Source organism: Chitinophaga sp. 22308 (assembly GCF_052045305.1).
Classification (GTDB): Bacteria; Bacteroidota; Bacteroidia; order Chitinophagales; family Chitinophagaceae; genus Chitinophaga; species Chitinophaga varians_A.
In genome coordinates this window covers 651,747-882,432 of the sequence record NZ_JBQEOP010000001.1, presented here as the reverse complement: position 1 = coordinate 882,432, position 230,686 = coordinate 651,747, and the positions used below count along the sequence as shown (strand labels likewise).

The 230,686-nt window shown below is 48.4% G+C and carries 199 protein-coding genes and 3 tRNA genes (2 of these 202 only partly in view); 106 read left to right on the top strand and 96 right to left on the bottom strand.

All coding sequences use genetic code 11. From position 1 onward, the window contains the following. Nucleotides 1-373 carry the 5' portion of a phosphoribosyltransferase family protein gene (locus ACTJJS_RS03565; RefSeq protein ID WP_440662446.1) on the bottom strand. The gene continues 125 nt to the left of window position 1, outside the view, so the window shows 373 of its 498 coding nt (coding positions 1-373); the start codon lies at nucleotides 371-373; the stop codon falls past the left edge of the window. A 109-nt stretch (nucleotides 374-482) separates the two neighbouring features. Between ACTJJS_RS03565 and ACTJJS_RS03560 the strand changes: the two genes are divergently transcribed. The 10 genes from ACTJJS_RS03560 (at nucleotide 483) to ACTJJS_RS03515 (ending at nucleotide 10,574) form a co-directional block, all read left to right on the top strand. Beyond that, nucleotides 483-1,805: a 4Fe-4S dicluster domain-containing protein gene (locus tag ACTJJS_RS03560; protein ID WP_440662445.1), complete on the top strand. Its 1,323-nt coding sequence runs from the start codon at nucleotides 483-485 to the stop codon at nucleotides 1,803-1,805. Nucleotides 1,806-1,828: 23 nt separating this feature from the next. Beyond that, nucleotides 1,829-2,608 (top strand): (Fe-S)-binding protein, encoded by a 780-nt coding sequence (locus ACTJJS_RS03555; RefSeq protein ID WP_440662444.1) that lies wholly within the window; start codon nucleotides 1,829-1,831, stop codon nucleotides 2,606-2,608. 142 nt (nucleotides 2,609-2,750) lie between these two features. Beyond that, nucleotides 2,751-3,260: a hypothetical protein gene (locus tag ACTJJS_RS03550; protein ID WP_440662443.1), complete on the top strand. Its 510-nt coding sequence runs from the start codon at nucleotides 2,751-2,753 to the stop codon at nucleotides 3,258-3,260. Nucleotides 3,261-3,500: 240 nt separating this feature from the next. Next, a complete protein-coding gene (gene miaB / locus ACTJJS_RS03545) occupies nucleotides 3,501-4,913 on the top strand; it encodes a tRNA (N6-isopentenyl adenosine(37)-C2)-methylthiotransferase MiaB (RefSeq protein WP_440662442.1) in 1,413 nt (470 codons plus the stop codon). Between the two features lie 55 nt (nucleotides 4,914-4,968). Next, nucleotides 4,969-6,210, top strand: coding sequence for a sigma-54 interaction domain-containing protein (locus ACTJJS_RS03540; RefSeq protein WP_440662441.1), 1,242 nt, complete (start codon nucleotides 4,969-4,971; stop codon nucleotides 6,208-6,210). A gap of 17 nt (nucleotides 6,211-6,227) precedes the next feature. Next, nucleotides 6,228-6,749: an LPS assembly lipoprotein LptE gene (gene lptE / locus ACTJJS_RS03535; protein ID WP_168869232.1), complete on the top strand. Its 522-nt coding sequence runs from the start codon at nucleotides 6,228-6,230 to the stop codon at nucleotides 6,747-6,749. Between the two features lie 23 nt (nucleotides 6,750-6,772). Next, nucleotides 6,773-8,068 carry a hypothetical protein gene (locus ACTJJS_RS03530; RefSeq protein ID WP_440662440.1) on the top strand — a complete coding sequence of 432 codons (1,296 nt, stop codon included), beginning with the start codon at nucleotides 6,773-6,775 and terminating at the stop codon, nucleotides 8,066-8,068. Between the two features lie 5 nt (nucleotides 8,069-8,073). Beyond that, nucleotides 8,074-8,448: a preprotein translocase subunit SecG gene (gene secG / locus ACTJJS_RS03525; RefSeq protein ID WP_168869234.1), complete on the top strand. Its 375-nt coding sequence runs from the start codon at nucleotides 8,074-8,076 to the stop codon at nucleotides 8,446-8,448. A 72-nt stretch (nucleotides 8,449-8,520) separates the two neighbouring features. After that, nucleotides 8,521-9,564, top strand: a complete 1,044-nt coding sequence (gene mltG, locus ACTJJS_RS03520; RefSeq protein ID WP_440662439.1) for an endolytic transglycosylase MltG — start codon at nucleotides 8,521-8,523, stop codon at nucleotides 9,562-9,564. A gap of 29 nt (nucleotides 9,565-9,593) precedes the next feature. Next, nucleotides 9,594-10,574 carry a YihY/virulence factor BrkB family protein gene (locus ACTJJS_RS03515; protein WP_440662438.1) on the top strand — a complete coding sequence of 327 codons (981 nt, stop codon included), beginning with the start codon at nucleotides 9,594-9,596 and terminating at the stop codon, nucleotides 10,572-10,574. A gap of 29 nt (nucleotides 10,575-10,603) precedes the next feature. Here ACTJJS_RS03515 and ACTJJS_RS03510 read toward each other — a convergent pair whose 3' ends face one another. Next, nucleotides 10,604-11,515 carry a P63C domain-containing protein gene (locus ACTJJS_RS03510; protein ID WP_440662437.1) on the bottom strand — a complete coding sequence of 304 codons (912 nt, stop codon included), beginning with the start codon at nucleotides 11,513-11,515 and terminating at the stop codon, nucleotides 10,604-10,606. A 251-nt stretch (nucleotides 11,516-11,766) separates the two neighbouring features. Between ACTJJS_RS03510 and ACTJJS_RS03505 the strand changes: the two genes are divergently transcribed. After that, on the top strand, nucleotides 11,767-12,372 hold the full coding sequence (locus tag ACTJJS_RS03505; protein ID WP_440662436.1) for a redoxin family protein: 606 nt from the start codon (nucleotides 11,767-11,769) through the stop codon (nucleotides 12,370-12,372). On the opposite strand, the gene ACTJJS_RS03500 is transcribed toward ACTJJS_RS03505, so the two are convergent. Next, nucleotides 12,373-14,904, bottom strand: a complete 2,532-nt coding sequence (locus tag ACTJJS_RS03500; RefSeq protein WP_440662435.1) for a M14 family metallopeptidase — start codon at nucleotides 14,902-14,904, stop codon at nucleotides 12,373-12,375. 67 nt (nucleotides 14,905-14,971) lie between these two features. On the opposite strand from ACTJJS_RS03500, the gene ggt reads away from it, so the two are divergent. The 6 genes from ggt to ACTJJS_RS03470 all read left to right on the top strand — a co-directional run bounded on the left by ggt (nucleotide 14,972) and on the right by ACTJJS_RS03470 (nucleotide 24,547). Beyond that, nucleotides 14,972-16,678, top strand: a complete 1,707-nt coding sequence (gene ggt, locus ACTJJS_RS03495; RefSeq protein ID WP_440662434.1) for a gamma-glutamyltransferase — start codon at nucleotides 14,972-14,974, stop codon at nucleotides 16,676-16,678. Between the two features lie 28 nt (nucleotides 16,679-16,706). Beyond that, nucleotides 16,707-17,228 carry a DUF1572 family protein gene (locus ACTJJS_RS03490; protein WP_440662433.1) on the top strand — a complete coding sequence of 174 codons (522 nt, stop codon included), beginning with the start codon at nucleotides 16,707-16,709 and terminating at the stop codon, nucleotides 17,226-17,228. Continuing rightward, nucleotides 17,228-17,653, top strand: a complete 426-nt coding sequence (locus tag ACTJJS_RS03485; protein ID WP_440662432.1) for a hypothetical protein — start codon at nucleotides 17,228-17,230, stop codon at nucleotides 17,651-17,653. Before ACTJJS_RS03490 ends, ACTJJS_RS03485 begins: the two co-directional genes overlap by 1 nt. 6 nt (nucleotides 17,654-17,659) lie before the next feature. Further along, the gene (locus tag ACTJJS_RS03480) at nucleotides 17,660-18,715 is read left to right on the top strand and encodes an aminotransferase class I/II-fold pyridoxal phosphate-dependent enzyme (RefSeq protein WP_440662431.1); all 1,056 of its coding nucleotides are present in this window, start codon (nucleotides 17,660-17,662) and stop codon (nucleotides 18,713-18,715) included. A gap of 18 nt (nucleotides 18,716-18,733) precedes the next feature. Then, a complete protein-coding gene (locus tag ACTJJS_RS03475; RefSeq protein ID WP_440662430.1) occupies nucleotides 18,734-19,603 on the top strand; it encodes a TraB/GumN family protein in 870 nt (289 codons plus the stop codon). Nucleotides 19,604-19,786: 183 nt separating this feature from the next. Further along, nucleotides 19,787-24,547, top strand: coding sequence for a translocation/assembly module TamB domain-containing protein (locus tag ACTJJS_RS03470; RefSeq protein WP_440662429.1), 4,761 nt, complete (start codon nucleotides 19,787-19,789; stop codon nucleotides 24,545-24,547). A gap of 342 nt (nucleotides 24,548-24,889) precedes the next feature. On the opposite strand, the gene ACTJJS_RS03465 is transcribed toward ACTJJS_RS03470, so the two are convergent. Next, on the bottom strand, nucleotides 24,890-26,092 hold the full coding sequence (locus ACTJJS_RS03465) for a bifunctional 3,4-dihydroxy-2-butanone-4-phosphate synthase/GTP cyclohydrolase II (RefSeq protein WP_168869244.1): 1,203 nt from the start codon (nucleotides 26,090-26,092) through the stop codon (nucleotides 24,890-24,892). A 421-nt stretch (nucleotides 26,093-26,513) separates the two neighbouring features. Here ACTJJS_RS03465 and ACTJJS_RS03460 point away from each other — a divergent pair, with 421 nt between their 5' ends. After that, complete coding sequence (locus tag ACTJJS_RS03460; RefSeq protein ID WP_440662428.1) at nucleotides 26,514-29,750, top strand: TonB-dependent receptor; 3,237 nt, start codon at nucleotides 26,514-26,516, stop codon at nucleotides 29,748-29,750. A 57-nt stretch (nucleotides 29,751-29,807) separates the two neighbouring features. Here ACTJJS_RS03460 and ACTJJS_RS03455 read toward each other — a convergent pair whose 3' ends face one another. After that, nucleotides 29,808-30,551 (bottom strand): alpha/beta hydrolase, encoded by a 744-nt coding sequence (locus tag ACTJJS_RS03455; RefSeq protein WP_440662427.1) that lies wholly within the window; start codon nucleotides 30,549-30,551, stop codon nucleotides 29,808-29,810. A 57-nt stretch (nucleotides 30,552-30,608) separates the two neighbouring features. Between ACTJJS_RS03455 and ACTJJS_RS03450 the strand changes: the two genes are divergently transcribed. From ACTJJS_RS03450 to ACTJJS_RS03430, 5 genes are all read left to right on the top strand, one after another. Beyond that, nucleotides 30,609-31,316: an esterase family protein gene (locus ACTJJS_RS03450; protein WP_168869247.1), complete on the top strand. Its 708-nt coding sequence runs from the start codon at nucleotides 30,609-30,611 to the stop codon at nucleotides 31,314-31,316. A 4-nt stretch (nucleotides 31,317-31,320) separates the two neighbouring features. Next, nucleotides 31,321-32,385 carry a hypothetical protein gene (locus tag ACTJJS_RS03445; protein ID WP_440662426.1) on the top strand — a complete coding sequence of 355 codons (1,065 nt, stop codon included), beginning with the start codon at nucleotides 31,321-31,323 and terminating at the stop codon, nucleotides 32,383-32,385. A gap of 81 nt (nucleotides 32,386-32,466) precedes the next feature. Next, on the top strand, nucleotides 32,467-33,567 hold the full coding sequence (locus tag ACTJJS_RS03440; protein WP_440662425.1) for a carboxylate-amine ligase: 1,101 nt from the start codon (nucleotides 32,467-32,469) through the stop codon (nucleotides 33,565-33,567). A 44-nt stretch (nucleotides 33,568-33,611) separates the two neighbouring features. After that, nucleotides 33,612-34,508, top strand: a complete 897-nt coding sequence (locus ACTJJS_RS03435; protein ID WP_440662424.1) for a type 1 glutamine amidotransferase — start codon at nucleotides 33,612-33,614, stop codon at nucleotides 34,506-34,508. 18 nt (nucleotides 34,509-34,526) lie between these two features. Further along, on the top strand, nucleotides 34,527-35,726 hold the full coding sequence (locus ACTJJS_RS03430) for a hypothetical protein (RefSeq protein ID WP_440662423.1): 1,200 nt from the start codon (nucleotides 34,527-34,529) through the stop codon (nucleotides 35,724-35,726). 260 nt (nucleotides 35,727-35,986) lie between these two features. Here ACTJJS_RS03430 and ACTJJS_RS03425 read toward each other — a convergent pair whose 3' ends face one another. Continuing rightward, on the bottom strand, nucleotides 35,987-36,169 hold the full coding sequence (locus ACTJJS_RS03425; RefSeq protein ID WP_168869252.1) for a hypothetical protein: 183 nt from the start codon (nucleotides 36,167-36,169) through the stop codon (nucleotides 35,987-35,989). Nucleotides 36,170-36,217: 48 nt separating this feature from the next. After that, entirely contained in the window at nucleotides 36,218-37,378 is a 1,161-nt protein-coding gene (locus ACTJJS_RS03420) for a hypothetical protein (protein ID WP_440662422.1), read from the bottom strand. 216 nt (nucleotides 37,379-37,594) lie between these two features. Between ACTJJS_RS03420 and ACTJJS_RS03415 the strand changes: the two genes are divergently transcribed. After that, nucleotides 37,595-38,713 carry a hypothetical protein gene (locus tag ACTJJS_RS03415; RefSeq protein ID WP_440662421.1) on the top strand — a complete coding sequence of 373 codons (1,119 nt, stop codon included), beginning with the start codon at nucleotides 37,595-37,597 and terminating at the stop codon, nucleotides 38,711-38,713. A gap of 111 nt (nucleotides 38,714-38,824) precedes the next feature. Further along, entirely contained in the window at nucleotides 38,825-39,214 is a 390-nt protein-coding gene (locus tag ACTJJS_RS03410) for a RidA family protein (RefSeq protein ID WP_168869255.1), read from the top strand. Nucleotides 39,215-39,305: 91 nt separating this feature from the next. Here the strand turns inward: ACTJJS_RS03410 and ACTJJS_RS03405 are convergent, their stop codons facing one another. From ACTJJS_RS03405 to ACTJJS_RS03390, 4 genes are all read right to left on the bottom strand, one after another. Next, nucleotides 39,306-39,602 carry a rhodanese-like domain-containing protein gene (locus ACTJJS_RS03405; protein ID WP_168869256.1) on the bottom strand — a complete coding sequence of 99 codons (297 nt, stop codon included), beginning with the start codon at nucleotides 39,600-39,602 and terminating at the stop codon, nucleotides 39,306-39,308. Between the two features lie 46 nt (nucleotides 39,603-39,648). After that, nucleotides 39,649-40,455 (bottom strand): PASTA domain-containing protein, encoded by an 807-nt coding sequence (locus ACTJJS_RS03400; protein WP_440662420.1) that lies wholly within the window; start codon nucleotides 40,453-40,455, stop codon nucleotides 39,649-39,651. A 103-nt stretch (nucleotides 40,456-40,558) separates the two neighbouring features. Further along, on the bottom strand, nucleotides 40,559-41,548 hold the full coding sequence (locus ACTJJS_RS03395; RefSeq protein ID WP_440662419.1) for a D-alanine--D-alanine ligase: 990 nt from the start codon (nucleotides 41,546-41,548) through the stop codon (nucleotides 40,559-40,561). A gap of 171 nt (nucleotides 41,549-41,719) precedes the next feature. Further along, nucleotides 41,720-42,067, bottom strand: a complete 348-nt coding sequence (locus ACTJJS_RS03390) for a 4Fe-4S dicluster domain-containing protein (protein ID WP_440662418.1) — start codon at nucleotides 42,065-42,067, stop codon at nucleotides 41,720-41,722. Between the two features lie 90 nt (nucleotides 42,068-42,157). Here ACTJJS_RS03390 and ACTJJS_RS03385 point away from each other — a divergent pair, with 90 nt between their 5' ends. After that, on the top strand, nucleotides 42,158-43,156 hold the full coding sequence (locus ACTJJS_RS03385; protein ID WP_440662417.1) for an acyl-CoA reductase: 999 nt from the start codon (nucleotides 42,158-42,160) through the stop codon (nucleotides 43,154-43,156). A 345-nt stretch (nucleotides 43,157-43,501) separates the two neighbouring features. After that, nucleotides 43,502-45,079 (top strand): trypsin-like peptidase domain-containing protein, encoded by a 1,578-nt coding sequence (locus ACTJJS_RS03380; protein WP_440662416.1) that lies wholly within the window; start codon nucleotides 43,502-43,504, stop codon nucleotides 45,077-45,079. 253 nt (nucleotides 45,080-45,332) lie between these two features. Here ACTJJS_RS03380 and ACTJJS_RS03375 read toward each other — a convergent pair whose 3' ends face one another. From ACTJJS_RS03375 to proS, 3 genes are all read right to left on the bottom strand, one after another. Then, nucleotides 45,333-46,094, bottom strand: a complete 762-nt coding sequence (locus ACTJJS_RS03375; RefSeq protein ID WP_078672331.1) for a LytR/AlgR family response regulator transcription factor — start codon at nucleotides 46,092-46,094, stop codon at nucleotides 45,333-45,335. Then, entirely contained in the window at nucleotides 46,091-49,015 is a 2,925-nt protein-coding gene (locus tag ACTJJS_RS03370; RefSeq protein WP_440662415.1) for a two-component regulator propeller domain-containing protein, read from the bottom strand. The genes ACTJJS_RS03375 and ACTJJS_RS03370 overlap by 4 nt, the downstream gene beginning before the upstream one ends. Nucleotides 49,016-49,180: 165 nt before the next feature. Next, the gene (gene proS, locus ACTJJS_RS03365; protein WP_440662414.1) at nucleotides 49,181-50,656 is read right to left on the bottom strand and encodes a proline--tRNA ligase; all 1,476 of its coding nucleotides are present in this window, start codon (nucleotides 50,654-50,656) and stop codon (nucleotides 49,181-49,183) included. Nucleotides 50,657-50,939: 283 nt separating this feature from the next. Here proS and ACTJJS_RS03360 point away from each other — a divergent pair, with 283 nt between their 5' ends. Together ACTJJS_RS03360 and ACTJJS_RS03355 are read left to right on the top strand one after the other, a co-directional pair. Further along, nucleotides 50,940-51,977: a hypothetical protein gene (locus tag ACTJJS_RS03360; RefSeq protein WP_440662413.1), complete on the top strand. Its 1,038-nt coding sequence runs from the start codon at nucleotides 50,940-50,942 to the stop codon at nucleotides 51,975-51,977. A 207-nt stretch (nucleotides 51,978-52,184) separates the two neighbouring features. Further along, nucleotides 52,185-53,717 carry an OmpP1/FadL family transporter gene (locus ACTJJS_RS03355; protein WP_440662412.1) on the top strand — a complete coding sequence of 511 codons (1,533 nt, stop codon included), beginning with the start codon at nucleotides 52,185-52,187 and terminating at the stop codon, nucleotides 53,715-53,717. Nucleotides 53,718-53,850: 133 nt separating this feature from the next. Here the strand turns inward: ACTJJS_RS03355 and miaA are convergent, their stop codons facing one another. From miaA to ACTJJS_RS03330, 5 genes are all read right to left on the bottom strand, one after another. Then, complete coding sequence (gene miaA / locus ACTJJS_RS03350; RefSeq protein ID WP_247654818.1) at nucleotides 53,851-54,810, bottom strand: tRNA (adenosine(37)-N6)-dimethylallyltransferase MiaA; 960 nt, start codon at nucleotides 54,808-54,810, stop codon at nucleotides 53,851-53,853. Continuing rightward, the gene (locus tag ACTJJS_RS03345; RefSeq protein ID WP_168869266.1) at nucleotides 54,761-55,336 is read right to left on the bottom strand and encodes a plasmid pRiA4b ORF-3 family protein; all 576 of its coding nucleotides are present in this window, start codon (nucleotides 55,334-55,336) and stop codon (nucleotides 54,761-54,763) included. The genes miaA and ACTJJS_RS03345 overlap by 50 nt, the downstream gene beginning before the upstream one ends. Nucleotides 55,337-55,443: 107 nt before the next feature. After that, the gene (locus ACTJJS_RS03340) at nucleotides 55,444-56,880 is read right to left on the bottom strand and encodes a CCA tRNA nucleotidyltransferase (RefSeq protein ID WP_343744999.1); all 1,437 of its coding nucleotides are present in this window, start codon (nucleotides 56,878-56,880) and stop codon (nucleotides 55,444-55,446) included. 57 nt (nucleotides 56,881-56,937) lie between these two features. Further along, nucleotides 56,938-57,507: an L-threonylcarbamoyladenylate synthase gene (locus tag ACTJJS_RS03335; RefSeq protein WP_440662411.1), complete on the bottom strand. Its 570-nt coding sequence runs from the start codon at nucleotides 57,505-57,507 to the stop codon at nucleotides 56,938-56,940. Nucleotides 57,508-57,517: 10 nt separating this feature from the next. Beyond that, the gene (locus ACTJJS_RS03330; RefSeq protein ID WP_168869269.1) at nucleotides 57,518-58,645 is read right to left on the bottom strand and encodes a glycosyltransferase family 4 protein; all 1,128 of its coding nucleotides are present in this window, start codon (nucleotides 58,643-58,645) and stop codon (nucleotides 57,518-57,520) included. A gap of 86 nt (nucleotides 58,646-58,731) precedes the next feature. Here ACTJJS_RS03330 and ACTJJS_RS03325 point away from each other — a divergent pair, with 86 nt between their 5' ends. Both ACTJJS_RS03325 and ACTJJS_RS03320 read left to right on the top strand, forming a co-directional pair. Next, entirely contained in the window at nucleotides 58,732-59,544 is an 813-nt protein-coding gene (locus ACTJJS_RS03325) for a 2,3,4,5-tetrahydropyridine-2,6-dicarboxylate N-succinyltransferase (protein ID WP_168869270.1), read from the top strand. 120 nt (nucleotides 59,545-59,664) lie between these two features. Further along, nucleotides 59,665-59,748: transfer RNA gene (locus tag ACTJJS_RS03320), tRNA-Leu, on the top strand. A gap of 286 nt (nucleotides 59,749-60,034) precedes the next feature. Here the strand turns inward: ACTJJS_RS03320 and ACTJJS_RS03315 are convergent. Further along, entirely contained in the window at nucleotides 60,035-60,457 is a 423-nt protein-coding gene (locus ACTJJS_RS03315; protein WP_440662410.1) for a hypothetical protein, read from the bottom strand. 178 nt (nucleotides 60,458-60,635) lie between these two features. After that, nucleotides 60,636-60,773 carry a hypothetical protein gene (locus ACTJJS_RS03310; protein ID WP_440662409.1) on the bottom strand — a complete coding sequence of 46 codons (138 nt, stop codon included), beginning with the start codon at nucleotides 60,771-60,773 and terminating at the stop codon, nucleotides 60,636-60,638. Nucleotides 60,774-61,496: 723 nt separating this feature from the next. Here ACTJJS_RS03310 and ACTJJS_RS03305 point away from each other — a divergent pair. Both ACTJJS_RS03305 and ACTJJS_RS03300 read left to right on the top strand, forming a co-directional pair. After that, a complete protein-coding gene (locus ACTJJS_RS03305) occupies nucleotides 61,497-61,691 on the top strand; it encodes a class I lanthipeptide (protein WP_440662408.1) in 195 nt (64 codons plus the stop codon). Between the two features lie 92 nt (nucleotides 61,692-61,783). Continuing rightward, the gene (locus tag ACTJJS_RS03300) at nucleotides 61,784-61,975 is read left to right on the top strand and encodes a class I lanthipeptide (RefSeq protein WP_440662407.1); all 192 of its coding nucleotides are present in this window, start codon (nucleotides 61,784-61,786) and stop codon (nucleotides 61,973-61,975) included. Between the two features lie 101 nt (nucleotides 61,976-62,076). Here ACTJJS_RS03300 and ACTJJS_RS03295 read toward each other — a convergent pair whose 3' ends face one another. The 6 genes from ACTJJS_RS03295 to ACTJJS_RS03270 form a co-directional block, all read right to left on the bottom strand. Beyond that, a complete protein-coding gene (locus ACTJJS_RS03295; protein WP_440662406.1) occupies nucleotides 62,077-63,978 on the bottom strand; it encodes a RagB/SusD family nutrient uptake outer membrane protein in 1,902 nt (633 codons plus the stop codon). A gap of 21 nt (nucleotides 63,979-63,999) precedes the next feature. Next, nucleotides 64,000-67,173, bottom strand: a complete 3,174-nt coding sequence (locus ACTJJS_RS03290; protein WP_440662405.1) for a SusC/RagA family TonB-linked outer membrane protein — start codon at nucleotides 67,171-67,173, stop codon at nucleotides 64,000-64,002. Nucleotides 67,174-67,264: 91 nt separating this feature from the next. Further along, nucleotides 67,265-68,314, bottom strand: coding sequence for a FecR family protein (locus ACTJJS_RS03285; protein ID WP_440662404.1), 1,050 nt, complete (start codon nucleotides 68,312-68,314; stop codon nucleotides 67,265-67,267). An 81-nt stretch (nucleotides 68,315-68,395) separates the two neighbouring features. Beyond that, nucleotides 68,396-68,944 carry an RNA polymerase sigma-70 factor gene (locus tag ACTJJS_RS03280; protein WP_440662403.1) on the bottom strand — a complete coding sequence of 183 codons (549 nt, stop codon included), beginning with the start codon at nucleotides 68,942-68,944 and terminating at the stop codon, nucleotides 68,396-68,398. Between the two features lie 68 nt (nucleotides 68,945-69,012). Continuing rightward, nucleotides 69,013-70,791: a UvrD-helicase domain-containing protein gene (locus ACTJJS_RS03275; RefSeq protein ID WP_440662402.1), complete on the bottom strand. Its 1,779-nt coding sequence runs from the start codon at nucleotides 70,789-70,791 to the stop codon at nucleotides 69,013-69,015. Between the two features lie 112 nt (nucleotides 70,792-70,903). Then, on the bottom strand, nucleotides 70,904-71,824 hold the full coding sequence (locus ACTJJS_RS03270) for a M23 family metallopeptidase (protein ID WP_440662401.1): 921 nt from the start codon (nucleotides 71,822-71,824) through the stop codon (nucleotides 70,904-70,906). Nucleotides 71,825-72,136: 312 nt separating this feature from the next. On the opposite strand from ACTJJS_RS03270, the gene ACTJJS_RS03265 reads away from it, so the two are divergent. After that, on the top strand, nucleotides 72,137-73,012 hold the full coding sequence (locus ACTJJS_RS03265; protein ID WP_440662400.1) for an EamA family transporter: 876 nt from the start codon (nucleotides 72,137-72,139) through the stop codon (nucleotides 73,010-73,012). A gap of 3 nt (nucleotides 73,013-73,015) precedes the next feature. Then, complete coding sequence (locus tag ACTJJS_RS03260) at nucleotides 73,016-73,555, top strand: prolyl-tRNA synthetase associated domain-containing protein (RefSeq protein ID WP_440662399.1); 540 nt, start codon at nucleotides 73,016-73,018, stop codon at nucleotides 73,553-73,555. A 127-nt stretch (nucleotides 73,556-73,682) separates the two neighbouring features. On the opposite strand, the gene ACTJJS_RS03255 is transcribed toward ACTJJS_RS03260, so the two are convergent. The 3 genes from ACTJJS_RS03255 to ACTJJS_RS03245 all read right to left on the bottom strand — a co-directional run bounded on the left by ACTJJS_RS03255 (nucleotide 73,683) and on the right by ACTJJS_RS03245 (nucleotide 75,795). Then, entirely contained in the window at nucleotides 73,683-74,099 is a 417-nt protein-coding gene (locus ACTJJS_RS03255) for a hypothetical protein (protein ID WP_440662398.1), read from the bottom strand. A 50-nt stretch (nucleotides 74,100-74,149) separates the two neighbouring features. After that, the gene (locus ACTJJS_RS03250) at nucleotides 74,150-74,692 is read right to left on the bottom strand and encodes a hypothetical protein (RefSeq protein ID WP_440662397.1); all 543 of its coding nucleotides are present in this window, start codon (nucleotides 74,690-74,692) and stop codon (nucleotides 74,150-74,152) included. Nucleotides 74,693-74,757: 65 nt separating this feature from the next. Further along, on the bottom strand, nucleotides 74,758-75,795 hold the full coding sequence (locus ACTJJS_RS03245; RefSeq protein ID WP_440662396.1) for a methyltransferase: 1,038 nt from the start codon (nucleotides 75,793-75,795) through the stop codon (nucleotides 74,758-74,760). Between the two features lie 121 nt (nucleotides 75,796-75,916). Between ACTJJS_RS03245 and ACTJJS_RS03240 the strand changes: the two genes are divergently transcribed. The 4 genes from ACTJJS_RS03240 to ACTJJS_RS03225 all read left to right on the top strand — a co-directional run bounded on the left by ACTJJS_RS03240 (nucleotide 75,917) and on the right by ACTJJS_RS03225 (nucleotide 79,438). Then, on the top strand, nucleotides 75,917-77,320 hold the full coding sequence (locus ACTJJS_RS03240) for a tyrosine phenol-lyase (RefSeq protein ID WP_440662395.1): 1,404 nt from the start codon (nucleotides 75,917-75,919) through the stop codon (nucleotides 77,318-77,320). Nucleotides 77,321-77,480: 160 nt separating this feature from the next. After that, nucleotides 77,481-78,182 carry a hypothetical protein gene (locus tag ACTJJS_RS03235; RefSeq protein WP_440662394.1) on the top strand — a complete coding sequence of 234 codons (702 nt, stop codon included), beginning with the start codon at nucleotides 77,481-77,483 and terminating at the stop codon, nucleotides 78,180-78,182. 133 nt (nucleotides 78,183-78,315) lie between these two features. Beyond that, on the top strand, nucleotides 78,316-79,251 hold the full coding sequence (locus ACTJJS_RS03230; RefSeq protein WP_440662393.1) for a zeta toxin family protein: 936 nt from the start codon (nucleotides 78,316-78,318) through the stop codon (nucleotides 79,249-79,251). Between the two features lie 4 nt (nucleotides 79,252-79,255). After that, nucleotides 79,256-79,438, top strand: coding sequence for a hypothetical protein (locus ACTJJS_RS03225; RefSeq protein WP_440662392.1), 183 nt, complete (start codon nucleotides 79,256-79,258; stop codon nucleotides 79,436-79,438). Between the two features lie 48 nt (nucleotides 79,439-79,486). On the opposite strand, the gene ACTJJS_RS03220 is transcribed toward ACTJJS_RS03225, so the two are convergent. The 4 genes from ACTJJS_RS03220 to ACTJJS_RS03205 form a co-directional block, all read right to left on the bottom strand. Then, nucleotides 79,487-80,470 (bottom strand): SUMF1/EgtB/PvdO family nonheme iron enzyme, encoded by a 984-nt coding sequence (locus tag ACTJJS_RS03220; protein WP_440662391.1) that lies wholly within the window; start codon nucleotides 80,468-80,470, stop codon nucleotides 79,487-79,489. Between the two features lie 42 nt (nucleotides 80,471-80,512). Then, the gene (locus ACTJJS_RS03215) at nucleotides 80,513-81,928 is read right to left on the bottom strand and encodes a COG3014 family protein (protein ID WP_440662390.1); all 1,416 of its coding nucleotides are present in this window, start codon (nucleotides 81,926-81,928) and stop codon (nucleotides 80,513-80,515) included. Between the two features lie 82 nt (nucleotides 81,929-82,010). Beyond that, complete coding sequence (locus tag ACTJJS_RS03210; protein ID WP_247654821.1) at nucleotides 82,011-82,607, bottom strand: penicillin-binding protein activator LpoB; 597 nt, start codon at nucleotides 82,605-82,607, stop codon at nucleotides 82,011-82,013. Between the two features lie 30 nt (nucleotides 82,608-82,637). Further along, nucleotides 82,638-83,099 (bottom strand): hypothetical protein, encoded by a 462-nt coding sequence (locus tag ACTJJS_RS03205; RefSeq protein WP_440662389.1) that lies wholly within the window; start codon nucleotides 83,097-83,099, stop codon nucleotides 82,638-82,640. Between the two features lie 133 nt (nucleotides 83,100-83,232). Between ACTJJS_RS03205 and ACTJJS_RS03200 the strand changes: the two genes are divergently transcribed. From ACTJJS_RS03200 to ACTJJS_RS03185, 4 genes are all read left to right on the top strand, one after another. Then, nucleotides 83,233-84,777: an MFS transporter gene (locus ACTJJS_RS03200; RefSeq protein WP_440662388.1), complete on the top strand. Its 1,545-nt coding sequence runs from the start codon at nucleotides 83,233-83,235 to the stop codon at nucleotides 84,775-84,777. Between the two features lie 10 nt (nucleotides 84,778-84,787). After that, the gene (locus tag ACTJJS_RS03195; protein ID WP_440662387.1) at nucleotides 84,788-85,012 is read left to right on the top strand and encodes a hypothetical protein; all 225 of its coding nucleotides are present in this window, start codon (nucleotides 84,788-84,790) and stop codon (nucleotides 85,010-85,012) included. A gap of 11 nt (nucleotides 85,013-85,023) precedes the next feature. Then, nucleotides 85,024-86,613: a serine hydrolase domain-containing protein gene (locus ACTJJS_RS03190; RefSeq protein WP_440662386.1), complete on the top strand. Its 1,590-nt coding sequence runs from the start codon at nucleotides 85,024-85,026 to the stop codon at nucleotides 86,611-86,613. A 104-nt stretch (nucleotides 86,614-86,717) separates the two neighbouring features. Then, the gene (locus ACTJJS_RS03185; protein WP_440662385.1) at nucleotides 86,718-87,668 is read left to right on the top strand and encodes a bifunctional helix-turn-helix transcriptional regulator/GNAT family N-acetyltransferase; all 951 of its coding nucleotides are present in this window, start codon (nucleotides 86,718-86,720) and stop codon (nucleotides 87,666-87,668) included. On the opposite strand, the gene ACTJJS_RS03180 is transcribed toward ACTJJS_RS03185, so the two are convergent. Next, entirely contained in the window at nucleotides 87,663-88,373 is a 711-nt protein-coding gene (locus ACTJJS_RS03180) for a LytR/AlgR family response regulator transcription factor (RefSeq protein ID WP_440662384.1), read from the bottom strand. The genes ACTJJS_RS03185 and ACTJJS_RS03180 overlap by 6 nt on opposite strands. Beyond that, entirely contained in the window at nucleotides 88,370-89,392 is a 1,023-nt protein-coding gene (locus tag ACTJJS_RS03175; protein ID WP_440662383.1) for a sensor histidine kinase, read from the bottom strand. The genes ACTJJS_RS03180 and ACTJJS_RS03175 overlap by 4 nt, the downstream gene beginning before the upstream one ends. Before the next feature lie 238 nt (nucleotides 89,393-89,630). On the opposite strand from ACTJJS_RS03175, the gene ACTJJS_RS03170 reads away from it, so the two are divergent. From ACTJJS_RS03170 to ACTJJS_RS03160, 3 genes are all read left to right on the top strand, one after another. Further along, entirely contained in the window at nucleotides 89,631-90,452 is an 822-nt protein-coding gene (locus tag ACTJJS_RS03170) for a DUF3108 domain-containing protein (protein ID WP_440662382.1), read from the top strand. A 116-nt stretch (nucleotides 90,453-90,568) separates the two neighbouring features. Beyond that, the gene (locus tag ACTJJS_RS03165; protein WP_440662381.1) at nucleotides 90,569-91,015 is read left to right on the top strand and encodes an SgcJ/EcaC family oxidoreductase; all 447 of its coding nucleotides are present in this window, start codon (nucleotides 90,569-90,571) and stop codon (nucleotides 91,013-91,015) included. Between the two features lie 102 nt (nucleotides 91,016-91,117). Beyond that, a complete protein-coding gene (locus ACTJJS_RS03160) occupies nucleotides 91,118-91,738 on the top strand; it encodes a LysE family translocator (RefSeq protein ID WP_440662379.1) in 621 nt (206 codons plus the stop codon). A gap of 2 nt (nucleotides 91,739-91,740) precedes the next feature. Here the strand turns inward: ACTJJS_RS03160 and ACTJJS_RS03155 are convergent, their stop codons facing one another. The 3 genes from ACTJJS_RS03155 to ACTJJS_RS03145 form a co-directional block, all read right to left on the bottom strand. Continuing rightward, the gene (locus ACTJJS_RS03155) at nucleotides 91,741-93,354 is read right to left on the bottom strand and encodes a beta-N-acetylhexosaminidase (protein ID WP_440662378.1); all 1,614 of its coding nucleotides are present in this window, start codon (nucleotides 93,352-93,354) and stop codon (nucleotides 91,741-91,743) included. A 64-nt stretch (nucleotides 93,355-93,418) separates the two neighbouring features. Beyond that, nucleotides 93,419-94,660, bottom strand: a complete 1,242-nt coding sequence (fabF, locus tag ACTJJS_RS03150; protein ID WP_440662377.1) for a beta-ketoacyl-ACP synthase II — start codon at nucleotides 94,658-94,660, stop codon at nucleotides 93,419-93,421. Nucleotides 94,661-94,671: 11 nt separating this feature from the next. Next, entirely contained in the window at nucleotides 94,672-95,226 is a 555-nt protein-coding gene (locus tag ACTJJS_RS03145; protein ID WP_440662376.1) for a TetR/AcrR family transcriptional regulator, read from the bottom strand. Nucleotides 95,227-95,351: 125 nt separating this feature from the next. Here ACTJJS_RS03145 and ACTJJS_RS03140 point away from each other — a divergent pair. From ACTJJS_RS03140 to ACTJJS_RS03125, 4 genes are all read left to right on the top strand, one after another. Continuing rightward, a tRNA-Leu gene (locus ACTJJS_RS03140) sits at nucleotides 95,352-95,435 on the top strand. A gap of 858 nt (nucleotides 95,436-96,293) precedes the next feature. Beyond that, the gene (locus ACTJJS_RS03135; protein ID WP_440662375.1) at nucleotides 96,294-100,511 is read left to right on the top strand and encodes a DUF5977 domain-containing protein; all 4,218 of its coding nucleotides are present in this window, start codon (nucleotides 96,294-96,296) and stop codon (nucleotides 100,509-100,511) included. 30 nt (nucleotides 100,512-100,541) lie between these two features. Continuing rightward, nucleotides 100,542-106,127: an RHS repeat-associated core domain-containing protein gene (locus ACTJJS_RS03130; RefSeq protein ID WP_440662374.1), complete on the top strand. Its 5,586-nt coding sequence runs from the start codon at nucleotides 100,542-100,544 to the stop codon at nucleotides 106,125-106,127. Nucleotides 106,128-106,139: 12 nt separating this feature from the next. Next, nucleotides 106,140-106,448, top strand: coding sequence for a hypothetical protein (locus ACTJJS_RS03125; protein WP_440662373.1), 309 nt, complete (start codon nucleotides 106,140-106,142; stop codon nucleotides 106,446-106,448). A gap of 260 nt (nucleotides 106,449-106,708) precedes the next feature. Here ACTJJS_RS03125 and ACTJJS_RS03120 read toward each other — a convergent pair whose 3' ends face one another. After that, nucleotides 106,709-107,470, bottom strand: a complete 762-nt coding sequence (locus ACTJJS_RS03120) for an SDR family oxidoreductase (RefSeq protein ID WP_440662372.1) — start codon at nucleotides 107,468-107,470, stop codon at nucleotides 106,709-106,711. Between the two features lie 258 nt (nucleotides 107,471-107,728). Between ACTJJS_RS03120 and ACTJJS_RS03115 the strand changes: the two genes are divergently transcribed. After that, a complete protein-coding gene (locus ACTJJS_RS03115; protein WP_440662371.1) occupies nucleotides 107,729-108,598 on the top strand; it encodes an ATP cone domain-containing protein in 870 nt (289 codons plus the stop codon). Between the two features lie 7 nt (nucleotides 108,599-108,605). On the opposite strand, the gene ACTJJS_RS03110 is transcribed toward ACTJJS_RS03115, so the two are convergent. Then, the gene (locus ACTJJS_RS03110) at nucleotides 108,606-110,033 is read right to left on the bottom strand and encodes a L,D-transpeptidase family protein (RefSeq protein WP_440662370.1); all 1,428 of its coding nucleotides are present in this window, start codon (nucleotides 110,031-110,033) and stop codon (nucleotides 108,606-108,608) included. A 74-nt stretch (nucleotides 110,034-110,107) separates the two neighbouring features. Further along, nucleotides 110,108-110,512: a hypothetical protein gene (locus ACTJJS_RS03105; protein WP_168869320.1), complete on the bottom strand. Its 405-nt coding sequence runs from the start codon at nucleotides 110,510-110,512 to the stop codon at nucleotides 110,108-110,110. 136 nt (nucleotides 110,513-110,648) lie between these two features. Here ACTJJS_RS03105 and ACTJJS_RS03100 point away from each other — a divergent pair, with 136 nt between their 5' ends. Both ACTJJS_RS03100 and ACTJJS_RS03095 read left to right on the top strand, forming a co-directional pair. Next, nucleotides 110,649-111,413, top strand: a complete 765-nt coding sequence (locus tag ACTJJS_RS03100; protein WP_343745024.1) for a TIGR00730 family Rossman fold protein — start codon at nucleotides 110,649-110,651, stop codon at nucleotides 111,411-111,413. A 50-nt stretch (nucleotides 111,414-111,463) separates the two neighbouring features. Continuing rightward, the gene (locus ACTJJS_RS03095) at nucleotides 111,464-112,303 is read left to right on the top strand and encodes a universal stress protein (protein ID WP_440662368.1); all 840 of its coding nucleotides are present in this window, start codon (nucleotides 111,464-111,466) and stop codon (nucleotides 112,301-112,303) included. 11 nt (nucleotides 112,304-112,314) lie between these two features. Here ACTJJS_RS03095 and ACTJJS_RS03090 read toward each other — a convergent pair whose 3' ends face one another. Together ACTJJS_RS03090 and ACTJJS_RS03085 are read right to left on the bottom strand one after the other, a co-directional pair. Next, complete coding sequence (locus tag ACTJJS_RS03090; RefSeq protein WP_440662366.1) at nucleotides 112,315-113,715, bottom strand: hypothetical protein; 1,401 nt, start codon at nucleotides 113,713-113,715, stop codon at nucleotides 112,315-112,317. Between the two features lie 307 nt (nucleotides 113,716-114,022). Beyond that, complete coding sequence (locus ACTJJS_RS03085) at nucleotides 114,023-114,769, bottom strand: helix-turn-helix domain-containing protein (RefSeq protein ID WP_440662365.1); 747 nt, start codon at nucleotides 114,767-114,769, stop codon at nucleotides 114,023-114,025. A gap of 394 nt (nucleotides 114,770-115,163) precedes the next feature. On the opposite strand from ACTJJS_RS03085, the gene ACTJJS_RS03080 reads away from it, so the two are divergent. Then, nucleotides 115,164-116,279: a type I restriction endonuclease gene (locus tag ACTJJS_RS03080; protein ID WP_440662364.1), complete on the top strand. Its 1,116-nt coding sequence runs from the start codon at nucleotides 115,164-115,166 to the stop codon at nucleotides 116,277-116,279. Nucleotides 116,280-116,667: 388 nt separating this feature from the next. Here ACTJJS_RS03080 and ACTJJS_RS03075 read toward each other — a convergent pair whose 3' ends face one another. The 6 genes from ACTJJS_RS03075 to ACTJJS_RS03050 form a co-directional block, all read right to left on the bottom strand. Beyond that, entirely contained in the window at nucleotides 116,668-117,423 is a 756-nt protein-coding gene (locus ACTJJS_RS03075; protein ID WP_440662363.1) for a DUF4397 domain-containing protein, read from the bottom strand. A 190-nt stretch (nucleotides 117,424-117,613) separates the two neighbouring features. Further along, nucleotides 117,614-120,193, bottom strand: coding sequence for a TonB-dependent receptor (locus tag ACTJJS_RS03070; RefSeq protein ID WP_440662361.1), 2,580 nt, complete (start codon nucleotides 120,191-120,193; stop codon nucleotides 117,614-117,616). Between the two features lie 43 nt (nucleotides 120,194-120,236). Then, nucleotides 120,237-121,235: a FecR family protein gene (locus ACTJJS_RS03065; protein ID WP_440662360.1), complete on the bottom strand. Its 999-nt coding sequence runs from the start codon at nucleotides 121,233-121,235 to the stop codon at nucleotides 120,237-120,239. 55 nt (nucleotides 121,236-121,290) lie between these two features. After that, nucleotides 121,291-121,827: an RNA polymerase sigma-70 factor gene (locus ACTJJS_RS03060; RefSeq protein ID WP_168869334.1), complete on the bottom strand. Its 537-nt coding sequence runs from the start codon at nucleotides 121,825-121,827 to the stop codon at nucleotides 121,291-121,293. A gap of 259 nt (nucleotides 121,828-122,086) precedes the next feature. Then, nucleotides 122,087-122,296 carry a hypothetical protein gene (locus ACTJJS_RS03055; protein WP_440662359.1) on the bottom strand — a complete coding sequence of 70 codons (210 nt, stop codon included), beginning with the start codon at nucleotides 122,294-122,296 and terminating at the stop codon, nucleotides 122,087-122,089. 142 nt (nucleotides 122,297-122,438) lie between these two features. After that, a complete protein-coding gene (locus tag ACTJJS_RS03050; RefSeq protein WP_440662357.1) occupies nucleotides 122,439-122,852 on the bottom strand; it encodes a hypothetical protein in 414 nt (137 codons plus the stop codon). Between the two features lie 218 nt (nucleotides 122,853-123,070). On the opposite strand from ACTJJS_RS03050, the gene ACTJJS_RS03045 reads away from it, so the two are divergent. Next, nucleotides 123,071-123,532, top strand: a complete 462-nt coding sequence (locus tag ACTJJS_RS03045) for a putative quinol monooxygenase (protein WP_440662356.1) — start codon at nucleotides 123,071-123,073, stop codon at nucleotides 123,530-123,532. Here the strand turns inward: ACTJJS_RS03045 and ACTJJS_RS03040 are convergent. The 8 genes from ACTJJS_RS03040 to ACTJJS_RS03005 form a co-directional block, all read right to left on the bottom strand. Then, nucleotides 123,487-124,338 (bottom strand): helix-turn-helix domain-containing protein, encoded by an 852-nt coding sequence (locus tag ACTJJS_RS03040; protein WP_440662355.1) that lies wholly within the window; start codon nucleotides 124,336-124,338, stop codon nucleotides 123,487-123,489. The genes ACTJJS_RS03045 and ACTJJS_RS03040 overlap by 46 nt on opposite strands. 28 nt (nucleotides 124,339-124,366) lie before the next feature. Beyond that, nucleotides 124,367-126,058 carry a GMC oxidoreductase gene (locus ACTJJS_RS03035; RefSeq protein ID WP_440662354.1) on the bottom strand — a complete coding sequence of 564 codons (1,692 nt, stop codon included), beginning with the start codon at nucleotides 126,056-126,058 and terminating at the stop codon, nucleotides 124,367-124,369. A gap of 14 nt (nucleotides 126,059-126,072) precedes the next feature. Further along, a complete protein-coding gene (locus tag ACTJJS_RS03030; RefSeq protein ID WP_440662353.1) occupies nucleotides 126,073-126,933 on the bottom strand; it encodes an ROK family protein in 861 nt (286 codons plus the stop codon). Continuing rightward, the gene (locus tag ACTJJS_RS03025; RefSeq protein ID WP_440662352.1) at nucleotides 126,914-127,669 is read right to left on the bottom strand and encodes a 6-phosphogluconolactonase; all 756 of its coding nucleotides are present in this window, start codon (nucleotides 127,667-127,669) and stop codon (nucleotides 126,914-126,916) included. Before ACTJJS_RS03025 ends, ACTJJS_RS03030 begins: the two co-directional genes overlap by 20 nt. Nucleotides 127,670-127,680: 11 nt before the next feature. After that, nucleotides 127,681-128,775: a Gfo/Idh/MocA family protein gene (locus ACTJJS_RS03020; protein ID WP_168869341.1), complete on the bottom strand. Its 1,095-nt coding sequence runs from the start codon at nucleotides 128,773-128,775 to the stop codon at nucleotides 127,681-127,683. 112 nt (nucleotides 128,776-128,887) lie between these two features. Beyond that, on the bottom strand, nucleotides 128,888-129,706 hold the full coding sequence (locus ACTJJS_RS03015; RefSeq protein WP_168869342.1) for a glycoside hydrolase family 16 protein: 819 nt from the start codon (nucleotides 129,704-129,706) through the stop codon (nucleotides 128,888-128,890). A gap of 21 nt (nucleotides 129,707-129,727) precedes the next feature. Then, entirely contained in the window at nucleotides 129,728-131,263 is a 1,536-nt protein-coding gene (locus tag ACTJJS_RS03010; RefSeq protein ID WP_440662351.1) for a RagB/SusD family nutrient uptake outer membrane protein, read from the bottom strand. Nucleotides 131,264-131,325: 62 nt separating this feature from the next. Then, on the bottom strand, nucleotides 131,326-134,403 hold the full coding sequence (locus ACTJJS_RS03005; RefSeq protein ID WP_440662350.1) for a SusC/RagA family TonB-linked outer membrane protein: 3,078 nt from the start codon (nucleotides 134,401-134,403) through the stop codon (nucleotides 131,326-131,328). Between the two features lie 184 nt (nucleotides 134,404-134,587). Here ACTJJS_RS03005 and ACTJJS_RS03000 point away from each other — a divergent pair, with 184 nt between their 5' ends. Continuing rightward, entirely contained in the window at nucleotides 134,588-137,473 is a 2,886-nt protein-coding gene (locus ACTJJS_RS03000; protein ID WP_440662349.1) for a ligand-binding sensor domain-containing protein, read from the top strand. A gap of 63 nt (nucleotides 137,474-137,536) precedes the next feature. Here ACTJJS_RS03000 and ACTJJS_RS02995 read toward each other — a convergent pair whose 3' ends face one another. The 3 genes from ACTJJS_RS02995 to ACTJJS_RS02985 form a co-directional block, all read right to left on the bottom strand. After that, nucleotides 137,537-138,526 carry an alpha/beta hydrolase family protein gene (locus tag ACTJJS_RS02995; protein WP_440662348.1) on the bottom strand — a complete coding sequence of 330 codons (990 nt, stop codon included), beginning with the start codon at nucleotides 138,524-138,526 and terminating at the stop codon, nucleotides 137,537-137,539. Nucleotides 138,527-138,653: 127 nt separating this feature from the next. Continuing rightward, entirely contained in the window at nucleotides 138,654-140,030 is a 1,377-nt protein-coding gene (locus ACTJJS_RS02990) for a SpoIID/LytB domain-containing protein (protein ID WP_440662346.1), read from the bottom strand. A gap of 185 nt (nucleotides 140,031-140,215) precedes the next feature. Then, entirely contained in the window at nucleotides 140,216-141,445 is a 1,230-nt protein-coding gene (locus tag ACTJJS_RS02985) for a thioredoxin family protein (RefSeq protein ID WP_168869348.1), read from the bottom strand. A 277-nt stretch (nucleotides 141,446-141,722) separates the two neighbouring features. On the opposite strand from ACTJJS_RS02985, the gene ACTJJS_RS02980 reads away from it, so the two are divergent. Next, nucleotides 141,723-142,331, top strand: a complete 609-nt coding sequence (locus ACTJJS_RS02980) for a hypothetical protein (protein WP_440662345.1) — start codon at nucleotides 141,723-141,725, stop codon at nucleotides 142,329-142,331. Between the two features lie 12 nt (nucleotides 142,332-142,343). On the opposite strand, the gene ACTJJS_RS02975 is transcribed toward ACTJJS_RS02980, so the two are convergent. Then, complete coding sequence (locus tag ACTJJS_RS02975; RefSeq protein ID WP_440662344.1) at nucleotides 142,344-143,213, bottom strand: helix-turn-helix domain-containing protein; 870 nt, start codon at nucleotides 143,211-143,213, stop codon at nucleotides 142,344-142,346. Between the two features lie 97 nt (nucleotides 143,214-143,310). Here ACTJJS_RS02975 and ACTJJS_RS02970 point away from each other — a divergent pair, with 97 nt between their 5' ends. After that, the gene (locus ACTJJS_RS02970) at nucleotides 143,311-144,138 is read left to right on the top strand and encodes an alpha/beta fold hydrolase (RefSeq protein WP_440662343.1); all 828 of its coding nucleotides are present in this window, start codon (nucleotides 143,311-143,313) and stop codon (nucleotides 144,136-144,138) included. Nucleotides 144,139-144,168: 30 nt separating this feature from the next. Further along, nucleotides 144,169-144,663 carry a YdeI/OmpD-associated family protein gene (locus ACTJJS_RS02965; protein WP_440662342.1) on the top strand — a complete coding sequence of 165 codons (495 nt, stop codon included), beginning with the start codon at nucleotides 144,169-144,171 and terminating at the stop codon, nucleotides 144,661-144,663. 51 nt (nucleotides 144,664-144,714) lie between these two features. Here the strand turns inward: ACTJJS_RS02965 and ACTJJS_RS02960 are convergent, their stop codons facing one another. The 5 genes from ACTJJS_RS02960 to ACTJJS_RS02940 form a co-directional block, all read right to left on the bottom strand. Next, complete coding sequence (locus tag ACTJJS_RS02960; protein ID WP_440662341.1) at nucleotides 144,715-145,293, bottom strand: DUF4142 domain-containing protein; 579 nt, start codon at nucleotides 145,291-145,293, stop codon at nucleotides 144,715-144,717. A 66-nt stretch (nucleotides 145,294-145,359) separates the two neighbouring features. Next, nucleotides 145,360-146,070: a LytR/AlgR family response regulator transcription factor gene (locus tag ACTJJS_RS02955; RefSeq protein WP_168869354.1), complete on the bottom strand. Its 711-nt coding sequence runs from the start codon at nucleotides 146,068-146,070 to the stop codon at nucleotides 145,360-145,362. Continuing rightward, nucleotides 146,067-147,101 (bottom strand): sensor histidine kinase, encoded by a 1,035-nt coding sequence (locus ACTJJS_RS02950; protein ID WP_440662340.1) that lies wholly within the window; start codon nucleotides 147,099-147,101, stop codon nucleotides 146,067-146,069. The genes ACTJJS_RS02955 and ACTJJS_RS02950 overlap by 4 nt, the downstream gene beginning before the upstream one ends. A gap of 8 nt (nucleotides 147,102-147,109) precedes the next feature. Further along, nucleotides 147,110-148,312 (bottom strand): acyltransferase family protein, encoded by a 1,203-nt coding sequence (locus ACTJJS_RS02945; RefSeq protein ID WP_440662338.1) that lies wholly within the window; start codon nucleotides 148,310-148,312, stop codon nucleotides 147,110-147,112. 96 nt (nucleotides 148,313-148,408) lie between these two features. Next, the gene (locus tag ACTJJS_RS02940; RefSeq protein ID WP_440662337.1) at nucleotides 148,409-148,885 is read right to left on the bottom strand and encodes a hypothetical protein; all 477 of its coding nucleotides are present in this window, start codon (nucleotides 148,883-148,885) and stop codon (nucleotides 148,409-148,411) included. Nucleotides 148,886-148,994: 109 nt separating this feature from the next. Here ACTJJS_RS02940 and ACTJJS_RS02935 point away from each other — a divergent pair, with 109 nt between their 5' ends. From ACTJJS_RS02935 to ric, 6 genes are all read left to right on the top strand, one after another. After that, complete coding sequence (locus ACTJJS_RS02935) at nucleotides 148,995-149,627, top strand: DUF6000 family protein (RefSeq protein WP_440662336.1); 633 nt, start codon at nucleotides 148,995-148,997, stop codon at nucleotides 149,625-149,627. Between the two features lie 84 nt (nucleotides 149,628-149,711). Then, nucleotides 149,712-151,097: a glycoside hydrolase family 28 protein gene (locus tag ACTJJS_RS02930; protein ID WP_440662335.1), complete on the top strand. Its 1,386-nt coding sequence runs from the start codon at nucleotides 149,712-149,714 to the stop codon at nucleotides 151,095-151,097. 25 nt (nucleotides 151,098-151,122) lie between these two features. Continuing rightward, on the top strand, nucleotides 151,123-151,815 hold the full coding sequence (locus ACTJJS_RS02925; RefSeq protein ID WP_440662334.1) for a GDSL-type esterase/lipase family protein: 693 nt from the start codon (nucleotides 151,123-151,125) through the stop codon (nucleotides 151,813-151,815). Between the two features lie 153 nt (nucleotides 151,816-151,968). After that, entirely contained in the window at nucleotides 151,969-153,264 is a 1,296-nt protein-coding gene (locus ACTJJS_RS02920) for a hypothetical protein (protein WP_440662333.1), read from the top strand. A gap of 160 nt (nucleotides 153,265-153,424) precedes the next feature. Beyond that, nucleotides 153,425-153,814: a group III truncated hemoglobin gene (locus tag ACTJJS_RS02915; RefSeq protein ID WP_440662332.1), complete on the top strand. Its 390-nt coding sequence runs from the start codon at nucleotides 153,425-153,427 to the stop codon at nucleotides 153,812-153,814. Nucleotides 153,815-153,850: 36 nt separating this feature from the next. After that, nucleotides 153,851-154,591, top strand: coding sequence for an iron-sulfur cluster repair di-iron protein (gene ric, locus ACTJJS_RS02910; RefSeq protein ID WP_440662331.1), 741 nt, complete (start codon nucleotides 153,851-153,853; stop codon nucleotides 154,589-154,591). Between the two features lie 114 nt (nucleotides 154,592-154,705). Here the strand turns inward: ric and ACTJJS_RS02905 are convergent, their stop codons facing one another. Next, nucleotides 154,706-155,275, bottom strand: a complete 570-nt coding sequence (locus ACTJJS_RS02905) for a hypothetical protein (RefSeq protein ID WP_440662329.1) — start codon at nucleotides 155,273-155,275, stop codon at nucleotides 154,706-154,708. A 140-nt stretch (nucleotides 155,276-155,415) separates the two neighbouring features. Between ACTJJS_RS02905 and ACTJJS_RS02900 the strand changes: the two genes are divergently transcribed. Together ACTJJS_RS02900 and ACTJJS_RS02895 are read left to right on the top strand one after the other, a co-directional pair. Continuing rightward, nucleotides 155,416-156,279: a ThuA domain-containing protein gene (locus tag ACTJJS_RS02900; protein WP_440662328.1), complete on the top strand. Its 864-nt coding sequence runs from the start codon at nucleotides 155,416-155,418 to the stop codon at nucleotides 156,277-156,279. Nucleotides 156,280-156,407: 128 nt separating this feature from the next. Next, on the top strand, nucleotides 156,408-156,833 hold the full coding sequence (locus ACTJJS_RS02895) for a response regulator (protein WP_440662327.1): 426 nt from the start codon (nucleotides 156,408-156,410) through the stop codon (nucleotides 156,831-156,833). A gap of 10 nt (nucleotides 156,834-156,843) precedes the next feature. Here the strand turns inward: ACTJJS_RS02895 and ACTJJS_RS02890 are convergent, their stop codons facing one another. The 4 genes from ACTJJS_RS02890 to ACTJJS_RS02875 form a co-directional block, all read right to left on the bottom strand. After that, complete coding sequence (locus ACTJJS_RS02890) at nucleotides 156,844-157,272, bottom strand: HvfX family Cu-binding RiPP maturation protein (RefSeq protein ID WP_440662326.1); 429 nt, start codon at nucleotides 157,270-157,272, stop codon at nucleotides 156,844-156,846. Nucleotides 157,273-157,278: 6 nt separating this feature from the next. Then, nucleotides 157,279-158,028 carry an HvfC/BufC N-terminal domain-containing protein gene (locus ACTJJS_RS02885; RefSeq protein WP_440662325.1) on the bottom strand — a complete coding sequence of 250 codons (750 nt, stop codon included), beginning with the start codon at nucleotides 158,026-158,028 and terminating at the stop codon, nucleotides 157,279-157,281. Further along, on the bottom strand, nucleotides 158,012-158,836 hold the full coding sequence (locus tag ACTJJS_RS02880; protein ID WP_440662324.1) for an HvfB family MNIO-type RiPP peptide maturase: 825 nt from the start codon (nucleotides 158,834-158,836) through the stop codon (nucleotides 158,012-158,014). The genes ACTJJS_RS02885 and ACTJJS_RS02880 overlap by 17 nt, the downstream gene beginning before the upstream one ends. A 74-nt stretch (nucleotides 158,837-158,910) precedes the next feature. Beyond that, complete coding sequence (locus tag ACTJJS_RS02875) at nucleotides 158,911-159,243, bottom strand: hypothetical protein (RefSeq protein ID WP_440662323.1); 333 nt, start codon at nucleotides 159,241-159,243, stop codon at nucleotides 158,911-158,913. 342 nt (nucleotides 159,244-159,585) lie between these two features. Between ACTJJS_RS02875 and ACTJJS_RS02870 the strand changes: the two genes are divergently transcribed. Further along, a complete protein-coding gene (locus ACTJJS_RS02870) occupies nucleotides 159,586-160,311 on the top strand; it encodes a hypothetical protein (protein WP_440662322.1) in 726 nt (241 codons plus the stop codon). A gap of 1 nt (nucleotide 160,312) precedes the next feature. Here ACTJJS_RS02870 and ACTJJS_RS02865 read toward each other — a convergent pair whose 3' ends face one another. The 3 genes from ACTJJS_RS02865 to ACTJJS_RS02855 form a co-directional block, all read right to left on the bottom strand. Beyond that, nucleotides 160,313-160,888 (bottom strand): Crp/Fnr family transcriptional regulator, encoded by a 576-nt coding sequence (locus ACTJJS_RS02865; protein WP_440662321.1) that lies wholly within the window; start codon nucleotides 160,886-160,888, stop codon nucleotides 160,313-160,315. Nucleotides 160,889-160,939: 51 nt separating this feature from the next. Continuing rightward, nucleotides 160,940-161,440 (bottom strand): ester cyclase, encoded by a 501-nt coding sequence (locus ACTJJS_RS02860; RefSeq protein ID WP_440662320.1) that lies wholly within the window; start codon nucleotides 161,438-161,440, stop codon nucleotides 160,940-160,942. Between the two features lie 205 nt (nucleotides 161,441-161,645). Further along, the gene (locus ACTJJS_RS02855; RefSeq protein WP_440662319.1) at nucleotides 161,646-162,629 is read right to left on the bottom strand and encodes a LuxE/PaaK family acyltransferase; all 984 of its coding nucleotides are present in this window, start codon (nucleotides 162,627-162,629) and stop codon (nucleotides 161,646-161,648) included. Nucleotides 162,630-162,776: 147 nt separating this feature from the next. On the opposite strand from ACTJJS_RS02855, the gene ACTJJS_RS02850 reads away from it, so the two are divergent. The 4 genes from ACTJJS_RS02850 (at nucleotide 162,777) to ACTJJS_RS02835 (ending at nucleotide 166,957) form a co-directional block, all read left to right on the top strand. After that, complete coding sequence (locus ACTJJS_RS02850; protein ID WP_440662318.1) at nucleotides 162,777-163,226, top strand: hypothetical protein; 450 nt, start codon at nucleotides 162,777-162,779, stop codon at nucleotides 163,224-163,226. 90 nt (nucleotides 163,227-163,316) lie between these two features. After that, complete coding sequence (locus ACTJJS_RS02845) at nucleotides 163,317-164,855, top strand: acyl-CoA carboxylase subunit beta (RefSeq protein WP_168869378.1); 1,539 nt, start codon at nucleotides 163,317-163,319, stop codon at nucleotides 164,853-164,855. Nucleotides 164,856-164,945: 90 nt separating this feature from the next. Next, a complete protein-coding gene (locus tag ACTJJS_RS02840) occupies nucleotides 164,946-165,794 on the top strand; it encodes a UbiA family prenyltransferase (protein ID WP_440662316.1) in 849 nt (282 codons plus the stop codon). 62 nt (nucleotides 165,795-165,856) lie between these two features. Next, entirely contained in the window at nucleotides 165,857-166,957 is a 1,101-nt protein-coding gene (locus tag ACTJJS_RS02835) for a M42 family metallopeptidase (protein WP_168869380.1), read from the top strand. Nucleotides 166,958-167,086: 129 nt separating this feature from the next. Here the strand turns inward: ACTJJS_RS02835 and ACTJJS_RS02830 are convergent, their stop codons facing one another. Then, on the bottom strand, nucleotides 167,087-167,854 hold the full coding sequence (locus ACTJJS_RS02830) for a hypothetical protein (protein WP_440662315.1): 768 nt from the start codon (nucleotides 167,852-167,854) through the stop codon (nucleotides 167,087-167,089). Between the two features lie 184 nt (nucleotides 167,855-168,038). Between ACTJJS_RS02830 and ACTJJS_RS02825 the strand changes: the two genes are divergently transcribed. Then, nucleotides 168,039-168,965 carry a terpene synthase family protein gene (locus ACTJJS_RS02825; protein WP_440662314.1) on the top strand — a complete coding sequence of 309 codons (927 nt, stop codon included), beginning with the start codon at nucleotides 168,039-168,041 and terminating at the stop codon, nucleotides 168,963-168,965. A gap of 79 nt (nucleotides 168,966-169,044) precedes the next feature. Here the strand turns inward: ACTJJS_RS02825 and aroQ are convergent, their stop codons facing one another. The 3 genes from aroQ to ytxJ are packed head-to-tail and all read right to left on the bottom strand — an operon-like array spanning nucleotide 169,045 to nucleotide 170,456. After that, the gene (gene aroQ, locus ACTJJS_RS02820; protein ID WP_440662313.1) at nucleotides 169,045-169,467 is read right to left on the bottom strand and encodes a type II 3-dehydroquinate dehydratase; all 423 of its coding nucleotides are present in this window, start codon (nucleotides 169,465-169,467) and stop codon (nucleotides 169,045-169,047) included. A 51-nt stretch (nucleotides 169,468-169,518) separates the two neighbouring features. After that, nucleotides 169,519-170,088, bottom strand: a complete 570-nt coding sequence (locus ACTJJS_RS02815; protein ID WP_168869384.1) for a UbiX family flavin prenyltransferase — start codon at nucleotides 170,086-170,088, stop codon at nucleotides 169,519-169,521. 35 nt (nucleotides 170,089-170,123) lie between these two features. After that, nucleotides 170,124-170,456, bottom strand: a complete 333-nt coding sequence (gene ytxJ, locus ACTJJS_RS02810; protein WP_168869385.1) for a bacillithiol system redox-active protein YtxJ — start codon at nucleotides 170,454-170,456, stop codon at nucleotides 170,124-170,126. 385 nt (nucleotides 170,457-170,841) lie between these two features. On the opposite strand from ytxJ, the gene ACTJJS_RS02805 reads away from it, so the two are divergent. The 4 genes from ACTJJS_RS02805 to ACTJJS_RS02790 all read left to right on the top strand — a co-directional run bounded on the left by ACTJJS_RS02805 (nucleotide 170,842) and on the right by ACTJJS_RS02790 (nucleotide 174,846). Then, nucleotides 170,842-172,197, top strand: a complete 1,356-nt coding sequence (locus tag ACTJJS_RS02805; RefSeq protein ID WP_168869386.1) for a UDP-N-acetylmuramate--L-alanine ligase — start codon at nucleotides 170,842-170,844, stop codon at nucleotides 172,195-172,197. 55 nt (nucleotides 172,198-172,252) lie between these two features. Beyond that, nucleotides 172,253-173,026 carry a 3'-5' exonuclease gene (locus ACTJJS_RS02800; protein WP_078672215.1) on the top strand — a complete coding sequence of 258 codons (774 nt, stop codon included), beginning with the start codon at nucleotides 172,253-172,255 and terminating at the stop codon, nucleotides 173,024-173,026. 73 nt (nucleotides 173,027-173,099) lie between these two features. Beyond that, a complete protein-coding gene (locus tag ACTJJS_RS02795; protein ID WP_078672214.1) occupies nucleotides 173,100-173,840 on the top strand; it encodes a polyprenol monophosphomannose synthase in 741 nt (246 codons plus the stop codon). Nucleotides 173,841-173,955: 115 nt separating this feature from the next. After that, complete coding sequence (locus tag ACTJJS_RS02790; protein WP_440662312.1) at nucleotides 173,956-174,846, top strand: DMT family transporter; 891 nt, start codon at nucleotides 173,956-173,958, stop codon at nucleotides 174,844-174,846. Here ACTJJS_RS02790 and ACTJJS_RS02785 read toward each other — a convergent pair. Beyond that, nucleotides 174,843-175,592, bottom strand: a complete 750-nt coding sequence (locus ACTJJS_RS02785) for a DeoR/GlpR family DNA-binding transcription regulator (RefSeq protein ID WP_168869388.1) — start codon at nucleotides 175,590-175,592, stop codon at nucleotides 174,843-174,845. The two genes, ACTJJS_RS02790 and ACTJJS_RS02785, sit on opposite strands and share 4 nt — an antisense overlap. A gap of 304 nt (nucleotides 175,593-175,896) precedes the next feature. Here ACTJJS_RS02785 and ACTJJS_RS02780 point away from each other — a divergent pair, with 304 nt between their 5' ends. The 7 genes from ACTJJS_RS02780 to ACTJJS_RS02750 all read left to right on the top strand — a co-directional run bounded on the left by ACTJJS_RS02780 (nucleotide 175,897) and on the right by ACTJJS_RS02750 (nucleotide 186,586). Then, nucleotides 175,897-179,070, top strand: coding sequence for a SusC/RagA family TonB-linked outer membrane protein (locus tag ACTJJS_RS02780; RefSeq protein ID WP_440662311.1), 3,174 nt, complete (start codon nucleotides 175,897-175,899; stop codon nucleotides 179,068-179,070). Nucleotides 179,071-179,081: 11 nt separating this feature from the next. Next, nucleotides 179,082-180,752, top strand: coding sequence for a RagB/SusD family nutrient uptake outer membrane protein (locus ACTJJS_RS02775; protein ID WP_440662310.1), 1,671 nt, complete (start codon nucleotides 179,082-179,084; stop codon nucleotides 180,750-180,752). Nucleotides 180,753-180,915: 163 nt separating this feature from the next. Beyond that, nucleotides 180,916-183,750, top strand: a complete 2,835-nt coding sequence (locus ACTJJS_RS02770; protein ID WP_440662309.1) for a prolyl oligopeptidase family serine peptidase — start codon at nucleotides 180,916-180,918, stop codon at nucleotides 183,748-183,750. 247 nt (nucleotides 183,751-183,997) lie between these two features. Then, the gene (locus tag ACTJJS_RS02765; protein WP_440662308.1) at nucleotides 183,998-184,819 is read left to right on the top strand and encodes a helix-turn-helix domain-containing protein; all 822 of its coding nucleotides are present in this window, start codon (nucleotides 183,998-184,000) and stop codon (nucleotides 184,817-184,819) included. Between the two features lie 41 nt (nucleotides 184,820-184,860). Next, nucleotides 184,861-185,313: a GNAT family N-acetyltransferase gene (locus tag ACTJJS_RS02760; protein ID WP_440662307.1), complete on the top strand. Its 453-nt coding sequence runs from the start codon at nucleotides 184,861-184,863 to the stop codon at nucleotides 185,311-185,313. A gap of 51 nt (nucleotides 185,314-185,364) precedes the next feature. Beyond that, nucleotides 185,365-185,868 carry a cupin domain-containing protein gene (locus ACTJJS_RS02755; protein WP_440662306.1) on the top strand — a complete coding sequence of 168 codons (504 nt, stop codon included), beginning with the start codon at nucleotides 185,365-185,367 and terminating at the stop codon, nucleotides 185,866-185,868. 97 nt (nucleotides 185,869-185,965) lie between these two features. Next, complete coding sequence (locus ACTJJS_RS02750) at nucleotides 185,966-186,586, top strand: DUF4230 domain-containing protein (protein ID WP_168869395.1); 621 nt, start codon at nucleotides 185,966-185,968, stop codon at nucleotides 186,584-186,586. Between the two features lie 7 nt (nucleotides 186,587-186,593). Here the strand turns inward: ACTJJS_RS02750 and ACTJJS_RS02745 are convergent, their stop codons facing one another. Beyond that, nucleotides 186,594-187,313: a hypothetical protein gene (locus tag ACTJJS_RS02745; protein ID WP_168869396.1), complete on the bottom strand. Its 720-nt coding sequence runs from the start codon at nucleotides 187,311-187,313 to the stop codon at nucleotides 186,594-186,596. A 502-nt stretch (nucleotides 187,314-187,815) separates the two neighbouring features. Here ACTJJS_RS02745 and ACTJJS_RS02740 point away from each other — a divergent pair. Then, the gene (locus ACTJJS_RS02740) at nucleotides 187,816-188,133 is read left to right on the top strand and encodes an RNA recognition motif domain-containing protein (protein ID WP_078672202.1); all 318 of its coding nucleotides are present in this window, start codon (nucleotides 187,816-187,818) and stop codon (nucleotides 188,131-188,133) included. 221 nt (nucleotides 188,134-188,354) lie between these two features. Here ACTJJS_RS02740 and ACTJJS_RS02735 read toward each other — a convergent pair whose 3' ends face one another. The 4 genes from ACTJJS_RS02735 to ACTJJS_RS02720 all read right to left on the bottom strand — a co-directional run bounded on the left by ACTJJS_RS02735 (nucleotide 188,355) and on the right by ACTJJS_RS02720 (nucleotide 192,018). Next, on the bottom strand, nucleotides 188,355-189,695 hold the full coding sequence (locus ACTJJS_RS02735) for a dihydrolipoamide acetyltransferase family protein (RefSeq protein WP_440662305.1): 1,341 nt from the start codon (nucleotides 189,693-189,695) through the stop codon (nucleotides 188,355-188,357). Between the two features lie 71 nt (nucleotides 189,696-189,766). Continuing rightward, entirely contained in the window at nucleotides 189,767-191,014 is a 1,248-nt protein-coding gene (locus tag ACTJJS_RS02730; protein WP_440662304.1) for a CinA family nicotinamide mononucleotide deamidase-related protein, read from the bottom strand. A gap of 120 nt (nucleotides 191,015-191,134) precedes the next feature. Beyond that, nucleotides 191,135-191,545, bottom strand: a complete 411-nt coding sequence (locus tag ACTJJS_RS02725) for an acyl-CoA thioesterase (protein ID WP_078672199.1) — start codon at nucleotides 191,543-191,545, stop codon at nucleotides 191,135-191,137. Nucleotides 191,546-191,598: 53 nt separating this feature from the next. Beyond that, the gene (locus ACTJJS_RS02720; protein ID WP_440662303.1) at nucleotides 191,599-192,018 is read right to left on the bottom strand and encodes a DoxX family protein; all 420 of its coding nucleotides are present in this window, start codon (nucleotides 192,016-192,018) and stop codon (nucleotides 191,599-191,601) included. 232 nt (nucleotides 192,019-192,250) lie between these two features. Here ACTJJS_RS02720 and ACTJJS_RS02715 point away from each other — a divergent pair, with 232 nt between their 5' ends. From ACTJJS_RS02715 to ACTJJS_RS02705, 3 genes are all read left to right on the top strand, one after another. Further along, on the top strand, nucleotides 192,251-195,331 hold the full coding sequence (locus ACTJJS_RS02715) for a tetratricopeptide repeat protein (protein WP_440662302.1): 3,081 nt from the start codon (nucleotides 192,251-192,253) through the stop codon (nucleotides 195,329-195,331). A 53-nt stretch (nucleotides 195,332-195,384) separates the two neighbouring features. Further along, nucleotides 195,385-197,034, top strand: coding sequence for a hypothetical protein (locus ACTJJS_RS02710; protein WP_168869402.1), 1,650 nt, complete (start codon nucleotides 195,385-195,387; stop codon nucleotides 197,032-197,034). 114 nt (nucleotides 197,035-197,148) lie between these two features. Further along, nucleotides 197,149-198,105, top strand: a complete 957-nt coding sequence (locus ACTJJS_RS02705; RefSeq protein ID WP_440662301.1) for a hypothetical protein — start codon at nucleotides 197,149-197,151, stop codon at nucleotides 198,103-198,105. A 3-nt stretch (nucleotides 198,106-198,108) separates the two neighbouring features. On the opposite strand, the gene ACTJJS_RS02700 is transcribed toward ACTJJS_RS02705, so the two are convergent. Then, complete coding sequence (locus tag ACTJJS_RS02700; RefSeq protein WP_168869404.1) at nucleotides 198,109-199,005, bottom strand: SDR family oxidoreductase; 897 nt, start codon at nucleotides 199,003-199,005, stop codon at nucleotides 198,109-198,111. A 161-nt stretch (nucleotides 199,006-199,166) separates the two neighbouring features. Beyond that, nucleotides 199,167-201,227, bottom strand: a complete 2,061-nt coding sequence (locus tag ACTJJS_RS02695; RefSeq protein ID WP_440662300.1) for a prolyl oligopeptidase family serine peptidase — start codon at nucleotides 201,225-201,227, stop codon at nucleotides 199,167-199,169. A 200-nt stretch (nucleotides 201,228-201,427) separates the two neighbouring features. Here ACTJJS_RS02695 and pfkA point away from each other — a divergent pair, with 200 nt between their 5' ends. Continuing rightward, on the top strand, nucleotides 201,428-202,408 hold the full coding sequence (gene pfkA / locus ACTJJS_RS02690; RefSeq protein WP_168869406.1) for a 6-phosphofructokinase: 981 nt from the start codon (nucleotides 201,428-201,430) through the stop codon (nucleotides 202,406-202,408). A 12-nt stretch (nucleotides 202,409-202,420) separates the two neighbouring features. Continuing rightward, a complete protein-coding gene (gene pyk, locus ACTJJS_RS02685; RefSeq protein ID WP_168869407.1) occupies nucleotides 202,421-203,908 on the top strand; it encodes a pyruvate kinase in 1,488 nt (495 codons plus the stop codon). A 286-nt stretch (nucleotides 203,909-204,194) separates the two neighbouring features. On the opposite strand, the gene ACTJJS_RS02680 is transcribed toward pyk, so the two are convergent. Next, complete coding sequence (locus ACTJJS_RS02680; protein ID WP_168869408.1) at nucleotides 204,195-205,361, bottom strand: MFS transporter; 1,167 nt, start codon at nucleotides 205,359-205,361, stop codon at nucleotides 204,195-204,197. Between the two features lie 123 nt (nucleotides 205,362-205,484). Here ACTJJS_RS02680 and ACTJJS_RS02675 point away from each other — a divergent pair, with 123 nt between their 5' ends. The 4 genes from ACTJJS_RS02675 to ACTJJS_RS02660 all read left to right on the top strand — a co-directional run bounded on the left by ACTJJS_RS02675 (nucleotide 205,485) and on the right by ACTJJS_RS02660 (nucleotide 208,768). Further along, the gene (locus ACTJJS_RS02675; RefSeq protein ID WP_168869409.1) at nucleotides 205,485-206,840 is read left to right on the top strand and encodes an NAD-dependent succinate-semialdehyde dehydrogenase; all 1,356 of its coding nucleotides are present in this window, start codon (nucleotides 205,485-205,487) and stop codon (nucleotides 206,838-206,840) included. A gap of 7 nt (nucleotides 206,841-206,847) precedes the next feature. Next, the gene (gene coaA, locus ACTJJS_RS02670) at nucleotides 206,848-207,807 is read left to right on the top strand and encodes a type I pantothenate kinase (RefSeq protein ID WP_440662299.1); all 960 of its coding nucleotides are present in this window, start codon (nucleotides 206,848-206,850) and stop codon (nucleotides 207,805-207,807) included. Between the two features lie 92 nt (nucleotides 207,808-207,899). Further along, a complete protein-coding gene (locus ACTJJS_RS02665) occupies nucleotides 207,900-208,634 on the top strand; it encodes an MBL fold metallo-hydrolase (protein WP_440662298.1) in 735 nt (244 codons plus the stop codon). Nucleotides 208,635-208,695: 61 nt separating this feature from the next. After that, nucleotides 208,696-208,768 (top strand) — tRNA-Lys (locus tag ACTJJS_RS02660). Nucleotides 208,769-209,003: 235 nt separating this feature from the next. Here ACTJJS_RS02660 and ACTJJS_RS02655 read toward each other — a convergent pair. After that, nucleotides 209,004-211,382, bottom strand: a complete 2,379-nt coding sequence (locus tag ACTJJS_RS02655; RefSeq protein WP_440662297.1) for an N-6 DNA methylase — start codon at nucleotides 211,380-211,382, stop codon at nucleotides 209,004-209,006. A 436-nt stretch (nucleotides 211,383-211,818) separates the two neighbouring features. Further along, nucleotides 211,819-212,175, bottom strand: a complete 357-nt coding sequence (locus tag ACTJJS_RS02650; RefSeq protein WP_440662296.1) for a hypothetical protein — start codon at nucleotides 212,173-212,175, stop codon at nucleotides 211,819-211,821. Between the two features lie 1,452 nt (nucleotides 212,176-213,627). Here ACTJJS_RS02650 and ACTJJS_RS02645 point away from each other — a divergent pair. Beyond that, a complete protein-coding gene (locus tag ACTJJS_RS02645) occupies nucleotides 213,628-214,809 on the top strand; it encodes a hypothetical protein (protein ID WP_168869414.1) in 1,182 nt (393 codons plus the stop codon). 30 nt (nucleotides 214,810-214,839) lie between these two features. Beyond that, nucleotides 214,840-215,268 (top strand): hypothetical protein, encoded by a 429-nt coding sequence (locus ACTJJS_RS02640; protein WP_168869415.1) that lies wholly within the window; start codon nucleotides 214,840-214,842, stop codon nucleotides 215,266-215,268. A gap of 327 nt (nucleotides 215,269-215,595) precedes the next feature. On the opposite strand, the gene ACTJJS_RS02635 is transcribed toward ACTJJS_RS02640, so the two are convergent. Beyond that, nucleotides 215,596-216,600 carry a TolB family protein gene (locus ACTJJS_RS02635; protein WP_440662295.1) on the bottom strand — a complete coding sequence of 335 codons (1,005 nt, stop codon included), beginning with the start codon at nucleotides 216,598-216,600 and terminating at the stop codon, nucleotides 215,596-215,598. A gap of 187 nt (nucleotides 216,601-216,787) precedes the next feature. On the opposite strand from ACTJJS_RS02635, the gene ACTJJS_RS02630 reads away from it, so the two are divergent. The 6 genes from ACTJJS_RS02630 to ACTJJS_RS02605 all read left to right on the top strand — a co-directional run bounded on the left by ACTJJS_RS02630 (nucleotide 216,788) and on the right by ACTJJS_RS02605 (nucleotide 222,946). Beyond that, complete coding sequence (locus tag ACTJJS_RS02630) at nucleotides 216,788-218,677, top strand: tetratricopeptide repeat-containing sensor histidine kinase (protein ID WP_440662294.1); 1,890 nt, start codon at nucleotides 216,788-216,790, stop codon at nucleotides 218,675-218,677. Beyond that, nucleotides 218,664-219,296 (top strand): response regulator, encoded by a 633-nt coding sequence (locus ACTJJS_RS02625; protein ID WP_440662293.1) that lies wholly within the window; start codon nucleotides 218,664-218,666, stop codon nucleotides 219,294-219,296. Before ACTJJS_RS02630 ends, ACTJJS_RS02625 begins: the two co-directional genes overlap by 14 nt. 165 nt (nucleotides 219,297-219,461) lie before the next feature. Beyond that, nucleotides 219,462-220,286 carry a DUF6597 domain-containing transcriptional factor gene (locus tag ACTJJS_RS02620; protein ID WP_440662292.1) on the top strand — a complete coding sequence of 275 codons (825 nt, stop codon included), beginning with the start codon at nucleotides 219,462-219,464 and terminating at the stop codon, nucleotides 220,284-220,286. 60 nt (nucleotides 220,287-220,346) lie between these two features. Further along, complete coding sequence (locus ACTJJS_RS02615; RefSeq protein WP_440662291.1) at nucleotides 220,347-221,804, top strand: nitrilase-related carbon-nitrogen hydrolase; 1,458 nt, start codon at nucleotides 220,347-220,349, stop codon at nucleotides 221,802-221,804. A 176-nt stretch (nucleotides 221,805-221,980) separates the two neighbouring features. After that, entirely contained in the window at nucleotides 221,981-222,223 is a 243-nt protein-coding gene (locus tag ACTJJS_RS02610) for a hypothetical protein (protein ID WP_440662290.1), read from the top strand. 87 nt (nucleotides 222,224-222,310) lie between these two features. Beyond that, nucleotides 222,311-222,946 (top strand): DUF3667 domain-containing protein, encoded by a 636-nt coding sequence (locus tag ACTJJS_RS02605; RefSeq protein ID WP_440662970.1) that lies wholly within the window; start codon nucleotides 222,311-222,313, stop codon nucleotides 222,944-222,946. Nucleotides 222,947-223,037: 91 nt separating this feature from the next. Here ACTJJS_RS02605 and ACTJJS_RS02600 read toward each other — a convergent pair whose 3' ends face one another. Beyond that, complete coding sequence (locus ACTJJS_RS02600) at nucleotides 223,038-223,466, bottom strand: EthD family reductase (RefSeq protein WP_168869422.1); 429 nt, start codon at nucleotides 223,464-223,466, stop codon at nucleotides 223,038-223,040. Nucleotides 223,467-223,696: 230 nt separating this feature from the next. On the opposite strand from ACTJJS_RS02600, the gene ACTJJS_RS02595 reads away from it, so the two are divergent. Then, nucleotides 223,697-224,725 carry a sialidase family protein gene (locus tag ACTJJS_RS02595; RefSeq protein WP_440662289.1) on the top strand — a complete coding sequence of 343 codons (1,029 nt, stop codon included), beginning with the start codon at nucleotides 223,697-223,699 and terminating at the stop codon, nucleotides 224,723-224,725. 38 nt (nucleotides 224,726-224,763) lie between these two features. On the opposite strand, the gene ACTJJS_RS02590 is transcribed toward ACTJJS_RS02595, so the two are convergent. Both ACTJJS_RS02590 and ACTJJS_RS02585 read right to left on the bottom strand, forming a co-directional pair. Next, nucleotides 224,764-225,585 (bottom strand): DUF4249 domain-containing protein, encoded by an 822-nt coding sequence (locus ACTJJS_RS02590; RefSeq protein WP_440662288.1) that lies wholly within the window; start codon nucleotides 225,583-225,585, stop codon nucleotides 224,764-224,766. A 15-nt stretch (nucleotides 225,586-225,600) separates the two neighbouring features. Further along, nucleotides 225,601-227,973 carry a TonB-dependent receptor gene (locus ACTJJS_RS02585; RefSeq protein WP_440662287.1) on the bottom strand — a complete coding sequence of 791 codons (2,373 nt, stop codon included), beginning with the start codon at nucleotides 227,971-227,973 and terminating at the stop codon, nucleotides 225,601-225,603. A gap of 496 nt (nucleotides 227,974-228,469) precedes the next feature. Here ACTJJS_RS02585 and ACTJJS_RS02580 point away from each other — a divergent pair, with 496 nt between their 5' ends. Next, on the top strand, nucleotides 228,470-229,234 hold the full coding sequence (locus ACTJJS_RS02580; protein ID WP_440662286.1) for a sensor histidine kinase: 765 nt from the start codon (nucleotides 228,470-228,472) through the stop codon (nucleotides 229,232-229,234). 44 nt (nucleotides 229,235-229,278) lie between these two features. After that, on the top strand, nucleotides 229,279-230,001 hold the full coding sequence (locus tag ACTJJS_RS02575; RefSeq protein ID WP_440662285.1) for a LytR/AlgR family response regulator transcription factor: 723 nt from the start codon (nucleotides 229,279-229,281) through the stop codon (nucleotides 229,999-230,001). Between the two features lie 66 nt (nucleotides 230,002-230,067). Here the strand turns inward: ACTJJS_RS02575 and ACTJJS_RS02570 are convergent, their stop codons facing one another. Further along, nucleotides 230,068-230,259 (bottom strand): hypothetical protein, encoded by a 192-nt coding sequence (locus ACTJJS_RS02570; RefSeq protein ID WP_440662284.1) that lies wholly within the window; start codon nucleotides 230,257-230,259, stop codon nucleotides 230,068-230,070. Nucleotides 230,260-230,275: 16 nt separating this feature from the next. On the opposite strand from ACTJJS_RS02570, the gene ACTJJS_RS02565 reads away from it, so the two are divergent. Then, nucleotides 230,276-230,638 carry a nuclear transport factor 2 family protein gene (locus tag ACTJJS_RS02565; RefSeq protein ID WP_168869429.1) on the top strand — a complete coding sequence of 121 codons (363 nt, stop codon included), beginning with the start codon at nucleotides 230,276-230,278 and terminating at the stop codon, nucleotides 230,636-230,638. Here the strand turns inward: ACTJJS_RS02565 and ACTJJS_RS02560 are convergent. Next, nucleotides 230,624-230,686 carry the 3' portion of a redoxin domain-containing protein gene (locus ACTJJS_RS02560; RefSeq protein WP_440662283.1) on the bottom strand. It continues 1,071 nt past the right edge of the window, so 63 of the gene's 1,134 nt are visible here — the last part of the coding sequence; its start codon lies off the right edge, out of view; its stop codon occupies nucleotides 230,624-230,626. The two genes, ACTJJS_RS02565 and ACTJJS_RS02560, sit on opposite strands and share 15 nt — an antisense overlap.

Below are 230,686 nucleotides of genomic sequence, written 5' to 3'. Positions count from 1 at the left end.
CTACCAGCACGGCAGTTTGTATTTTCTTTGGAAGATAAGCCAACAGGGGCTTCAGAGCATATAGCATGGTACGGCCGGAGTTGGCCACATCGTCTACCACTACTACCACTTTATCATTAAAATCGATGTCTTCAGAAACTTTTACTTCGTCCGGATGTTGTTTGTCCAGGTGCAGGGAGATGATTTTTGTTTTCAACGGAGAGATCTGTTCCAGCACAGCCGCTATCTTACGGGCTACCACCATGCCTCTGTCCCAGATGCCGGCAAGGATGATTTCAGTGCCGTCACTGTTCAGTTCATAGATCTCATAAGCGATCCGTTCAATTTTCTTCTGGATGATATCCTGTGTAAGAATAATGTTCCTGCTTTCCATAGGCGCAAAAATAAGAAGTTCAGTTGTAGGAAGATGCTTTTAATAAAAATTTCCCCTTGAAAAGCCGGGAACCAAAAAAAACATAAATTCGGGAGTCAAATCTAAGATAATGCGAATTGTACAAGAGTTACTGTTTATTATTGCCTTCGGGATGGCAGTATACCTATTTTCCACGAAAGTGCGCCAGATAAGGCGGAATATCCTGCTGGGGCGCGACAAAGACCTCAATGACCACCCTGACCTGCGCTGGAAGAACGTACTGTTGCTGGCTTTCGGCCAGAAAAAAATGTTCCGTAACCCGTTGGTGGCTGTGCTGCACTTTTTCGTGTATGCGGGCTTTATCATTATTAATCTGGAGATCCTTGAGATTATCCTGGACGGCATACTGGGCACACATCGTTTATTCGTTCCCGTATTAGGCGGACTATATCCCGTGCTGATCAGTGCTTTTGAGGTGCTGGCCGTACTGGTAACGCTGGGTTGCGCCATTTTCCTGGTACGCAGGAACATCCTGAAGCTCCGGCGGTTTATGAGCAAAGACCTGAACGGATGGCCGCGTTCCGACGCCAATTACATCCTCCTCACAGAGATTGTGCTGATGCTGCTGTTCCTGACCATGAACACTGCCGATCAACAGATGCAGCTGCGCGGCAGTGAACACTATATCGCCACCGGCAACTTCCTGGTTTCCGGCAGCCTGGCATCGATATTCAACCACACGCCCGACGGCACCCTGATAGCGATAGAGCGCACCTGCTGGTGGCTGCACATACTGGGTATCCTGGCGTTCCTCAACTATCTGCCTTATTCCAAACATCTTCATATTATACTGGCTTTTCCCAATGCGTACTATGCCAGCCTGGAGCCGGCAGGCGAAATGGAAAACATGCCTGCCGTACAAAAAGAAGTACAGCTGATGCTGCAGCCTGAACTGGCCGCCAGCGAGCCGGCCCCTGAAGGAATGCCTAAATTCGGCGCCAAAGACGTGTTTGACCTCACCTGGAAAAACCTGCTGGACGCCTACAGTTGCACCGAATGCGGCCGCTGTAGCGCCGCCTGCCCGGCCAACCTCACCGGCAAAGCCCTTTCTCCCCGTAAAATTATGATGGATACCCGCGACCGCGCAGAAGAGATAGGCCGCAACATCAATAAAAACGGGGCTTTCACTGATGACGGCAAAACACTCCTGCGTGACTACATCTCAGAAGAAGAGCTACGCGCCTGCACCACCTGCAACGCCTGCGTTCAGGAGTGCCCGGTTAGCATCAGTCCACTCGATATCATCCTGCAACTGCGCCGCCACCTCGTCATGGAAGAGTCCAGCGCTCCCGCCGAATGGACCGGTATGTTCAGCAATATCGAAAATAACATGGCCCCCTGGAAGTTCAGCATGGACGACCGCGACAAATGGGCCACAGAAATGAATCAATAACGAAAAGCTAAAAGCGAAGAGCTATGCAGATAAAGACAATGGCCACATATGCCGCCAACGGGGAAACACCGGAAATACTGTTTTGGGTAGGTTGCGCCGGCAGCTTCGACCAGCGGGCACAAAAGATCACCAAGGCATTTGCCACCATCCTCGATAAAACAGGCGTTCAGTTTGCCATCCTGGGTAAAGAAGAAAGCTGTACCGGTGATCCGGCCAGAAGAGCGGGCAATGAGTTTATCTTCCAGATGATGGCACAAAACAACATACAGTTGCTCAACATGTATGGGGTAAAAAAAATCGTTACCGCCTGCCCCCACTGCTTTAATATCCTGAAAAATGAATATCCCGCCCTCGGCGGTAATTATGAAGTGATACATCATACCACCTTCCTCCAGTCACTGATCGATGAAGGAAAGATCAAAATGAAAGAAGGCGGTGTCTTCAAAGGCAAAAAAATCACTTATCATGATTCCTGTTACCTGGGCAGGGGCAACAATATTTATGAAGCGCCACGCAAAGTGCTGGAAACGCTGGATGCCGAGCTCGTGGAGATGAAACGCTGCCGCAGTAAAGGCCTTTGCTGCGGGGCCGGCGGCGCCCAGATGTTCAAGGAGGAAGAAAAAGGCACTACCCGCATCAACTTCGAAAGAGGCCATGAAGCGGTAAATACCGGCGCCTCTGTTATTGCCGCCAACTGTCCTTTCTGTATGACCATGCTGACAGACGGAGTGAAAGAGACCGGCAAGGAAGACGAAGTAAAAGTGCTGGATATTGCAGAGCTGATCGCGATGAATATGGAATAATCAATTACGAATTACGAATTAAGAATTACGAATTAAGAGTTCGTTATAAAGCCGAAGTTCAGAACTGATATTGTAGACAGGGTTCTCAATTCGTAATTCGTAATTCGTAATTCGTAATTCGTAATTATCTTAAATTTGCATCATGAACATACAAGACATCAATTTCCCTTCCGGGTTTTCTCCGGCTTCAAGGGTTTGGATATATCAGAGCAACAGACCATTCCATGAGCAGGAGATCAAAGAAATCGACGAACAGCTGTTACAATTCACCGAACAGTGGAACGCTCACGGCGCGCCTGTAAAAGGCTGGGGCCGCGTTGTACTGGGCCAGGTGGTGATACTGATAGCAGACGAAACAGAAACGACCGTAAGCGGTTGCAGCACAGATAGCTCGGTGCGGGTGATCAAAAGCATTGAAAAACAGTACAATGTAAATATGTTCGACCGCCTGCTGCTCGGTTTTATTGTGAAGGACAAGGTGCAGCTGCTGCCGATGGCCCAGCTGGGTTACGCCATGGAGCAAGGGTTTATCGATGAGAACACCCTTTATCTCAATAATACCGTACTGACCAAAGCCGATCTGGACACGAAGTGGCTGATACCACTGAAAGACAGCTGGCTGAGCGCAAAGATTACCCGCAAAGCGGTGTAGAGCTGCCGGGAAGACAACGAAAACATTATATAAGAGCGAAGACAATAGATTTATATAAACTATTGTTTTCGCTCTTATTACATATTATAAATTTAACAAAACAAGAAAGTATCAGTAAGTTGACGGGAGATATCTTTGACCAGACGTTTTGGGAAACCGGCATGCGCCTGTTGCGTGATGACATAATGTCATTTTTTCCGTTTTAATCCTTATTTTTGCTCTCCAAAATTTTTGTCAGGAATGCTGGACCAGGTTACCAAAGTGCATGATGAGAGCCGTCAGGGAGAAGCTTTTGCTCCTGTGGCGGCCGACGACCAAACATATAGGAAAAAATTTTATATAGAAAGCTATGGCTGCGCGATGAATTTCAACGACAGTGAAATCGTTGCGTCCATATTAAACCAGGAAGGATTTGGCGCCACCCGCAACGTGGAGGAAGCTAATCTGATCCTGCTCAATACCTGCTCTATCCGCGAAAAAGCGGAACAGACAGTGCGTAAGCGGTTGACAGAATTCCGGCGGATAAAAAAAGAGACGCCCGGCCTGCTCATCGGTGTGCTGGGTTGCATGGCAGAACGGTTGAAAACGAAGCTGCTGGAAGAAGAGAAGCTGGTAGACATGGTCGTAGGCCCGGATGCCTACCGCAGCCTTCCTTCCCTGATCGCAGAAGCGGAAACAGGCCAGAAGTCAGTGAACGTGTTGCTCAGCCGCGAAGAAACTTATGGAGACATCAGTCCGGTGAGACTGGACAACAACGGGGTTTCCTCTTTTGTGTCTATCATGCGGGGTTGCAATAACATGTGTACCTTCTGCGTGGTGCCTTTTACCCGTGGCCGTGAACGCAGCCGTGACGCGGTTTCTATCGTGAAAGAGGCGGCGGAGCTGTTTGAAAACGGCTACCGCGAAGTGACACTGTTGGGCCAGAACGTAGACTCCTACTACTGGACCAGCAATGACGGCAGCGAAACCGTGACTTTCGCCCAGCTGCTGGAGAAAGTGGCGCTGATCAATCCTTTGCTGCGCGTACGTTTCAGCACCTCCCATCCGAAAGACATCACCGACGAGGTGCTCTATACCATGGCCAAACACGAAAACATCTGCAACTATATCCACCTGCCGGTACAAAGCGGCAGCAACAGGATATTACAGCTGATGAACCGGACATATACCCGTGAATGGTACATGAAGAAAGTGGAGCGCATCCGCGAAATACTTCCCGGCTGCGGATTGTCAACCGATATTATCTGTGGCTTCTGCAGCGAAACAGAAGAGGAACATCAGGAAACCATGGACATCATGCGGTTTGCCGCTTACGATCTGGCCTATATGTACTTCTATTCCGAACGCCCCGGTACACTGGCACAGCGCCGTTACCAGGACGATATACCGGAAGACGTCAAAAAAAGAAGACTGGCCGAAGTGGTGGAACTGCACCGGCAACAATCAGAAAAAAGCATGAAAAACGATGTCGGCAAAACCTTCAAAGTGCTGGTAGAAGGCACTTCCAAACGTTCCGAAGAACACCTGTTCGGCCGCAATGACCAAAACAAGGTGATCGTTTTCCCCCGCGAAAACTTTAAAAAGGGCGAATACGTTATGGTAAAGGTGGAGAGCTGTACATCCGGTACACTTATAGGAAACGCAGTACAGTAGCCTGCCCGCTGCTGCCTGCTCATTTTTGGACCATTAAACAATCGGGTTACCACTTATGGACATACAGGCTATTAAAAACAGGTTTGGCATTATCGGAAACAGTCCCGCATTGAACTACGCCCTGCAGGTGGCCGCACAGGTGGCCAATACCGACCTCACCGTACTGATCAACGGGGAGAGCGGCGTAGGTAAAGAAGTATTTTCCCAGATCATCCACGCGCTCAGCGCCCGAAAACATAATCCTTTCATTGCCGTGAACTGCGGCGCCATCCCTGAAGGCACCATCGATTCCGAACTGTTCGGCCACGAGAAAGGTTCCTTCACCGGCGCAGTAGACAGCCGTAAAGGTTATTTTGAAACCGTCAACGGTGGCACCATCTTCCTTGATGAAATCGGAGAAATGCCGCTGGGCACACAAGCCCGCCTGCTCCGTGTACTGGAAACCGGCGAGTATATCCGCGTAGGCTCCTCCAAAGTGCAGAAAACAGATGTCCGCGTGATCGCCGCCACCAATCGCGATCTGCTGGAACGCACCCAACACGGCAAATTCCGGGAGGACCTCTACTACCGCCTCAACACCGTGCCTATCCGCGTACCGGCACTGCGCGACCGCAAAGAGGACATCCCCCTGCTGTTCCGCAAATTCTCCGTCGATTTCTCCGAGAAATATAAAACACCTTCCATCCAGCTGGATGAAGAAGCCCGTCAGATGCTGGTCAATTACCCCTGGCGCGGCAATGTGCGCGAATTGAAAAATATCGCAGAACAAATCTCCGTACTGTCGTCCGACAAGCTGGTCACCGCCAACGACCTGAAAAGGTTCCTTCCGGAAATACCGGAAGTCAACAGGCTTCCGATGCTGGCCGCTCCGCAGCAACAACCAGGTGGCGGCGATTTCGCCTCGGAAAGGGACATCCTCTACAAACTTTTCTTCGATATGAAAAAAGATGTGACAGAGGTCAAAAAAATGTTCTTCGACATCCTGCAGAACCCTAATGTAACACACTCCGCGGAATACCATCCGGAAAGCCATGTGCTACACAGCTACCCTGCCGCTACTGAAATGGCCGTCCCTTCTCCCGGTATCAACAATAACCAGCCGATCATCCTGGCCGATAATAAAATCGACCACCATGAAGAAGTGGAAGAAACCCTTTCCATTGCCGACAAAGAGAAAGAACTGATCGTGAAAGCGCTGAAGAAACACAAAGGCAAACGCAAGGATGCCGCCCTCGATCTGGGCATTTCCGAAAGAACGCTTTACCGTAAACTCAAAGAATATAACATCGCCGAATAAACGAATTTTTCAGGAACATGACCACTACCATCCGAACATTCATCGCCCTTGCCATGATAGCACTACTGGGCGGTTGCAGTGTACACTACTCCACCACTGGCGCCAGCATCGACAATGAAGCCAAGACGGTGAACGTACGTTTTATTGAGAACAGGGCACCTATCACCAACCCTACCCTCAGCCAGAAAATCACCCAGAAACTGCGTGATAAAGTCACTTCCCAAACCAGGCTGACACAGGTAGGCGATAATGAGCCCCGGGCCGATTATGAGTTCCGTGGCGCCATCACTGGCTATTCCTTCTCCAACGCCGCTGTCACCAACGTAGACCAGGCCGCCACTTCCCGTCTGAATGTGACCATCAACATCACTTTCATCAAACGGGTAGGCGATAAAAAAGGCTTTACCCAGTCATTTACCCGTTCTGCCGACTTCTCTGCCAACCAGCTTCCTTCCGTCGTGGAAAACGGACTGCTGGAGAATAATATCATCCCCGGCATAGTGGACGATATTTTCAACAGGGCTTTCGCTAACTGGTAATAAAATTTTACTACATTAGGACTATGATCGCAAACACAATCATCGCACACGTCTTTTTGCAGGCCAGCCTGCACCAGGTAGATGTGGCCGCCATGGACAAGCTGGTAGCGGAATATCCCTATTTTTCTGCTGCCCGGCTCCTGCTGGCCAGAAAGATATATCACCAGCATGGCGACCTTCATGATCCCGCCATCAAAAAGGCAATGTTGTATAGCGGTCAGCCTCACCATTTTTATCACATCGTGACCCATGAACCGGTACTGGAAACCGTGGAAGACCGTGTATCACCGGCTATCCCGGTAGATGCCCTCCCGGAAGAACTGCCTGTGGCACTGGGAACTGTCGAAGACCACGTATCACCAGCCATCCCGGTAGACGCTCTCCCGGAAGAACTGCCTGCAGCACTGGGAACTGTGGAAGACCACGTATTACCGGCCATCCCGGTAGACGCCCTTCCCGATGAACTGCCTGCCGTCATTTCAGAAAACGGTCAGGCAACCGCTGAAGCAGAGACGACAACGCCGGTCATCGCAGACACGAAAATCGAAGAAGAAAAAGAAGGAAAAGAAGAAGTGGAAGAAGAGCATATGATCGCAGCATCCGCTGCCATACCTGTAATGGAAGAAGAAACGCCCATCCCTGCTGCTGCGGAAGCTACCGTTGAAATGCCGCAGGCAATGGCTGTTAACGGCACAGAAGACTACGAAGCAACCATCCCGGAAGCAATATTATCTGAAATACCGCAACAGGCTGACATGGTGGCAGCGCCGGAAACAGACCATACCCCTCATCAGACGGCATCAACAGCCTCAGAGGATACCGACAACGCAGACGAGCTGCCAATTAAAATATTCCCGCTGGAGATGTCAGCAACAGAAGAAACCACGCTGACATTCCAGCCGCTGTATACCGATGACTACTTCGCCTATAAACGGCTGAAAGACCCGGAAAACGCAGACGAGCTCAGCGTTCAGGGAGAGGCAGAGATGAAAAGCTTTACTTCCTGGCTGCGGCAGATCAAGGACAACTTCTCCGGCAGGAGCAACAAAGACTGGTACCACCAGCAGCTACACCGCATTTACGAAGAAGACGAAGAACCGGAAGTATCAGAAACCGTCGAAAAAATGGCGATGGACTCCATTACTTTCAACAACGATATCGTATCTGAAACACTGGCAGAGATATGGGTACGTCAACGACAGTACCAACAAGCGATCAGGATATATCAAAAATTAAGTTTGCTTAATCCCGACAAAAACGCTTATTTTGCGCAGAAGATACAAGAACTAAAATCTTTAATAGATAAAAGCAAACATTAATATTTATGTTAATCATTTTTGGTATCCTGATCATATTAGCCTGTGTGTTGTTGGGCTTTTTCGTGCTGATCCAGAACCCTAAAGGAGGCGGCCTGTCCGGTTCTTTTGGTGGTATTGGCAATCAGGTGATCGGGGTGCGTCAGACAACTGACGTTTTGGAAAAAGGTACCTGGATACTGGCAACTATCATTGCTGTACTCTGCCTGACAGCTCCTTTCTTTATCGGTAAATCCAGCAAGGTATCCAATTCCGCACCTACTGCCATCGAAAGAGCTGGCGGTGGCGTACCTGCTCCGGCTCCTGCACCTGCGCAACTACCAGGTACCCAGCCACAACAACCGGCGCCGAACACTCCGGCTCCATCCACTCCGGGCAAATAATATCTTTCTGAATAATATTTTATAAAACCTCGCCGTGAAAAGCGAGGTTTTTTTAATCACTACCCGCTACGAATGGCTAAGAAACGAAAACCTACCAACGTATGGCTTAAACGCAGCCTCGTCATCGCCGGCTGCCTGGCCGCAGGTATCCTCGTATATTTCTCCTACCGGGTGTTTGGCCCCAATACAAAAGCGTTCGGCGATTCCAAATACTTCTATGTCCGCACCGGCAGCACCTATAATGACGTGCTCGACGGGCTGGAAGACCAGGGCATTATCCGCAACCGCAACAGCTTCAACTGGGTGGCCAAAGAACTGGGATACCCCTCCCGCGTGAAAGCCGGTCGCTACAAAATAGCCCATGGCATGAGCAACTTCGACATCGCGAAACTGCTCCGCTCCGGTAAACAATCCCCGGTAGTACTGGTAATCAATAAACTGCGTACCAAACAGGACCTGGTCCGCAAAATCAGCAACAACCTGGAAGCCGATTCCAACGCGCTCCGCGCCCTGCTGGCCGATCAGGTATATCTGCGCCAGTTCAGCCTCGACACCAATACCGTAATGTGCGCCGTAGTGCCCAATACGTATGAGTTCTACTGGAATACCAACGCGGAAACCGTCTTCAAAAAACTGGAAAAGGAAAGAGAGGAATTCTGGACCAGCGAACGCCGGGAGAAAGCCAAAGCATTGAACCTTACACCAGTTCAGGTCACCATTCTCGCCTCTATTGTGGAAGAAGAAAGTAACAAGCTGGATGAGAAACCGATCATTTCCAGCGTATACCTGAACCGCTTCCGCAAAGGCATGCGCCTGCAGGCCGATCCTACCGTTAAATTTGCGCTCCAGGACTTCGGCCTGAAGAGAATACGCGAAGTGCATACCCAGTTCGATTCTCCGTATAACACTTACCGTTATGAGGGTTTCCCGCCGGGCCCTATCTGCACGCCGTCCGAAAAAACAATAAACGCCGTGCTGAACACACCGGAAACAGATTATTTGTACTTTTGCGCGAGGTCTGACTTTTCAGGCTACCATGCTTTTGCAGCCACTTACGCGGAACATCTGATCAATGCCAGAAAATATCAGGCTGAACTGAACAAAAGAGGATATTGATTCCCAAATAACTAAATAACAACATCGCTTTGGTTTTTAAACCCGAAAACATCATCTTCCGTTCACGTCCTTACCGCTGGTTGGTTAACAGGAGTAAAACCCTTATCCTGCCTGGCTTTGAAGGACTGCCACTGTATGATGTGCTGAAATATTTCGGGCAGGAAACCAAAGCAAGAGGCCTGGGAGACAGGGCCAGGGCGATTTCTTTCAACTTCCTGCTGGCCATTCCGCCTTTCTTCATTTTCCTGTTTACGCTCGTTCCCTATGTACCGGTAAAAAACATAGAGCCTACGCTTTATGACCTGGCGCAGGACCTCACGCCCAACTACAACACCTATATGATCGTGCGGGAAATGATCCATGACTTCCTGTACACGCACCGCAACGGTCTGCTGTCGGTAGCTTTCCTGATGGGCTTTTTTTATTCTTCCAATGGCGTCATGGGCATCCTGCGCTCCTTCAGTAAAATAGAAGGCGCCGGTTTCCGCAGGCGTAAATGGTGGCAGAACCGCCTGATCGCCCTGGAACTGACGCTCATACTGGTCATCCTGCTACTGGTGACCGTGGCGCTGATCATCATCCAGGGCGCTACCCTCCGCTGGCTGTTCAACCTCACCGGCGTACAAAATGCACGGCTGCTCAGTCTTATCGATGTGGCCCGCTGGGTGTTCATCGTATTCCTGTTTTACTCCGTAAATTCAGTGCTGTACCGCATTGGCGCCGCCACTACCAAAAGGTGGAAGTTCATTACCGCCGGTGCTACCGTGAGCACCATTTTTATGATCGTGGTGACCATCGGCTTTTCCTATTTTGTGAACCACTTCGGTAACTATAACAAGATCTACGGCTCTATCGGTACTATCCTGATCCTGATGTTGTGGGTGTTCTTCAATTCATTTATCCTCCTGGTCGGCTTCGAGCTGAATGCCAGTATCCGCGCCCTGAGCGATGCCCGGCAGGAAAAAGAGCAGGAACAGGAAAAACCGGCCGCCAGCCCGTCGTTTCGATAGAGAGGCTCAGGGTTAACCTGGGCCTGGTTTTATTCACCAGGAAAATCGAGTAACATTGTAGAGCCGTATTTGGGATAGGCTTTTTGAACAAGTTTCAGAAATGACACCCAGTCATAACCACTGGCCCTTCCAAGTGCCATTAATCCTTCAAGATGCTCTTTCAATTTAGGGTTGCCATAGCTGGCACTCAAATATTGATGATGCTTAACCCTTCTGGTTCCATTTTCCGTGATCGGATTTTTACGTTGCAATTCAGTTAAAACCTCTGGCCCAAGCCTGGAATACACAAGGTCATTGATATACTTACCCACAACGCTTGGTTTCTTGACAGTTGCATAATGCCAACTCCAACCCTTCATTTTAAAAATCATTTCAAAAAACCTATCAGGAAATGTTTTAACCCATTTTGCATATCCATCACTTAAAAACTTATCAAGAAATGCCTGAAGCGCATCAATTCCTCTCGCTTTCTGATACCCTGTCGCTTCGTCCACCAGAGCAATGATACCAACCTTAGCAAAGGCGTCATCCATTATTTCCGCGCTAACACCAACCTCATTATATCTTTTATGCAGTATTCCTTTTAAATATGCTTTGGAAATAGCTCTTACAATATCCTGTAATACCGTTGCCTCGTAGCCAAAGTGATCTGTATTATTAACCTCAAACACCACAGGAGCCTTAAGCAAGGCCTTTATATCATTGGGAATGAGTTTAATAAGCCCATTTGTATCCATGAATTGTACTAATCTGGCAGCACCTCCAAACTCTTTGTATTTTTCACTGGTGCCTCCCTGTTTAACCCCTAAAGCTTTAAAAAGGCCTCTTTGAACAATCACCCTCTTGCCGTCTTCTAAAACGTAACATGGAATCTCAATATCTCCAATCTTTAATGGCCTATCCGCAGCGCCATACTTAGCCTTAAGCATCTTTTTGCCCATTGCAGTTTTTTTTAAAAAATGATAAATTGTTTATCATTTAAACGTAATAGGATATAAAAGGTACTAGCGCAAAATCCTTCAAGATGGGATTATTTTGTTGACAAAACATTTGTTATAGCACAACATTGTCATCTACCGAAAATTTTTATTTTAATTTTTTTTATTATATCTTTCTAAAGATATCCTGTCAACTGTCAGGAAAATTACTGTCGCATTGATTATATTTATACTGGACATGAAATCCTCATGATATGATGAAGTCCGCTCTCTACCTTGCCTGTGCCCTCGTTTTTACCGCAGCCGTACCGGCTGTCGAAAATCCGCTTGAACCTGGTGCCGCCCTTCCCAAACCTGATGTAAAATGGATGGATGTTTCGGGAAAAGAAATTTCCCTGAATAGTGCCAAAGGCACCAACGGCCTGTTGATCGTATTTGGCGGCAACCAGTGCCCCTATATGGCACGCAACCAGGAACGGCTGCACAATATCTGCGCGTTGGCGCGTAAGAGCGGTATTGGGGTGGTAATGGTAAATTCCAATGAAGCCAATCGTACTGATGGGGATTCGTTTTCAGCCATGAAGGCCTATGCCTCGCAACATGCGTTTCAATGCTACTATATCCTGGATAAGAATGCGGAACTGGCAGATGCTTTCGATGCCAACCATACACCGGAGTGCTACCTGTTTGACAAAAACAACCGCCTTGTGTACAAAGGTGCTATTGATGATAACCCAGGCAATGCAGATGCGGTAAAAACCCGTCACCTGCAAAATGCCATCACTGAGTTGCTGGCCGGCAAATCCATTACCACCAATACTTCCAGCACACTGGGCTGTAATATCAAAAGAAACCGCTGATTACTGTCCAACGAGGAATACCGCGTTACTGAACATCAGCTTACCATTTTCCCAGAAACTTCTGAACAGCGGGTTATCAGCCAGGATGACCACAGCGCCGTTGCCCATTTCCTTTACACCGAACAGCAGCCCGTCTTTTAACCGGTTACGGGTGTCTGCGCCCACGAAGCCACTGAGGTAATTGTCTTTCTTTAAAACGCCTACATTCCAGCCCCCGTTGTCGATGAATTCATACAACCGGCTATCCTGTTTAAGGGTGTAATAAGTCCCCGGATAACCGAAGGCCAGTGGATGTGTGGTGTCCATCTCCACTTTAAAGATAGCGCCCGGAATAAACTGCCGTACACTTTCCCGTTCACGGTTGCCGTACGGTTTCAGCGCATCATAGGAAGATTCATCCAGTTGTTTGTTCTTTTCCGGCGCCGGCCCTTCTTTTTCTTTTTTCTCCCTGATGCCCCATTCGGCCGCGGCCACCTGTGCTGCCGCACTTTCAATGGCAATCAGTTTACCGCCGTTACTGATCCAATCTTTCAAACGTTCGGTGGCGGCCTTGTCTGTAAATGTTTTATAGTCGCCGTCTGGCAGTATCAGCACATCTGTCTGGTCCCACTTCACCGCATTCAGATTTCGTTCATTCACGACCGTTACAGGATAGCCCAGTTGCTGTTCAAAGAAATGCCATATCTCTCCCACGCCCAGCGAAGAAACATTGTCACCAGTCACCAGTACTACTTTGGGAGCTTTGATATAACGAATTCTGTCCGAGCCGAAGTCCATCCCCTTCTCTACAAAACCAGTTGCCACGGCATCGAGCGTGATTTTGAACTTATCAGCCTGCGAAGTGATGAAGTTATCGAACGGTACGCCGTTGCTGTTGTTGCCGGTACGGGTGATCACGAGCGTGCCCGCAGGGAATGTTTTACCGCCTGAAGTAAAAGGCGCTTCCGTGAAACGCACTTTCATGCCGTATTTGAGCAATGCGGAAAGGAATTTCACGTCTCGCACACTGTTCCACTGGGCCAGGTAAGCGTATGGATGTTGCGCGGCCAGTGCTGTGTTAGCCGGTGCTGCCGGTGCGTCCGCAGCCGGTGTCAGCGGTTGTTTCAGCGCGTAAGATGTCAGCCCGTACACATAAGGCATGGCCCATGCGGTAATGTCATATGTCACAGAGTCCGTGAGGTGGGACGTAGGCTCAAACAGCACGCGCAGCATATTGGAGCGGGGCTGATAAGCGTTGATCACCAGGTCTTCCTTACTGATGGAGAAGGCCTCCGTTTTACCAGTGAAATAGTTAAACCCGCTGGCGCTGCCGATATTGGCGCCGTAACCGAAGGCTATATTGTTTTTACGCAGTAGTTCCGCCAGGCCGTTCAGTTTCTCGGAGTTTCCATTGGCTTTGATCACATAGGATTTATAACCTCCCTGCGGGTCTTTCTTAGCTGTTTCAAAGTACTGCACATATTCTTTGAGGATGCGGCCAGCCTGCTGGGAAGCCACTTCAATGGTAGACATGCCGGTAGTAAAGTGATGTGCGATACGGTCCGTCAGGGTAAGCGTATCACCGTCCCGTTTCAATACCGCCACGCCGGCGCGGCCACTGCCGCCCTGTTCGTAGGTCATGCCGATAGCGCCGTTATACATCGGATAGGTATCGCCATAGCTGGGGTAGAAAAGGTCAAAACGTTCTTTGGTAAAATAGAGCCATCCTTCCTGATCGAAATATTTCGCGTTGTTTTTGCCGATCATCACCTGGACTTCGCGCTGCCAGGGTGTGATAGCGTCATGGAAAGGCTCTGCTGCCGGCGCAAAATAGTAGGGTGCCTCGATTTCCTGTTCATGGAAATCCACATGCAGCTGTGGCATCCATTGGTTGTAGCGGCCCACCCGTTGCTGTGATTCACGCTGCGTTTGCCATGCCCAGTCACGGTTCAGGTCAAAGTAATAGTGGTTGGGCCTTCCACCGGGCCAGGGCTCATTATGTTCGCGGGAATAGCGGTTCACGTCCGGCTGCAGGCTGCGTACCGCATTATAGAAATTGACATAGCGCTCACGCCCGTCCGGGTTGAGGCAGGGATCTATGACCACTACGGTATTTTGCAGCCACTGCTGCGTTTGTACGTTACCGTTATTCACCAGTTCATACAGTGTTTTCATGGCTGCTTCGGTAGAAACGGCCTCGTTGCCATGTACATTGTAGCTAAGCCAAACAATCACGGGCTGGTCGGCTGACTGGCCGCCTTTGGCCATAGACATATCGAGGCTTCTCTGCCGGATCTCGTCCAGCCGGCTGAAATTGGCCGGGGAAGCGATGGTAGCGGTAATGAGCGGACGGCCTTCATAGGTGGTTCCATACTGTTCCACCTTCACATTTTTGGCCGTAGCCGCCACCTGCCTGAAGTAATCCAGTACACGGTAATGAGGGGTGAACTGGCTACCCAATGGGTAACCCAAAAACTGGTCAGGCGTAGGGATCTGGGCCATAGCGGAGGTAAAGCCAAGCAACAGCAGTGCCAGAAGAAGACGTTGGCGCATAGCAACAAATAGTTTGATACCGTAAGATAGGGATTGTTTTGTTAATTTACACGCAAACAGAAGTATCATGCGTTATCAGATCATGTTGGGACTGGTGGTAAGCTGTTTCTATACAGCCAGTGCCCAGTCCCCGATTCAACAGCTCCGGCCTTATGACTACCAGATTGAGAAAAACATCACCGTACCGCATGGGGCGGTAGTATCCGCCCATCCCCTGGCCAGCCGCGTAGGCGCCATGATCTTGCAGCAGGGCGGCAATGCTGTAGATGCGGCCATCGCTACCCAGCTGGCGCTGGCCGTAGTATATCCCGGCGCCGGTAACCTCGGCGGCGGTGGTTTTATGGTGGCCCGTCTCGCCAACGGCACGCAGGTAGCGCTGGACTACCGGGAGACAGCTCCGGCCAAAGCCAGCCGCGACATGTACCTCGACAGCGCCGGCAATCCCATTACTACACTGAGCCTCGACGGCCATCTCGCCGCCGGCATTCCCGGCACGGTGGCCGGCCTCTTCGCGTCCATGAAATATGCCAGGCTGCCTTTCGCCAAACTGATAGCCCCTGCTATCCTGCTGGCGGAAAAAGGTTTCGCCATCACCGCCTCGGAAGCGTCCAACCTCAATGCCTATAAAGCCGATTTCCAGCGTCTCAACACCCTACCCACCGCTTTCGTAAGAGAACAGCCCTGGAAAGAAGGTGATACACTTATACAGAAAGACCTCGCCCATACGCTGACGCTTATACGAAACAAGGGCGCCGCCGGCTTCTACGAAGGGGAAACGGCCGCCAATATTGTAGCCGAGATGCAGCGTGGCCACGGCATCATGACCCTTGCCGACCTGAAAAACTATAAAGCGCGCGAAAGGAAAGCCCTGTCTTTTAACTATAAAGGCTATACGATTGTGACCATGCCACTCCCTTCCAGCGGCGGTATCTGCCTGCAGCAAATGATGGGCATGATGGAAAATTACCCGGTGGCGCAATGGGGATTTCATTCTCCCCAAGCCGTGCAACTGATGATTGAAGTGGAAAGGAGAGCCTACGCCGACCGCGCCCGGTACCTCGGCGATCCTGATTTTGTAAAGGTCCCGGTGGCGCAGCTCACCAGTAAAAAATACCTTGCCGCCCGCATGACAGACTTTGTGCCCGGTAAAGCCGGCAGCAGCGAAACCACTAAGGCAGGCACTTTCCCGGAAAGTGAAGAAACCACCCATCTCAGCATTATTGACGACAAAGGCAACGCCGTAGCCGTTACCACCACGCTCAATGGCCACTACGGCAGCCGTACCGTGGCAGGTAAAGCCGGTTTCCTGCTCAACAACGAGATGGACGACTTCAGCGTAAAACCCGGCGTACCTAATATGTACGGCCTTGTAGGCACAGAAGCCAATGCCATCGCCCCCGGCAAACGCATGCTGAGCTCCATGACGCCTACAATCGTGTTACAGGGAAAACAACCGTTGTATTCCCTCGGTACGCCAGGCGGTTCCACCATTATCACCTCCGTTTTCCAGACATTGATGAACACACTTGAGTTCGGCCTTTCACCGGCAGATGCCATCAACAAACCCAAGTTCCACCATCAGTGGCTGCCCGATGAAATAGCTGTGGAAAGAGACTTCCCGGAAGAGGTGATCACCGCGCTGCAACAGATGGGCTATAAAGTCGTGAAACGCAATCCCATCGGCCGCTCCGAAATTATTAAACGGACACCCGTCACACGCATGCTCGACGCCGCAGGCGACAAACGGGGCGATGACAGCGCAGCAGGTTATTAAGATATTCGAAAATCAAAAAAATATTTATATGCAACTCTATCTCGACAGCGCTTTACAACGGTTCCGCTCCTATTACGATATGGGCACCAAAACCATTGAACGGCTGGATACGCCCCAGCTGCACTGGCAGCCACAGGGTGAGCCCAACAGCATCGCTATGATCGTAAAACACCTGCGCGGCAATATGTTGTCCCGCTGGACAGACTTCCTCACCAGCGATGGTGAGAAACGCGACCGTCACCGTGACGAAGAATTTGAAGAAGACCAGGCCAGCAAAGAAATTGTCCTGCAACGCTGGCACGAAGGCTGGGCATGCCTCCTGAAAGCTGTCGGCAGCCTCACGCCGGACGATCTCGAAAAAACCGTGTACATCCGTGCTGAAGCTCATTCCGTACTCGACGCCATCAACCGGCAAATGACCCATGTGCCCTATCACGTTGGACAGATGGTATATATCGGCAAAATGATACTGGGCGAAAACTGGCAAAGCTTTTCTATTCCCAAAGGCCAGTCAGAAGCTTTCAACCAGCAAAAATTCGGGAACAAATAATGATGAAACTACGTACTATCTTCACCGTTATCCTGCCCGCAGTCGTGTTGTTCGCCTGTAACACCGGCAGGACAGACGAATTGCTGAAGCATAAGAAATGGCGTGTATACGATGTAAAAGTGCCGCAGGGCGACCCGTACAATAACACCCAGCTCATTCAGGCCAAAGACCTGAAAGACGGTTATTACACCGACGTATACTACCAGTTCCTGGACAACAATGTATTTGTGGCCACCATCGCGGGCAAACCGGATTCGGGCAAATACTTTCTGCTCAGCAACGGCAAGGTGATCTCCGTCACCGCCTCCAACGGCTCCCGTACGGCGGAGAACCTGGTCACCGTGGAAAAGCTGGATGAATCCCACTTTGATATGAAAGTGAAATCCGGCGATTACCATTTTATTCTGCGTACCCGAAAAGAATAGCTACCTATGCTTCTACACACCGATATTACCCCGGGAAGGACCGTTACAGTTGACAATCGCAGCTGCCTGTTTTTCTCGGGCTTTTCCTATCTCGGTCTACATCAGCAACCCGCTTTTAAAAGCGCCTTCATGGAAGGCATCCACCGTTATGGAACGCTTTATCCCTCTTCCAGGGCGGGGAATGTGCGGTTGTCACTTTTTGAAGAGATGGAACATGCGCTCTGCACCCATCTGGAGCAGCAGGCCGCAGTAGTGCTTTCTTCCGGTTATATGGCCGCGCAGGCGGCCATCCACTATGCCGCCACCCGTGGCCGGCTCTGTTATGCGCCCGGTGCCCATCCGGCATTATGGCTTGGCACGCCGCAGCTGCCGGCCGTTAACAGAGCACAATGGGAGCAGGACACGATTGCGCGTGTGAACGGTGACGCAGATCATCATTACGTGATCGTCACCGATGCGCTGAACCCCATCACCGGGGAGGTATATGCTTTCGACTGGCTCCGCCTGTTGCAACGCAAAGTACTGGTACTGATAGACGATTCTCATGGCATTGGCATCCTTGGTCCCCGCGGCCAGGGAAGCATTCACCTGCTGCCCGGCACGGAACAGGTGCGTTATCTTATTACCGCTTCGCTGGCCAAGGCTTACAGCGTAGAAGGCGGTGTGGTGGCGGGCCATGCGGCCGATATCGCCGCACTGAAAAAGAACGGCTTCTTCACGGGCAGCACTCCAATGATGCCGGCCGGCGCGCATGCCTGGCTACAGTCAGCCGACCTCGTCCGGCAACAACGGATGCAGCTGCAACAGAACGTGGCCTACTTCCTGCACCTGGCGGCCAATTCAGCGATTCACAACCCGCATGGGCTACCGGTGTTCATCCTGCCACAACCGGCAGAAAAACCACCGCTATTAAACTATCTGGCTGAACGGGATGTTATCATTTCCAGTTTCCCTTACCCGTTTCCCCACAGCCAACCGGTAAACAGGGCCATTATATCTGCACTGCATACCCAGCAGGATATCCTGTCCCTTTACCAGTTCCTGAAAGAATATGGTTATTAACAATAAAAAATCTCGTCAATGTTACGCCCTCTGAAAACCCTCGTTCCCTTGCTCCTGGCGCTGCTGGTACAGCTCTCCGGCCATGCACAGGGTAAATCCCTGTTATGGAAAGTAACCGGTAAAGGCCTTAGCGCCCCCTCCTATCTCTTTGGCACCATGCACCTGGTCTGTAAAAATGACTTGTCTTTTGCCCCTGCCGTCACCAACGCCTTGCAGGGCGCCCAGACAATGTGTATGGAAATAGACCTGATGTCCAACAACAAGGACAAACTACAGTCACTGATATTCAACCAGGACGATGGCTATTCCCTGCGGAAATTATTCGAGCCTTCACAATACACCATGGTAGACCAGTTCTTCCAGGACTCCCTGCACTTCAGCCTTGCTCCGCTCGACAAAGCCAAACCTTTTATGCTGACCACCCTGCTGATGATGAAACAGGTACCCTGCCAGAACCAGGACATCGCTGCACCCGACAGGGAGCTGGCCACCCTGGCCACCACCAAAAACATACCCATCGCCACCCTTGAAACAGTGGAATCGCAGATGGCCCTCTTTGACAGTATCCCCGATAAAACAGAAGCAGAAATGATCGTGCGACTGGTACAGGATATCAAGAACAACGACAAGGAAGCCCGCGTGATGCTGGACACCTGGAAACAACAGGACCTTGATAAACTGTACAAATTAGTTATACAATCCCCTGATCTGAAAGATTATCAGGACCTGATGCTCTTTCGCCGTAATGCCGCATGGGTACCACAGCTCGAACAACTGATGTCCAAAGGGCCGGTGTTCGTTGCCGTAGGCGCCGCACACCTGGCGGGCGCCAAAGGGCTTATTGCTCTTTTAAGAAAAGAAGGATATAAAGTGGAAGCCGTCAACTGATTATTTCGCCATTCAGTTATTTTGTTATTTGAACATTTGTTGATTCCCGCAGGCTGTACGGGCCTAAAATTGATAAATGGTCAAATAACAAAATAACTAAATGGCCAATAACCCCTATTTTTGCCGGATAAACTTTGGTGCCTGAAAAAAGTTCGGAAAATATTAACTATCATTTTACTGTGTTTGTTAGGCCTGATCATTCTGGTGGGAGTATTAATCAATATACCCGCAGTCCAGAACCTGCTGGTGAGGGAGGTCACATCGCGTTTGTCCGATCAGCTCCACACACGCGTTGAAATAAACCGCGTCACGTTACGGCTGTTCAACAGTATGCAGCTGGAAGGAGCACTCATCGAAGATCAGCATAAAGACACCCTCCTGTACGCGGGCAAATTGCAGGTGCGCATCACTGACTGGTTCTTTTTTCAGGACAAACCCGTTATTAAGTTCGTCGGACTGGAAGATGCGCAGGTCAATCTGCTACGGCCCCGCAATGATTCTGTCTGGAATTACCATTTCCTGGAAGACGCTTTCTCCGGTCCTCCTTCCCCCAAATCCAAAACACCGTCCAAAGGCATCTCCCTTGACCTGAAAAAAATAGATCTCCGCAATATCCGCATCAATCAAATTGACGCCTGGGTGGGCGAAGACATGCGCGGCTACGCCAAACGCATTTTCCTCGACGCTAAAAACCTGGACCTGCAAAAACACAACATCGATATACAGGAACTGTTTCTCGATAACCCGTACTTTATTATCAGTAGCTATTCCGCTTCCCCGCTGCGGCATAAACGTCCGCACCTGACCGGCAACCCGGTGCCCGACAGCACCGCTCCCGGCGAGCTTCGCTGGAACTATGGCAACTGGAAACTGTTGCTGAAAGAACTACATATCCGAAATGGTATGCTGGGCGTGGATATGCCGGATGACACCACTAAAATAGAAGCAGGTTACTTCGCCCCCAATCATATCCGCTTCGGGGAAATCAACCTGTCCCTCACCAACACCAGCCTGGTGAAAGACAGTATCATCGGCGATCTTACTCTCAGTACCAAAGAACGGTCCGGCTTTGAAGTAAAAAAACTCACGAGCCGTTTTAAAATGTCCCCCGTGGAAATGGAGTTCTCCCGGCTGGACCTGCAAACGAACCGGAGCCATATCGGGGACTACTATACGATGCAGTACTCCGATATCAGTGACATGAACGACTATGTGAACAATGTGTTCATGCAGGCCCGCTTCAAAGACTGCCGGCTGTCGTCAGACGATATCGCATTTTTTGCGCCACCGCTCTCCACCTGGAAAAAAGAAATCACGCTGACAGGTAAAGCCCGCGGCCCGGTGAGCAACCTGAAAGCCTCAGAGATAGAACTGGAAGCCGGCACCACCACCCGTCTGAAAGGCAGCATCGAACTGCGTGGCCTGCCGGATATCTACGAAACATTCATCGACTTCCATACAGAAGAGCTGGTCACTACCGGCGCAGATGTTATGCAGATCATGCCGATTGTAAAAGAGGTGAATGCCATCCGCATGGACAAACTCACGTCCATCCGCTTCCAGGGAAGTTATACCGGCTTTATCAATGACTTTGTGGCTTATGGCCAGTTCCAGACCAATCTGGGCAAACTCAGCTCTGACCTTAACTTCAAGACCAGCCGCGATGTGCCTGTATACTCCGGAAGCCTCACCACCACCGGCTTTGACGTGGGCACCCTTTTCGATAACAACAACCTGTCCACCCTCACGCTCAATGCCAAAGTAGACGGGGCCGGCTTCAACTTTAAAACGCTCAAAGCCAGTGTAGATGCCGATGTACAGGAAATGAGCCTGTTCGGCTACACCTACCGCAATATCAAGACCAACGGAACCATGAGCCGCAAGTTCTTCAATGGCTCGCTGGCATCCAAAGATCCCAATCTGGACATGGACTTCACCGGGACCATCGATTTCAACGAGGCGCTGCCCATCTTTAATTTCCACTCCGACCTTCGCAAGGCAGACCTGAAAGCGCTGCACATCGTGGAGGATTCGGTCACCCTGCAAGCCACGCTGGACCTAAACTTTGCTGGTAATACCATCGACAACTTCGACGGTACCGCCCGTATGCACGAAGTGTCTTTGTATAAAGACGGTAAACGGCTGGAGTTTGACTCCCTCCGCGTTGCCACGCATATGCAGGACAACCAAAAAGTATTGAGCCTGAACGGTAGTGAGGTAAGCGGTTTCGTAAAAGGCTCCTACAAACTCATGGAGCTGCCGGACGCCTTCCAGCTGCTGTTATATAAATACTACCCCAGTTATTTCCTGGCGCCGCAGAAGGCGGACATCCAGGAGAATTTCACCTTCGCCTTCCAGTTCGGAGAAGTGGAGAAATTGCTGAAAGGCTTTACCAATAAATTTACCGGCTTCGACAACACATCTGTTCAGGGCGGCCTCAATACCATGAATGGCGGTAACCTGTCGCTCAACATCAATATCCCGGAAGCCGGGTATCTCGGATACCGGGCACAGGACCTGCAGGTAAAAGGAGACGGCACTTTCAGCAAAGTCAATATCAGCACCAGCATCGGCAAAGTATTGTCTGGCACCAACACCATCCTGCAAAACCCGCTGATACTGGCCAGTTCAGGTAACGACACTTCTTACCTGAAAGTAGATTTACAGGCACAGGACACCTCTTCCCTGGATGGTTTCTATGCACGTATCGTCACCGTCCGCCAGGGCATTAAGATCAATTTCCTGAACAGTGCCTTTACCGTCAACGAGCGGCAATGGAACGTAACGCCCGGCAATGAAATATACTGGAGCAAAGACTTTCTCACCGTACACAATCTGCGCGTAACCCGCAATGACCAGAGCATCACGGTAGAGACCAACGAATTCAATCCCGATGAATCCCGGTTCATCGTCACGCTCAAAAACCTGAACCTGCCTGACGTGATCCCTTCCCAGCTGATCACCACCCGCATTGAAGGCATTACCGACGGCACCATCCATATCACTGATCCCACCCAGGACCTTGATGTCACAGCAGCGCTGCGTACACGTGAGCTGCGTATAGACAATGATTCTATCGGCACACTTAATATAGATGGCAGTTACCTGCACCGTACCGGTACCGCTACCTTCCTCGTTAAATCCGACAACGAAGGCAAAAACTTCCTGGCACAGGGCAAAGTAGGCCTTTCCACCACCAATAAGGATATCGACGCCTCCGTAGATTTCAATGGCATGTCCATCAATCTGCTCAGCAAATACCTGACAGGCTATGTTTCCGATCTGACAGGCGCCGTTACCGGGAAAGTGAATATTTCCGGTACCACTGACCTGCCCTCTATGCGTGGCAGCCTTCAGTTGGACACCGTGGCCGTAACCGTCGACTACCTGGGCACCCGTTACAAGATCCCCCGGTTAAACGTTAACATCGATGACAACCTCATTGAATTCGGCAACTTTGCCGTTATTGACAAATACGGCAGCAAAGGCACTGCCAGCGGCTATATCAGTCATGACCACTTCAATAAACTGAACTTCGACTTTGACGTGACCGGCCGCAACTTCCTGTTTCTCAGCACCACTTCCGCCGACAACGACCTTTTTTACGGGGACGTGCTGGCAGACGGAAAAGTCTATTTCTCCGGTCCTATCAACGATATGCAGATGCATATCCTGGCGCGGCCACTGAAGGGCACTCACTTCTATCTCCCGATGTCTGACAGTAAAGACATCGGTAAATATGATTATATCATCTTCAAGACCTATGGGACAGAGGTTAAAGAGAATAAACGGAAGAAAGACAATACCAGGCTGACCGTAAAACTGGACATCGCCGCTAACCCGGATGCACAGATAGATGTGATCCTTGACGCCACCACCGGTGATATCATCTCCGCCAACGGTAGCGGGAACCTTCAGATCATTGCCAATACTGAAGGGGATTTCAGCATGTTCGGCAACTACGAGATCAACAACGGGTCTTACAATTTTACTTTCCAGCGCCTGACCAGCTGGAAGTTTGATATAGAAAAGAACAGTACCATCACCTGGAATGGCGACCCGCAGGAAGCCAAGGTGAACATCACCGCTAAATATTCACTTCCCAAAGTGAGTTTGTATAACCTGCTGGGACAGGCCGCCACCGTCAGCTCCAACGACAAGCTGGCCACCCGTACCGAACGGGTGGACGTGCTCATCAACCTGCGCGGCGCCCTGATGAAACCGGACATCTCCTATACCATCGAGCTGCCCGATGTAGGAAGCCTTTCCTATGAAAGTGGTGTGGCCGCCAAGCTGAAAGAAATCAACAACGACCAGAACAAAGCGTTACTGCAGATGTATGGCCTGTTGCTCTTCAACCAGTTCCTGCCCGATGACGCCACTACCAATGCAGCGGCCAACGTAGGCATTACCGGTAAAAACAGCGTAGGCCAGGCGTTGTCAGCCCAGGCGTCCGCTATTCTTAACAATATTACCGGCGCCCTGCTCAAAGGCAGTGGTATCGGTGTCAACGTCAACTACCGCGCGTACAATGTCGGCGGCCCTGGCGGTACTGCCGACAACAGTTCCGTAGACCGTAACCAGGTCAGCGCCGGTATCACCAGTACGCTGTTCAATAACCGTTTCCGGTTGTATGCCGGTGGCGATTACGACTGGGGCAAGTCCTCCACCTCCGCCAATGCCAACCGTTTCGCCGGTGACTTCCGCATCGAATATTTGTTGACACCCGATGGCCGTTTCCGCATCAACGCCTTCAGCAAATCGGATTACGACGTATATAACCTTAACAACCGTACGAAATCCGGCGTGGGCATATCTTACATCCGTGAGTTCAACCGTCTCGGAGAGCTGTTTCATAGCCAGCGCCGTGGCCGCACCCCGCTTATGGACTCCCTTCGCAAGGCGGCAGCCCTGAAACCTAAAGATTCCACTGAAATGAAATAATGCCTTACAATCCCAGGGCTGAAGCCCTGGGCTACATTGTGTTTTAGGTTCTTTTAGATGATAAGACTGTGATTAATGTAGTAGCTACCAATAAGCAAATATTCAAGAACATGTCCTTTGCCTTAGAAGCCAGGGCAGTCATTTAGACTGAGGTCATTATTCAGATGAAGGTCACGCTTTCCTGATTGAACATTAAAGGTATTAGCCCTATACGTTCAAACTCTATCATTTTGCGGACCTGAATCAGAACGTAGCCCAGGGGCTTCAGTCCTGGGACATAAAAAATCCCGGAGCAAATTGCTCCGGGATGAATGATATCTATATAATATTATATCAATTATATCAGCCTTTCAGGATTTCGTGGCCCAGTTTGTCCCTTTTTGTCCGCAGGTAATTTTCATTGTACGGGTTGGGATGAATTTCGATGGGCACGTTTTCTATTACTTCGAGGCCGTAGCCGCTGAGGCCGGCGCGTTTGCGCGGGTTGTTGGTGATGAGGCGCAGCTTGGTGATGTTGAGGTGTCGCAGGATCTGGGCACCTACGCCATAGTCGCGTTCATCCATTTTAAAGCCGAGTTCCAGGTTAGCTTCCACGGTGTCGAGGCCTTCTTCCTGGAGTTTATAGGCTTTGAGTTTGTTCATGAGACCGATCCCGCGGCCTTCCTGGTTCATATAGAGGATGAGGCCTTTTCCTTCTTTTTCCACCATCTGCATGGCAGCGTGCAGTTGTTCACCACAGTCGCAGCGCAGGGAGTGGAGGATATCGCCGGTCACGCAGGACGAGTGTACGCGTACCAGGACCGGTTCATCTTTTGTCCAGTCTCCTTTTTTCAGTGCCATATGGATTTCACCGGAATTCACCTGTTTGAAGGCGATGAGTTCGAAGTTGCCGTATTTAGTAGGCATTTGAACCCTCACTCCTTCTTCGATCAGGGTTTCGGTGCTGAGCATATAGGAAATGAGGTCCTGGATGGAGATCAGTTTGAGGTCGAATTTGTCGGCTATTTCCCGCAGTTGTGGCAGGCGGGCCATGGAGCCGTCTTCGTTCATGATTTCCACCAGTACGCCGGCGGGCTCAAAGCCGGCCAATCGTGCCAGGTCTATCGTTGCTTCCGTATGGCCGGCGCGGCGCAGGACGCCGCCGGTTTTGGCTTTCAGGGGGAAGATGTGCCCGGGCTTGCCGAGTTCTTCCGGTCTGATGTTTGGGTCGATCAGTGCTTGTACCGTTTTGGCTCTGTCGTGTGCGGAGATACCGGTAGTGCAGCCATGGCCGCGTAAGTCCACCGATACGGTAAAGGGAGTCTGATGCAGGGCGGTATTATCTCTCACCATCAGTTCCAGTCCGAGTTCTTCGCAGCGTTCTTCTGCCAGGGGAGCGCAGATCAGGCCACGGCCGTGTGTGCTCATAAAGTTGATGATCTCCGGCGTAACGTTACGCGCTGCGGTAATAAAGTCGCCCTCGTTTTCGCGGTCTTCATCATCTACTACGATTACCAGTTTGCCGTTCTTGATATCTTCTATTGCTGCTGCTATTGTATCTAACATATATTATCCCTCCGGGTCAATGTTGAATGACCGCAAAGTTACGACTTAAACACATGAAATGGTCAAGGAAACATTCAAAGCGGAAACCGGAAAATCTTTTGACAATTTGATAGTTACACAATTAAATTTTAACAAATAACAAATTAGATTAATAAATTTATCATGCAACAATCTGAAATACAATAAAGTTCGCGCCGGGCAACGCTTTTATGCATTAGCAAATAGCCCGATTTGAGGATTCATAATTTTTTTCGAAATTCCTGAACAAACATCCGGCAAATGTGGATTAACCTGTTAAGATATCAAAAAAATTTATCGAGGATTATGCGTTCTTTCACGACTTAACAATTTGTTAATTCGGCGTTAAAATTTTCCCAAAGTTTTTTGGCACCTTTGCGCCATGAAACAAACTTCTCTAATCATGGGATTTAGAAAATTACTCTTTACCTTATCCTTATTACTCACGACGATCTTAACCTATGCACAGGTAACCACCAGTAGCATGGTCGGTGTTGTAACGGATTCCAAAGGCGAAGGCCTGATCGGTGCCACCGTAAAGGCAGTTCACACGCCATCCGGTACTGTTTATGGAACCACTACCCGTAACGGCGGCGAATTCACCATTCCCAACATGCGTGTTGGTGGCCCGTACAAAGTGGAAGTATCTTTTATCAGCTACGGCACGGAAACCTTCAACAACATTTTCCTGCAGCTGGGTACTCCTCAGAAATTGAACGTAAAATTGACTGAAGGTTCTACCACCCTTCAGGAAATCAATATTACCGCTGCCAAAGCGGTAACACAGGGTAACGGCGGTACTGCACTGAACGTTAGCCGTACCCAGATTGACAATATTCCCACTGTAAACAGAAGCGTACAGGATTTCGTGAAACTGAGCCCTCAGGCTTCCGTTTCCACCAGAGGCAGCGATGGTGCACCTTTAGGTATCTCCTTCGGCGGCGCGAGCAACAAATACAACCAGTTTGCTGTGGATGGTGCTGTGACCAACGACGTGTTCGGTCTGTCTGCTTCCGGTACAAACGGTGGTCAGGCTGGTGCTAACCCGATCTCCATCGAAACGATCGATCAGCTGCAAATCGTTTTAAACCCTTACGATGTTAAGCAGAGCGGCTTTACAGGCGGTGGTATCAATGCCATCACCAAAAGCGGCACCAACGATTTCCACGGTTCTGCTTACCTGTACCTGCAGAACAAAAGCTTCGTAGGCAAATCTCCGGACTCCACCCACACTCCATATGGTGACTTCAACAGCAAAATCTATGGTGCAAGCCTTGGTGGCCCGATCATCAAAAACAAACTGTTCTTCTTCGCCAACGTTGAAAGAACTGAACGTAATAACCCGGTAGACTTCAACCCGGGCGCCGGCGCAAACAACGTTACTGTTGATGAATTGTCCCGTATCTACAATTTCGTAAAAGACAAATACAACGTAGATCTCGGCGGTTATACAGACCAGACCCGCAAGAAGACAGCAACTACTATCTTCGGCCGTGTAGACTGGAACATCAACAATGTTCACAAACTGACTATCCGTCACAACTACCTGGACGCCAGCGACATTAACACCAGCCGTGGCCCCAGCATTGCCGCTTTCTACAACAACTACTACTCTTTCCCTTCCAAAAGCAACTCCAGTGTAATTGAGCTGAACTCCAGCTTCTCTAACAAACTGAGTAACGAGCTGCGTATAGGCTATAACGTTGTAAAAGACAGAAGGTCTTACCTCGGTCAGCCTTTCCCGACCGTTGTCATCAACGACAATGGCAGGACCATCAACCTGGGTAGTGAATTCTCTTCCACTGCCAATGCACTGGACCAGAAAATCTGGACATTCACTGACAACCTGACTATGTACCACGGCAAACACACCATCACTGTTGGTGCTAACGCTGAACTGTACAACATCAAAAATACCTTCATTCAGGGCGCATTCGGTTCCTACTCCTATGACTCCATCAACGGATTCCTGCAGGGACTGAAACCCAGACAATATCAGATCAACTACACCACCGCTGACTCTACACTCCGTGAAGGTATCGGCTTTAAGGCTGCACAGATCGGTTTCTATGCTCAGGACGAATGGAACATCCGCAGAAACTTCACCCTGACTGCCGGTGTGAGAGTAGACGTTCCGTTCTTCCCCACCACACCTCCGGACAATGCACTCTTTAATAAAGACCCCAACTTCGAAGGATATTCTACTACTACCATTCCTAAATCAAGATTGCTGGTAGCACCAAGAGTAGGCTTCAACTGGGACCTGACCAATGACGGTCAAACTATCATCCGTGGTGGTGCAGGTATCTTTACTGGTCGTGTACCGTTTGTATGGATCTCCAACCAGTACAACACATCCGGTAACGTTTATACAAACATCAGCCTGTCCGGTAACGCACTGCCAGCCGGTGTTAGATTCCAATATGATCCTAACAGCCCCTTCTATGGTCAATACTCAGCTACCATGCTGGCGGCTATGGGTGGCAACGTAACACCGAGAGCAGCTAACATCAACCTGAGTGATAAAAACTTCAAATTCCCGCAGGTATTCAAAACCAACCTGGCAGTTGAAAGACAATTGCCCTGGGGCATGAAAGCCATTGTTGAAGGTAACTTCTCTAAAACCATCAACAACGCGGTATGGAACAACCTGAACATCATTCCTACCAACGACAGCACTGCACTGGGTGGTGGTCTTAAACGCCCTACTTTCAAAAAGAAAACTACCGGTTGGGGTGACCAGGTACTGCTGCTGCAGAACACCAGCGAAGGTTATACCTATAACATCTCCGGTGAGCTGACCAAAGTAACCAGCAACGGCCTGTTCGTTAAAATCGGTTACTCTTACGGCGACGCCTACTCCGTAAATGACGGTACTTCTTCTACAGCCGCTTCCAACTGGCGCTTTAGCCCGAACGTGAACGGCCTGAACAACCTGGACCTCGCTCGCGCAAACTACAGCATGGGCCACCGCGTAATGGGTGTAATTGCCAAAACATTTAAATATGGCAAACAGAAGAACTTTGCTACTACTGTCAGCCTGTTCTACAACGGTCAATCCGGTATTCCTTACAGCTGGGTATACTTCAACACAGTTGACCCGACTGGTGACGACCTGGCTACCAATGGTAACAACGACCTGATCTATATTCCTACTGCTTCTGAAGTAACCACAATGCGTTTTGACCTGATCCAGCAGAAAAACACTGCCGGCGCAGTTATCTACCAACGTACAGAAGCACAGCAACGTGAAGATCTGGAACGCCTGATCAGCAACGACAGCTACCTGAGCAAACACCGTGGTGAAAACGCAAAGAAAAATGCTTCCCGCACTCCGTTTGAGCATGTATTCGACTTTAAAGTGGCGCAAGTCCTGCCTATCTGGAAAAACCACAAAGTTGAACTTACTTTCGACATCCTGAACGTAGGTAACCTGTTGAACAAAGAATGGGGTCAGACGTACTTCATCACCAACCAGGCTTCCACTCCGCTCACTTTCAGGAAATTCGACAACGGCACTCCTGTATTCCAGTATGACTACAGAAGGGTTGTTAACGGATACGGTGAGGAAAAACCTTACTTCATCAACAACTTCACTTCTCGTTGGAGAGGTCAGATTGGTGTTCGTTACAGCTTCTAAGCTAATCACATCTTACAATAAAAGAGAAGGGCTGACCGTTTGGTCAGCCCTTCTCTTTTATATAAAAAACTCCAATCCCAAAAACACCGCCATCGCTCTCCCCCACGTCTCCTGATCATGCCGTCCACCAGCAATCTCCAGGTAGGTAATATCCTCCGGCTCACGATAACCTTTCCGCTTCAATTCCTTTATCAGGTCCAGCGTATCGTCAATACTGTCGATAACGCCGTTACCGTTACGATCTGCCGTTTCATCGTCAGTGCCGCATTCAAAAAAGAACTGCAGCCCCGGCCGCCAGGCACTGTCCCGGATACGCCGGTGCATGATACGGTCACGCTCTTCCCGGTAATGGGTATCCAGTGGCCGGCTGCGCCACCAGAGGGCCCCGGAGAACACCCCTGCCATACCGAAGTATTGCGGGTACTGCCATACGATGTCCAGTGCCGACAGCCCGCCCAGCGAGAATCCTGCGAAGGCCCGTTTCACACCGGTCAACAACGGATAGCGCTGTTCCAGAAAGGGTAATAGTTCTTTTATGATAAACTGGCTGTAAACCGCCGCCAGCGAGCCATTGCCCTGATAGTCAGCAATACCTGCCACGCCGTACTCCATACGCCGCCGCGGCCCCGCATGCACCGCCACTATCCATACTCCCGGCGGCACCACCGCCGGCAATGCAGGCAGGTCCTGCCCGTCATTCACCAACAATAAAACATGCGGCGTTCCTGCCTGTATATATACGTCCAGTGTGACTTCCCGATGCAGACTGGCAGCAGTGAGCACCATTCGATCCATTTGCATGTCAACAATTTACCGATAAACCAATAATCTTCTTTAAATTTAACTAAACACTTTCCCATGACTGAAAACTACTATAAATGGCACTCGCCCAACCTGGGAAAGGAATTTGAGATGCTGGTATTCGGTGACAGCGGATATCCGTTACTACTGTTCCCGACCTCCATGGGCCGCTACTATGAAAGCAAAGACCGTGGCCTGATAGACGCTATCCGCTGGTTTATTGATGAAGGACGCGTTAAAGTGTATTGCCCCGACAGTATCGATGCCGCCAGCTGGTACAACAAAAGCATCGATCCCCGGTACCGGGCGTATAATCATACCTGTTATGATAAAATGCTGCTGGAAGAAGTGCTGCCCCGCATAGAGGCTGAAACAGGCCGACAGCGGATAGTTGCCGCCGGATGTAGCTTTGGCGGTTATCATGCGGCCAATTTCGCCTTCCGCTATCCCGGCCGGGTGTCTTATCTCTTCAGCCTCAGCGGTATCTTCGATATCAAATCCAGGATGGACGGCTATTACGACGACCAGGTGTATTACCACAACCCGGCCGACTTCATGCCGGACAACCAGGACCCTGACCTGTGGCGCATGGGCATCGTGCTCGGCGCCGCCGAAACGGACGTCACCCGCCCGCAGAATGAACAATTCTCACAACTGCTGGCCGCAAAAAATATCACCCACTGGCTGGACATCAGGCCGCATGCCCGGCACGACTGGCCCGTATGGCGCGAAATGCTGCCACACTATCTGTCACTTATCAAGTAAACGTATGAAAAAGATCGGCATCTTATTCGGACAGGAAAACTCATTCCCACAAGCGTTCGTAGACCGCGTCAACCGTATCAATCCGCCCGGTATCTTCGCGGAATTTGTAACGATCGATAAAGTGCTGCAGGGCGCCGACAGCGGATATGCCGTCATCGTAGACCGTATATCGCAGGACGTGCCTTTCTACCGCGCTTTCCTGAAAAATGCCGCCACCGCCGGCTGCGCCGTCATCAACAACCCTTTCTGGTGGAGCGCCGATGATAAATTCTTTAACAATGCCCTGGCGCAAAAGATAGGCGTTACCGTGCCACGCACCGTATTGCTACCCTCCTATTCGCTGCCCGACAATACTACCGATAAATCATTCCGGAACCTGATCTACCCATTTGACTGGAACACGATCTTCGACTATATCGGATTCCCCGCATACATGAAACCTTTCGCCGGTGGCGGCTGGAAACATGTATATCACATCGAGGACAAAGATGATTTTTTCCGGCAGCACGGAGATACCGGTCAACTGGTGATGATGTTACAGGAAGAAATAGACTTTTCACAATACTACCGTTGTTTTTGCATCGGCGGCAATCAGGTGCGGATTATGGCCTACAATCCCAAAAACGCGCCCCATCAGCGCTACCAGTCCGATTTCAATGGCAGCGACGCGCTGATGCAGCAGATCACCGACCAGGTGGTCGCGCTCAATCAATACCTCGGCTACGACTTTAATACCGTGGAAATAGCCGTCAGAGGCGACGTGCCCTATGCGATCGACTTCTGCAATCCCGCACCCGATGCCGACATCAACGCCATTGGCGAGGAACATTTTGAATGGGTGGTGGAAACCAGCGCCCGTTACGCCATCGAGCGGGCCATGGCACAGAAACCAGGGAAAGACAATCTTACCTGGGGAAAGTTCATCCGCGGCAACGGTAAAAAAACAGCTGCGACAAAAAACGTCAAACCCGCGAAACCCGCGCCGGTAAAAGAGAAAGCTACCGCCGCCAAAAAAACGGACAAAAAGCCGGCATCTGCCCGAAAAACAAAATCGAAAGAAAAACAATAAACAACAGGCTATCATCTCCCTACCAATTATCCGAATACATTTCGTTGTGTGTAATTCGTAATTTCGGGAAAAATTTTAATCATGTTCAAAGCGTTTACGCTGGGTATAGAAGAAGAGTATATGGTGATGGACCCCACCACGCGGGAGCTCCGGTCCCATGAGCAAAAGATTGTGGAACAAGCCCACAAAGTGATCCGCGACCAGGTAAAAGCTGAATTTCATCAGGCGGTGGTGGAAGTGGGCACGCAGATATGCGCCAATATCCACGAAGCCCGCGAAGATGTGGCACTGCTGCGCCGCACCATCACCCAGATAGCCGGCGACCTCGGTTTCAGCATCGGCGCCTCCGGCACCCACCCTTTCAGCAAGTGGGAAAAACAAATGATCACCGACCATCCCCGCTATTTTGAGATCGTCAACGAAATGCAGGACGCCGCCAGGTCCAACCTGATCTTCGGCCTGCACGTGCACGTAGGCATGGAAAACCGGGAAATGGCCCTGCATATCGCTAATTCCGTCCGTTATTTCCTGCCACATATTTTTGCCCTCAGCACCAACTCGCCTTTCTGGGAAGGCCGTAACACCGGCTTCAAATCCTTTCGTACCAAGGTTTTCGATAAATTCCCCCGTACCGGCATTCCCGATTATTTTGCCAGTATTGAGGAATATGACAACTACATCAAACTGCTTGTCAAAACCAACTGTATCGACAACGCCAAAAAAGTATGGTGGGACCTCCGGGTACACCCATTCTTCAACACCGTGGAATTCCGCATCTGCGACGTGCCCCTGACCATAGACGACACCATTACGCTGGCAGCCCTGTTCCAGGCAGTATGCGCCAAAATATACAAACTGCGGATGCAGAACCTTAACTTCATTATCTACAACCGGGCGCTGGTCAATGAAAACAAATGGCGCGCTTCCCGCTATGGTATTGATGGTAACCTCATCGATTTTGGTAAGGAGATGGAAGTCAACACACGGTCACTCATATACGAACTGCTCGATTTTATTGATGACGTAGTGGACGATCTGGGCAGCCGCGATGTGATCCGTGCCACCGGCCATATCCTGGAAAACGGTACCGGCGCTGACAGGCAGCTGAAAGTTTATGAAGAAACCAAAGACCTCGTAGCAGTGACCGACTACATCCATCAACAATTTCTGCAGAACTGCTGAGCCGGGATGAAGGATTACCCGGCCGTAATTCGTAATTTTGCAGTATGCATCCAATCAAAAACAAGTGGAAAGTAGCGGTGCTGGATATGTATGAGGGCGTGGCCAATGAAGGTATGCGCTGTATCCGGGAAATACTGGTGCAATATGCAGCGATGCACGCACTGGACCTGCAATTCGATGAATTTGAAGTCAGACTGCAACAACAGGTGCCCGACACTTCCTATGATATTTATATCTCTACCGGCGGCCCCGGCAGCCCGGTAGACAGCGAAGGCAGCGCGTGGGAACAACAATATTTCGCGCTGATAGAAGACCTGCTCGCATGGAACCGCACACAGGAACAGAAAAAACCAGCCTTTTTTATCTGTCACTCCTACCAGATCATGTGCCGGTATTACCAGCTCGGTAACGTCTGCAAACGCAAATCACCGGCCTTCGGAGTCTTCCCGGTACATAAAACCGCCACCGGCCTTACAGAAAAAGTGTTTACCGCCCTGCCAGATCCGTTTTACATCGTTGACAGCCGCAACTGGCAGGTGATAGAACTGAACCACGAACGGCTTTACGCCATGGGAGGCCAGGTGCTGGCCCTCGAAAAAGAAAGGCCCCACGTACCGCTGGAACGCGCCACTATGGCCATCCGCTTCAACGACCACTTCATCGGTACCCAGTTCCACCCGGAAGCCGATGCCGACGGCATGCACATGTACCTCCGCCAGGAAGAAAAGAAAAAGCAAGTGGTAGATCATCACGGCATCGAAAAATATAACAGCATGCTGGAACAACTCACCGATCCGGATAAAATCATGCTGACGCACGACCGGCTGATCACCGCCTTCCTCGATTACGCCGTTTACGGGCAACTGACCGACAGACTGGCTGCCATCGAGCATCTGGATGGCGTTGTTTCCCACAACGATGATGAAAACACCTTTTTCTAATCCATTTATTCCAATATTATGATACCCGAAGTCAGAAAGGCATATAATGAACAGTTTACAAACGACCGTTACCAGGCATTCCTGGAAGGTATCGCCCAGGATGCCGGTATTGCACCTGCATTCCGTGTGGCCGAAACACCGGTGTTCGTACCTGCCGACCTGACCGGCAAATTGATACAGGCCTGTGAAGAGATCGTTAACGTGGTCCTGCGGCCCGACTTCAAAACCATTACACAGGACGCCATCCCGGCAGACCTGAAGGTGCCGCATGAAAATGAACACCCACATTTTATTGTCATTGATTTTGCCGTGTGCCGCGACGAGGCGGGCGCCTATACACCACAACTTATCGAGCTGCAAGGCTTTCCCACTATGTACGCCTTTCAGGATGTGATGGCCCGCCAGTTTAAAAACCACTTCAATATTCCTGAACAACTGAACAACTTTTTCAACGGCATCGATGAAAAAGCCTACTATCAGCTGCTCCGTGAAATGATCGTCGGCGACCTGCCTGCGGAAGAAGTAGTGCTGCTGGAAATTAAGCCGGAAGAACAAAAAACACGCATCGATTTTCACAGTACAGAGAAATATATCGGCATCCGCACGGTATGCCTTACGAAACTGATACAGGAAGGTAAAAAACTGTTCTACATGCGCGATGGCGTGAAAACGCCCATCCAGCGCATCTATAACCGCATCATTTTTGATGACCTGCAACAGCAGGCCGGCCACCTGGAACCGCATGTAAATCTGTTCCAGGACCTCGATGTGGAATGGATCACTCACCCCAACTGGTTTTACCGGATCAGCAAATACACCATGCCTTTTATACATAGTGAATTTGTGCCTAAAAGCTGGTTCCTGCATGAACTGCCGGTGTTACCCACCGACCTGGAAAATTATGTGTTGAAACCTCTGTTTTCCTTTGCCGGCAAAGGTGTGATGATAGATGTGACCCAGGAAGATATTGATAATATTAAAGATCCGGAGAACTGGATATTGCAACACAAAGTAAAATACGCGCCCGCCATACAAACGCCCACCGGTCCTGCTATCTGCGAAATCCGGATGATGTACATCTGGCCCGATAGTTCGCCACGGCCTATACTGGTGCACAATCTGTCCAGGATCAGTAAGGGCAAAATGATCGGCGTAGGCTTCAACAGTACCGATACCTGGGTAGGGGGCAGCTGTTGTTTTTTTGAGTTTGCCTCATGAGGAGATGCTTTTACTTACTCACTCTTCGTGGTTGTTTGGCGTGCCTGTAAGATTTCTGTGCATCCTGTTTTGACTGCTGCTTTTTATTGGCATTGTTCCTGCTTTTTTTCTTTCCAAACATCCATAAGAAAAGCAGGATTGTAATCAGCAATACCCAAAGAAACGGGTAAATGGATTTTCCACCCATGATTATCTGTAAGCTTATATACAACTGCCTGTTTTACACAGGCAGTTGTAAGTTCATTGAAAAATGGTTGGGCTTAGAAAAACTGTTTTCCAACAATAATGCCATACAGTGACAGCACAAAGAGAATCGCTACGGCCAACAGGTAAAAAGGCTTATACCTGAACGCGATGCCTTTTTTCTTTGCGTATTTGTAGTACAGAAAGGTGCCGCCCAGATACAGACTGGTAAATCCTAGTACGAGATAATTAACTCCCATGGTTTTTGTTTGATTTATGGTTTTTACTGGTTTTTGATAAGATGTTATTTAGTTAGACTGCTGTTCCAGCGTAGCAATTCTTTTTTGCAGGTCGATGATATACAGCGTGAGCTCTTCTACTTTCTGCAACAGCTTCCGGTTCATTTCACCCAGATCATGGCCGTCTTTGGCCACGTCCGCAGCTGCCGGCATATCAGGCAGGTGCTGGTGCTGACTGATATAGTTCTCCACTTCCTGTAAAGAGGGCAGCGTATAGGTTTTGCTGAAAACGAAGTCAGGCCATTCAGCGGCAGCAACGCTTACTTTTACTCTTTTAGCAAGGACAGTTCCGTTTACAGCCAGTTTTGCGGTGGGATTCATTGTTCCGATACCGATGTCTCCATTGACGCCCACATGAAAAAGATTAGACCAGTCTGCATGATAGCCTTTTTCCCAAATCTGCCAGGCTTTGCTCATTGGCCTAACTCCATATCCTAATATACCATTCTGTGTATCGGTTCCTCCCTTGTAATTGGAAAAAATGTCTGCCTGTGCAGAAATAGAATCCCTGGTGATATATATAAAGTCCCTGTTCGGCATATCCTTTCCATTGATGGAGAGTACACTTTGTTTTAACGGTTGACCAAGAGAAATACCTTCAGAATTATAGGTAAACCCGTTTATATCATTAAAGGGCAACCTAAAGAAACGATTGCCATCGAAATCGCATTTCAGGCCGTAGTCGCCCGTTTTTGCCAAAAAGCCGGTTGGTTCCGTGGTTGTTTGTCCATAGTTACCATCTGTTAAAGGACTATATACCAAATGGGCCGCCTTTACAAACACGCCACCCCATTTATAATTCGACCTCACCCACAAGGCATCGTTAAAGACATAAAATACGGCCGCAGCAGGATTACCGGAAGTACACCGGATTTCCATGCCGTCAAACCTATTGGGTGAATTATCCCATTTGTCAATACGGATCAGATATGTTCCCTGCATGTCAAAATAATTTGCATCTCCCTGAATAGAGAGCTCTATCAGGGAAGCATATCTGTGATTGGGCGCGTTTACCTGGGCAATTTTATAATAGTAAAGGTTATAAGCGCTGGACTCATCTTGTGTTGAGCCGATGAACTTCCAGGGAACCTCCGTTTGTGCCAATGATACTGCCGGGCAGATAAAACAACAGATAACAAGCCAGTAGCCTACCAATTTGAAATATTTCATAGATAAATGATTTGACAGAATATTGAGTATTTGGGTGGACAAGGTTAACATACATTCTTTGAACACCGCGAAGTAGCATAAAAAATCAAATTTTCACCATCACACAAACGTGTGATTTACAAAAAAAGCCAGCACACAAATACACTGCGTCGTCCCATGCTACCTTTAGTATAAATATTTAACTTTATATCAATATGTCAACTAATCAAGTATCCTATGTTTAGTAATCTTGCCATAGATGTGGCACTTGGGCTGATATTCATTTATTTGCTCTACAGTTTGTTAGCCTCCATTATACAGGAGATGGCCGCCCGGCTGTTCAACGCCCGGGCGCGGGTATTGACCAAAGCACTGCGTCGCTTGCTGGAGGATGATGACCGCAGCGGAGACCTGGGCGCTTTTGGCCGCTTCACTTTCTTCAACTGGTTTTACGAGCTGGGCTGGAGCGTGGTCTATTTTTTCGCGCCTTTTCAGCACAGTCCTTTTTTGAAGAAGTTCTACCAGTCGCCTTCAATCCGCTACCTGGGAGAAAACAGCGCCTCTGCCAGGCCTGCCTATATCAGCCCGCAGATATTTTCACAGACGATGGTCCACCTGCTGCGCGGAACACCGGAGGAAAACCAGTCAGAGACAGCTGCTATCCGCCACAGCCTGACTTATAATACGCTGCAGCTGGCGCCCGATACCATTGCCCATCTGCGGAATCTTTTTGAAGATGCCCATTACGATGTGGACCGGTTCCGGGCCAATATGGAGACCTGGTTCAATGAAACCATGACCCGCGCCAGTGGCTGGTACCGCCGCCAAACACAGGTGTGGCTGCTGATACTGGGACTGGGCATTGCTGCGGTGTTTAATGTTGATAGCATCGCTATCGCCCGTATTCTGATGAAAGATAAAAATGTGCGGGAGCAGATGGTACGCCTGGCGGCCAGTCGCGAGCCCTCCTATGCGGCAGTTACGGACACGCTTACACGAAAAAACATCTTCCATCGCGACAGCAGTTATTTCAGACAGGACACGTCTGTCAGCATCATGTTAAAAGATACCGCGCTTATTGGCGTTTACGCTATCCTTCGCCAGGACGCCGGCGACGCTAAAAATGTACTGGGCATCAGCCGTGATTGTGTGACCGACACCACCGGCGGCAAAAAGAAACTCCGCTGTGGCTTTACACATCCCTACCAGAAAAACGGCTGGATGGTGTTGGCAGGATGGTGCATTACCGCCCTGGCTATTTCACTGGGCGCACCTTTCTGGTTCGATCTGCTGGGCAGGGTGGTCAAGTTCCGAAACCTGCCGCCACAGCAATCAGCCGCCAATAACGGGGTGTAAGAAGGCAGCACAGCAGCCCAGGAGGAACAGCAGCATACAAAATACGTGCGCCAATGCCCTTTAAAACGTACTTTTGAACTGTCTTCTTACCCTTCTTCAAAATATAATTTTATGAAACGTACCCATTATTCCTCCGGCGCGCAATGGGAAAACAAAGTGGGATATTCCCGCGCGGTACGGATAGGCAATACCATCGAAGTGTCAGGAACAGTAGCGGTAGACAATGATAAAGTGGTAGCGGAAGGTGATGCCTATGAACAAACCCGTTTTGTACTGGCTAAAATAGAATCCGTCCTGGTGTCCGCAGGCGCCACGCTGCACGATGTGGTCAGAACGCGCATGTTTGTAACGGACATTTCCCGCTGGGAAGAGTATGGCCGGGCACATGGTGAATTTTTCAAAGCCATCAAACCCGCCACCACCATGGTGGAAGTAAGCAGGCTGATAGATCCCCGCTACCTGGTGGAGATAGAAGCCACGGCTATTGTAAGCGGAGAATAAAAAACGATATACCTATAAAGCGCGAAGCTTAGCAGGGACTGGTAAAATACATTACCCCTGCTAAGCTTCGCGCTTTGTATGATCTTTATTGTTACGCCTGCCAGTTAAGCATACCGCCGGTCAGGTTCTTCACATTGGTGAAGCCCATGGTTTCGAGCAGCATACATGCCTGGCCGCTACGGTTGCCGCTGCGGCAGTAAACAATCACTTCTTCGTCTTTCAGGTGCTCAATTTCATCCACCTGCATTGCCTGCACGAGGCCCAGCGGAATATGAAAGCCACCGATGTTAAATTCAGCGCGTTCGTGTGGTTCACGAACATCGAGGATGTTCAGTTGTTCACCGTTGTCCATGCGCTGTTTCAGTTCTTCTTTTGTGATATTCTGCATGATATTAAGTTTAAGTTCGGTTTAAAAATGGTGGTTTTGATGTTTGTTATTGTTGTACCGGAGCCTGTGTGGAGTCTTTCACCGGTTTGGTGGCAGACAGCCACAGGTCAATGCTTTCACCGGCCCTTACCATATTGAAGTCTCCGATTTCATTTCTGCGGGTAGGCACCTGCTTGATGATAAAGGCGTTGGCCGTATCCGTTACGCCCGGATCTATAATAATGGTGCCTGCGCTCAGATTGTTGGCGTTCAGCATTTCACGGGCTTCCGTAAAGGTGAGGCCTACAAAATCGGGCACCGGATTTTCGATGCTGCCGGTACCGCTGCTGATGATCAGCGTAATATTGCTGCCTTCAGCTACAGGGGTGCCGGGTTTAACCCGTTTACCATTGAGCAGCTGCTGCAGGATGGTATTAGTGGCGAAGTCCGGTTTATAGATGGTATCTCCCACATTGAGGCGCACGCTTTTCAGCACCATTTCAGCGCTGCGGAAGGTCAGTCCTTCCAGGTCAGGCATTTTCACCATGGGGGCCACAACTTTGTTGACTGTCAGGTAAATCGTTCTGCCGACTTTTACCCGCGCGCCTTTATCGGGAGTTTGTACCCATACAGACAAAGGAGGGATACTGTCTATGTAGATGGAGTCTCTTACATCGGCTTCAAATCCTGCCTTTTCCAGGAGGGCAATGGCTTCTTTCACACTTTTCCCCCGCACGTCCGGAACGGTCAGTTCTTCATTATGCCGGGTAATAACGCCCAACAGGGAGAAGAACAGCAGTGCCAGTCCAAAAAAGAACGCTATTACGATCACCAGGTTAATTCCGAAAGAGCGTTTGGTAATAAAGTCAAACATATTTTAAAATTACGAATTACGAATTACGAATTACGAGTTAGGAATTACGAATTACGAATTAAGCATCTGCTTTATTCATAATTCGTAATTCGTAATTCGTAATTTATTTCTTCATGCATTCTTCCAGCACTTCGCCATAAAACTCCTGCAGGGTTTTACCGGCGGCCCTTACCTGTTGCGGCACAAGGCTGTTTTCAGACTGGCCGGGCATGGTGTTGGCTTCCAGGAAGTACAGTTTACCGGTGGCTTCTTCATAGATAAAGTCAATCCGGGCGATCCCTTTACAATTCAGTTTGTTATACAGCGCAGATGCTGTTTTCTGTACCAGTGCCCTGATGTCGTCAGATACCGGCGCCGGCGTTATTTCGTTGGACACGCCTGGTGTATATTTCGCTTCGTAGTCGAAAAACTCCTTGCTGCTCACCACTTCCGTGATCGGTAGTACATTCAGGACACCATTGGCTTTATAAAGACCGATGGTCAGTTCCCGGCCTTTGATAAATTCTTCGATGAGCACCTGGTTGTCTTCCTTAAAGGCTTTTTCGATGGCAGCAGGCAATTCTTCCGCTGTTTTCACTTTAGACATGCCGATGCTGCTGCCGCCCTCCGCCGGTTTCACGAAAACGGGCAAACGCAGTTCCTGCAAAATTGCTGCCGGATCATGCGGCTGGTCACGGAAGATATGGGCGGATTTGGAGACGTTCACCACATTGAGGGCCGCCACCACTTTATTGCAATAGCTTTTATTGAAAGTCAGCGCCGAAGTCACCATGCCACAGCTGGTGTAGGGGATGTCCAGCATTTCAAAGTAGCCCTGCAGACGGCCGTCTTCACCCGGGGTACCGTGGATGCCGATAAACACGGCGTCAAATTTTATTTTGTTGCCGCCTATATTCAGGGAGAAATCGTTTTTATCGATTTCATAAACAGCGCCGTCAGTGGCCGTATGACGCCATCCCTCCCGGGTAACGATGATTTTGTATACAGCGTATTTGCTGCTGTCCAGGTTTTTTTCTATAGTTTCAGCGCTCTGCACGGATATTACATATTCTCCGGAATATCCACCAGCTACCAAGGCGATGTTCTTCTTCATAAGATAAATTACTATAAGCGGGTAAAGTTAAAGGTTATTTGTTAATTGTCAACAGCGGGTCAGCCGGCGTTTTCATTAATTTCCGGCCGTCAGCGGAACCCGGGCCGCCGCAGGTATAAAAAAGCCGTCCGGAACTTACCGGACGGCTTTTAATTAGGTGGCTTGCATATATTAGAGGTGCAGTCTGTCTTTCTTAGCCATCAGCTCATCTACTGTTTCCTGGTACATTTCGTCCGGAACGCAGCAGTCTACCGGGCAAACAGCGGCACATTGCGGTTCTTCGTGGAAACCCTGGCACTCTGTACACTTGTTAGGCACAATATAATAGGTATCTACACTGATCGGGGCATTACGCTGGTCTGCGTCCAACTGGCTGCCGTCCATCAGGGTATAACTGCCTTTTACGGTTGTACCATCGGCCAGTGCCCATTCTACACCGCCTTCATAGATGGCATTATTGGGGCATTCCGGTTCACAAGCGCCACAATTTATACATTCATCTGTTATCTTAATTGCCATAGAGTAAACTTTTTTAGTAGTAAGCCATTAATTTTGTGGACAAAAATAAAAATTCCCGGTTTAATTAAGTCAAATATTTATAACAGTTTCATGAACATAGCGGAAAAAGAAGCAGCATTGGTACGCCTGGGCCAGTATTTGGCCGGCAACAGTACGGAGTTGACAGCAGTAAAGGAACGTGCTTACTTGGCCAATGGCTGGTTCACCCCTGAATTTATTGATAAATCCATCGACAGCATCTGCCGGTACTACCTGGAACCGGCGGCCCTGCAAGCCTGGTTGCGGCAGTACCCTGCCACTACCGCGGATAGGGCACCTAAAAAAGTGGGCATCGTCGTGGCCGGTAATATCCCCCTCGTTGGGTTCCATGACTGGCTCTGCGGATTCATCAGCGGGCACCATATCAAAATGAAGCTCTCTTCCAAAGATGAAGTGCTGATGCGTCATATCCTTGACAAAATGACCGAATGGTACCCCGAACAGGCCGAACAGACCGAAGTACAGGAAATACTGAAAAACTGCGACGCCTATATTGCCACCGGCAGCAACAACTCCGCCCGGTATTTCAACTACTACTTTTCAAAATACCCGCATATTATCCGGCATAACCGCACCTCTGCCGCTATCCTGACCGGCCGGGAAACCTCCGCCGAACTGGAAGCGCTGGCAGACGACGTAATGCTCTATTTCGGCCTGGGATGCCGTAACGTGACCAAAGTAATGGTGCCGGAGGGGTATGACTTTGAGCCGCTGCTTAAAGCACTCGGCAAATACGACTACCTGGCCGACCATCACAAGTACAAAAACAACTACGATTACAACCTGGCCCTGTTCCTGCTCAATAGCAGCGCTTACCTGACCAATGGCAGCATCCTGCTTCATGAGGCGGCTTCCTTGTTTTCCCCTCTCAGCGTGCTGCATTATGGCTATTATAAAGATATACAGCAGCTCCGCGAAGACATGGCGGCCCAGGCGGACCTTCAGTGCCTGGTAGGCCAACAGTTTACGCCTTTCGGAAAAGCCCAGCAGCCTTCCCTGTCAGATTATGCCGACGGGGTGGACACCCTGGCGTTCCTGCTGGAACTGTGATCATAATAATATTTTGAAGATCAATTAAGACAAGGGGCGAAGATCAGATTTGATTTTCGCCCCCTTGTCTTAATGAATATTTTTTCCGCTCTCACTGCTCTGTGCCGTCGGTGGAGTAACATTTTGTCAACCTTTTTGTTATATTGTCATTGCCCTGTGTTATCCTGTCAGCCTGTTTTTTAGCAGTATTTAACGATTGATATAAAAATCTGTTAAAGTAATTACGCCACTGTATGTTTCATTCGCTACCGCTACTAAATTTGTATCAAGGGCATATAAATTGATCTTATCTACGTTATTAAAAATATACTTTATTTAGTATCACAACGCTAAACACACTATAATATGAAATTCAAGCAAATTGTTACGACAGTGTTGATCAGTGCTGTTACTGCCGTTGCTGCCATATTTGTGTATGGCAAATACTTCGAAGGCAGACGCCCCGGCATTTTTCAAAACGGTTCCAATGACATCCCCGTAAACTATGCAAGGTACACCATGCCTGGCACTGACAACAGAGCCAATGCCGTTCCCCCCTCCGATTTTGTGACTGCCGCCAAAACAGCCGTTCCCGGCGTAGTCCACATCAAAACAAAAATCAATCCCCGACAGGTAACCAACGGGCTTCAGAAAAGACGCAGCATCCTGCAAGACCTCTTTGGCGATGAGTTTTTTGGCGATGAATTCAACGGAGGCGGAGATGGCCGCCGCTATTACATCCCCGGCCAGATGGCCTCCGGTTCCGGCGTACTGATCTCCGATGACGGCTACATTGTGACCAACAACCACGTGATTGCCGACGCAGATGAGATCACCGTTTCCCTGGCCAATGAAAATAAAACCTTCAAGGCCAAACTGGTGGGCACCGACCCCAGCACCGACCTGGCTGTGATCAAGATACCCGCCAAGAACCTGCCTTACATGCTGTATGGCAACTCCGATAACGTGGACATCGGTCAATGGGTACTGGCAGTAGGCTACCCGCTTAACCTCGACGCAACCGTTACCGCAGGTATCGTCAGCGCCAAGTCCCGCTCTATCGGTATCAATAAAAGCGGTGGCAGAATCAACAACTCCATCGAATCCTTTATACAGACCGATGCTGCGGTGAACCAGGGTAACAGCGGCGGCGCACTGGTGAATACTGCCGGTGAACTGGTAGGCATCAACTCCGCCATTGCCTCCCCTACCGGCTCCTATGCAGGATATTCCTACGCGATCCCGGTAAACCTGGTGAGGAAAGTGGTGAATGATATCCTGAAATATGGAAGCGTACAGCGTGCCTACCTCGGTGTGAAATACGCCTCCCCCGCCGCCATCGCTGCTATGACCGATGACCAGCTGCGCGAAATCGGTGTAAAACGCGATGTGACCGGCGTGCAGATCACCGAAGTGATGGAAAACAGTTCCGCTGCGTCTGCGGGCCTGCGCCAGGGCGATATCATCACTAAAATCAATGGCGTGAGCATCGCAGGTTCCTCCCAGATGAGTGAGCAAGTGGCCCGTTACAAACCAGGCGACAAAATCAGCATTACCTATCTGCGCGGTGACAAGGAATACACCAGCAGCAATATCACTCTCCGCAATCTGCAGGGCAATACCGATGTGGTGCGGATCACCAGCCTCGACAGACTGGGCGCGGACCTTTCCGAGCTGACCAAAGAAGAGGCGACCAGCATTGGCGTAAAAGGTGGTGTCAGGGTAAATGATATCAGTACCGGCATCCTGAAGAAACAGACCAGCATGGTGCCCGGTTTCGTTATCCTGAAGGCTGGCAACACTGCAGTTACTTCTGTCAATACGCTCAGCACCATCCTTGACAAGGAAAAAAATATACAACTGGTAGGTTTCTATCCGCAGAGAGGTGGTAACATCTACTATTACAATATCAATACCGGTGGCGCAGGTGCGGAAAACCTGTAATGCCCGCTAACTACCTTTTTAAAAGAAAGCCCCGCTTCATACGAAACGGGGCTTTTCTTTTAAAAAAGTACAAGTAAAGTCTGGACAAACTAACAAGTAATAGCTAGATCTATGAAAACCCATAATGAAAATAAGATAAGTATATGAGGTTAGGTTACATGACCTCGTGAACAGCGTATTCCATACAGGGAACGCACAAAAAAGCCGGTTAAGCGCAAGGCCACCGGCTAAAAATCTTCAGTGTGAGACAGACTTACAGGTTGATCACTCCTTTCAGCTGGGTGAAAAACTCATCTTTTTTACGGGAGGAAATCGGAATATTTTTCTGGTCGCTCATCACCACCGCGGTACCCAATCCCTTGATAATCTTCACAATATGGTGAATATTGATCAGGAAGGATTTGTGTACCCTGTAAAAACCTTTGTCAGACAACATTTCCTCGTATTCTTTCAGGGACTTGGAGATCAGATGGGATACATTGTTGATCAGCTGTATTTTGGTATAGCTGTCGAAGGCTTCACAATAGATAATATCCTTGAGGTCAATGACATTATACCCGTCATTCACGGGGATGACTATCTTGGAGAAGGCGTTATCGTTGTTTTTAACGTAGTCTTTCAGAATAGAAGCCAGTTCGTTCAGTCTTCCTTTCTTGCTTTTCTTTACTTTTTCCAATGCATCTTCCACCTCGCTCACCTTAATTGGTTTTAGCAGGTAGTCCAATGCCGCAAATTTGATGGCTTGTAAAGCGTATTCCTGGAAGGCAGTGATAAAAATAACCTCAAAGTTCAGCACCGGGAACATTTCCAGCAGTTGGAAACCATTATGCGGAGGCATTTCAATGTCCAGGAACAGTACGTCAATGGGGTTGTTTTTAATCATTTCTGCCGCCTCATTGATATTCTGCGCTTCTCCGACTACTGTAACATCCTTACAATAGTTTTCCAGAATATTGCGCAAAATATGAATGTTGCGGACTTCATCGTCTACAATGGCAGCTTTTATATTACTCATAACATCTTAACAATGGGAATCAGAATTTCAACTAAGGTACCTTCCTTATTGCCGAAACCAGATTTAAATTTATCAATAATTTCTAACTTTCCAACACTTCCATTAAAAGATTTTATAATCTGCAACCTTTCCTTTATCACGCTGAGCGCGGTAGATTCATGTTTTATCAGCCGCGAGCTTTTGATACTATTGGACTTGTCCCATCCTATTCCGTCGTCGTCCACAGAGCAATAGAGCAGATCGTCCACCATTTCTATCCGGATTTCGAGGTAACCGGCGCTGTTCTTGGGCGCCAGGCCGTGTTTAATGGCATTTTCCACGATAGGCTGGATGATCATGGGTGGAATGTATATGGTGTACTCTTTTAGCGACTCTTCCATAATAAAATGGTAAGTAAAGGAGTGCGCAAACCGTATTTTCTCCAACTCCAGGTAACGGGTCAGGAAGGCGATCTCTTCTTCCAGCGAAATATACGATTTCCGGGAATTATTTAGCATCTGGCGCATCAGGGTGGCAAAGTCTGCCAGGAAATTGAGCGCCTGCTTCTCCTCTTTTTCCAGGATCAGGTGCTGCACCGAGTTCAGCGAATTAAAGATAAAATGCGGGTTCATCTGGTTAGTCAGTGCTTTGGCTTCCAGTTCCGCGATGCGGCGGTTGTATTCCGTCTTTCGTTTTTCCGCCTGTTTGATCCGCTTCACGATAAACCGCAGCACGACCAGGATCGCCAGCAAGCCCGCCAGGAGGAGAATACCCCGGGCCCACCATTGCTGGTACCATTGCGGCAGGATATTGACATTCAGGCTGAGCGGCTTGGACCAGTCGCTTTTGTATTTTCTGGCCCTGACCATCAGCTTGTAATTACCGGGCTGCAGGTCAGGGAAGGGGATAATATTGGACATGGTGGTGACCCATCCATTGGTGGTGTCCCCTGAAAAATTATATTGGTACTCCACCAGTTCCGGCAGGTCAAACACGATGGTGCCGAATTCGGCTTCGAAAGAAGCCTTCCGTTTATAGAGATGCACGAAGTTATCTCCCGGCAGATAGGTGCTGTCGCCGTACCGGATGTTGCTCAGGTAGATCACCGGCGGTACGGTGTCCACCGGCAGGTGGTCTCCCTTAAAATAACAGAGGCCGTTGGAGGTGGCGATGTACAGGATGCCATCGTCGTAATAAACGCCCCGGATATCATCAGACATGAGTCCGTCGTTGGAGGTGATGTTACGGACAATGTGCTGTTCTTTCACATTGATGACCGAAACACCTTTATTGGTGGCCACATACAGGTTTTGGTGGCCGTCGTAATAGAGTTGCTGGCAGATATCGCTGGCGAGGTTATTGGCGGATGACAGGTGCTTGATGACCGTATCGCCGTGCATCACGTAGATACCCTGGTCGCTGGTACCTATCCACAGGTAGCCGTCAACCCACTTCAGGTCTTTGATGCTGAGCTTGCGCAGAGAATCGTTGGTAGCGGGTTTCAGGGTACGGGTGCCGTCGGTGCAGGTAAACAGGCCGTTATTGGAGCCGACGAAATACATAGAGTCGTTGACGCTGGCGATAGAGGTAACGATCATGTCCAGGTCCCCGATCACATAGTCATCCAGGGCGATCACCTGATTTTTGGCGGCTATCCTGATTTTCCCTGCGGGGGAGATGTCCACGTCTTTCAGCATTTTCACCGCTTTCAGCTGTGATGCTTTCTGAGAGGCGGTATTAAACAGTACCAGTCCGTTGTCCGTTCCGATCAGGACTTCATTTTCCTTATAGGGCAGGATCGAAAGCAGGCTGTTGCGGCCGCCGGCAGTATCGAGCGTGAATTGCCGGGTAACGCCGGTACTGCTAATGGTATTGAGGATACCGGCATTTTGCCCGATCAGTAGCATATCTGTTTTTTTGTCTTTACAGATGCTGAAGATGGAGTGGGAATAGAGGCCGTTGGTATTGTCCAGATAGCTGAAATAGAAGTTTTTGTAGGGGATATTGTACACGCCGTCGCCGAAGGTGGTGATCCAGATATTACCATCGCGGTCTTTCAGCAGGGAGGTAATATTATGGTTATCGAGGAGTTTGGTGATTTTTTTATCTCCCTTAAAAAAACCTTTGATATAGTACAATGCGCGCTGGGTACCGATCCATAGGTTATCGTTATCGATGCACAGGTTGCTGATTTCGTCTTTAATGCCCCAGTCTGCACCATTGAAGAAGCAGCTGATTCTCTGGGGAGTATAGGTGTACAGGGAATTACGGACCATCAACATCGGCGCATTGCGTATGGTGTCCGCGTTTTCACGGTCAAACGGGTACGGGCATACGGAGTATATTTCCTGCGTGGGATTTGTCGGGTCGTGGAGGTTCTCTACATGAAAGGCTTTTTGCAGCGGGCGGTAGACCTTTCCGTTGCGGAGCAGGTAGAGGAAATTGGTTTCGATATCACGTTTATCGTATTCTGTGCTTTTACCGTTGTACGTTACAATGCGGTTATTGGAATTAAAGAAATACACAAAGCGGGCATCCCCTTCAAAAGCGTATTGCATGTAATGGCTTCGGCCATTGAATTTCAGGGAGGCGTCATTGTCTTCGTTGTGAATATAGGTATGATCGTAGAAAGAGAGTTTTCCGTTGAGGGTAAAAAACCATAGTTTTCCTTGTGAGTCAGCGGCGAGCTTGACCACATCATTATCGGGGAGGCCGTCCTTTTTGGCGTAGTTACGAAAACGTTTACCGTCGAACTTACTGACACCGGTGGGTGTAGCAAACCAGATGAATCCGTCTTTATCCTGTACGGCGGCATAAACAGTAGCGTTAGCCAACCCATCTTTTACATTGTAGTTGCGGATCATCAGGCCCTGGGCCTGTGCGTTGTAACCTGTGCAAAAGATGACCAGCCACCATAACAGTATGAAACGGGTAATGGACATCAATGATGAATTACGAATTACAAATTACGAATTACGAATGAGGGCTGCTAATGTCAGTGGGTCTGTTAACAGGTGGTCATTGCAATTTCATTAATTACAAATTACGAATTACAACTACAAATGGGTCCACATTCGTAATTCGTAATTCGTAATCTGTAATTGACTTTAGTACGCTCTGGCAAACAATACCCGTTCTTTGGACGGTTTACCTGAGAAAACGCAGATACCTGCTTCCTGAGGGTTGTCCAGTGGTATACAACGGATAGTTGCTTTTGTCAGTTCTTTGATTTTTTCTTCTGTTTCAGCGGTACCATCCCAGTGGGCGGACACGAAGCCTGCTTTTTCATCCAGTACTTTCTGGAATTCATCGAAGGTATCTACGCGGGTGATATGTTCGTCCCGGTAGGTTTGTGCTTTGGTGAAGAGTTGCTGTTGGATTTCCTCCAGCAGCTCGCTGATACGGCCGGCCAGTCCGTCGAGGGAAAGGCTCATTTTCTCTTTCGTATCGCGGCGGGCAACCTCAGCCACGTTGTTTTCGAGGTCTCTTGCGCCGATGGCTATACGAACAGGTACCCCTTTCATTTCGTATTCAGCGAATTTCCAGCCCGGGCGGTTATTATCGGAATCGTCGTATTTAACGCGGATACCGGCTTTTTTCAGTTCCGCCACAATTACACTGACTTTTTCATCAAGGGCTGTTTTCTGGTCAGCGCCTTTATAGATAGGTACGATCACCACCTGGAGGGGGGCAATGCGGGGAGGCAGTACGAGGCCCTGGTCATCGCTGTGTACCATGATGAGGCCTCCAATCAGGCGGGTGGATACGCCCCAGGAGGTGGCCCATACGTAGTCCAGTTTATTTTCCTTGTTGGAGAACTGTACATCGAAGGCTTTTGCGAAGTTCTGGCCGAGGAAGTGGGAGGTGCCTGCCTGGAGGGCTTTACCGTCCTGCATGAGGGCTTCCACGCAATAGGTGTTGACAGCGCCGGCAAATCTTTCGCTGGCGGTTTTTACACCGCGGATGACTGGTACGGCCATGTATTGTTCAGCGAAGTCAGCGTATATATGCAACATCTGTTCTGCTTCCGCGATGGCTTCTTCTGCTGTGGCATGGGCCGTGTGGCCTTCCTGCCAGAGGAATTCGGCCGTACGGAGAAAAAGGCGGGTGCGCATTTCCCAGCGTACCACATTGGCCCACTGATTGATCAGCAGGGGGAGGTCACGATAAGATTGAATCCAGTCTTTATATGTATTCCAGATGATGGTCTCAGAAGTGGGACGAACGATCAGTTCCTCTTCCAGTTTAGCTTCCGGGTCTACCACTACCCCACCGCCGTTGGGGTCGTTTTTCAGGCGGTAGTGGGTCACCACGGCACATTCCTTGGCGAAGCCTTCCACGTGGGCGGCTTCCTTGCTGAGGAAGCTTTTGGGGATAAACAGCGGGAAATAGGCGTTCTGATGACCTGTTTCCTTGAATTTACTGTCCAGGACGTCGCGCATTGCTTCCCAGATCGCGAAGCCATATGGTTTGATCACCATACAGCCTCTTACGGCAGAGTAGTCTGCCAGACCGCCTTTCACCACCAGGTCATTGTACCATTTCGAATAATCTTCCGAACGGGCTGTGATCTCTTTACTCATAAAAAATAATACTAATTTATATTCCTTTGTCTTTTAGTAAAAATTTATCAAATTTGTCTAGTCAAAATTATCCTTCGGGCGGACCGGAAAAAGGTGTCAAACTGGCTTAGTTTTTGCCTCAGATATTTAAAAAGAAAATGTTACAAACCTACATGAAAATCATAAAGGTGCAAATAGTCCGGCCAAAATAAAATAACCCGTTCGGTAATTGTAACTTTGTTCCCTGATATCCGTTATAAAATTGTAAATTTACTATATAAATCACGCTAAAAATATATTTCAAATGAAACCTATACTATACATTGCACTGGCTGGTTCGTTCGCTCTGGGCGCATGTTCCAGCACATACAAGACGGCCCAGACACCGGACGATGTATATTATTCACCTCGCCAGCAGCAGCGTACCTATGCTTCCAATAATGGTTCCAACGGTAATTCTGTACAGGATGAGAACGGCAGATATACAGATGCGCCTGATGATGGCGGCACTTATGTGACGTATGACGGCGATCAGGGTGATTATCAACGCCGGATCAACCGTTTTGGCAGCAATGCCAACACCTACAACGGTGGCTATTGGGACGGCTATAACGCGGCCAGCAACCTTTACATGGGCAGCGGCTTCGGTTATGGCTTTGGCCCGTACAGCAGCTTCGGTTACAGCAGCCTCTGGGGTCCTTCCATCAGCATGGGCTTCGGCTGGGGTTACGGTGGTTTCTACAGTCCATGGAGCATGGGCATGGGAATGGGTTGGGGCGGTTATCCCTACATTGGTTCCTACTGGCCTTACTATGGCGGTTACTACGGCCACTACTACCCCTATTATGCAGGTGGTTACTACGGCGGTGGTTATTATGGTGGCGGCCACTACGGCGGTGGTTACTATACCCGTCCTGCCAATTCCTACGGACCGGTGAGAAACAGCAACGAACGTATCTCCCGCACCAACTACACTGACAACAGCGGTGGCAATGCCGGCGGCGGTGGTTATTACCGTCCTTCCAGAGGCGCCACAGCACCAGTGAACGGCGGTGGCAACGGCAACTATGTGCCGTCCAACACAGACCGTCCACGTCGCATATTCCAGCAGTCCAGTTCAGAAAGACCAGTTATCTCCCGTCCTTCCTACGATAATGGCGGCGGGCGTATCAACAATAATAACGGTGGCAACTATTCCCGCCCATCCCGGGTGGAATACTCCCGTCCTTCCATGCCTTCTCCGTCACCCAGCTACTCAGCACCCAGTGGCGGCGGACGCAGCAACACCGGCGGCGGTGGTGGTGGCGGTGGCTACAGCCGTCCTTCCAGAGGCGGACGTTAATCCCTAACGAATTCAAGATAAGCGTAGCAAAAAAACTACGCTTATCTTTTTATAGGACATAAGTTTTGCCTATTTGTGAACGTTATAGCTGTCGCAGCACGTTATTCAGCAGACATACTGCCAATACATCTCAATTTTTAAGTTTATAGTATTATGATTAAAAGAATTTACCCTCTTTTAGGAGGACTCTTTTTATCCGTTACCGCAATGGCGCAGAGCTCGAATGACGCCCTGCTCTACTCTCCGAACCAACCCTTCGGAACAGCAAGAGCACAGTCACTGGGAGGCGCAGGCATAGGCCTGGGCGGCGACTATTCCTCAGCACACTCTAACCCGGCCGGTATCGGCATGTTCAAGACCGGTGAGTTCCTCATTTCTGCCGGCTTAGGTCTGACCAACAACTCTTCCAATTACCTCGGTAATAACCAGCTGGACAACAAAGGTAACAAGACCAACTTCCAAATGCCCAGCGTTGGCGTCATCTTCGCCACCAACAAAGGCACCGGCGAAAATGCCTGGAACAACGTCACCTTCTCCCTCGGTTATACCCGCATGGCCAACTATAACAATAAAGTAGCCGTAGCCGGTTATAATGACAAGTCTTCTTTCTCTGACAGCTGGGTGGACCAGATGTGGTACGAGAATAAAGACGGTCTCAATAACAATTACCCGCTGGGTGGCAGTATCGCCTACCGCGCCGGCCTGATAGACATGTTCAAACATCAGAACGGCACAGAAGAAGTAATGAGCAACGCTTCCCCGACACGGCCCACCAACAGTCCCACCGATTACCTCACCGCCGTTCAGCAACGGGGCACCCTGGAAACACGGGGAGGCCTGAACGAATTTGCGTTTGCAGTAGCCGGCAACTATGGTAACCGTTTATACATCGGCGGTAGTGTGAATGTTCCCAACGTTAACTACCGCGAGGACTTCACCGTCATGGAAGATGATGCCACCAACAACGGCGGCAACCGTCCCAATAACGATTTTGGCTACTATGACTACCGTCAGTACCTGAAAAGGACCGGTCTTGGTATCGGCGCTAAATTAGGCGTGCTCTATAAGGTCAGTCCCCGCTTCCGTCTGGGCGGCGCCTTCCACACACCGACCTACTACAGCCTGCATGACAGCTATACCGCCGACATCGAAGTAAATACAGAGAACTACATGGGCAAACAGTATGTTCACTCCAACGACGTGACCAACGGTTATCCTGTAGAATATGATTACAACTACGTAGCGCCCCTCCGCGCCATGGCAGGTGTTACCTACTTCTTCGGCGACATCACCCACGTAAGCAATACCCAGGGTTTCATCACCGCGGATTATGAATACGTGAACCAGTCATCCGGCAAATTCAAAATGAGCAACGCCCGTGATAACGAGAAATCCCTGAACGACAATATCAGCGCTATCTATAAAGCCGTATCCAACGTACGGGTAGGCGCTGAACTGAAATTTGCCACCCTCTACGCCGTAAGGGCCGGTTTTGCATGGTATGGCAACCCATACAGCAACGACGCTTACAACGCCAATACCGACGCCTCCCGGAAAGTGTACAGCGCAGGCTTCGGGTACCGTAACAAAGGCCTGTACATGGACCTGGCTTACAGCTACACACAGGGCAACGACCGCTACCGCCTGTATACCAGCACCGTTCCGGCACTCACACCTGCCGCCGCCACGCTGGATTACACCAGAAGCAACGTGGTACTGACCATGGGATTGAAGTTTTAATCAGGTAAAAGCCCTGATCTGCGATATAATAAAAAAGCTGGCTTTAGGGCCAGCTTTTTTTATGCGGATAATATGATTGGACTTTGATAGCTCACATTTGTTGGAGACCAGCAGAAAGTATTGCTGGCAGTGATCAGGATGGTTGCTGCAACTGCTGTTGCACCCAATTGACGATCACCTCCGGGTAGCGGGGATCGAACCAGTGGTATGCCGTGTCTTTGCGGAACCAGGTCAGCTGTCTTTTGGCGTATTGGCGGGTATGTGTTTTAATGTCTTCTACAGCCTTTTCGAGGGACAGTTTGCCATCGAAGTAGTCAAATATCTCCTGATAACCTACAGTACGCAAAGCATTGTGTTGCCGGTAGGGCACTACACTCTTCACTTCAGCGACCAGGCCGGCGTCCATCATGAGGTCTACCCGTTTGTGGATGTTTTCGTGTAATAGTTCCTTCGGCAGGTTGATACCAATTTTAATCACGCGGAAATCCCGCTGCGCTTTGGTGGCGGTACGGAAGGTGGTGATAGAATGACCGGTAGCCTCCAGGACTTCCAGCGCCCGGATAAGCCGTTGCGGGTTTTGTGTTTCCGCGGTAGCATAAAAAGCCGGGTCGCGCAGCTGCAGCTGTTCCTGCAACCAGGCGAGGCCATGTTCCTGGTATTGCGCGTTGAGCCGTTCGCGGACACCAGGCGGAATGGCTGGCATATCATCGATACCTTCACAGAAAGCACGGATATACAGGCCGGTACCGCCGCACATAATGGCCACATCGTTGTCCCGGAAGATGTCGCGGGCATACTGCAGGGCCAGTTGTTCGTAGACACCGGCATTAACTTCTTCCCGGATAGAATGGGAATCGATAAAGTAGTGCGGAACAGCCGCCAGTTCCTCCGGGGTAGGTTTAGCCGTACCGATGCTGATTTCCCGGTAACATTGCCTGGAATCGGCAGAGATCACCGAGGTGTGGTACAATTGCGCCAACCGTATAGCCAGCGCCGTTTTACCGGAGGCCGTGGGGCCTGCTATGATAATGACTGTTTTCAGATTAGAAATTATTTTCGTCCTCTGCGCCGCCACCAAATTCATCGGCGCCATCGTTGGTTTCCTCTTCGCCTTCTTCGCCGAAGCCGTCTTCGTCCATGCCTTCCTTGTTGAGGTCATATTTCTCCTCCATTTCCACGAGTTTATCGCCTACGAGGCCTTTGGTACCGTATTGGCTGGGGGCGAGGCCTTCCTTGCGTACGCATACCGGGTAGGTGAGTTTAGCGTTCTCATCTTTGGACACACCGATGAGTTCTACGAGGAAAGACCAGTTTTTGGCGAAGTCGTAGAGATAGATGAATTTTTGGTTGGGCGCTTTCACCGCAGCGGCGATAGTCGTTTCCGACATGAGCAACGGCTCCACTTTGCGGGGCTGTTTATCTTCCTGCAGGATGATTTCCCGGCCACGTTGCCAGTTATCGTTACTACGGAAGAAGGTAGCTGCATGTTTGGTATCAAATTCAAAAGCCTGCAAAATGGCCGTATGTAATGCTAAAAAAGTCTGATTCGGCTTAATGGAAATGTCTCTGTAAACACTTTCATCTTCTTCCCAGTATACTCTGAATTTCAAAACCGGCATGACAATTTGGTTATAAGTTAGATAAATATATTAATTCCCAACGCGTGGTTAACGGCGCTGATAACAATTAATCGTTTCTTAATTCTGGTTATGTAAAATTACCAATTTTATTTAACTGGGGTAAGGTCCAGGGCTTTTGCTTTTTCCAGCAAAAAAGCGTAGGCAGCTTCGTAGGTGTTAGGTATTTCACCGTCGAGGATAGCCTCCCTGATAGCGTTTTTGAGGTCGCCCACTACCCGGCCGGGTTTCAGATCGAACGTCTCCATGATCATTTCGCCGGTAACAGGTGGTTGCCAGTTGCGGATACGATCGCTTTCCTCCACTTCCTTCAGCCTTTTGCGCACCAGTTCAAAATTCTCCAGATAACGTTTCACCTTGGATTTGTTTTTGGAGGTGATATCGGCTTCGCACAGCATCATGAGTGATTCGATATCGTCGCCGGCATCGAACAGGAGCCTGCGGATAGCCGAGTCCGTTATATTTTCCTTGGTGAGGCTGATCGGGCGCAGGTGGAGTTCCACCAGCTTTTTGACCAGCTTCATTTTATCATGCAGGGGTAATTTGAATTTGGTAAAGATACGGGTCACCATCTTCCCTCCCACCGCATCGTGGCCGTGGAAAGTCCAGCCGTGGCCCGGCTCAAATTTTTTCGTGGCCGGTTTACCGATATCGTGCAGCAGTGCGGCCCATCGGAGCCAGAGGTCGCGGGTATGAACGGAAATATTGTCCACTACCTGCAGGGTATGATAGAAATTATCCTTGTGTCCTTTGCCTTCGTACATTTCCACCCCTACCATGTCTGTCATCTGGGGGAAGATGATTTTAAGCAGGCCTGCCTTATAGAGCAGGTCCAGACCCACAGAGGGTTTGGGGGAGAGCATAATTTTATTGAACTCGTCGGATATCCGTTCCTGTGTGATGATGCGGATACGTTCCGCGTTGTCCTGGATCGCTTTAAAGGCCTCATCACTGATGGTGAACTGCAGCTGGGACGCGAAGCGGATAGCGCGCATCATGCGCAGGGGGTCGTCACTGAACGTCTGTGCGGGTTCTAACGGCGTACGGATCAACTGTTTGTCCATATCGGCCATTCCGCCGAAGGGATCTATCAGGGAGCCGTAGTCTACGTCTCTGAGGCTGACAGCCAGCGCGTTGATCGTAAAATCGCGGCGGTTCTGGTCATCCTCGAGGGAGCCGGCCACCACGTCGGGGTTCCTGGATTCGCGGCGGTAGCTTTCTTTGCGGGCGCCCACGAATTCGATTTCGAATTCGTGCCATTTCACCTGTGCCGTGCCGTATGTTTTAAAGAAGCTGACGGGGATATTGTCGCCCAAGGCTTCGGCCACCTTGTGTGCCAGGGCGATGCCATCTCCCACGCACACGATATCCATGTCTTTTGTTCTTCTTCCCAGTATTTTATCGCGTACGAAGCCTCCGATCAGATAGGCCGGCGTGCCCAGTTCGTGGGCTGCCAGCGCAATCTTCTCCAACACTTTCCGTTCCTGCAGGGAGCAGGGAATGTCTAATGGCTTGCTGCTGATCATATTAAAATTTTGTTCCTTTCTCCGAAATCAGGGCGCAAATGTAATAAATAATGCCGTTTAATCCCGGATTATGGCTATTGAACCGTCTTTTCCGATCCTGATAATCCTGGAAGCCACGCCTGTGGCGGCTTCTTCCTGCCGGTATTTTACCACATAATCCACGCCGTTCACAATTGCCGGCGATATCTCCCGAAAACTGGCCGCGGACGGTTCACCGCTGATATTGGCAGATGTGGACACCAGCGGTTTACGGAACCGTTTCAGCAGGTGGCGGCAGAAAGTATCCTGTACGATCCGGATAGCCACCGTCTGGTCGTCACTGATAGCGTTGGCCGCGAGGCCGAGCGCGCCTTCATAGATAACAGTCGTAGGGCGGTTGAAGCCGGCAATCACCTCTGCCATGTCCGGCCGGGGATTGGACACATAGTGCAACAGGTCCCGTACGTCCGGCAGCAGTATCACGAGGCTTTTGCTTTCGCTGCGTTGTTTCAGTTCATATACTTTTCTGACTGCGGCTTCATTGGTAGCGTCGCAGCCGATGCCCCAGATGGTGTCTGTGGGGTATAAAATGAGGCCGCCATTGCGCAATACCGGCAATGCTGCGTTGATGTCCTGTTCAAAATCCATTAGCGTTCATTTATTTTTCCAGGTCCACATACACTTTCATCATGTCTGCCGCACATTGTTCCGGTGTGAACTTCCGGGCGTGCTTCCATCCCTTGTCGCGCATGTCCTGCACCAGCGAAGGCTCTGCCAGTACGCGGCGCATCGCGCCTGCAATGTCGGTCGCGCTCAGCGGATCCACATATAACGCAGCGTCCCCGCCTGTCTCCCCAAAACAGGAGCCATGAGAAGTAATCACAGGCGTACCACTCCACAACGCCTCCAGGATGGGGATGCCAAAGCCTTCAAAAACCGAAGGATATAACAATGCCACCGCACCCTGATAGAGCAGTGGCAGCGCGCTGTTGGGCAGCCGTTCCTGCTCATTGAGCCATATCACCTTTGGAGAGAGGCCGTTGGCCGCGAGATATTCCTTTACTTTCTTTTTATAACCGCTGCCATTGCCCAGTACCACCAGCGGAACATCCACCGTACCTTTCAGTGTATTCATGGCCGTTACAATGCCCAGCAGGTTTTTCCTTTCAATGACCGAGCCAACATATAAAAAGTACTGGTCGGGCAGCCGGTAACGGCTGCGGAAATCCTGTATGTCGGCAGCAGTATGCGGCACTGCAAACGCAGGATCACAGCTTTGGTATACGACCGCTATTTTATCCGGATCAGTATGGTAGAACGAGATGAGGTCCTGCCGGGTCTGTTCACTGATAGCCACTACCTTGTCGGCCTTTTCGCAGGCGTAGCGGGCTTTACGGCGGTATGTGACGACATCGATGGGGTTGTATTGTTTCGGATACCGTTCAAAGATGAGGTCGTGCATGGTCACGACCGATTTCACGCCGCTGCCGGGAATACCGAAAGGGATTTCATGGCTGAGGCCATGATACAGGTCAATACCGTACCGTTGCAGGTCTTTTACCACATAGCGGCTCCGCCAGGCCGATTTAAACCAGCGGTGCCAGGCTTTTTCAGGCAATATCACCGGGATGCCCGGTGCGTTGTACATATCCGTTTGTTTGGGAGCGAACAGAAAATACTGGTGCTCCGGGAAGCCTGCCGCCAGGGAAGAGATCAGGGTACGGCTGTAGTTACCGAGTCCTGTATCATTCTGGAAAGCACGCTTGGCATCAAAACCAATCTTCATATGTTGCGAAAATACGAAGTCCCACGAAAGAAATTCGTTATTCGTTATTTCATTTATTAGATATTACTTTTGCGAAAAAAGCACAAATGGATTTACAACAACAAATACAGGCTGTCTGGGCTGACAGGGGCCTGTTACAGGAAACGCAGTATAGCGATGCCGTAAAAGCAGTGATAGAAGCAGTAGACAAAGGTCATCTGAGAGTAGCGCAGCCTACAGAGAACGGCTGGGTGGTAAACGAATGGGTAAAGCAGGCAATCCTGATGTATTTCACCATTCAACCGATGGAAACCATGTCGCTTCCTCCTTTCGAGTTCTATGATAAGATGAAGCTGAAGACCAACTATAAAGACCTGGGTGTACGTGTAGTACCGCATGCTATTGCCCGTTATGGCGCCTATATCTCCAAAGGTTGTATCCTGATGCCATCATATGTGAACATCGGCGCCTATGTAGATGAAGGCACCATGGTAGACACCTGGGCCACTGTAGGCTCCTGCGCGCAGATCGGCAAACATGTGCACCTGAGCGGTGGCGTGGGTATCGGCGGCGTACTGGAACCGCTGCAGGCCAGCCCGGTGATCATTGAAGATGGCTGCTTCCTGGGTTCCCGTTGTATCGTGGTAGAAGGCGTACACGTAGAAAAAGAAGCCGTACTGGGCGCTAACGTGGTGTTGACACAGTCCACTAAAATCATTGACGTGAGCGGTGCTGAGCCTGTAGAATACAAAGGCCGTGTACCAGCGCGCAGCGTGGTTATACCGGGCACTTACCCTAAGAAGTTCCCTGCCGGTGAATACCAGGTTAACTGCGCCCTGATTATTGGTCAGCGTAAAGCTTCCACCGATCTGAAGACGAGCCTGAACGACACTCTGCGTGAGTTCAATGTGGCCGTCTAATATATTTAAGAGCAATAAGGCAGCGGGTTTCCACTGTTTTATTGCTTTTTTTTAAAATAAATTTGGTTGGTAATATAAAAACCCTACCTTTGCAATCCCTTTAACGAGGGACACAGCCCTGCCCAGATGGCGAAATTGGTAGACGCACTGTGTTCAGGTCGCAGCGCCCGCAAGGGTGTGCTGGTTCGAATCCAGTTCTGGGCACAAGAATCCTGCAAGTTTTACTTGCGGGATTTTTTGTTTTTAGGCATATACTATCTTCTAAGTCATCCCCTGCCTGCTGACCACAACTTATGATAGTCAGTGTGACACATACCAGATAAATCTTCCCGGGGTATAAGCGGGGAACTAACCGGGAACGCCATCATTAATACACACAGCAACATCGTAAAAACACTGTTTTCATAAAAGCGCATTTAATTGGGGGGATAGAAAGATAAGTACTGATTTTCTTTGAAACATTTAATCGCTCTTCAACCACGCCAATGTCTTAATGCGTCAAATGTAACTCTACACCTACAAACACAACAACGATAAACAGCGCAAGGCACAGCAGGGAACCACCAATAAGATATCCTACCACGCACCATCCTCCTTTTCTTCTTTCTGCCGGGCTTTCGTCCTTAAATTCTTCCATAATGCTGTTCCATGATTTTTTATCATAGAATAAAATGTAATGCACCCACAGATTAAAAATCACAAAAAATATCATCAAACCCATATGTTCCAGTAAAGGCAAGGGACCATGTATCACGAACATACAGAACACGTGGGCTACCACAAAGAACATTAACATATGTAATATTGCAAAGGGTGTAATTGTATCCATCACCGGGGTAAAAGACGGCTTCTTTAAAGCCTTGTCGTAAAGCCTGTAAATGATGTACCTGTAAAATCTCTTCATACTGTCCATTCTGTCGTGTAGTGTGTAAAGATAAAGCATCATACGTCTATCAGCATGATATTGAAATACCCGATAATCGCCTCCCAGTCAGTTTTAGCGGTATTCCATTTATAAGCGCCAAAAGGGTAAAACAATCTTCCCCATGTATTATTTTCGTTTCTGGCTTTTCCTCCCGCTCCCGCAATTTTCACGGTTCCTTACCGGATTCGTCATACGTGCACCATCCTCCGCTTCCATCGCCACTAGAAGTATAGTCTTTCAAGATAACGTCATTGGCATAAGAGAAGGTAGCGCTCACCGGTGCTTTGTTGACATTCGGATGCAAAATACTTTCAAATACCAACGCCCCGTTGTAATACCTTCTTACCTATAATTCGCCCACTTCCTCCAAAGGTATTATATACAACACGTGGCCTTCTTTATTGAAAAAAATTTTTCGTACAGCCTTTACCGTGATACCTACGATACGTGGTACTACAAACTACCGGCGGATTGCTATTTTTATGATAAAAACTTTGAGTGGAATTCCCGTTAGGCAGGAACTGCTTAGAAGATCAGCAGGTGTTATTTCTGTTATTTGAAGAGGCCCGGCTAACGCAGTACGCATGGACCGGGACCATTGCCGGACGGTCGGGTTCCAGGTGGCCGTGATGCTGACGGTCTGTTTTGCTTGTTAAAATAACGTTGCGCATGATAGACGCATTCCTTAATGTAGTCAAATTCTGCGATCCATACATCAGAATTTTCGGTGGCGTCGCCTATAGGAAAATGTTCACAGGTGGGGTGTAGACTCTTTATCCAGCGAAAAACACCTAACCACAGCTGCCCGCCGTACCAACTACCTTCCTGTGCCACTTACCATCTTTTCAGCACTCGAAAAGTATACGCAGCCAAATAAACATCTACCCGGCACTCCCCTGCAGCAGCGTTAAACAACAGCTTTTTTTTCTTACTTTTTTGGGTTATATTCAGGTACTCGCGATGACCAACAGCAATATGCCAAGTAACCAAGACAGATAAAATAGCGTTTTACCCTAAATCCCTCTTTATGAAAAAGAAAACAACAATCGGAAAAAAAATGTCTTTCAACAAGACAACCATTGCCCATCTGAATGTATTACAGCAAGCGCTGATTGCCGGCGGCATGCCGCCTGTTACCAAACAACTCACCTGTGATGGCCTCACAAGGCAAATCACCTGCGAGACCATTCCTGATACTCAGGATGCGTGTGTAATTTGTTAACATAAGAATCATTCTTTCACCCGGGATTTAACTGCGACAGCCAAAGCAACGCCAGGCCATCGGGAAGTTTAGTCCTATAAATCCACTAGTTTATGAAAAAGAAAAAAATGATCGCCGAAAAAAAACTAACTTTTGGCAAATCCGCGGTAGCAGTACTTTCAGAATCTCAAAAAGAAATGGTTGCCGGAGGTGTGCAGCCATGGACATTCGACTGGAGATGTGTTACTGTACAGAAAACATGTGAAACTATTCCTTATCAACAAAAGGAATGTATTTACTGCTAAAGTAACCGTTTAACCTGGTTCCGCCTCAGGGGCGGAACCAGGTACTTTTACATTAGAACGTTATAACAAGCCTGATATCACCAGGAAGCTCATTCCATCATTTACTGCTGCGCATCAATCGCCTCCTTCAAATTATCTATCGGCGGACGGTTCAATTCATACCCTGAATAACCGAAGTTTTGATTCAGCCGTCCTTCCCTGTTGGCATCTATATCTGACTGTGGCACCGGCCAAAGTATGTGATAGGGGCTCGCCGTGAACACGGCACCGTACGTGGTTTTCACGCCTTTGTTATAAAAGTTGTTATACCTGCTCACGCGCTCGTACCAATAGCTGCTACGGGAGAGATCTTCTACCGTGTATGTCTTGCCAAACTCATCGGCCTTATGGGTTGTTGCGAAGATATAGGATACGCGGCTAAGCTCCATATGCCGTAACTCTTCATAGAAAAGCTCTCTGGCTCTTTCGTCCATAATGGTTCCCATATGTATGTCAGCGGCGGTATACATCTTTGTGCAATGTGCGCGGCGGCGGATGGCATTCACATCTTCAGCTGCCAAGCCCAGCTCCCCTTTCCAGAAATAGGCTTCAGCACGAAGGAGGTACGTTTCCGCAAGGCGGTAGATGTACCAGTCACTGGCGCCGCCGTTATAGCTGTCCACCGTTTCATTCCTGGGTGATTCGATCCATATCTTGTAATGAGGCCATTCAAACCATGTTCTGATGGTATCTGCCACCAGCAGTTTGCCGGCGCTGTTGTACTTCTGTAGCGGCTTGCCGTAGTAAGGGTCTCTATCGGTGAGCAATGCGGGATTGTTATATACCATGTCTTCCATGCGCATCCAGTTGCCGGTACTGGTACTGTGACGAAGATCCTCCTGATCGTCCCAGATGGTATTGGTACTGTACCAGGTGGGCCTGGTGATGGCCACGCCCCTGCCATAGGTTTTGCGTAGGTCAATCTTATCACGCGTCAGTGCGTAGCTGGTGCTCATGCCTGGTTTGCCGGAAGGAGTGCTGATCAGCTGATTGCCGGACCCGGAAATAAAAGGAACGGCGTTCCTCATGCTGTAGATATCGATGCGGCTGTTGGTAAAGTCTTCCCGACTGATGACATTGTAGATCGTCTCCTTATTGGCAGCAATAGATTTATTGGGGCCACGGTGTAAGTCCCATATCACGTTCCTTGTGATGTTATGAACGGCAGGCATGGGGTTGACAAATGTGCCGAAAGGCGCTGTCATCAGGGAATAACCGGCACTGTTGATAAGTGTGTTGGCCACTGCGATGGCGTTATCAAACTGTCCGGCGGCCAGGTAACATTTGATCAGCAGCTGCTGACAGGCGCCTTTATTCACCATGCCGAAATCTGCGTTGGCCGGTACGTACTTCACGGCAAACTCCATGTCAGCGATGAGCTGCTGTAATATTACTTCCCGTTTGGTGGAACGGAAATTGAACTTGGGCGTAGTGATTTCTTTGGTCAGCAAGGGGATGTCTCCGAAATCAAATATCAGCCACAGGTAACGGAAAGACCGGTGGAAATAAGCCATTCCCATCATCTGGTTGCGTAGTGTGGAATCCAGTCCTGGTACCCTGTCCAGGTTAGACACGATCGTATTGGCGTATTTAATGCCTTTATATCCTTCAAACCAAAAAAAATTGATTTTATTGGTGTTCACATCATTGTTATTGGAAATGGGGGTGATCATTGCGTTCAGGTCCTGCGCCGGGCCTGACTTATCAGTGGTGCCATTTACCGCTACTTCCGAAAACAGCAGGTCTGTAAGTATGGGAGCTCCCTCTCCCGTCCATACATAGGTAAGATTTCTGTTACAGCTGCTGATAGCGGCCTGTAATCCTTCTTTGGAAGTAAATGTAATAGAGGGCTCATAAAAAGACAGCGGATCGGGCTTCAACCAGCCTTTTGAACAACTTAACGGTAATTGTAAAGCAGCTCCCAGCAAGAGGATGCTTACAGTTTTATGAATGGTGATCTTCATTGTAACACGTTTTAATCATTTTTAAAAAGTAGCGGTAAGGCCTACTGTATAATACCTTGGCATAAGGGAAGTTGTTTCAGGGTCCCAGTACTCCCATTCTTTTGCCCATACCGCCACATTGCGGATGCCTGCGTATATTTTGAACTGGCTCATGTCCAGCCTTTTTGCTACGCTGGCCGGCAGCGAGTAGGAAACAGAAACGTTGTCCAGTCGGATGTAGGTTTTATCGATGATACGCGGCGGTGTTATGTTCTGTACGTTCGTGGAATTCAGGCGGGCATAGGTATCGGACGGATTGTCCGGCGTCCAGTATTTTCTGACATAGGAATTAGTCCTGTCCGTACCGGCGCCGAAATTATTCAGATAGTCTGTAGATGCCTGCTTATGGCCCCAGTTCGAATATATATTGAAAGAGAAATCGAAGTTCCTGAACAACGTGAAATCGTTGCGCAGCGTCCAGCGGAAGCGTGGCGTGGTAGAGCCAAGAAACTGTTTATCTGCATTGGTATATTTCCCGTCATTGTTAACATCCTCAACTTTTACATCGCCGGGTATTTCACCATAGCGGGCAGCCTGGTCCCTTTCACTCTCCTGCCATATGCCCAATACGCGGTAGTTCCAGATAGCGCTGATATCCCGGCCAATGAACCATCCGTTTGAGATATCGCTGATTTCCCTGGAGCCGACTACTTTACCGTCTGCGTTCAATACGTCTTCATACGTGTAATAAAGGTGCCGCACCTCGTTTCTGTTAAAGAAGAAGCCTAATGTAGTAGACCATTCAAAGTTTTTCCGTTGCATATTCAGCGAGGTAAGGCCCAGCTCGAAGCCTCTGTTGACCACTTCTCCCAGATTGGTGGTCACATTGCTGAAACCGGTAAAGTCAGGGAGGGACTGGTTCATCAGCAGGTCTGTGGTAGGCATATAGTATACTTCCATGTTACCGGTGATGCGGTTGTTCAGGAAGCCGAAGTCCAGCCCGATGTTCCAGGAGGAGGTGGCTTCCCATTTCAGGTCGTAATTGGCCATCCGGTCTACGTATAGCTGTGACAGTTCGTATACCGTACCGTTCGTTTGTACGTATGCGTATCGGCCGGCGCCGGTAGTAAGATTGGAGAGCGCCTGGTATATGCCGATGGAGCGGTTGCCGTTCATGCCCCAGGACAGGCGCAGTTTACCGGTGCTCATAGGTTTCCAGTGAAAGAATTTTTCATCTGCGAAGTTCCAGGCAAATGCGAGGGATGGGAATGTGGCCCTTGGATTGGACACACCGAACGCGGAATATCCATCTCTACGGACAGAGGCTGTCAGCATATATTTGTTGTCGTAGGAATAAAATACGCGGGCCATTAATGCGTCCCCGGTGCTTCGCTGATCGCTGCTGCTGACGGTGGTCTTCAGCGGATTGGCAGCGCCGATGTTATGGAATCCCAAGGCATCCGTGGGAGAAAAGTCACGGGCTGTGACGCTTTCATTCCAGGACTGATGCTCTTCCGCATTCTGCAACAGCGTCACCTTTACGTGGTGTTTCTGTTCGAAGGTATAATCCCATGAAAGGATATTATCTATCTGCCAGTCAAAATTCTTCGTGTTCTCCCGGATTACTTTTCCGTTATCAGACCACAAAGGGTTCTGGGATGATTCATGATACCTGTTGTAGAACCACTGCATACGCGGGGAAAAATTCAGCTGGTAAGTGATTTTAAAAGGCAGTTTGATGGTTTGATAAAGCGTGGTGTTTAAAACGGTATACCCTTTTTGCAGTTCCTTGTACTGGTTGCTGAAAGCGGAGTTGGTACCCTGACTGACACTGGCTCCCATGGGGTAAGGGTCCAGCTTTCCGTTTTCATCATAGGGCAGCGCGAAAGGTGAGTTATTGATGATCTGTCCTCCCCAGTCCACCGCGAAGTTACCATCTGAGCGGTCCTGGAAATTGATGTTCACGCCGGTATGCATCCATTTGTTGATTTTCCCGTCCAGCTTGATATTGGCGCGATAGGCGCGGTATTTATCTCCCACCACAATACTTTCATTGTTCAGGTATCCCAGTGACATATAATAATTCAGCACGTCCCTGTTTCTTCCGGAGAAGCTCACGTTGTAGTCTTGTTGCAGTCCGCGCTGAAAGGAGCCGTCAAACCAGTCATAGGTTTTACCGTTGGCGTAGTTCTGCCGTTCTTTATCGAACAGGCCGATGCGCCGCAGCCATATATCGTCAGGGTCGCCGGTGAGTGCGTCATAGGCGCGCCAGTCGGCCATGGTGATGCCGTATTTTGCCAGGTTCGCTTCTGTAGGCCGTGCATATTTGGCGGGTGTGGCCCATCTTGTCGTGCTGTTGAACAGATCGGTGCGATAGTTCAGGTATCCCTGCGCATCGTACACCTCCCGTTTACGGCCCTGCGTAGCGATGCCTGTATTAGCGCTGAAGCGGATAGCGGGTTTGTCAGTGGTGCCTTTTTTTGTGGTGATGATCACTACGCCATTGGCTGATTTGGCCCCGTAGATGGCCGCTGCGGACGCATCTTTCAGCACATCAAAATGTTCTATGTCCTGTGGGTTTATTTCTGACAGTTCCCCGAAGAATATAACGCCGTCCAATACGATGAGCGGGTCGTTGCTGGCGTTTAAAGACCGCTGCCCCCTGATGAGCAGGTCACCTCCGCCTTTGGCTGATGTGTTTTGTCCTACGTACAACCCCGGAACACCGCTTCGCAGCAGGTCCTGCACAGAGCGGGGACTTTCCTTTTCCAGCCTGGCGGTTTTAAGTTGACTGATAGCGCCTGTCAGGTCTTTCTTCCGCATAGAGCCGTATCCGACGACGACGACTTCACTGATGCGCTGCTCGCGGCTTTTCAGTTCCACCAACAGTGAAAAATCCGCACCGGGTTTCAGGTTATATCCGCTCAGCGTTTGATTTTCAAATCCGATGTAGGAAAAGGAAAAAGAATACCCCGGGCCGGATGGCAATCGATTGAAATTAAAGACACCATTACTGTCTGTTTGTACAGAAGCAGAAAAGTTGTTGGTGGCATTTTTAACTGTAACGCTAACCCCCCAGAGGGCTTGTCCTGTTGCTTCATTTTTAACGATACCGGTAACGTCTGCACGTTTTTGCCGGGCATGAAGGAACAGAGGGGAAAGGCAAAGCAGTACCGCTATGCCCAGCAAGGCATACGTGGAATTCCATTTTTTCATTGTAGAACGCTGTCTTAATTAAGTTAGGCAATAAAACGCCCCTCGCTGCATGATGCAACGTTGCGGGATACTGATATCTGTATTATTTTGGTTAATGTTTCCTGCTGATGATATAGCTGCCTTCTTTTTTCTCTATGGTAAGATGGTTGAGCAATGCTATATCTTTTAATATCGTTTCCAGTGAATCTGTTTTATGTAATCTTCCTGAGAAGTATTTCTGTTGCAAGTCAGCAGGATAGTAATAAATATCTACCTGGTAATAACTGCTTAACTGGTCCAACACTTCGGAAAGCTGTGATGCGTCAAAAGTGTACCAGTCGGGCCGATGGACAGTATAGGCGTTCCTGTTGGCAGGACCTGCTTTCACCAGTTGCTGCGCAGGCATGCTGTGCCGGACGCTTGCCAGCATCGTGACCTTGTTATAAGTCAGCACATCACCGGGCACCAGTACCACCCTGCTTTTCCAATTGGTATGCAGGGAATCCGCTGCTGCCGCCTGCACCTTGCCTTCATGCAACTTTACCGTTATCACATCACTTTCAGCAAAGGCCTGTACGGTGAACGAAGTGCCCAGCACGGTAGCTGCCAGCTGGTCTGCATATACCACAAATGGCCTGCTCTTATCTCCGGCCACCTTAAACAACGCTTCGCCTGAGAGCTGCACTATCCGTTCCTTTTGCGAAAGAAAACGTTCATAAAACCGGATGCTGCTGTTGGGGGACAACAACACTTCAGAGTTGTCAGCCAGCAGGATGCTCATTGGTCTATCAGTGGTATTTTTCCTTTCCGTCATCCGTTCAGTGGCTGCAGCAGCCGTTTCGCGTGTAGCCTTCAGCGGTGTTGAAGCGGGCCGGAACAGCCACAGCAGTCCCACCGCCAGCCCGGCCAATGCCGCAGCAGCCAGCCAGATGACCGGTGTTTTCCGCTTTTCCCTGAAAGTGTTACTGCTGACCGCTTTGAACATCTTTTCAGAAAGTGCCGGATCTACCTCTCCATTTGCCATAAAGCCGTCCCAGTCTTCTTCGGTCATGTACTTGTTCCACTCTTCGGGACTATTACGAAAATATTCCAGCACCCGCCTCCGCTCATCGTCGCTGCATTCGTTCCTGAAATATCGGTCAATTAGTTCCCTTGGTATCATTTTCGGCTTGGATAATGAGGTGCCTTCATTCATATATCGTTTGAAAAAAGGGCATCCCCTAATGAGAAGATAAATTTTTTTTTAGCGCAGGAACAAGAGGACCAACAGCATCAGCGATTTTCTTAAATGCTTGATAGCAAGCGCCATATGATTTTCCACCGTTTTAACAGACAAGGACAGTAATGCTGCAATCTCTTTATAGGATTTAAATTCGTACCGGCTAAGCTCAAACACCCTTCTCCTGACAGGCGGCATGTTGCCTACAGCATGTTTTATGCGCTGCTGCAGCTCCTTCACTTCCATCGCATCAGCGCTATGACAGGCTTCGTTTTCCGCCGGTTTCTCCAGCTTCAGCACCCTTTCCCTGACAGCATCCTTCCTGAACAGGTCAATACAGGTAGCACGGGCAATGTGGAACAACAGCTTTCCCACCTGGTCCGATTCGTTTAGCTGTTCCCGGTAGTTCCATAATTTGATAAATGTGATCTGGGTGGTTTCCTCAGCGATATATTGGGAATTCGTTTTGGACAGGACATATAGATATACCTTCCGGTGATATTCATTGAACAGTTCTCTGAAAACGGAAGTATTTCCTTCTTTCAATGCTTTGATCGTATGAAACGTGGACATGATCTAAATATAGGAAATCACTATTTCCTATCTAAAATACAAAAAAGGGATGGGAAGAAAGAATATTTTTATTTTCTCTTTCCGTAGGTTTCCTCAAGTTCCAGTTTCTTTATTCTTGACCGAATGGCTCCATCAGTTCGCCCAAAGTATTTTGCCATCTCCTTTATTTTCACCCCCTTGCAGTAAAGTGCGGTCAATTCATTATCCAATGCTGCGGTCCAAGGCATGTAAGCGTCCTTATGATTTAATCTGACTTCCTCATAGGAATAAGCTTTTTCAATACTTTCTTTATGGCTTCCGACTGCAGCTTCCGTAGCCGAAAAGGATGTCCTGTTTATTGTTTCGTGTTTTTTCGTCTCAACAGTTATTTGCGAAGCGGGGAAAGTAGTGGGAATCATAGACTCCGGTATTTGAATAATGTTACGTGTCCGGGTAATAGCGACATAAAGCAAATTGATTTCCTCATTCAGTTTCGGGACGTTCATCTCTTCCTTTTTCATTTTCTTCAACTTCTCTTCCGTAATAAAGTCGTCAGCCAGTATGACCTGATCGTATTCCATTCCTTTACTTCGGTGAACCGTTGAAAAAATGACGGCAGCTTTTTCCTTTTCACCATCTGCCACATGCTTGCGCTTTAATTCCTTCATTATTGAATGGATGTCATCTCCATACTCTTTTGCAATTTCCAGCATAGTAGCCAGCTGAACATCTTCCGTATGTTCAATATATTCTTCCAGTTCTGCTATGTTTTTCATTTCCCGGATGAGGCTATCTTTAACAAGGTGGCGCTTACTATTGATAAAATTCAACACATCATATAGAGACGTTCCATCATCTGCATAAGCATAAGAATTAATATTCCCTTCAAAATATATATAGGTCACATTTTTATTCTTTTCAATGTAATCGATGGCGTTTAATAATAAACCCAGATTGGTTCTTGCGATGACAGCGATGCTATTCTCTTTGCCAGGCCCACCTTCTCCAGTAATAGTGAAAGGCTGATACAAATCGAGGTGCTCCTTCCATTTTAGAACTTCAGTAGCAAGATCAGCGATATCCTGACCAAAGCGGAAGCTGGTTGATAAGTGGAATGTTTTAAAATCCACCTTTTCCAGAGAATTAACCGCATATCGCCAACTATATATTTGCTGATGTGTATCTCCTACAATTACCTTAATCGCTTTTTGCCTGAGGAAGATATCCAACATAGCCGCGGAGGCATCCTGTCCTTCATCAAATAAAATATAATCATACCCCAGATCGGGCCTTTCCAATTGGAATTTTTTCAAATAAAAATCATGTGTTATCTCAATATCACCATCATCCATCCTTTGATATAACAACGAAGCCATTCTTTGGATATCCTGATAACATGTTTTAACAAAGGCCCGGACTTTTTTATCCGTGACAACCTCCAAATAGTCCAGTTCCTCCATGTGCGATTTATCGCTGTTACAGAAATAACTAAAAAATTTATTTATATGATTCGCCAGGATATACCTTCCATGTTTCTCTGTTCTACCGGTTATCTCCAGCAAGTCAGCGATTTCATTTGTGCGATATCCCTGATTACGAACGGTATAACCCTCCCGGAAAACAATTCTTTTGTAAGCCAGTGAATGCGCTGTTTCGACTTTAACATTGGTTAATCCGTAAGCAGCAAATTTTGCTATAGCATCATTCCTGACCGATTTATTAAACGCCAAATAGAGTATTTTACTGTTGTTAGGCCTAGATTTAGCGTATTCAATGATGGTGGTTGTCTTACCGGCACCAGCAACAGCATTTATTTTAATGTTACCTGTGGAATGAATAATGTCAAGTTGTTCCTGAGTTAACTTCATAGCTGGTTAATATTGAGGATGGACAAACTGCTAACAGTACAATGAGCTATAAGTTAAGCTTTTAAGTGTAATTAACCAAGTACCTTTTGTTCACCTCCCGGCCACCTCACTACTACTTCGCCTTTACCTCCTGGTCTGTATAGATGTATTCTCCCTGATCGTGGACATCGTTTCCGTTTACGGCAACGTTCTCAAAGCGGATGGGCAGCCCTAAAGCCGTCCAGAAATGTTTACTGTCCTGAAGGTGGTAATGGATATGCGGCATGGTGGAGTGACCGCTGTTACCACATGCCCCCAGAAGCTGGCCCTGTTTTACCTTGTCTCCTTTCTTCACGACAATACTTCCTTTCCTGAAATGCGCGATAAAGCTATATTCATTCTTTTGATGCTCGATCACCAGATAATTTCCTCTAAAATCCTTTGTCTTCCAATCCACAGAAAGGTCGCCAACATGGGTATAATCCCGGACATTATTTTTCATACTGACAATAGTTCCATCCGCCGGCGCAATTATCTCCTGATCAAAACAATAATAGTCCTCCAACCGGTTCCCTGTTCCGCTGTTAGGCCGATGATGATCATCTATCATAAAAAAGTCATAGGCATATCGCTGCGTGAACAGTCCCCAGGAGTGGGATGTTTCAGGTGTTACCCCGCCGCGACCAACTTTCCATGTACCTTTAAAAGGAAGTATGTAGTTGGTTTTACTATGGAAAGTTGCAGGAGATGGTAACCTGAAGGAATGGAAAACCAGTATGTATAACTGTCCCAACAATTGTTTTACCATCTGTGCCAGGGCATATGGATTTAAAAGGCTCAGATAGATGGTGACGTAATAACGGCTCATATCGATAGAGGCGTCCTGCCGGTCTGTTGTTTGCTCTGATTTTTTCTTCTTGTTGATGATTTTTTCAATCATCTCGAGTATAATGGCTACCAGATAGAACGGTGCAAAAAGGAGAAAACGCTTGTACCAAAAACCGATCACTCCCAGAGCACCGATAAACTTACATGCTACAATAATTTTTTTCATAGTAGGTTGGCAAATTCGAGGTTATGGCCTGAAGGTAAGTAACTAGACCGAATATATGACAACCGGTTAATTTTTATTATCTTTACCAGTATACCGTAATATACTATGCAACATCGTTTTTCTACCAGTACGCCTCCGCCGGTAGCCTGAGGGCTAAACAACCGGATTCTACACTACCTTCCTGTTTGCTACGGGAGAGGGTTTCATATGCTTTAATGTCAGTATTCAGGATTGTTTAGCCTCAACTTAGCTTGTGGTTATCATTTGTTTTATTCAGACAATCTTGAAATGAAAAATTTTAAATATTCGTTCATGGTCCTTTTAGGCGGGGTCATGTACGGAACGATGTCTTCGTTCGTAAAGCTGTCCTATGCGTCGGGCTATCATGCCGCGGAAATATCCTTCTCCCAGGCCTTCCTGTCGGCCATGCTGCTGGGCCTGACACTGTTATTGACCACTGGTAAAACCAGCCTCCAAAAGCTGTCCGCCAAAGAGCTGGTGACGCTGATGCTGGTTGGCGGCACCATTGGGCTCACAAATTTTCTGTATTACCAGTCCGTAAGCTATATTTCCGCTTCGCTGGCTATTGTGATACTGATGCAGTTCACCTGGTTCAGTTTATTGCTGGAATGGCTTATTTTCCGACAACGGCCGGGCCGACCGGAGCTGGTAACGGTCCTCTTTATCCTGGTGGGAACGGTCATGGCAGGGAATCTGCTGCAGACTGATATCTTGTACTTCTCTTGGCGGGGCATGGTATTGGCACTGGCATCATCTTTTACATATGCGGTGTATATTGTGGCCAACAGCCGGGTAGGCAAAGGTGTGAGGTGGCAATCGAAAAGCACGCTTATCATGGCAGGTTCTGCCCTGACTATTTTTATCATCAATGTGCAGCCCATCATATCCGACAATCATTTCGGATATACGTTTATGTTATGGGCCATATTTTTAGCCGTGGTAGGCACCACTATTCCGACGGCACTATTTGCCGCCGGCATCCCCAAAACAGGGGCGGGCACCAGCGCCATCCTGATGGCCGTAGAATTTCCGGTTGCCGTTTTATGTGCCTATCTTGTTCTGCATGAAGCTATCAGCCCAGTGCAGATAGCAGGTATCATCATCATGCTGGCCGCTATATCGGTCATGAATTACTATAAATCGTCAAAAACAAAAAAAGAAAACTGAACCATGTTTTATATCAGTGAAGTAAAGCATACGCCGCCTGTGTTATTTAAGACCCCCTTACAGGAGATGGTGTATACGCTGTTGCAGGAAAAGCAGGTGCCATTTGAACGGGTAGACAATGATGACGCCATTACCATGGAAGACTGTATCCTCATCGACCGCCAGCTGAATATGAAAACGGTAAAGACGCTGTTTCTGTGCAACCGGCAGCAGACAAATTTCTACCTGTTCGTCACCACGGCCGGCAAACCTTTTGTCACCAAAGACCTGAGCCGGGTACTGGACATATCCCGGGTGTCATTCGCCCCGGTGGAATTACTGGGCACCATGCTGGGCACCACCGTAGGGGCTACCACTATCTTCGGCTTGCTGCTGGACAAAGAACACGCCGTACAGGTAGTTATTGACAAAGACGTGCTGTTGGAAGAATGGTATGGCTGCAGCGATGGTACCACCACCAGCTACATGAAGATCAGCAGGGACTGGATCATGCATGATTTCCTGGCTTATACTGGGCATTCATTGAAAGTGATAGAGATATAAACAAATATGCAGAAGGTTGTAGGGTAACACTTACAACCTTTTGTTATTTATAAAATATGAACATGCTTTTTTAAGTGCATACTTTTCTGAGATCCGTTCTTGTGGCTTCCAGGTCAGTCCGGGCGTTTTACCGGAAATTCCGCAGTTCACCAAGTGCCCTTAATATCATTTCCGTCCACTCGCTATCCCGTTCAGCCACAATTATCGTATTAAAATGATGTCGTTCGCCTTCCATGGCCACACCGGGAGAATCATCGATATGTACGTCAATATTAAATGCCGGCGGGTATTTGGAGATACTGCCTGCTGTTTTGCCCAGGGTCTTATCATGAATACTTTTATTGATGATCTTATCGAGCCGGATACCATAACTCAGAAACAGCCTATTGATATATGCCGGCGATCTGTAAGAAGTAGTATACACGTACAGCCGGTGGTTGTCCTGCCGGAGCTGTTTCATCAGCCGGACAGTGCCTGCCCTGATGCATTCGCGGCTGATAAGCCGCTGCCATATTGATTTACGTTCTACCGGAAACTGTTTCATTCCGGGAATCAAAGTATCATCAAGGTCGAAGGAAATAATCACAGGCAGGCCTATTTTTTGGGATGCAATATAAAACGGGGATGTTCAAAAAATTCGAATCCCAGATATCCTTTTTTCACGTCCATCGCCACGCTGTCTATCAGACGCGCAGGCAACTCCTGGTCTACTATTATTCTTTTCCTGACATTGTGCTTTTCCACTTTTACCCAGTAGTAGGTGGTGTTCCTGCTATAACTTTCCCCTCGCTTTACCACTGGTAGCACCTCGTTTAAAACAGCCTTACCGGCCAGGAGATAATTAGTGCTCAGCAACAGCGCGGGAGGAATCCACGAAACCATAAAGAGCATAACTATCACATTTAGAGTATCCGATTCCTCTTCCAACGCACGGTTAAGCCAATTGCGGCATTTCCGTGCCAGCCACCATGCCAGTGGGATGCCGGCGACCAGATACAGCGACAAGGGTAAGATAAACGAGACGAAGGTAACCCCACAAAGTAACCACTGGGCAACATGCAACATCAAAAACAGAAATGACAGTATCAGGATCCACATCGCTTTCAGGAATTGTCTCAGCTTAATCTTTCGGAACATAGGCCGTTTATCACATTAGTTAGCGGGAAAATACACTTTTTTCCATAGCTATAATGCCTCCGGGCTTATACCTTCTCCCCTTCCACAATGCTCACTTCTGTGATATCGAGGTCAATGACACGTGTAAGCCGCAGCCCGGACCGGCGGAACAGTTCCTCAAATTCCGCCGCCGTTCTTTCTTTTCCGCCCGTTACCACCAGCATGTTCACATCCATGAACTTTGCTCCGTGATACGAGTTGCCTTCCGGAATAACACCGTCCACGATCAGGATTTTGCTTTCCGGTTTCATTGCTTTGCTGACAACGCTGAGGATGCGTACGGAGTCTTCGTCATCCCAGTCATGAATAATCATCTTTAAAAGGTAGGCATCCGCACCGGCGGGCACCTGTTCAAAGAAATTACCGCTGACAGCGGAGCTACGCTGACGGAGCTCCGGATCGGCAGCCAGCAATGCGGCTGTTTGCTCCACTACATAAGGCACGTCGAATACGATACCAGACGCTCCTGGTGCCTTTCTGAGAATGGCGGTCAACAGAGAACCGTTGCTGCCACCCACATCGATGATCGTTTTGAAAGAAGAAAAATCATATTTATCCAGGATGGCGGGACTCAGAAAGCTGGTCACGGCAGTCATAGCTTTCATGAAGTTTTGTCCCTCACCAGCATTTTTCTTATAAAATTCCCAGAGGTTTTCTCCGTAGTATTCATCAAACGCTGTTTTCCCGGACCTGACACTATCTATCAGATTGCCCCATGGGGTGTAAAACTCTCCCATTTCCGCCAGCAGGAATGCTTTCATACTGCCTTTAATATCACCGATCAACGGCAGGGAATCAGGGGTGTTCACAAATACGCCTGGTGACTGTTCTTCAAAGACCCCGTTGGCGGCCAGCAGTTTCAACATACGATGAAGCGAAGGCGCATGTGTGTTTGTTTCAGCCGCCAGCGCAGCGATGTCTAAAGGGCCGGCAGAAAGTATCTCCGCGATGTCCAGCCGGGCGGCCGTATATACACAACAGGAAACCCAGTGATTGGTGATGTGGCGGAGGATGTTGCCGGTATGTTCAGCAGAGGCTTGTAAGCCGGATAAGTTAACGCGCATAGGATAGATTTTTTTTTAAAATAACGTGTATCTAAATTTAATATGATTCCCTGTCGCTCTCGCCGCAGTAGCAGTCTTTATTTTGAGATGACATAGATCTATAACCCACACCAACAATCTTATGAAGAAATCCCACTGGGCAGAGCCCTACAAAATCAAAATGGTAGAGCCGCTTCGAAAAACCACTCGTGAAGAACGCAAAAAACTGATTGAAGAGGCCGGCTTTAACCCGTTCCAGTTAAAGTCAGAAGACGTATACATCGATCTGCTGACAGACAGCGGCACCAGCGCTATGAGCGACCGCCAATGGGCAGGCATGATGATGGGTGATGAAGCGTATTCCGGCAGCCGCAATTTCTATCACCTGGAAGCGGTGGTACAGGAATATTACGGATACAAGTATGTAGTGCCTACCCACCAGGGCAGAGGTGCAGAACACCTGATTTCCCGCCTGTTGATACGGCCAGGCATGTACGTTCCCGGCAATATGTACTTCACCACTACCCGGCTGCACCAGGAGCTGGCAGGCGGCAATTTCACGGATGTTATCACAGACGAAGCCCATGACCCCGATTCAGATTTTCCCTTCAAGGGAAATATAGACCTGCGGAAGCTGGAAGCGATCATCAACGAGGCAGGAGCGGCCAATATCGCCTATCTCAGTTTAGCCACTACCGTGAACATGGCCGGTGGACAACCGATATCGCTGGAAAATATGAAACAGGTACGGAAGCTCACCCAACAACATGGTATCCGCATCATCCACGATATGGCGCGCGTAGCGGAGAACGCCTTTATGATACAGCAACATGAGCCCGGCTACGCCGACAGGACAGTGGCCTCTATTGTGAAAGAAATCTGTTCCCTGACAGACGGCGCCGTGATGAGCGGGAAAAAAGACGCGCTGGTGAATATCGGCGGCTTCCTGGCATTGAATGACGAAGGCCTGTATGAGGAAGCCAAAAACCTGGTGATCGTATATGAAGGCATGCATACCTATGGCGGCCTCGCCGGCCGCGACATGGAAGCCATGGCCATCGGCATTACAGAATCGGTAGGCGAAGCCCATATTGCCGCCCGCGTGTACCAGGTACATTATCTGGGCAACCTGCTGAAAGAAGCTGCTATTCCTGTACTGAACCCTATCGGCACACACGGCGTATTTCTCAACGCACGCGCTTTTCTGCCACACCTGCCGCAAACCAGTTTCCCGGCGCAGGCATTGACAGTAGCACTGTACGAAGCCGGCGGGGTGCGCACCGTGGAAAGAGGCATCGTTTCCGCCGGCCGCGACAAAGAAACCGGCGACCACCACTACCCATCGCTGGAACTAGTGCGCCTGGCCATCCCCAGAAGAGTATACACTCTCTCCCATATGGACGTGGTAGCCGATGCGATCATAGAAGCCTATGAAAACAGGTACGACATACCAGGCCTCGAATTCACTATGGAGCCTAAATACCTTCGGTTTTTCCAGGCACGGTTCAGGCAACTGTCGCCGGAACCGGCCGGAACCGCACATTAATCAATATCCCATCATCTTTATACCTGGCAGCCCTTTCCCCGGAAAGGGCTTTTCCTTAAAAAAATGAACAAAAAGAAGACGCTGCTTTTCGACGCAATGAACTTCTTCACCTATAATGGCCTGATAGCGCATCCCATGTGATAAAATTGTAAGTTGCAGGGTGATGACCGATTTTTCTTCCTTACTACAGCTGGACCGGGAAGTGCTGACCACGCTGGTCAGTGCTTACAGCAGCTACGCCATCTACCTCGATGAAGGGCAGTCCGACGACTTCACAACCATCGCAGGCAGTTACATGAAAGCTGCCGGCTACGTCATGTTCTATGATCAGGCTACCGCCAGGGAATGGTTTTCCCGGGCCAGGGAGTATTTTACCCGCGCGGCAGATACCTACAGCATCATCGCCGCTATTTGTTGTTATCAGTCCCCCGATATGGAACCAGGTCCGGACCTTCCATTTTACCAGCTATTGTGCAGTTATTTTAAAGATGCGCCTGCCGATATCACCGCCTACCAGGAGCCGGTGGGACGATTACAGATTCCTATCCGTCTTTATATGGAAGCCTTTGAAGCCACCGAAGAAACTACCCAGGCAGCAGACCTGCCAGCCGCCTGGAAACCATTGCTCACGCGCATGCATACACGTCCGCGGTTGCTCAGTAAAGACACACGGCGCTGGCGCAGCCTCGAAGGCACTATCAACCCGATAGAACCGGAGACTATTGCCACTTGCGTCACGTTGCTGACAGTAGCGCAGCGGCAGGGTATTACGCGGGAAAGTATAGAGGAGATAATGACGCAGCAGAATGATACGGCGTTTATCGCGGTGAAGATAGCGTTGTTATTAAACGCCGGCACATGAGCCAATTGAATTCCTAATCGTTTTATATTAACGGATGCTTAACCCATGTAAAAACATCCAGGGTGCCAACCTAAGTAGTGCTCCCATTACTTTTGCAGCGCTTTCCAAAGTCACTGTTACAACCTAGTCTGACATGAGTAATAAATTTGCCCGCTTTTTGAACACCCAACAACAAATCGATGACTTTCTTACAGGACCCTTAGGTTTGGATACATCAATCTTACCCGACAATGTACCTGCAAGAATCAGTGTTTGTGAAAAGGGAGTATTAGACGGTCTGGAAAATCCCACTTCATTTTCCACTCACTACAGAGTTAAAAAATACACAGATCAGCAACAAAGGCTGGCGCTACGTAATCAAATCGTTCATGAGCTCTTTTCCAGGCAGCTTCTAAAAAACGATGATAAAGTCTGCTTGGGTAACGGTGGCGCAATGCCTAAAAAAACAATCAGAAAAAAACAGGCTTACCTGCTGATCGGCCTACCAGCATCTGGCAAGTCCTCCATAGCAGCTCAAATAGCCAAAGCCAAAGGGGCTATGGTCCTGGATTCGGATTTAGCGAAACGTAAACTACCTGAATACACACTATATCCATGGGGAGCTTCATTAGTGAACGCAGAGTCTTCCATTATTGTTTTTGGAGATAAAAGTGATCCCTCATTTACCTCTTTGTATGAATTAGCAGTACGAGAGAAATATAATATAGTGATTCCTAAAATTGGCGCAGAGCCACAAGATATCATTCCTTATTGTATAAATTTAAAGAAACTAAAATACAATGTGCATCTAACCCTTGTCTATCTTCCTAAAGAAAAATCTACTGTGAGGGCTTTAAACCGCTACCTTTCCTCCAATAGGTATGTCCCTCTAACACTTATATTCGATGTATTCAGTAACAATCCAGCATTGACCTATTTCAAGCTAAAAAACGCGAGGCAGGAATATATTGATACATTTGGTATCATTAACACAGATGTTCCTGTCAATAAACCCTTTTTACATACCGATCTTTCAGGGAACTCTAATCCCGCAAAAATGTTCAGAAGAGCTCAAAATGTCTTAATTTAGTACTATGACCACATTATCCAAAACCAAGCACACCAAATCGACCTCCGCTTCTAAGGCAAAAAAAGCCAGTTTCAGAAGCCGATATAACGCGGCAATGGTGATATTATCTGATATCACAAAATCCGAGATTGATGCGATGAGCGCGGCTACAGAGCGCGTATTGAAACAAAAAATGCAAAAAATCTGATGCCGGATATAACAATATCCTCTCAGCACAAACCTACAATCTCTTCAATTACAGTATCCTCTTTACCCTTCTCACAAAAGTATAATCACCGGTAATCTCTTCGGCATAATTCATATCATCATCAAAAATGCCCGGGTCGCGGAAATACGTGCCTACGCTGAGATATCCGAGGTCTAAGCCACCGCCGCCACAGAGGTTACAACCGCCGTCGCCGCCTTTGAGGAACCACTCGCTGTCCATCATCACTTCATAATGATAAGGGTTGTTGGCGATCACCAGTCCGAAATGATTAGGACTTCCCAGGTAATTTTCTTCGTCGTTGCCTTCACGTTTGAAATAGAGATAGTTTTTATCGTAATCCATGGAGTCGCCCCAGGGGTATATACTGCGGGAACCGCCTCCACAAAGGTATTCCCACTCGTCTTCGGTAGGAAGCCTGAAACCCGTGTCTTGTATTTCCTTTGTCAGTGCCTCCCTGGAAACACCCTCGTACAGCCATGCCTGGATATGATCACCGTCTTTTACCAGCCGGAAAGCATCATTCACGGTATAGCTCCAGTGCTCGCGGGAAGAGGCTTTTACTTCTGCAAAAGTTTTTTCAAAATATTCGTCGGAGGTGAGTCGTTCATCTGTTAAATCCACAGGGAAATATCCGGTGGCACGGTAGGCCCGCTCCACGATCATAGGACTGATGGTAACGGTGCGTACGGGCGACAGCCGCTCACGGATGTAGTTATCCATCTCCACGATATCATTATTAAACAGGGCGGCCATATGCTCCCGGTTTTCTGTGGCTATGTTCCAGGAATCGAGGCCCAATGTTACGGTATCACCGGGCACAAAAACAAATTCTGCTCCGTCATGGTCCAGCACAGCGGTAAAAGTACGCTGAGCGAATTTTTCAAATGTCTCAAAACGTTTGATGGTAAACTCCGGAAACCGGGTCTGTATCAACTGCTGTAAAATGGCTTCTGCTTCCGGGCGGGACAATGCATTCCACGCCTGACGGTCATATATGTGGGTTACGCTCATGAAATATCAGGATAATTTCCGGCGACTAATTTAACCAAACTTTCATGATTTCAGTAACGAGGCATAATGTAATGTCTGCAGACGGCCATTTCCCACGACATTGAATTCCACTTTCTGCTGCGTGTTATCTTTTCCTTTGAGTGTAAGGGTAATTTTGTTTTCTCCTTTTTTCAGCGGGATGCGCGAATAATAAATCGAATGTGGCAGGCTTTGCCAGTTTCGGGTGTCGGCCTTTTCGGCTAATGTGGAAAGGAGATTAAACAGTTCTCCGGCTACTTCGTCATTTTTCCGGATCTCATATTCTGCCAGCTTTTTGATGGCCAGCCGTGTGAGTGCCAATCCCATTTCCTTCAGGAACCGTTCCTGCAGGGTGCGAAAGGCCAGCTGGTTCACATCTTCCACTTTCTCCAACGTAGTGGAGAAGGTGCTGTCGCGCTGAATATCGGCGGTAGTGTAATACAATGGTTGTTCCACATAGCTGGGGAAGGCCACCCGGAAGGCTTCCAGGTGTCGCCGCAGGCGGTGGCAGGAGTCCCGTGGGAAAAGGTTGAAATCGAAAGGGATGAAAATCTGGGTGTTGGGATCGGTAAAAACAAAGTTGCCTGGTCCTCTTTCGGTGAGGGTAAAGAAAAAATTGCTTTCCGCTTTTACCGGCGCCAGTCCGTTTTCCCAGATCACCAGCACTGCGCCGCCATCGTTGTCGGCTGTACGCTGGTACACACGACCAAATTGTTGTTCATAATATTGAACTTCCTGCTGAAAGCCCAGCTGATCGGCAGTACGCAGCAGGTCTACCTGCAACTGTGCGGGCAGGTCCACGCCATAATAGCGGTGGTCAGGTGCTTTCAGGAAAATATCAGCTGCATTCCGATAGGAGATAAAAGCGTTGTTGACATCGCCGGCGCTTTCATATACGATGCCCTGTACAATCAGCGAAAAAGCGTCGTTACTGTATTTTTTATCGTTATTTTTTTTCCGGTCGTTGAGCGCATAGGTACCGAGTGATATCCGGCGGGCTTCTACCTCAGCGTCTTCCAGCTGGTGCAGCTTCAGGTAGTTAATGGATTTATAATAGTGTATCAGTAACCGTTCGAAGTCTTCTCCCTGGTAAATCTGCATGGCAGGATTGATCACCAGTCCCAGTGTCTGGTCCAGCACCCTGCTGCCGCGGTGGCCCGACAGGATGGAGTCTGCGGCGTTGAAATACAGGTTGCTTTCGTGGTAGCGTCCCTGTAAGAAAGCTGTTTTTCCTTTTTCCATGTTAAACAGCAGTTTGTTGCGGCCATACCGGAAAAAGCGCGCTTTGTCCAGCTCCGTGGAAGCTTCCCCGAAGCGGCCCTGCGACACCGCCTGGTAATAGGGCGCCACCGCGTGGTTATACGTGCGGCATGAAAAAAATAAGGGCACAGCCAATGCCAGCGGCAGCCACCGCTTCCATTGACGAACAGAGATACACATGATACGCTTTTGAGATAAAAATGTGCGCCGGCAACACAGACAACCGGCGCACGGTCACCACAGTGGTAACGAGTATGTAGGTTTAATTCTTCACATATTTGGCGATCTTCTTATTGCCAATCCATTTTACTTCGTTGCTTTGCAGGTCGGTCAGTTCCAGGTCTACCTGATAATACACTACCATTTGCCTTTTATGTGAGTCTACGATAGAATTGATACTACCCTGAAGTATATAGTCTGCTCCCACTTCCAGTCCCCATTTTTTCATGGTAGACACAGAAGCGTTTTTCTGCTGATCTGCCCTTTCACCGCGCAGTTCTTCTCTTTTGGCGCCGCCCTGTACCAGTCTTACTTTCTGGGTGGTGACAAAAGTGCGTTCCATGTCTTTGATGAACGTTTCCGCATCGATATGTTCATGGCTTTTATTAGTGACCATGCCAACGATTACCACCGGTTTTTTACCACCATTTTGTTGGGAGAATTCGGACAACCAGTTTTCGCCGAGGGCGCTGGCGATCATTTCTTCTGCCGTGAGGCGGGAGTCGGTATTATTCCAGCGGCCGCTGATATCGATCTGTTGTTTTTCGTCGACCCTGGTCACCTTACGGGGAGCGCATCCTTGTATTACAGCAGCGGACATAAGTATCCCGATCAATGCGGGAGCATTCATTTTAAACATCAGGTTGAAATTTTTTAAACGATGATTTTACTAGCGGAAGAGCCAATAAGCTCCCATGGCCAGTGTGGTAACGGCGGCCAGATCATGCCAATCGAAGGAGGAACGGCCGTAATGATGCCCGTAGTGGCCGAAGCCATAGGCAGGATAACCATATCCGAAGCTGTATCCCGGATAGCCGTACCCGTAGGAGTAGCCGGGGTACCCCCATGTGTCCCAGCCCCTTGCGCGGCGTTCAAGGCGGGCCTGACGCTTCTGTTCACGCCACTCCCTTTTGGCTTCCATGAACTGATATGCCTTATAGGTTTTCTGCACGGTTTCACCTTCACGGGCCGTCAATGAATCCTCGCTGATCAGGTACAGCGCCATGCTTTCCTGATAACGGGGGTTCTGGTCTGGCAACAGCTGCTGTTGCGCCTTTGCAGGCGAAGCCATGATAAGCAGGCAGGCCACAACACCTGCCGCGAATTGATGAAAGCGGATACAGTACCTCATAAAATTCGTTGTGTTCACTAAGGTGACGCGTCCCGAAGTCTTTTCCCCCTACCGTGCAGGTTGTTAAAAATCCGTTAAGGCGTTACGGAACATTTTACAGCACACGGACGTTATGCAAAACAAACGGGCTGTAATGATATCGACCGTATCTCTCCGCAGCGCTGCCGGCAGATGGGTGGTCACCTCCTCCATACTGGCTTCTGCCATGGCTTTTATCGATGGCACCGCACTGAATGTGGCACTGCCCTCCCTGCAGCGCAGCCTGCATGCGTCGGGCACTGACCTTTTCTGGGTATTGAACGCCTATATGCTGATGCTGGCGGCCCTGATCCTGCTGGGCGGCACGCTGGGCGACCGGCTGGGGCGGCGTCATATTTTCATGACCGGCATTTCCATTTTTATAGCCGGCTCGGCAGCCTGCGGGCTGTCGGCCACTGTCACCATGCTGATCATTTTCCGGATGGTGCAGGGCATCGGTGGGGCTTTGATGATCCCCGGCAGCCTGTCGCTTATTTCGTCCGCTATTGATGAAGCGGAAAGAGGCAAGGCCATCGGCACCTGGTCGTCTGTCACCACGCTGGTGACCATCGGCGGCCCTGTCCTCGGCGGCGCGCTCGCCGATGCCGGCCTGTGGCGCTATATCTTCTTTATTAATATACCCATTGGCGTTATAACGCTGTTATGCCTGTGGTGGAAAGTGGCCGAACAGGAAGTGCCGGAAGATGCGCCCGCACAGGACTATCCCGGCGCCGTGCTGATCGTATGCGGACTGGCACTGCTGACATTTGGCTTTCTACGGGTGCCGGTATCCGGTTTCAGCAGCCTGGCGGCCTATGGCAGCATCATTGTGGGCATAGCGCTGCTGGTGGCTTTCGTGGTCACTGAACAACGCAGCCGGCATCCGATGCTGCCGCTGCACCTTTTCAACAACCGCACTTTCACCGGCACCAATCTGCTCACCTTTTTCCTGTATGCAGGCCTTAGCGGCAGTATGGTGTTTCTTTCGCTGAACATGGTGCAGGTTCAGGGTTACAACCAGCTGGAATCAGGACTATCGTTTCTTCCTTTCACATTTCTGATGGTGTTTCTGGCGCGACTGGCAGGCACACTGGCCGACAAGTACGGCCCCCGCTGGTTTCTGGTCATTGGCCCTTTCCTGGCCGGCACAGGGATGATATTGCTGGCGCTGGTGCAACAAACGGACGGGCCTTCCGCCTACTGGACCACTTTCTTCCCTGGCATATTGGTGCTGGGGATGGGCATGACCCTCACCGTAGCACCCCTTACCGCCACTGTGATGGGCTGTGTAGGCAGTCAGCTTTCTGGCACCGCTTCCGGCGTCAACAATGCCATTACGAGGATCGCCGGTGTATTTGCCGTAGCTGTTTTCGGCGCGCTGGCGGTCATCTTTTTTGCAGGCTCCGTACAGTCATCATTGCAACACCTGCCGCTCACAACGGCACAGCAATCCGCCATCATGGCGCAGACGGTCAACCTGGGCAATGCAGCCGCTCCGGCAGGGCTGTCCCATGATCAGCAGGTCCAGGTCACGCATATTTATCATCAGCATTTTATTCAGGCGTATCGCAAAATAATGGCGATGTGTGGATTGTTAGGGTGGCTGGGAAGCCTGATGGCGTGGATATTTGTCAAACATAGCCCAAAATCCATATCATAATTGTATTTTCATGATACAATTGATTTTAATGACGCAATACAAGCTTTATAAGACCACACGCTGGACAATGAACGCCCAAGAGGCTGGTACAGCTAACAGGTTTGTTAAACGACTGCCTTATGCAGAACGCCTGCGTCAGGCGTATTTTCTTATCCTGAAAGCCTATGGATTTTCAATGGAGAATCACCCGAAATTAGATCTCCAACACTTTTCCTGTAGAAAAATGAATCCATAAAAATGGCTTCTATGCGGTACTTCCTTTTCACCCTTTCCCTGCTTACCTATCTCCCCGCCCTTTCCCAGACTCCCGGTAAGATCATCTTTACCAGCCAGCCTGCCCCGGATGCTGCCATCTCCGTTCCTTACACACTCACGCCCAAAAGCGACCTGTTTTTCACGGTACACCTGGACAGCCCGCTGGTACGGTACCTTCATGCACTGGAACCTGAGACAGGAGAAGAAACGTTGCTGCAACAGGGTAACTATCAGTTTAGCCTATACGTAGACAAGCGCCTGTATTACCAGAGCAACCTGCATCCCGGCGCACCATCTGCCCAATCGAAAATCAGGGACACCCTTCTCAGCAAACCGCTGATCAACTACAACACAAAAGATCCCATGTGGAGCGAATATTGCTGGATGCGGTTTATGAACAATGGTGGCGACAGTGCACTTACCGAAGGACCGCATCTGCTCAGCATGGAGATAAGGCCTTATGTCAACGATCCGGTGAAGGGAGTGAAAACCGGCGCCCTGATTGCCAGCGGGGAACTGCCGCTGCTTGTTAACAGGAAGCCTGTCATTGATACAGCTAAGGTGGCGTTAAACACGCCGGCGCCCTATAACGGCCTGCCTGTTTCCCATGGCGGCTTTGACCGTAATACCATCAAAATACTGAAAGGCAACATCGAAGCAGGCGTATTCCGGAAAATCACCAGCATCGCGGTCATCCGTAAGGGACAGCTGGTCATTGAAGAGTATTTCAACGGTTCCGGCCGGGATTCCATGCATGATGTACGTTCTGTCGGGAAGTCTTTTGCCAGCGCCGTCACCGGGATGGCCCTGCGTGACGGCTATCTGAAAAGTGTGGACCAGCCGTTGTCGGATTTCTATGACCTTCATCACTTCAGCCATTATTCGGCAGAGAAGGCACAGACAACGCTGAAAGCGCTGCTGACCATGAGCAGCGGCTTTGATGGCGATGACAACGACGAACAGTCCCCCGGTAATGAAGAAAACATGTACCCGACTGATAACTGGGTGAAGTTTGCGCTGGACCTGCCTTTCAATCATAACCGCCAGCCAGGCGGATGGCATTATTTCACCGCAGGCGTGGTGGTGCTGGGCGACGTGCTGCACCGGCGCGTGCCGGGCGGACTGGAACAATATGCCGATAAGCAGCTTTTCCGGCCCTTGGGCATCACGCATTACCAGTGGCAGTATACCCCGCAGGGCGTGGCCAATACCGCCGGTGGTATCCGTATGAACACGCCGGACTTTGCCAAATTCGGGCTGCTCTACCTGCAGCAGGGCCGCTGGCAGGGCAGGCAGTTGCTGCCCGCCGGCTGGGTGCAACAAACGTTTACCCGTCACCGTGTTATTCCCGGACGGCAACAGGAATATTACGGCTACCTGTTCTGGAATAAAACATTCCGCGTCCATGGCAAAGATTACGAGGCCTACTATTGCTCCGGCAATGGCGGCAATTATATCCTGGTGTTCCGGAACACGCCGCTGGTCATTGTGATCACTGCCGAGGCCTATAACCTTCCGTACGCCCATCCGCAGGTGAATACCATCCTGCAACAATATCTTTTGCCGGCACTACTCCCATAACCGTTCAACAATTTTTTGGTCATTTTAAAATTCAATTCTATATTTACGTAACCAGTTACGAAACTAAGAACTAAAATAAACAAACGATTCAACAGCCACCTTATATGAACTTCTTCGACACAGTCGGTAAAATGGCCATAGGCAGCAGGTTACGGCTGCTGACCGATAAAATAACGGAAGATGCGGCCCAGGTATACGGCATGTACGGCATCAGCATGCAGCCCAAATGGTTCCCTGTATTTTACGCATTGTCCCGTGGGGAAAACAAAACGATCACGGAGATAGCCCGGGAGATAGGGCATTCACATGTATCGGTGAGTAAAATCGTCCGGGAGATGGTGAAAAACGGATTCATCAAAGAAAAAAAGGACAAAACAGACGGGCGCAAAACGGTGGTATGCCTTTCTCCCAAAGGCCTGGAGGTCAACGAAAAAATTGCGGCGCAGTATATTGATGTGAACAACGCCATCGAGGAGTTGTCTGCCCAGACAAAACACGATCTCTGGAAAGCCATGCAGGAATGGGAATTTTTACTGGAACAGAAATCTTTGCTGCGCCGCGTGCAGGAGCAGCAGAAGTTACGCGAAAGCAGCCAGGTAAGGATAGTGCCTTATCACCCTCAATACCGGCAAGCATTTCATGACCTTAATGAAGAATGGATCTCCACGTATTTTAAAATGGAGGCTTCGGATTACAAAGCGCTTGATGACCCCGATGGGCATATACTCCGGAAGGGCGGCCATATTTTCGTGGCGCTTTACCATGATGAGCCTGTTGGCGTATGCGCGTTGATCCCCATGAAAGACCCGGACTATGATTTTGAGCTGGCCAAAATGGCGGTGTCTCCCCGTGCACAGGGCAAGAGCATAGGCTGGCTGCTGGGCAAAGCATGTATAGAAAAAGCGCGGGAACTGGGCGCTTCCAAAGTGTACCTCGAAAGCAATACTATACTGAAACCGGCCATCAGCCTGTATCACAAGCTGGGCTTTCAGAAGGTGGCCGCCAGGAAATCGCCGTACGAACGTGCCAATATCCAGATGGAACTGGCCTTATAGGAAACGTTGCTGTATCAGCGCCATAAACTCAGGGCGGAACTTTTCGCTGAGCGGAATACGTTTGTCTGCTATGTGTATATGGTTATCCAGTATGCGTTCTATCTGGCTGGTATTAACGATATAGGAGTTATGCACGCGGATAAAGGGTGGTCCGAGCTGCTCCGCGATCTCTTTCAGACGTTTGTACACCAGCACTTCTTCTTTGCTGGTGACCACCCGCACATACTCCTTTTCCCCTTCAAAGTACAGGAGGTCCTGCAGCCGGATACGCTGCAGTGTTTTACCCGACTTGACAAAGAAATAATCCTGTTGGTCCTGTTCTTCCGTTTTGTCGGCCGGCGCCGTCAGGCGGAAGACAGTTTCCACTTTCTGCCGGGATGCCAGGAAACGCGTCAGCGTAATAGGTTTCAGCAGATAGTCCAACGTTTGGAAATTATAACTCGCCGCAGCAAATTCAGAATAGGCAGTCGTGAATACTATTTTGACATGACTGGGCAACAAGCCGGCCAGCTCCATCCCATTGAGGCGCGGCATATTGATATCGAGGAACACTACATCTGCCTTGTGCTGCTTCAGGCACTCCAGTGCTTCCAGCGCATTATAGCATATGCCCACAATATGCCAGTTTGTTGTCTGCTGAATATGTAATTCCAGCAGTTTTACCGCATTGGGCTCATCATCCACGATCAGGCAATTTAAACTCATAAGGGAACGGTTAAAGAGGCATTAAAATGGTTATCTGATCTTTCAGTCTTTAGTTCAAAGTTATCTCCATACAATAACACCAGGCGTTTACGCAGGTTGTCTATCCCCGATCCGCGCTGGCCGGAGGCTACAGGGTGCCGGGGCAAGTCATTACGGGTATTGAAGACGAGGTGATTATTCCGGCATAATAAAGTGACAGTTATCTGGTTATGTGTACTTGTCTTGTCAATGCCATGCTTGAAAATATTTTCTACAAACGTCATCAGCAGCATGGGAGGTATACGATAATCTTCATCTGTTTCTTTGATAAATGTTAAGCCAATTTCATGCCGGACCCGTATTTTTTCCAGTGCTATATAGTTTTCCAGGAAATTTATTTCAGTAGATAAATTGACTTTGTCTTTCGGGCTTTCATCCACAAAGTAACGCATGATCTCTGACAGCCGCTCTATCAATAAGGCCGTGCGGGGCGCTTCCCGGAAGGCTTCGTAGTAAATGTTGTTCAGCGTATTAAACAGGAAATGTGGTTGCACCTGTGACTTCAGCAGCTCCAGCTCTGTTTGTGCATGTTGCTGCTGCATTTCTTCCGCCTTACGCTTCAACACAAAATAAGCAATAAAAATCCGCAGAATGAAACTCAGCAGGAAGATCGTCAGCAAACCGGATACATTACGTACAAAGATCATGGTAGTCACCTGCTCCGGATGTGGTTTCAGGTTAAAAAAAGTGTTATACACCCACATCATGCTGTAGGTACGGAGCAGGCTGACAGCCAGCAGGCCCAGCACCGCCGCGAAGATGTACAATACCTTCCTGTTTTTCAGAAAAAGGTGGGGATACAAAAAACTGATGTTGCCGTATACCACCAGCCCATAAAAACCCGTGTTCAGTATAGCATAGGCGCCTGACTGTACAAAACCGTCTTCCGGCAACAGCGTAAAAAACAACAGCAACAGGAGTAATGTCCATAACCCCCATTGCAGCCGTATCGTGGCCGGCATCGCTTTAAAAATTCCCATGGCTGAAAATACAAAGGTTTAGAAACTGTCTTCAAAGTTATCGGATCACGTTGGCTATTAGCCGTTTTTTTCAATGGTTGCCCTGTTTTGCTCAACCATCCCCCCTTCTTTTTTAATTCATCAGATCATACGGGAGATAAAGGCCAGTGGTTGAATTTATACCGGTGATGATTGAATTAAGTTGATCCGCTTACGCGGATGATCAACATTTGTTATATCAACTAAATGTAAAACTGTTATGACAATGTTCCACTCCCGTCGTTGTTTATGGGCCCTGCTCCTCCTATTGTTTGCCCTGCAACAGGCATCTGCGCAGGCAGACACGATCAGTCCCCGCCACCATGCCCTGAATACCCGCTGGCTACAGCCCGGACTGCGGCAATACCTGGTGTACTTTCAGTTTCCCGACAAACCTAAAATGCTCTCTTTCTCCCTGTGGATGCGTGAAGTCAGCAAAAGCCAACTCCGTCATCAACCTGTCATTGAAGTTAAACAAAGTTGGTACAACGCAGACAGCAACCATTACAGAAGCTTCTATTCCATCAATAGTGAAAAGGACTTCTCCCCGCTGTACCACGCAGAAAGCGCCGCCACCGGGCAAAAAGCCTATGACTGGTCGGCCACCGGCATCAGGGGCGCCGATTCTGTAGCTGGCAATAAAGCTGCCGGCTACACGCTTGACTTTAACAGTCCCAACTACAACTGGCACCTCGATATTGAAACGTTTGAAATGCTGCCGCTGGCCGCCGGCAAAATATTCTACATTCTGTTTTATGATGCGGGCCTCGATCCTCCGGCTTATGTGAAATATACCGTTACCGGCAGCGAAACGCTGGCCACGCTGGACAACAGGCAGGTGGACTGCTGGATACTGCATACCGGCGGCACCACACCGCAAGGCTGGCCTTATGAACAATCTTTCTGGATCAGCAAATCCGGTCATGAGCTGCTGAAAGAAGCCGACAGTTATAATGGCCTGTTCCGCTACAAGATAAAATTACCGGGCCTCACGCCCAATTTACCCGAGGTAGTGCGTCAGGTGGCAGCCAAAAAACAATAATTTTCCTTTCACCGATAAAAATCCCGTTTTCACCGAAGAGGTGATGCATTCAACTGAAAAAGCCTGTTCCGGCGCCACGGTGACACCTAGCTTTGTATCATCAAAAAACAGGTATTATGAACAAAGTAACTGAAATGAAAGCTATCCGGCAGGTCAACGAAGAAATTTACCGGTCGTTTGAAACGCTGGATTTCAAAGGCGCGGCCGTTCATCTTACGGAAGACTGCGACTACATTACTTTTAATGGCATGCACCTGAAAGGACGGGAAGAATACATTACTTCCCACGAGCAGCTGATGAACAATTTTATGTTCCGTGGCGCCAGACTGGAAGGCGAGATAGACCAGATGCGGTTTCTGAACGACCGCACCGCGGTAGTGATTGCCCGGGGCGCTATCCGCTTCCGTTGGCAGAAAAAAGCCCAGCAAAGCCGCCAGTCTATTAACACCACCCTGTGGATCAAAAACAATGAAGACCAATGGCAGATGGCCGCCTTTCATAACTGCCGGATCAAGAAGCCAGGCTGGCTGATGCAACGTCTGATGTCGATAAAAAAGAACTGAAGCTCCCGGTATGCGAAAAGGAAGTAAACGTAATTTTACGGGCAAAACATTATTTTTACAGGTCTTTTCGTATATCAGGAGAGTCAGTTAAACTTCTTCGCCATGCTGTTACTTTTTGCCTTCGCCGCGCTGGTTATGGTCCTCACGCCGGGTCCGAACATGATTTATCTTGTCACCCGTTCCGTGACACAGGGCAGGAAGGCCGCTATGATTTCTCTGTTGGGTGTCGCCGCCGGATTATTGTTCCATATCACCTTGGTTTCTTTTGGCCTTACCAGCATCCTGATGGCCATTCCTTATGCTTATACTACCCTGAAGACCATCGGTGTGATATATTTGCTGTATATGGCATGGCAAGCGGTGAAGCCCGGCGGGCGGGCGGTATTTGAGAGTGCCGGTCACCTGAAACACGATACGCCGCTTCGTTTGTTTAGCATGGGACTGTTTACCAGCGTTCTTAACCCCAAGGTAGCCGTGTTTTATCTTTCTCTTTTTCCCCAGTTCATTAAGCCGGAATACGGATCGGTATTGATACAGAGCCTCACGCTTGGGTTTATCCAGCTGACGATCAGTTTTATGGTCAACAGCCTGATCATCTTCTCCGCTGCGCGGGTAACGCGCTGGTTCAGCGCCAACCCCGGCTGGGTGCGCGCCCAGAAATGGGTGATGGGCAGCGTCTTTGCAGGACTGGCACTGAAGATGGCGCTTGATAAAAGCAAATAACCTTAATCGATAAAACTTTTCTGGTCAGTAGGTTTGCCTGTCTCCACATGGCGGGACGGTGCAAAGTAGTCGTAATAATAAAGACGGGCCTGTTCAAACAGTTCCATCTGTGGCTTCAGCCGTTCCACGTATTGATCAAAATTCCTGGAAGCCGGTTGTGTCCAGGCAGCTTCTGCGAATGCCGTGATGCGGGGGAATAGCAGGAAGTCCAGCCTTTTGGGGTTGGAGATGGTCTCTGACCACAGGCATGCCTGTACGCCCAGTACCTGCTTTTCGTGGCCGCTCACCGCGGGGATGCTGGCAACAGAAAAATTATATACTGACTTCAGGTCGTTATACTCTCCTATCTTCCATCTGCGGCCTATTTTATGGGTACTGTCCTGCACAAAGTCGAAATAAAAAGGCAGCCGCGGGCAGATCACTACGCTGTAGCCTTTGTCCAGGGCCATTTTCAGGTTCTCCGGTTTTTCCTGTCTCCACCAGCAAACAATGGTTTTATTGGCCGGCAGGCTGGCCGTGGCAATTTCGTCCCAGGCCATTACTTTGTTACGCAGGCTGAATACGGTATCGGCCATACGCTGGAAGAAGTAGTCCTCTACCTGTTTACGGTCCACGAAACCTTTGGCTTTCATCAGGCTGATCACCCCGGTATCCGAGTCCCAGGCCTTGTTGCCGAAAGACACCTCATCACCGCCGAGGTGGATCATGCCGGCGGGAAAGAGTGTTGATGTTTCCTTCAGGATGTCCGCCAGGTATTGGTAAGTACCTTCTTTACCAGGATTAAAAGTAAAAGAGGGATATCTCTCCGTCCCACCCCCATCGAAGGCAGGATAGGCCCTGTTGGCCGCGCTGGCGTGACCGGGCATGTCTATCTCGGGGACCACTTCAATGAAACGTTCCTTTGCATAGGCCACTATTTCGCGGATATCGTCCTGGGTATAGAAAGCTGCCGGCGCTTTAGGATCGGTATGGTTGCCGATGCCGCCGACCGTGGTGAGCAGCGGGTATTTTTTTATTTCCAGCCTCCAGCCGGGTGCATCGGTGAGGTGCCAGTGGAAGCGGTTCAGTTTATAGAAAGCCATCCAGTCGAGGATGGATTTTACTTTTTCTTTTCCAAAGAAAAAGCGGGATTCATCCAGCATAAAGCCACGCCATGCGTAGCGGGGCGCGTCCGTGATGTTCCAGCAGGCCACATGCCGCGAGGTGCCCGTGGGCACGGCGGTTTCCGCCAGTTGCAATAAGGTGCTGATACCGTTAAAAATACCTGCCGGGTGGGCCGCCGCGATCACTGCGCCGGCTTTGTTCATCCGGAGCGTGTAGGCGTCGGGGTTATTACCTGACTTATCGCGTTCCAGCGTGATCACGGTTGCCTTACCGGATGGTCTGGCCCTATCAGCATAGCTGATATTAAACCGGCGTTCCAGTTCTTTACTGAGATAGTCGGCCAGTGGGCGCAGGCTGTTGTCTTTTGCCGCGATCACCACTTCATCGTTGAGTATCATTTCGCCGTTGGCCCGGGAAGACTGGGCAGGCAGGGGAATGACTGGGCAGGCCTGTTGCGCATGTAATTGCTGGCAACAGACCCACAGGAGCATACTTAAAAAAACTGGCTTCATTGTTCGGTTGATAATTTCAGGTTGATAGATTCGGAAATGACCAACACACAAGATACAGTTTTGTCTATATTTTTCTGAATACTACGATACCATTGTGGCCGCCGAAGCCAAAAGTATTGCTGACAGCTACTTTCACCTCTTTCTCCACTGCTGTTTTCAGCACGATCTGTAATCCGGCGGGGATGGCCGGGTCCAGCGTGGTGGTATTGATGGTAGGCGGTATTACGCCGTCCGTGATGCTTTTGATGCAGGCGACAGCTTCAATAGCGCCTGCAGCGCCCAGCAGGTGCCCTGTCATGGACTTGGTAGCACTGATGTGCAGCTGGCCAGGCGTGGTGCCGAACAGCCGTGTAATAGCTGCTATTTCGCTGAGATCGCCTACCGGTGTGGACGTAGCATGCGCATTGAGATAGTCTACTTGTCCGGGATTCAGTTCCGCTTCCTCTAAAGCGCTTTTCATGGCCTGGAATGCGCCCAGGCCTTCCGGGTGCGTGGCGGTCATGTGATATGCGTCTGCCGTCATGGCTGCGCCGGCCACTTCAGCGTAGATATGGGCGCCACGGGCTTTGGCGTGTTCGTATTCTTCCAGTACCAGGGCGGCCGCGCCTTCGCCCATGACGAAGCCGTCGCGCTCCGTATCAAAAGGACGGGAAGCCGCCACGGGGTCGTCGTTCCTGACAGACATCGCTTTCATGGCACAGAAACCACCGACGGAAGCCGGGGTAACAGGCGCTTCAGAGCCGCCGGTGATCATCACTTTGGCCTTGCCCAGCCGGATATAGTTGAGCGCGTCCATAATGGCCGTATTAGAAGTGGCGCAGGCCGACACCGTGGTATAGTTGATGCCCATGAGGCCGTACTTGATGGAGATCATGCCCGAGGCCATATTGGTGATGAGCCGTGGCACAAAGTAGGGACTGAAGCGCGGGTTGTAATCGCCGGTCACATATTCCGTTACCTGTTCTTCGAACGTCTGCATGCCGCCCTGGCCGGAGCCCCAGATCACGCCGGTATCAAACGGGTCCATGGCGGAGAAGTTGAGCCCTGCGTCACTAATGGCTTCCGCTGCGGCGGAGAGGGCATATTGCGTGAAGGGGTCGGTCTTGCGAATTTCCGCTTTGTCGAGCGCCGTTGCGGGATCGTATCCTTTCAGCTCACAGGCGAATTTTGTCCGGAAGCGGGAGGCATCGAAGCGGGTGATGGTGGCAGCACCGCTGGTGCCGGCCACGAGGTTGTTCCAGAAAGTGGCCACGTTGTTTCCCAAAGGAGTGATCGCACCCATACCGGTAATAACAACTCTTTTCATAGTATGTGATTTTATGAACGTAAGTCTTCCAGCAGTTGCCGGCTGATCCTGTCGAACGTGTGAGCGCCCATGACCCTTGCCAGCAGCAGGGAAGATTGAAGATTGGAGATGACCAGCAGGGCCCTGTCGCCTGCTGCGCCTTTAAAGTGGAAGCGTTTATGTTTGCGTCCGTTTTCCAGCACGGCCGTTACCCATTCCACGATGGCTTCCGCCATTTCGTTTACTTTTTCCTGCATGGGAGGTGTCAGTGTTTCGTAGTCCGGTGCCAGCGATCCCATGAGACATACGTTGCCTGCATGACAATGCCTGCGGAACACATCGAACAGATGGGCGAGCTGTTCATCTTCTGGCAGGTGCTGCCACAATTGTGTGTTGTGCTGGAAACGTTGCATCTCTCCCGCCACCACGGCGATGCCCAGGTCGGCCTTTGACGGGAAGTGATAATGCACCGCCGCGTTTTTTACTGCTAGCGGGTCGGCAATATCTTTATAGCTAAAGGCATTGAAGCCTTTAACGCGGATCAGCTTATCCGCCAGCGACACTATTTTATCTTTCATGAGCGTCATATCAACCATGCATTAAAACGCCCGCAAAAATACTTACTTACTGGTAAGTAAGCAAATATTTTAAAAAAAATTTGGTGAATTAAAAACAATGCTTACTTTTGCAACCCCTGATCACAATATCAGTTGCCCAGATGGCGAAATTGGTAGACGCACTGTGTTCAGGTCGCAGCGCCTGCAAGGGTGTGCTGGTTCGAATCCAGTTCTGGGCACATAACAAAGAAGGTTGTAAATCGATGATTTACAACCTTCTTTGTTTTTAGTCATTTCCGTCTTCCCTGCACCAAAACAGCAATGTTCCGTACGGTCCTCCTGTTTATCCGCCGGTGTCTGCACCGCCTCTATATGCTAAGCAGTGGCATCTTTAACATCTATCAGCACCAGGCGGCCAATTCAAGGCCGGCCATGGCACGGCTGTCTTTACTGCTCCAAAACCGTCCCTTACCAAAAGTCTTTTTGCCTTTTTTAGGAATATAGCCCGGATCAAAAGCTGCTGTGCAGTCCTTTTGCTTCAGGCTACCCAACGCCCTATCAAACAATCCCGGGAAATTTATTTTCCAGCTAAACTGATGACGAATGCTTTCTCGCAATACGCTCCATCACTATAACAGAACAGGTTCAAAAAATTATGACGCACTGGAAATATCACCCATTTTTTCAACAAGCCAGGCGAGAAATTTCTTCTGTGGGTTAGTCATTCCAACTACTTGGTCCATACTTGTGTTGATAAAGCTTAGCGCTTTATTCAAGGCGGTTTGAGATTACTTCACACCAAATCATAGCCTTTTCACTCTTTTTCTTCTCCTCTGAATATCTTCTTATAATTTTCAGATTATCCATAGATTTTCGCACCTAAATTCCTGTTCTAAAAACTACCGAACTATTAAAATAAAATTCCTATTTTTAAGACTGAGTTGATTTGATTTATCCTGAAAGCGAAGTATACATTAACCTATAAAATATCCATTCTTCAGCCTATCCGCCCAAAGCCCCATTTAAATGACAGTGGGAGTAATTTAAATTTTTTAGAAAAGCTGTAGCTGAGGATACCTATGTAAATAATCATTGTTATGCGGTCTTATTTATTGTTACCGTGGTTAGTGTTGTTGACCTCCTATGCCCTTGGTCAATATACCCCCACTCAGTTGCCCAGGGTTGCCGGTACAGTGGCTCCTTCTGCAGATGTTTCTGCTATGGCCAGAATCAGCGAAGTGCCGGTTAACTTTTATACTGGAATACCACAAATTACTTATCCTGTATTCGATTTTAGTAGGGGCTCCCTTAACCTTTCCATTTCCCTTCATTATTTCGCAGGAGGCATTAAAGTAGAGGAAATGCCCACCAGTACAGGTCTTGGCTGGACATTAAACTCTGGCGGTATGATTGCGCGTACCGTTAATGGCATTCCGGACGATTATCCAGATAAGGGGTTTATGTATGCACCTGCACCTGCCACTTCTCCCGGCAATCTGCTGGATTCTTTTTATCATGATAAAATTGATGCACAGCTGGATGTTTTCCAGTATTCCTTTGATGGACATGTAGGAAAATTTTATCTTGGAAAGAATGGTAGCATATTACTGGCACCCGACTCGAAAATTAAGGTAAAGGTTAACAAGGCTGTGATGGCAGATGCGCCTGCCAGCACTATTTCGTCTTTTACGATCACCACGGAAGATGGAACCACGTATGTTTTTTCGGAAAGAGAACTCAGTCAGATTTCCGGTTATGGGGATACTGCACCTCATATCAACAAATATTACGTATCTGCATGGATGCTCTCCCGTGTTATCGCGCCGTTTAGAGCCGATTCCATTCAATTTACTTATGATTCGCAGATCAAATTCTATACTTCCAGGAATCCTGAAATCATCGTTACCGATCCATTGGCCAGCAATCGTATCTTACAGAACAGTACAAAATATACGGATATCCTGCTGCAATCAAAACGAATCTCCAGAATAGATCTCCCTAACAATAACTATGTGAAATTTATTTATGATACCAAAGGACGTTGTGATTTCGGCAGTGACCAAGCGCTCCGTTATGTTGAAGTCAGAGATACAGGATTAATCAGAGGGGTCCGCCTGGATTATCAGTATAGTACACCGGCAGGTTTTGTTTCTTATCGGCCGCCCTGTACCGGGAGTGAAAAGGAAAAACGACTTGTACTGAAACAAATCACGGAGTATACCCGTGGAGGAGAGAATCCACCCACGATATATGATTATGAAAAAGACATCCTGTTGCCACCGAGAGATTCCCGGTCAATTGACTTCTGGGGCTTTTACAACGGAAAGAGCAATACTACGTTGGTGCCTCCTTTCAGAGATATGACCGGTGCTGACAGAAATCCGGATTTCTATTTTATGAAAGCAGGAAGCCTTCGTAAAATCATTCATCCCAGCGGAGGATACACTTTCCTGGAATATGAGAACAATGATAATTTTACAATTGACAAAGATCAGCGTTCGATGCCCTATTATGGAGATAATGAGGTTTGGATCAACGTTTTTAAACTATTCTCCAACCAGGTTGGTATAACCTGGAAATTTGACAATGATGCCGACAGGGATTATTTCAGAAATTTGTCAAGAGGCGTTGTCAAAATAAAGATCACGACAGAAGACCGAACCAGAACATTGTTTGAACAAACAAACTTTGCACCGAATCTGGCCGCTGGTGACCGTTTCCTGTCATTGGACCTTCCTTATAACGGAAATTATATAATTCAGCTTTCCTACAGCGGTTTTGCGATGGAAGATATGGATAGACTGAATTTCCGTTTTAGCTGGACCAACGATGTTGTTAAAGATGACAAAAAGGCCACCGGAGGTTTACGTATAAAGAGACAAATCATCTATGACGGTATTTCGCACGCCAATGATGTCGTTACAGAATACCGTTATACCAATGAAGCGGGCAAAAGTTCCGGTTACAATATAGAAACTCCTGTTTATTATTATCGGACAGGTGTTACTGCCGATAAGTTCTATCCGGCGGATGTCCGTATGAGTGAACCTATTAACGGTCTAACCTATACGCAGGGGAGTCCTTCAGGATATGCCCGGGTGGAGGTAATTAACGGTACACCGGAACGAAACACTGGTCGCACCGTGTACGAGTTTAGTTCTTTTAAGGATTTAATGGACGGAGAAACAATACCCTGGTTTTATCAGAACTATACCGATGTTTCACAATTTCCCTATGTGCCAAAAGATAAAGCTGACTGGGCGCTGGGACTGCCTCAGGTAACCACTGCCTATGGACCTGATGGACGAATGATCAGTAAAACGGTGAATTACTATAGTGTTAGCAGAAGTAACTACACTGGTTCAGATTTCCGGTCAATAAAGGTGGGGGTAGACAGGGAGATTATTCAGAATAATGTCAGGTCAAATAACTATGTATATAAAGACTATTATCCCATGTGGGGTTTGACGCAGTTATCCTCTACTACCCAAACCTCCTATTACGAAAATGGCAGTTCCTACAGTGGTCAGACTATTTATGAATATGATAACAGTAATCTGACGCTGCGAAAAGTGTCGACTGACTATGACAGGTCTGCAGGGCTAAAAATGGTAAAGTCTTTATATTACCCTTACGACTATACGTTGGCAGGGGGGATAGAGGCGATGAAGACGGCTGGTATTAAAGTACCTATCGCTACAGAAGTATGGTTGGAGGGAAATGGCGGGAGGAAATTGTTTAGCTATGAGGCAACAGACTTCCAGGTTTTGGGAGGTAGTGTGATCAGACCTTTAAAATCCTACAGTCTCTATAGTACGAGGCCATTGGATTTTGCGGAAGTGCCTGCATTTAATCCTGCCAGCCTGGCAAGGATCCCGGCTATCAGGGAAACGAATGTTTATGAGGTATATGACAGCAAGTGGAACATTTCACAGTTGCGTAATCTGCAGAACGGTGCGGTATCATCCGTTATTTACGATGATATCACGCAGGCGGTATTAGCTAAAGTTACCAATGCAGCCATATCCGAGATTGCCTATACTAGCTTCGAATCATCTACCAAGGGTAACTGGGCTTATACCGGAACACCGGATGCAGGTGTACAGGCCGCAACCGGTAAAAACAGTTATCAGCTGAGTCGGGGAAATATTACCAGGACGGCATTACCGGCCGGAAAAAATTACACACTTTCCTTTTGGGCCCGGGATGGGGCTACGGCTGTGAGCGGAGGAACATTGAAGTGGTCGGAGCTGAATACTGCTACCGGCTGGACATTATACCGGTATCTGATAAGCGGTGGTGCCGCCATTACCATCAGCGGAACTGCCCGTATTGACGAACTACGTTTGCACCCTGACTATTCCACTATGCTAACAACTTGTTATGACCCAAATACGGGGCAAACGATTACAGGTTGTGATGCCAATAATAAGATCACCTGGAATGAGTATGATAAACTTTACAGAATAAAGGCAGTAAGGGACCAGGACCGGAATATCATCAAATGGAATGAATATACAGCTATACAACCACTGTTCAAAAATGCACCACTTACCAATACTTTTACCAGGAGTTGTTATCTGGGGGAAGGAACATCCGTCTCCTACAATATACCCGGCGGCAAATACACTTCCTATATATCCCTGGATGATGCAAATGACCAGGCTCAGGAAGATATGCGTCTGAACGGACAGCAATACGCAAATACCAATGGTATCTGCACCTGGTATAATGAAATACAATCCGGTACTTATGCCAAACAGTGTACAGGCGGAGGCATCGGTTCGAATGTTGTATATACGGTACCTGCAAAGAAATATTCTTCCAATATTTCCCTGGCAGATGCAAATGCGAAAGCCTTGAAGGAGATTGCTGACAATGGCCAAACCAAAGCCAATAATGAAGGGGCCTGTATGCCGGCAGTATTATATATCAAATTCACCTCCAGCAACCATACCAGCGCAAGTACTGTGGACAAATGGTCTCGTCTGACAACCAAAACCCAAAACCTCATTGTCAACTTTTACAGCGATGCAGCCTGTACTGTTCCTTACAGTGTGACAAACTACAATGTGGACATCAAGACACAGATAGACACACAGGAGTACATGGATGGTTCATACTACAACAATACCTCCAACAATACGCAAACCTATTCCTGTAATGGGGCATCCTTTGTTATCCCGGCAATGCTGGAAGAAGAATACCGGCAATACAGAAAGTACGAAGGGAATATGGAAGTGGTGAGTGATGACTATACTCGTACCGAATACTTTTATTCCATTGTGCCTAATGCCAGGTATATCATTAAATAACAATTCTACAGGTTGTTTAAAAACACTAATATGAACAGGAAATTATTTTTATTGATTTGTCTTCCTCTCCTGTTGTTAACAGGTGTAAGCCTGGGGCAGAATAATCTTGAGATATACGGCCCGACAACTGTGAAAGTTGGAGAAAAGGTGATGTATTCAGCTGTACTTCATGCATATGATCCCAATAATCCTAATCCGGATTATTGCTGGTCTGTAACAGGAGGCAATTACCAGATCGTCAATGATGGCTGCAGGCCTGTAGGGCAGCCGGCCAGAATTTGCGAAAAATGTACAAACATAGAAGTTACCTGGACCGGAAGTGGTACCGGGAATGTACAAGTGTCTACTGAAAATGGATATAGCGCTAATCTTAGCGTTACTATCGTTACTCCTATCATCTTACAGCAGATCACACCAGCTTTGCAGTATGTAAAGTACAACACAATACCGGCAACATTAACCCAGACAACACCCTCTGGTGGCAATGGTGTTTTCACCTATCAGTGGCAAAGGCTTAACAGTGAATTTGAATGGGAAAATATTAGCGGGGCCACCGCCATTTCCCATACACCTGCCGCGCTGACTAAAAATATGAAGTATCGTGTAATGGTCACTTCTTATGATGCCAGTGTATTTAGCCGGGAAGTAGAAGTGGTGGTACGGCGCCCTCTTCAACCAGGAGAAATTTATGGTTATCAGCTCATATCACCTAATACCCGTCCGCGCACTATTAAGGGAGAGCCGGCGAGTGGTGATGAAGGGCGGTTTGTATATCAATGGGAGGAATCTGCGGATAGAAATACATGGACCACTATTGCAGGAGCTACGCAGCTGCATTATTCCCCTCCGGTAATTACCGCAACCAGATATTATCGCAGAAAGGTAACCTCCACTTATGGATCTTCTACCACCAACGCGTATACGCAGGTAGCAACGGTGGCAGTGGGTGACGGACAGTCGGCCAACACACCCGCTTCAAATGCTGCCACCTATACGCAATCGGAAAGCCGTCTGAATGATCTTGGTCCCAACGCCATCACCTCTTACAACAGCAACATCATTACCGAGGTAAGCCTCTTAAAACCCGGTGTCAATACAGATGCTGATATTAGTGCGCTCGCTCCCAAAGACGCCGCCATTCAAAAAGTGTGGTATGATGGAATTGGAAGGCCATTGCAGCAGGTGTCCGTAAAAACGGATGCCCTCAAAAAAGATCTGGTATATCCCATCGCTTATGATGATCTTGGACGTAGCAGGGAAGTGTTTCTGCCTTATATAGACAGTACTTCCTCCGGGGCTTTAAAAACCAATGCCGGCACCGGCCAGTGGAATTTTTATAAAAAAATGTTCCCCACTGAGAACTTTTTTTATAACAAACGTGTCAACGATGCGCAGGGCAATAATCTGCAGGATGCCACAGCGGGCAATAGCTGGATGGGTTCCAATGCAGGAACTTCCGGTTATGTCAGGGCCATGTTGCCGGGAGAACAAGTATGGAGATGGGTGATGATAAATGACACCACCCCGGCACTGGCAGCAGGAGCACAACGACTGTATGATACAACGGAAATAACTGTCAATGAATCCCTGGACATCGACGGCAGATTATCCATGTCTTATCTCGATCGTCAGGGAAAGGTAATCATGAGCAAGGCGCAGTATGACGAAAATAGTCAGATATGGCTTTGCAGCTATAATGTTTACGATGATTTTGGTCAGACAAGATATACTATTCCTCCAAAAGCCGTAAGCTGGATACAAGCCAATTACAGTAGTATCCCCGCTGCTACTGCCTGGCCCCTTAATACAGATATCAAGCGTAACCTCTGTACGGCTTATCAGTTTGATGATAAGGGCAGGAACATCGTCAGGAAAGATGCAGGCATAGATGATATATGGATGGTTTATGACAAAAAGAACCGGCCGGTTTTAACGCAGACACCGGGCCAGCGGCTCACCGGGAAATGGAACTACCGTGTATATGACAAACGAGGCCGTGTAGTGGTATCCGGTTTGTATGCTTCTGCTGCAACCCGTCAGCAATTGCAGGATCAGATAGACCAGGCTGCCATTCGGAATGGTAGCACAATCACCATCAGTAAGCCAGCTCCGGTTGATCTGATAGTTAGCCGCTATGATGGAGCCTCCAGCTATATCGCTAAAAACTCAGTAGCACTGGAGGATGGATTCTCTACTCCGGATAATACTGAAATACTGATTCAGACTGATCCTGCATTACAGGACCAGCAGATCGTATCCCGGACTGAAGTGGATGAAGACTATCTGGGCTTGAGCAGCTGCTCATCCTGCACACCACTGAACATAAATTACTATGATAATTATGATTTCCCGGGTGCCAGCGAGAGGGCTTTTAATACAACCTATATTGATAAGGCAAACAGCGGATCAGGATTGCCCAAGCCGGTGAAATCACAGCGTACCGACGGACTGATAACAGGGTCCCGTATTAAGGTATTATATCCTTCCGGTGTTTCGGGGCCGGAATGGCTGACTTCAGTTACCTATTACGACGACAGAGGCAGGATTATTCAGGCACATGTTGATAATATTTTGGGAGGCACAGATGTTGAAAGTGTTCAGTTCGACTTCACCAGTCAGGTTATCAGTACACATAAGGTAAATAATAACCCCTGGGGAAAACCGCAAAAGACGCTGGAAACACGGTTGCGCAATGTATACTATGATGATGGTAAACTGAAAGAGAAATGGCTGGCAGTAAATAACCAACCCGAAAAAAGGCTGGAAGAATACTATTACAACGATCTTGGACAGATTACCCGGAAAGTACTGGGTAATGGTATTGAAACACTTAACTACACCTATAACATTAAAGGGTGGTTGACAGGGATCAATGCTGATTATGCTGATAATAAAACAGGCCCGCATTTTTTTGGTACCAGAATCGCGTTTAATGAAGGGTTCCGGCGTAGTCAGCTGGGTGGAAATGCGTCTGGTGTTATCTGGAGAAGGGCCGGTTCTCCGGATGAAGCCATGGGATATGGTTATGACTATGATATTGCCAACAGACTTAAAAAAGCCCATTTTATCAGAAATACAGGTGGTAGTAGCGGAGAATGGTCACAACAGGAGAAAAATTACACTGTGGATAATCTGAGATACGATGAAGGCGGTAACATCATGTCCATGCGTAGTTATGCTACCCTGCTGGGTAATACAAAAGCAGTAGATGACCTTACCTATACCTACCAGCCTGATTCCTATGTGTTATCGAAAGTGACGGATGCCGCCGGGGACAACAAACAGTCAGATTTCAAAAACGGCAATACCACTACGGACCAGTATAATTATAACAAAGACGGCAATCTCATCAGTGATGCCAATAAAGGTATAACAATGGCCTGGAATAATGTCATTGAAAAGCCGGATGTGCTTACGTTTGGGGGTGATGCCAATAAAACGATCAAATACGTATATGATGCCTCCGGCTACAGATGGCAAAAGATCGTGAAAGAAGGAAATGCACAGATAACCTATACCTATATCGGAAATATAGTGTATAAGAATGATAGTATCCTGCTGCATTTCGGCCATAGTGCGGGAAGAATTCGGATGGTTACATCGTCAACCACTAACCAGACCAATTTCTGCAATGACTATTTCCTGTCGGACCAGATTGGTAATATCCGCACGGTTATCACAGATCAGAAGGATACTGCTGTTTATAATGCGTCGATGGAACCAGCCCGCGATGCAGTGGAAAACGCTATTTTCAGCAACAGGGACGGAACGAAAGAAACAATACCTGTCACCTACCCGTTTTATAATGCCAATACCAACAGGTTCTGGAGCAAACTAAACGGAAGTGATGTCAATAAGCGTATCGGTCCTTCTCTGGTGTTAAAAGTGATGGCCGGTGATACAATTGATATTGGTACAAGAGCATTCTATAAAACCATGAGCCCATCTAATACAGGAACTCCTGTCAATGATATGGTCAGTGCCTTGCTCAATGCTATGCTGGGCAGCCAGGGCACAGCAGTGGATGGGGGCCATGGCAATCTTGTACAGGGCAACAATACCATAATCAATAAAACTGATTTTAGTACTTTTATTCAAACCACGCAGCAGCAGAATAATACACAGGGGACCGCTCCAAAGGCGTACCTCAATTATCTACTTTTTGATGAAGATTTTAAGATGGTCAGTGGACAGGTATTGCGTATAAATAAGGGCGCAGACGTGATGCAGGAATATGTTGGTCAGATCACCGCACCTAAAAACGGATTCCTCTATGTATATGCCAGCAATGAGAGTGTGACAGATGTATGGTTTGATGATCTTACAGTAGTACATAGGAGCGGACCATTGATCCAGGAGAATACCTTATACCCTTATGGATTGTCTATTGCTTCCCAAAGTAGCTCTGCCCCTATGCGTACAGCCAATAACAACCTTTATCAGGCTAAGGAACTGGATGCGGAAATGGGGCTTAATATGTACTATTTTGATTACAGATATTATGATCCGCAACTGGGGCGTTTTATCAGCATAGACCCGGGCCGTCAGTTTGCCAACGGTTATCAGGGCATGGGAAACAACCCGGCTATGTTTGTAGATCCTGATGGCCGTTTCGTTTGGTTTGTTGTTGCCATCGGTGCAGCTTTCGGTGCTTTTTCGGGATATAGTGTTGCAAAAGCAAAAGGAGCGAAGGGTTTCTGGGAGTGGTTTGGATACATCGGCGCAGGTGCTGTTATCGGAGGCGCCTCTGCCGGCGCAGGATCAGCCATAGGCTCGGCTGCGGGCGCCGTACTCACGAATGCCACAGGTACTATTGCCCATGCGGGCCTGTTTGCCTCTGCTATAGGTGGCGCAGTAGGCGGAGGCTTATCAGGATTGGGCTTCAGTGCCTTATCTGGTAGCGAGAATATATGGGGCGCAGTGGGTACGGGAATGCTCACTGGCGCGATAGGAGGCGCGGCAGGCTCTTATATTGGTGGTGGTGGCGGCGCGCTGGTCTCCGGTTTTGCCAGTGGTACCATCGGCAATGCCTTGGGTGGCGGTGATTTCGGAAGTATTTTAAAAGCAGGTCTGATAGGTGCTGCAACATCCTGGGGTGTATATCAACTGTCTACTTCTATCAATTATAAAGCTTATAGCAAACTAACTGATCCCGGTGCCAAACTAACCAGAAAACAGTTTGCTATTATCAGTAAATTAGTACAGCGGTCTTTTGCCAGAGGCAAGGAGTATGGAGGGTTTGTAAACGCCGACGGTACAGTAACCTGGTCCAAAGGAGGTAAGTCCACCATGACAGGTTATGAAGAAGCCAGACATGCCGATGCGAAGTTCTCTTTCCATACACATCCTAACAATGGCCATAGCTGGGTACATGAGCATAGTGGTACGCATCCGGTGACGAGCTATTCTATGGGTAAAACTTTATATCAGGGAGATATTCAGGTAGATAGGATGGATGGATTAAACTCGCTGGTCATTAGCCGGTCTAATGTTTTTTATCATGATCTGATGCCTGCAGACTTTAACCCGCTCAATGACCTTTCCAATGTATCACAGAATCTGATGCCGAATAGAGTATTTAACCCATATCCGTATAATACCTTCCCGGTTTATTAAAAAAACAACACCATGCAAAAAAACATTTGTATCCTGCTGATAGCTATGTTAACTGCCTGTGCTACCGCCCAGCAGGCAAAACATGCACGTAGATTTAACTATACCGCAAAAGGATGCCAGATGGACTCGCTCAAAAAACAGAGCATCGCTTTGTTTACGCGATACAACGAAAAAGGCAATCCCTTTATAGTAGATGTGACCGAAACAGATTCTTTTTTTATTATCCGGAAGTATCCTGCGAAACCTGCATACGGAGGGACTGTGGATGTCTGGATATCAAAAACAGAATGTAAGGTGGTGAAAGAGCGGTGGGGACAATAACTATTAATCTATCAATACAAACAGGCCGCTTCTGAAAAGACGGCCTGTTTGTATTGATAGATATATTCCTATGGTGGGCATCTCAAAACAACTCATCCAACAAAATATACTGCTCAATCCTCTCCTCAAGCCCTTTTTTATTTAGTCAGTAGGAAAAAAGTCTCCATTCGCTTTTTATACAAAGGTCTGGCTTACGCACAGGCAATGCTTACCAATACATGACAAACAGTTACCATTAGCCGCCATCAGACTGTCCATACTTATTGAGAGATCCATCCACCGTCAACCGGGAGGGCTGCACCAGTGACAAAAGAGGCTGCATCCGAACAAAGCCATATCACTGCTGCCGCCACTTCTGCCGGCTCTCCCATGCGCCCTACAGGTTCCATGTCCACAAATTGTTGTTCTGCCTGCTTATTATTCCCCGTAAAGCGGTCTATCATGGGTGTTTTTATAACACCCGGACAAACGGCATTTACCCGGATACCCCATTTGGCGTATTCCAGCGCGGCGGTTTTGGTAAGTCCTATCACACCATGCTTGCTGGCAACATATGCCGGGAGCGAAGGAAACCCAACCAAACCGGCCACAGATGCGCAATTGACAATAGCGCCACTACCCTGCTGCAACATATGGGAGAGCTCGTGTTTCATACACAGCCAGACACCGGTAAGATTTACAGCCAACGTTCTTTCCCAGTTCTCCTGAGTACACTGTTGCGTGGTAGCTGCCACACCTTCAATCCCTGCATTGTTGAAGGCAAAATCCAGCCGGCCGTACATACTGATGGTTTTATCAACCATCGCTTCAATGTCGGACGCTTTACTGACATCACATTTTATAAACGTTGCTTTACCTCCGTCAGCTTCTATTTGTTGCAATGTCTCCCGGTTAAGGTCTTCCACACAATCTGCGATCACTACCGACGCGCCCTGCCGCGCAAATGCAATTGCCGTGGCGCGGCCAATACCAAAGCTTCCACCCGTAACAATGGCTACTTTATTATTGAATATCGTATTCATATTTTTATTTTATTCCGGTGAAAAAATTCTATAGTATCATCAGGAAAATTTCCGGTCCGTTACCTGCTTCGTTATGTTTGTTAAAGTTAGACGAACCGTATGCAGCAGGAAATGATGATTGTCAATCGCCAGTCTGATTTATGTCGTGTTTTTGTTAACACATGAATGAATACATGACCACAATCAATAAAAATGATAATGAATATCACATAATGCCACGCTATACAGGCATAAATTAGCCGGAGAAAGACTTTTGATATGGCAACGAAACAACCATCTATACTGGTGACAAAATCCGATGGGACCATCGTCCCGTTCTCCGTTGAGAAGATAAGACAGTCCCTGAAGCGATCAGGGGCTTCAAATGAAACTATAGAGTATATAATCAACGAATTATACAAACGCCTGTACCCCAATATATCAACCCGTACGATATACAAGACCGCGTATGATATTTTAAAGAAGTCGTCCAGGCAGGTGGCCGGCCGTTACAGGCTTAAACGGGCCATCTTCGAATTAGGTCCCTCGGGATTTCCATTTGAACAATATATAGCTGAGCTGTTCAGACAAGCCGGATATTCCGCCATCACGAACCGGGTAATGACAGGCCATTGCGTTACACATGAAGTAGATATCTATGCCGTCAAGGATAAAAAATCCTATGTAATTGAATGCAAATACCATCAACTGCAGGGTACGCACTGCGATGTAAAAATCCCCTTATATATACAATCCCGCTTCAAAGATATTGAATGGTATATGAAAGAAACGAACGACAGCCAGCAACAGGAATATCAGGGATGGCTGATAACCAATACGAGGATAACGCCGGATGCAACCCAGTACGCAGCATGTATGGGCTTGAATATGTTATCATGGGACTACCCCGCCGACCGGGGGCTGAAAGACGTGGTCGACAAAACCGGGCTTTATCCTATTACTTGTCTTTCCACGTTAAGTCGTCATGAAAAATACATGCTGCTGGAAAAAGGAATTGTGCTGTGCCGTAGCCTGACAGAAAAGCCGGATTATCTGTCCGGCATTGGAATAACCGGCTCCAGGTATTTTACAGTACTGACGGAAGCTCAGCATTTATGTGAACACATAGTGAAAATGGAATGGGTGTGATTACCGATCAGTTATTTTCCCTGTAGACATCTTCATAAAATCTAACCTGGCCGGTAGCATCCGTCCAGGCTGTATTGTACAGTATAAGCACATAAGTTGTGACAGGAACCCTGAATATTACAGGTCTCTGGTCCGGTTGACTGCCTTTTGCCTCCAGGGCTATCATCGCAGCAGCTTCTCTATCCAATAGAAGGTGGGCCAGTTGCACAGCCTCTTCCACTCTCACGCACCCATGGCTGAAAAACCGCTGCTGCAGCATAAACAGCGCTTTACCCGGTGTATCATGAAGATACACACCGAAAGGACTATAGAAATTTAACTTCACAATACCCAGAGAATTGTCACAGCCAGTATTCTGCCGGATAACATACGGGAAATTGTTGCCGCCAAGACTGTTCCAGTCAATGGTGGAAGGGGGAACAATATGTCCTTTCTTATCTAATATTTCAAATTGGTTATCAACCAGGTATTGCCGGTCTTTTTTTATGTGGGGCAACAATTCCCGGACTGCGATCCTGTTGGGTACTGTCCAGTAAGGAAACAGCACCACTTCGGTAATGTTACTTCCAAGCGTGGGCGTCGGTGTGCTCTTTTTCCCTGTTATCACCCGGGAATACAATACCGGCTTTCCATCCTGGTAAAACACCAGACCCGTTGATGGAATATTCACTAATACCGCAGGAGCCTCTTTCTTGTACTGATGCAGCCAGCGGAGCTGGTTTAATGCGCTATTTAATTCGAGCAACCGGTATGTCAACGGAACGTTTAACGCCTTTAGGAATGGTTCCCTCAAAACACCATCGTCCAACATGTTATACAGGCGTTGGGCCTGCCTTATCCTCGCAGATAAGGATACCTTGCCGGCGCCGGGAAGCGTGTCACTTATTCCAATCTGCCTTAACCTCAATAATAACGGCGCATTGGAGCTATCCGCCTTTAGTGATGTAACCGGTACTTCTTTGAAAGCAGTATCCATAACAATGGGATACAAGACGGCTATACAGTTCTTCACCGCCATGTATGCTGTATCCGATGGCTCTACAGACGGCAGGAAATATGAAAACTGTCCGCTTAAAAGATTGTCAGCCAGTTTGGCGGCAATGTCTATTCCCGTGTTCTGTAAAGCGGGCAGCCCATTATACTTAACAGGAAGTTTTACCAGATGGCCATATGCTACGTCGCTAAAAAAACGTACGACCGTTGCGGTTATAACGGAATCAATATGCAGTGAATCTACTGCTGTTGGTATCTGATAGCTACTATCGGCCAAAGCTTTTATCAACGCCGGACCGTAGTCATCTATATTTAACCCCAGGCGGGCGGCTTCCCTCAGGTATGCTGCAAACAGGTCAAAATTCTGTCTTCCTCCGGTAGTGAGCCAAACGGGTTTTCCACCGGTTTTCTGGTAAAAAACGCGCACACCAGCATCTTCCATCCGTCCGGTTTGCCGGGGGAGCTGGGCATTTAAAGACAGACCCGGGAAAAGTAACAGTATAAAAAGGCAGGCTTTCATTCGGTGTCGTTATCTGGCGCGTCCGGTAACTGGAACGTATGGCTCTTTGCCGATCTGCCTGCATTATTCAACTCTTCCAGGGTCCAGTTATCTGTTTTGGTGGTTTCCAGCCATAATGTTCCCGCCTTGCGGAATATTTGGGCATTCAGGCCGAAAATGTGGCTGAAATCGTGTTCCACCTCGGCAGCAGTCCGGTAATAGCTGATATCAATCCAGCCAAAGCTGCGTCGCATTCCCATTTCCTCAACGCGTGTTTCCGGTGGTATTTTCTCTTCTTCAGGAGAATATCCGCCTTCAGGATGTGGTTTGCTGAAAAACTCCAGCTTCAGGAATGGATACAGGGTTTGGAACTTATCCTGCATATCCGCTACCATAGCTTCTTCGCTAATATACATCTGCATAAAAACGAGTTTTATTTCAATACAATTATAGCCTCGTTTTGAGTGCGGGAAAATGAGGACAATCACGCTGTTCCATGACATTGGTCATGATGCCCGAAGGAAAATCATGGTAAATTAATTTTACAATATTCATTATATGTCAACAGCTAAAATAAACGGGCAACCACCTGCAGTCCCACAGGAGCTACCGGGGCACGAAGAAAAATATTTCCTGGAGGGCCCCCGGTCCAGGAGCAAGGAGTTCTTCTTTTGCCTGAAGATACTGTTCGAATTCATTCGTGGATTCCGGGTACTTCATTTTGCGGGGCCTTGTATCGCGGTATTTGGGTCTGCGAGGGCAAATCCGGGTTCCGAGTATTACGAACTGGGGCGGAAAACAGGAGCCGGCATTTCAAAACTGGGATTTACAGTAATGACAGGTGGCGGGCCCGGAATTATGGAGGCTGCTAACAGAGGCGCAAAAGAAGCCGGGGGCAAATCGGTAGGGTGCAATATCAGTTTACCCAGGGAGCAAGCCGCCAACAAATACCTTGACCACCACTTTAACTGCAAATATTTCTTTGTGCGTAAAGTGCTTATGTTTAAATATTCCTATGGCTTTGTGATCCTTCCTGGAGGGATCGGCACGCTGGACGAGTTTTTCGAGGCGCTTGTTTTAGTTCAAACGCATAAAATCCTGAACTTTCCCCTGGTACTCATGAACCGCAGCTATTGGGAGCCGTTGATGCCCATGTTCCACAAAATGATCAACAGTCACATGATATCTCCCAATGATCTGCAGTATATACTGGTAACGGATTCCATTGATGAAGCAATGCAACACCTTCAAAAGTATGCCGTAGCGCAGTATCATGCAAAACGGACGCAGGAATTCCGCCGGATGGTGCTTTTAAGAGAATGACACCTTTCAATATTCCCCGTGCTTTTTATCATCTTTCTAAATTAATAGTCATGAAAAAGATAATTGCCGTTTTAGATGGCCTGAATTATTCCAGCAGTACCGTTGAATACGCCATATCCATTGCCAGGCAGGAAATGGCCCATTTGGTTGGCGTTTTTCCGACAGATATCAGTTACAGAAGTTATGCTTTTGAAGACCTGGTAGATGAATCGGGCGTTTCGGACCAACGGATAAAAGACTTTGCAGAAAAGGACAGGCGTACCAGGCAGAAAAGCATACAACAGTTTGAGCTGGCATGTCAACAGTCAGGCCTCAACCACTCACTGCATAAAGATAATGACACTGCAATAGAGGCCGTGCTGCATGAAAGCATTTATGCTGATTTGTTGATCATAGAATCCAGGGAGGCGTTTAACAGGGCTAAAGAGGAAAAACCGTCCCATTTTCTGAGTCAATTGCTTGCAGAAGCAGTATGCCCTGTGTTATTGGTCCCATCTGAATTTACCGGAATAAGCAAGTCAGTGTTATTGTATGACGGCTCGCCCTCCTCTGTGCATGCCATCAAGATGTTTGACTATACGCTTTCCAGTCTGAAGCATCTGCCGGCCGAAGTGGTTTCGGTAAAAAGCCCGAAATCTTCGCTGCATCTCCCGGATGGAAAGTTAATGAAGGAATTCATGAAAAGGCATTATCCCCAGGCAACCTACCAGGTATTGCAGGGTATTCCATGGGAAGTGATTCCGGCTTATCTGCATGGGATAGGCGCCAGTACTATTATTGTTCTGGGCGCCTATCAAAGAAACCGTTTGTCAAGATGGTTTTTTCCAAGCATGGCGGACACCTTGATGCAGGAATTACAATCTCCATTATTTATCGCTCACTGCAAATAACATTACGCTGCCTACTTTTGCCCTTCACGGACACGCTGAAATGCGTTTAGGTACCGCTGCAACTTAGAGCTGGTAAAGCCTGTATCCGGATGGAGCACCGGTTTGCCTACGGTATCCAGCAGGAAAGAGCAGTCAGTCCCTAAATTTACCTGAGACGCGCCGTGACAACCCTGGCATCCGCCCATCACATAACCTTTGCCTCCATAAACGACATTCACTTTATTGTCCTGAGGGTTTCTTATCGAACTGCCTCTGAATTTGGCCAGCGTATCATCCGATTCTATCACATAATTGGCCAGGAAGTAGCTAAAGCTGGTAGAATCATTGGTAGTGGCGGCTTGTACGCCTACCAGCCTGTAATACTGCCATATTGATTTTGGGTTTCTCTGCAGTATTAAACCATGCGCCGCGGTAGTGGAGTTTTGTACCACCTGTGGTATAGGGTGATAGCGCGGGTAATTCTTCACGAAAGGGCCTGTCGGATTTCCGTCTCTGTCAAGCCTTATATAACCCATGTCAGTGATATGCCCTCTGCCGGCCAAACTGTTTTGTACGTCGACCTGTTCAAAGGTAGCAAACACAAAATTCGGGAAGGTGGTGGTTTTATGGATGATATGAATACCGATCAGCGCATAACGTTTATTAACAGCCCTGAGTACACCGTTGACGCTCTCGTAGGTAAGCACGGTACGCATCACGTACCTGGTACTGTCTTCATTGGATTTCAGTCTTCTCCAGGCCGTCTTTACTTCAATGGCGCCTTCGGTGGGCCGTTGATTGTTGCCACAGGGCAGGCAAATAACCCTGCCTATCCCTTTTCCCTTCGCGGAGAAGGTATCGCTTTCGCAGGTGGAGGTGGAGCCCTTAAAATAGGCGGAATCCGCGCTGATACTGTCTTGATTATTGATATTGCCCTGATAAAGTTTTTCCTTGGTGCCGAAATTTGTCTTGATATAATTATATTCATCCCGGTTCACCTTTGCCTGGTACAGCACCTGATATTGCTTATCATTTGTAACAGACTGTCCAAATACGACACAGGAACCTATTTCATTGTTTTCATCCAGGTTGTTGAAAACGGTGGTATCTGTACCTGTGACCGGTTGGCTCCAATTATAGTAAGTATAGTACGGTACTGTATCGAATTTGCTCATGACATTAGTGGCCGGCCTCAACTCCGTCCGGTGTTTATAGGTCTCCCATACGAACAGCGACGGATAAGGGCTCTTGTCTGTTTCATACTTCCAGCCTGCATCCGGCGTTCCTCTCGAACCTGATTGTTCATAGTCGGACTTCCAATTCAGCGCAAAAAATTCATCCCAGGCAAAAGTGCAGAGGTTTTGTGGGGTAGCCTGACCGGAAACATCATGAGGAACAGCGGAAGAAATGGTGATAGGAAATGTCTGGCTCATGTTTTCAAGCGATTCCCCTGCTGCAGCCGGCTTTCTTCGCATCAACAATATGCTCGCAGCTCCTGCAAACAATACTATAAGAAAAACATACTTTTTCATGATTATTAATTGAGGGTGAGAAAGAAAAGATAGCCAGGAGGATATCTGATGGGCAAATGGTTAATCGATTATTTTGAGGATATGAATATAGTAATAACGAGATCTCGATATCGGGTCTTAATATAGATAGCAGTCCTTTCTATTTATCTGATTGACGATTTAAGGTATACAAAAATATGCAATTGAAAAAATTATTTTCGATATTATGCTATGAATGCTCCGACAGGCCAGACAATAATATAAACCGGCCGTTCGTGTTTTTAGCCAGTTCTTTGGGGGACACTCCTGAAAACTTTTTGACTTCCTTGATAAAATGTGTCTGGTCTGCAAAATCCAATTCAGGAAAGAGCCTCCCCTCTTTGATCTGTTGCAGGGAAGCTTTAAAGCGGAAAATATTACAGTAAGTTTTCAGAGAAATACCGAACTGCTCGTTGAAATACCGGTTGATCTGCCGGCGGCTCCAGGCCACACGGTCAGCCAGCTCCTGCACCGGCAGCGAACCATTGGAGGCGTAAATCAGGTCAAACAATTCTTTTTTACGATTATCAATACCGGGTTTGACAAGGCCCAGCATTATAGCGGAGATTTTTTTGCAGAACATGTCAAAGTCTTCCAGGTCATGCGGCCCGATGTTCCAAAACCCATCCGGCAGCCGCTGTCCTTCGTTTAATACAGCCGCCATTTTAATATCGAGCAGGTACTCGATGGCGAGCAATTTAAAACTGACCGCAAACATGACAACATTGCCGGGAACGGTACCGTGCGCCGGCTGGGTGTCCAAACCGCGAAGCGTAGCATGAAAATCCTTATTGACCACGGCAGAAAAAATGATATCGAACCGGCCGTCCGGCAGGACAATAATCTCTTTCGCCGCTGCTGCGTCATTCCGGACCATCCAGAAGCTTTCAACAAAATCGGCGAGGCTTTTATCGGGCGGTATACTTCTCATTTCCATGCTGCGTGATGATATATACCTAAAATTACGGTTTTATTGCTTTGGGCGGCTTTGGCCGGCAACTGTTCCATATTCATTCATTTTATGGCGTACGAGGGAATCCTCGGGCCTGACAAAGCCACTTTCTTTTGCTGATTGCGTAATTATTCGTTATTTTAAACTGCAAAAGATCAGTATTTTTCCCTTTTAGCAGCAATCATCAATATCCTATTCACCTCAAAATTATCTAGTAAAACACCGTGAGAGAATTAGCCTAACTGTAGCAGATACCCTGCGTCCTGTTCATAGCCTGCCATCAAGTGAATTTCCGTCGTTAATTAAATTTTCAAAATAACGTCCGGTATCAACCAACTCTACTTAACAAGCCCAAAATCAAATCTTAAAAACTATAACTATGGATTTTAAAGATGCAATTAAACAGCTGGGGGACAGAGTGACCAAGCTAAAGTCCCAGGTACTTACTGAGGAAGCGACCAAAAATGCTTTTATCATGCCATTTATCAAAGAACTAGGCTATGATGTTTTTAATCCACTTGAAGTCATCCCTGAATTTGTTGCGGACATAGGAATAAAGCAGGGAGAAAAAATTGATTATGCTATCATAAAGGACGGCGCTCCGATTATTCTGATAGAATGCAAATGCCATACAGGGCCACTCAATGTACACAACGCATCGCAGCTCTTTAGATACTTTCATGCAACCAAAGCCAAATTCTCAATTTTAACTAATGGGATAGAATATAGATTTTACACCGATCTTGTTGAACCCAACAGAATGGATGAGAAACCCTTCTTTGTTTTTGACATCGCTGAAATGAAGGACACTCAGATTGAGGAGTTAAAGAAGTTTCACAAAACGAACTTTGATTTCACCAAAATTGTAAATACTGCCAGTGAATTGAAATACACCAATGAGTTAAAAGTACTCATTTCCCAGGAGCTGAATAATCCATCGCCCGATTTTGTAAAGTATTTCGCAAGGCAAATCTATCCAGGCGTCGTTACACAAAAGATCGTGGATCAATTTACAGAGCTTACTAAAAAATCCTTCACCCAGTACATCAATGATATTATCACTGACCGGCTCAAATCAGCACTGACCAAGGAGGCTGAAAACCAAAAGCTGGAGACGACAACTGTTGAAGATGACAGTCCCCTCCCGGAGGATGAACCGAAAATATTCACAACTCAGGAAGAAATAGACGGATTTTTAATAGTAAAATCTATTTTGAGACAGATCATACCTGTACACAGGATTGTTTACAGGTATGCTCAGTCTTATTTTTCTATTCTTCTGGATGACAATAACCGGAAAACGATCTGTCGCCTATATTTTAATGGCGCAAAGAAGCAGGTTGGCTTGTTTGACAGTAACAAAAAAGAATCCAAAGTAGAAATTCTTAGTCTTGATGATTTATATGCCCACTCCAGTACCTTGCTGGATATGGTACGAACTTATGACAACAAGAAGGTCTCCACAGATCCAGAAATAGAACAAAGCAGAAATTAAAATTACGAACAGGGCCTGGTATAATCCAGGCTCTTTTCTTCATCTTTCTTTCAGTTATCACACGCCTCCTCAGCGATCTTTAAAGACAAGGCACTTCTTTTACTGCGCATTTAAGGCTTCTTCAATTCGTGCAGGCGTTTGGTCTTCGCTCGGCAAATAAAGTTGATTTAAAAAGTTTAATAACTGTGTACGCCTATTCCTATCGCGTGTGTTTCACTCTTTTTAATGATCTCTTCGTTCTGCCTGCAATATTATAATATCACCCTGATAAAATAAAATGTACTGTTATGTAATAATGGGGCATTCTTTCCTTGTGGGGAGAACGAAAAACGGCTATAAAAAGGCCGTCCCAGGAATGGGACGGCTTTAGACATGGTTTCCCTATTGCTTATCTGTGCTGCCATAACTGGAGGCCGACCCCTAAGGCCCCGGAAGCTTTGGTGAGTCCGCTGAGATAAAGCGTCACCACTTTTCCTTCCACCAGTTTTACAGACGGTATATCAAGAACGGTTGTAATAGTTGTACCGGCTTTTGTTTTTACTTTCACCCGGTAATCGCCGGAAGCGATGGCCTTAAAGGGAGACAACACTGCCACATCCGGTTTATCGCTGATATAGGCTGCATTGTTCACCAACCGGATACTGTCACTGCCTTTGAAAACATCAATATCCACTGCGGCTGTATTCGGTGACAGGTGCAGGAAGCGAAGGCCGGTCTTCCCTTTTCCGGGATCAGCAAGATTATCGTTCAGTAACACGGCCCTTACTTTATTAGTATTTAAGGTATCATACAGAAACAGTGAGTAGGCGCCTTTGTCGTTGAACCGGAATTTGGTGTCGACAATCACCTTGTTGCCGTCCTGCGTCACTTTCAGGCTGCTTTCATTTTGAAAAGCCACGGTTATGTAGCCTTTGGAAGGATTGAGGAATGGCAATTTTTCGGGTAATTTTTTTCCATCTATTTCCACTGTCAGATCGCCAACTTTAGGGGCAGTGTGCACGATCTGTATGCCGGCACTTTTTTTCGCAGAAGGTTGCGGGGCGGAGTCATTGTTCTTTTTGCAGGACATAAAGGTGGCTGCTACCAACAGTGCACAGGAGATACCTGTCAGAGATATCCCTGATTGAGTTCTTACGTGTTTCATATACTTTTTGATTTATTAAATTGATTCCTGATAAGCATGAGGCATAGCCCGTCTGTACCGGCCATTGTATCAACAGCAGGCGGATAACAGACAATAGTTACATACAGCACAGATATAATCCTCTACTGTTAAAACAGCTAACAGGAAGAACTTCCTACGCAGTGTTTATTTTTTTTAAAAGAAATCCCGGTTACAGATTCAATGTATAGGAGAGATAATAGGTCAGGTCAAATATCCGGCCGCCTGACAGGGTAACATTGCTGTTATCACGCGTATTGATGACGTCTGAAGAGTACTGCCCATTGGAGCCGTAGGCATTATAGACACCCACTGAAATCTTATGTTTCTGTGTGCCGGTAACAAAACGATAGTTCACATTACAGTTGAGCCGGTGATAATTGGGATTACGTTTATCATAGTAAGACTCGCCTTCATATCGGAACGGTTCTCCTTCCTCTCCTGGCAGTGTCCCCATGGGCCGCCGCATCCAGTCACCTGTGCTGAAGTACCACACCGCGCCGATGTCCCAGTGTTTGTTGGGGCGGAAGCTGGCCGCGATGTTCAGCTGATGGCGCCTGTCGAAACGGAAAGGGAATTTCTCGCCATCATTCACCTCGTCAAACTGGCGCCAGGCCCAGGCCAGGGTATAAGACAACTGCAACTGCCATTTCTGCCATCGCTTTCCGGCCAGCAGCTCACCGCCATAGCCCCATCCCTTCCCGGTGATAATATCCTGCTCCCAGGTATCTTCGTTGTAAAAGATATTTCCTTTCTCCGCAAAGTTGGTGACGTTATTCATTTTCCGGTAGTAGACATCCGCTGATAACAGCGTGCCTTTGTTATCATTGAAGCTGTACCCCAGGTTGAACATATCACTTTCCGAAGGCCGTAATACAGCAGTACTGGGCACCCATAACACACTATTGATGCCCAGGAAGGGACTTGTCACCTGATGCAGGTACTGCCCCATCCGGGCATAGGAAAAAGTCAGCTGCTGATTTTTTCCTATCCGGTAAGCCGCAAACAGCCGCGGCTGTAGAGCATTGTAATGAAATGTCCTGTACCGGTAGCCGCTGAAAAGCAATCCTGGCCTTAGCAGGAAACGTCGGCACGGTTTAAATTCATTTTCGTAATAGAGGGAATATTCTGTGAAAGGCAGTGGCTTCATGGGCTTAGTACCTTCCGGTACTTCTTCCAGGTTGGGTGTGACGTTTGTTCCGAAAGGGTGAATGACGGTATGTAAAAACTTGCCGCCAAAGCGGAACTGCAGATTTGCCGATGCATTCATCTCGAACTGCGTCCTTGCCTCGTAGCGCTCTACTGACGCATAGTTATTATATGCTTTGGTTTCTTTTTCCTCCCCTGTTGAATCGTCATAAAGGATAAGCTGCATACCGGCCAGGTTATGATAGTTGCTTACATTCAGGGTGGTATTCACAAAAGAACGAGCGCCGATCACATGGTTCCAGTTGAGGGTGGCAAGCCGGTTACCCCATACCTGCAGATTCTGATATTCATTTTGTACCAGCTCCAGGCGGTCTTTCCCCATATAGCCACTGAGCATTATTTTATTGTTGCTGTCCAGCAGATGCGTGATTTTGAAATGGATATCATAAAACCGCAACCGGTAATTACTGTCCAGCATCCTCAGCAGCGGGTCTGACCAGCTTTTCCGGACCGAGGCCAGCACGGCAGTGCGGTTTTTTATCAGCGGCCCGTCTACTGCCATTGCGGTTGCCAGCAGGCCGGCGTTTACCTGTCCGCTCCAGGTATCCATACTGCCGTCTTTCGTGTTGACTTCCGTTACAGAAGACAATGCGTCATCAAATCTGCCGGGAAAATCGTTCTTGAACTGCCGGATTGATTTCAGCGCACCTTCGCTAACGATAGACAATTCCCCCAGTAAATGCGTGGGATTGAAAACCTGGTTGCCGTCCAGCAGGAAAGCACTTTGCTCCGGGTCGCCACCGCGTACCATCAGTTTACCGGTCGTTTCCTGCGATTCAATATTTCCCGGCAGCAGATACAATGATCTCACCGGGTCGCTCTCTCCAAAAAAATTGGTATAGGCAGAAGCAAGATATTTTTCCACGCTGGAGCCTCCGTCCTTTTGCAGCATACAGCCCGGTGTTACCTTTACTTCCGGCAATACGGCGGCACGCATCATCAAATTACGCCTGATCGTACTGCCAACAGTCACCGCTGATGTTACAGGCGGATAACCGGCGTGTATCACCTTAATATGATGAAGGCCGCTTTTCACCGGGAGACTATAATACCCGAACCTGTTGGACTGGCATACACGTCCTGATTCCTGGTCTTTTATCATTGCATAAGGTATCGGCTCCAGGCTGTTTTCTTCCATGATATAACCAAAAAGGGTGTACTCATTCGTGGCACTGTCGCTCGTCAGCGCCGTGGCCGAAGGCACCAGCATCACCTTTCCGTTCCGCTCTTCTATCTTCACATATTTTCCGTCCAGTAATATATGTAGCACTGCGTCCAGCGTTGCCACCCCTGCTGCAAGGCGTATCTCTCCGCTGCCATCCAGGTATCCGCCGGCATATTCGATCACTGTTCCGCTATAGGCACTCACCCTTTCCAATAAAAAAGGAATCGTGCCATGGGTTTCATGGCACGTAAACTTCCTTCCGAGCAATCCGGTCTGCGCAGTGACCGTTATATTGCCGGCAAGAATAATCAATATCAGTAGTAATAGTTGCAGTCCTGTTTTACGAAACCGTAGCGGAGCGGACACCCCTTTTATCATCTATATTAAATTACTTGCTATTCGAATCCGTTTTACAGGAAGATCAATAAATTACCATGCTGTCCTGCTGTTGACGGTAATGCAGCCCGGTGATGACCGTAATCTCTTCCAGCACCTCTTTCAGCGGCTGTTCCCGAAAACTGGCCGTTACCTTTACCGATCCTGTTTTTAAGGTATCATTCACGTTAACAGCAGTGCCATAATAAGCAGAAAGTTCTTTCACCACTTCCTTCAGCGGCGTATTGGTAAACCTCAGCGTACCGGTTTGCCATGCCAGGTAATTTGAATCGCTTACATTTTTCTTTACGAAGGTGTCGCCCCTAAAAGACACCTGCTCCTTAGCCGAGACAATGCATTGGTTTTCGGGCTTAGCTTTGTCCGTGAACAGCACCTTTCCGGTCACTACCACCACGCGGTCGGCCCCGGCATTGGAGTTCACCACGAAAGAAGTGCCGAGTACCTGTACCACCGTCTTTTCCGTTTGTATCCGGAACGGGATATTTTCGTGGGATGCCACATCGAAGAAGGCGTCTCCGGTGAGCGTCAGCAGCCGGTCGTTTTGGCCGAAACCAGCCGAATAAGTGATGGTAGCACCTTTGCGAAGCAACACCAACGTACTGTCAGGCAGTTTTACGTACTTGTTGGTAGCATCGGCGGTAACCACTTTAGACCAGGTGATCTGTTGTTGTGTTGTAGGCTGAAAGAACATCCAGTAGCCGGCAATCATGATGACTATCGCCGCAGCTGCAGCAGCGGCCAGGCCCCAGTATCTCCGTAAGCCCGCCGTGCGGACTTCTCCGGTTTCAGCAATACCGATGTCTTTCAGGCGCTGGTCCACACGCTGCCAGCCTTTCGCCGTATCGAAGTGCGGTTGGCGTACCGTGCTGCTGCTTTCCGTCCATATTCTGTGATAATGGTCCAACGCTTCATCGTCTACAGCATGTTGCTGCTGCCATTCTTCCAGCGTCGCCGCTTCTTCCGGTGAGATCACTCCCCGAAGCCTGTTTATGATAATTGCTTTTATGTTGTCAGGTAGTTCCATCTTTTTTTCCTCTCCTACTTAGAAAACAAAATCGTATCGTATTTTCCTATGCTGTTCATAAAAAAAATAACAGCCCCATACCTGTATTCTTCACAAAAGCCCTGAGCATCTTTAATGCTTTCCATAATTGGTTGTTGACTGTTTTAACAGAAATACCGAGGCTGTCGGCCGCCTGTTGATTGCTCAGTTCCCCCAGGCGACAGAGCAAAAACACCTCTTTGCATTTGGGAGGAAGCTGTTCTATTCCCTGCCCCAGCAAGGCGTGGTAGTTCAATGTATCATCAACGGAAGGCATGATATCAACGGTATCATCATCTTCCAGATCAATGTCTGACAGACTGTATACGGTCATCCGTTGCTCTCTGTTGAGATGAGTAAGGCAATTATTACGTACAGCCGTAAACAGGTAAAATCTCAGGTTGTCGGACTGTACCAGGTCTTTCCGTGTTTCCCAGATCCTGATAAACACTTCCTGTACAATGTCTTCGCAGACGCTTGGTTCCTTTACGAAACTATTGGCGTAGATGCAAAGCGGGTTATAAAATTTTTCGAATCCCAGCCGAAACTGTTTATAGAGACCGTCTTCACGCACAAGCAATAAGTTTTACAAAATATAATACAGTACTTCTGATATGGCTATGGAGGAGATCCCGAACTGGTCCCCGATGGCCTCCGCTCTTTAGTATACTCAAAACGCCGCTGACCGGTGTATCCCCCTATGCGTCCATCATTAATTTTTCGTTTCTTTTCGGCGGGCACCATCCGCCATGTAGAAATGGTCCCCCGCTGAAGCAGGAGACCACGTGGTGCACAAAACCATATCAAGCTGCTGTTATACAGCAGGTGCCACCTTAATGTTTTCTAACCGGTTTACGCGCTGTATCTGCTTTAGCGCCGCCTTTGCCCACGGGCACTACTGCATGCCTGTTATCTTTCCGGGCGGTATCGCCGGCCTGTTTGCGTTGTTCTTTGGATGGTGCCTGTTGCGCCATGGCCCCGGTCACGGTTGTCATTGTTACCGTTGTTGCCATGATGGCTGCAAAAAATACCCTGTACTTCATAAAAACTGTTTTTTAGTCAAGTGAGTGAAATATCGGTCGGAAATAACCGCCGTGTATGACTATAAAACAGCAGGGGGACGGATCTTCCTATTGGTGTTTGAGAGAGGGGTGTTAAACTTGTGTTAAAGGGAATACCTCCACGCTACATCTTCCTGGCCGTTAAACTTTGCCATGCGGCCCCATTTCCTTTCCTGTTGTACTTTACCAGAATGAAACTGCTCATCCCCGGAACTCTGGCCAATGACAGCCTGTAGGTAAGATAGTTGTCTGTCAGATAGTAAGTAGTATCTGATAACTTCCTGAAGATGTAAGGCTTTTCCTCCTCTGCTATATCCAGCCTCAGCGTGTTGTCCATAATGGTCATCCGTATTTCCCTGCCTAATGACTCCGTTGCTTCCAACAACCCGCTCCTGTCCGAGGCATCCACGCTGGACACCTTAAAAGCCTGAATAAGGACACCTGCAGAAGCCTTGTGCAACCTGCCTGATCGCTGTGCCCTGACGGTAATGGCCAGGCATATCAATGCAATACATGCCAGCACTAATACTTTAATCATCTTTTTAGTTTTAAAGGGTAACTAAAACAGCATAATGCAAACTTATCCTATTCGGAGGCGCACTTTTTTTGTTATCTGGTCCAAACTGCCAAATCGGGGGTTGAAAAGGAAAGTTGCCATATTGAAGTGAAATCAAAGAAGGTTGGCAGATTTATACAATTTTACCATCGCCGGGAGGCCTAGTTTTACGGTATCATTCAATCTAATCACCTTTTGTTATGAACCGCACCAGGACTTTCCTTTGGCAGCTTGCCTGCCTGACATTGTCAATTCCCGCCTTCAGCCGTCCGTTGAACAATCCGGACAAACAAGCATCTGAAGGCAGGAGCATACCGGCTGCCAACAAATTATACACGATGAATACCGCTACAGAAAAATTCGTTATCGCCAAACTGTATATCCGGCCGGAATCAGCCGCTGCATTCAGCCAGGCGCTGGAAACACTGGCCATATTAACCAGGAAGGAAACAGGTTGTATGGAATATACCTGGTATCCTGAACCAACGGAGCCGGGTGCATTTACATTGATTGAACATTACCGCGACCAGGCCGGCCTTAAATATCATTTCGCACAGCCTTACCTGGCTGAATTCGTAAAAAAACTGGAAGGATGGAAATCAAAGGACCTGAAGGTTTATTTTCTTTCCTCCGAACCTGATGCACTGAAAGAGGACAAGTAGAAGTGTTGATCATGGCTTGCAGGAGATAAAATGGCACGGGGCTTATCGCCGAAAAATTTCCTGCAGGCCTTTATAAAATGGGACTGGTCATAATACCCGAAATCAAATGCGACCGGAAGGTAGTCGCTGATCTGCCGGAACAGCAGGTATTTCAGCGTATTGTTTAGTCGAGCTGTCTGTATAAATGATTTGGGCGTCACACCCATATAATGGGTAAACAGCCGTTCAAACTGGCGATAGCTGCTTCCCAGGCTGGCACTGAAAGACACCAGGTCGGGGATGTCGCGGTCGTAGTACAACCGCTTTACCGCCTCATCTACCAACAACTGCGGCCGGTGATACTTACCGAGAAGTCCCAACAGAAAGTCGCTGATCAGCGCCAGCTGCTGTGGCAAACCCGCATTATGGCGCAGTTTTTCTGTGAACCTTTTGCCTTCATCTCCATAAAGCACATTGATATCCGGAAAACACTCCACGACATCCGCTACAGCAGCAGGACAAAAATGCCTGACAGCACCGGCTTTAAACCGGACCGCGATAAAGAAATGTTCATGGTTGACCATCGCTTTGTAATGCCGATGGCGGATACAATAGATAGCCTGCAAAGGCGGTGTGTTAAGGACATTATTTTTTGACACCAGCATCATCGGTGCTTTCAGCTGGAAGATCATTTCCGCGCCGGTGCCCATGGCCACGGTGGGCGTCGCATAAGCCGGAGTAGTGCCTTCACAGGTCCAGAAGCGGTCAATGTAAGGGCGTAGCGGCAGAGGTGGCAGATAAGACGTCTTTTTTAGCAGCGCATCCATGCCGTGAAGGTATGAAATAAAAACGCCCTCACAACGCCCCCTTTTTCAATTGCTCCACCGCATAATTAGCCGCCCTGGCGGTTAACGACATATACAGAATGGACGGGCTCTGGTTGCCGGTACTGGTCATGCAGGCACCATCCGTTACAAACACATTCTTACAATGATGCAGCTGGTTCCATTCATTCAGCAGGGAAGTAGCCGGGTCTTTGCCCATGCGTACGCCTCCCATCTCGTGTATGTCCAGTCCCGGCGGCTGATGATTATCCGTCACCGTAATGTTCTTTGCGCCAGCAGCTGTCAGCATTGCCTTTCCTTGTTCAATAAAGTCTTTTACCATTTTATCATCGTTCTCATCATAGTCCACTGCGGTGATCAGTAAAGGAATTCCCCATTGGTCTTTTTGGTCTTTGCTCAGCCGGACATGGTTACTTTCTTTGGGAATGGTTTCTCCCTGCATATACATATACGCGCCCCATTTCCCCGGCTGACTGACAGCTTCCTTAAACGCGGCCCCTATCCCCGGAGAGTCATAGCGTTTCTCGCGGTAGGCAGCGCTGAAAATCACGTATCCGCCTACGAAATCAGTGTCCTGCTGATAAACATTCCTGAAGTTGGGGATAATACATTCCGCTGGTTTCGACACTTTGTAATATTTATCCTCAAAACCGTCAAACTCTCCGCTCATGCCCGCCCTGTAGTTATGGAAACAGATATATTTTCCCAGCAGCCCGTTGTCATTGCCCAATCCGTTCGGAAAACGTTTGGAAATGGAATTCAGTAAAATGAGATTGGTATTTAAGGCCGATGCATTGAGGAAAATAATTTTTGCGTGGTAGATAACCTCCTCTTTTGTCTGCGCATCGATCACCTTTACGCTGGTAGCTTTGCCGGACTGCTCATCATAGATGACTGAATGTACCACGGAGAAAGGCCGTATTGTCAGATTACCCGTTTTTTCCGCCCATGGCAATGTGGAGGCATTGGAGCTAAAGTAGCCGCCAAACGGGCACCCGCGCATACAAAGGTTGCGGCTCAGGCACTGCCGGTGTTGTTCTTTATGGATGTCCCGCGGCTGTGTCACCTGCGCCCACCTGCCGGACACATAATGACGATTGAACTTTTCGGCCACCACATCTTTCAAATGCTGCTCTACGCAATTCAATTCAAACGCTGGCAGGAACTCACCGTCCGGCATGGTATCTATCCCTTCCCTGTTGCCGCAAACACCAATGAATTTCTCCACATGGCTGTACCACGGCGCGATGTCTTTATATCCAATGGGCCATTCAATTCCGTACCCATAGCGATGCGGGGCCGTGAAGTCCATCTCACTCCAACGGGCACACGCTCTTCCCCATGTTAGTGATTTCCCGCCCACCTGGTATCCACGTATCCATTCAAAAGGTTTCTCCTGGATGTAAGGATGGTCCGCGTCTTTTACGAAGAAGTGGGCGGTGCTGTCATCATATCCGGCAGCCCTGCTGATGAAGGGATTGGCGTCCCGTACCGCTTTGGGCACTGCTCCCCGGTATTTAAAGTCCCAAACCGGAGTGTTGGCAGTAAGATAATCCTTTACATGCTCTACATTTCTGCCACGCTCCAACACCAGTGTTTTGAGCCCTTTTTCACACAGTTCCTTGGCTGCCCATCCTCCGCTGATACCACTGCCTACCACAATGGCATCAAAATGTGCGGCTGTATTTTTATTATCGGCCATACACAAAAATTTATTTAGTTATTAACCCGGCTATTCATCCGTGGCGACAGGTGCAGGGCTGCTGCGCCCAACACATTGCTGCCCGGCAAGACAGACGCTGCTATTTTCAGCTCGGGCACCGAACGCTGAAAGGCAAAGCCACGCACCGTTTCCCACATGCTTCTGGCATAAAAGGGAAATGCCGCTTTTAGCGCACCGCCAATAACAATACATTCCGTATCCAATACATAGAGGACCAGTTTAATGGCTTCTCCCAGATGCCTGCCAAAATCTTCATACATGTAAGTCGCTTCAATATCTCCTTCCACCGCCCTTCTGTAAACTATCTCCCCCTGCGTCTTGTACACATGCTCAAAAAAACGGCCGCTGACATAGTACTCCATATTTTTGTCGAGATAACTGATCATCCCGAATTCTCCTGCCCCGCCGTGCTTTCCGGCCAGCAATCTGCCATTATTGATAATCCCTGCGCCCAGTCCGGTCCCTATCGTCAACCCGACAACAGATCTGTAAGGCTGCGCAACGCCGAAATAGTACTCTCCCAGGGCAAAACAATTGGCATCGTTCTCTATTTTTACGGGTAGGCGGTACCGTTGCTCCAATATCCCACGGAGGTCTGTTTCATTGATAGCCGGGATATTCACCACATCGTACAATATCCTGCTGACAGGGTCCACCAGCCCCGGCACACCAATACCAATGGCTGTTGTATCGTCACCTATCATTTCATCTATTATCCCGAAAATCTGGTCCGTTACCTCAACGCGGCTTCCCCGGGCCTTCAGCGGCCGTGAAACAACCGGCTGAAGAACGCCGTCCCTTACAACGCCGGCGCGTAAGTTGGTGCCGCCGAGGTCAATTCCTATTATCTCCATGTAAATCCTGATTTGACAGACCGGAAGCAGCATCTTCATCCAAAAAAACAGTCACCGACGGATGACGCAACAGCAGGCTCGCAGGCAGCTCATTGGTAGCCGGTTCCCCCAGCATCTTCCGCACAATCCTGGATTTGTGTTTACCGCTCACGATCAAAATGATATGTCTGCTTTCCATCAGGGTGCCCATTCCCAAAGTGATCCCTTCTTCCAGCTCGAGGTGTTGCGTAAAATATTTCTGCCCCACCAGTTTTGTCACAGGATGCAGCGCTACAATCTGTGCCCGGCCATCTACCGAACATCCGGGCTCGTTCATGGCAATATGCCCGTTCATTCCCACCCCCAGGACAGCTACGTCTATGCCGTTCCGCTCACTGATAAATTGTTCCGCGTCAACGCATTCTTTGGACAGGTTAGCGGAACGACCGTCAAAAAAACAAATACGTTCGCTGGTCACCTGCAACGGACGAAACAACGTCTTGTCAATGAAATACCGGCAACTTCCTTCATCACTGCCGTTGAGGCCCACCCACTCGTCCAGCCCCACAAAACTCCAGGCAGACATGTTTTCTTTCCTCTCCTGGTATCTCTCTGACAATACTTTGTACAACCCTGCCGGCGTATCGCCGGAGGCGGGACATAGCAACGGCTTATCATAACCGGCCATCAACAGCAACAGTTGTTCCGCCGCCTTCACAGAAAGGTCGTCATATGTAGGATAAATCCTTATTTCCATGTTTTTGTTTTTTATGATTTGGGAGATGGTTTCAGCCATAGGTCGATAGGCTTCTCCACCCGCTGGTCAAACGGAAGCATGATTTTTTTACCTTCCCCGGCAGAAGCATAGGCGGCATAGATAATTTCCAGCACGGCCCGGCCGTCTTTTCCGGTCACCAGCGGTTCGCGGTCGTGTAACACGCAATCAATAAAGTGCTTCAATTCCTGCGGGTATCCCTGGTTAAACGCTTCTTCAAAAATACAGAAGCTCCAGCCCACCGTGGTATCTGTTTTCTCCATGGCATAGCCATAACCGTTGCGGCTATACGCCAATACCGAATTGCCCACGAACAAATCGGCATAGGCCACGCCCCCTGTTCCGTAAATTTCGCTGCGGTCGTCCATGCCGCCGTGTTTGGCCCAGGAGTTTTCCACCACACCGGTGACGCCGTTTTCAAATTCTATGATCACAACAGAATTATCTTCTCCTTTTGTTCGTTCTTTATGGAGCACTGTTTTCATAGATGCCATCACGCTCACCGCCTTATTGTTTTTCAGCATCCACCGGAACCAGGCGATGCCATGGCACCCCATGTCCATCAATACGCCGCCGCCAGACTGATTTACATCGTAAAACCAGTCGGAATGCGGGCCGGAATGTTTCTCCGACTGTTTTAACATATAAATCTCCCCTACAGCGCCTTCTTCCACCAATGCACGGGCGCGTTCATATTTGGGCGCAAAACAAAGTTCTTCCGCATACATCAGTTTCACGTTGGCTTTTTCGCAGGCAGCGATCATTTCATCGGCTTCTTCCAGTGTAACAGCCAGCGGTTTTTCTATAATAATGTGTTTCCCTGCGGCAGCGGCCTTTAAGGTGGCTTCCTTATGCAGGAAATTAGGGAGACAGATATCTACCACATCAAAGTCTGCATTGTTGATCAGCTCATCGATAGAAGAAAAATGCTGTGCGATATGATGTTTGGCAGCAAAGGCGCCGGCTTTTTCGGCATTACGCGCATAAACCGCCACTATTTCCGCTTCCGGCACAAACCGGGCATAACTTTCCATGTGAATATCAGCAATAAATCCGGCGCCTAATAAGGCAACTTTTACCTGTTTCATGTGTGGGAGGTTTACTTAAAGATGTTAGTAATTGTATTTGTTCGCAGCCCAATATAACTATCCTGGCCTTTTTCTGCAACACTCAGCTAAGCCGCTGCAAGAAACTGCTTAATCATTGGTCCGCCATGTCATACATTCTTACATAATCTATCTGCATCGCAGCCGGGAACACTGTCTCGTCCACACCTTCCTTACCTCCCCAGTTACCGCCAACAGCCACGTTCAGCAACAGGTAGAACTTTTTATCAAAAGGCCATCCCTCATGGCCTTTGTGTTCATTGGCCACCTGGTAATACACCTTCCCGTCGAGCAGGAAGGTGATATGGTCCGGTGTCCATTCTACAGCGTACACATGAAATTTATCATAAGGATTTTTAATGAAGATGCCCTTTGTTTTCTGTGTGCCGATGATATGATTGTAGGTTTTGCTGTGCAGGCTACCGAAGATACTGTCCTTCATATATCCTACATGTTCCATTACATCTATCTCGCCGCTCTCCGGCCATCCGCCATACTCATTGCCTGTAGGCAACATCCAGATGGCAGGCCACAGCCCTCTTCCTTTGGGGAGTTTGGCCTTCACCTCCAGCTTGCCATATTTCCAGTCCCCTTTATGTTGGGTGGTCATCCTCGCTGAAGTGTATTGATGATCGCCGCTGCCGGAATTCCTGGCGGTGATGTACAGGTTGCCATTCTCCACTTTGGCGTTATTGGTATCTGCAGCGGTATAAAACTGCAGCTCGTTATTTCCCCAGCCTGACTTACCGGTTTGATATCCCCATTTGGTGCTGTCCGGCAGCCCGGTGTAGTTAAATTCATCACTCCAGGTCAATTTCCATTTCTTATGCCGTTTAACCGACTGCGCCTGTGCTGTGGCCATATAGCAGCATCCCGCCACTATCACTAAAAGACCATAAATACTTTTTTTCATCTGCTTAAATGTCTGTCTGATTTATTTGAGTCTTGGGTTTACATCTTCCTGAGCCTGCGGGATGGGAATGAACTCACTTTGTCCCTTTACAAAACCTGGCAGCACCGTTGCGGCCTGGTCTGTTCTCACCAGGTCGTTGAACCTTTCACCCCACCATTCGCAAATCAGTTCTGCATGGCGTTCGTCCAGCACCTGCTGCAGTGTTACATTGGAAAGTGATGCCAGCTTCACGCGGTTCCTCACCTGGTTCACTGCTGCATCGCCGCTTTGCCCTTTACGGATTTTGGCTTCCGCATTCATGAGCAGCACTTCTGCATAGCGCATGATACGAACGTTATTATTTGCGCCATAATAATCTATCCTGTCAGGCGTCATTTGTGAGCGGGGAGAATAGGCTTTTCCGTTAAAGTATTTCTTCCTGGAAGCGTTGCCTGAAATGGTGTCACCATCAGGTGTAACCGAAAAAGTGCCCGGAACTCCGTTGACACCGCAGTACTGGATCGTCGTTTTCAGGCGGATACTGTCGTTACGTGACGTCAGGAAATCCACTGCTTTTTGCGTGGGCACCATCCAACCCGGACCGGTAATGACAGGACTGTAGGTGTTTTCCGGGCCCTGAAAGAAAAAGAAGTTGCCCCATTCTTCACCGGGGCCACCGGAGATAACGATATCACCGGTAGACTTTCCGAAGTCGGAATATTGCAGTTCCAGGATGGATTCATCACATAACTTACCGGGCTTTTTAAACAGCTGGTAGTAATCATTGAAGAGTGAGAACTTACCGCTGTTAACGATCTGGTTGGTGCAATCCAGCACCACGTCCCAGTAAGGGCTGCCGTTGTTATTGCCGGCCAGGTCCATGGCCGCTTTTGCCTTTAACATCAGCGCGGTGTATTTGGTCACGGCGCCGATGTGGGTGGCCGCATTGGGACGGGCGTCTTCCAGGTTGGCAATACAAAAATCCATTTCGGCAATAACATGCTTTTTCACTTCTTCCACGGTGCTTTTGGTGGCAGCGCCCAGGGTGGTGGGATCATTGCTTTCTATGCCAAGAACAGGGACGGCGCCGTAGGTCCTGCAAAGCCAGAAATGGGCCAGCGCTCTGTAAAAGCGGACTTCCGCCTGGTATTTTGCCAGCAGTTTCATTTTGTCCGCATCGTTGGCCGGGATGTTCTTTCCGAATTTATCCAATTCGGCCAGCGCGCTGTTGGCGCCCAATACTACAGAATACATGCTGATCCACATATCATTGATGCCCCAGTAGCTCTTTACCGTCACATCGCTCTGAAAATTATGGATGGCGTTCTGTCCGGCGTCATCATTGCCCGGCGCTACATCATCACTGTGCGAGGAGCGGATGGCAACACTGATCCATTTGGCAAAGGTGCCACTGGCAGCCGTTCTGTACACACCGGATACTGGTTGGTACATCAGCGATAAATCCGTATAGTCGATATTGGTAGCCTGTGGCTGATTTTCCAGCGGGCGGTCTAAAAACTTGGAACAGCCCGTAGATACAAGTATGATCAGAAAAAAGATCGATATATAGCTTTTCATGTTTTCTTTTTTGTTTGCTGTTACAGGAAACATTTTCGTTTATCCGTTCACGGGAGACATCCTTAGAAAGTAGCCCTGACACCTAAGCTGTAAGTGGAGGAAACGGGATAAACGTTCGCGTCATAACCGGACACCGGGTAACCGCCGCTGGTATTGGTGCCTACTTCAGGCGTAAAGCCATTGTACCGGGTAAACAGGAACGGCCTGTCAGCGGTGGCAAACACTCTCATTCCAACAGGGGATTTTTTGCCCACATTAAAATTGTAACCCAGCTGGATATTCTGGATACGCAGGTAAGCGCCGCTTTCAACGAAAAAGGAATTGCTGACTTTAAACCAGCCCTGTCCCAGTGCGTACGCAGAAGGGTAGGCGTTGGTAGAACCCGGACCGGTCCACAGGCTGCTGGCAAATTTTTCATCCAGGTTCAGCGAGGTGGACGCTTTGTAAAGCCTTCCCCTGTTCAGGTTGAATATTTTGTTTCCGGACACGCCCTGGAAAGCGATGCTGAAATCGAACTGCTTATAGGTAAGCCCGATGTTGAAACCATAGGTCATTTTAGGAAGATAGCTTCCCATATTGATACGGTCTTTGTCATCCAGCACACCGTCGCCGTTCTGGTCTTTATATTTAGGGAAACCAGGAAGGATAGGCGACGAAGATGTCTGATTATAATGGACAGCTACAGGGTCATTATTAATCTCCTGTTGTGTTTGATAAACACCGGTAAATTCATATCCGTAGAAATAGTTGATCGGTTCACCTACCAATATACGATTGGGAAACTCTGCGGTCCACTCAGGGAAGCCGCTGGTAGAGCTGGGGAGCGTTCCTAAATTGGTGACCTTGTTTTTTAAGGTCGACAGATTGGCGCCAATAGAATAACCTACCTGGCCGATTTTGTCTTTCCAGTTCAGGGCGAAGTCCCAGCCACTGTTCTGCATATCAGCCCAGTTGCCGTAAATAGTGGTGTAAGTAAAGGGGAATGGGCGATAGAAGGCAGCTTTGGTGGTTTTTCTGTTGTAATAGTCGACGGAGCCGCTTAATTTACCTTTGAACATTTCAAAGTCAACGCCACCATCCCACTCTGTCACCACTTCCCAGCTGATGTCTGTAAAGAACCGGTTCACGGAATAGCCTGGCACATACTCTCCGTTGGCGCCGGCGGTGCTGCCGAATACCGCGGAAGTGCTGTTACCGGTTTTAACGATCGCATAGCCCGCGTTGGCATTTACACCGTCATTACCCAGCTGGCCCCAGCTGCCTCTGAGTTTTAAGAAATCGAAGATGCGCTGGTCCTTCATAAATGCTTCTTTGCTGAGTACCCATCCCAGGCCTACAGACGGGAAGTATCCCCATTTGGTCTGGTACTTGGAACTGCCGTCAGCACGGAAGGTGGCGGTCAGCAGGTATTTATTGTCAAAGTCGTAGGTAGCGCGGGTAAAATAGGACAGACCTGCATTGCGGGTGCCATTCTCTCCGTAGTAGGCAGCGCTGGGGGTACCCTGGCCGGCATACCAGGACTCTTCCACGTTAGGCACATTGTCCGCTTCTGTCCGTGTCTGGCGCCAGCGCTCTTCCCTGGTTGATTGTCCCAGCAGTACGCTCCAGTGGTGCAGCCCTTTGCTGTCCTTATAGGTCAGCAGGTTGTCCAATATATAATTGGTGGTCCGCTCCTGGATGGATGTCAGGTGAGATACCGTAGAACCGGCGCCGGGGCCGAGGTTCATCACGGGCCTGTATTTTGTTCCCAGTAAGGAACCGTATATCTGGCTTAACTGCGACCGGAAAGTGATTTTGTTTTCCCAGAAACCTGCTTCTGCATATATGGTCGGCAGCACCTGGAATGCTTTTGACCGGTCATAATTATAATAGGCGGAGGCCATCGGGTTTTTATCATCAGATCTTCCGATCACGGAAGGGGCAGTGAATTTTACCGGGAAGGCGTTCACGTTGGTACTGTCATACACCGGGAACAACGGGGAGGCCGTATAGGCGTCCAGGAATGCAGAGCTGTTGGGACTGTAGGTGACCGAATTATTAAAGATAGCAGAGAAGCCTACCTTCAGCCAGGGGAATGCCCGGGCTTCCAGCTGGAGCCGTCCGTTATATCTTTTGAAATTGTTCAGCGCATTCAGGATACCATCCTGATAAGTATAGTTGAGCCCCATGGAATAAGTTATCTTGTCACTTCCTCCCTGGATATCAATTCCATGGTTTGTCAGGAGGGCGCTTTTTCTTAGTATCACATCGTACCAGTCGGTGCTGGTAGTGGGGTTCAGGCCACTGCCCCCGTATTTCTGAGAAGACAACAGTACTGTGCCGGTGTCCGCAACGGAACCTCTTTGCAGGGAAAACGCCATATATTGCTGACCGTTGGCCATTTTCAGGACATGCGTCGGTTTCTGCACACCTACGTATCCATTATAGGTCACGCGGGTCTTCATATTGGTTTTTCCTTTTTTGGTGGTGATCAACACCACACCGTTGGCCGCACGCACCCCATAGATGGCTGCACCGGACGCGTCTTTGAGAATGGACATGTCAGCAATATCGTTGGGATTAAGAAAGCTGACGTCATTGACAAGCATGCCGTCCACCACATATAATGGATTTTCATTATTAAATGATCCCACCCCTCTGATACGGACGTTCGGGGAACTGCCCGGGGCGCCGCTGGTGACTACCTGCACGCCGGGGACACTTCCCTGCAGCGCCTCCATGGGTGAAGCGGTAGTCCGCTTCAGCATGTTTTCCGTATTCACGGTGGTGATCGGTGCGGTGAGGTCGGCCTTCTTCTGCGTACCATAACCTACTACCACTACTTCTTCCAGCCCGGTACTGGAAGATTCCAGCTGAATATGTAAAGTATTACCGGTGATGGCGACCACCTGTCGCTTAAAACCTACCATCGACACAACGATGGAGTCTGCGCCGGGAGGCACAGAAAGGGTAAAAGCCCCTGCTTCGTTGCTGGAGGTACCGATAACCGTACCTTTCACTCCTATGGAAGCCCCGATGACAGCTGCATTTTTGTCATCCGTCACAGTACCTTTTAAGATTTTGTTTTGGGCATTGGTGGTAAAATGGGCGATAATGGAAAGCACAAAGAAGATAAAAATTCTAAAGAACTTTTTTTTCATACGTAAAATTTAGTTTTTGGCTCGTTCCTGAATAAGTGGATCGTGGAAAAACAAAAGTAGGTCAGCCTGTCAGAAAAAGTTAATAAAACGCTACTTCATTACTACGTCTTAACCCGTAATTCTCTACTTTTATGGCAAAAGACACTACTACAATACTACTACATCAACCGGTGGAACCTGAAATATGATGAGGACCTTGCTTAATATGCTGTTTTTCTTCGGGCTGTTGTCAACATACTGCCATGCTGTACACGCCCAAAACGGAACAGGTATTCCCGCAGTGGTCAACTACACCAAATTCGATTATCATGGCGGTAGCCAGAACTGGGACATTGCACAGGACAAGCAAGGGGTCATGTATTTTGCCAACAATGAAGGACTGCTAAGTTTCGACGGCAGTCACTGGAAATTATATCCGCTGCCCAACAATACTGTGATATGGTCCCTGGCTATCAGCGATGACGGGAAAATCTATGTCGGAGGACAAGACGAAATAGGGTACTTCTCCCCCGGCCCGAATGGCATATTGACATATACCTCTTTAAAAAACAAAATTCCGGAACAGCATACCAGGTTCGCCGATGTATGGCATATTGCCATGATGGGCAACCGGATTTTTTTCCAGGCCGACGACCGCATCTTTGAATACAACGGTCAATCCGTCCGGGTACATCTGTCCGGTTCCCAATGGCTGTTCATGGCCCGCGCCGGCGACCGGATCTACGCATCAGACCGGGTGGCCGGACTGATGCAACTGAACGAAGGCCAGTGGACGCCACTGCCGGAGAGTAAAAAGCTGGCGGGCGTGCTTATTGCCGGTATGATGCCTGTCGGAAAAGACAGTGTTTTCATTGTGACGAGGACCAATGGTATCTTTTTATTGCATGATAATACCATCACCACACAAAATTTTACCGGGCATAATAATTTATATATCAACACCACCGCTAAAATCAACGATACTGAATTTGCCATGGCCACGTCCTCCGGCGGATGCCTGGTAGTCAACATAAAAAATAATGAATGGCAGAGCTTTTCTGACGGACAGGGGCTTCAAAACAACAATGCACTGAGCATTTTCGTGGACGCCAACAGCAACCTGTGGACCGGATTAAACAGCGGGATCAGTTATATCAATTACAACTCCGCCATGAGGTACCTTCAGATCGGCAAAGCCAACAACCTGCCCGGATATTCCACCCGGATATTCCATAACCGGCTGTATGTGGGTACTTCCAACGGGTTATACAGCGCACCATTGCCCGGCAATAGTGAAGTGCGTGTAACAAAAGATGATTTCTCGCTCGTCAAAAACACAGAGAACCGCGAAGCCTGGAACCTCCATGACATCAACGGGCACCTGCTGTTGGGCAATGACATCGGCAGTTATGACGTACAGGGCACTGAAGCCCGTCTACTTTCCGGTGGCACCGGCAGCTGGTATTTTCTGCCACTGTCTTCCGTATATCCGGCACAGGATATCGTTGTAGGCACCTACAACGGCCTGAAACGGCTCCGGTATGAAGGCGATAACTTTAAAGACGAAGGTAAAATGGATGGCCTGCCAGATTCCTACCGCTTTATGGCCCTGGACAACAACGGAGACATCTGGGCATCCCACCCCTACCGCGGCATTTATCGCTTCAGCTTATCACAAGACAAGAAAAAATACACGTCCCGGCTGTACACATCCAACGACGGGCTGCCTTCTGCGTTAAATAACTTCGTCTTCAAAATAAAAAACCGGATACTCTTCGCCACCGCCCACGGCCTCTATGAATTTAATCCACAGACAAACCGGTTTTCCCCTTCAGCATTCCTCGCTGCGGTGTTGGGCAACATAAAAATACACTACCTGACAGAAGACAAAGAAGGCAACATCTGGTTTAGCAATGAAAAAGGAACAGGGGTCATCCATTTTTTCCCTGCCGATGCCACCAGCAACCCAAATGTTATCTACTTCCCCGAACTGGCCGGGCAACTTCTTCCAAAGTTTGAAAACATATATATCTATAACCGGGAAAACGTATTCATTGGTTATGAAAAAGGCCTGATACACCTGGATTACAAAAGATATGCGGCAGCGAAACCCAATGTTGCCGTTCGTCTGGGTATGGTAAAATGCACCGGCAAAGCTGACAGTACCATCTTTGGCGGTTATCATCATGTTGGCGACGGGGAACTCCCGTCATTGCCCGCTGCATTTAATGCCTTTCATTTTGAATACAGCTCCCCCTCCTACGAGTCCCGCAAAAGCATTGAGTACAGCTATCAACTGGAAGGCTATGACAGCGACTGGTCGGCCTGGGACACTAAAACGGAAAAAGATTATACGAACCTTTCAAACGGAAAATATATCTTCAAAATCAAAGCCCGCGACAACCAGCACAATGAATCTGTTATAGCGACCTACAGCTTTGTGATCAGAGCGCCCTGGTACAAAACCGTCTGGGCCATACTGGGCTACCTGTCCCTCCTCGCCGGCCTGATATGGCTGATACAAAGACATCAGCAGCATAAATTACTGGTACAACAGCAAAAGTTCGAAGAAGAGCAAAAAAGACTGAAATACATCCACCACCTTGAGCTGGAGAAAAATGAAAAGGAAATCATCAAACTTCAGAATGAAAAATTAGCACAGGAGATCCTGCTGAAGAAAAAAGAACTGGCCAATACCAGTATGCACCTGATGGAAAAAGCCGACACCCTCACCAAGATAAAGGAGAAAGTGTCCCGCCTTAACCAGGAAACGAACAATGACCACGATATCAAAAGCATCACTGACCTGATCAGGGACACGGAGAAGGTCAATGCCAACTGGGACGCGTTCGCCGCACATTTTGATGAGCTCAATGATGGTTTCCTGAACAAACTGAAAAAACAATACCCGCAGCTCACCAATACCGATCTGAAGATGTGTACCTACATCAAGCTGAATTTAACCACCAAGGAGGTCTCTCAGCTGCTTAATATTACCGTCCGGGGCGTGGAAGTAAGCCGGTACAGGATCAGAAAAAAAATCGGCCTGCAAACGGAGCAGTCGTTGAGTAATTTCCTGAACCAGATTTAAACTGCATACAAACAGGAAGGGCCGCTCATTACTGAACCATCCTGACCGCTGTTATAAAAAGGATTAGTTTGCGGCGTCGGGGAGAATTTCCTCTATAATAGTGTTTTGCATTTTTCCCGGTTGTTGTAGTGTGATCATGTGACCGGCGTTATACCAGTACAGCTTTTTTTGGGGAGCTGTAACGCTGTTATAGAACTGTTCGGCCAATTCCGGATGTGTGATATAATCATCTTTGCCCAGCAGAAAATATAAAGGGCATTTGATTTCCTTTATTTCTGTTATCGGGTTGAAGTCATTATACTGCTTAATAACACTCATCCAGGGCCTTGCCAGTTTCAAATATTCTTCTTGCGGAGGAAGGGCTTTGTAAACTTTCTGTCCATGATAGGTGAACATCCATTTCCGCAGCAGGAAAATATCTTCTTCCCGCTCAAATGGATAATGGATAGATGCTATTTCGGTCTGCGCTTTCTGATCATCTCTTTTCTGCGCTGCTGATGTCACAAACCGGAGAGACAATTTTTCGCTTTCTCCCATGGCAATACCCGGGCTGATCAGGATACAGGCATAAAGCAGTCCGGGAGCTTTGTCCGCTGCCTGTATAGCGAGGTATCCTCCCCAGGAATTACCGGCCAGAAACAGTTTTTTCCGGTTATAGTGTTGCAGGAGATGTATGATGACTTTCTGTACATCTTCGTGTATGGCAGCCAATAAGAGTGGAGCGTCAGGGCTTAGCGTCGCTGTTTTCCCTGTTCCTCGCTGGTCCCATTGCACAACGATAAAGTGCTTGCGAAGTTTATTGGTAAACCTGTCGGCGTAGGAAATGGCAGAAGCTCCCGGTCCTCCGTGCAGCCACAATAACAATGGCGCATTACGATTATCTCCCTTCATGGTTATCCATTGCCGGAAATCTCCAATTTGTGCGGCATAAGCCGTATCTATGCCTTTTTGTGCGGTAAGCACGCTAAACCACAGGCATCCGCATACCATACAAAACAATGACTTGAAATTATTTCCCGGCAGCCACTTGAATAGTTGTATTGAATGACCCATAGGCATACTCGATAGCTTTGTTAAGCGAAAGATTTACAATACTATCGTAAAAATATCAAAATTCATAGCCACGGTTGGAGACACCCGGAGAAACAGTAATAACGGCATCTCCGGGTGGCCACCGGTATTACTGCACTACCACTCCACCAGGATTATAATAATGGTTCAGTATCCAGCGATAATCTTTATCACTGGCCCAGAAGCTGGAGCCCCACTGGCACATGCCTCTGCCATGGCCGCTGGTGGCGCGTCCGGCGCAACGGGCATCAGAGATGCAGGGCCATGAACTGCCGGTGCCGCTATATCCGTCGCCACAGCCGGCATTGTTGTTTTCGGCGGAATACTCTGACCTGAAAATAGCGCCGTTCTGTGACAGGTAGACTCCTGCGGTAGCACTGGCAGCATTGATGCAGGACGAAGCGGTCTGGCTGCCCCATACCTGTGAGCAGGTAGTACTGGAGATATCATAGTTGCTTTTTATCGGATGCAGCACATGCCATGCGCCGTAGGAGCGGTAAGCTACCGCGCCCGCCTGCAGGGAAGCGGCTTTCCAGCTGGAAATCCACTCGTTGTCAAGTCCTGTTCCGGTATAGGATTCCAGGCTCATGACCTGTACGCTGCTACAGGTAAGGCAGGAGCAGTTGAGCCCTACGCGGATACTGGCAGGCAGGCTCAATGCCGCAGCTGCTTTTCCGTTGGCCGCCATGCTACGTTCTGCAGCGACAGCCAACGCTTCGCGCTGTTGTGCATCGCCGGCTGTTCTGTCCAGCATTCCCTGGCTCAGGTATTCCACTTCTTCGTTGCCGGTCCTGCCATCGGCCTGCGCGGCCTGTGCTCCGGCATCACGGAGCGCGATCTTAAACGTATAGGCGCCGGGTATAAGGTAGAAATTCTTCAATACATGTGTAACGTACCCTGGCCTGGCAGCACTGAGCGTGATGGTTGCGGGCTTTACAGACAGATCTGCCGCAGGCGCTTCAACAGGGAAAGTGGTGCTGAAATAGCCCCTGCTGTCTGTTCTGGCCGTATGGCCGCCCAGGTCCAGCGCCACATCCGCCAGGGGCGCATGGGCGGTAGCATCGCTCAAATATCCGCTGATGGTGACAGTATTGGCATTTTCCGTGTTCTTTGCTGCAGCGGTATTCACCTGAGGGTCCAGGTGGACCTGCGCGCGGATAACGGAATCTTCACCGGCGGAGAAATAGGTTTCCAGTTGGTTATATCCCTGCCCGGTTATCACGAAAGTGAATTTTCCGTTGGTGGCCGGGAAGGACACCTCACCATTTTTTCCGGCTGTCAGCCGGCTTTCTTTTCCATCAGGCGCTTTCACCGTGATGGCGGCATCCGGGATGGCAAAACCGGTAACAACGTCTGTAACGGTGAACGCTATACGGGTGGTTTTGGCATTGGACGGATGGTCCGGATTACCGGCAGTGTCCTTCTTTTCGCAGGAGCTGGCAATAGCGCAACCGGCGAGGGTGATCATCAGGAATTGTTTTCTCATGTATATGGATTTTGGGTTAAAGGTTTTTCAGGTCCGTGGAATCTATAAAATCTTCGTGCTGCTTCACTGAAACTACTACTTATGACTGCAACCGCATTTCCGGAGAGAGGATGTACATAAAATGTAAAGGCGTGCCTGTAATTCAGGCACGCCTTTATCGTTAAAGACTTTTCCGGTTACGGCGATCAGTCCCAGTATTTCTCCCCTTTTTTCATTTTTTCAAGGGTAGATTCATAGTTCTTTTTCTCGTCGCCGTCAGCCTTGTTCATGGCTTTTTCTTCCCATACCAGGGCATCCGACTTTTTACCGGCTTTATACAGCAGGTTGGCATAAGTGTCCATAAAAGCAGGGATCTCATTGTCTTTGAAAGAACGTTTGCTCCATTCCAACGCCTCTTCTATGCATTTGGCGTCATTGCATTTTTCGAAGATGGTCCAGGCATATTCATTCAGTGACTGTGGATCTGCTTTGTGGCCGTATTTTTTCATATAGGCCACGATGCTGGTCACAGCGTGGTCAGCATCTTTGGTAAATACGTAGTACCTGACTTTCGATTTCAGTATCAGCTCCTCCGCGATAGCAGGGTATTTGGCTTTTACATCTTTTTCAATGCCGGCCCAGTCCGGCGCAGTGTTGTCTTTAGTACGTAAGCGGGGATATACTTCTTCGTTGGCGGCAATCGCCAGCACTTTCTCTTCTGCTTTACCAGCGCCCAACACCTTGTTCACTTTGTCCGCATGATGCAGGAACATATCAAAACCCGGATCTTTGGAGCTTTGGGTGAATTTGCTCACAAAGTTGATATTGACAGGTGTATAGAGGTCTTTTTGTTGACTGAGATAATCTTTGGCCACCGCATTGGCATTGGCCTGATCATATTTTTCCAGCGCCAGGTAAGCCAGCTTACGTAGAAAAGCGGTATCTCTCTGGCCACCCTGGTATTTAGCCAGCTGCGGATAGTATTGTTTGGCCGGCTCCAGGGAAGCGGCACATCTTTCGATGAACTGCTCCGCGTCAGCACCGCCTACCTGGCGGTCTACGATCTGCCCGTCCGGTCCAAACACCAGGAAAGTAGGATAAGCGCGTATGCTGTAATCCTTTTCTATCTGCCGGGCGTCAGTATACCATTTTTTTACATCTTCACCGTCTTTGTCCGTTTGGTCCATCTGTACCTTTACATTGATGTACCGGGCATTCATAAAATTGCCCACCGACTCCTGGGGGAAAATGTTGGCAGACATGTACTTGCAGGGACCGCACCAGGTGGTGTAACAGTCCACAAAAATGTACTTGTTCTCTGCTTTTGCTTTGGCTTTTACTTCAGCCCAGCTGGTGCCGTGCTCGAAATGCATGCCCTTATCCTGTGCTACAGCCATTAAAGGTAACCAGGAGGCTAACAAGAGGAGTTTCTTCATAACTAGTTGTGTGTTGGTTTAAGATATAGACCGAATTTAAGGGAATTTCATATATGGCCGGCCGTTATATCACCTATTCTTATCTAGTCTCTGCAACGGGATAGCACCATCCCCGAATAAAAAACAACCAGCAGTAGCAATATTCTCCGGCAAATTATCCAGGAAAAAACAGTCGCCTTTTTGACTCTTTTTTTCATCTTTTGGAACAGATTTTATGCAATGATAATGAAGGCATCTTTTGCGATGTCATATTTCCTCACCACAAATATCAAACGATATGAAACCATTATTCGTACCGGCATTAGCGCTTATGCTCACCCTCGCATTCGCCTGCAAAAAAGACCATCACAACGACACGCCAACACCTCCCACAGAAACCAAACCACCTGTTGTTCGCAAACCATCTGTAGAATTTATCAGCATGAAAGTAGACGGTATCCTTTACATAGACTCTCTGACAACCGAAACATACATTCAAAAAACAGATGACCTGTTTTCCATGTTCGAAGTAAGAGGGGCTGATACTGTTCTGGGAAAAGCAGGAAAAAATAAAGGTGCGCTCCTGTATGTAAGGATCAATTTCGCCGAACATGAAATTAAAACAGGCGTCTATGGCACTGTTACCAATTCTATTGATAATGCCATTGACTGGCATACCTACGGAAAAAATGATGGCATTATCGACTATTACCACGCATCAGGCAACCTTCCCAGGCATCCAGATGCTCCCTTCCGTATTGAGGTCACCCGAGCCGACCGTCTTTTTATTGAAGGCACTTTCAGCGGCAGGGCTTACGGAACGGGCGAGAATGGGGTTGACGAAATGAAAGAATTTACCGAAGGAAAATTCAAAATCGCCAGAGATAGCGTAGTGGTCCTGAGATAGTCCAACCCTGAATCAGGCCATCTGTCCTTTCACCGCCGGTTTACGGAACACGGTAGGGCTCACGCCATGATGCTTTCTGAACACCCTGTTAAGATGGCTTTCATCGGTGAACCCGAACTCGTCAGCGATCTGGCCTATCGTCAGCGCACTGTTGAGCAGTCGCTGTTCTACCAGCTTAATCCGGTACTGGCTGATATACTGTTGCAGTCCCACGCCGGTAAACTTCTTAAAATATTCACTCACATAGTTGCCGGAAAGATGGAAACTGGCGGCCAGGTAATCCATTTTTAATTTATCAGGCTCCCCGATATGCGTATGTATATGTACCAGCATGCTGTTGATCAGTGGTTCTTCGGTCTCATGGCGGGAATTTTCCCGGCTGCTGTCGGCCACATTGCGGGCCAGTATGTTGAGCAACAGCGAGATAAAATGCTGCATATTCTCCTGGTAGTGTTCTTTCTGCTGGTCATGTTCTTCAATCATGCTGTGTATCAGCTGCCCGATAATACGGTGGTCTGCCGGATCGGTGATCTGTATACACTGAAAGCGGTTGTGCTGAAAGAATATGTGCTCCAGTTGTTTCAGCCACCGGAGCGCACGCTCCTGGTCCTGTGCCTGTTTATACTGGGAGATAAATATCTCTGAGAAACGGATCGAACAGAAACGCGTCGGTGTTTCGCTGTGAAATCCCCGGCAATCCAGGGGCGTAAAAAGGAAGGTATCACCCTGGGAAAAAGTCAGTTTGTTCCTGTTCACCTCGCGGGAACCGCTGCCTTCCAGTATATGCACGATCTCAAAAAAGTGATATACCAGTGGTAGTTTCTCCCACTGCTCTTCTGCTGACACCTGTAAATCGAACGGCCGGTACAGTAATTTTTCCATACCTGTAAATATACAGAATAAACCCGGGTATATACCTCCGCCACCAGTGCTGCCCTTCCTAATTTTGACTTGTCAATAAAACAAAAACGATATCAACATGAACAACAATAACATCACCGCCACAGCGATCGTCACAGGCCAACAACAATATTTCACCACTGCCGACGGAGTACGCATTGCCTGGCAGCTGGACGGGGAGGAAGATAAACCAGTGGTGGTACTATCTAATTCCATTGCTACGGACTACCACATGTGGGATGCACAGATATCCGCATTCACACCGCATTTCAGAGTTTTACGTTTCGACACCAGGGGCAACGGTGCTTCCGGTTCACCGGCCGGCGACTATTCAATAAACCGTATGTCCATAGACGTTATTGAACTGCTGGACCACCTCGGCTTCGACCGTGTTCATTTCATCGGCTTGTCGCTCGGCGGCTTTATCGCCCAGTACATCGCCATTCATATGCCGGAAAGAATAGACAAACTGGTACTGGCCCATACGGCCGCGCATCTCGGCCCGCAGGACGGCTTCAACAACAATATCAAATCCCTGCGGGAGCATGCCGACATGGCGCCATTTGCACAGATGTTCATCCGCAACTGGTTCCCCGAAAAATTGATCTCCGCCAATGACGCCCGCATACAGCCTTTCCGGGAAGTGATACTGGCCATGTCCCCCACCGGGCTGGCAGGCTCTTTCGCCGCCGTACGCGATAGCGATCTTCGTAACACAGCCCCGCTGGTCCCTCATCATACACTGGTCATCGGAGGGGACAACGACACCGTTACCTTACCGGAACACAGCGTCTATCTCGCAGAAGCCATTCCGGACGCACAGCTGGTCATGCTGCCCGCCGTACACCTGTCCAATGTGGAACTGGCGGAAGATTTCAACCGCATCACGCTGGACTTCCTGCAATAAAATTAGCTATCTTGGTGGCCATTATCAGCTATGGAAACACCACTGATCGACCAGGAACTTTTACTCGAACGCTTCGACGGCAAAGGCGGATGGACTTTCATCCGCCTTCCCGACGTGCCCAAAGGCCAACAGGGTTACTTCGGTATGCGCAAAGTACACGGCTTCATTGATCAATATGAACTGCCTCCCTGTAATTTGATGCCTTTTAAAAAAGGCGTCATGATGTTGCCTGTAAAAGCCGCCATCCGCAAACAAATAAAGAAAGAAGCCGGCGACCGCGTCAGGTTGATACTATATCCTGCCGGACAACAAACCAAAGAAATCATTCCCGGCGACTTTATGGAATGCCTCCGCGACGAACCCGCCGCGCTGCGCAATTTCCAGGCCATGCCAGCTGCCGATCAGGAAAAATGCCTGCAATGGCTGATGGAGGTGAGTGTGCCCGATGCCAGGATACAACGCATGGCAGACGCGATCAATCATCTCGCAGAAGGCAGGAGTTATCTCGGTACAAAAATCAAATAATCAACTTATTCAGGTAAAGGACTGGCAAACCTCTGGATGGCAGGATTAAAATCAATCATGTGAAATATCGCGGTTATTCATCTGTTTGCGCATATCTTCGAGGATCTTGTTCGCCTCATCATAACGCGCATTTACAATTGGCAAAGTTCTCCTGACATAAGAACTGATGGCTGTATCTTTTGCATTGGAGTATTGGGCCAGTCTTTCAGCTGTCCGTTTCTGTTCTTTCACCATGCGTGCAATATAAGCCCGGTCCATATTATCGCGGTCACGCAGCAACCCAATCTCATCCTGGTCATCACGGCTCAGCTGCGGCGCCAGTGTGGAACCCTCCTGACGGGCAATCTCCTGCAGCTGCAGCGTGGAAGCTGTCCGTTCCTTCACAATATCAGCACCGAATTTTTTCACCCTGGGGTCTTTGGCTTTCTGGGCAGCCAGTTCGCCCAGCTTGATTTCTTTCAGATCAGACGCGGCCATATGGCTGAGGAAACTTCGCTCATCTGCCGGCTCCCCGCCTTTTTCGTGCGTTGCGGCGGCGGTACTGTCACGGCCCTCTGCCTGTTCCGGTTTATGCTGCTGGCCGCAGGCCAGCAGCGCTATAGCCAGCACAGGAATACAAAGCTTTTTCATAATCACGGTTTTATAAAAAAGCCTCAATTGGGATGCCAGTTGTAACAAGGTCTGTCATCGGGCTGTTTATTTACGGAGCAGACGGTTATTAACAATTTTTTCCAGCACCTCCTCTTTCTGGTACTTGCTCATAGGCACCTGGAAAGACGCCACGTGCAGGATATTTCCTTCGATAGCCCCGATATGTTGTATGTTGACAACATACGATTTATGCGGCTGAATAAACTGCTGTGCCGGCAGCATCTCCACCACCGATTTCAGGGTGGCATGGGTCAGAATTTTTCTGTCTGTCGTATATACGGCCACGTAGTTTTCCAGTGCTTCCACAAACAAAATATCCTGGTACTGTACCTTCTCCAGTTTTTTGTCTGACCTGATGAAAAAGTAGGGAGACACACTTGTCTGCTGCGCAGCGAAATAATCGTAGGCTTTGTTCGCCGCTTTCAGGAAGCGCTCAAAGGAGATCGGTTTCAGCAGATAGTCCAGCACGTCCAGCTCAAAACCCTGCATGGCATAACGTTCATAGGCGGTGGTAAAAATCACCTTCGGTGGCTGCGGATAATTCTTCAGAAACTCAATACCGGAAATGTAAGGCATTTCAATATCCAACAGCAGCAGGTCTACCGGCTGTTGTTTCAACACGGTGTTTAACTGCACCGCATCTTCGCAAACCGCTACAACCTCCAGGAAGCCTGTTCGCGCGGCATATCCCATGATGCCTTTGGCGGCAAGCGGTTCATCGTCTGTGATCACACAACGTATAGTTACCGGGTTCATGTCTGTAAAGTGAGTTTTAATGCTGCCACAAATTCGTGTTCTTTTATTCCCGCGGAAAACTGATGCCTGCCCGGGTACAGCAGCTCCAGCCGCCGTTGCAGGTTCTCCAGCCCTATTCCTTTTTCCCGTTCGATCGGCAGTCCGTCGATCTCCGGCGCCACAAGCGGAATGGAATTATGGATGTGAAACCAAATATCTCCGTCCTGCTTGCGTAGTTCCAGTTGCAGCAGATAATCACCGCCAATATATTTAAAAGCATTTTCCACCAGCGGAAGAAACAGCAGCGGATATACTTTTTCGTCCTGCAGCTGCTCGTCAAAATACAGCTGCAGCCGCAGGCGGGGCGAGGAACGTATTTTCTGCAGGTCAATGAAACGTTGCATGTATTGTATCTCCTGGCTGATGCCTACCATCTCCTGCTGATCATACAACTGATAACGCAACAGGTCCGCAAACTGTTCCACCGTTTTTTTGGCGGCCACCACATCGTCGTCCATCTGGAAATAAATCGTGTTCAGCGCATTAAACAGGAAGTGCGGATGATACTGTGCCCGCAGGAATTTTAATTCCGTGTCCAGTTTATCATTGGTGATTTTTTCCAATTGCAGTTTATTTTGAATATACGCCTGTAAATAGGCACTGCTTCTTCTTATTCCGTAATAAATCAGGGCATAAAGCAACGGGACCGTGTTAATATCAACCAGGTCATACCATTGCAGGCCGTTGTCTGTCAACGCCACCAAGGGTGTCAGGAAGATGTTCTGCACCGCCAGGTTGAGCAGGAACACGCCCAATAGCTCCTTCGCGATGCGCCTGGTGGAAAAGTTGTCCTGCCACCGTTGGTCATAGTAGGCCATCAACCGGTTGTAAGCCCATATGAACACGTATCCCATGCAGATGCTGAATGCCATCTCCATCCCGTTCAGTCCCCACGACCGCTGCCAGAAGGCCATGCCGGTAACGCTGTCTGTCAGCAGGCGGATCGTAAAGTACGCCAGTAGCCCATATAACGCGGGGAATATATATTTCATGAAAAATTTCATGTCGCTGGTACTGTCTGTGGTTGTAAAGAAAGGTTATCCACTGCTTCTGCCACAGGCTGCCGGCGCGCTGCCGGCTTCATCCCGAACAGAAAGCGCATCGGCGCATAAGGACGAATAAACAGATGGAAGATACTCATACTTATCATGAAAGTGACCACTACGGTAAAAATATATTTCAGCCCGATATCCTCGTGCAAGGGGGCCAGATAGTAAGTCAATATCACAATCACCGTCTGGTGCAGAATGTAAAACGGATACACCGCCTCGTTGGCATACCCCAGCACCCTGCTCTTCCGGTTCAGGTACCGTTTGCCATATCCTACCGCGGTAAACACCCACATCCAGGCGCTGGCAACCGCCAGTGCGGTGTAACACCAGCCTGCCGGTCCGTGCCAGCCATGCGCCGGCTCCAGGCCGTTCCAGCGGAAATAATTGATGGCGACAATACTGACAAAGGCCACCGCAAAGGAGCTGCGGCGGTTGCGCTCCAGGCTGTCCATCAGCAAGGGATTGGCGATGCATACAAAACCCGCCACCAGGTAAAGCAGCCAGTAAGGGAAATAAGCATAGTCATGGACCAGGTCATTGGTTTCCCCGTACATACGGGCCAGGAAAGCATGACAGATCACGCTGGGCACTATCAGCAGGTATATCCGTTTACCAGTGGCCAGCGTATTCAGTTTTTGCAGCCATTTTTTCCCTGCGGGAGATGACCACCACACAAACAAGGGCGCACAGAGGATGTCATATACCAGCAGGTAACAGATGAACCAGAGATGATGCCAGCTGATATTGCCTTTAGGATAGGCGCCGGTACGGAACATCTCCGCATAAAAATGCCAGAAATTGCCCTGATAGCCCTGAGTGACCCGCTCCAGGTACACCTGCGGCGGCACGATCACCAACATACCCAGCAGCAGCGGCACAAACAACCGGCGGAAACGCAGGCCTAAAAAACCACTGCCGCTGCGGCTTTGTAACATATAATAACTCACCGTCCCGGAAATAAAAAACAACAGCGGCATCCGGAACCGGTGCAGAAAATCATTCATTTCCAGTAACACATGGCTGGTAGCGTTGTTTTTGATATGCCATTCCCAGTAAGCCACATAAGGCATCGCGGAATGGAAAAACAACACTGCGGCAATGGCAATGATCCGCAGCCAGTCCAGGTAAGTTTGTCGGGAAGAAGTTTGCATAAATATCAATTTTACACAAACCTACCCGTTGACAGGGCCGTGGTAAAAGATATTTGACATGTGGACGATTTCGGGCGGTCAACAGACAAAACAGCCTCAGCTGCTTGCACGGGCGACCGCGAAAGCCTGTACAAAACGGAGCATTTTTTCCGGCTGAAACCCTCTGCGGCTGTCCAGGTGCCACTTCAGCTCCCCGTTTTGCACAATTTGCAGCCAATAGTGAGGAGGTCTTTCCTGTAGCCCTTTTCCCATGATCCCGTCATACTTCCGGACTTCCACTACGGTGCCGGCTATACTAAAATAACGGTTCCGCCGACGGAAATACTGCACATATTCCACCTTCAACCGGTCACCTTCTATGCTCAGCACCGTGGTAAAGCGGCAGACAACAGCAGCGGCACAGACGCCCGTCAACAGCAATAAAAAAATCACCACGTCTTCAGCATCGCCTTCAAACAAGGCAATCAACAAGACAATTGTGGCCGGCGACAGTAATAATATCCAGGAAATAAGTTTGTTGGCCCAATACAGGTCCCGGGCCCAGGCGGATTCCATCACAACAGGTTCTTTCATGACACATCGTATAGGGGTGACCGTGAATTTACGGAAAATAGCGTCATGTTGCCATTTGTTATTTTAGTTCATTACGTGTAAATTACCCTCAATTAAGCTATCCTATACCATGAATGACTTGCAGAAAGTGACCGACCTGCACGCGGCCGGAGCTATTATCAGACACCTGTCACCCTTTGCCAGCCTTACTTCACACGAAAATGGCTTTGAGTTGCCCGCCTCCATCCTCCAGCAATGGGTGAGACCTTACTATATGAATGTCGGTTCAGGGAATGATGAATGGATTGAGCCTTTCTACCAGGTTAAATCATTGATTACACACGACTTGACAACTTTATTACTGGGGGATGCCAATTGGCAGACAAGGAAAGTAGGCGCTTATTTTGCCGCAGTAAACCAATATACCGACCTGGAAGATATGATCGGCACACTTTTCCTGAAAAGCGAACTGAGTTGCGTGGGCAGCATGTACACCCTGGTACTGGCCAGCTTCAACAGCAACAAAAGTGTCACCTACCTGGACAAATACCTCCACTATTACCTGAAAAGGCCCGAGCTTCATTTCGACCAGCAGGCCGCTATGGAAGCCTCCCTCTACCTGGATGCGATCAACGGCACCGACCATACCAGCCGGCATTTCCCCCACTGGGAGAAACTGCGCCAGCAATGGATGCATGCTTTTGGGCTTTCCCTTCAATACCTTGAAGAGCAACTGGCCGTCATCAAGCACCTGCGAAACTGATGTTATGAAGATATACATTTTATAACGCGGTTTTTTATTTTTACCGGATGGTCCTTACCATCCAGATAAAATAAAAATTCCGTTATGAAAACAGGCATTCTGACACTAGTGGCCGTCACCTGGCTCTGCTCCGCCTTTGCAGGCACCATCAATATCGCAGACCGGGGCGCCAAGGGAGATGGCCATACAGACAACACCGCCATCATTCAACAGGCCATCCGCGACTGCCGCCAGGGTACGCTCATCATCCCGGCAGGCAACTACCTCACCGGACCACTCATACTGTCGTCTGACATCCGCATTTATCTCGAATATGGCGCTGTCCTCACTGGCATAGCTGACATGTCCCTTTACCCTAAGCCCGCCAGGGGCGGCGCTCCGGCGCTCCTATACGCCGCCGGCGCATCCAATATTATCCTCTGCGGCGAAGGTACTATCAACGGCCAGGGCGATCATGCCGCTTTCCAACTGGGCGATGATAGTAAAACCGGTGCCATCCGCCCTATGCTGCTGCATTTCGATCACTGTCAGCATATTGAGGTCAAAGACCTGCATATCCGCAACGCTGCCTACTGGGTGCAGAAATACGAAGGCTGCAACGATGTCAGCCTTCGCGGCCTGAAAGTCTACAGCCACGGCAACTTCAACAACGACGGCATCGACATCAGCGGCAGCTCCAACGTCATCATTTCCGACTGCAACATCGATACCGATGATGATGCCCTCTGCCTCAAAAGCGATATCAACGCCTCCTGCGAAAACATTACCATCAGCAACTGCCTCCTGCGCAGTAACTGCAACGCACTTAAATTTGGTACCGGCTCCTTCAGCGGCTTTAAAAATATCACCGTCAATAATATCGTTATTCATAAAGCATCCGAAGAAAACCGCCGCCACTGGAAGAAAAGTTTTCCATGGATGGGCATCACCAACGACACCAGCGTTATCGCCGGTATTGCACTGGAAGTAGTGGATGGCGGCAGCATGGACCAGGTCATTATCTCAGGCGTTTCCATGCAAGACATCCAAACCCCCGTTTTCATTCGCCTCGGCGACCGGAAGAAAGGCCCCGGCAATACCGTCAGCACCCTGAAGAACGTCATCATCAGTAATATTATCGCGCGCAGCGCTAGCCGGCTCAGCTCCTGTATATCTGGTATCCCCGGCCACCCGGTGGAAAATGTGACCATCAGCCATGTGCGTATCATTGCGCCTGGCGGCACGTCAACCGGCTATGCTACTGCTGTTCCGGAAAATGCTTCCGCCTATCCGGAAAACCGGATGTTTGGCACCATCCTGCCGGCAGCTGTGTTTTATGTGCGGCATGCGAAAAACATTTCCTTCGATGACGTACAGGTACAAACACAGGAACCTGATGCCAGGCCCGCTTTCCTGCTGAACGACGTCACCGGCTTTGAAACAAACCGCTGCCGGCTCAATGGTGCTCCCGCCACGGTCGTCAACCAATAACAAAAAACTGAATCGCTATTATAACATGATCAACACATGCTGCAAATGGCTCACCGGAGCCTTACTGGGCATCGCCCTTTATACCGGTAACTTACAGGCACAGGCCCCGGCGTGGGACAGTACCCATCGCCCCGGAAAATACAAGGAACTGGTGGCGAAGTTCAATACAGAAAAAATCACCCGGAAAAATTTCGTGTTCCTGGGCAACAGCATCACCGCCGGCACCGACTGGGGCAAGCTGCTGTCGCTCCCCAATGCGGTCAACAGAGGCATTTCAGGAGATATCACCTTCGGGGTACTGGAACGGCTCAACGAAGTAATTGCCGGCAAGCCCGCTAAAATATTCGTCCTTATCGGCATCAATGACGTATCCCGGAATATTCCTGACAGCGTCATCCTCCGTAACTACAAAACCATTATCAGCCGTATCCGCAAAGGCTCCAGGAAAACACAGATCTATTTTTATACCTTGTTGCCCGTGAATGCGGCTTTCAACAAATTCAAAAACCATTACGGTAAGGATGAACACATACTTTGGCTGAATGAACAAATCAGGCAACTGAAAGGCAGCCACGTTACCATCATCGATCTCTATCCGCATTTTCTCGACGCAGACAAACATCTCAGGGCGGAACTCACGATGGACGGGCTTCATCTCAAACCAGAAGGTTATGCGGTATGGGCCGATGTCCTGCAAAAAAGCGGCTATCTGCACTAACTGATATTCAAACATTTGCAGACTGCGGGACCAATCATCGTCCCGCAGTTTTTCCCTGTCACGGTATCATTGTTTTAATGTAAATTACACCGCATCGTTACGCCTTTCTTTTATATACCTGCAACCGTCCTCATTTTATTTAACGAACGAAATATGAAAAATTTTCTCCTAGCCGGCCTGTTGTTAGGCTGTACCGCCGGCGAAGCCTTATGCCAGCAATCCGATACCGTTGCCACACTGGCTCAGCGTACCTTTCAGGAAGCTGCCACCGTGACCAAAAAACAACAACGCCTTTGGGGCATCAACCTCTACGGACCGATGCTGCTTGTGAACCCGGCCACCCGGGAACTGTATGCCAATATGCCTGACAGCTCCGGCCATCTGCAAAAGCAGGGTGATATTTATGTCGGGAAACTGCCCGCCAAAATCAATACCGCCAACACCGCCACTCAGTGGGAAGGACGCAACTGGGCCATGATTGAGCTGCCTCTGCCCACCGACCGTGACGAACGGGTCAACCTGATCGCCCACGAATTGTTTCACCGGTCGCAACCCACGCTGCATTTCAGGCTCACGAATCCGGCCAACAACCATCTTGATAAAAAAGACGGGCGCATTTTCCTGAAGCTGGAACTGGCAGCCTTGCAGCAGGCTATTGCAGCTACCTCTCCCGCAGCCAGGCAGGAGCATCTGTTACATGCGATGACGTTCCGCCATTGCCGTTATGCACTATATCCCGGCGCAGACACTACGGAAAATGCACTCGAGATGAACGAAGGCATTGCAGAATTCACCGGCATGATGATCTGCAACCTCGACAAAGCCGCGGCCATCAAACATTTCGATAAAAACCTGTACAACTTCCTGCATTACAACGCCACTTTCGTACGGTCGTTCGCGTACCAGACCATCCCCATGTACGGTTACATGCTGTCCCAGTTGAAACCGGGATGGAACCGGCAGCTGAACAGCGATTCAAAGCTGACGCCATTCCTCGTACAGGCGTTTAGGTTATCCATTCCGGCCGACGTAAAAACCGCTGCCGCCACCTATGCACAGAAGTACAACGGCGATGCCATTGCGCTGGAAGAAACTGCCAGGGAAAAGAAAATACAGGAACAAATTGCCGCCTATACGAAGCTGTTCATTACACAACCACACACTGAACTGCGGTTTGAGAAAATGAACATCTCCTTCAATCCGAGCAATATTATACCAATAGACAACTACGGCACCGTATACCCTACCATGCGCATATCCGACACCTGGGGCATTCTCACTGTTACCGAAGGGGCGCTGCTGAGCGCAAAATGGGACAAGGTGAATATCGGCCTGCCTGCCACTTTCACAGACCAGCTGATCACTGGCCAGGGCTGGAAGCTGGAACTCAGCAAAGGCTATAGCCTGGAAAAAGATGCCGCCGGCAACTTCGCGCTGAAAAAACAATAATATGCTGAAAAACGGCGTCCACAGCGGATGCCGTTTTTTTTTCACCTAAATAAAAGATATTTTCATCCTTTATTATAGGAAGAATACTTACTTTTGTCCTGCATCCTTACAACAGCCGCCAACGTGGCTTCCAATTAAGGACAAAAATGTATTTATTTATATGAAAACAAAGAGAGACATCTCCTCACCTGCCGATATACAACTCATGGTAGACAGTTTTTATGGGGCGGTCCGCGAAGACGAGCTGCTGGGGCCTATCTTTAACCATCTCATACAAGACCGCTGGCCGGAGCACCTGGAAAAGATGTACCGTTTCTGGGACACGGTACTGCTGAACAGCCACACCTATCATGGTGCGCCTTTCCATCCGCACGCCACCATGCCGGTCAATAGTCTCCATTTCAACCGCTGGCTACAGCTGTTCCGCGCAACGGTCAACGGCCTCTTTGAAGGCGCCAAAGCGGAAGAAGCCTGCTGGCGCGGCGAAAAAATGGCGCAGATGTTCCTCTCCAAAATTGAATATTATCAGGGCCAGCCACCGCTGCATTAGCAAAGGCAGGCCTGTATACCTATCAAAACAGCTAAGATGGAAATCAATGAAAACACCATCGTTGGACAATTGGTAGCCGCCGACTACCGCACTGCCGACGTGTTCCGCCAGCATGGCATCGACTTCTGCTGCAAAGGCAACAAACCTATTGGGGAGGTGTGCCGCGAGAAAAAACTGGATGTCACGCCCATACTCCACGAACTGGAGGAGGTAGCTGCGGTACCGGCATGTACCATGCAGAACTTCAATACCATGCCATTAGATCAGTTGGCAGACCACATCGTTCGCAAACACCACGGATATGTGCGTGAAAAAATACCGGTACTGCAACAATACCTGCGCAAGGTATGCCGGGTACACGGTGAGCCACACCAGGAGCTATGGCAGATAGCAGCCCTCTTCACGGCCACCTCCGCCGAACTGTCCAACCATCTCAACAAAGAAGAACTGATCCTCTTTCCCCGCATCCGGGAAATTGCCCGGAAACAGGCCGCAGGCGAATTGCAGGAAGAACACGGCATCAGCGCCGTTGAAAAACCTATCAGCGCCATGATGGAAGAACACGACCACGAAGGCGACCGGTTCCGCAGAATTGCTGACCTCAGCAACAACTTCACGCCACCGGAAGACGCCTGCAACACCTACCGCGTTACCTATGCCCTGCTGAAAGAATTTCAGGACGATCTTCATCAACACATTCATCTGGAAAATAACATTCTCTTTCCCCGTGCCATCAGCACCGAAAAAGCACTGACCGGCAGCAGCTGCCGGCTGTAAAAACAGGAATGGCCGGCAAAAGCTTCCGGGGGGTAGCTTTTGACCGGCCATTTATCCAATTCTCACGATGGATCCGTTCTGATTATTTTATTGTTTATCTGACTATTTGTTTATTTAGTCGTGACCACGCCCGTGGCCATTGCCGTTACCGTTACCACGGCCTCTGTTACCATTGCCGTTACCATTGCCACGACCCCTGTCATCGTCATTTTTCCATCCATTCCCATTGCCGTTGCCATTGTTCCCCTTGCCATACATGGGATGCCCTTTTACCACATAATATTTGCTGTCCCTGCTGTCGCGGATGATATCCTGCTTGCCATACCAGCCCGGTCCCTTGTAACGGGCATAACGTCCACGGTACACGTCAGGGTGCAGCCATGGCTGAGATTCGTTGACCACTACCTTATACCCCCTGTATACATCAAAATGATATCTGGTTGGCAAAGTGGGGGCAAACCGCCAGCTGTTGCCATTCAAATAAACATACTGACGCCGGGGAATGTCATAATACACATCAATGTCTGGGAAATAATAATATTGCGCATAATCATAACCCACCGGTCCCCATACCGGCTGGTTGCCGATATTCACATTAACATTCAGTCTCACCTGGGCCTGCAATGGCCTGCTAAACGCTAACACACTGATAATCAACAAAGCAAGAAATGATAGCTTTTTCATGGTCGCGTGATTTTATCATGATAAAGACAAAGGTAGTGCCAGTTTGAAAATGCCTGGTTTTCACTGCAATAGGCGATATCAACGTACATGCCTATACTGTGAGCCTGCGGTACATAAAAGCGGACCGATAGAAAATATTTATGATAGCGTTGTATTTTGTGTACATGAAATTCCGCGCTATCAGCTATCTGTTATCAGGCTTGTTGTTGTGCTGCTGCTGCGGTTATGCACAACAACCAGTCTTCAGGGTCATCGCCTTTTTCACGGCAGCCGAAGATGCGGCCCATATCAGCTTCGTCCGGGAGGCCAACCAGTGGTTTCCGGAGATGGCGGCCCGTTATCATTTCACTTATGATACTACCAGCAACTGGCAAAACCTGAACCATCATTTCCTCTCCCGCTACCAGGTAGTGTTGTTCCTGGACACCAGGCCTGAAAAGCCTGCCCAGCGGAAAGCCTTTCAACGTTATATGGAAAACGGCGGCGCCTGGATAGGCTTCCATTTCGCTGCTTTTGCACTAACGCCTTCTGCCGTACCACAAAACTGGAATTGGTACCACCACACCTTCCTCGGCTCCGGTTCCTACGTTAGCAATACCTGGCGGCCCACTACGGCGGTATTGCGTGTAGAAAACCGCCGGCATCCGGTCATCCGCGGCATTCCGGCGCAGTTCCAGGCGGCGCCCAACGAGTGGTACCGTTGGAGCGGACACCTTCGGCAAAACAAGGATATCACGGTACTGGCATCCATTGACAGCAGCAGTTTCCCCCTGGGTACCGGCCCTAAAGCCAGTGAGATATGGCATAGCGGGGACTACCCGGTTGTATGGACCAACCGCAAATACAGAATGGTATACTTCAATATGGGCCATAACGATATGGACTATGAACACGGTACACAACAAACGTTATCGCATACCTTCAGCAGCCCTTTCCAAAACCAGATGATACTTCAGGCACTGTGGTGGCTGGGTACCCGCAGGGATACCCTCATTGCTCTTTAAGGCCGCTGATATTCTTCCTCATTTTGTTGCCAGGTACGGACAAACCCGCTGCTTAATTCCTTCCAAACACCGTCCAACAGGAAAGGCATCCGCTTTGCAGAGAGATTTTAACAAACTTTTGTCCCAACATGCAGACGTATCCGCAGATTCTCATAGCCGACGATGACCCCGAAGATGTATTTATCATGGAAATGATGTGTAAAGAGCTTGCTTTTACTGAACACATCCATTTTGTCCAGGACGGCGTAACGGCCCTGGAATACCTGGACACCTTGTTGGAGAAGCCTCTCCCGTCCCTCATTATCCTGGACCTGAATATGCCCCGTCTCACGGGCACGCAGACACTGGAGTTGCTCAAACAACATCCGCGTTATCATCCTATCCGGGTTATAATCTATTCTACTTTCCTGAATGAAATCCAGAAACAGCAATGTATCAACCTGGGGGCGGAAGCCTTCGTGATCAAACCGGACACCTATGAAGAAGGATTAGAGATCATGCAACAGTTCCATGATTGCAGCCTCGGCAATTATTCCTTCCCTATAGCCAGCTGATCAGCAGAGACTAACGGGAGCGTTCCAGGAATGCGTCCAGCCCGGTTCTGCCACTGCCGTACACCAGCAGGGTAAACAACATGAGGATATAATAGAGTGGAATTTCAAAGCCATTATCACCGGCCTCAAAGCCGTTGGCCCAATGTACAGTGATGATGGCCACCACCATACTGAACATCAGTGGCAGGGTGATATAACGCACCCAAAGGCCCAGTGTAAGCAGGACCACGCCTGCCGACTCAGTAATGGCCACCACATAGGCGCTGACATAAGGCGCCGGAATGTGCAGCTGGCCAAACCAGTCGCCGATACTATGAATATCCTGCCATTTCAATCGCGCAGGATGGTAATAGCCATAAGCCAGCACCAACCGAAGCAAAAGCAGCGGAATGTCCCGAAGCGCCGATAGCCGGCGTGCATAAGCAGCGTAAGCGTGCATGTTTTTTCAGGGTTGAAAGCCCAACACAAATTGTTGGCGTTGCATGTCAGTTAAAAAAGCGATAGTATCATTTTCCAGTGTGCCCGTTACCGTTATCCCAAGTTGTGGCGCATATTCCAGTATATCCTTCACCGTTATGCCTGCCGCAAGTTGTTCCGTTACAAAAGCCAGCCACGGCGACAAGCCCGTAAACTGTACATGGCCGCTGACCGGCTCCCGGTGCAGCAACACAAACCAGGCGCCCTGCTCCTTTAACAGCCGGGCACGTTTGGCTTCCCGGTGAACGGGGTATTTGAAAGATAATAACCGGTACTCAGGGTTCAGTACCAGCGGGGTTTCCAGCCAGCTGCCGGCAGCAGTGAAAGCAGCGGGGGCAATATCTTCCATATTAAACACTTCAATCTCTGCCCATTCAAAAGCCAGCAGGTCGCTCAGATAAGGGATGTCGTACACTTCGTCCCAGTTGTTCTCCACCGCATAGGTGTAAAACTCCAGGGGGAGCTTCCACACCTGGTTGGAAGTGCAAGCGTGATGGGCGAAAAAGTTCCGGACCATTCGGTCCCATTTCCGAGCAGGGATATTGGCGCAAGTGACCGGGTAGGCGCTTTCCATGATATCTTTCACCATATGGAAGATAGCGTGGCGGTAGTGCGCCAGCCTGTCCGGGGCCACCCCGGGGATGGCTGTCCGCACACCGGTACGGAGATGTTGGGTGAACCGCTGCTGTAACAGGCGGCTGTCAGGCAACGAGCTCATGGTGTTTCCATTGTTGATGACAGATAGATTTTAGCCGCGCCAGCTCTTCCTGGAGGTCCTGCATCTGCGGGATATTAAAATCACGCTCCAGCAACACCGGTACCGGCTTTATCTGCCGGATGGTCCATTCAAACAGCTCATATACCGGATCAGCAATAGGATGCCCGTGAGTGTCAAGGATCATATCAGGAGATACCTGCTCATGTCCCGCCATATGGATATAGGCCACCTTGCCCAGCGGCAGCTGTGCAATGAAAGCTTTGGCATCATACTGATGGTTGAAGGCGTTGACATAAATGTTGTTCACGTCCAGCAACAGCTGGCAGCCGGAACGCCGCACCACTTCATTGATAAAGTCTGCTTCGCTCATCTCCGGTGCCACCGGTGTGTAGTAGGAAATGATTTCCATAGCCAGGGGCCGCTGCAGATAGTCCTGTACCTGTTGGATGCGGGTGGCCATATGCCGCGCGGCGTCCATGCGGAAAGGCATGGGCAGCAGGTCGTACAGATGGGCGTTGTCACATTTGGAATAACTCAGGTGTTCGGAATAAATACGTACCTGATATTCTTCCAGGAAGGATTTCACGTAGCGGAGGAAATCTTTGTCCGGTTCTTCAGGGCTTCCGAGTGACAATGAAAGCCCGTGGCACAATACCGGGTACTTTTCCAGCACACGGTGCAGCATTTTTTTCCAGTAACCGCCGATGTTCATCCAGTTCTCTGGCGCAAACTCAATAAAGTCGGGTGTGATCAGCTCTCCACTGATCATTTCTTCCGCAAATTCGCGGCGAAAGCCTAGTCCTACCATGGTCCTACGTTTGTGATGACAGGTAAACAGAAAAGGCCGGTACTGCTTTGTTCCGGCCTTTCCCCGGGGAAAGATCAGCGACCGGATTTGGTCGAATCGGATTTGTGTTTGCCACCAGCTTTTTTGCCTTTTTTGGGGGCGCCTACACATTTGCCTTCAGCGCATTTGCCCTGGGAGCATTTGTGTTCTTTGGATTTGGCGGCAGAAGAGTCCTTGGAGCAGGCCAGCTCTACAGTGTTAACAGCCGAAGCGGTGCCGGTCAACACACTTCTGACAGCGGCGCCGGAACCCAGGCTGGTGTAGCTGGCCGGGTTGGCATTTGTTTGCAGGGCAGTCAGGCCCAGGATAGCACTGGCTACAAGAGAGCCGGAAAAGAGCACTTTTTTGCTGATTGATTTGTTTTCCATTTTTCGTGAATTTTTAAAACTGAGTGAAAAAGTTGAAGGGATTAAAAACAACTGTAAACAAGCTTCCGTTATCCGAAAAGGGGTATGCTGTTAAAAAATGCCTGTGCCGGCCTGTACCATGGCCGGTTCGTATAGCCTTGCCGTATAGATAAAGATGGTATGAATCGTGAAAAGTACTCCTCAATTACTGCACCAGTTTTATGGGGGACGTGCCACTTTTACATTTGCCTGTAGAAAGCTTACGGAAAATTAAATGTTTTAGTTTTCCGGAGCAGGCAAATAATTGTTATCTAATTTATCCTATTTTTGGTCTGAACGCAATTGCGCGATTAAAAAAGGCCCATGAAAGATAAGATGCCCCCTGTAACCTCTGTTTATTTTATTGGTTTGCTGAAGGCTTACTTGCGCGGAACTAAAACTAAACAGGAAGTATTACAGGACCTGTACGGAGAAATAAACCTACAACCAGCCGACCTGGAGGGGTCCGGCGAAGATGTTACCCGCCTTTTACTGAGGACCGCGTCGGCCATGCACGAAGACTACTATCAGCAAATAGTGGGCGCAATTACACAGGCTACCGACTCCACCCCTACCCGTGAAGGTGTCATCCACCAGCTGGAAGCGCTGCTGTCCGGCAACAGTACCCCCGCAGATCTCCTCCAATGGGCCACCTGGCATAATGACCCGGGTGAAGACAATGGCGTCAGCTACTTCGACGACCTGGCAGTGGACTATTTCTGTACGCAACTGCTGCCTAACCCGCCGGAACCACTTACCTCCGCGCATTATGCACAGGCACTGAAAATATTCCGGAACCCGCTTCATCACCAGCTGAAAGACAAAGTAGCGCTGGTGCTGCTGTTTGAAAAGGAAAGACAACGGTTTCTTTTCTATGTGGGCGATTATATCCAGGGCCATACCGCTCCGGAACAACTGGACGTTTACCTGCTGAACAAATTCGGCATGGACCACTATTCTTTTCCGTATATGACGGCCCTCGCCAATATTATGTATGATCCGGCCAAGCTGCCGGCACTGCTGAAAATGGCTGCCAACAGCCCTGAATAGCTTATTTCTTCAGCACCGTGTTCCTGACACGGCTCAGCGATTCCCGGGAAGTGCCCAGGTAGGCGGCCACCTGGTGCTGCGGAATACGCTGCTCAAACCAGGCATAGGTACGCAGAAACTCCTGATAACGCTCCTCCAGCGGCTTCTGCAGAAACAACACCCGGCGTTGCAGGGCTATAAACGCCTGCTGCATGATCAGGCGCCAATAAATGTTCATTTGAGGCAAATCGGCAAACAACCGCTCCTGGCTGTCCAGGTCCAGCTGTAATACCTCGCTGTCTTCCAGCGCATCGATATGGTATATGGAAGGGGTGCCGGTATGCATACTATAAGGGTCCGAAATCCACCAGTCTTCAAAGGCAAACTGGATCACATGTTCCCGGCCTTCTTCATCTGTCTCGTATTGGCGCAGCGCGCCTTTTATCACAAAGTTTTCCGACCGGCACACTTCCCCTTCTTCCAGCAACAGCTCTTTCCTGCGCAGCTTCCGGTGCCGGAAATAAGCAGGCAGCGAGGCTGTTTCCTCGTCCGACAGAACGATATGCCGGCTGAAATTATGAAGCAGTAACGGATGCATGGGCAATAAGCATTCATTACTGCATAGTTACACTTTTTTAGCGTTCGTGCCTCAGGGCACAAAGCCCAGCTGCCGCATCAGGGACAGCTCGTCGGTTACCCGCCAGTGTTCCACAATCCGGCCATGGACGATTTTCTCGATATTGATCTGGTTCACCGCCACTTTTTTGCCGGTAGGCGGCAGCTGAAAGAGGCTGTCCTGCTGGGTGCCGGTCATCACCACCCGCGCTACCACCATGCTGTCGCTGGCTATAAGGTCTTTTATTTCAAAATGCAAATCAGGAAAAGCCCGTCGGAAAGCGGCGATGATGGGTTTTAGCCCGGCCGGGCCACGTGGCGGGTCAGGCGTACTGGGCGTGTGATTGATGTACTGCGGCGCCAGCAGGCTGTCCAGCGCTTCCAGCTTACCCTGGTCCCAGGCTTCGCCGAAATAACGCCGCACGATGTTTTTGTTTTGTTCCGCTGATGAAGACGGGGAAGGGCTGCAGGCCGTAATGACCAGTGTCATACAGACTGCCGGTAAAATCAGCCGGTAGAAAAAGTTGACAATCATAAAAGGAGTTTATGTCTGTCAAAGCTCCTTCCGGTACAACTGTCAAACAATGATATATGTTACCATTTTTCAATTACGAATTACGAATTGAGGGCTGTTTTACGGAACGGTTATTTAGTAGCCGCTCTATCAGGCTGCCCTCAATTCGTAATTCGTAATTCGTAATTCGTAATTCGTAATTCGTAATTCGTAATTCGTAATTTCCCTAGCTGACCATCAGGCTGCAACCGCGCAGGGCTGAATTATCGAGGCGTCCCAGTACCTCAAAACGGCCATCGGCGTGTATTTTCCCGATATCTTCGGTGGCAATGAACGCGCAGGAATAGATATTGGCCAGGTCAATGACGTTCATAACGCCGGAGCCTTTGCCGGCGGAAAGCTGAAACGGGTCGTTCTCATCGCGCAGCAGTACTTTCATCCAGGCAGGGGTTTCAAAGTAACCCTGGCCGCGGGAATATGCCTGCGACAGCAGCTCAGTCATGCCGTATTCCGCATGTACTACGGTCACGCCTAACCTTTCTTTCAGGAAAGCATGTACTTCATCGCGGGTCCACTCTTCCCGGCGGCCTTTCATGCCGCCTGTTTCCATAACGATGGTATGCTGCAGCTGCAGGGTGTATTTCTCGGCAAAATCGAGCAGGCCGAAAGTAACGCCGATCAACAGCACTTTCTGTTGCCGCGCTTCCAGCCACTGTAGCTGCTGATGCAGCTTATCATGTTCATACAGGTAAAAGCCGCTTTCTTCATGGCCGCTGCGGACGATCATCTCCTGTACCATACATACCAACGAAGAGTGTTGCCGTTCCAGGTAGGAAGGCAGCAGTCCCACCACCACGTAGTCGGTCACCGGGCCATAGAACTGTTCAAAAGCCGTCATAAAGCTGCGGGTATATACTGCAGCATCTTTCACCAGATGCCGGCTGTTGACCGTCTGGGTAGTACCGCTGCTTTCAAATACCAGCTGCGGCTCAAACTGTCCGCACACCACCTGGTGCGACTTAAAAAACTGAATGGGCAGATAAGGTATCTTCAGGATACTGTCTACCTGGCGGGGCTGTATCCGCAGGGCATCGGTATAAGCCCTGTAAAGGGCATTCTCCTGGTACTGATAGTTAAACAGCTCCAGGGCAGCGGTTTCCAGTTCATCTGGCTTCAGGGAAAATATATAATCGGGCGAAACTACGCGCATGTATATCGGTCTTTAAAGACCACAAAGGTAGGGAGAAGAATAAATTTAGCCAGCAAGTAACAAATGTTGGGAAAAAAACGTTTTTCGTTGGAGAGACAGAGATAGCCGAATATTTGTATATTTCCTAAATTAATGTAGGTTTGTTTTATGAAGAAATTTCTCTATTTGCTCCTGGCCGCGGGTTTGCTCTATGCTTGTAAAAAAGATAAGATCGGCTCCAAACCATTGCTATCCTTTAAAAGCTATCAACCAGACAGCATCACCCCGGACACCAAACAGTTCATTCTCACCATGCGGGTAGAGGACGGGGACGGAGATATTGAAGACAGCATTGCCGTAGGCATGCTCAAAGACAGCGAACAAGCCATCACCAAAGATACCATCTGGACATTCTTTAAAATGCCTAAAATCGGGCAAAACAGGGGCAACAGCGTAAAAGCGGATGTCATTATGCCTTTCGGGGAGATTGATTTTGCAGCTGCCTACAACCCCGCTCCCGGTGACAGCGCACACTATGTCGTTTTTCTGCGGGACAATTCCGGTAATATCAGCGACACCGTCGCCACACCAAAATTTCCGTTCCGCCGGAACAGATAATCTTTCAAAAACATTACATTTACAACCACAGGGATTCCTTAAAAGGAATCCTTTATTTTTTGCAACAGATTTATCACTCATTTTCCGCATATGAACAAGATAGAGGAATTACAGTCGAAGATTAAAGAGGCCATGTTAGGTGGTGGAGAAGTAAGGATCGCTTCCCAGCATAAAAAAGGTAAGCTGACCGCCCGTGAAAGGCTTCAGCTGCTGATGGATGAAGGCTCTTTTGAAGAACTGGACATGTTGGTACATAACCGTAACCGTGGCATCACCACCGACCAGGAGCAGTTTCCCGGCGACGGCGTTGTGACCGGCTATGGTACCATCAACGGCAGGCTTACTTATGTCTTTTCACAGGATTTCACGGTATATGGCGGCAGTCTCTCTGAACCACATGCCCGCAAAATATGCAAGATCATGGACCTCGCCATGCAGAACGGCGCCCCGGTAGTGGGCCTGAACGACAGTGGCGGCGCCCGTATCCAGGAAGGAGTGGTAAGCCTCGGCGGTTATGCCGATATCTTTTACCGCAACACCCGCGCTTCCGGCGTTATTCCCCAGATATCCGCCATCATGGGCCCCTGTGCAGGTGGCGCCGTATATTCCCCCGCTATCACCGATTTTATTATGATGGTGGAAAACACGTCCTACATGTTCGTGACCGGTCCTAACGTGGTGAAAACGGTGACCCATGAAGAAGTGACCTCCGAAGAACTGGGCGGCGCACAAACGCATGCCACCAAAAGCGGTGTTACCCACTTTGCCTGCGCCAATGAGGTGGAATGCATCCAAAACATCAAAACACTGCTGAGCTATATCCCGCAAAACTGCGAAGAAACAGCACCGGTATATCCGTATGAACCGGGCAACGAGCTGCGGGAAGCCCTCAACACGCTGATCCCCGCCAGCCCCAACCAGCCTTATGATATGAAAGAAGTGATCGCCCATCTGACTGATGCCGACAGCTTCTTTGAAGTACACAAGGACTTTGCAGACAATATCATCGTCGGTTTCGCCCGCATCGGCGGCAGAAGCATCGGTATTGTGGCCAATCAGCCTGCCGTACTGGCCGGCGTGCTCGATATCCACGCTTCCGTAAAAGGCGCCCGCTTTACCCGCTTCTGCGACGCCTTCAATGTGCCGCTGCTGGTACTGGTAGATGTGCCCGGCTTCCTGCCCGGCACCGACCAGGAATGGAACGGTATCATCACCAACGGCGCAAAACTGCTGTACGCGCTCTGCGAAGCCACCGTGCCCAAGATCACCGTCACCACCCGCAAAGCCTACGGCGGCGCCTATTGCGTGATGAACTCCAAACATATCGGCGCCGACCTCAACTACGCTTTCCCGCAGGCGGAAATAGCCGTGATGGGCGCTAAAGGCGCAGTGGAAATCATCTACAAAAAAGAAATAGATACCGCTCCGGACCCTGAAGTACGTACCAACGAGCTGGTGGCCGATTATACCGAAAGATTTGCCAACCCTTACCTGGCAGCTGAAAAAGGATATATCGACGAAGTCATCATGCCGGAACAGGCCCGCGCCAAACTCATCAAGGGTTTCAAAATGCTCGAAAATAAAGTGGTCAACATGCCGAGAAAAAAACACGGTAACATACCTTTGTAGTCAATTACGAATTACAAATTACGAATTACGAATTGGAGCGTAATAGTAGTCCCCCTTAATTCGTAATTCGTAATTTGTAATTCGTAATTAATGGTGTTAAGGTCCATTTTTAATTTCATCCTCTTTACATCGGTCTTCATTGCCTTGTGCGCCCTGCTGATGATATGGCAGACCAATCAGCTGCTGGGGCTTCAATACCCGCAACTGACCTTTTACCTGTTCGTCTTCTTCTCCACTATCTGCAGCTATAACTTTCACTGGTACCTGACCCCCGGCTCCTATTCTTCTTCAGAAAGGCTGCAATGGGTGGACCGTTACCGGGACCTCATGCTCATGCTCTGCGGCGTTGGCCTGGCCGGCGCACTATTCTACTTCTGGCCGTTGCGCAACCACTGGCTGGTACTTAGCGGCGCCGCTGTCCTTACCTTTCTCTACTCCGCTCCTAAAGTGCCTTATAAGCCCTTCACCTGGCTGCGCCGGATAGCCATCGGCAAAACACTGTTTCTTACCGCGGTTTGGACCTACGTTACCACCCTGCTGCCGGCCTTTGTGGCCAACCAGGGCCTGTCCTGGCCGCTGATACTGTTTACGCTGCACCGCTTCCTGCTGATATATGCTATCTGCATCCTGTTCGACTTCCGTGATGTGGAGTCAGACAAAAAAGAAGGTATCCGCAGCCTGATCACTTACCTGGATTACAAAAGCCTCAACCGGCTGTATTATATCACCCTGCTGTTGTCTGCCCTGAGCGCCGTCATGCTGGGCCACCATACCACCATTCCGGTGATATGCACGCTGCTGGCACCTGTGGCCGTTACCGGCCTGCTGACAAAGAAAGCGCATCATGATCCGTCCGACTACCTGTTCTACTTCGGACTGGACGGCCTCATGGCACTGTCGGCACTCCTCCATCTGATACTGGTCAGCCTGTTCCCCTAAAGAAGCATTTGTCATAATGGGTAATTTGCTACATTTGTCCGGTCTCAAAAAGCTATACTATTATGTCCAAAAAACAGAAATCCATACTCACGAAGGAATCACTGGCATTCCTTAAAGACTACCTGAATAATCCCTCTCCCACCGGTTTTGAGAAAGAAGGACAAAAGCTGTGGCTTAAATATCTGACACCATATATTGACGAACACCAGGTAGACGCCTATGGCTCTGTAGTAGGCATCATCAATCCCAAAGCCCCTTTTAAGGTGGTGATTGAAGCCCATGCAGATGAAATTTCCTGGTTTGTCAACTATATCTCTCCGGAAGGGTTGATCTATGTGATCCGCAATGGCGGCTCCGATCAGCAGATTGCACCGTCTATGCGCGTGAACATCCATACAGAAAAAGGCATTGTAAAAGCCGTATTCGGCTGGCCAGCCATTCACACCCGCCTGCGCAGCGGCGATGGCAAAGAGCCACAGCCCAAAGTGGAGAACATCTTCCTGGATTGCGGCGCACGTTCCCGCAAGGAAGTGGAAGACCTGGGCATCCATGTAGGCTGCGTTTGCACCTTTAACGATGGTTTTGATGAACTGAACTACGACTACTTCATCTGCCGCGCTATCGACAACCGTATCGGCGGTTTCATGATCGCGGAAGTGGCCCGCCTGCTGAAAGAGAAAAAACAGGAACTGCCTTTCGGCCTCTATATCGTGAACGCGGTACAGGAAGAAGTAGGCCTGCGCGGCGCTGAAATGATCGCCAAACGTATTAAACCGGACGTGGCCATCATTACCGACGTTACCCACGACACCACCACCCCGATGATCAATAAAAACATAGAAGGGGAAATCAAGTGTGGCGGCGGCCCCAGCATCACCTACGGTCCTGCGGTGCACAACATCCTGCGCGATCTGATCATCAAGACCGCTAAAAAGAACGATATCCCTTACCAGCTGCACGCCGTAAGCCGTGCCACCGGTACAGATACCGACGCTTTTGCCTATTCCAATGACGGTACGCCATCAGCGCTTATCAGCTTACCGCTGCGCTATATGCATACTACCGTGGAAATGGTAAAACGCGATGACATCGAAAATACCATTCAGCTGATCTACCAGACATTACTGCAGATCACGCCGAAAACGAACTTTAAATACCTGTAATTTAATTACGAATTACAAATTACGAATTACGAATTGAGGGCTCTTTTATGGAAAGGTCATTTAATGGCCGCTCTATAGGAAAGCCCTCAATTCGTAATTCGTAATTCGTAATTTGTAATTCATAATTGATTAACGGAAATAATCCGCCACCCGGCGTACTTTTTCCACCCACATGCCCGAAGAAGGCAATTCCACGTACTCGCTCAATCCTACTTTGCTGGCTCCCGGCGCCCAATCATAGGTATAACCCATACGCGTCCACGGATAATGATAATCCGTAGCAGCGATCAGCGGACGGTAATAGGCAAAAATGATGTAGTTGTTAAACCAGGTGGTATAATCGGCAGATACGCCGTTGACCAGCGTATAGCCGGTAGTGGTAGTATTGATGGCCGGATTGCCCGCGGGACGGTACAGCCGCTCTGCTTTCACCCATACCTCGGCAATGTGGGTGTTGCTTTTGGCATTCACCGGTGGCAGGCCTAACAGTTGACATACCCGCTGCACCGTGTCCGATCCTGGTTTAAAGTCCTGCCCGATGCGGGTTTTCATCTGTTTGGGGATAAACAGCCAGGCTTCGCCCCAGGTGTTGGTGATGGAATCACCTTCCGGATAGCTGGAGGGGAAACGCATGAAAGTGGCCATCAGCACATAGTTTTGGCCATTGACAGTTTTCCATTGCAGGTTGGTGTTGTCTGCCGTGATAGGCCACAAAGCGTTGGAAATTTCGCTGCTGTCGGCCACCGTGGCATCAGCTACGGCACGTGCGTACAGGGTGTCCATGTTGTACACCGGGACCGGAGGCGCGGGGTCGTCCTTCTTGCTACAGGCCGAAAAGAAAAGGGCGGCGCAACACAGACAAACGAGCAGTTTGCCGCTCAACAAGGTGTTTTTCATAGTAATGGTTTTGTGATAGAGGTTAATAGATATCTGGTTATTGAATTATCGGTGATTTGGTTATTTTTTTTAGAGTGCCCGCAAGAAACTAATTTTCAGAGACATATGCAACTTTTTTACGCCAGGCCACTTTCTTTTTGCAGCAGTAACCACTATATTTAGTCTTTATGAAAACCTTTTAACTATGCAGTCATTATTAGCTGAACTGCAGTATCCTTTTCCCTCAAGGACCCATCCTGACCATGCCCTGATTGAAAAAGCGGTACACGCGTTCATAGATTCCTACACTTCACTTTCAACGGATGCGCGCAAACAATTCAAAGCAGCCGGTTTTGGCCGGTTGACCGCGCTCTGGTACCCTGACAGTCCGTTTCCGCAGCTGATTCCACTGGCACGCCTGCTCACGTGGATATTTATTTTTGATGATGTTTGCGCCCGCTGGCCTCTGCCTCAGCTAAAGGGCGCGCACGACCGGCTGACAGCCATATTGCGCGGCAGTCCTTCCTATCCGGAGGAAGACGCCATGTTTCAACAGTTTGCCATTGTATATGAGGAACTGGCCTGCCACACCTTGCCCCAGGCATGGATGACACGCTACATGGCAAGCTGGCATTACTTTTTTGAAGGGCAGCTGCTTGAAAAGCAATACAGCTACAAACATGATCTTACCTATCCTTCCCTGGCGGAATACCTGGACCTGCGGGAGAAGTTAGGCGCCGCCTATCCTTTCCTTGACCTGGCAGAGGTCATCTCCGGCTTTATGCTTCCTTCCGAAGTGTTCAGCCATCCGGCTATTCAGCAGCGTAGATTTTTTGTCAGCCGACTTACTACATGGGATAACGACCTGCTGTCGTTTGACAAGGAAAAACGCAGCCAGGAAGCCATGAACCTGGTAGCTGTTATACAACACGAGCATGGTTGCCCACTGGAAGAGGCCTACCGCATAGCGATACATATGCGGGCAGAGCAAGTGGCAGCGTACCGGCAGTTGTGCAACAACTGGCCGGATTTCGGAGAACACCGGGAAGCTGTGGCAGACTATGCCCTCCGGCTGGACTGGCTTATCAGCGGCCATTTGGAATGGTACAGGGATAACCCAAGGTATTGCTAAAAACACAATGGCCCGGGAAGAGATCCCAGGCCATTGTCAGTCTCCATAATAAAAAGATCGTTTTAAGAAGCCCGGGGCTTTAGCCCTGGGAAACAAAATATTCCACTCCCAGGCGGTATCCCTTCATGCCGAGGCCGCAGATGGAGCCCACACATTTAGGTGCGATGAGGGAGGTATGCCGGAATTCTTCCCGGGCGTACACATTGCTGATATGAATCTCGATCACCGGTGTTTTAATGGCCGCGATAGCATCACGGATGGCTACCGAAGTATGCGTATAGCCACCGGCGTTAAGCAGGATGCCATCATGGGAAAAGCCGGTCTGGTGAAGATAGTTGATGATCTCCCCTTCCACATTGTGCTGGAAATAGCTGAGTTCCACTGCCGGAAAGGCTTTTTGCAGCTGCTGGAAATAATCCTCGAAAGACTCGTTGCCGTAGATGCCTGGTTCCCGCTTGCCCAGCAGGTTGAGATTAGGCCCGTTGATGATGGCTATCTTCATGATGTTGATGAAAGTAAATTGATGAACGACGAAGATAATTAATCCGATGTATTATTTATTGTCACTGCCCCAGCGGAAAGTTTGCTGTTCCACGCCGGCCAGGTCAATGATACGGTCTACCACCGTAGCGGCCACATCTTCGATGGTGGCAGGCAGGCTGTAATACGATGGTGTGGCGGGGCAGATGATGCCGCCGGCCAGAACAACCGTCTCCATGTTACGGATATGCATGAGATTATAGGGCGTTTCCCTGACCACGCAGATCAGTTTACGTCTTTCTTTCAGGACCACATCGGCCGCGCGGGTGATCAGGTCGTTGGAGATGCCGGTGGCGATACGTCCCAGTGTGCCCATGGAACAGGGGCAGATGATCATGGTATTAAATCTTCCGGAGCCGGAAGCAAAAGGTGCGTGGAAGTCCTGCTGTGAATAAAAACGGAAGGGCAGCTCGCGGTAATCTTCATTCTTCAGTTCTGTCTGCCAAACGGTTTTGGCATTCTCGGTCATGACAACGGCTACCTCATCGAGCTGGTCGGCCGCGGCATGCAGCTTGTTCAGCAACTGCCTGGCGTAGATAGACCCGCTGGCGCCGGTAACTGCTACTACTATACGATGTTTCATGGTGCTATACTCTGATATAGCACAAAGCTAGTTTATTATCCGTTCAGGTGGTCGGCAATCTCGTCCATGCTGATGCCGTTGTGGCTTTCATCATAGATACAGGCGCCGTTACGGATGAGCAGGACCTGGGGAGATTCATGGGGGACCTTGTACTGATGCGCTATGCTACCGGACAGGTCACGGTGGGCCAGAAGGTCCAGGTAATAAAACGTTAACCCTTCCGGAGCTGCCGCACGTTCCAACCGGGACTTGGCCATGGCGCTGATAGAACACCGCGTGCTGTGCTTAAAAATAACTACCGGCTGCTGTGCTGACGCCTCGTTGATCTCCAGCAGCTGTTCCTCACTGGTTAACGTTTTCCAATTCATTGTTATTAGCTCATTTTATTATGCGTCGCTGCAGGGGCCTTAGCCATTCCTCTCATCGGACATCCCAGTTTCTGGCGGCTTGCGCAGGACGTTAAGAAAGCTGCAAAGATACAAATCATACCGGCGCAGCCCAAAATTCTTACATACGATTTCATGGGAGAAAATTTAATTGGTAAACGAAATTTCATAGGGATTTATGATAACGACAACTTTTTTAATCGTCTTTTGTAACGTTATTTTGCAAATATAATTAATGCATTAAAAAAAACAACGATACATATTAAATTTGGATATTTGAAAATTTTAAAATTTTGTTATTGGATTTGCGGACTTTGCGCCCAAAACCAATAACAAAATAGCCAAATATCCAAATAACCCAATAGGTATGAAGGTACATTTTATCGCAATAGGTGGAAGTGTGATGCACCAGCTGGCCATTGCACTCAAACAAAAAGGTTATGAAGTAACCGGCAGTGATGACGAAATATTTGAACCGGCACTGTCTAACCTGCGCCAGGCAGGTATTTTACCGGACAGCATCGGCTGGGACCCCGCCCGCGTCACGCCTGGTATCGATGCGGTCATCCTCGGCATGCATGCCCGGGAAGACAATCCCGAACTGGTCCGGGCCCGCGAACTGAAACTCAACATCTACTCCTTCCCGGAATATATCTACCAGGAAAGTAAAAATAAAACACGGGTAGCCGTTGGCGGTAGTCATGGTAAAACCACCACCACGGCCATGATCATGCATGTATTGCAATACAACCAACGCCGGTTTGATTACCTCGTAGGCGCCAAACTGGAAGGTTTTAACCAGTCCGTGAACGTGACTGACGCGCCGCTCATCGTCTGCGAAGCCGATGAATACCCGGCTTCCGTGATCGAGAAAAGGCCCAAGTTCCTTTTCCTCCACCCGCAGATCGCTGTATTGACCGGCATTGCGTGGGACCATATCAACGTATTTCCCACTTACGATATTTATAAAGAACAGTTTGCCCTTTTTATCCGGCAGATGGAACCCGGCAGCGCACTGATCTACAACAGTTCAGATACGGAGCTCAACAGCCTGGTGGCCGCCGAGGGCCGTCACCTGAAACTGGTGCCCTACACCACCCCTATCCATATGATCCGGGACGGCGTTACCCGCGTGTTCTTTGACGAAGGGTTTGCCGACCTCGCGGTATTCGGGGAACACAACCTGCTTAACATGCACGCCGCCAAACTGGTGTGCAACGAGCTGGGGCTTTCTGATGAGGAATTCCTGGCCGCCATCGCCTCTTTCAAAGGCGCTGCCAAAAGGCTGGAGCTGGTGGCCAAAAGTGAGGACAGTGTTATCTACCGCGACTTTGCCCATGCCCCTTCCAAAGTGAAAGCCACCATGGAAGCCACCCGGCAACAGTTTCCCAACCGCCGGCTTATCGCCGTGCTGGAGTTGCATACCTATAGCAGCCTGAATGCCAGCTTCCTGTCTCAATACGAAGGCGCCATGGACCCTGCTGATGTGGCTGCCGTATACTACAGCAAACATGCGCTGGAAATCAAACGCATGCCTGACCTGGAACCCGCGCTGGTCCGGGAAAAGTTCGGACGCAGCGACCTCCATGTGTTCAGCGACCGCGCACAGCTGGAAGCCTTCCTCCAGGCACAGGACTATCACCAGGCCAATCTCCTGTTGATGAGCTCCGGCACCTACGACGGTCTGGATTTCCCGTCATTAAAGCAGCTGCTACACAAATAATACGCTACCTTTGCGCAAATCAAAAAATCTCTAAATATCTAAATTTCAAAATATAATGCCTTCTTTGCTCCTCAAAAGGCCATTGGCCGTAATTGATCTGGAAACGACGGGTACGAACGTGGCCACAGACCGTATCATTGAAATCGCTATTATCAAAGTATTTCCTGATAAAACCACCCAGTCAAAAGTAAAACGCATCAACCCAGGAATGCCTATCCCGGCCGGATCTACCGCCATCCATGGTATTAAGGACGAAGACGTGAAAGACGCCCCTACCTTCAAACAGGCGGCCAACGAACTGAAGATGTTCCTCGAAAACTGTGACCTGGCAGGCTATAACAGCAACCGCTTCGATATTCCCCTGCTGGTGGAAGAATTCCTCCGCACCGGTATGGAGTTTGACGTGTCTAAACGCCGCTTTGTGGACGTACAGCGTATTTTCCACCTCATGGAAAAAAGAACGCTGGCCGCCGCCTATAAATTCTACTGTGACAAACAGCTGGAGAATGCACACAGCGCCGAAGCAGACGCGCTGGCCACTTACGAGATACTGGAAGCCCAGCTCGGCCGTTACGAAAACCTGCAACAGGACATCGACGGACTGGCAGACTTCACCAAAGAGGAAGAATATATCGACTTCGCCCGCCGTATTGTGATGCAGGGAGGACAGGAAGTATTCAACTTCGGCAAATACAAAGGACGCCCTGTAAAAGAGGTGCTGAAGGCTGAGCCTCAATACTATGACTGGATGATGAAAGCTGATTTTCCGCTCAATACCAAGCAGAAACTGTCAGAAATCTATCACAATATGATGTTAAAAAAACTGTAATATTTTTCAGGAACAAGGTATCTTGCGTCGTAATTGAATTATTTTCGCAGTACACAAAACTTCATCGGCTGAATTGGAAAAGCTTGTCATTATTCCTACGTACAATGAGAAGGACAATATCCGTAACATCATTGACGCTGTATTTTCCTTACAGCAGAATTTCCATATCCTGATTGTGGACGATGGTTCTCCTGACGGTACAGGCAATATTGTAAAATCACTGCAAAACGAACATCCCGGACAACTGTTCCTGGAAGAGCGTTCCGGTAAACAGGGGCTGGGCACCGCCTACATCCACGGTTTCAAATGGGCACTGGCCAGAAACTACCAGTATATCTTTGAAATGGATGCCGATTTCTCCCATAACCCCAAAGACCTGGTACGCCTGTACGATGCCTGCGCCAAAGGGGGTGCAGACGTGGCAGTAGGCTCCCGCTACGTAAAAGGCGGGAAAACCGAAAACTGGCCATGGGACAGGGCAGTACTCTCTTACGGCGCTTCCATCTATGTAGGCATGATCACCTGGATGCCGGTGAAAGATCCCACTGCCGGTTTTGTATGTTACCGCAATACCGTACTGGAAGCCATCAATCTCGACCAGATCCAGTTTGTAGGGTATGCCTTCCAGATAGAAATGAAATTTACCGCCTGGAAACTGGGCTTTACCATCGCCGAGGTCCCCATCACGTTCAAAGACCGTCGAGAAGGGTATTCCAAAATGAGTAAAGGCATTGTGAAGGAAGGTGTGCTGGGCGTATTAAAAATTCAATGGCAGAGCCTTTTCCGTAACTATAAAAAAAGAGTTACCAATTAATTAATCTGATAGTTGGTGTATTTGGATATTTGGGTATTTACCTTCGCACCGCGATACCCAAATATCTGAATTTTGAATAGCGGGCCACGATTTTTCGGGTCCGAACTGAGTGTGTATGAAAAAAGCGTTTTTACAGCTGCACCTTTCTGTATTTCTTGCAGGATTCACGGGCATTTTAGGCAAGCTGATATCCCTTAATGAAGGATTACTGGTATGGTACCGGTTGCTCATCACTGCTGTTACCATGTATGTCCTGTTCCGTTTACAGGGCACCTTCCGCAAACTTCCATGGAAAGATATTGTGCCGATAGGCGCTACCGGTGTGGTGGTAGCCCTCCACTGGCTTTTCTTTTACGGCAGTATTAAATATTCCAATGTATCTATCGGGGTGATTTGTTTCTCGCTCACCAGCCTCTTTACCGCTGTTTTTGATCCGCTGATCAACCGGCGCCGTTTTGACGTGGCGGAGATGTTGCTCTCTATGCTGACGCTTTTCGGCATTTTGCTGATTTTTCATTTTGACACCCAATACCGCACCGGTATTGTGCTGGGCATTATTTCCGCGATGTTTGCCGCGCTGTTTACCGTGTACAACAAACGCCTGGTCAAACGTTTTGATACCAATACCATTACCTTTTACGAATTATCCACCGGCCTTGTGGTACTCTCCCTGGCACTGCCTTTTTACCTGCATTTTTTCCCTGTCAGCTCTGTGATACCGGGCTTTTCCGACCTGATGTACCTGTTGGTGCTGGCCTGGTTATGCACCATTTGTATGTATACACTGAGCATGAACGCGCTGAAAAAGATCTCACCCTTCACCGTTAATCTCTGCTTTAACCTGGAACCGGTGTACAGTATTGTGCTGGCTTTTATCCTTTTTCACGAGAACAAGCACCTCAACAACGCTTTCTACGCAGGCCTGGCCTGTATTGTGTTGTCTGTAGCCCTGCAAATGGCGCGGGTTACCTGGCAGCATAAGACCGGCAGGGTGGTGGCAGGTTAAAACAATTCCAGGTCCAGGTGCTGATAGGCGTCCAGAAAATGATTGTCTGGCTCCAGTTCTGTGATGAGGTAGTTGATCTGGTTGAGATCACACACTTTCATGCGTTGGGAAGAGTTCAGTTTTTCCGCGATGCTCAGGATGGCCATTTTCTTGGAAGCCCTTAACATGGCCCTTTTCACCTGTACTACTTCCCAGTCTGATTCCGTCATGCCGTCCTGTATGGAGAAGCCGTTGGCGCCCAGCAGGCACAGGTCCACTTTTATCTCTGCCAGCTGGTTGATAACGCTGGCGCCTATATGAATATGTGAACTGCGGGACAACTGGCCGCCGATGGTGATAACGGTCAGATTGGGATGTTCCACCAGTTGCAGCGCCACGAGGGGGCTGATGGTAAAAAACGTGGCCCGCAGGTTGACCGGTATCGCTTTCGCCAGTTCTATCATCGTGGTGCCTCCGCCGGTGAGGATGACCATATCGTTTTTCAGCAGTTTCAGTGTCTTTTCCGCTATTTGCTTTTTTGCGGCCTGTGCATAAACCGAGTTTCCTTCATCGAACGGATAGTGGAAAGAACGGCCGATGGCGCCGCCGTGCACTTTCAATACTTTGCCTTCTTCCGCCATCTCTTTCAGGTCTCTTCGGACGGTATCTTCAGAAATACTGAGCATGGCGCTGATATCGGTGGAAAGAACTTTGTTGTGCAGGTTGATCTGCTTCATAATAAACGCCTGGCGCTCTTCTTTCAACATGCTGTGGGGAATTTTTTGCTTGTTCACAAATGTAGAAAAATCTAATCCAAATTGATTATGCGTGTTTTAGCAATATTTCACATTAAATAAACGCATTTTCCTGTAATTTGCCTTTTTTTCAAGAAATTTTATGCTACTTTCATGCACTAAAACGCAAATAAATGCAAGATTCCCGTGTACCTGAGTGAGAAACTGCGTTCTTCCTGTAAACAGTAACCGATTGTAGAAAATAGTTTAATTATCTGTATTCCAACACGTTAGAACTTAAAACTTTTAAAACAGCCAACATCTAAATCTAAAAAACATGAAGAAAAGGCTACTTTTCACTTTCATTTTTTTGCTGGTTTATGCGAGTTCATGGGCCCAAAATATCATTACGGGCACTGTACTGGATAAGAGCAGCCAGCAACCCATTATCGGGGCTACGATAACCGCCGGTAAAAAAGGTACCGTGACCGATCCGGACGGGAAGTTCAGACTGGACGCACCTGCCGGCACGGTGGTAGTACATGTTACCTTCATCGGCTATCAGCCGCAGGACGTACCGGTAGGCAAAAATGCGCTGCGCATCCTTCTGTCGCCAGATGAACGTTCCCTGGAACAGGTAGTCGTGGTAGGTTATGGCACCCAGAAAAAAGCCAACCTCACCGGTGCCGTTAACACCGTAGATATCAGCAAAACCATGCAGGGACGCCCTATCACGGACCCGTCCAAAGCATTGCAGGGTATCTCTCCGGGCCTCAACATCCAGTATTCCAACGGCGGCTTAACAGCCGGCCCTTCTATCAACATCCGCGGCATGGGCTCCGTTAACGGCAGCAACCGCCCGCTGATCCTGGTAGACAATGTGGAAACACCGGACCTCACCATGATCAATCCGGAAGACATCGAAAGCGTTTCCGTGTTGAAAGATGCGGCTTCCACCTCCATTTATGGCGCCCGCGCCGCTTTTGGCGTGGTGCTCATCAAAACAAAATCAGGTGTTCGTAACATGCCGACAAGAGTTACCTACTCCAACAACTTTGGCTGGAACTCCCCCACCAGTCTGCCTGATTTCGCTGATCCGGTACAGGAACTGACAGGGCTGATCAATGCCGCCAAACGTACCGGCGCCTCTTCTCCTGAACTGTTTGGTATGCAACTGATCAAACTGCGCGACGGCATCAAAAACTGGCAGGACAAATATGCCAACAACCGCAAAAGCAACGAAATGGTGCCCGGCGAAGATTTTGACCTGCCTACCGGCAGCAGCCCGGCTTATTTCTACCGCGTATGGGACGTTAAAGATATCATGCTCAGAAAATGGTCCCCGCAACAGGTACACAACCTGAGCGTACAGGGCGGCAGCGAAAAAGTATCCTACTTCCTGTCTGCCGGCTACAACAACACCGGCGGTGTGATGAAGCTCAATCCGGACCAGGTGAAGAAATACAACATCACCGGCGCCGTAAATGCCTCTGTGACCAACTGGCTGGACCTGGACCTCAAAATGATGTACCGTAACTTTGAGTACGACTACCCTTACCAATACCAGAACTATTTTCAATACATGTGGCGCTGGGGCGCGTACTTCCCGTATGGCACCTACCAGGGCAACTACTTCCGCCATACTCCCGGCTATTTAGCCAACGCTCCGACCAACGATGTTGTGGACAACTACACTCGTGTAAACCTGGGCGCTACCCTGAAACTCACCAAAGACCTGAACGTACGTGCTGATTATACTATTGGCCGCGACAACATCATGCGTCATGAAGTAGGCGGAAAGGTAATGCTGTGGGACTTCTGGCAATCTACTATGCCACTGAAAGACCTGGCCGCTGGTACCAGCGACAACAAGATGGGCTACCGCGCCAACCGTTATAAAGTAAATACTTTCAACATCTACGCCACCTACGATAAGAAGCTGAGTAAAGACCACGCCATCAAAGTAATGGTGGGCGCCAATGCGGAAGATGCTGACACCGTTGGTGTAAATGCATCCCGCCTGACGCCACTGGACCAGTCCAAACCGGAATTCAACCTGGCTGTAGGTGACATGTCCACCAGCGGTTTCCATCTTGCGCGCGCCTATGCAGGTTTCTTCGGCAGGGTGAACTATAACTACAAAGACAAATGGTTACTGGAGCTGAACGGTCGTTATGACGGCGCTTCTTCCTTCCCTCCTGCTGACCGCTGGGCATTTTTTCCATCTGCGTCCGCAGGTTACCGCATCAGCCAGGAATCTTTCTTCCAGCCGGTCCGCAATATCCTGTCTGACATGAAGATCCGTGCCTCTTATGGTACCCTGGGCAACCAGGACCTGGGCGGCGTATACTATATTCCGTTCATGCCAACCAGCACTGTAAACTGGGTGGTAGGCAATAACAATGCACCAGGCGTTGCCGCACCTACCGCAGTAACCAAATCCCTCACCTGGGAAACCGTGCGTACACTGGACTTTGGTACAGACATCAGCCTGTTCAACAATAACATCAATGTGACCTTTGACTGGTACGAACGTAATACCTCTGATATGCTTACCAGCAAGGCCGTTCCTTCCGCTTTCGGTGCTGCCGCCCCAATGGTAAACAATGGCGCACTGCGTACCCGCGGTTACGAAATTTCCATTGACGCGAACTATCCGCTGAAAAAAGACTGGACCATATATGGTACATTGAGCTTCTGGGACAGCAAAACATTTGTTACACAGTGGGACAACCCGTCCATGCTGCTGACCCAAAACTATGTCGGCAAACAACTGGGCGAAATCTGGGGCTTTGAAACAGACCGTTACTTTACCAAAGATGACGATATGACCAAACTGCCCGACCAGTCCAAGCTGACTGACGGTACCTTTAAATTCGGTCCCGGCGATATCAAATACAAGGACCTGGACGGCAGCGGCGTGATTGACGGCGGCAAAGGCTCCCTGAACGACCACGGTGACCTGAAACGTATCGGTAACGCCCTCCCCCGCTATCAATACAGCGTAAGACTGGGTACTACCTTCAAACAGTTCGATTTCGATGTATTGTTCCAGGGTGTAGGAAAACAGAACTACTGGGGACTCGGTGACCTCGCCATTCCGCTGTACCGCGCCGGCGACATCCTGTACGATCACCAGCTGGACTTCTGGACAGAAAGCAATCCAAACGCCAAATACCCGAACCCATATCCCAACAATGCCAACGGTAAAGTTCAGGGTCTGACCGCTGCCGCCGGTGGCAACAACTTCTACCCACAATCCAAATACCTGCTTAACCTGGCATATCTGCGCCTGAAAAACATCACGCTGGGATATACCCTGCCGGACGCACTGATCAAACGTGCCCACCTGCAGAAAGTACGTGTATACGCCAGCGCCCAGAATATTGCCACTATCTCCAACGTAGGCGTTCCCATCGATCCGGAAATCACTACCGGCGAAGGCAACATCTATGGCAGGACCTGGCCGTTCCAGAAAACGTGGTCCTTCGGATTACAGGTAAACTTCTAAAACAGCAGCACATGACAAAGCGTATATATATACCCGTTATATTATTGATGATCATTGCAACAGTAGGTTGCAAGAAATATGTTGACAAAGGACTGCCAGACACCTTTGACGACAATAATTTCTGGCGGACAGAAGACAACGTCCGCGTTTATTGCTGGTCTTTTTATGAGATGTTCCCGGGATATGGCAATGGCAACGGTACCGGTGATTTTTACTTCACCACCCTGTCTGATGACCAGGCAGCGCCCACCATCCAGCCGCTGACCATCAACATACCCACCAGCAATTCCAAATGGGACTTCTCTTACGTGCGTAAAGCCAATATTCTGCTGGAAAGGGCTGACCGCGTACAGATGGCCGATGAAGCCAAAAACCACTGGAAAGGCGTGGCCCGTTTTTTCCGTGCACTGGCCTACTACAACCTGGTGAGAGAATTTGGCGATGTTCCCTGGCTGGGACATTCCATGGACATCAGCGACAGCAACTACATCTACAAGGGCCGCGATCCCCGCACCCAGGTGATGGACAGTGTCCTTAACGATCTGGATTTCGCTATCACCAACCTCCGGGTAAAAGACCAGGACAATACCATCAACCAGTACATTGCGCTGGCACTGAAGTCACGCATATGCCTGTACGAAGGTACCTGGCGTAAATACCACACCGCCGTAGGACTGCAAGGCGCCGACAAGTTCCTGCTGGCCGCCAAAGATGCCGCTGAAAAGCTGATCGCCGGTCCGTATGTGTTGAATACAGACTACACCACCACATACAACTCCATCGACCTGTCTACCAGCAAGGAAGTGTTGCTGTACAAAAAATATCTGCCCAGCTACCTGACTCATTCCCTGATCGGGTACCTGACCAGCAGTACCACCATGTCTGGCATCAACAAAAACGCGATCGAGTCTTTCGTTTGCACCGACGGGCTGCCTATCAGCCTGTCCCCGCTCTATAAAGGCGATGACAACATCCAGAATACCCGGGCCAACAGGGACAAACGCCTGCTGCAATCCATCGACACCGTGTTGTGCTACAAAACCAACCTGGTGGCTGGCAGACAAAGCAGCACCGGCTATCGTCCGGCTAAATTCCTGAACCCGCTGGTAGCCAACGTGGTAGCGCCTTACAACGATACCGACGCTCCGCTGTTCTGGCTGGCAGAAGTGCTGCTCAACTACGCAGAAGCCGCAGCTGAACTGAACAACATGGGTAAATATACTTTCAGCCAGGCTGACCTGGACAAATCCGTGAACAAACTGCGTGCAAGGGCCGGTGTGGCCCCGCTGCAATACCTCGGCTCTGAACAGCAGGTAGGTGTGAATGGCACCGCATTCAATGACCCGGCCAATAAAATCAATGTTTCCCCGCTGATCTGGGAAGTAAGAAGAGAAAGAAGGGTGGAACTGATGCTGGACGGTTTCCGGTATCATGACCTGATGCGCTGGGCTTTAGGCGCTAACCTGAACACCACTACCAACCCGGACATCGCCAAAGGCGCCAAAGTGCCGCCTCCTCCGGCCGGACAAACACTCGACCGCGATGCCAACGGCTATATCCTGGTATATGCCCCTACCGTTTCCCGCGTGTTCTCCGACCCGAAAAACTACCTCCAGCCTATCCCCAGCGGACAGATTTCCCTCTATCCTGCAGGAAGGCTGACCCAGAACCCGGGCTGGTAATTTTCTCTATCGTGTGATCTGCATATGAGATAAATCGAAACAACAAAAACGCGAAAGCCCCCTGGCCAGCCATTGGTCAGGGGGCTTTTGCGTTCTATGTCTGCCGCCCGCCGCTGGTAAAAGTCTTTGGCACTTTTGCCCAAAAAATTTATACTTTGTGACCATGAGAAATATGTTACTGGCCCTTCCCCTGCTGGGGGCCTCTTTTGCTTATGCCCAACAACCTGCCAAAAAGCCGCTGGACCACTCCGTGTACGACAGCTGGCAAAATATCGGCACTAAACTGATCAGCAACGATGGACAATGGGTGGTGTATACCGTCGCCCTGCAGGAAGGAGACGGTTCCCTGGTCATCTACGACCGTAAAACAGGCCAGTCCCGTACCATTGCCCGTGGCAGCAGCCCGGTGATCACCAACGATTCCCGGCATGTGATATTCAGCATTAAACCGCTGTTTAAAGACAGCCGCGAAGCCCGCATCAAAAAGAAAAAACCGGCCGAAATGCCGAAAGATTCCATGGGCATCGTTACCCTCGCCACCGGCGACCTGCAGAAATTCCCAGGCATCAAATCCTTTAAAACACCCGCCAAAGGCAGCGGATGGCTCGCATACCTGGTAGAAAAACCAGCCGCCGACAGCGCAAAAGCCAAAGGCAAAACCACTACCAAAACTGCCGATGACGACCGTGCTGATGATGATAAAAGTGGCAGCGATAAAAATGAAAACGGTACCCTCGTTATCCGTCAACTGAAAGACGGCAGCCAGGACTCCGTTAAAAACGTAGCGGAATATGTGTTCAGCAAACCAGGTAATAACCTCCTGATAGAAATCACTTCGGAGAAAAAAGACTCCCTGTCCCGCTCCGGCGTACTGCTGTGGCATACCGCCAACCGCAAGGCAGATACGCTCAGCCGCGGCTATGGCGATTACAAACAATTCGCCTTCGATGACAAGGGAGAACAGGCCGCCTATTTCGGTACCCGCGACAGCGCTAAATCCCTCCAACAGTTCTACCAGCTGTTTTATTATAAACCCGGACAGGACAGCGCCATTACCGCAGCCGATAAAAACAGCAGCGGCATTCCCTCCCGCTGGACCATCAGCTCCAACAGCCTGATCTGGTTCAGCAAAGACGGGCAACGCCTGTTCTTTGGCACCGCTCCCATCCTGCCGGTAAAAGATACCAGCATCGTGGATTTTGAAGTGGCCAAAGTAGATATCTGGAACTATAAAGATGACTACCTGCAACCCATGCAGCTCAAAAACGCAGACAAGGAACTGAAAAGGAACTATGCTGCCGTATATTATCCCGGCTCCAAACGTATCCTCCAGCTGGGCGATCAGGACCTGGAGAACGTGGTCATCCCCGCAGAAGGCAATGGCCGCTACGCCCTCGGTTACACCGATAAAGGCGACCGCATTCAGCTGCAATGGATAGGCCGTACCCTCAAAACAGGCTATCTGATCAACCTGGAAGATGGTTCCCGCAAAAAAATCAAAGAGAAACTGGATGGCTTCTATTCCATCTCTCCCAATGGCCAGTATATCCTGTGGTACGACCTGGTGGACAAACAATATTCCACCTATCATAATGCCACCGGCACTGTAGTCAACATCACAAAAAACATTCCGACCAAACTGTTTGATGAAGAAGATGACCATCCCGACGTACCGGAACCATACGGCATTGCAGGATGGCTCAACAACGACAAGTTTGTATACCTCTATGACCGTTACGATATCTGGGAAGTAGATCCCACCGGCAAAAAAGCACCTGCCATGATCACCTTTGGCAAAGGCCGCCAGGAGAAAACCCGTTTCCGCGTCCTGAAGCTGGACGAAGAACAGAAGTTTTACAATCCCGGCGATCTGCTGGTGCTCAGTGCCTTCCAGGACAGCAGCAAATACAACGGTTTCTACTCCCTGCAATTACAGGCAAAAAATGAAAAGCTGCGCAGGCCGCAACAGCTGGTACTGGGCCCCAACAGCTACCTGGACCTGGTGAAAGCGAAAGATGCCAACGCATATACGTATACCCGTGCCAGTTATACAGAATCGCCCAATGTATATACCGGCGAGTTGAACAAAGCGGTAAAAATCAGCAATACCAACCCGCAACAGCAGGAATACAACTGGGGCACCGCCTCCCTGTATAAGTGGACCACCTTCACCGGCAAACCATCAGAAGGTATTCTCTATAAGCCAGAGGATTTCGATCCGAACAAAAAATACCCGGTTATTTTTTATTTCTATGAGATACTGACCGACGGGCTTTACAACTACCAGGCGCCGGCACCTACGCCTTCGCGTCTGAATATCTCCTTCTTTGTCAGCCGTGGCTACCTGGTGTTTGCACCGGATATCAGGTATGAAAACGGTTACCCGGGCAAAAGCGCCTACGATTATATCGTGAGCGCCGCCGAAGATCTTGCCAAACAACCATGGGTAGACGGCAAAAACATGGGGATACAGGGCCAGAGCTGGGGTGGCTACCAGGTAGCTTTCCTGATCACGCAGACCAATCTTTTCAAGGCAGCATGGGCCGGAGCGCCGGTTGCCAATATGACCAGCGCATACGGCGGTATTCGCTGGGAAAGCGGTATGAACCGCCAGTTCCAGTATGAACACACCCAGAGCCGTATCGGCGCCACCCTGTGGGACAAACCGGAGCTGTACATCCAGAACTCTCCGCTGTTTAATCTGCCGAAAGTGAATACGCCAGTTGCTATTATGGCCAATGACGCCGACGGCGCCGTTCCCTGGTACCAGGGCATTGAAATGTTCACCGGCTTACGCCGCCTTGGCAAACCTGTATGGCTGCTGAACTACAACAACGAAGCGCATAACCTCGTACAACGCCAGAACCGTAAAGACATCCAACGCCGCGAACAACAGTTCTTCGACCACTTCCTGAAAGGCGCTCCTGCGCCACAGTGGCTCGAGTCCGGTGTTCCTGCCACGGAGAAAGGCATTAACTGGGGCTTTGATGTGAAATAATTCAGGGATTTTTTGATTGACGGATTTTTTGATTCCCGTGGATTACAGAGATAAAGACCGAAGCGACTAAATACCAATCGCTTCGGTCTTTTTTTTTGCTTACAGCTCCCTGACTCTCCAAATTAAAACATCAAAAAATTCCTAATATTTAACAAAAAACATATATTTACAATGAATAATCGCCACTTTAGCGTATGGTGTGATTTGCAGCGATAGCGATATCCACTAACACCACATTTTAGTACCTATGAACTTCCATATCTGCCATCCCGGAGATGCTTTGCGTCCGTTCGTTAAACAGTTTTATTACTGGGAAGATGATTCCCGCAGCCAGATACAGTTACCGCAGCATTTATTTACGCTGGGCGACCAGTACATGGTATTTATCCCGGAAGGGACAGCGGTGATAAAGCCGGCAGGCCATGCGGCCTTTACGCTGCCTTGTCATGCTGTGACCGGTCATTTTACCAGCGCCTGTCAGCTGCAGGTGAGCGGCCCGGTGCGGATGACAGTTGTGCAACTGAACGCCTACGGCTGCTACCGTATGCTGGGCATTGATGGTGAGTCTTTCACCAATTACTACCGCAACCTGGACCTGCATGAGAACGCAGTTTGGTCACAACTGGGAAGCCGCCTTCAGCAGCTTCGCGACCCGCAGGAGATCACCGTTGTGCTGAACGAGACATTTCAACAGGTATTGCAAAGTGATGCCCCCTGCCTGAAGCAGGCAGACGAGATGGCCGATTACCTGCTGGCCCGTCAGGGTAATGTGAGCGTGGAAGAACTGGCGAAGGCGTTTCAGTTGTCCCGTCCCACGTTGGAGCGGTTGTTCAACCGGGTAATAGGCATGCCGCCACAGTTATTTGCCCGCATGGTCCGTTTCCGGAATGCGTTGCAACAAACAGATATGGCACAGTGGCAGATGCCGGCCACGGCCTACTATAACCTGGCGATGTTCATACAGGACCATTTGCAGTTCAACGGCGAAATGCCGTCCTGGTATAATGCGCCGGCCACTATCGCGCATATGCCGGCACCGGCCATGCAACAGGTGGCAGTAGCGAGTTAGAAAAAATTGCCTACATTTAGTAACGCTCAATGTTACTGACTATGGCAACTACCATTTACCTCGTTAAAGACGGAGACTATACTGTTTCAACTGACAAATCAAGGCTGGACATCAGTGTTATACACGATTTCCTGGCAAAAGAATCATACTGGGCAAAAGATATTCCTGTCAGTGTTGTGGAAAAAACACTGGCAGGATCTTTATGTTTTGGATTATACTATCGCGACCGGCAGATAGGATTTGCCAGGCTGATCACCGACCTGGCTTCTTTCGCCTACCTGGCCGATGTGTTTGTAATACCTGCCTACCGGGGCAAAGGTCTTTCCAAACTGCTGATGCGCGCCATACTGGAGCACCCCGAGCTGCAAACCCTGCGGAGATGGCTGCTGGTAACACAGGATGCACACGAATTATACCGGCAGTTCGGCTTCACAGAAGTGCCTAATCCGGAAAAGTTTATGCAGCGTCATAACCCGAACGCTTATACGAAATAACAGTCCGACAACTATTCTTTTTATTATATTACCCCGATAATCTGGTGCTATATGCAATATTCCGCAGCCCACTGGCGAGATCAATTAAAATTACAACCACACGTGGAAGGCGGCGCCTTTCTCGAAACATACCGTTCTGAGTGGATGCTGGACATGAGCACCCTGCCGGCCGGCATGGGAGGAAACCGGAACGCGTCTACCTGTATTTATTTTTTACTGGAAGAAGGACAGTTTTCCGCTTTTCACCGCATTGCCGCTGATGAGATCTGGCATTTCTATGACGGCCAAACCCTTACCATCTATGAGATTGAGCCGGGCGGGCAGCTCCGGGCACACAAGCTGGGGCGGGATATTCAAAACGGCGAGAGCCTGCAGGTGATCATCTGCGCCGGCAATTGGTTTGCCTCCCGCGTGGAAGTGCCCGGCGGGTATGCGCTCACCGGCTGTACCGTAGCACCCGGCTTCGACTTCGCCGATTTTGAGCTGGCAGACAAAACCACCTTACAGGCTGCCTATCCACAACATGCATCGCTGATTGACAGCCTTACCCGTTAATCTAACGTTAACGCCTAAACGCACATTATACTCCGGCTTTTTATTAATTTACAGCCGGACCAGGTAAGATATTGCCTGTTTTTATCAAACCATCCTCATGAAGAAGATCCTCTATATTGTTGCTTTTCTGCTGCTGGCCGTGCTGCTTTTCTGGCTGGGCAAACGTTTTGGTTCCTCCAATGTCAGCGAGCAGGTGATCTCCAACAGCACTATTGTAAAGGAAATCGCCGAACTGGCCAGCCTGGACGTACAAGGCTCCGCCAGCATCAAACGCAGTAACATTGAAGACAGCGGCGGGTGGAGCGATAATCTGAAGAAGGCTTTCCTGGAAAACACCGTATGGGTCACTATCCCCTATCAGGCAAAATACGGGGTGAATATCGACGAAAAACATTTTAAGGTGGAAGTCAGCAATAAAAAGATCATTGTTCACTTGCCGGCGCCTAAGCTAATGAGCTACGAGCTGAAGGTAGACAAAATGGAAACGGCCAACCGCAAGGGCTGGCTCCTCTTCCAGGACGACGAAACCTATACGGCCGTGCAGAAAAAGCTGTACCAGACCTCCCGCAGCCAGCTGGAAAATAACCAGTTGTATATACAGCAGTCCAAAGACAAGATCCGCAAGGTAATGGAGCAGTATTACGCCCCCTTCCTGAAAGACCATACCCTTGAAGTACAGTTTGATGGCGCCGCCACGGCCACCCCACCGCTCAATTGATCAGGCATCAGGCGGCGTTAAGGGCTATATACCGCACCAGGCTGCGTTTTGCCACCGGCAGCAGCGTCTCGTTGACCGGCAATACCAGGGGCGTTTCCACACAATATACCGCCGGGTTAGACGCCTTATTTTTCCTGAGCAGGATTGTTTTGATGTGTTCGCAAGTGTGCACCAGGTCTTTCGTGTACGCTTCCAGGTATTCCGTACGGATGCCCCGGTACTGTTCATCATGCCGTTCAAAAATGGTGAGGTGATAGCTGTATACCAGCGTATCGCTGTAACGCCCGTCACACAGCAGCAGGTAACCCGATGTATTTTCCAGCGGCACCAGCCCCACTGGTGAAATCCGCAGTTTGTCCTGCACAAACTCGTAAATCTCCGTTCCGTCGCGGATCGTGTCGTTCATAGCAGACAGGGCGTATCCGATGATTTCTTCCAGTTCCTGCATCAGCTCATCATCTTCACTTACTTTTTCGTACAGCAGCATCAGTTTCTCCAGGTCGATGCCGGTCAACCGTTTGGGGAACTGTTGTTCCATCAGTTGTTTGTTTTCCCTGAAAGCCCGGAGATTGTTAAAATGGTAGATGATATCAGCCAGCTGGGGGTATAGCTTGTTTTGGTTAAAGGCCCGGTGTATCTCCTGCAGGTAGGACAACAGGGTGTATTTCTTCAGTTCAAAATCAATATAGCCATCCGCAAACCAGGTTTCGCTCAGCGTTGTTCCCATAAAAAAGTGAATTTAACGGTTACTATTAATTTACGAAAAAAAGAGGACAAAACACAAGGCTCTTCCGCCGCACTTCCCGATGCGGCTTTGTCTGTCGCGAATGTCATACATATGCCATACCGTTTTATCCGGCCACCGCATCGTCAATTTATCCCGGTGCGGTGAAGCAGGCAAAAGCGGCCCAAACAATAAAAAGCAGCGTAAAGCAGTAAAACCGCGGTCCAGTCAACCGAAATGACTGGCATAAAAAGGGGTGGCGAACATGATTCAGCGCCTCATTCATATGAAAAATAAAAACAATAAATAACATTATTCTATGATAAACCGCAAACTATTCCTACAAAATAAAAATGCCTTACATGCTTTGCTGTAAAGGGTTTCAGCATGATTAAGCAATAACTGGCCGGTACCCGCCGGAAATATTTTTTAACCTTCACCACTTTATTGATGTTTATTTCATAACTTCAGTATATTATTTTTCATTTTTTTAATTTCAGTTATCATGAACATTTACGTAGCCAACCTGCACTATAGGTTGACCGATGAGGATCTCCATCAGATTTTCAGCGATTATGGAGAGGTTACCTCCGCTAAGGTTATCAAAGACCATGAAACAGGCCGCTCTCGTGGTTTCGGTTTTGTGGAAATGCCTAATCAGGAAGAAGGAGCCAAGGCTATGGATAGTTTAAACGGCAGCGAGATAGAAGGCAAGCAATTAATGGTAAACGAAGCAAGACCTAAACAGCCGAATAATAATTTCAAAGGTGGTGGTAATCGTGGTGGCGGAGGAGGATATGGCTCCCGTGACCGTCGTTACTAATCCCTTATTCGGGCACAAAGGAATTGAAGAGGCGCTTTCACGAGCGCCTCTTTTTATTTGGGAATTTTTTGATTTACGATTTTGGAATTTCGTGGACCATCTAAGCGAATGGTTAAAGTAAGATATAAAATAGAAGACGGGCGCGATAATATCGCGCCCGTCTTCTATTTTATATTTGCTCAGATGATTTAAGAAATTCCAAAATCGTAAATCAAAAATCCCTAAATGGTCCGTTTCGGATCGAAATTTTCGAGTTCCTGAGCCACAGCAGTCAGGAAAGTAGCGCCCAGGGAGCCGTCCACGATACGGTGATCGTAGGACATGGACAGGTACATCATATGGCGGATAGCGATAGAGTCGCCCTGTTCGGTTTCCACGACCACGGGGCGTTTCTTGATAGCGCCGACAGCCAGGATGGCCACCTGCGGCTGGTTGATGATGGGGGTTCCCATCAGGCTGCCGAAAGTGCCAACGTTGGTGAGGGTGAAGGTACCGGACTGCGTGTCTTCCGGTTTCAGTTTGTTCTGACGGGCAGCATTGGCCAGGCCGTTGACCTGTTTGCTGAGGCCAGTCAGGTTGAGCATGTCTGCGTTTTTAATCACGGGCACGATCAGGTTACCGGAAGGTAAGGCAGTGGCCATACCGATATTGATATCTTTTTTGATAATGATTTTATCACCGTCGAGGGAGCAGTTGATCAGCGGGAAACGTTTGATACATTTCACGATGGCTTCTATGAACAGTGGTGTGAACGTGAGTTTTTCGCCTTCTCTTTTTTCGAATTCACCTTTCATGCGATCGCGCCATTTCACCATGTTGGTCACATCGGCTTCTGCGAAGCTGGTCACGTGCGGGCTGGTTTGTTTGCTCATCACCATGTGGTTGGCGATCAGTTTGCGCATGCGGTCCATTTCCACGATTTCCACGTTGCCATTATAGGTAGGGGAAGCAACGGTAGTGGTTACTGCCGGCGTGTTACGTACAGCGGTAGCAGGAGTGGCGGCAGTTTCCGCAACAGGTGTTACGTCGGGGACCACCTTGCCTTCCTTACGGTCTGCCACATATTGCAGGATATCCTTTTTGGTCACGCGGCCATCGCTGCCGGAGCCGGGAATCCTCTCCAGGTCGGCGAAGCTAACGCCTTCCTGTTGCGCAATGGTGAGCACGAGCGGGGAATAGAATCTGGCACCGCCGGCAGCAGGTGCAGGGGCGGCGGCAGCTGCAACGGGTGCAGCAGATGGTACAGCGGCAGCGGTAAACTTAGGCTCTGAGGCCGCTACTGGTGTTTCAGGTACAGGTGCAGTATTGGCCGCTGCATCGGCATTGGTATTGATACGGGCTATCACAGTGCCCACCGGTACCACATCATTTTCCTTGAAGAGTACTTCGGCGATCACCCCTTCTGCAATCGAGGGGACTTCGCTGTCCACTTTGTCCGTAGCAATTTCCAACACGGTTTCATCCACTTTTACGTGATCGCCCGTCTTTTTATGCCAACGCAAAATGGTGGCTTCCATGATGCTTTCTCCCATTTTTGGCATTACCAATTCTACAATGGCCATAAGATTGTTTTTAGCTTTAGTGTGGACAAAAATAAGGGAATTGTATCAATTCAGTCAGTCGGTGCTGCGGCTTATTCCAAAATGAGCTTACGCAGCTCGTTCATCGCATACACGGCGGTCATCTGGGTATTCCGTTCCCGGTCGTACCGCAGATGGTATTTGATGGCTGTCATTTTCTCCCGGCTGCCAACGGCCACCCATACGGTGCCGACCGGCTTTTCCGGGGTGCCGCCGTCGGGGCCCATGATACCGGATACGGCTATGGCATAATCTGTTTCCAGCAGTTGCAGGGCGCCGACCAGCATTTCCTTCACGGTTTCCTCACTTACGGCCCCATAGGTCTGCAATGTCTCTGCTTTTACGCCCAACAGCTTCATTTTCATCTCATTGGCGTAGGTAATGGCGCTGCCTTTGTAATAGGCGGAGCTACCGGGAACGGCCGTGATCCAGGTGGATATTTGTCCACCGGTACAGCTTTCAGCGGTGCCTACCGTCTTTCCTCTTTCTTTCAGCAGCTGCCCCAGCACCTCTCCGATGCTGATGTCCTGATCAGTGACGGTGATATCCGGCAATAACGCCATCAGTTCATGGAAATAGCCTGTCAGTTCAGCTGCGGAGGTCACTTTGTCCGCACCGAAGGCGGTAAGTCGCAGTTTCAGCAGGCTATAGCTGGGCAGGTAAGCCAGTTTGATATGCGGCGGCAGTTTTGCTTCAAAAGCTGTCAGCCTTTCCGCTACAAATGATTCCCCCATACCAGAGGTGATCAGCGTACGGTGTACTACCGCAGGGGTATTAAAATGTGCCGCCAGCTGAGGCAGCACGTAACTTTCCATGATGCCTTTCATTTCGTGCGGCACACCGGGCATAGACACATAAATCTTCCCGTCTTTTTCGAACCACATGCCGGGGGCGGTGCCTCTCTCGTTGGCAATCACTGTACAGGACTCAGGTACCAGGGCCTGGGCCACATTACGTTCCAGTATCGGCAGGCCGCGGCTTTCGAAGATATGCAGCACCCGTTGCAGTGTGGCTGCATCCTGCACCAGCCGGGTCTGGAAGTATTCGCAGAGCGTGGGTTTGGTGATATCATCGGCCGTAGGCCCCAATCCTCCGGTAATCAGTACGATATCAGACAGTTCAGCTTCTTTGGCGAGGTTGGACAGGATGTCTTCCCGTACATCGCCAATGGCTAAACGCCGATGTACCCAGATACCTAATGCATTGAGTTCCTGTGCCATCCAGGCGGAATTGGTATCAATCGTTTGTCCTATCAGCAGTTCATCACCAATGGTAATGATGCTGGCGGTTATTTTGCTCATAACTCAAGGAATTACGAATTACGAATTACGAATTACGGATTAAGGGCTGTTTTATGGAACGGTTATTTAACAGCCGCTCAATAAGAAAACCCTTCATTCGTAATTCGTAATTCGTAATTTCTAATTAAAAAAAGGTTCCAGCCGTTCTTTCAGTGCTTCCGGCAGGCCTGCTTTCTGTTTGGTTTTCACATCGATGAACACCAGTGTGGTCACACCTACGTTGAGCAACTCCCCTTTTTCGTTGTACAGTTCACTATGAAATTGTATGCGGGAACTTTTCGGCAGTTCTTTTAATATAGTCTTCACCGTTATCAGGTCGTCATAGTACGCCGGGCGAAGGTATTTTACATTTAGTTCCGCTACCGGCATGATCACGCCCTGCTCTTCCAGTTCACGGTAGCTGAAGCCCAGTTCCCTGATGGCTTCCGCCCTGCCTACTTCGTAATACAGGCCGTAGTTACCGTAATAGAGATATCCCATCTGGTCCGTTTCCCCGTATCTTACCCTGATCGTCGTTATACTGCTAAACATGATTGCTTCCGATTTTTATATAAAAAGCTGGTCGTACAAAGACCGCTCCACGATTATTTGCCCAGTGCGCCATCGATGGAAAACTTACCGGGCCCGGTAAACAGGACCACCAGGAAACCAGTCAGGTACATCAAAGGCAGTTCGATCTTATCGAAGTTAAAACCCATCAGGTCTGACCGGTGTACCATTCCCACGATCACTGACATGCAGATCACCAGGGGCACTGCGGCCAGCCTGGTCAGCAATCCCATCATCAGTAAAACAGAACAGAAAACTTCTGCAAAAACGGTCATCCCCAAAGAAAATTTATGCCCTACGCCCAAAGGATCAGGGAAAGAATTCATTTTGGCAGCAAAATTGATCAGTTTTGGCCATCCGTGCAATAACAACAGGCCGCCGAACATAAGCCGCAATATCAGCATGGAGAAGCTCACAGCACCGCCAGTGTAGCCGGTTGAGAATAGTTTTCTCATAACAGGTAAGGTTTTTGCGCTATAAATTTATTTGCCGCAATATAGCGCAATAGCCTTTTCCAGACAGCCGGAGTTATCCACATTGTTGGAAAACCGATCCGAAAAGAAAGGATATTACTTTTATATTTGCCTGGTTTGTGTCCCTGATACTGTTCCGATAATACCTGACGGGAAAATATTTTCCGGCAGGAATTCGTTTAAAACGCATAATTCAAGATATAACAGCTAAAGCATGCATTTCATAAGAAAAGTTTTTATTCCAGGACATCTGTACTTATCCATGCTGACTTTCGCCGGCGCAGGTATCGCAGGGATGCCCGCTGCCCATGCGCAGCAGACGCGTATTTATACCGATCCGGAAAAAGTGTTCAAAGATGCACAACAGTACTTCCAGCAGGAAAAGTACAGCGTATCCATGCAGCTTTTCAAGCAAACGATCGACAACATCGATTATTTCCATGAAACCAACCGCGACCTGGTAAAGTCCGACGCCTATTATTATTACACTGTATGCGCCCTCAAACTGGGGCAGGACAATGCGGAAAAAATAGCGCTGGAATACCTTAAAATATTCAATAACAACGCCCGCGAGCAACTGGTAAGCTACCAGCTGGCCAAATATTATTTCCACCAGAACAAGTTCAAAGACGCGATACCGTTATACGAAAAAGCCAGCATCGACAACCTTTCCAACGCGGAAATAGCAGAAGCGAAGTTTGAACTGGCTTATTGCTATTTCAACGTCAAAGACTTTCAGAAAGCACAGCCCCTGTTTGCCGGCATCCGGGAAATACAGGGCAAGTACTATGTGCCGGCCAACTACTACTATGGCTTTATCTCCTACTACAACCATCAGTACGGAGAAGCGCTCAACAGCTTCCAGAAGGTGGTGGAAGATCCGAAGTACAAAAACATTGTGCCTTACTACATCGCCGAGATCTACTACTTCCAGGGCAAACATGACCAGCTGATCTCGTACACCGAGCCACTGCTGCGCCAGGGCGGCCAGTACTACGAAGCAGAGATGAAACAGCTGCTCGGTAAAGCTTACTTCGAACGTAAAGACTATAAAAAAGCCCTGCCCCTGTTACAGGAATTCCAGGACAACGCCGACGAAGTACGCAATGAAGACATTTATCAGTTGTCTTATTCCTACTATCAGACCGGTAACCTGAACAAGGCCATCAGCGGGTTCAAACAGCTGAGCAGCTCCAAAGACTCTCTGGGACAGAACTCCATGTACCTGCTGGGCGACTGCTACCTGCGTACCGGCCAGAAAGCCAACGCCCGCAACGCCTTCGCCTTCTGCGCCAACAACAGCTCCAACGCACAGCAACAGGAAATTTCCCGTTTCCACTACGGCAAACTCTCCTATGAGCTGGGCTACCAGGACGCCGCCCTCAATGAACTGACACAGTTCGTGAAGACGTACCCACAGTCCGCCTATAACAAAGAAGCCCGCGAAATACTCGTAAGCCTCTTCATGAATACCAACAACTATCGCGACGGCCTCGCCACCATCGAGCAGATCGGCGATAAAAACCCGACCGTGCTGAAAGCGTACCAGAAAATAGCCTACGGCAGAGCCACTGAGCTGATCAACGACCAGCAGCTGGCAGAAGCCGACCGTCTCCTGGATATCGCCATCAACAACCCTTACGACGCACAGACCAAGCAGCTGGCCCAGTTCTGGAAAGCAGAAATAGCCCTGCGCCAGAATAAAACGGACAAAGCGATCACTAACCTGAACGCCTATCTGAGCAGCACGCCGCCGGTATCCGGCGAAGCCAATGCACAGACCGCCAGCTATAACCTCGGCTACAGCCTCCTCAAACAGGACAAATACGCCGAAGCACTGCCGCATTTTGAAACAGCACAGAAAGCCAGCGGCCCCAATGCCACGAGGATAGCTAACGACGCCACCCTCCGCGCTGCCGACTGTTATTATATGCTGCGCCAGTTCCCGAAGGCGCTCGCGCTGTACGACCGTGTCATCACCAACAATGATCCCGGCGCAGACTATGCCATTTACCAGAAAGCCATTATCCTTGGCCTTCAGGGCAAACAGGCAGATAAACTGGCCCTGCTGAAGCAACTGGGCAACAAATTCCCAACTTCTGACTTCGGCAACCAGACAGATATGGAAATCGCCAACACGTACCTCTCCCAGGAGAAATATAATGAAGCCATTCCCTACCTGGAAAACGTACTGCAGAAACAACCTAACGGCGCCAATGCCCCAAGAGCCTTACTGAAGCTGGGCCTGTGCTACTATAACAAAGACAACGAAAACAAAGCCCTCTCCTATTACCGCCAGGTAGTAGAGAAATTCCCCGGTTCACCGGAAAGCAACGAAGCGCTGCAAAGCATCAAGTCCATCTACGTTGGCCAGGGCAAAACAGACGACTACCTTGCTTTCCTGAAGGCCAGCGGCCGTACCGTTACTGCCACCGCAGAAGACTCGCTGGCTTATGCCGCCGCAGAAGCGCGTTTTACCAACAACGACTGCTCCGGCGCCATCACCGCTTTCAACAGCTATATCCAGAAATATCCCAACGGCCAGTTTATTCTGCCCGCCCATTTCTATAAGGCTGAGTGTTCCTATAACAACAAAGACTATACGAACGCGCTGCCGGCATATGAATTTGTGTTGTCCCGCAATAACAGCCTGTACGCTGAGCGGTCAGCCCTGCAGGCGGCCAACATCAATTTCTATCAAACCAAAAACTATGATAAAGCGCGCGGCTACTACCTGCAATTACAGGACCTGGCCACCAGCAAGGAAAACAGCCTCGCCGCCACCCGTGGCCTGCTGCGCAGCAACTATCAGCTGAAACACTGGGACGAAGTAGGCAACTATGCCGAAATGCTCCTGTCTACGGCCAACATCAGCACCGATGACCAGATCATCGCACATTTTTACCTGGGCAAAGCGCAAAAACAGGCGAAACAATATGCCAATGCGCTGGCCGAGTTCAAAACCGTTGCCGGCCTGACCAAATCTGAAACCGGTGCAGAAGCCCGTTATGATATGGCTGACTGCTACCTGCAGCAGAACGACCTGGCAGCAGCTGAAAAAGCCGGTTTCGATGTGATCAAAAACACGCCTTCCTACGATGTGTGGGTGGCTAAATCATATATCCTGCTGGGTGACGTGTATTTCCGTCAGCAGGACTACTTCAATGCCAAGGCCACTTTCCAGAGCATCGCTGAAAACTGCCCCATTCCGGAGCTGAAAGCCGAAGCAAAAGAAAAGTTCGCCCAGGCAGAAGCAGCAGAAAAAGCAGCTGGTAAAAAACCTAAGAAACCGTAGCCATTTGAGAATTTTTAAATTTTCAAATTTTAAGATTTTAAGATTACGACAGCATGAATATTCTCAACATACATCGCAAACGCGCTTTTACCATAGCAGGCATATGCCTTGCAGGCATCCTTCATCATCAGCAGGCATGGGCACAGGAGCCGCTGAAACAGGAAACGATCGATATCATTTCCACCAACCAGCCTAAGCTCCGTGACGCCTATAAACTGAACCTGACCGCTTCTCTGCCCGGTGTGGACACCAGCAGGCCCGTACTGAAATACCAGGTGCCGGCCCTCAACCTGAACTTCATGTACCAGGCCGCGCCGCTGAAACCACTGGCATTGGGCAAAGACTCCCTGTCGATGCTGCAGAACAATTTTATCAAACTTGGTTACGGCAACTATAAAACACCATATGTACAGGCAGGTTTCGGCAGTGGCCGCAAAGACGTGTACAATTATGGCCTGTTTGTCAATTACACCAGCTCGCAAGGCAAGGAAATATCCGACCAGAACTACAGCAACCTCAATGCGCTGGCTTCCGGTTCATACCTCCTGCCTACCATGCAGCTGGACGCCAGCATCGGTTATGACCGCAATACCGTTCATTACTACGGTTATAACCACGACAGCGTGAAATACGACAAAAAAGACGTGGCACAGACCTTTAACACGCTGACCGCGCAGGTGGGACTTAAAAACCGCCCGCAAAACGACTGGGCGTTCCAGTTCCAGCCTACGGTGAAGTTCATCGCCTTCAACGATTCCTATAAACGCACAGAAAATACTTTCATCGCTAAAATACCGGTGCGCAAGCAGGTATTTGAAGATATCTATATCAAAGCAGAAGGTGTTTTTGACCTGTCTACCTACAAACAGGACAACGGTCGTAACATCAACAACAATGTGGTGGCCATCCATCCGTCAGTAGACATCATCAAACCGGGCTTTGTGCTGCATGCCGGCGTAAACCCCACCTGGACCAACGATAAGTTTTACCTGCTGCCTGACATCGTGAACGAATCACATCTGGTACGCAAAAAGCTGATCCTGAGCAGCGGCTGGATTTCGTATTTCGACAAGAACTCCTACCGTAACCTGGCCAACAAAAATCCGTTCCTCAATGGCCTGGTGGACGGTATACTCAATACGCGCGTAGAAGAAAAGTATACCGGTATCAAAGGTACGCTGGGCGGGCACTTCAACTACAACACGAAGTTTGCGTCCGTTACGTGGTACAATATGCCCCTGTTCGTGAACGACGCAGCAGACACCAAATACTTCACCACCCGCAACGAAGAGCAGTTACGCGCATTCCAGCTGCATGCGGAAGTAGGTTATATTGAAGAGGAGAAATTCCAGGCAAGGGTTACTTTCGACTGGTACAACTATAACAAGCAGACCACTGAAGTAAAACCCTGGCACCTGCCTCCTTTCCAGGGCGACCTGTTCCTGCAATACACGTTTAATAAGAAGTTGCACCTGAATGCAGACCTGTTTGCCCTCAGCGGCAGCTATTACGTGTTGCCCAACAAGGATTTCGGCAAAACGAGCAGCGCCTGGGACATGAATGCCGGCGCCTCCTACGATATCGGCAAAAACTTCAATCTGTGGCTGAACGCCAATAATATATTCAATTCCCATTATCAGCGCTGGTACCTTTATCCTACCTATGGTTTCAACATCGTAGGCGGAATTATGGTGAAGTTCTGATTTTGAGTTAATTTAGTTGCTCGCAAAGAGACGAAGCAGCAAAGACGCAAAGATGATATTTGCTGCTTTGCTGCTTTGTGATTTCATAGGAATATTAACCACAAACACCTCTTCATGTTGATACTACAGCAATATATCCAGGAAGTATTGTTCAGGCAGCGGATTTGCGTTGTTCCCCACATTGGCACCTTTTCCATCCAGCACTTTCCGGCCAGGTATAACGCCGGCGCACAAACGTTGTTGCCGCCGCGGGACCAGGTGGTCTTCACGCAGTCGTGGCAGGATGACGGCTCCTGCCTGGAATGGATAGCCCTGAAAGAGAACCTGGTGCCGGCTGTAGCGCAGCGGAAGCTGGAAAAGTACATTGAAGAATTCAGGGATGCCCTGCAACCCGGGCAGGCGCTGGAACTACCCGGTATTGGCAAGTTACAGGGCGATTTTGCCGGCAACCTGCATTTCCATCCGGAAGAGCTGCCGGTAGACCCTGCCGACATTTCCATTGCGCCGATACAGCGGGAAGAACCTGCTGTTCCGTCCGTACCGTCGGCCATTCCCCCTGCTTCTGCCATGACACCGGCCGAGGTGCCGGTGCCGCCGTCCGCTGAGGCTGTAGAGCCGGTGATGACCCTTGAGGAGGAAAACACGCTCGAGGCCGTGACAGAAGGCAGTATTTTCAGATGGTGGTGGGCCGTGGCCGGCGCGGTGATCCTGCTTGGCGGACTGGCCGCCTGGTGGTATATCGGCCGTCAGGCGCCTGTCAATATCCCTGCACCGGTCGTGACGATAGACAGCACCAAACATAGCCCTGCTCCCGACAGCAGCCGGGCGGCGATGCCGGCTGTGTCAGACTCTATTTCGTATTTCGTTGTGCTGGAGGAGTTCCAGGACAGCCTTTCAGCCGCCAAAAAAGCGGTAAAAAGGCAAAGCTGGAAACAGAATGTAGTGATGTACCGCCGCGATAATCTTTATAAAGTAGCCGTACCGGTAAGGTCTTTACCGATAGATACCACGAGCGAGTTGCAGGAAAACAGGAGTAAGTTCGGTATCAATAAGGCATACCTGGAATACTAGCGCTTATTTGATTTCCGCAGCCACGATGTCCAGTCCTTCTGCGAAAGTATGCGGATGATATCCCAGTTCCCTGACCGCCTTATCGATGATCAGGCCGGTTTTGGCCGGACGGGCGGCTGGCTGGGCGAGGCTTTTGGAGCTAATCTTTTCAATCAGGCTGGTGTCCAGCTGAAAATACTCGGCCGTTTTAAGGGCCATATCATAAGGTGTCAATACTTCACTGCCGGAAATATTGAACGTACCGGTTGCTTTCTTTTCTGCCAGCAGCAGGCATCCTGTGGCCAGGTCCTGGCACAGGGTAGGCGTACGCCACTGGTCGTCTACCACTTTGATCTTTTTACCCTGCTGGAGATTGTTTTTCACCCATGTGATCATATTACTGCGATGCGGATCGTTGGACACGCCGTATACCAGCACGGTACGCACGATGGCCCATGACAGCTTGCTGTTACGCACCAGTCGTTCTGCCGCCGCTTTGCTTGTACCATAATAATTGATGGGATTGACAGGAGCTTCTTCGTCATACGGGCCACTAAGGCCATCAAACACAAAGTCTGTAGAGAGGAAGATAAAGGAGGCGTTTATTTTTTCCGCCGCATTGACGAGATAACGGGTAGCGCCTACGTTGGTATCCCAGCAGGCATCTTTGTTTTTCTCGCAGTCGTCCACCTGTGACATGGCACCGCTGTGGATGATCAGGTCCGGCTGATGTTTCTGGACCAGCTGCTGTACGCTGCCGGCGTCCCGCAGGTTTGCCGCTTCGTAAATGTAATGGTCGCGTTGAGGGGAACGGTTAGTACCTCTGCCTGTGGCTATTACATCGTATGTCTTGTTTTGGACGAATACCGGGATCAGATGTTGTCCCAACAGTCCATTGCTACCTGTAATTAATACCTTCATAATGCCATATTAGTACGCTGTCTTTAAAGATAAGAAAAAAGCAATTACGAATTACGGATTACGAATTACGAATTGAGGGCTGTTTTATAGAAAGGCCAATAATTAACCGCTCTATAAGACAACCCTCAATTCGTAATTCGTAATCCGTAATTCGTAATTATCTAGGGTTTCATACCGAGATTATACATGGTGAAAGACCACATGTCTGTTGCCTCGTCGATCAGTTTGGACGTAGGTTTGCCTGCGCCGTGGCCTGCCTGTGTTTCAATGCGGATCAGCATCGGATTGGGGCCTGCGTTGCTGGCCTGCAATGTGGCGGCAAACTTAAAGGAGTGTGCCGGCACCACACGGTCGTCATGATCAGCAGTTGTAATCATCGTAGCCGGGTAAGCAACACCGGGTTTCAGGTTATGCAGCGGTGAGTATTTCACCAGGTATTTGAAGTCCTCTGCGTTGTCACTGCTGCCATATTCCACCGCCCAGGCCCAGCCGATGGTGAATTTCTGGAAGCGCAGCATATCCATTACCCCTACTGCCGGCAGCGCCACTTTAAAGAGATCGGGACGTTGCGTCATGCAGGCGCCTATCAGCAGGCCGCCGTTGGAACCGCCGCGGATCGCTATTTTAGCGGGATTGGTATATTTGGTTTTAACCAGGTATTCTGCTGCGCCGATGAAGTCATCGAACACATTTTGTTTCTTTTCCTTCATACCGGCTTTATGCCATGCTTCGCCATATTCGCTGCCACCGCGCAGCGCCACCACGGCATAGGTGCCGCCCTGTTCCATAAAGTACAGGTTGGAAACGCTGAAGGCGGGTGTTTGTGCGATATTGAAACCACCGTAACCGTAGATCAGCACGGGGTTGTTGCCGTTATTTTTCATGCCTTTCCTGGAAGACAGGAACATCGGCACTTTGGTGCCGTCTTTACTGGTGAAAAATACCTGTTTGGTTTCATAATCGTCCGGATTGAATTTTACCGCCGCTTTGTTGAACAGGGACATCTTACCTGTTTTGATATCATAGCGGTAAATCGTTGGCGGCGCTACGAAAGAGGTATAGGTAACGAACAGCTCCTGGTCTTCTTTCCGGCCATCGAAGCCGCTGGCAGTACCAATGCCCGGCAGTTTGACTTCATGTTCGAGGTGGCCGCTGTAATCATATTGATATACGCGGGTAGAAGCATCTTTCAGATATGACAGCAGCATTTTACCGCCGGCATTGCCTACATTCTGCAGTACTTCTTTTTTCTCCGGCACTATCAGTTTCCAGTTGGCTTCCGCCGGGCTGGCCGGATCGATCAGCACCACTTTATAATTAGGCGCCTGATGGTTGGTAAGCACCAGCAGTTTGCCGCCGTCATTGTCAATTACGGAGGGCTCGTTCGCGAAACCTTTCACCAGCAGGGAGAAGGACGTCTGTGCCGGATTTTGCATATCCCGGTACCAGAGCTCTCTGCCGGAAGTGCCTTCCGTGGTGGAGAGGATGAGAAAACGTTCATCTTCCGTTACGCTGACAGTAGCGTTGCGGAGCGGATGTTCCTTGGCCACGTAAATCAACTCGTCCTGTTCCTGTGGCTGGCCGATTTTATGAAAATATACTTTCTGGAATTCGTTCTTTTTGGACAGTTTGCTTTGTTCGTCCGGTTTGTCGTAGCGGCTGTAGTAGAAGCCGTCGCCTCTCCAGCTGAGGCCACTGAATTTGATCCATTCCAGTTTATCGGACAGCAACTGGCGGGTGGCCACGTCCATTACATATGCCTCCTGCCAGTCGGACCCCGCTTTGGCGATCAGGTAGGCCGCATATTTCCCGTCTTTGGAGAAAGTGAGGGCTCCCAGGGCGGTAGTACCGGAGGCTGACAGTTTGTTAGGATCTATAAATACTTCCGGGGTACCGTCGGGTGTTGTGCTGCGGTACAGGACGGCCTGGTTCTGCAGGCCATCATTTTTAAAGAAGTAATAATAATTGCCGTGTTTAACCGGCGCGCCGTTTTTGGGGTAGTTCCAGAGCTCTTCCAGTCTTTTTTTAACCGCGGGGCGGAAAGGGATGGCTTCGAGGTACTCCCGGGTCACTTTATTTTCAGCGTCCACCCAGGCTTTTGTTTCTGCGCTGTGGTCATCTTCGAGCCAGCGATAGGGATCAGGGATACGGGTGCCGTGGTAGTCATCAATGGTATCTACTTTTTTAGCTACCGGATATTGCCAGTTTTTTTGTTGTGCCATACCTTCCATAGTCATTAAACTCATGCCTAATATCAACCAACTCTTATTAGTCTTTTTCAACATGCCTATATTTTTTAAAAAAATTAGCTACTTTGTTTGATTAAAATTAAATATTTAGGTTAATTCATAAGATAACTGTTAGAAAACAATTGCAAAATGTTATTTTTGTGCGCCTTTAAGATATTTTTTTAGCAATTTATATGAAAAAATTGAACAACATTGCAGTCCTTACCTCCGGTGGAGATGCCCCGGGCATGAACGCAGCCGTTCGTGCGGTGGTAAGAACGGGCATTTATCATCAGCTGAATGTGTTCGGCGTCATGTATGGATATAGGGGAATTTTAAAGAACGAAATCTTCCCGATGGAGTCCAAATCTGTTGCCAACATTATTCAACGCGGAGGCACCATCTTAAAGACCGCCCGGTGCAAAGAGTTCTATGAATATGAAGGGCGAAAGAAAGCTTATGAAAATCTGAAAAAGCACAACATTGACGGGTTGATTGTGATCGGGGGAGATGGTTCGTTCAATGGAGCTCAGAAATTCAGCCAGGAATTTGACATTCCCTGTATAGGCTTGCCTGGTACTATTGACAAGGACATTGCGGGAACTGACAACACCATTGGTTTTGATACGGCGGTGAATACTGCGATCGATGCCATTGACAAAATCAGGGACACCGCAGACGCGCATGACCGGCTGTTTGTGATCGAAGTAATGGGCCGTGACGCCGGTTACATCGCTTTACACAGCGGTATCGCCACTGGTGCCGAGCATATTATGATGCCTGAGCGCAAAACCGAATTGCACGACATTATTGAAGAATTGCAGGCCAATGAACGCCGCAAAAAACTGGTAAATCTGATCGTGGTGGCTGAAGGTGACGAAACCGGAGGCGCCAATGAAGTAGCACGCCGCATTAAAGAAAGCTGTCCGCAACTGGATACCAGAGTATGTATCCTCGGACATATCCAAAGGGGTGGCTCTCCCTCCTGTACAGACCGTATCCTGGCAAGCCGTATGGGCTATGCCGCTGTAGACGCCCTCCTCGAAGGCATTCACAATGTCATGATCGGGATCGTAAACGACAAGATCCATTATACCCCCCTGGACAAAGCCGTTAAAGCCAAACAGGAAATTGACCCCGAATGGTTTAAGATTGTTAAAATTCTTGCGAGTTAAAAAATAAGACTTATGAGTACAAAGGATCTTTCGAAATACTATCACAAGCAGATGGACAACGCTGCCGGCAGAGCACACTCTTCCCGTAAAACAAAAATCGTGGCAACTGTTGGTCCGGCCTGTGATACCTATGAACAACTGCTGGCGCTGGTGAAAGCGGGCGTAAACGTATTCCGCCTCAACTTCTCCCACGGCTCGCACGAAGATAAACTGCGGATCATTGAATATATCCGTCAGATCAACAAAACCGAACCGTACAACGTAGCCATGCTCGGAGACCTTCAGGGACCGAAACTCCGCGTTGGTGAAATTGAAAATAACGCCCTGCCGCTGAAAAAAGGTGATATCCTCACCTTTGTCAACGAAAAAGTAGTGGGCAACATGGAAAAAATCTACGTTTCCTACCCTGACCTGTACAAAGATCTTCGCGTTGGCCAGAAAATCCTGCTGGACGACGGTAAAATCGAAACAGTAGTAAAGGAACTGCTTCCTACCGGTGAAATCAAAGCCGAAGTAAGCCTGCCTGGCGTGCTGTCTTCCAAAAAAGGTTTTAACCTGCCAGACACCAAAGTATCGCTGCCGGCCCTGACCGAAAAGGACGTGGTGGACCTCGAGTTCATCATCGACCAGGAACTGGACTGGGTAGCCCTGTCTTTCGTACGCAGCGTAAAAGACCTGACAGATCTGCGCAAGCGCCTGGAAGCAAGGAACTCCAAAATCAAAATCATCTCCAAAATAGAAAAACCGGAGGCGATCCAAAACCTGAAAGAAATCATCTGGGAAAGTGACGGCGTAATGATCGCCCGTGGCGACCTCGGCGTAGAACTGCCGGTAGAGCAGATCCCGATGATCCAGAAAGATATTATCCGTAAATGTATCCACCGCGCGAAGCCCGTTATCGTAGCTACGCAGATGATGGAAAGCATGATCGACCGCACCCGTCCGAACCGTTCCGAAATCACCGACGTGGCCAATGCCGTACTGGAAGGCTCCGACGCCGTGATGCTCAGCGGTGAGACCGCTACCGGACAGTTCCCTGAACTGGTGATCCAGACCATGCACAAAATCATCATGGAAGTGGAAAAAGAAGCGATCATCTACAACCGTAACCTGATCCCTCACCGCCACTCCCCCACCTTCCTCAGCGACGCCCTCTGCTACAACGCTTGTAAAATCGCTGAAGACCTGGACGCAGATGCCCTCATCGGCATGACCCAGAGTGGTTATACCGGCTTTATGCTGAGCAGCTACCGTCCACGCTCACCGCTGTACGTGTTCACCAAAGAAAGAACACTGGTAAACCAACTGAGCCTCAGCTGGGGTGTACGCGCCTTCTACTATGAAGAAGAAGAAAGCCTCGATGATATCGTATTCGATCAGATCAACATCCTGAAAGAAAGAGGATTCATCAAAGTGGGCGATGTGGCAGTAAACACCGGCAGCACGCCAGTAAAACTGCATCTGCCGACTAACATGCTCAAAATTACCCGTGTGGAATAGTTTTCTGCAGGAAATCTGACATTTTATATAAAAGGAGAGGCTCGCCTAAATGGCGAGCCTCTCCTTTTGGCCCAGGGCTGAAGCCCTGGGCTACGATTAGTTTTTGGGTCCTTGCATCAGTGGTAGCTATGACTGTTGGCGTGTAGTCTTGGTATGTGATGTCTACCCAGAAGCTATGGCTTTTGTAATGTTATATAAAGAAACTATAGCCCTAATGATAGGTGTATAGCGTTTATATGCGATGTAAAGAAACCGTAGCCCTGGTTTCTAAACGTAGCCCAGGGCTTCAGCCCTGGGAAGGCTTTTTGTAGGTAGCCAGATATATCATCAGCGCGGTAAGTATCAGCAGTGTGCCGGCTAAACACACCCCATTCCATTTACCTACTGACCAGACCCATAACCCTAAACCTGAGCCAACGGAAGTGCCGATAAAGCTGGTCGTCATAAACACGGTGTTCAGGCGGTTGCGTGCTTCCGGCAGCAGTGCGTATATGCGTGTCTGGTTGGAGACATGGATACCTTGTAAACCAAGGTCTATCGCGATGATTCCAATGATGATCCCGATGATGTTTGCCTGGAAGACATAAAACATCGCGTAACCGGCCAGCAGGAAGATGATACCATACCCAATGGCTATACGCGGATTCTTTTTGTCTGCGATGCGCCCTATCAACGGGGCGCCCAGTGCGCCCGCAGCAGCAGCCAGGCCCATCAGGCCTATTTGTTCGCTGGTGTACAGGAACGGTTTATCTGACAGCAGGAACACGACGGTGGTCCAGAACATGCCGAACATCGCAAAACAGCAGGCGTTGATAGCAGATGCCTCACGCAGCATCGGTTGTTCTTTGGCCAGTGTGAGCAACGACTTCATCAGGTCACCGTAGGTACCGGTGAACTGTGGTTTGCTTTGGGGAAACGAAAAGATCATGATTACCACGAGTAACGCACTGATACCCGCAGCGATGAAGAACATGGCACGCCAGCCCCAGTGGTGCCCCACTACGCCGCTCAGCGTGCGGGACAACAATATGCCAACCAGCAGTCCGCTCATAATAGTGCCGATCACCTTGCCCCTGTTGGCCGCATCAGTCAGATGTGCTGCCAGTGGCAGTATCAGTTGAGGTACTACAGACGTAAAACCTATCAGCAGTCCTGTGATTTTCAACATCAGGATGTTTTGGGAGAAGCCTGCTGCTGCGAGGGCCACTACGGCCGTTGCAGTCATGGCGATAATCTGCCCTTTACGCTCGAGCTTGTCACCCAACGGAACACAGAAGAGGAGCCCCAGCGCATAACCTACCTGTGTAAAAAAAGTCACCTGTCCCGCATTGCTTTCAGATACGCCGAACTCCTGACTCATCAGTACCAGCAGCGGCTGACTGTAATAAATATTAGCTACGATAAGGCCCGTGCAAAGGGCCATGATCATGATATTCCATTTGCTTAATGCCATATAACCTGTCTTTTGGAGATGCAAAGATACAGTTCTCCACTCATCCCGGCGGGAAAGAGTGTTTAATATGAAATGGCTAAATTTGTGATTATTTCACTGCTTACGGGCAAAAAGGTTACAGCTATGTTTACAAGTATCAATCCGTTTACACAGAAGACCATTGCTGAATATACGCCGCATACCCCTGCGGAAATTGAACAGAAGCTACAGACAGGAGAAAAGGCCTACCGCACGTTGTTACAGGTACCGCTGGAGCAGCGCCGGAAATGGATGATGCAGGTTGCAGGCTCACTAAAAGCTAACGTGGAAGCACATGCGGCCCTGATCACACAGGAGATGGGCAAAACGCTGAAGGAAGCCAGGGCAGAAGTGTTGAAATGTGCCGCCACCGCAGAATACTTCGCAGAGAACATCACTCAAATATTACAGCCACGGCCTATTGAGTCGGAGGCCTACAAAAGTTACGTGAGTTATGAGCCCAAGGGCATCATTCTCGCCATTATGCCGTGGAACTTCCCCTACTGGCAGGTTTTCCGTTTCGCTATTCCCAACGTATTAGCCGGTAACACCGGCCTGCTGAAGCACGCCAGCAATGTAAGCGGCTGTGCGCTGGCCATCGAAAAAGTGTTTATGGAATCCGGTTTTCCTGAGGGCACTTTCCAGTCGTTGCTCGTATCTTCCAAAGACCTGGAGCCGATTGTGGCCGATCCGCGGGTGCAGGGCGTAACGCTGACCGGCAGCACGCCCGCCGGTAAAAGTGTGGCCGCACTGGCAGGCAAATACCTGAAGAAAACGGTGCTGGAGCTGGGAGGCAGCGATCCGTTCATCGTGTTAAAAGATGCCGACCTGGAAGCCGCCGCCAGGACCGCCGTACAGGGACGTATGCAAAACGCGGGGCAGTCCTGCATTGCCGCCAAACGATGGATCGTGGAAAAAGAGATCGTGCCCGCCTTTACCGCCGCCGTGCGCCATCTGCTGGAGCACCTGCAGCAGGGCGATCCCACCCTCGACAGTACCAATATGGGGCCCATGGCCCGTCCGGACCTTGCCGAAGAACTGGCCAAACAGCTGCAGGACACCATCCGCCAGGGCGCCAAACTGGAATTGGGCGGCACCTATGAAGGATGTAACTTTGCCCCGACACTGTTGACCGGCGTCACCAGTGATATGACCGCTTTCCGGGAGGAGACGTTCGGACCGGTGGCCGTGATTATTGAAGCTGCCGACGAAGACGAAGCCATAGCGCTGGCCAACGAGACCGACTTCGGCCTTGGTTCCGCGCTGTGGACCAGCGACCTGGACAAAGCCGCCCGCCTGGCCACACGGATAGAAAGCGGCAACGTATTTATCAACGCGATGGTGCGGTCCGATGCCCGGCTGCCTTTTGGCGGTGTCAAACAATCCGGCTATGGCAGGGAGCTGTCACTGGAAGGCACACACGAATTTTTGAACATCAAGACTGTTTATATACAAGAATAACTGTAAAATGACCACGTCCCTTAAACGAGAACGATATACTCCCTATATCACTTTCTCCCGTGAAGAATGGGCAGAAACGAGCGGTGATGCGTTGCTGCAGCTGCAGGACTATTACGATCTGGAACAGCTGCAGGGCATGAACGAACCGCTTACGCAGGAGGAAATCACCCAGATATACCTGCCCCTGGCCCACCTGCTTAATTTGTACGTAAAATCGTCACAGACATTACACAAAGCCACCAGCAGTTTTCTCGGCAGCCAGGAGCTGAAAGTGCCTTACATCATCGGCATAGCAGGTAGTGTAGCCGTCGGCAAAAGCACCACCGCCCGTGTATTGCAACGGTTGTTACAGGCCTGGCCCGATCACCCGCGTGTAGACCTTGTCACCACCGACGGGTTCCTGTATCCCAACAAAACACTGGAAGCCAATAACATCATGAACCGTAAAGGCTTCCCTGAAAGTTATGATATCAAAAGGCTGATTCATTTCCTCGCAGATGTGAAGTCCGGCAAGGAAAGAGTGGCCGCGCCGCTCTACTCCCACCTGGAATATGACGTGCTGCCCGGTCAGCTGCAATGGATAGAACAACCCGACATCGTGATCGTGGAAGGCGTGAACGTGCTGCAGGTAAGACCCCGGCAACAACAGAAAGACCCGGCCATTTTCGTGTCAGATTTCTTCGATTTTTCTATTTATGTAGATGCTGCAGAAAAAGATATCCGCAAATGGTATATCTCCCGCTTCGAATCGTTGCGGGCCACCGCTTTCCAGAACCCGGAATCTTTCTTCCACCGCTATGCGCACCTGTCAGATGCCGCTACCGTGGAACTGGCCACCCAGATATGGGATGACATCAACAAACCCAACCTGGAACAGAATATCGCCCCTACCCGCTACCGCGCCAGCCTGATACTGGAAAAAGGGCACCATCATTTTGTGCAGTCCGTTAAACTGCGGAAGACTTAAACGTTTATTCGTTAGCGTTATATGACCACCGGTCCGTACTTAGCAGGTACGGACTATTTTTTATGGTATATTTGGTTTCTCATCTTAATATCATGCAAATACACTTTCTTCGTCACGCTACCGTTATCATAGCATGGGGCAGTCACAAGATACTGGTCGACCCGATGCTCAGCCACAAAGACGCCCTTGACACCGTTCCCAATGCTGCCAACACACGCCGGAATCCACTGATAGACCTACCCCTCAGCAATGCGGCACTGTCAGCCATGCTGGAAACAATTGACGCCGTGATCGTCACACATCTTCACCGGGACCACTGGGACGTGGCAGCACAGCAGCTCGTGCCCAAACACCTGCCCCTGTTCTGCCAACCGGAAGATGTGGAAAAACTCACCGCACAAGGTTTTACACAGCTCATACCCGTACACACCAGCAGCACCTGGGAAGGAATTCGTATATCCCGCACCGGTGGACAACATGGCACCGGTGAAATAGGCAAAATGATGGCGCCCGTATCCGGTTTTGTACTGGAAGAAGATGCAGACCGCCTCTATATCGCCGGTGACACCATCTGGTGCGATGAAGTAAAAGCCGCACTTGACCAATACCAGCCAACAGACACCATCGTCAATGCCGGCGCCGCACAGTTCATCACCGGAGATCCCATCACCATGACGGCCGAAGATGTGTTGCAGGTGCTGCAACACCCCGCACAAACCCGTGTAACAGCCTTACATATGGAAGCCATCAATCATTGTTACCTGACGAAAGAAATGCTGAAATCCGCTATTGGAGAAGGTTTCGGAGACAGATTGATTATTCCGTAAAAATATTTTTTTGGAAGTATGGAATAAATGTATACCTTCGCGCTCCATTCAACCGAATGATGATTCCGTAGCTCAGTTGGTAGAGCAATACACTTTTAATGTATGGGCCCTGGGTTCGAGTCCCAGCGGGATCACAACAAGAATATCAAAGGTTATTAAAGCCGCTTAAATCACAGGATTTAAGCGGCTTTTTTGTTTTTACCAATAAAAGGTAAATCATACAAAACGAATCTGAAAGGATACAAAAAAGGATACAGTAAATAATTTTAGCTTTACTGTATCCTTTTTTCTGGTAAAGGATTATTGACAGTACATTCTATGGATTTGATCTCGTTAAATTGAACGAAAATAGTTGTTGATAGCTTGGCACTATATTGATTTAAGATCATTCCATATTGGACAACTATCTACAATTGCATCTATTGTCTTGAAATCTATCTCTCCTTTCGATGTTACAGGAAGTGGAATTTGAATTTTATCTGTTTTATTCAGATAACATTTTCTACCATAAGAAAATCTCCAAATCTGGCTGTTTAACTGGGCTGTAATAAAAAGTATACTTTTGAGACTTAATTCTTTATTCGGTTTACATACGATGACATTGTCCTTTACCGCAAAAGTATAGGTGTGATAAAAAGAACTCATTGGCCAACTTCCGTCTGAGGCAATCGTTATGCAATCCTCGAATGTATGACTTTGAATATCAAAGTATCCCTCTGTGCCGTTTTCAATAGTTTTACAGGAAATAAGCGGCACGCCTCCGCTGTCGAGATCACCACTAACATGAAAGTCTCCAGTATTTACATGGCTAAACAAATCTTTTAATTTGAAATTTTTATAATTTAAGCTACCTGAAAAAGCAGTAGTTTTTTGAGACTTACTGAATTTTATAAATTTATTTTCAATTTGTTTAGTAGTTATCAAGAATGACACTAGCTCTCGTACAATTTTGTCTATTTCATTTACTGTCTCAGTAATTGAAGTTAACCCCTCATCTAAATATGCTTCAGGAATTAACTCCAGCTGTTTATCCGTAAAGTCTATTGGGGCAGTAATATAGCTCTTGGCTTTGTTTACCTGAAAGTTTTCCTCTTTTACAGCCTTAATTAAAAAAGGTTTAATTTCTTGAAACTCGTCTTTTGCTTTTATGGATGTTAATCGTTTCCCCTTACTTTTTACAAACCCATCAAAATTTACTTTTGCCCAAAAAACATTCAGATTAGCTGGGTGAGGAGAACCTTTTTTAATAAAGATACCAAGTGTTCTAACACCAACAGGGTAAAATAGATCCTCAGGAAATGTAACAACTGATAGAACAGTGTGGTGCTTTAACAAGTAATCCTTTCTCCAAGATAATTCTTCTCCACCTTTCAATAATATTGACATAGGTAAGATAGCAAACAATAATCCCTCATCTTGCATCTGGTTGAGAGCCTGTTCAACATAATGAAATTCTTTTTTTTGACTTCCCTTTTGTGCAAAGGGAGGATTCATTAAAACTTTAGTAATAGGAGGTATTCTAGATGGAGAATTTGCATCAAGATATTCAGCGACAGGAGCCCCATTGTTGTCTGTCGAATTTAGCCATTTATTAAAACAATTACCCTCAATAATATTATTTTTCCCATCCCCCCTGAAGATCATATTAACCAGGGCAAGGGCAACCACTGGATCCTGTTCTTCTATTCCATATATTCCATTTTTCTTAAATAGATCAAATTTTTTTTGATTTTTACATTTCCGTTTCACCTCATCCAAAGCAGCTACCAAAAATCCACCTGTGCCACAAGTTGGGTCAAATACTAAATCATCGTCCGTAATATCCAACACCTCTGCAGCATATCTTGTTAAATGTCTAGGAGTAAGCACAATCCCTATTTCCTTAGCACCATTTCCATACTTTAGAAAAACTTCATAGAACTTACCTAGAACATCTTTCCCAGACTTCATGGCAGATCTAATATTTAGCTCTAATAATTCTTGAATTGTATGAATTATGGCATTTTTAAACTTTATGTGATTGTCTTCACTAGATGGTAAGTCAATTTTTATAAATCGAGAGAAATCTTGTTTGCTATGCTTTTTTAGCATTAAATCTACCCTTGCATTTATAGATTGAATCAATATGCTTGGATTTACGGACAAATCTATGGTAGACCCCTCACTTAGCGCTAATAACAAAGCAGAAATAACTCTTGCTCTGTATTCCTTGTTAATTGCGCCTTCATGCAAAATTTGATTAATGTTTTCAGCAGCTTGCAAGAATTCTTTTTCATCAATTTCAAAATCGAGAATATTTCCCTTCCCTGTTTCAAGGATTTTTTCGATTTGATTTTTAGATAAAAGGCCCGTGACTTCATAGTCATTTTCAGTTATTACTTTCCATTTCCCATTCTCACAATATTTACTTTTAGCAATAAATCCTTCCTCATCGTTGCCTGCAATACCCGTAATAAATAAAGCCTTTACATGCTTGTCTTCATTTAATATATCCGCATAATCTTTTTCCGCTTCCTTTAAAGCTAAGTCTAACTTGCTTCTGGAGTTTTTAGCCTCTATGACATACAAAACTCCCTTATTTATTTCAACAATATTTTCAGGACGTTGATTTTTTAAAAACTTTGCAACTGTTGGTATATTTTGACATTCTTGTTGTGTATAGACTTGTTGTTTAACCCAACCTTTTTTATTGACTAATTCTGACAATATATAATTATATGCGTGGACTTCGGAACGTTTCTGGGCCATATTTCAGGTTTAATTGGGCCAAATATAACAACAGTTCTTGGGAGTATCAATATTTTTTTGAATTTTACGGAAAATACCATATTGCACTGGCGTCTCTTAAAACTCCGAGGCATAATTTTTTTAATCATTCGCTAATTTGCTAAAATAGTTTAAAACTAATCATTTCAGAAAGATACAAATTCGGATACAGTAGCTTTTAAAACCGTGAAAAGTGGCTCTGATAGAGCCTTTGATATAGTCCCAGCGGGATCACAGACAACTTACAAACCTCGCGCTAGTCGCGGGGTTTTGTTTTTTAGTTGAGCGGTTAGTCGAGTTCCTTTTGTATAACCCCGATTTCTTTCCCGTACTTTATACAGGTTAATTACCCTTTACTAAAGTATATTATCTGTTACATAATCCTTAGGGCCTAAGTTTTAAACTCTTGTTCTAATTGTTATTTTTTGGTGTTTTTGTCTGTTATTTTTAGCAGGCAGTTTTTCTCGGTTGCTTTCTTTTTAGCAATATCAGGGGGCGGAGATTGCTTCACCGCATCTTTGTTTGCGGCTTGAAGAAATGGATTGTCATCAATTTTCGTACTGCATTTGTTTGCAGTTTGAAGAAAAGGATCGGTGGTAATGTTTGATGTGGCGGCTGCCTGGAAAATAGGGGCAATAGCGCTTCTCATGCCAGCCGTAGCTGCAGCTAATTTTTCCTTCGAGATCGGAAATCTCACTGCCCTTTTGCTTAAAAGAATTGTTAATTCCTCCAGGTCTCCTTTTCTGCTATTTGCAATGTTTTTTTTAGAGACCATTTTCTACTTATACATTCATGTTCAAGTTCCCAATTTTCTTTGAATAAATATACAGTACAAAGTCTGATTAGATCGGTCGCTACTTTTTTATAATTGCTGCGTGTAATATCATATTTATCAAGAGCAATCTTCTGCCGTATAATCTTCTCCACTGAATGTTCCGTGTCTTTAATTCTATATCATTACAGAATGAACACCCGGTGATTTCATGAGAGAGCTAAAAATGAAGATAGCAGACGCCTCTAACTCTTATTTGAAATTCAAATCATCATCCTGGATGACCTCTAAGTCACACTATTTTAAGTTTGTTTTTTTTGAAAATCGGAATATTTTATATTGCTATTCTTTTTAAAAAATTTTTGTCAAAAAAATTGTCAACTTCAATAAATAAATCCTATATTCATATTGGTCAACTTGAAATAACCTGGAAAAAGCAGCTTCATTTGATTGGACAAAAAAGTTTTTTATAGCTCAGTTTCTTTTAGTTTGTAAACCAGTTTGTATTAACCATTCAATAAGTCCATTAAAGAAATCCAATTGTCGTATCTAAGAAATGTACTGAGTTACGGCTATTGAGGTTTACTCCATATAACGGTTGATATAGATTGTATCTGAAATAAGAAATAAAATCAGGAGATACAGCATCAATTGAGATCCCCAAAGAACCTCATAGAGCAGTTAACTCAAAAACAATATAATTGTTGTTAAGACTGGTTTGTAATGCCTGTTAAGCCCTAAGTGTACTGTATATTGATACTTCAATTATTAACAGTGATAATCTCCAAAGAACAACCGAAAGTCATTATGATCTTTTCATATTGATCCGGCTTTTAGCGCCGTTAATACTTAATGTAAACCTGTTATGCCTTAAAAAAAGTTATACGGATGAATACCAGATAAGAATACTTTCAACATCGATTTAATCCAATAGCATTGATTAAATTTTTTATTCTTTAGCTCCTAAAATGTTAATCCTTATGAAAAGATTTAAAATGTCATTAGTCATGACGCCGTTTGCTGGTTTATCATGCACCAGACTAAGAAACGCGCTATCAAACAATCCTGGGAAGTTTATTTTCCGGCTAAATTACCCACGAATATTCTTTTCGCAATAATGACCTCACTACAGCGGAACAGGTTTAATAAATGATGATCCGCCCGAAGCATTCCTCATTTTTCAAAAAGCCATGTAAGAAATGTCTTCTGAGGTTGGGTCATTCCAATTATTTGATCCATATTTGTGCTGATAAATCCTATCGATTTATTAAAGACGGTTCTCTTTTGTTTCATACCAAATCATGCCCCTTTTTCATGCTCTTTCTCCTTCTTTGAATATATTTTGTACAACTTTTTTGTTACCCACATCTTTTCATCCCAAATTCTTAGTTTAAAAAACCACCGGACTATTGTTGTAAGAAAGCAACATAATAACATCAAATATAATCTCAAAATATGCCACAAATCACCACTTACACTGTGGATGCCGCGAAACGCCGCATCATCACAGTTGAAAACATGGAAGAGTTAGGAATAACACCTAACTTAATTCAGGATTTTTTGAATAAAAAAGTACCTGAATTAAAAAGGGTTAAAGTAGATCAAAAAGGAGTACCTGTGCTGGATAGTAAAAATCAACAAATCCCGTTATGGCCAGTAGGGGTTTCTATAAACGATCAGAAATTTGGTAATTTCCCTGATCCGAACGCTGCACAAAGAGGATGGATCGGATTTTTCGAAATTGGAGCCCCCTTATTTGAAGAAAGGTCGAATATCATTCCACCCGTTGCGGATGTAATATCTACCAGGACCTATGACAATAGATCTGCTGAGGTACGTCAGTTTTCCGACACTATTGAATTTACTATAGAAAATACCATCTCCTGGACTTTATCAACTACGGGAAGTGCTACTTTTGGCGGATTGGTTGCCGGGGAACTACAAGGACAAATCTCACAGACTATACAGACGATTTTGACAGAGAGTTTGACTAATAGCCTACAAAATCTTACCGGCAATGTTACCAAACAAAACCATCATGATCATAATCATAAAGACGATATAGGTACTGAAGATGAATCTGGTGCTGAAAGTAAATCGGAAGTTACTACAAAAACGGATATTGCTTCCACCAATTCAAACATGGTAAGTTTCACAGGAACAGGTACTGCTATCGGTCGTGGAGAGTTACATGCAGAACTAGGGCTTTCTTTGACGGGCACAATTTCTGGTACAGTAACAACATCATGGAATTCAAGTTCTAATGTTTCAGGTAGTATTTCTCCCAACTCCCGCGTTGAAACCACAGCAACACAAAGGCGTCAGGTGAAGCAATTTACCTATGAAATACCCATTACGTTTGGTGGATATATTGCATTGAATTATGACGACTTAGTTCTTCCTATTGCGGATGGGAATGGACCGCCACTTGCAAGTACTAATTATTTAACTCCGTCTAAAGTAATTCCTGTTAATATATCTTATTTGCAGCTTGTAGAATCAAGTAAATTATACAGAGCAAAAGGAATGGCAGAAACAGTATCAGTTCTGGATGTAGTCCATGCTATTTTTGACACTAAGCCGCTTTATAGAGATGCTAATCAAAAATTTGGAACAGAGCGTCCTCATAATTTGTAAAATTAATATAACTTATCTAAATACAACAATATGGCATTTCAAGATATTTTCAATTTTGCCCGCAGTTTATCTGGTGGGGGAAGTACAGCAGAAGAGCAACTTTCGGGATTCATACCAAAAAAAGAAAATGAATCAGTCAGTGTCGCTCCTCACGATCCGTTTAAACCAGAACAACCAGTTCAACAAGATCCGAAAATCGTGAGAGAAACTTCTCCACAATCCAATATAGTATTCAACTTCATCAAATCAGTGACGGCTGATATTAACCAATGTGGTAACAGCGTAGAAACATCGATGGCTAATCCTTCGACGGTAGTTGATCCTGGTGCAGGAGTGATGGGTAAAGCCAGAGAGACTTCTGATAAGGTTAAGAATGATACTCCGGTTTCCGATACAGTAGTGACTCCTCCTCCTAAACCTAAGAATGAGAAACCAGAGGCATGGAATCCTGATAAATAGGCTAAAAATAAGTATCTAATCAGGTGTTTTTTATCAAAAAAACCGGTGGGTCCTAAAAACCTGATAGATATGCTAAGTTACTAGTTCAGTAGTTTTTTAAAATAAGAATTTGGGATGAAAAAATGTGGATAACAAAAAAATTATGTAGAAGGTATTCAAAGGAGGAGCCGGACCACTAGAAATTTCAAAGCCTGCGACCAGCGCAGGCTTTATTCATTTACGCTCTTTTTTACTCAATTAAAGCCGCAGATTCTACGCAGCATTTTGACCTCCCGGCATTTTAGAGATAAAACCAGGCCAGTGGGGATTAGCGTCATATAATAGTCCCTATCGCCATTCCATAGGATCGCTGTCTGCCGGCACCCGGTTATTTCTTTTTCCTGGTTGCGGAAAGTGAAATACTGCATTATTGTTTTCTACATTATAGGTATTCCCGTCGGCGGGCATAATAGAGATTCCCCATACGCTGCTGCCCAGTGCGATGCCCTGGCCTGAGCCGCCAATGGTCCAGGGTACTCCCACTGATTGTATCAGGTCGGAGCCGAAAGCCAGCAAGGCGCCATCGGGAGAAAAGGCGGGAGCGCCTTCTGTTTCATTGCCCTGGGTAATCTGCTTAAGCCCCGAGCCATCGGTGTTGATCATCCAGAGATGGGCATTATCGTCGCCGGGCATAGCTCCCATAAATACCAGGCTGGTACCCGCATTATTCGCTGCCAGTTGGCTAATCATATTGAAATTATTGAAAGAGGCAATCCTGCGAAAGTCGGAAAAGGTGGTGTTGCTCCTGTACAGGGTTTTGTTAATAGTGAAGAGCAATGTATTATCAGGCATCCACTGCAGATTGCCGGTGAAACTTCCGGAGGTGGCGTATATGTTGTACAGGGCGTTTCCCTGGGTATCTACGATAAATATCTTCCCATTGTAAGGAGCTGTAATGGCAATCATAGCGCCATCAGGAGAAAAGATGGGACGGGTAGCATTGGCGTAGCCGCTGTACCATTTGAAAGAGGAGAGTACGGCGCCACTATTAGCGTCTCTAATTTTGTATAAATCGTAGTTCCGGTTATTGGGATCGTCCGGATCTGATGTTTCCAGTATTTTTTTCCCATCGCGACTAACATCCCAATAATACCGGCTCACATCATAGGGAAGTACCTGGGTTTTCTTACCTGTTCTTACATCCATTTTAAATATTCCTTCATTGGTGTCGTGGAAATAGATACTTCCGGTGCCTTTACCGGTACCGCCGACGCCATTATTGCCATCACTTTTTTTACAGGAAAAGGAGGCCGCTATCAAAAGGGGTGCTAACCAAATAAGAACTTTTTTCATATCTTTTACATACTGTATGTTAGGTAAAAAGTATGCTGCTAAATTCCTGATAAATGGAATGGCAGACAATTGGAGAAAATATTCATTCTCAGCTCCATAAAAACCGGTAGAAAAACTTAGGGAAAACAGTGATGTTTTCCCCGAAAAGAAAAGCGGACTTTTATCCATGATTTTTAAAACCATTCGGATGTACGCAGTAAGAGGTAGTATATTGTTACTATGGACGATGCTGGTATCGTTTGAAGCTATTGCGCAGCAACGCATCATGGTGGATACAGCCAGGGCACGGGCTTTATTTATGGCGGGAGACAGTATTGCCGGCAGTGATACCGCATTGGCGTTAACCTACCATCAACAGGGGTTGCGATTGGCGGGAGATGACCCGTTCTATACCGGGTTGGGCTATTTTTACCTTGGTCGGTTGTACATGGATGATGACCCGCAGCGTGGCGCTGCTGCTTTTAATAAAGCCATTTCCTTGCTGGAGAAAAGAGAAACGCCTTTGTCGTGGCACTACCAAAGCCGTGCCTGGGCCAACCTGGGGGTGATTGCACAGGGCGAAAGTGATGACCGGAAATTTACAGACATCATCCTGAATAAAGCAATCCCCCTGGCCATGAAATCGGGTGACAGCGCTGCCATGGCCAGAGGATATACGAACCTGGCCATTTCATTTCTGAATGCGGGTAATCATGCAAAGGCCATCCTCTATAGCATGCAATCAATTCGTATCTATCAGCGCAACCAGGCAGGCGAGCCCCGGCAGATTGATAATTTTACCAATCTTGCTAAAATTTATATTGAGCAGCAGGCATATCAGCAGGCCCGGAACTGCCTGGATAGCGCCCATGCTTATGTGATGGCTAATCCTGGATCACTGTATGCCCCTTATTATTACAGTATCAATGCCCAGTATTTTATCAATACAAATGATTTTAAACAGGCAACATTTAATATCGATGAAGGGCTGGCAGCTACGGAGAAATTGAACAACCGTCATTATGCCCAGATACTGCTTTATCAGAAAGCCCGGCTGATGGAAAACTTGCACCATATCGCCGCAGCAAGGGATATTTTATTGAAGATGTACCGGGAATATAGCTTTACTGCGGCAGACCGGCGACAGCTCTATCATGATCTCTCCGGGTTGGAGGCGGAATTGAGCCACCCGGCGGATGCCTATCAATGGTTGAAAAAGTATGTGTCTATTTCAGACAGCCTGAATGAAACCACCACCAGAATACAGATAGCGGGATTGGAAACAAAGTATAATCTGGCACAAAAGGAAAAGGAACTACTGGTGATCCGTGGCCATGCCAAAACACAACAAATGATTATCTGGGGTGTTGTGCTTGTACTGATACCTGTTTTGCTGTTTTTTATATATTTCTATAAGACAAAAAAATTAAGGGCCGAACAGGCGGTACAATCCCTGCAACAGCAGCAGCGCACGGCTTTAACCCAGGCCTTGCTGCAGGGAGAAGAAAAAGAGCGTTCCAGGATGGCCCGCGATCTGCATGATGGTTTGGGGGGAACACTGGCAGCGGTAAAATTGAACCTTACGAATGCTTTGCGGGACAACCCTGTCGCCGAAATGAAGAAGGTGATTGTACAGCTGGATGATTCGGTGTCGGAGTTGCGGCGTATTGCCCGTAACATGATGCCGGAGGCACTCCTTCGCTCAGGGCTGGAAACTGCTATCACAGACCTCTGTGGGTCTTTGTCCGGCGAAAACCTGCAGGTCGATTTTAGTGCTATCAATCTCCGTACGGATATCCCAAAGCCAACCCAAATCATCATTTATCGCATCATCCAGGAGCTGCTGACCAATGTAATCAAACATGCCGAAGCCACTGAGGCACTGGTGCAATGCAGCCAGGAGGGGCCTGTCGTTTATATTACGGTGGAGGACAATGGCAAAGGGATGGATACGGCAGTAGCCATCGGCAAGCGGGGTATTGGCCTGGACAATATCCAAAACCGGGTGGAATTTTTGAAAGGTAAAATGGAATGTAGGTCGTTGGTGGGCAAAGGCACCATTATCAATATTGAATTACATGTAGATGAAAACAACTAGTATTTCGGTAATTATTGTGGAGGATCATGTCATTGTTGCAGAAGGGCTCAACAGTATTTTAAGCAAAACTGAAGGCATACAGTTAACCGGCGTCTTTCCCGGTGCGGAAGAAGCGTTGCTGTTCCTGGAGAAACAGGATACGGACCTTGTACTATTGGACATCAGTTTGCCGGCAATGTCGGGACATGACTTTTGTCGTCTCGTAAAAAGTAAATATGCCGATATCAAAGTCATTGCCCTTACCAATCACACCGAAAAAAGTGTGATACTGGAAATGCTGGACAGCGGGGCTGACGGCTACCTGCTAAAGAATATATCCAGGCAGGAACTGGTGGAAGCCATCTTCCAGGTGATAGACAACCGTTTCACTATGCATCCGGCGCTGCAACAAATTATTTTTTCACCTGGTCATTCCCGTAAATCGTATCCCCGGCTCACTACCCGGGAGCGTGAAATATTACAATTGGTGGGCACAGGTATCACTACCCATGCTATTGCTGATCAACTGAGCATCAGTACCCAAACGGTAGATACACACCGGAGGAATTTAATGCAGAAATTCAACGTGGGCAATGCTGCGGCACTGATTAAGAAAGCCGTAGAAGCGGGCCTCTTGTAGTGGTTTAAAGCTGCTTTAATGTTCAATCAGTCGTTTGTTTGGTAATGAAAAAGCATATCAGAGACAGGCTACCCTGACAAGTACCACAGGATTATTGTATATTGGATCAGCGGAGTGCTGAGGGATCAGGATTTATAAACCATAACATCTGATTTTAATCCATACATGAACCATTACCGGCAATATTATCCATCCATGCAACTGGCGGACTTTATAGAATGCTACTGGGTGCTACATGCACCGGCCAGGACCATGGATGTACCTGACCGCTTAATACCCGGAGGCCGTGTGGAGTTAATCTTTAATTTTGGTTTGCCGGCAGATTGGTTGATCACTGCTGACAATCCGCAGGGTATCCGTCAGCATGGGCCGGTAATTATGGGACAGCGCAACCAGATTTTTTATGTAAAAGGTAAGGGAGAAACCAGCATACTAGGCGTTCGTTTTAAGCCAGGAGGCATGACAGCATTTACCAATGTGCCAATGGCTGATTTATTAAATACCCTGTTACCGGCGGAGTTGCTATTGGGAAAAGCAGTAAAAGGACTGGAAACCCAGTTGTCAGACTATTCGACTGATGATAAGCGGATACAACTACTGGATACTTTACTGAAAACCGAACTAAAAAATACACCAACGGACCTGCAGGTGGTTAACCATTCCATAGACATACTGCGAAACACCCCGGATGATATATCCATTGACACTATCTGCCGGCAAACAGGTTGGTACTATAAAAAACTGGAGCGGGTTTTCCTGAAGAATGTCGGCTATACCCCTAAGCATTACCATAGAGTATTGCGTTTCAATAAGGCGGTCAGGTATATGCGAACTACCCAAATCTTAACGGATGTCTGTCATGTATGCAATTACTTTGACCAGGCGCATTTTATTCGTGAGTTCCGGTTGTTTACCGGCACTACCCCCAGTCAGTTTAAAAAGGAGAATAACAGAGTAGCGGATTTTCTCATAAAGCACCAACCTGTCTAAAATATACAATTCCACACCGAAAAAACCGCATAGCTTTGACAATAATACTAAATTCATATCATGTCGGACTTAAAACCGGTTTCGAAAGCACTGTTAGCCGCAGGAGTGCTTTTTGCGGGAATTTGCTGGTATTTATCCTTTAGCCTGTCTGCACACATTTGGTGGTTATTATGGGTGGCGCCGGTTCCTATACTGTATTTTTCTTTACGAGTTAACAGCAAATGGGCATTTTTAATCGCTTTTACGGGTTACTTAATAGGTAGGCTTAGCTGGCTGCCTTATTTACAAAGTGTTATGCCGTTACCCCTGGCGGTTATGTTTACCCTGCTATTTCCCCTGATTTTTGCCTTACAGGTGATTGCTGCAAGAAAGCTAACGCTCACCTATCGGCATTGGTCCGCTGTATTTGTGCTCCCTGTTTTGGTTACCACGATGGAATATATCTCCTTCCTTACCAGCAGGGATGGAACGGCGGGCAGTATTGCCTATACGCAATGCGATTTTTTACCAGTAGTACAGGTAGCTGCTTTGACAGGCATACAAGGGATCACCTTCCTGGTTACTTTTTTCCCGACAGCGGTCGCGCTCATTATCTATCGGTATCAGCGAAACCAGTCTGTCCGGACACTTTCCCTGGTAACCTTGAGTATTCTTTCAGCGGTAATCGTGTGGGGAGTGGTGCGTTTGAATCACATGTCTCCTGCTACTCAATCATTGCGGATAGGTATGGTTACCATTGATAAACAGGCCTATCACCAGCAGGATACAAAAGGAGAAGACAGAGATATGTACCTGGCCAACCTCTACCTGCGCCGCGTAGGGGAATTAGTAAAGCAGGGTGCAAAGATGGTGGTGTTTCCTGAAAAAATGTTTACCGTAAAAGACAATCGCCGGGCGGGTTTTATCCGGCAGTTTAAAGATACGGCCATAGCACATCAAATAGGCATCGTAGCCTGTGTGACACTGCAAAAAGGAGACTATTACGAAAACAGGGCCTGGGTGATCGGGGAGGATGGAACTTTGCTGGCAGATTATCAAAAAGTACATCTGTTTGCAGGAGAACTCCTGGACAGCCTGAAACCAGGAAAGGAACCCGGTTTGTTTCTCAGGAACGGTGGCACAGAAGGGGTGGCTATTTGTAAAGACATGGATTTTCAGCAAGATATCAGCAGGTATGGCAGCTCAAACTGTAATGTTTTATATGTGCCGGCCTGGGACTTTGAGCGGGATGGCTGGCTGCACAGCCGGATGGCAATAATGAGATGCGTGGAAGGCGGTTATGGCATGGCGAGAAATGCCAGGCACGGCAGACTGACTATCAATGACTACTGCGGCAGGGTTTTGTATGAGGCCAATAGCGACAATGGCACGCCCGCCTTGTTGTCAGGCAATGTTAATGTCCAGCATCATGCCACATTGTACAACAAATGGGGGGATTGGTTCAGTTTACTAAACGCCATTGCAGCCCTGGTAAGCCTTCTATTGTTGGGTTATTCAATTGTCAGATCAGATAGATAGTGGTAAAGCGAACGTGCCCCCTCATACCATCTGAATCACTTCATCAATTGTGTGGATTGTCAGCACCGCATGGCCGGGAGTTATTTTTCATTATAAGCATTAAGATCGCCATAGATTTACACTCAAGTGTAGGGTTTTAAAGGAAAAAAGTCAGGATTTTTGGTGAAAATCAAAATATGAACCTATCAAGTACTGACACTAAAGATCTGCTGAAAAGAAAAAGCAGGATTCAGGGAATACTAGCAGGATTCCTGGTACTGTGCATCATAACGATCGCATGTGTTTTGATGATTAAAGAAAAGAAGGTGGTGTATATCGCCCCGATGTTTTCATTGTCGCTGGTCTTTTTCCCTTTATTTCAACAGCTGAAAGCTATTAAAAAAGAGCTGCAATCCCGTGCAGCAGCTTCCGCTAAATAATTTTCTACGATGAATTGCAAATCATGTAATGCGGCTGTTGCTGATAAGTATTGTGGACACTGCGGCTATCCGGTAGCATTGAAGCGAGTGGATAGCCATTATATCATTCATGAGGTGCAGCACGTGCTGCATTTTGAGAAGGGAATATTGTATACGATCAGGGAGCTGTTGATCCGCCCCGGAATAAATATCAGGAGGTTCCTTACAGAAGACAGGAGCCGGCTGGTGAAACCAGTCCTTTTCCTTGTCATATGTTCGCTGCTGTATACGCTAGTTACCCATTTCTTTCATATCGAGCATGACCATTACGTAGACGAGTCAATACGGCACGAAACCTTTGCAGCCCTCACCACATGGATAGAAGGGCATTACGGCTATGCCAATATCATCATGGGCCTTTTTATCGGCGCCTGGCTGAAATTGTTTATGCGCAAAAGCGCGTACAATTATTATGAGGTATTAATCATGTTATGTTTCGTGATTGGCACGGGGATGTTGATATATACGTTGTTCGCAATGGTGCAGGGAATCAGCGGAAAAAATATGAAGCTGGCATCGGAAGTGGTATCGCTGTTATACAGCATGTGGGCTATTGGCCAGATATTGGGTGGGAAGAAGATAAAGGGATATGTTTTGTCACTGGTGGGTTATATATTAGGCATGGGATCGTTCTGGTTAGCAGTAGAATTATTGGCGTGGACAATAGATAGGTTCAATGACTGAAAGCCCCCGAGGGCTTTCAGTTGGCATTGTTTCGTAAAGACGAACTATCTTTTTTCGCACTACCCCTGGTGAGTTTTGATAAAAGCCTGCCTTATTTCACCACTTCACTCACAAAAATCTCAGGAATGGCATTGGTATAGTTAGCAAAATCCGCACGGATCGCATCTATATTTGGAGCAATAGCCGCCCGATACTCACTTAAACTTTTTACATAAAAAGTACCAATGGCCATAAAAGGTAGCGGCTGGTCAGGAGCACCGGCGGAAAGCCCCTTTTCAATAGTGTATTTAACCAGATTTGCCCCTAAAAAACCAGCTACCATGGGCATGTGCTTAGTTTCATAATACTCCATATTAAACGTTTTACCTTCAGCATAAGGGTACAGAATGGACACCTTAATCAGGCCTTTTTCATTAGCAGTCATGTTGTGGGTTTTAGATTTCTCAGATGGCTTTGCCTGGCTAAATGCAGCAAAACAAGTGGTCAAAAGCAAAAATGATAGAATAAGTTTAAACTTCATGATCGGTAATTTTAAGTTGTCCAGTATTTAATTTGTCAATTACTTTCGTTGATGTAGTTCACAGAGAAACATCAAAAACGCTATAACAAAATATTTCATTCAGGTTTTTCTTTAACAGGTCATAGGTCATGTTGAAAAAACTGATGTCAATCCCTATAAATATAAATAATTAGTCTGGTTATAAGCTACTGAGTGGCAATTTTGGAATTTTTGTTTAATCTTTGGCGGATATGAAAATATGCACATTCGTTTTATTATATCTGCTTGCAGGAGTTTTTCCGGCAAGGGGGCAGTCGCACTGGCGTATAGTGAAGCAGGAGTTACTCTTTAAGGACCCTCCTTTTAATAACTGTCACGCTTCTACGCTTGCGGAAGATGCCGGCGGGGGCCTGCATATCGCCTGCTTCGGAGGAACGCACGAAGGCGCGAAGGACGTGGTGATCTGGGAAGGGTTAATCCCGGCACATGGCAGTGTTTCTCCAGGCGTGGTAGCTACCGGCATTTTACACGATACGGTCCGTTATCCGTGCTGGAATCCGGTTTTGCTGCCGTTGAAGAACAAGCTGGTGCTATTTTACAAGATAGGGCCCAATCCGCGGGAATGGTGGGGAATGATGAAAACTTCATCGGACAACGGCCGTAGCTGGTCGGCCGCTACCCGCCTGCCTGACAACGTAATCGGGCCCGTGAAAAACAAGGCTTTGGTATTGGGAAGTAAGGTGCTATGTCCGTCCAGTGTGGAAGAGGAAGGAGGCCACTGGAGAATCCAGATAGAACAGACAGATGTTCATTTTCGCCACTGGAAGATCATCCCCATAGATACCGGTTCTGCACTGGATGTGATACAGCCGAGCATACTGCGCTACGATAAAGGGAAGTTACAACTGCTGTGCAGGAGTAAACAAGGAAAGGTTGTGCAATCATGGTCAGCAGATAATGGTGCCACCTGGTCATCTTTAAGCGAAACATCCCTGCCTAATCCCAACTCAGGCACGGATGCCGTGACATTAAAAAGTGGCTTGCAACTGATTGTCTATAATCCTGACCTGCCGGGCAAGGATTGGTTTAATGGCCGCTCCCGCCTGCGCGTGGCGGCTTCCCGCGACGGCGTGCAATGGAAAGATATTATGGTGCTGGAAGATGGGACCACTGAGGAATTCAGCTATCCAGCCATTATACAAACCCGCGAGGGACTGGTGCATATTACCTATACCTACGACCGGAAAAATATCAAGCATGTGGTACTGCAGGAGCAATAAGCCAGGAAACAGCGCAGGAAATGTCTATGAGCCGTTTATTATTGTACCGTATAATCCTTCACGTCCACTTCCGATAACCTGAAATATCCGTAAGCAAAATTTTCGAAATGGGTCTGGTTGAGGATATTTCCTCTCACCGACCCTGGCGTTGCCTGAAACGGTCCGCTACCGGCCCCGGACGCCGCCAACAATTTTCTGAAGTAATCATAATATCTTCTGGAGATGCCATACAGCCGGATATTTATCTTATCTCCGGCCTTCAGGTCCTTGTCAGAGAAATATTCCTGCATCATTTTGCCCTGGCTGTTTTCGTCATCTTTCGCTTTATAGTCCGGATACACTGATACAGGTGACAGAATACGGTGCAGATAATAATTCGCTTCATTGCCATTATCCTGGTATGTATATTTTATTTCCACTTCGTCACCACCGAATCCGCCTTTATCGTTTTGTTCGATATTATTTTCAATGTCCGGCACACCAATACAGGTCTCGGTGGCGGTGTAGACCTCGCCATTTAAAACTACTTTTAATGCATAAGTCTCCCCGATAACCGGGTGGAAATCGGAGCAGATATATTCTCCTGTACCGGGATTTTCTATAAAACTAAAAACAGCATTTTCCGAATTTGTAATAACGATATCCGCTCCGGACACCGTTGGAAATGTTGTACTGTAATATCCGGTGGTGGTGGAGAGCCTGATTTTCTGCTCATGCCCTGTTGTTCCTTTTATCCAATCAATTGACGCGTCAATGACCAGTTTCGGCGCTGCTGTCTCCAAATCCACGTCAATCACCTTTGTGCAGGACAGCAGGAAAAATACACATACAACTACCAGGTATTGAAGATTATTTTTCATTTGATACTATTAACATTAAAATTTGAAATTATAGGTCACACCGGGCACGATACCGAAAATCGATATCTTCTTTGCCTCACTCAACCCTGTTTCCCTGTTTTGCTCGAACATAAGAGCAGCGGCATTGTTTCTGCCGTAAACATTGTAAATACTGAACACCCACTCCCCTTTCCATCTTTTTTTACTGTCAGGCTTTGGTGTATAGGTGGCCGATAAATCCAAATGATGATAAGCCGGCAGCGAATTGGCATTTCGTTCTCCGTAGTTGGCAATCGTAATTCCCTGATACTGGTATTTGCCGATGGGATAGGTGGCCGCTTTCCCCGTCTGATAGGTAAACATCCCGCCGAAGCTCCATTTTTTCGTCAGTTGGTAAGCGGCTGTCAGGGAGAGGTTATGCGTTTTATCGTAATTGGCGCGATACCATTTTCCGTTGTTAATGCCGGGCTCCTGGGCATTTCTTCCCGGAGTACGTTGCTCCGCTTTAGAAAGGGTGTAGGAAAGCCAGCCTGTCAGTTTGCCGGTATTTTTCTTCAGCATCATCTCCAGTCCATAAGCCCTGCCTTCTCCGTTTAGCAGCACCTGCTCTATGGCTTTGCGGGCAATTAATTCCGCGCCATCGATGTAATCTGCTTTGTTTTTGATTTTCTTGAAAAAAGCCTCCGTTTCCAGGGAATATTTTCCATTGCGGAAATTGCTGAAATAGCCCAATGCCACCTGGTCCAGGATTTCGGGTTTCAGGAATTGATCACTTGGCGCCCAGATATCCAGCGGGGAGACGGAAGCTGTGTTGGAAATTAAATGGATATACTGGCTCATCCGGTTGTAACTCGCTTTAATGGACTGGTTGTCATTGATAGCATAGGAAACCGCCAGACGAGGTTCTAAATTTCCAAAATCAACGATTTTCTGGTTTTTACTGTAGTACATTGTACCTGTAGGCGTTCCTTCTTCATAAATCTGCATATGTGGATTGAATACCACCGCCTGGTCATTGGCGTAATTATTTATATGCTGCTCCCCTAACCGCAGGAAATTGCTGTAGCGCAGCCCATATGTCAATGATATTTTATCCGTGAGCTGCTGTTCGGCACTGAGATACAAGGCATTTTCCCAGGCATATTTTTTTTCAATCTGGTCGGGGTTGATAGGCGACGTAGCATCCAAAGGTTTGATAGAACCGGGATTGAACTGGTAATAAATGGAATTGATGCCATAATTCAGGACCAGCTTATCAGACAGGTGATGGTTGAAATCATACTTAAAATTATAGTTACGGATGTCCGATGCCCAGTCAATGCCAACATATTTTATCTTCAGGCCATAATCGTACTTACTGTAAATAACTGATGCATTGGAAAAGAATTTATCGGAAAATATATGGTTCCAGCGAAGATTAAAGAATGAATTTCCATAATCGTTGCTGAAAAAATTGCTGAAATCCATATTATCCTTACCGAAGTATCCTGAAAGGAAAAGCCTGTTATTATCATTGAGCTTAAAATTCAGCTTGGCATTTAAGTCATAAAAGGAAATAGAATTAGGTTTGTCTGCCAGTTTCAGGAACAAATGGGCATAGGAAGCGCGACCGGCCACCACGAACGAACTCTTCTCTTTAACAATAGGGCCTTCCGCCAACAATCTGCTCGAAACCACGCCAATACCGCCCGACAGGTGATATTCTTCGTTATTGCCTTCTTTCTGATAAATATCCAAAACAGCAGACGTACGTCCACCGAAGTTAGCAGGTATGCCCCCTTTATATAATTTCAAATCTTTAATCACATCGGCATTAAAAACGGACAGAAAGCCGAACAGGTGTGACGTATTGTAAACAACGGCTTCATCCAACAATACCAGATTACCGTCCACCGACCCGCCCCTGACGTTAAAGCCTGTTGCCCCTTCCTGTGCAGTAGACACGCCCGGCAACTGCAGGATAGCTTTTAAAACATCCACTTCTCCCATAACCGCAGGCATCTTTTTGATGGTGGCGATAGAGAGCTTATTCACACTCATTTCCGGTTTCCGGATGTTATTTGCGGAGCTACTGCCTTTCACCACTACTTCATCCAGGGTCTTGCTTTTCTCCGCCAGTGAAAAATTTTTTCTGATATTCGCTGTAAGGGAGATATGTTCTTCTATCGTCTCAAATCCTATACAGCTGACAATGATTGTATATTCCCCTTTGGGCAGGGTGATGGAATAAAAGCCATACGCATTGGTGACGGATGAGGCCTTTGCTCCCGGAATAAAAATGCTGGCACCGATTATTGTTTCGGTGTTCGATTGCATGGTGACAATTCCGCTCAAGGTGACTTTCTCCTGCGAATAGGCCTCAAATGAAAGGATTATAAGCAGCAGTACAGAAATGATCTTATATCTCATCCTTTAAAAACATTTAACAGTTGTAATTGGACACAAAACTATTTCTTTGGATAACTGTCTTTTTATAATTATATTAAGTGTGATATCTTTTATAGCAAGGAGCCTAAGGGCACTACAAAATATATTTCCTGCCTTAGGCGTTTTTGCAACACTTTCTGCTTTCGTATAAAAAGCATGCATTTTCGTATAAAAGCAGATCAGGCCAGTGCTTTAAACATTAAGTTTATTCCAGACAACTTGATAAATGAATGATTTTAGCCATCAGCAGCTTATTAGCGAAAACGTGCTGTTTCGTTTCCTGATCTCACCTGACCTCAGAATATTCCGGCATCTGCTGTTTATTGCTTTTATAGCAATTGTGCTATACAACAGCACGTCCGTCATTGCCAGCCCGATAGCCGTATTTGCATACTTTATTATATTATTTTATGTGAATATGTATGTATTGGTGCCAAGGCTTTTGTTCAGGAATAGAAGTATTAAATACTGTTTGTCTGTGATCGGCATCCTCGTTGTCATGGCTGTTTGTGGCTATTTTTTCAATCCTTTCAACAAAGCAAACGGACTGAACATCCCTCTTTTTTCCTTCCTAACCGCGCTGCTGTTAGCAGCCTCTTCTTCCATAAAACTGTTTCAGAAGGGAATGATGGACAAACAATTGATCTACGAGCTGGAACAGTCAAAAACCGTTGCAGAACTGGAACAATTAAAAAACCAAATCAATCCGCATTTTTTGTTTAATATGCTAAACAACGCCAATGTTTTGACGAAGAAAGACCCGGAGAAAGCCTCGCAGGTTTTAATGAAACTGAGTGACCTGCTTCGCTACCAGCTTTATGACAGCGCAAGGGAAAAGGTACTGTTGACGTCGGACATCCGTTTCCTGGAAGATTTTTTAAACCTGGAGAAAGTACGACGGGACAGTTTTGATTTCCTGATTTCAAAAGAGGGAAGTTTGAGCGGCGTGCAAATTCCGCCATTGTTGTTTATTTCGTTTGTGGAAAATGCCGTAAAGCACAACAATGACGTAACAAAACCATCTTATGTAAATCTGTATTTTGATGTCCGGAACGACGAGCTTTTCTTTAAATGCATCAATTCCAAGCCCGCACTCAAATCTGTCTATAACACCGGTGGATTGGGACTAACGAATATCAAACGGAGACTGGAACTTTTGTTCCCGGCAACACATAGCTTACTTATAGAAGATGACCCGGAAAGGTATTGCGTGACATTAATCATCAAGCTACGGACCGCCTAGCAGCAATAAATGACTATTCATTATATAGTAAAGCGCATAACATTATGAACTGTATCATTATAGATGACGAACCACTGGCGAGAGAAGCCATAGCGATGCTGGTCCACCAAACGGATAATTTAGATCTAACCGGTTCGTTCAACAGTCCCGAAACCGCCAAAGACTTTATAGAAAACAATTCAGTCGAATTAATTTTCCTCGATATACAAATGCCGGGAATCAACGGAATTGAGTTTGCCAGAACTATTCCGAAAGAAACATTTGTGATTTTCACCACCGCCTACGCTGAATTTGCTACCGACAGCTACGAAGTAGACGCCATTGACTACCTGATAAAACCCGTAAAATTAGAGCGTTTTCAAAAGGCTGTTGAAAAAGCACACACCTACTCCAAATTATTCAAAGCAGATTACGGCCATAACAATATAGAACAGATAGCAGACGATTTTTTCTTTGTGAAAGCAAACCGGAGGATTTTTAAAGTCTATTTCAATAATATACTTTTTATCCAGGGCTTAAAAGATTATGTGGTGATGCACAGCGAAAACCAGAAAGTAATTACGGCGATGAATATCAAAACCATCTATGATCAGTTACCCAAAGATATTTTTGTGAGAGTCAGCAAGTCTTATGTCATCAATGTAAAGCATATTGATTCTGTGGATAATAACACGGTGTACATCGGAGCCAATGAAATCCCCATCGGAGGCATTTACAGGGATTTCTTTTTTAATGAATTTGTAACGAAAAAGATAGTGGGCAGGTAGTTAACACAAAGCCGCCTAAATCCTGCGACTCAAGCGGCTTTGCTGTTTTTATGATAGAAATGTAAATCAGGTCATTCTTTCCTGGACAGGCTTCAGCTGATATGCCTTGTAAAAGAAGCGGTCAGCCTCATGCTGATCTGCGGCAAAATTCACCACCTCCACAATTTTCCCGTCCTTGATTTTCCACAACAGGCACCATAACATCGCTGTATAATATGATAATTTATGGAGCGCCTTTTGATAGGTTTCATCAATCATCAAAACAGGATACTATATGAACCACGACCATAAAGCCATACTGGAAAAGGCAAATGCAGCCGTCGCTGCAGGGGACAATGAAGGTTTTCTGTCTTTCTGCACTGACGATACGACATGGACATTTGTAGGTGACAGGACATTACAGGGGAAAGAAGCTGTCCGGCAATATATGACAACAGCCTATGCGGAGCCGCCAAAATTCATGGTCGAAAACCTGATTGCCGAAGACGATTTTGTTACGGCTATTGGTAAAATCAGCATGAAGAATGAAAAAGGGACCCTGGTCCATTATGCCTACTGTGATGTATGGCGGTTCCGTGATGGCAAAATGGCCGAATTAAAGGCTTTTGTCATTGAGGTCATCTCAGTTGCCAAATAATTCCGCCAGTTTTTTATTCAGCTGCTCCCCACGAAGATTCATGGCAAT

What these genes read in the sequence shown, in the direction of transcription:
- ACTJJS_RS03560 (WP_440662445.1), top strand. Translation starts at nt 483, where the DNA reads ATGCGAATTGTACAAGAGTTACTGTTTATTATTGCCTTCGGGATGGCA.
- ACTJJS_RS03555 (WP_440662444.1), top strand. Translation starts at nt 1,829, where the DNA reads ATGCAGATAAAGACAATGGCCACATATGCCGCCAACGGGGAAACACCG.
- ACTJJS_RS03550 (WP_440662443.1), top strand. Translation starts at nt 2,751, where the DNA reads ATGAACATACAAGACATCAATTTCCCTTCCGGGTTTTCTCCGGCTTCA.
- miaB (WP_440662442.1), top strand. Translation starts at nt 3,501, where the DNA reads ATGCTGGACCAGGTTACCAAAGTGCATGATGAGAGCCGTCAGGGAGAA.
- ACTJJS_RS03540 (WP_440662441.1), top strand. Translation starts at nt 4,969, where the DNA reads ATGGACATACAGGCTATTAAAAACAGGTTTGGCATTATCGGAAACAGT.
- lptE (WP_168869232.1), top strand. Translation starts at nt 6,228, where the DNA reads ATGACCACTACCATCCGAACATTCATCGCCCTTGCCATGATAGCACTA.
- ACTJJS_RS03530 (WP_440662440.1), top strand. Translation starts at nt 6,773, where the DNA reads ATGATCGCAAACACAATCATCGCACACGTCTTTTTGCAGGCCAGCCTG.
- secG (WP_168869234.1), top strand. Translation starts at nt 8,074, where the DNA reads ATGTTAATCATTTTTGGTATCCTGATCATATTAGCCTGTGTGTTGTTG.
- mltG (WP_440662439.1), top strand. Translation starts at nt 8,521, where the DNA reads ATGGCTAAGAAACGAAAACCTACCAACGTATGGCTTAAACGCAGCCTC.
- ACTJJS_RS03510 (WP_440662437.1), bottom strand. Translation starts at nt 11,515, where the DNA reads ATGGGCAAAAAGATGCTTAAGGCTAAGTATGGCGCTGCGGATAGGCCA.
- ACTJJS_RS03505 (WP_440662436.1), top strand. Translation starts at nt 11,767, where the DNA reads ATGATGAAGTCCGCTCTCTACCTTGCCTGTGCCCTCGTTTTTACCGCA.
- ACTJJS_RS03500 (WP_440662435.1), bottom strand. Translation starts at nt 14,904, where the DNA reads ATGCGCCAACGTCTTCTTCTGGCACTGCTGTTGCTTGGCTTTACCTCC.
- ggt (WP_440662434.1), top strand. Translation starts at nt 14,972, where the DNA reads ATGCGTTATCAGATCATGTTGGGACTGGTGGTAAGCTGTTTCTATACA.
- ACTJJS_RS03490 (WP_440662433.1), top strand. Translation starts at nt 16,707, where the DNA reads ATGCAACTCTATCTCGACAGCGCTTTACAACGGTTCCGCTCCTATTAC.
- ACTJJS_RS03485 (WP_440662432.1), top strand. Translation starts at nt 17,228, where the DNA reads ATGATGAAACTACGTACTATCTTCACCGTTATCCTGCCCGCAGTCGTG.
- ACTJJS_RS03480 (WP_440662431.1), top strand. Translation starts at nt 17,660, where the DNA reads ATGCTTCTACACACCGATATTACCCCGGGAAGGACCGTTACAGTTGAC.
- ACTJJS_RS03475 (WP_440662430.1), top strand. Translation starts at nt 18,734, where the DNA reads ATGTTACGCCCTCTGAAAACCCTCGTTCCCTTGCTCCTGGCGCTGCTG.
- ACTJJS_RS03465 (WP_168869244.1), bottom strand. Translation starts at nt 26,092, where the DNA reads ATGTTAGATACAATAGCAGCAGCAATAGAAGATATCAAGAACGGCAAA.
- ACTJJS_RS03460 (WP_440662428.1), top strand. Translation starts at nt 26,514, where the DNA reads ATGGGATTTAGAAAATTACTCTTTACCTTATCCTTATTACTCACGACG.
- ACTJJS_RS03455 (WP_440662427.1), bottom strand. Translation starts at nt 30,551, where the DNA reads ATGCAAATGGATCGAATGGTGCTCACTGCTGCCAGTCTGCATCGGGAA.
- ACTJJS_RS03450 (WP_168869247.1), top strand. Translation starts at nt 30,609, where the DNA reads ATGACTGAAAACTACTATAAATGGCACTCGCCCAACCTGGGAAAGGAA.
- ACTJJS_RS03445 (WP_440662426.1), top strand. Translation starts at nt 31,321, where the DNA reads ATGAAAAAGATCGGCATCTTATTCGGACAGGAAAACTCATTCCCACAA.
- ACTJJS_RS03440 (WP_440662425.1), top strand. Translation starts at nt 32,467, where the DNA reads ATGTTCAAAGCGTTTACGCTGGGTATAGAAGAAGAGTATATGGTGATG.
- ACTJJS_RS03435 (WP_440662424.1), top strand. Translation starts at nt 33,612, where the DNA reads ATGCATCCAATCAAAAACAAGTGGAAAGTAGCGGTGCTGGATATGTAT.
- ACTJJS_RS03430 (WP_440662423.1), top strand. Translation starts at nt 34,527, where the DNA reads ATGATACCCGAAGTCAGAAAGGCATATAATGAACAGTTTACAAACGAC.
- ACTJJS_RS03425 (WP_168869252.1), bottom strand. Translation starts at nt 36,169, where the DNA reads ATGGGAGTTAATTATCTCGTACTAGGATTTACCAGTCTGTATCTGGGC.
- ACTJJS_RS03420 (WP_440662422.1), bottom strand. Translation starts at nt 37,378, where the DNA reads ATGAAATATTTCAAATTGGTAGGCTACTGGCTTGTTATCTGTTGTTTT.
- ACTJJS_RS03415 (WP_440662421.1), top strand. Translation starts at nt 37,595, where the DNA reads ATGTTTAGTAATCTTGCCATAGATGTGGCACTTGGGCTGATATTCATT.
- ACTJJS_RS03410 (WP_168869255.1), top strand. Translation starts at nt 38,825, where the DNA reads ATGAAACGTACCCATTATTCCTCCGGCGCGCAATGGGAAAACAAAGTG.
- ACTJJS_RS03405 (WP_168869256.1), bottom strand. Translation starts at nt 39,602, where the DNA reads ATGCAGAATATCACAAAAGAAGAACTGAAACAGCGCATGGACAACGGT.
- ACTJJS_RS03400 (WP_440662420.1), bottom strand. Translation starts at nt 40,455, where the DNA reads ATGTTTGACTTTATTACCAAACGCTCTTTCGGAATTAACCTGGTGATC.
- ACTJJS_RS03395 (WP_440662419.1), bottom strand. Translation starts at nt 41,548, where the DNA reads ATGAAGAAGAACATCGCCTTGGTAGCTGGTGGATATTCCGGAGAATAT.
- ACTJJS_RS03390 (WP_440662418.1), bottom strand. Translation starts at nt 42,067, where the DNA reads ATGGCAATTAAGATAACAGATGAATGTATAAATTGTGGCGCTTGTGAA.
- ACTJJS_RS03385 (WP_440662417.1), top strand. Translation starts at nt 42,158, where the DNA reads ATGAACATAGCGGAAAAAGAAGCAGCATTGGTACGCCTGGGCCAGTAT.
- ACTJJS_RS03380 (WP_440662416.1), top strand. Translation starts at nt 43,502, where the DNA reads ATGAAATTCAAGCAAATTGTTACGACAGTGTTGATCAGTGCTGTTACT.
- ACTJJS_RS03375 (WP_078672331.1), bottom strand. Translation starts at nt 46,094, where the DNA reads ATGAGTAATATAAAAGCTGCCATTGTAGACGATGAAGTCCGCAACATT.
- ACTJJS_RS03370 (WP_440662415.1), bottom strand. Translation starts at nt 49,015, where the DNA reads ATGTCCATTACCCGTTTCATACTGTTATGGTGGCTGGTCATCTTTTGC.
- proS (WP_440662414.1), bottom strand. Translation starts at nt 50,656, where the DNA reads ATGAGTAAAGAGATCACAGCCCGTTCGGAAGATTATTCGAAATGGTAC.
- ACTJJS_RS03360 (WP_440662413.1), top strand. Translation starts at nt 50,940, where the DNA reads ATGAAACCTATACTATACATTGCACTGGCTGGTTCGTTCGCTCTGGGC.
- ACTJJS_RS03355 (WP_440662412.1), top strand. Translation starts at nt 52,185, where the DNA reads ATGGCGCAGAGCTCGAATGACGCCCTGCTCTACTCTCCGAACCAACCC.
- miaA (WP_247654818.1), bottom strand. Translation starts at nt 54,810, where the DNA reads ATGGCGCCGATGAATTTGGTGGCGGCGCAGAGGACGAAAATAATTTCT.
- ACTJJS_RS03345 (WP_168869266.1), bottom strand. Translation starts at nt 55,336, where the DNA reads ATGCCGGTTTTGAAATTCAGAGTATACTGGGAAGAAGATGAAAGTGTT.
- ACTJJS_RS03340 (WP_343744999.1), bottom strand. Translation starts at nt 56,880, where the DNA reads ATGATCAGCAGCAAGCCATTAGACATTCCCTGCTCCCTGCAGGAACGG.
- ACTJJS_RS03335 (WP_440662411.1), bottom strand. Translation starts at nt 57,507, where the DNA reads ATGGATTTTGAACAGGACATCAACGCAGCATTGCCGGTATTGCGCAAT.
- ACTJJS_RS03330 (WP_168869269.1), bottom strand. Translation starts at nt 58,645, where the DNA reads ATGAAGATTGGTTTTGATGCCAAGCGTGCTTTCCAGAATGATACAGGA.
- ACTJJS_RS03325 (WP_168869270.1), top strand. Translation starts at nt 58,732, where the DNA reads ATGGATTTACAACAACAAATACAGGCTGTCTGGGCTGACAGGGGCCTG.
- ACTJJS_RS03315 (WP_440662410.1), bottom strand. Translation starts at nt 60,457, where the DNA reads ATGGACAGTATGAAGAGATTTTACAGGTACATCATTTACAGGCTTTAC.
- ACTJJS_RS03305 (WP_440662408.1), top strand. Translation starts at nt 61,497, where the DNA reads ATGAAAAAGAAAACAACAATCGGAAAAAAAATGTCTTTCAACAAGACA.
- ACTJJS_RS03300 (WP_440662407.1), top strand. Translation starts at nt 61,784, where the DNA reads ATGAAAAAGAAAAAAATGATCGCCGAAAAAAAACTAACTTTTGGCAAA.
- ACTJJS_RS03295 (WP_440662406.1), bottom strand. Translation starts at nt 63,978, where the DNA reads ATGAAGATCACCATTCATAAAACTGTAAGCATCCTCTTGCTGGGAGCT.
- ACTJJS_RS03290 (WP_440662405.1), bottom strand. Translation starts at nt 67,173, where the DNA reads ATGAAAAAATGGAATTCCACGTATGCCTTGCTGGGCATAGCGGTACTG.
- ACTJJS_RS03285 (WP_440662404.1), bottom strand. Translation starts at nt 68,314, where the DNA reads ATGATACCAAGGGAACTAATTGACCGATATTTCAGGAACGAATGCAGC.
- ACTJJS_RS03280 (WP_440662403.1), bottom strand. Translation starts at nt 68,944, where the DNA reads ATGTCCACGTTTCATACGATCAAAGCATTGAAAGAAGGAAATACTTCC.
- ACTJJS_RS03275 (WP_440662402.1), bottom strand. Translation starts at nt 70,791, where the DNA reads ATGAAGTTAACTCAGGAACAACTTGACATTATTCATTCCACAGGTAAC.
- ACTJJS_RS03270 (WP_440662401.1), bottom strand. Translation starts at nt 71,824, where the DNA reads ATGAAAAAAATTATTGTAGCATGTAAGTTTATCGGTGCTCTGGGAGTG.
- ACTJJS_RS03265 (WP_440662400.1), top strand. Translation starts at nt 72,137, where the DNA reads ATGGTCCTTTTAGGCGGGGTCATGTACGGAACGATGTCTTCGTTCGTA.
- ACTJJS_RS03260 (WP_440662399.1), top strand. Translation starts at nt 73,016, where the DNA reads ATGTTTTATATCAGTGAAGTAAAGCATACGCCGCCTGTGTTATTTAAG.
- ACTJJS_RS03255 (WP_440662398.1), bottom strand. Translation starts at nt 74,099, where the DNA reads ATGAAACAGTTTCCGGTAGAACGTAAATCAATATGGCAGCGGCTTATC.
- ACTJJS_RS03250 (WP_440662397.1), bottom strand. Translation starts at nt 74,692, where the DNA reads ATGTTCCGAAAGATTAAGCTGAGACAATTCCTGAAAGCGATGTGGATC.
- ACTJJS_RS03245 (WP_440662396.1), bottom strand. Translation starts at nt 75,795, where the DNA reads ATGCGCGTTAACTTATCCGGCTTACAAGCCTCTGCTGAACATACCGGC.
- ACTJJS_RS03240 (WP_440662395.1), top strand. Translation starts at nt 75,917, where the DNA reads ATGAAGAAATCCCACTGGGCAGAGCCCTACAAAATCAAAATGGTAGAG.
- ACTJJS_RS03230 (WP_440662393.1), top strand. Translation starts at nt 78,316, where the DNA reads ATGAGTAATAAATTTGCCCGCTTTTTGAACACCCAACAACAAATCGAT.
- ACTJJS_RS03225 (WP_440662392.1), top strand. Translation starts at nt 79,256, where the DNA reads ATGACCACATTATCCAAAACCAAGCACACCAAATCGACCTCCGCTTCT.
- ACTJJS_RS03220 (WP_440662391.1), bottom strand. Translation starts at nt 80,470, where the DNA reads ATGAGCGTAACCCACATATATGACCGTCAGGCGTGGAATGCATTGTCC.
- ACTJJS_RS03215 (WP_440662390.1), bottom strand. Translation starts at nt 81,928, where the DNA reads ATGTGTATCTCTGTTCGTCAATGGAAGCGGTGGCTGCCGCTGGCATTG.
- ACTJJS_RS03210 (WP_247654821.1), bottom strand. Translation starts at nt 82,607, where the DNA reads ATGTTTAAAATGAATGCTCCCGCATTGATCGGGATACTTATGTCCGCT.
- ACTJJS_RS03205 (WP_440662389.1), bottom strand. Translation starts at nt 83,099, where the DNA reads ATGAGGTACTGTATCCGCTTTCATCAATTCGCGGCAGGTGTTGTGGCC.
- ACTJJS_RS03200 (WP_440662388.1), top strand. Translation starts at nt 83,233, where the DNA reads ATGATATCGACCGTATCTCTCCGCAGCGCTGCCGGCAGATGGGTGGTC.
- ACTJJS_RS03195 (WP_440662387.1), top strand. Translation starts at nt 84,788, where the DNA reads ATGATACAATTGATTTTAATGACGCAATACAAGCTTTATAAGACCACA.
- ACTJJS_RS03190 (WP_440662386.1), top strand. Translation starts at nt 85,024, where the DNA reads ATGCGGTACTTCCTTTTCACCCTTTCCCTGCTTACCTATCTCCCCGCC.
- ACTJJS_RS03185 (WP_440662385.1), top strand. Translation starts at nt 86,718, where the DNA reads ATGAACTTCTTCGACACAGTCGGTAAAATGGCCATAGGCAGCAGGTTA.
- ACTJJS_RS03180 (WP_440662384.1), bottom strand. Translation starts at nt 88,373, where the DNA reads ATGAGTTTAAATTGCCTGATCGTGGATGATGAGCCCAATGCGGTAAAA.
- ACTJJS_RS03175 (WP_440662383.1), bottom strand. Translation starts at nt 89,392, where the DNA reads ATGGGAATTTTTAAAGCGATGCCGGCCACGATACGGCTGCAATGGGGG.
- ACTJJS_RS03170 (WP_440662382.1), top strand. Translation starts at nt 89,631, where the DNA reads ATGACAATGTTCCACTCCCGTCGTTGTTTATGGGCCCTGCTCCTCCTA.
- ACTJJS_RS03165 (WP_440662381.1), top strand. Translation starts at nt 90,569, where the DNA reads ATGAACAAAGTAACTGAAATGAAAGCTATCCGGCAGGTCAACGAAGAA.
- ACTJJS_RS03160 (WP_440662379.1), top strand. Translation starts at nt 91,118, where the DNA reads ATGCTGTTACTTTTTGCCTTCGCCGCGCTGGTTATGGTCCTCACGCCG.
- ACTJJS_RS03155 (WP_440662378.1), bottom strand. Translation starts at nt 93,354, where the DNA reads ATGAAGCCAGTTTTTTTAAGTATGCTCCTGTGGGTCTGTTGCCAGCAA.
- fabF (WP_440662377.1), bottom strand. Translation starts at nt 94,660, where the DNA reads ATGAAAAGAGTTGTTATTACCGGTATGGGTGCGATCACTCCTTTGGGA.
- ACTJJS_RS03145 (WP_440662376.1), bottom strand. Translation starts at nt 95,226, where the DNA reads ATGACGCTCATGAAAGATAAAATAGTGTCGCTGGCGGATAAGCTGATC.
- ACTJJS_RS03135 (WP_440662375.1), top strand. Translation starts at nt 96,294, where the DNA reads ATGCGGTCTTATTTATTGTTACCGTGGTTAGTGTTGTTGACCTCCTAT.
- ACTJJS_RS03130 (WP_440662374.1), top strand. Translation starts at nt 100,542, where the DNA reads ATGAACAGGAAATTATTTTTATTGATTTGTCTTCCTCTCCTGTTGTTA.
- ACTJJS_RS03125 (WP_440662373.1), top strand. Translation starts at nt 106,140, where the DNA reads ATGCAAAAAAACATTTGTATCCTGCTGATAGCTATGTTAACTGCCTGT.
- ACTJJS_RS03120 (WP_440662372.1), bottom strand. Translation starts at nt 107,470, where the DNA reads ATGAATACGATATTCAATAATAAAGTAGCCATTGTTACGGGTGGAAGC.
- ACTJJS_RS03115 (WP_440662371.1), top strand. Translation starts at nt 107,729, where the DNA reads ATGGCAACGAAACAACCATCTATACTGGTGACAAAATCCGATGGGACC.
- ACTJJS_RS03110 (WP_440662370.1), bottom strand. Translation starts at nt 110,033, where the DNA reads ATGGAAGATGCTGGTGTGCGCGTTTTTTACCAGAAAACCGGTGGAAAA.
- ACTJJS_RS03105 (WP_168869320.1), bottom strand. Translation starts at nt 110,512, where the DNA reads ATGCAGATGTATATTAGCGAAGAAGCTATGGTAGCGGATATGCAGGAT.
- ACTJJS_RS03100 (WP_343745024.1), top strand. Translation starts at nt 110,649, where the DNA reads ATGTCAACAGCTAAAATAAACGGGCAACCACCTGCAGTCCCACAGGAG.
- ACTJJS_RS03095 (WP_440662368.1), top strand. Translation starts at nt 111,464, where the DNA reads ATGAAAAAGATAATTGCCGTTTTAGATGGCCTGAATTATTCCAGCAGT.
- ACTJJS_RS03090 (WP_440662366.1), bottom strand. Translation starts at nt 113,715, where the DNA reads ATGAGCCAGACATTTCCTATCACCATTTCTTCCGCTGTTCCTCATGAT.
- ACTJJS_RS03085 (WP_440662365.1), bottom strand. Translation starts at nt 114,769, where the DNA reads ATGGAAATGAGAAGTATACCGCCCGATAAAAGCCTCGCCGATTTTGTT.
- ACTJJS_RS03080 (WP_440662364.1), top strand. Translation starts at nt 115,164, where the DNA reads ATGGATTTTAAAGATGCAATTAAACAGCTGGGGGACAGAGTGACCAAG.
- ACTJJS_RS03075 (WP_440662363.1), bottom strand. Translation starts at nt 117,423, where the DNA reads ATGAAACACGTAAGAACTCAATCAGGGATATCTCTGACAGGTATCTCC.
- ACTJJS_RS03070 (WP_440662361.1), bottom strand. Translation starts at nt 120,193, where the DNA reads ATGATAAAAGGGGTGTCCGCTCCGCTACGGTTTCGTAAAACAGGACTG.
- ACTJJS_RS03065 (WP_440662360.1), bottom strand. Translation starts at nt 121,235, where the DNA reads ATGGAACTACCTGACAACATAAAAGCAATTATCATAAACAGGCTTCGG.
- ACTJJS_RS03055 (WP_440662359.1), bottom strand. Translation starts at nt 122,296, where the DNA reads ATGAAGTACAGGGTATTTTTTGCAGCCATCATGGCAACAACGGTAACA.
- ACTJJS_RS03050 (WP_440662357.1), bottom strand. Translation starts at nt 122,852, where the DNA reads ATGATTAAAGTATTAGTGCTGGCATGTATTGCATTGATATGCCTGGCC.
- ACTJJS_RS03045 (WP_440662356.1), top strand. Translation starts at nt 123,071, where the DNA reads ATGAACCGCACCAGGACTTTCCTTTGGCAGCTTGCCTGCCTGACATTG.
- ACTJJS_RS03040 (WP_440662355.1), bottom strand. Translation starts at nt 124,338, where the DNA reads ATGGATGCGCTGCTAAAAAAGACGTCTTATCTGCCACCTCTGCCGCTA.
- ACTJJS_RS03035 (WP_440662354.1), bottom strand. Translation starts at nt 126,058, where the DNA reads ATGGCCGATAATAAAAATACAGCCGCACATTTTGATGCCATTGTGGTA.
- ACTJJS_RS03030 (WP_440662353.1), bottom strand. Translation starts at nt 126,933, where the DNA reads ATGGAGATAATAGGAATTGACCTCGGCGGCACCAACTTACGCGCCGGC.
- ACTJJS_RS03025 (WP_440662352.1), bottom strand. Translation starts at nt 127,669, where the DNA reads ATGGAAATAAGGATTTATCCTACATATGACGACCTTTCTGTGAAGGCG.
- ACTJJS_RS03020 (WP_168869341.1), bottom strand. Translation starts at nt 128,775, where the DNA reads ATGAAACAGGTAAAAGTTGCCTTATTAGGCGCCGGATTTATTGCTGAT.
- ACTJJS_RS03015 (WP_168869342.1), bottom strand. Translation starts at nt 129,706, where the DNA reads ATGAAAAAAAGTATTTATGGTCTTTTAGTGATAGTGGCGGGATGCTGC.
- ACTJJS_RS03010 (WP_440662351.1), bottom strand. Translation starts at nt 131,263, where the DNA reads ATGAAAAGCTATATATCGATCTTTTTTCTGATCATACTTGTATCTACG.
- ACTJJS_RS03005 (WP_440662350.1), bottom strand. Translation starts at nt 134,403, where the DNA reads ATGAAAAAAAAGTTCTTTAGAATTTTTATCTTCTTTGTGCTTTCCATT.
- ACTJJS_RS03000 (WP_440662349.1), top strand. Translation starts at nt 134,588, where the DNA reads ATGATGAGGACCTTGCTTAATATGCTGTTTTTCTTCGGGCTGTTGTCA.
- ACTJJS_RS02995 (WP_440662348.1), bottom strand. Translation starts at nt 138,526, where the DNA reads ATGGGTCATTCAATACAACTATTCAAGTGGCTGCCGGGAAATAATTTC.
- ACTJJS_RS02990 (WP_440662346.1), bottom strand. Translation starts at nt 140,030, where the DNA reads ATGAGAAAACAATTCCTGATGATCACCCTCGCCGGTTGCGCTATTGCC.
- ACTJJS_RS02985 (WP_168869348.1), bottom strand. Translation starts at nt 141,445, where the DNA reads ATGAAGAAACTCCTCTTGTTAGCCTCCTGGTTACCTTTAATGGCTGTA.
- ACTJJS_RS02980 (WP_440662345.1), top strand. Translation starts at nt 141,723, where the DNA reads ATGAAACCATTATTCGTACCGGCATTAGCGCTTATGCTCACCCTCGCA.
- ACTJJS_RS02975 (WP_440662344.1), bottom strand. Translation starts at nt 143,213, where the DNA reads ATGGAAAAATTACTGTACCGGCCGTTCGATTTACAGGTGTCAGCAGAA.
- ACTJJS_RS02970 (WP_440662343.1), top strand. Translation starts at nt 143,311, where the DNA reads ATGAACAACAATAACATCACCGCCACAGCGATCGTCACAGGCCAACAA.
- ACTJJS_RS02965 (WP_440662342.1), top strand. Translation starts at nt 144,169, where the DNA reads ATGGAAACACCACTGATCGACCAGGAACTTTTACTCGAACGCTTCGAC.
- ACTJJS_RS02960 (WP_440662341.1), bottom strand. Translation starts at nt 145,293, where the DNA reads ATGAAAAAGCTTTGTATTCCTGTGCTGGCTATAGCGCTGCTGGCCTGC.
- ACTJJS_RS02955 (WP_168869354.1), bottom strand. Translation starts at nt 146,070, where the DNA reads ATGAACCCGGTAACTATACGTTGTGTGATCACAGACGATGAACCGCTT.
- ACTJJS_RS02950 (WP_440662340.1), bottom strand. Translation starts at nt 147,101, where the DNA reads ATGAAATATATATTCCCCGCGTTATATGGGCTACTGGCGTACTTTACG.
- ACTJJS_RS02945 (WP_440662338.1), bottom strand. Translation starts at nt 148,312, where the DNA reads ATGCAAACTTCTTCCCGACAAACTTACCTGGACTGGCTGCGGATCATT.
- ACTJJS_RS02940 (WP_440662337.1), bottom strand. Translation starts at nt 148,885, where the DNA reads ATGAAAGAACCTGTTGTGATGGAATCCGCCTGGGCCCGGGACCTGTAT.
- ACTJJS_RS02935 (WP_440662336.1), top strand. Translation starts at nt 148,995, where the DNA reads ATGAATGACTTGCAGAAAGTGACCGACCTGCACGCGGCCGGAGCTATT.
- ACTJJS_RS02930 (WP_440662335.1), top strand. Translation starts at nt 149,712, where the DNA reads ATGAAAACAGGCATTCTGACACTAGTGGCCGTCACCTGGCTCTGCTCC.
- ACTJJS_RS02925 (WP_440662334.1), top strand. Translation starts at nt 151,123, where the DNA reads ATGATCAACACATGCTGCAAATGGCTCACCGGAGCCTTACTGGGCATC.
- ACTJJS_RS02920 (WP_440662333.1), top strand. Translation starts at nt 151,969, where the DNA reads ATGAAAAATTTTCTCCTAGCCGGCCTGTTGTTAGGCTGTACCGCCGGC.
- ACTJJS_RS02915 (WP_440662332.1), top strand. Translation starts at nt 153,425, where the DNA reads ATGAAAACAAAGAGAGACATCTCCTCACCTGCCGATATACAACTCATG.
- ric (WP_440662331.1), top strand. Translation starts at nt 153,851, where the DNA reads ATGGAAATCAATGAAAACACCATCGTTGGACAATTGGTAGCCGCCGAC.
- ACTJJS_RS02905 (WP_440662329.1), bottom strand. Translation starts at nt 155,275, where the DNA reads ATGAAAAAGCTATCATTTCTTGCTTTGTTGATTATCAGTGTGTTAGCG.
- ACTJJS_RS02900 (WP_440662328.1), top strand. Translation starts at nt 155,416, where the DNA reads ATGATAGCGTTGTATTTTGTGTACATGAAATTCCGCGCTATCAGCTAT.
- ACTJJS_RS02895 (WP_440662327.1), top strand. Translation starts at nt 156,408, where the DNA reads ATGCAGACGTATCCGCAGATTCTCATAGCCGACGATGACCCCGAAGAT.
- ACTJJS_RS02890 (WP_440662326.1), bottom strand. Translation starts at nt 157,272, where the DNA reads ATGCACGCTTACGCTGCTTATGCACGCCGGCTATCGGCGCTTCGGGAC.
- ACTJJS_RS02885 (WP_440662325.1), bottom strand. Translation starts at nt 158,028, where the DNA reads ATGAGCTCGTTGCCTGACAGCCGCCTGTTACAGCAGCGGTTCACCCAA.
- ACTJJS_RS02880 (WP_440662324.1), bottom strand. Translation starts at nt 158,836, where the DNA reads ATGGTAGGACTAGGCTTTCGCCGCGAATTTGCGGAAGAAATGATCAGT.
- ACTJJS_RS02875 (WP_440662323.1), bottom strand. Translation starts at nt 159,243, where the DNA reads ATGGAAAACAAATCAATCAGCAAAAAAGTGCTCTTTTCCGGCTCTCTT.
- ACTJJS_RS02870 (WP_440662322.1), top strand. Translation starts at nt 159,586, where the DNA reads ATGAAAGATAAGATGCCCCCTGTAACCTCTGTTTATTTTATTGGTTTG.
- ACTJJS_RS02865 (WP_440662321.1), bottom strand. Translation starts at nt 160,888, where the DNA reads ATGCATCCGTTACTGCTTCATAATTTCAGCCGGCATATCGTTCTGTCG.
- ACTJJS_RS02860 (WP_440662320.1), bottom strand. Translation starts at nt 161,440, where the DNA reads ATGATTGTCAACTTTTTCTACCGGCTGATTTTACCGGCAGTCTGTATG.
- ACTJJS_RS02855 (WP_440662319.1), bottom strand. Translation starts at nt 162,629, where the DNA reads ATGCGCGTAGTTTCGCCCGATTATATATTTTCCCTGAAGCCAGATGAA.
- ACTJJS_RS02850 (WP_440662318.1), top strand. Translation starts at nt 162,777, where the DNA reads ATGAAGAAATTTCTCTATTTGCTCCTGGCCGCGGGTTTGCTCTATGCT.
- ACTJJS_RS02845 (WP_168869378.1), top strand. Translation starts at nt 163,317, where the DNA reads ATGAACAAGATAGAGGAATTACAGTCGAAGATTAAAGAGGCCATGTTA.
- ACTJJS_RS02840 (WP_440662316.1), top strand. Translation starts at nt 164,946, where the DNA reads ATGGTGTTAAGGTCCATTTTTAATTTCATCCTCTTTACATCGGTCTTC.
- ACTJJS_RS02835 (WP_168869380.1), top strand. Translation starts at nt 165,857, where the DNA reads ATGTCCAAAAAACAGAAATCCATACTCACGAAGGAATCACTGGCATTC.
- ACTJJS_RS02830 (WP_440662315.1), bottom strand. Translation starts at nt 167,854, where the DNA reads ATGAAAAACACCTTGTTGAGCGGCAAACTGCTCGTTTGTCTGTGTTGC.
- ACTJJS_RS02825 (WP_440662314.1), top strand. Translation starts at nt 168,039, where the DNA reads ATGCAGTCATTATTAGCTGAACTGCAGTATCCTTTTCCCTCAAGGACC.
- aroQ (WP_440662313.1), bottom strand. Translation starts at nt 169,467, where the DNA reads ATGAAGATAGCCATCATCAACGGGCCTAATCTCAACCTGCTGGGCAAG.
- ACTJJS_RS02815 (WP_168869384.1), bottom strand. Translation starts at nt 170,088, where the DNA reads ATGAAACATCGTATAGTAGTAGCAGTTACCGGCGCCAGCGGGTCTATC.
- ytxJ (WP_168869385.1), bottom strand. Translation starts at nt 170,456, where the DNA reads ATGAATTGGAAAACGTTAACCAGTGAGGAACAGCTGCTGGAGATCAAC.
- ACTJJS_RS02805 (WP_168869386.1), top strand. Translation starts at nt 170,842, where the DNA reads ATGAAGGTACATTTTATCGCAATAGGTGGAAGTGTGATGCACCAGCTG.
- ACTJJS_RS02800 (WP_078672215.1), top strand. Translation starts at nt 172,253, where the DNA reads ATGCCTTCTTTGCTCCTCAAAAGGCCATTGGCCGTAATTGATCTGGAA.
- ACTJJS_RS02790 (WP_440662312.1), top strand. Translation starts at nt 173,956, where the DNA reads ATGAAAAAAGCGTTTTTACAGCTGCACCTTTCTGTATTTCTTGCAGGA.
- ACTJJS_RS02785 (WP_168869388.1), bottom strand. Translation starts at nt 175,592, where the DNA reads ATGTTGAAAGAAGAGCGCCAGGCGTTTATTATGAAGCAGATCAACCTG.
- ACTJJS_RS02780 (WP_440662311.1), top strand. Translation starts at nt 175,897, where the DNA reads ATGAAGAAAAGGCTACTTTTCACTTTCATTTTTTTGCTGGTTTATGCG.
- ACTJJS_RS02775 (WP_440662310.1), top strand. Translation starts at nt 179,082, where the DNA reads ATGACAAAGCGTATATATATACCCGTTATATTATTGATGATCATTGCA.
- ACTJJS_RS02770 (WP_440662309.1), top strand. Translation starts at nt 180,916, where the DNA reads ATGAGAAATATGTTACTGGCCCTTCCCCTGCTGGGGGCCTCTTTTGCT.
- ACTJJS_RS02765 (WP_440662308.1), top strand. Translation starts at nt 183,998, where the DNA reads ATGAACTTCCATATCTGCCATCCCGGAGATGCTTTGCGTCCGTTCGTT.
- ACTJJS_RS02760 (WP_440662307.1), top strand. Translation starts at nt 184,861, where the DNA reads ATGGCAACTACCATTTACCTCGTTAAAGACGGAGACTATACTGTTTCA.
- ACTJJS_RS02755 (WP_440662306.1), top strand. Translation starts at nt 185,365, where the DNA reads ATGCAATATTCCGCAGCCCACTGGCGAGATCAATTAAAATTACAACCA.
- ACTJJS_RS02750 (WP_168869395.1), top strand. Translation starts at nt 185,966, where the DNA reads ATGAAGAAGATCCTCTATATTGTTGCTTTTCTGCTGCTGGCCGTGCTG.
- ACTJJS_RS02745 (WP_168869396.1), bottom strand. Translation starts at nt 187,313, where the DNA reads ATGGGAACAACGCTGAGCGAAACCTGGTTTGCGGATGGCTATATTGAT.
- ACTJJS_RS02740 (WP_078672202.1), top strand. Translation starts at nt 187,816, where the DNA reads ATGAACATTTACGTAGCCAACCTGCACTATAGGTTGACCGATGAGGAT.
- ACTJJS_RS02735 (WP_440662305.1), bottom strand. Translation starts at nt 189,695, where the DNA reads ATGGCCATTGTAGAATTGGTAATGCCAAAAATGGGAGAAAGCATCATG.
- ACTJJS_RS02730 (WP_440662304.1), bottom strand. Translation starts at nt 191,014, where the DNA reads ATGAGCAAAATAACCGCCAGCATCATTACCATTGGTGATGAACTGCTG.
- ACTJJS_RS02725 (WP_078672199.1), bottom strand. Translation starts at nt 191,545, where the DNA reads ATGTTTAGCAGTATAACGACGATCAGGGTAAGATACGGGGAAACGGAC.
- ACTJJS_RS02720 (WP_440662303.1), bottom strand. Translation starts at nt 192,018, where the DNA reads ATGAGAAAACTATTCTCAACCGGCTACACTGGCGGTGCTGTGAGCTTC.
- ACTJJS_RS02715 (WP_440662302.1), top strand. Translation starts at nt 192,251, where the DNA reads ATGCATTTCATAAGAAAAGTTTTTATTCCAGGACATCTGTACTTATCC.
- ACTJJS_RS02710 (WP_168869402.1), top strand. Translation starts at nt 195,385, where the DNA reads ATGAATATTCTCAACATACATCGCAAACGCGCTTTTACCATAGCAGGC.
- ACTJJS_RS02705 (WP_440662301.1), top strand. Translation starts at nt 197,149, where the DNA reads ATGTTGATACTACAGCAATATATCCAGGAAGTATTGTTCAGGCAGCGG.
- ACTJJS_RS02700 (WP_168869404.1), bottom strand. Translation starts at nt 199,005, where the DNA reads ATGAAGGTATTAATTACAGGTAGCAATGGACTGTTGGGACAACATCTG.
- ACTJJS_RS02695 (WP_440662300.1), bottom strand. Translation starts at nt 201,227, where the DNA reads ATGGCACAACAAAAAAACTGGCAATATCCGGTAGCTAAAAAAGTAGAT.
- pfkA (WP_168869406.1), top strand. Translation starts at nt 201,428, where the DNA reads ATGAAAAAATTGAACAACATTGCAGTCCTTACCTCCGGTGGAGATGCC.
- pyk (WP_168869407.1), top strand. Translation starts at nt 202,421, where the DNA reads ATGAGTACAAAGGATCTTTCGAAATACTATCACAAGCAGATGGACAAC.
- ACTJJS_RS02680 (WP_168869408.1), bottom strand. Translation starts at nt 205,361, where the DNA reads ATGGCATTAAGCAAATGGAATATCATGATCATGGCCCTTTGCACGGGC.
- ACTJJS_RS02675 (WP_168869409.1), top strand. Translation starts at nt 205,485, where the DNA reads ATGTTTACAAGTATCAATCCGTTTACACAGAAGACCATTGCTGAATAT.
- coaA (WP_440662299.1), top strand. Translation starts at nt 206,848, where the DNA reads ATGACCACGTCCCTTAAACGAGAACGATATACTCCCTATATCACTTTC.
- ACTJJS_RS02665 (WP_440662298.1), top strand. Translation starts at nt 207,900, where the DNA reads ATGCAAATACACTTTCTTCGTCACGCTACCGTTATCATAGCATGGGGC.
- ACTJJS_RS02655 (WP_440662297.1), bottom strand. Translation starts at nt 211,382, where the DNA reads ATGGCCCAGAAACGTTCCGAAGTCCACGCATATAATTATATATTGTCA.
- ACTJJS_RS02650 (WP_440662296.1), bottom strand. Translation starts at nt 212,175, where the DNA reads ATGGTCTCTAAAAAAAACATTGCAAATAGCAGAAAAGGAGACCTGGAG.
- ACTJJS_RS02645 (WP_168869414.1), top strand. Translation starts at nt 213,628, where the DNA reads ATGCCACAAATCACCACTTACACTGTGGATGCCGCGAAACGCCGCATC.
- ACTJJS_RS02640 (WP_168869415.1), top strand. Translation starts at nt 214,840, where the DNA reads ATGGCATTTCAAGATATTTTCAATTTTGCCCGCAGTTTATCTGGTGGG.
- ACTJJS_RS02635 (WP_440662295.1), bottom strand. Translation starts at nt 216,600, where the DNA reads ATGAAAAAAGTTCTTATTTGGTTAGCACCCCTTTTGATAGCGGCCTCC.
- ACTJJS_RS02630 (WP_440662294.1), top strand. Translation starts at nt 216,788, where the DNA reads ATGTACGCAGTAAGAGGTAGTATATTGTTACTATGGACGATGCTGGTA.
- ACTJJS_RS02625 (WP_440662293.1), top strand. Translation starts at nt 218,664, where the DNA reads ATGAAAACAACTAGTATTTCGGTAATTATTGTGGAGGATCATGTCATT.
- ACTJJS_RS02620 (WP_440662292.1), top strand. Translation starts at nt 219,462, where the DNA reads ATGAACCATTACCGGCAATATTATCCATCCATGCAACTGGCGGACTTT.
- ACTJJS_RS02615 (WP_440662291.1), top strand. Translation starts at nt 220,347, where the DNA reads ATGTCGGACTTAAAACCGGTTTCGAAAGCACTGTTAGCCGCAGGAGTG.
- ACTJJS_RS02610 (WP_440662290.1), top strand. Translation starts at nt 221,981, where the DNA reads ATGAACCTATCAAGTACTGACACTAAAGATCTGCTGAAAAGAAAAAGC.
- ACTJJS_RS02600 (WP_168869422.1), bottom strand. Translation starts at nt 223,466, where the DNA reads ATGAAGTTTAAACTTATTCTATCATTTTTGCTTTTGACCACTTGTTTT.
- ACTJJS_RS02595 (WP_440662289.1), top strand. Translation starts at nt 223,697, where the DNA reads ATGAAAATATGCACATTCGTTTTATTATATCTGCTTGCAGGAGTTTTT.
- ACTJJS_RS02590 (WP_440662288.1), bottom strand. Translation starts at nt 225,585, where the DNA reads ATGAAAAATAATCTTCAATACCTGGTAGTTGTATGTGTATTTTTCCTG.
- ACTJJS_RS02585 (WP_440662287.1), bottom strand. Translation starts at nt 227,973, where the DNA reads ATGAGATATAAGATCATTTCTGTACTGCTGCTTATAATCCTTTCATTT.
- ACTJJS_RS02575 (WP_440662285.1), top strand. Translation starts at nt 229,279, where the DNA reads ATGAACTGTATCATTATAGATGACGAACCACTGGCGAGAGAAGCCATA.
- ACTJJS_RS02570 (WP_440662284.1), bottom strand. Translation starts at nt 230,259, where the DNA reads ATGATTGATGAAACCTATCAAAAGGCGCTCCATAAATTATCATATTAT.
- ACTJJS_RS02565 (WP_168869429.1), top strand. Translation starts at nt 230,276, where the DNA reads ATGAACCACGACCATAAAGCCATACTGGAAAAGGCAAATGCAGCCGTC.